A 229,707-nucleotide genomic window follows, 5' to 3' on the forward strand; every position below is an offset into this window, starting at 1 on the left:
TTGCAGTGCGAAGCGCGGACGCGGTCGAGCGCGTCGTAGCGGGCAAACCGCAGAGTGTCGGCAGTTTCCGCTTCTGGTTCGACGACCAGAGGTGGGAGTGGTCCGACGAAGTCGCCGCGATCTACGGCTACACCTCGGGCAGCATGCAGCCCAGTACGGAGCTGCTGTTGTCGCACAAGCACCCCGACGATCGCGAACGAGTGGCGCAGTCGATCGCCGTCGCCGTGCGGACCGGCGAGCCGTTCTGCGGCCGCCATCGAGTCATCGATACCACCGGGCAGATCCGCCATGTCATCGTCGTCGCCGACCGCATGCTCGATGATCGGAACGAGGTGGTCGGCACGACCGGCTATTTCGTCGACGTGTCCGACACCATCGAAGAGAATCGGCAGGAGATCCTCGACGACACCTTGCCCGAACTCGTCGAATCCCGAGCGGTGATCGAGCAGGCAAAAGGTGTGCTCATGTTCGTCTACGGCATCAACGCCGAGCAGGCGTTCGGCGTGTTGCAGTGGCGTTCCCAGGAAACCAACACCAAGTTGCGGACCCTGGCACTGCTCCTGGTCGACGAAATCCTGGCCATGGGTGGCGGCCCGGCAACCCTGCGGACCAGTTTCGACCATCTGTTACTGACCTTGCGGTCCGATCACTCTCCATCGAATTGAGTTCCGCCGGACCGCGGCGCTCAGCTCACCGATTCGGGGACCGATCCCGTTTCGATCAACTCTTCGAGTAACTCCGCTTGCCCGGCGACCACTCCGGTCAGGACGGCCCGGGTCACCATCAGCAGTTCCGCCACCCGTGGCGAGGTCAGCGCATAAGAAACCGACAGCCCGTCGCGGCGCGCCGTGACCAGTCCCGTGCGACGCAGGATCGCCAACTGTTGGGACAAGCTGGCCGGCTCGATTCCGACCTCCGGCAGCAGTTCCGACACGGCGTAGTCCCGCTCGCCGAGCAGTTCCAGGACTCGAATTCGCGCCGGATGGCCCAGCGTCTTGAAGAAATCGGCCTTCATCCGATAGAGCGGCTGGCGTGCATCGCCCATGCTGTCCTCCACTCCCGAATGCTCGCTGCCATTACTTTCTGACCTTAGCAACTTCGCAGCGACAGTCGGCCGAGATCGCGCACCGGAGGCATGCCGCGCCGCGGCCCCGCCGTCGTGCGGCCGGCCGCTGCACTCCAGGGGTATCCAGATCGCTGCGAGGCGGTGGGACGCGGCGCCATGCGGAGGTCCGACCGGCGAGTCGAGGCGCGGCGGCCGCTGGCGCTGGGTGTGGGCCTATGACATGGTGCTCGCGATCGGATGCTGCGGCTGTCGGCGTCACATGCCCTGTGCGCCAACGCAGATGAGCCGGATGTCCTGCGTCTTCGCGGATTGGCCTTCCGTGCCGGCCTTATGTGGATGACAATTCATGTGAAGTGTGAGCACTGTGGGAGGGATTTGCTGTGGTCAGTGAGTACACATCGGCGTTGGAGCGCGAAATCGTGAATATGCGTGCGCAGCACAAGAACTTGCTGCGTTCGGGGCGGCAGTGGTCGCTGCGCACACTGTTCGGTACGCCCGACTGGGACATCGTCGATTATTGCCTCGAATTCCGGCCCAACCGCTTCGGTGTGGAGGCCTGTGCCGAGATCGAGCGGTTCTGCCGCTCATACGGCATCTGGCTCGAGCCGGGCGGCGAGCATTACAACAGCATGACGCCCTACCTGCACCCCGGGGCGATCAGCGCCGAACGGATGACGATCATCGGGCTCTATAACGCAATCTTGTTCTGGCTCAACGACACTGTCGGCCGGGAGAAGTTCGCCCATCTGGACGGCGCCACGCAGGAGCAGGCGCGGGTGGCGATCGACCGGCTCTGCGAGCTTCTTCGAACTCGTTCGGCGCCGGTCGATCCGACCGAATTGGAGACGTCCACATCGGCCTTCCTGGCGATGCTGATCGGCCTTGCCGAGCCGGACTGGCTCGATCGGTTCGTCGCGGCCACCATCGAGCATCTGCGGCCCGCGATTCAAGATCAGAATGCCCGCACCCGTGGTGGACTACTCGGCATCGAGGAATATATCGACCTGCGTGCCCACGTCTCAGGCATGTACCCGGCGATCGCCCTGTGTGAGTTCGGTCGAGACGACTACCTGCCCTGGGATCGGATCCGGCGCGCCGGGCTCGATGGTGATCTGCGCCGGATGCGGGTGCTGACCGTCGAGATCGGCGCGTTGATGAACGACTTGTTCTCCTTCGAGAAGGAATGCATCGTCGATCTGGCGGACTTCAACCTGATTCCGGTGGTCATGCTGAACCATCCGGGTTGCACGCTCGCCGACGCCGTTCGCCATGCCGCCGAGATCGTGCGGTCGCGACTCACGGAATTCCGGCATGTCAGTGCCGCCACGGCGGAGCGATGCGCCCGGGCCGGGGAAGTCGGCGCCGATCTGGCGGCGACCGTCTCGACCCATCTCGCGGACCTGGTCGGCTGTGTGCAGGCGACGTGGACGTGGCAGATCATGACGCTGCGATACAAGGGCGAATCGATCTTCGCGGAGAACAGCCTGGCGTAATACCGCTATTGCCGAAGATGGGAATGCTTCCGTGCGGCAGATTCTCGACGCTGTTACGTAAAGGTGGTTACCATGCGTCGGGGGGCTGTCGGCGGCCTGACCTGTGAGGGGGTTGCGGTGAACCGGATCGACCTCGACGTTTTGGCGGACTCGTGGCGGCGTGAGCTGCTGGCCGTCACCAGCGAACCCGTGCCCAGATCCGACCTGCAGGTCTTATTCTCGCGCTTGGTCGAGGAGCTGGTCGCCGCACTGGAATCCGAACAATTCGACGCGAGCGTCGGCGTTCGGGTCGGCGTGGCGCTGGTTGCCGCGGGGCTAACAGGTCCGGAAGTGCCGAGTACCTCCGCGCAGGTGCTCTACCAGCTGGCCGAGCGAAGCGCGGATGCGCGGACCGGTCCTCGGCTCGCGGCGCTGCTCGCCGCGGTCGGTCAAGGCTACGCGGCGCAATCGCGTCGGCCTCGGCCGGAGCAACGTCCCGCCGAGGACACGGCAAGCGGGCTGACCACCGACCAGCGGTTCCGCGTGGTCTTCGACAACGCGGGAATCGCGATCGCGATCGGGGACACCGACGGCACCCTACTGGACGTCAACCGGGGCCTGGCCGAGATGATCGGTGTGCCGATCGAAACGCTCCGTGGCGTGTCGGTCTACGACTTCGCCCACCCCAACGACCGAGAAGGGATTCGCACGCTCGTCTACGACAAGCTGGTCCCGGCCGGGGAAGGCACGGTCAAGTTGGAGCAGCGCATGCGCCGCTCGGACGGCAGCTACGGGTGGGCCTCGTTCGCGATCACCTTCGTCAAAGGAGTCGACGGGCAGGGCAACTATCTGCTCGCGGTCGGCGAAGACGTCACCGAACAGCATCGCATGCGCGAAGAACTGCATCGGCAGGCGCGACATGATCCGCTCACCGGTCTGCCGAACCGTAGGCATCTCATCGAGCGGATCGACACGATGATCGCCGACGCCCGCGCGGGGGACCGCGCGGGGCTGTGCTTCGTCGACATCGACCGTTTCAAGAACGTCAATGACCGCTACGGCCATGGCACAGGAGACCAGATCCTGACCGCGGTGGCCGCTCGCTTGCAGGAGAGCGTGCGCGGCACCGGGTGCCTGATCGCCCGAATCGGGGGTGACGAGTTCGTCGGGCTGGTTCCGCCGCCGGCCAGCGACCACCGGGTGGCGACGGTGGCGAACAGTCTGTTGGAAGCACTGATCGATCCGATCACCGTCGGCGATCGACGACTCCAGATGTCGATCAGCATCGGGGCAGTGGTGACGACGGTTGCGGGCGCGGATGCCGAATCGTTGCTCGACGCCGCCGACACCGGACTCTATCGAGCCAAGGCCGATGGCAAAGGCCGATGGGTGCTGCACATTCTCGACACGGACTCGACACGCGGACCGCAACCTGTTCCCTGAGTCGCGCATGTTGGACCCGACTTCCGAGGCCGTGGAATGTGCCCCCGGTTCGCGGCGTCGAGTTCCTTCAGCGGTTCAGCAACCTCCGCAAATATCCCTCCGGGACGCTTGGCCACTCGTCTTTCCAACGGTGCTCCTGCAGGTCGCGGTGCAGGGCGATGATGAGCGAGAGGATCCACGGGCTCTCATCGCGTACCGGCCGGGTCAGGCCGACGCCGGCGTACTGGGCCAGCACCGGCACCAGTGCGTCCTTCGCCGCATCGATGTTTCGCGCCGCCGCGAGACAGCATGCGAGCAGTAGTTGCGCCTGCGCCGCCGCTCGTGGGCGTCGAGCGGCGGCGATCGAATCGCGCAACTGCGTCGCACGGGTGCAGGCGGCGGTGACCCGCCGCGGATTTCCGGATCGCAGCAGCATCCGGATCGCGGAATCCTCCCGCAGTTCGGCAGCCATCGTCGCGATGCCGTTCTCTCCAGCGGGTGGTTCGGTGACATAGGTGGCGGTCAGTCCGAGTCGGACTTGTTCATTGGCGATGCGGGTGGCCAGACGCGGCAGTTTCAAGGCACGTGCGGCCTCGGCGCCTTCCTCCAGGTGTCGCGCGGCGGCGGCGAGGTCGCCACGCAGGGCTTTGGTCCGGGCGCCGATGGCGTAGGTCGCCATCATGAAGTCGACCGGTCCGCCCTCGGTGCCGAGCTGACCGGCCGCGTCGAGCAGGCGTTCGGCCTCGGTGAGTTGGTCGCGTTCATAGAGCAGCTCACCGAGCAAGGCGCCGGCCAGCCGCGCGGAGTAGGACTGCGGGCCGGACGAGGTGGTAGCGACCTGCAACGCGGCACGGAAACTGTCTTCGGCCTCGGCGATATCGAGTTGTTCGCGCGCCGCGATGCCGACCAGGCTGTGGCTGTACATCAGGCTGAACGTGCCGCGAATCTGTTGGTGATACGGGGCAGCCCAATCGTGCCATTCGCTTGCTCGGGCATAGTCGAACCGTGCGGTCGCGCAGAACGCGGCGAGATTCGCGGCCGCGCACAGCGCCCACGGGCCCAGCGTGTCGGTTCGGGCCAGGCACTCGGTGACCACGGCGTCCACGCCCACCACGCGGTCGGCGAAGGCGTGCTCCACGCTTTCGATGAGATCGGCCTCTACGGCGAGATCGGGTTCGGCCGCCGGGGACTTCTCCAGCGCGGTCCGCACGAGTCGCAATGCCGCATGCAGTTGGGTGGGTTGGCGAAGCAGTACATGTACCCAAGCGACTCCGATCTGCAGAACGGGACGTGCGTTGGCGACCGTCGGTGGAAGTTTGGTGACCAGACCGAGAAATGTCGCAAACTGGGCATGTTGCACCAGCTCGCGGCCCCTCGCTTCGACGATGTCGGCAGCCTGTTCGACATCACCGCGAGCCAGCGCATGATCGATGGCCTCACTGAGCATCCTGTGCTCGCCGAACCAGGTGGCGGCCGCGCGGTGGAGTTCGGCGACCTGCTCGGGATGGTCGCGTTCGAGTCGTAATCGGAGGAACTCCGCGAACAAACGGTGGTAGCGGAACCACGCACCGCTGTCGTCGGTTCGGCGCAGGAACAGATTGCGGCGTTCGAGGTTCTCCAGCACGGACTGCCCGTCCGGCAGCCTGGTCAGCGCGGTCGCCAGGCTTCCGGAGATCCGGTCGGGAAGTGCGGTTTTGAGCAGAATGTCGAGGAGATCGGGCTCTACGGTGTCGAGGACGTTCGCCGCGAGATACTCGGCGATGGTGTCACTACGCCCGGTCAGGTGGGTGATCAGGCTCGCGGCGTCGGGATGTTCACGCGTAGACAGCGCGGCGAGTTGCAGTGCGGCGGCCCACCCTTCGGTGCAGTCGCGTAGCTCGGCACTCTGCTTGTCGTCCAGCTCGAGACCGCCCAGACCGGACAGGAACGCTTTCACTTCGTCGGCATCGAAACGTAAAGCAGTCGTGTCTATCTCGACGAGCTCATGGCGAAGGCGCACGGTATCCAGGGCCGGCAATCCTTCGCGCGACCGGCTGGTGAGGATGATCTGCAGGTGATGGCAGCCCTGCTCGACCAGGAAACGTAATGCGTCGATGGTGGCCACGTCGGTGACCCGATCCCAGTCGTCGATGACGATGGCGAATCGCTCGTCGCGATCGTGAATGGTGTTGATCAGGGTGGTAAGCACATAGCGAGTCGCGCTGTTGTCCCCCTCTTCGACTATTCGTGGCAAGTCTGGCGCCAGCGCGGGGCGGGCGTGGTTGAACGCCTCGATCAAGTGCGTGAGAAACCATGCGACATTGTTGTCGTCGCGGTCGGCGTTGAGCCACGCCACCGCGACCCCTTCCTTCTCGGCGAGGCGCTGTGCCCACTGTGCCGCCAGCGTGCTCTTCCCGAATCCTGCCGGTGCGTGCAGGACGGCGAGCCGTGGTCGCGGGTCGGTCTGCAAGACGTCGATCAGTCTGTCCCGTTGAACCAGTGCTCCAGCAGGTATCGCCGGACGGAATTTCGTATCGGGTGCCGGCGGTGTCCTGGGTCGAGCGGACGGGGATCGGCTAGGGGACGGCACTGGACGTGGGCTGAGAACTCCGGTCGGATGCGCGTCGTGGTCGTCGGCGGGGGAGGGCAAGGTCATATCCTCGATCGGCAGGCCGTTGGCGCGCTGGATATCGCGAAGCAGTTCGCCGAAATCGGCGGCTGAACGGGGACGATCCGCCGGATTCTGCGACATGCTCGCCTCGATGGCGGTGCAGACATCACCGGGGATCCCGTCGAGCCGCAGATCGGGAAGCGGCTCGGCGGCGATCCGTAGGAACTGTGCGACGATCTGTTCGCCGGAACGGCGTTCATACGCCGCGTGACCGGTGATCATGGCGAACAGTGTCGCGCCGAGCCCGTAGACATCGGAGACCGCCGACGGGCCGCCGGAACGCAGCACCTCCGGCGCGGTGAACGCGGGAGATCCGGTCACCACGCCGATAGCGGTCTCGAAACCGCCTTCGATGCGGGCGATTCCGAAATCGGTCAGCTGTGGCACACCGTAGTCGGTGAGCAGGACGTTGCCCGGCGTGATGTCCCGATGCAGGATCCCGGCTCGATGCGCGGTCTCGAGCGCACCGGACAATTTGATCGTGATCCGGATCGCCTCGGCCCACGGGAGATGACCCTCCTTGCGGATACGCGTCTCCAGTGAGCCATGCGAGTAGTACGGCATCACCAGATACGATCGTCCGCCACCGGTGGTCCCCACCTGGAGGACCGGCACGATGTTCGGATGTCCGGACAGTGCGCCCATGGCCTGCTGCTCGCGCAGAAACCGCTCGACATGCTCCGGTTCGAGATCCGGCCTCGCCGTGAGAACTTTGACCGCGACGTTGCGATTCAGCGCCTGCTGCCGACACCGATAGACCACGCCGAAACCACCCTCGCCTACCACTCGGGGTTCGCCGAAACCTGCGTCCTCCAGCTCCTGCTCGATCTCTGGAGGTCGGCCGTTCTGTGTCGCGAAGGGGTCTGAACCGGCCATGGCCCTGCTCTGTGTCGGGTATCTGTGGTCCCTGCGGTCGGTAACCAGTTTATGCCTGGCGAACCGTCAGATCGGTCCGATCAACTCGGGATCGCGCTGGCCGCGCCGTATCCTCTGCGGTGATCCCGTTCATATACCGGTGTTCAAGCAACGCGGTGGACAATGCTGTTCCACGTGGCCTCCGCCGGCAGCCCGGTCGCCCGCGGGTCGAAGTTCTTCGAGGCGCGGCGGTGGCTGGGATTCGATCGTGCGATCAACGCGGCCTCCGCCTACGCCGTCCAGGGGACGAGATTGTGGTCCGGGCTGCGACCGGCGCCACGGGCTACCGGCAGGTCCGGGCAAGCTCCGGTGATCCGAACGTGGCGAGCGGTCCGGGCGGTTCCGATCCCCATCGGGTGCCGGCGGAGGCGCGCGGCAATTGCCCTGTGTCGGCGAGCGCTCGGGCATCGAGCAGCCCGCGTGGCCCGCCAGAAGTGCGGGCAGCCGGGGGGCTCCGAAGTCATTGCCCCCGAGGGACTATGGGTGTCATCGCGCCGTCAGGAGACCTTGACCGCAGCAATGCGGACGCAATCGTGCGTTCTTGCACCTGTACGTGCAAAATCCGGTTAGCCTAGTGGTGACAACGATCCGATGACCGGTATAGCCGAATCGAGAGCCAATTATGTTGGTACAAAGAGCGTTGGTGTCGGGTGAACTCGGGGTGTGGCGGTGAGCGCGCCGACGGTCGGATTATTGCCGACCGCGCCGCAACTGTTGTGCGCATTCCAGGGGCGGCGTTTCGAAGATCGGGAGTTGCTGCGTTCCGCGCACGCACTCGCCGAGCTACACGAGCGCCGCGCCCAAGTGCGGGATGCGGCGTTGATCGCCGAAATCGACTGTCGGCGTGGCGAACTCGTCGACGACATCAACGAATGGATCACCCAGGAGATTCCGCAGCACCGCAACGGCGCCTCATTGCACACCGAGAGTCTCGGCGCGGTGGTGGACCGGATGGCGCGTAGCTGGGTGGACGCGAATCAGATCATCGACGCCGAGGGGGCGCGCAGTGGCAATACGCATAGGCATTGGTACCAGCTGGCTGAACTCGTCGACGGGTATACTGATCTGGTAGCAGACGTGGCCGGTGGCCGCCGTCGTTTGCCCGAGCAATGATCAGGTTTGCCCGAGCAATGAATTCGTCACGACGGGAGTCTCGTCCACAACAGCGATAATGCCCGTCAGCGTCACTTGTCCGAATGGCGACGTCACCAGGGTTGGAGTTGTCAGCAGCGACTCCACCTGGGTGTTTATGTCGCCGACACAGTGACGGCGGGCGCAATGGGGCGCCCCGCCCGGCGTGCCGCGTGGTCGATCAGCGCGGCACGCCCCGTCGTTTTCACCGGTTCCAGTACTTACTTCGCAGCCACGACGTGGCGCGCGGTACGTCGCGCCCTTCGGCGGCGTAGTGCGCGGCGGATCCGGCTGGCGAACAAGGACACCAGCACCAGCCCGATGACGAGTAGGACGGTTGCGACCACCGCCGCGGCCACCGGGTTGAAGACGGCGAGCGTGATGATGCCCGCGACACCGATGTCCTCGGCGGTGCTGACGACGATATTGCTGGCAGGTTCGGGGGAAGTGTTGACCGCGATCCGGGTCCCCGCCTTCACCAGGTGGCTGACCAGCGCCGCGGTGCCGCCCACCGCGGCCGCGGCGAGTTCGGGCAGCGAGTCGTCCTGCCCGGCCAACAGGGCGGCGACCACGCCCCCCGCGATCGGCCGTATCACGGTGTGCACCGCATCCCAGAACGAGTCGAGGTAGGGCACCTTGTCCGCCACCACCTCGATCAGGAACAGTGCTGTCGCCGCGATCAGGACATCGCTGCGCTGCAATGCTTCCGGTACCGCCTCGGCGAGCCCGAACCGACCGAGCAGCCCGAGCAGCAGGACGACCAGGTAGGCGTTCACGCCGCTGGCCCAACCGGCGGTGAAGAGGAGAGGTAGCGCGGACACGTACCCATCGTATGGTGGCCCGGCCTCGACCTGCCCAGGGCGAGGTCCGGTTCGAGCCCGATGGCACCCGTCACCGCGCAGGTCCCGTGACCGGTGCTGAACGCGCTGTCCGAAGCCGAGCCGGGACACTCCGACCGGACCGGTCTGGCGTACGCGGCGCCGAGCGCCTCCGGTGCCGGACGCCGGCGACCAGCGGAGTGTCCGGTCAGCGTCCGTCGGCATCCGCGCTGCGTCGGCGACAATTCTGGAGATGGGGCGGCCATCCCCCGAACGGCACCGCGCCCGGGTCGCGTATCGGTGTGATTTGTTTTCGGTGTGTCGAAATCCTCTGTGTCGCATGATATTCGGTCGTGGTCGACGAATTTTCCAAGCGGCTGATGCCGGACGAGTTGTGGCAGTTGGCCGAGCCGTTACTACCGAAATTCGCCGCGCGGGCGCAGGGTGGCGGTACCGCGCCGGTCGACCAGCGGGCGGTATTCACCGCGGTGGTCTACGTGCTGACCAGCGGATGTGCGTGGCGGACGCTCCCTGCCTTGTTCGGGGTCACTGTTCCGACTGCGCATCGGCGTTTCACGGCGTGGACGAAGACGGGTGTATGGCGAGATTTACACCGAGCGGTCCGCGATGAGCTCGGCAGCGAGGACCTGATCGACTGGTCGCGGGTGGTGATGGAGGCGGCGAGTACGCGGGCGAAGAACGGGGGAGCTGCCGGATAACCGGTCGATCGCGCCAAGTCCGGTTCACGGCCGCGCAGGCGCTCGCGGTGTGCGGGAAATAATCTGACTGTGGGTGTTCGGCGTACGCGCACCAATGACCCCGCGATATTCGAGCAGTCGATATCCGCGATATTTCGCCGCGCCACGACCTGGACGCACGCGACGAACACCTCACCACAAGTATTCCCACCTCGCGGGCGAGCGGACCGCTGCTGTGCCCCCGGGCGACTGTTGAGACGTGGTGCTGATGCCGCCTAGCCGAGTTCGGCGAGCTGCGGGACGGCCGGAGCGATGCGGTCGATCCAGGCGGCCGGCGAGCCGGTCGTGGGGGTGACGATGACGGCGTGCACGCCGAGTTCGGCGTAGGCGGCCATCTGCCGGACGAAGGCATCGCGGTTGTCTGGGTCGGGTCGTGGGTTGTTGGCCAGGATCGTCTTGCGGATCCGGTCGTAGTCCCGTCCGACATCGTCGCAGTGCCGTCGCAGGACGTCGAGCTTGTGCGCGACGTCCTGCGGTGCGGAACCGAAGAGGTTGCAGGCGTCGCCGTACTGCGCGACCAGCCGCAGCGTCTTGCGCTCCCCGCTGCCGCCGATGAGTACCTTGGGTCGGTTGATCGGTTGCGGTGAGCACAGCGTCTCGGCGAGTTGAAAGTACTTGCCCTCGAACGGTCCGTTGTTCCGCGGGTCCCACATCTGCTGGCAGATGCGCAGCGTCTCCTCCAGTCGGTCGAATCGTTCGGCGATCGGTGGGAACGGCACGCCGAGCCCGCGGTGCTCGCGCTCGAACCACGCGGCGCCGATGCCCAGCACGGCGCGGCCGCCGGAAAGCACATCGAGCGTGGTGACGATCTTGGCGAGCAGGCCGGGGTGCCGGTACGTCACGCCGGTGACGAGCAGGCCGAGGTCGATGCTGGAGGTGTGCGCGGCAAGGTAGCCCAGCGTGGTGTAGCCCTCGAGCATGTTCGACTCCGCGGGAAGGCCCGTCGGCTCGATCTGGAAGTAATGGTCCATGAACGACAACCAGGTCGCTCCGGATTCCTCCGCCGCGGCACCCACCCTGGCCAATTCGCCTGCGATGGCGGTGGCCCCGCCGTCGACGTCGAATATCGGTATGTGAAATCCCAGCTCCATGAAGCAATCCTTTGTGCTCAGACGACCTTCGAGCGACCACGCTAAGTGCTGGAGCGCACTCCAGGTCAAATCGAGCAGACTGTGTGCTGATGCTTGCGCGCGGGCAATATCAGAACCAGTCGAGGGGGCGGGTGCTCACACCAAGGCGGCTCTGGCTTGCGCGTATTCGATGACATCTGCTGCGTACGCTGCCGCGTTCTGCTCCGCGCAGCGCACTCGCAGGTGGTCTATCGCGCTGTCGAGTTGTGGTCCGGGCCCTTGTTCTGCGAGCAGGACCACCGTCGCCTCCCAGCCGCCGATCTGCGGGGTGGGACGCGCCAGCAGTTCGTCCAGGTAACGGCCAGGTTCTATCAGCCGGATCGCTCGTCGCGCGTGCGCGTGCACCCGCCGCGGCAGCTCCGCGCGGATGGCGTCGACATCCGTCTGCAACACGTGCTGCCCACCTGGTTGCGCCGGGTCGAGCCGCAGCGACCACAAGTCGGTCAGCTCCGCTGGTATGCCGTGATCGTTGATCAGGTCGGGGCCGGTGGCCTTCTCCAGCGGCGTGGGTGGGCGACCCAGCTGCGCATTACGCCAGTTGCAGTACTCCCACCAGCCGATCGGCGTCGCATTCAGAACCAGGCCGAATCTGAGTAGCTGCTGCCCATCCGTCCACGTGCGGAAGGTCCTGGTGCGACCGACGGATGCCACACCGCTCGGTTCGACCCGTACCCAGGTGGGTTCGGGGCCGTGAAACCCATACGGCTGCAACAGCTTCCCGGTATCGCGCATCAGGCGGCGCAACGCCGACTCCGGTTTCACCATGTCGGCAGATTAGCGGTGTCCGCCGACAGAGCATCGAAACGGCTTCGGCCGCATGCCTACCGAAGCCCGCCGGCCCGGCACAATCCCGCGCGACCTGATCGCCAGGAAAGGCCGGAGCCGGCGCGCCGCCGCCGCGATATCAGCGCGGCCGCGACGTCGACGCTCGAGCGAGTGCTGGAGCGCCTAGGCATCGTGTGCCGGAAGGTCGGACGAACCGGGGCCCTCAGCGCGAGCCTTTATCCCGCCCGGGGATATGGCCCGACGCCGAGGGTGCCCGGTGTCACAGCTCACTGGCCGAGCGAGACCACCTTCGATTGCCCGGAAACGACAGTGTCATTGCTGTCGACCAGCGCGACCCGCACCTGGACCGACTGCCCCGCCGACATCGGCGCCTCCTCGCCCTCGGCTCCGACCAGGGTGACCACGGCGGTGTGTGGGGCTCCGTCGCAAGTGACGGCGCTCTGCGTGCCGGTGGCGGACGGATTGTCCGCGTTGGGTTCGCCCACCATGGCCCGAATCGCGGTCACTCCGGCCGCGGCCTCGCAGGTGTAGTCGACCCCCACAGTGGTCGGCTCGACACCGCTGACATCGATGGTGTTGGCGGCGAGAGCGGTAGTAGCGGCCGCCACAACGGCCACCCCGATCGCTCCGAATGTGGTCATGATGGCGGCAGAACGTCGGTAGTTCCGGATAGTCATCGTAGATCTTCCTCCTCCTGCGTAGCCGAATTGGATTGCGGAGCACGATCAGAAGACACTGCGGCGCGCACCGCGCCGCACGTCCACACCCCCGCTATCTCACAGCAAATAACCTGTCGATCGTAACGCGATCCGCGGGACTGTCGTCATGTATTTCGTCATTGCTGGACCTCGGATGCGCGTCCGCCGCCGTAAGCGCGGATTATGCGTCGAACTCGACGGGATATGACGGCCGCGGCTCGACTGCCCGCGAAGTTGCCCGCCGCGCGTCGAGGCGAACGCGGAAACGTCGGTACGGGTGTGGTGCTGATGGCCCGCTTTACCGTGCCGCGTGCCGAACCGGGTCGCCGGTCTGGATCGCCGACCGGAACTCCTTGCTGCGGAACACTGTTCGGTGCGGCGCATCCGCGCGCTGCCCGGTCTCTGGTCATACTGGCGTAATGGAGCCGTCCGTCGCGGAGATTGTCGACATCATCGGTCACGTGTTGGCGATTGTGCGACGTGTGCCACAGGATCTGACCTGGCAAGCTCGGTACTCGGATGAGCGTGAGCTCGTGGACGATCTGACCGATCACGCGGGGCGGATCCAACGGGGTGATGTGAGCAGGATGTCCGATCTCAGATTTCTGTTCGTGCCGACCGGGCCGCTGTGTGAGATCGCGGTCAGTAGTGGATGGCTCCATGTCTACGCAATGCTGGGGAACCGGTTCGACGAGTGTTGCGCACGCCTGTGACGGCTGTGCGTCGGCCATCACGTGGTCGGACGGCCGCGACCGCGCGTCGCCGTCATGCGGTGGGTCGGTGGCGTCGCGCCGGATGAGTCGGACCGTGGTCCGGATCTAATCCCGCCCGGCTCGCGGCAGGGGCTCGGTCGCCCGATTACGCTGTTCGTTATGTCTGTCCGCACCCGCAAACCGCTCATCCCCGGCACGCAGTCGCCCACCCGCGAGGTTCCGCGCACCGTCGAACGCCCGGAGTATGCGTGGAAGAAAACCGTGAATGAGGGACATGAGCCCTGGGTGCAGACCGCGGAGACGATCGAGAAGATGCGGATCGCGAGCAAGATCGCCGCCCAGGCGCTGGTCGAGGCAGGTAAGGCGGTCGCGCCCGGCGTCACCACCGACGAGCTGGACCGGATCGCACACGAATACCTGTGCGACCACGGCGCGTATCCGTCGACATTGGGCTACAAGGGATTTCCGAAATCCTGCTGCACTTCGCTGAACGAGGTGATCTGCCACGGCATCCCCGATTCGACGGTGATCGAGGACGGTGACATCGTCAATATCGATGTCACCGCCTACATCCACGGTGTGCACGGCGACACGAACAGGACCTATCTCGCGGGCGATGTCGATGCGGAGGTGCGCTTGCTGGTCGAGCGGACCGAGGAGGCCACACTGCGGGCGATCAAGGCGGTTCGGCCGGGACGAGCGCTCAATGTGATCGGCCGGGTGATCGAGTCCTACGCCAATCGCTTCGGCTACGGCGTGGTTCGCGATTTCACCGGCCACGGTGTCGGCCCGACCTTCCACAGCGGCCTGGTCATCCTGCACTACGACCAGCCGGCGGTGGAGTCGATCATCCAACCCGGCATGACGTTCACCATCGAGCCGATGATCAACCTCGGCGGCATCGACTATGAGATCTGGGATGACGGCTGGACCGTGGTCACCAAGGATCGCAAGTGGACCGCGCAGTTCGAGCACACCCTGGTCGTCACCGAGACGGGGGCCGAGATTCTGACCCTGCCGTGAATCCGACTCGAGCGGTGGGTATTCGGCGCGTTTCGGACGAAGGGCGGATCACTCCGCCGCCCGTGCCGACCGGGCGCGCGAGTTGCGCTGTCCCGCTGCGCGGCCTGGGCGGCGCCGTGCCGCGCCGTGCGGCGCCGACTCGCGGTTCCGTCGAGACCGGCACGGCGCGATGAAGGGTGCACTACTGGTCGCGGGGACGACCTCGGACGCGGGCAAGAGTGTCGTGGTGGCCGGGATCTGCCGAATGCTGGCACGCCGCGGTGTGCGGGTGGCCCCCTTCAAGGCGCAGAACATGTCCAATAATTCTGTAGTCACACTCGACGGCGGGGAAATCGGGCGCGCGCAGGCGTTGCAGGCGCGGGCGTGCGGGCTGGAGCCGAGCGTGCGGTTCAACCCGGTCTTACTCAAGCCGGGTAGCGACCGGCGCGCACAGCTGATCGTGCGAGGAGCCGCGGTCGGCACGGTCGGCGCCGAGGACTACTTCCTGCGCCGGCAGGAGCTGCGTGCTGTCGTCGCCACCGAACTCGCCACGCTGCGCGCCGAATTCGACGTGGTGATCTGTGAAGGCGCCGGCTCGCCGGCCGAGATCAACCTGCGGGCTACCGATCTGGCGAACATGGGGCTGGCGCGGGCCATGCAACTGCCGGTACTGCTGGTCGGCGACATCGACCGGGGCGGTCTGCTGGCCCATCTGTTCGGCACGGTCGCGATCCTCGAACCCGAAGACCAGCGCCTGATCTCGGGGTTCATCGTCAACAAATTCCGTGGCGACGTCGAGTTGCTGCGCCCCGGGCTGGATCGCCTCGTCGAGCTCACCGGCCGACCGACCCTGGGCGTGCTCCCCTACACCGACGACCTCTGGATCGACGCGGAGGACTCGCTCGGCACCGTTGCCGATGCACCGGTCGGCCGCCCCGGCCCGCCGGTGGGCACGGAGTGGCTGACCGTCGCCGCGGTCCGGCTGCCGCGGATTTCCAATTCCACCGATATCGAGGCGCTGGCTTGTGAGCCGGGAGTCGCGGTGCGCTGGGTGAGTGAGCCGTCCCGGTTGGCCGGCGTGGATCTGGTGGTCGTGCCAGGGAGCAAGGCGACGGTGTCGGACCTGGAGTGGTTGCGCCGCACCGGTATCGCCGACGTGCTGCGAGCACGCGCGGCCGCGGGCGCACCGATACTCGGTATCTGTGGTGGGTATCAGATGCTCGGCACCCACATCCTCGACCGGGTCGAGTCGAATGCGGGCGCGGTCGACGGGCTCGGGTTGCTCGACCTGTCCGTCGAGTTCGCCGCGGCCAAAGTACTTCGTACCAGCTCTGGCGACAGCGCGGGAATTCCAGTGCGGGGCTACGAGATTCATCACGGTCGGGTGGTCCGCCGCGGCGACCCGGCCTGGTTCACCCTCGACGGGCAGCCGGAAGGCAGTGTCCGTGGCGCGGTGTGGGGCACCCATCTGCACGGCCTGCTGGAATCGGACCGATTCCGGCGGAGTTGGTTGCGCGCGGTCGCGTCGGCCGCCGGGCGCGCGGGTTTCGTTGCCGCCGAGGATGTCTCGGTCGCCGCAGTCCGGGACGGGCAGCTCGATCTGCTGGCCGACCTGGTCGAAGACCACCTGGACATCGGGCAGTTGGAACGTCTGCTCGCCGACGGGGCACCCGCCGATCTGCCGATTCTCGCCACCGACGTCGTCCACCGCAGTGTGTCGTCGCGCGACTGAGCGGTTGACGCGGCGACCCCCGAGCCTTACCTTGCAGTAAGGAATTCGATTCCGAGTAAGGCGACGGGTAATCCGACGCGAAACGATCACGGTCGGGTGAGGGTGATGGTGACGGACAAAAGGTCGACCAGCAGAGGGGGAAACGTGGTCTCGGCGGCCGTCACGAGCAAAGGTCAGATCACCATCCCGATCGATGTGCGCGTGGCGATGGGGCTGCGCGCGGGCGTGCGCGTCGCCTTCGTGCCAACACCCAACGGCACCTACGAACTGGTCCCCGAGACGCGCACGATCAAATCATTGAAGGGCATCGTCGGCTGGTCCGGTTCGCCGCTGGGGCTCGCCGAGATGAACGAGGCGATCACAGGCAACGTGGTGGAAGGCAAGCAGCGATGATCGGTCTGGACGCGAACGTGCTCATTCGCTACCTCACCCAGGACGACCCGGAGCAGTCCGCCCGGGCCAACCAGGTGATCGACGGGCTCAGCGAGACCAAGCCCGGCTACGTCACGATGATCGTGCTCGCCGAGATCCACTGGGTGTTGCGTCGCGGCTACCAGCAGGACCCCGACGCGGTCACCGATGTGCTGCTCGGGCTGCTCGATTCCAGCGAGATCGTGGTCGAGCGCGCCGACACAGTGCGCCAGGCGCTGCGCAGGGCCGCCGACGGCGCGGATTTCGCTGACGCGCTGATTCAGCAGCTCGGTCAGGAGGCGGGCTGTGACCTGACCGTCACGTTCGATCACTTCGCAGGTGAGCAGGCCGGAATGCGACTGCTCGCCTGAATCGAGCGCTCGCGACACGACGCCTCGAGCCGGTGACCCGTGTAGCGTGATTCGGCATGAAATCTCGGCAGATCGCGGTGGGTGACCGGGCATGGACCGTTCGGATCGACGGGCCGGAATCCCGGCACAGCGTGCTGCTGCTGCCTGATTCCGGTGATCCGGCGGACGTCTTCGACCAGGTATGCGCCCGACTGCACACCTCGGATCTGCGCACGTTCGCGGTGGAATCGATCGAGGGACTCGACCCGGGCGGAGTGACCGCGATCTTGGACGAACTCGGGCTGCCCTGGGTGAACGTCGCCGGGCGTGGCGCGGGAGCCGCGCTGGCCTGGCAGGTATGCGCGAGTGGATTCGGTCGGTATCAGAGCCTGGTCGTCGCAGACCGGGGTCACCCTGCAGTTCCGGGCGCCGACGGGACGGTGCTCGACGCGAACACTCGTCCAGTGGAGGTGCCCACCACCGTGCTGGTCACCAAGAATCTGCCCCGATCGGTGGCCGATACCTCCGGGCGGTTCGTCCACGGCGAGTTCCGAGTGGTCGAGGTCGACGTGACCGATGTGGCGACCGAAGCAGACCACGAACTGGCCACCGAGATCGTGTTACGCACCAGCCTCTGGTGATCTGTCGCCGGACGTGGTCCGGTATACGTGCAGCCAGTCCAGCCAACGGTCGAGTTCGGCGAACGCGCGAGCCAGCGGCTCCGGGGCGGAGAGGAACACGTCGTGCTTGGCGCCGTCGATCGGCACCATGTTGGTCCGATCGCCCAAGCAGCCCGACCAGCGCTGGATCTGTTTCACGTCCAGCACCGCGTCGGCCACGTCCACGGCGGGACCGTACGTCCTGGCGAACTTGGTGATCCTGGAGCGCAGGATCAGCGATGGCACCCCGATATCGAGTCCTTCGTGCAGACGCGCGTGGCCCTGGCGGATCGCGCGCAGCCAGCCGAGCCGAACCGGGAAGCCGTGCAGTGGTTTCCAGTCCAGGTTGTAGTCCCACTCGCCGGACACCGTGTGATGCAGGCTGTCGCCGTAGGTGCTGACCTTCCCGCCGGGTACTTCGACCATCCTCCGGAAACGCCCGAGCGTTTTGATGATCGGCGTGCCGACGGTCCGGTAGTAAGACGGGCCTTGCAGGTCGAACCACGGGCTGTTGAGCACGAGACCGGTGATCCCCGCGGCGGCCGTGCCGTGCGTCCGATTCAGTCGATCCAGCCACAGCGGCACGATCAGACCGCCGGTGGAGTGTGCGTTGAGCACCACCGGCGCACCGGTCTCCGCCCGGACGATCCGCAGCGATTCGGTCAGTTCCCGGTCATAGAAAGCGAGATCCGTCACATAGTGCGGCGTGTGCCCATCCCGCAGCGAGCGACCACACTTGCGCAGATCGAGCGCGTAGAACTGGAACCCGCACTCGGCGAAATGCTCAGCGAGATGCTCCTGGAAGAAGTAATCGGTGAATCCGTGCACGTAGAGCACCGCGCCAGCGGTCTGCTCGACGGTGCCGTTCGGGACGTAGCGCACCAGTGTGGCGACCACCTCGCCCTCCCCGTCGGGATCGGCGCCCAGCAGCAGCGTGCGCTGTTGGAAACGTGTGCCGAGGACATCGGGACGCCAACTGTCGTCCTCCGCGGCGGTGCCGACCGACTCGGCAAGCGACTGTTCGTTCGTCACCCGACCAATGTATTTGACGGTGCCGCGACCCGACAGCGTGTGGCGCCTCGCGGGCCCTGGTGGTGACGATGATCTCTGTCGCATTCGGCACATTCCGCAGGCTGGTTGCGGACGATGCGCGTGGTGAGGTGCAGAATTGGGATAGGTGAACGGTGGGTAACCTACCTCTAGCCATGCTGTTCGGGAACAGCGATTGCCGGACCCGAGCCACAACTGAACACCGCGCCCAGGCAGGTCCACCCGCTCGGTGGGCCCGCGCAGAAGGACAAGGAAGTCGATCTACCCGTGCCGAACGCTGCCGTGACTGAAAAGACCGATGTAGTACTCATCGGTGCCGGGATCATGAGTGCCACCCTCGGCGCGCTGCTGCGGCAGTTGCAGCCGGACTGGTCGATCGCCCTGTTCGAGCGGCTGGACGCGGCCGCGGCGGAGAGCAGTGACCCGTGGAACAACGCAGGCACCGGGCACTCCGCGCTGTGTGAACTCAACTACAGTCCGCAGAACGCCGACGGCTCGGTCGATATCAGTAAAGCCGTCGACATCAGCGAGCGGTTTCAGGTCTCGCGCCAGTTCTGGTCCTACGGCGTGGAGAACGGCATCCTGGGCGACCCGTCCACCTTCATCAACCCGATCCCGCACGTCAGTTTCGTGCACGGCGCCGACAATGCGCAGTACCTGCGCAAACGGTACGAGGCGCTGGCGCCGCACCCGCTGTTCGAGGGCATGCAATACATCGACAGCCCCGAGGAGTTCACCAGGCGGCTGCCGCTGATGGCGCGCGGTCGCGACTTCTCCGACCCGATCGCACTGAACTGGTCCGACAGCGGCACCGACATCGACTTCGGCGCGCTCACCCAGGAACTGCTCGCCTACCTCGGCGCCAGCGGGGCGGACCTGGCCTTCGGTCACGAGGTGCGCAACCTGTCCAAGCAGTCCGATGGGTCCTGGCTGGTCACGGTGCGTAACCTGCGTACCCGGGAAACCCGCACACTGATCAGCAAATTCGTGTTCGTCGGCGCGGGCGGCGGCGCGCTCCCGCTGCTACAGAAGGCGGGCATCAAAGAGGCGAAGGGATACGGCGGTTTCCCGGTCAGCGGCCAGTTCTTCCGCTGTACCAACCCGTCGCTGATTCAACAGCACGAGGCCAAGGTGTATGGCAAGGCCGCGGTCGGGGCGCCGCCGATGTCGGTGCCGCACTTGGACACTCGCGTGATCAAGGGCAAGCCCGGCCTGCTGTTCGGTCCGTACGCGGGCTGGACGCCGAAGTTCCTCAAGGACGGCAAGAACACCGACCTGTTCAAGTCGGTGAAGCCGAACAACCTGTTCTCGCTACTCGGCGTCGGTGTCACCGAGCTGGGCCTGACCAAGTACCTGGTCAGTGAACTGCTGAAGTCCGAAGCAGGCAAGGTGTTCACGCTGTCGGAGTTCATTCCGCGCGCCGAGGCACGAGACTGGGAGTTGATCACCGCGGGCCAGCGCGTTCAGGTGATCCGTCGCAAAGGTGTGGGTGGCGTGCTCGAATTCGGCACCGCCGTGATCGCGGCACAGGACGGCACGGTCGCTGGGCTGCTCGGCGCGTCGCCCGGCGCCTCGACCTGCGTCACCGCCATGCTCGACGTCCTACGACGTTGCTTCCCACGGGAATACACCGATTGGACGCCGAAGCTGAAGGAAATGGTTCCGTCGCTGGGTGCGTCGCTGTCGGAGAACCCGGATCTGTTCCACGAAATATGGGATTGGACCACCAAGACACTGAACCTCGCGAACACGCCGAACCACGTTGGGGTCGCGGCAGACGCCTAGGTGTGATAGCAAGGCGCGATGATGTCAACGGTTGCTCTCAAACGGTCATGGGCACAGGATCTCGACACTGCCACGCTCTACCAGTTGTTGAAACTCCGCGTCGAAGTCTTTGTCGTCGAGCAGAAGTGCGCGTACCCAGAACTGGACGGGAACGATCTGCTTCCCGAAACCCGACACTTCTGGCTCGATGACGAGGGTGAAGTCATCGCGACCCTGCGCCTGTGGGAGGAGCACCACGACGGAGTGAAGAGCTTCCGCATCGGCAGGCTCTGCACCGCCCTACCCGCACGCGGACATGGGTACACCACACGACTCCTGCAGGCGGCGCTGGCCGAAGTCGGGTCCGCGACGGTACGGCTGAACGCGCAGAGCTATCTGGTCGACCTCTACCGCAAGCACGGCTTCACAGTCGACGGCGAGGAGTTCGACGAAGACGGCATCCCGCACTTGCCGATGCGCAAGGGTGCTGTGTAATCGCCTGCGCCGCTGTGTCTGATTTGCAGCGCCTGCGCGGTGTCTGATTTGCAGCGCCTGCGGCGCTGCGTGTTCGCGGCCCCATGGTGGCTCGCGTCCGAGCGGCCGACGCTGGCGACTTCGTCGCGGGCGCGTCGGCCGCTCGGATGCGAGCCGGGCCGCGAGCGTCGCTCGTAAGACTCGCTCCCTGGTGGTTGCGTGTGGCGTGTGAGCGATCGAGCTGTTTTTTGGGCGGTTATTGTCCTGTGTCTGATTGATTAGCTGGGAATTCGCCGACGAGCGTCAGGGTTGGGTGGAAATATTTCGGCGGTTCGGGCAGATGTTCGTCTGTATTTCTGTCATTTGAGATTTCGGCTCGGGCCGGTCTCTTAGGGGGAGCCGTCATCGTGTGGGGGTGGGCGCTTCGGGTGGGATGGGTCGGACGGCCGTGGGTTGGGTCGGAGGGTGCTGCTCGGTAGTTGTCGGGGCGCGCTTAGAGTTGGGGCGTGTCTTTGTCCCATGCCGAAAGCGCCGTGACGTCTGAGCAGCTGCACAGAGTTCGACCTGCGTCGGAGAGTGACGTCGGGTTTCCGTTCTCGGCTGTCGTTGGGCAGGAGCGGCTGCAGTTGGCGTTGGTGCTGTGCGCGGTGCACCCCGGCATCGGCGGCGTGCTGGTACGCGGCGAGAAGGGCACTGCCAAGTCGACCGTGGTGCGCGCGCTGGCTCAGTTGCTGCCGCCCGTTGTGGACGAGACCGGGGCACGGCCCGCGCGGCTGGTCGAACTGCCGGTCGGGGCGACCGAGGATCGCGTGATCGGCTCACTGGACTTGGAGCGGGTGCTGCGGCACGGGGAGCAGGCGTTTCGTCCCGGCCTACTGGCCGCCGCGCACCACGGTGTGCTCTACGTGGACGAGGTCAACCTGCTGCACGACCACCTGGTCGACGTTTTGTTGGACGCGGCCGCGATGGGCCGGGTGCACATCGAACGCGACGGTGTCTCGCACTCACATCCCGCGCGGTTCGTCCTGGTCGGCACCATGAACCCGGAAGAGGGCGAACTGCGTCCCCAGCTGCTGGATCGGTTCGGGCTGACCGTGGATGTGGCCGCGTCGCGGGAGGTCGACGTGCGGATGGCGGTGGTGCGCCGCCGGCTGGACTACGAGGCGGATCCGGCGGGGTTCGCGGCACGGTACGCCGCCGCCGACCGCGCGGTGGCCGAACAAATTCTCGCCGCCCGTGATCGGGTCGGGCAGGTGCTACTCGACGATGTGGAGTTGCGCAGGATCGCCGCGCTGTGTGCGACATTCGACGTCGACGGGATGCGCGCGGACCTGGTCGTCGCGCGGACCGCGACCGCGCACGCCGCCTGGCGTGGCGGCGAGTCGGTGACCGAGGCCGATGTGCGCGTCGCTGCCGAGTTGGCGCTACCGCACCGGCGACGGCGCGATCCGTTCGACGAGCCCGGCATCAGCGACGAGCAACTCGACGACGCCATGCGCGACGCGGCGGCCGAGGCGCAGCCGCCCGCCGCCACCGGCGACTCGGAGACCGTGCCGCCGGTGAGCGGGGAACCCGGAGACGACGGTCCCTCCGACGACCCCGACGGCGGCCCCGAGAATCCGCCGGATGGCCCTGAGGGTGGTGGCAAGGCGCGCGAAGGACACAGTGGTGCACCGCTTTCCGCTGCGACGACCCCACCCCGGTGGGAGGTGCCCGGCGTCGGCGAAGGTGCGCCCGGCCGCCGCTCGCGTGCCGAATCGCGGCACGGGCGGGTCGTCCGTCCCAGCACCGATACCACCTCGGGTCTCTACCTGCTCGGCACCGTATTCGCCGCGGCGCCGCACCAGCGCGCCCGTGGACGCGTCGCCGGGCCACTCCAGCTTGCCGCCGACGACCTGCGCGGCGCACGCCGCGAAGGTCGGGAGGGCAATCTGATCGTGTTCGTGGTCGACGCGTCCGGCTCGATGGCGGCCAGGGACCGGTTGTCCGCAGTGACCGGCGCGGTGGTCGCGTTACTGCGGGACGCCTACCGACGTCGCGACAAGGTTGCCGTCGTCACCCTGCGCGGCGCCGATGCCGAACTCGTGCTGCCGCCGACGTCGTCGGTCGACATCGCCGTGCGCCGACTGTCCGGACTGCGTACCGGCGGGAAAACGCCGCTCGCGGCGGGTCTGCTGCGGGCGCGTGACGTCGTTCGGCGCGAACGCGTCCGTGACCCGCGCCGCAGGCCGATGCTGGTGCTGCTGACCGACGGCCGTGCGACCGGCGGCGTCGATCCCGTCGGGCGTGCGCGCGTCGCCGCGGGACTGCTTGCCAACGACGCGGTGACCTCGATCGTGGTCGACTGCGAACGCGGCATGGTTCGCCTCGACATGGCAATCGACCTCGCCCGCGACTTGCGCGGCGGATACCTGAGACTGGCGGAACTGACCGGAGACTCGGTCGCGGATATCATCCGCGCGCGCTCTGGTCATGGGGGCGGTGGGTCGCTGCGTGCCGCGTGAACAGCGGGGCGTCCATCGCCGCGCAACGACTTCGGTGCGCGCAGGTCGCGTGCGCGCACCTGCGACCTGATGACCGGACGCCGTCCGGGATCGGCCTTGCCGGGGCCGGTGCTTTCGCTGCGGTTGGTGGTGGTGTCGAACCGCTCGGTCGTCCACGCGGCCTACGTGTTCGGGAGCCACCCGGGATGTCGCTGCGGATCGGTCGGCACCGGCCTGTGTCCTGGCGTGGTGGATCTGCCGGAACGGATGGCTACCCCCTGTCGCGGCGTAGCAGCCGTTCGCGGCCCGGTTTCGCGTCGCACCGCGCGGCGGCGCGGCGAGTCGACCGGGCGTGAGCGCTGGTATGGCGCGTCGGTGCCGAGTACAGGTCGAAGTTCGGCCGAGGAGTAGCGAGGAGATTCGATGCCCAAGGGTGTTCCGGAGACTGTGCCCGACGACGGGCTGACCACGCGGCAGCGGCGCAATCAGCCGGTACTGGCGGTGCACACCGGGCCCGGCAAGGGTAAGTCGACTGCCGCGTTCGGTATGGCACTGCGGGCCTGGAACCAGGGCTTCGATGTTGCGGTGTTCCAGTTCGTCAAGAGCGCCAAATGGAAGGTGGGGGAGGAGGCAGCGTTTCGCGCCCTCGGCAAGCTGCATGAGGAAACCGGGGCGGGCGGACCGGTCGAGTGGCACAAGATGGGCGAGGGCTGGTCCTGGACCCGCAAACAGGGCAGCGAGGAAGACCACGCCGCGGCCGCGCTCGTCGGGTGGCAGGAGATCGCCCGCCGCCTCCGGTCCGAACAGCACCGCTTCTACGTCCTCGACGAATTCACCTACCCGCTGAAGTGGGGCTGGGTAGACCTCGGTGAAGTCGTCGATACCCTCCTTGCCCGCCCCGGCAACCAACATGTTGTCATCACCGGCCGCGACGCCCCCCAACGCCTTGTCGACGCCGCTGACCTCGTGACGGAAATGACCAAGATAAAACACCCCATGGACGCCGGCCGCAAAGGTCAAAGAGGCATCGAATGGTGATCAGCCTCTTACTCTCCCGGTTGCGTGGCCGAGTGCCGCGGAACTCCGCGCGGCGACCGAGTCCGCGTGCGGCGACCGGGTGGCTCGGGTGACGGCTGTGGTGGTCGCGGCTCCTGCTTCCGGGAGTGGCAAGACGACGGTCGCGACCGGGTTGGTAGGGGCGCTACGGCGGGTGGGGCATCGGGTGGCCCCGTTCAAGGTCGGGCCGGACTATATCGATCCCGGGTATCACGGGCTGGCTGCCGGACGGCCGGGGCGGAATCTGGATCCGGTCCTGGTAGGGACCGAACGTGTGGTGCCGCTGTATCGACATGGTGCGCGGGGATGCGATCTCGCCGTGGTCGAGGGCGTGATGGGGTTGTTCGATGGGCGGATCGATCCGGATCACGCCGGGCCGGTGGCAGAGGGGTCCACAGCGCAGGTCGCGAGCCTGCTCGGTGCGCCGGTGCTGCTGGTAGTGGACGCTCGCGGGCATAGTCAGAGCCTGGCGGCGCTGCTGCACGGGTTCGCCACATTCGACAGTGCGGTCCGGCTCGGCGGGGTGATTCTGAACCGGGTCGGCAGCGTGCGGCACGACCAAGTGCTGCGCGCGGCGTGCGAGCGGGTCGGTCTGGCGGTGCTCGGTTCGCTGCCGCGGATGGCCGAGTTGGAGGTTCCCTCCCGGCATCTCGGGTTGATTCCGGCCGTGGAACACGGCGCCGCCGCGACGGCCGCCGTCGCCGCGATGACCGATCTCGTCGCCGCGCATGTGGATCTGCACGCTGTCGCGGCACTGGCCAGTTCGACGGTGAGCGGCCCGGCGTGGGATCCGTTCGAGGCTGTCCGCGGTCCGGACATCGCCGGTGGCTCGCAGGCATTCGCCGAGTCCGCCGTCGACCCTGCCCTCGATACCGTGGACGGTGGCCCGCTGATCGCCATCGCGGGTGGGTCGGCGTTCACCTTCGGGTACGCGGAGCATCGGGAGTTGCTGCTGGCGGCGGGAGCGCGGGTGGTCGTGTTCGATCCGCTGCGTGACGAATTGCCCACCGGTACGGCGGGGCTGGTGCTGCCGGGTGGGTTTCCGGAGGAGCATGCCGCGGAGCTGGCGGCCAATACCGGTCTGTTACGGGCGGTGGCCGAGGCCGCCCGACGCGGGATGCCGGTGCACGCCGAATGCGCCGGGCTGCTGTATCTGACCAGGTCGCTGGACGGGCACCCGATGGCGGGTGTGGTGAGTGCCGACGCCGCCTTCGGATCGCGGCTGACCCTCGGCTACCGAGATGCTGTGGTACTGGCCGACTCCCCGCTGTGGCGGGCCGGAGAACGTGTGCGTGGGCACGAGTTCCATCGAACCCGCCTGATTACGGCGACGTCCGACGTTTCGGCATGGGGTTGGCGCGACAATGCCGACGAGCGCGTCCGCGAGGGCGCGCTGATACGCAATGTGCACGCCTCGTATCTGCACACCCACCCGGCCGGAAACCCTGAAGCGATCACCCGTTTCGTCCGTGTCGCGACGGACTACGCGAGCTCCCGTGTCGTCGGCTGAGCTCGTGGTCGGCATCGGACTCCGGCCGGGCACCTCGGCGGACCGGATCTCTGCCGCGCTGCGAGAAATCCTGTACGACAGCACTATAAGGTGCCTCGCCACACTCGACCGACGCGCGGGGGAGCCTGGACTTCGTGCGGTGGCCGCCGAACTGGGCGTGCCGATCAAGTCCTACTCTGCCGCCGTTCTTGCCGCGGTCGACGTCCCCAACCCGGGTAGCCGGACGTTCGCGGCAGTCGCGACGTCGAGTGTCGCCGAGGCAGCGGCGGTCCTGGCCGCCGACGGCGCCGCGTTGGTGGTACCCAAGCGGATCGTGCGCGGAGTGGTGATCGCGGCGACGCGCCTCGGCGACCAAAGGTAGGACGGGAGAAGACGTATCTCGCGCCGCGCGAGGCACAACGCGGGTGCCGCGGCGGCGCCCTGACTACGGTGCGACCGAACCCCAGTCGGCGAAGCCGGTGGGAGCGTGGCGGCCGATGCTGGCGTGTTCGAACAGGCCCCAGCCCTCGGCGTCACCGCAGCGAGCGTGGGCGACGTGGTCGATAACGCCGTAGGGCGTCCGGGCGACAACCGCGGGGTCGGTGAGGTCGTAGCGGCTGGTATCGGACCAGTCGCGGCCCTTCCATTGGCCGTGCTTCCAGTCGGGGTCGCCGCCGTAGCCGCAGCCGACGTGCAAGGGGACTCTGGTGCCTGGCGTGATCTCGATGTCGATCGGCTTGCCGTCCTGCGTGGTCAGCGCCAGCTGTGCCGCAACGGGAAGTCTTGTGCCGGAACGGTACTCGATCGAGATCCGCGGCCAGCCGAGTTGCTCGGTGCGTCCGTCCGGCCAGATCCGCGTCGCGTCGTTGAGTGTGCGCCTACCGTCCGGCTCCTCCTGCACGATCACGACCACTGCGAAGTCCTCGAACCGCAGCGGCGCGTACAGCCACCAGAAACCGCCGGTCGGCTCGGCGGCGGCACGACCGGACGGCTCGGTCTCGCCGACCGGGCGGATGCCCCACGAGCGATCCCGCGTGCCGGTCCACACCGCCGGATCGACCGCGATGTCGTCGCCGTCCACGTGCAGTGTTCCCGTCCACGAACCGACCTGCGCGAACCGGGACGCGTCGATGATCGGCCGGTTGCCGGCGAGGATGAGATGCGGCTGCTCCTGCACGGCGGGAAAGGCGCCGGTCCAGGTGAGATCAAAGCCGAGATCGTCATGCTCGCAGACCACCCGGATACGGTGCAGCGGTTCCTGCACCTCGATGCGGTATCCGCCGACCCGCTGTTCCAATCCGCGGGGGCCGAGCGCGTCGGAGAACCGCACCGACCGCAGGATGTCGCCGCGCCGGACCGCGGCGTAGGCGTCGGTCACTCCGAGGTTGGGGTACACCCCGAAACCGGTGATCAGCAGCGTGCCGCCATCGCGGTCGTGAGCGTTGAAGTAGCTGCGGTCGTAGAAGTTCCGGTCGCTGCTGGCCACCCTTGCCATTGACAGCGCGGTCTGGTGAATCGGGTATTCGTCCAAGGGTGCCGGCATGGTCAGTCCCATTCGTAGGTTCCGTCGAGTAAAGCTTCCAGGAACGCGCGGTGCATGACGTAATCGTCGCGGTCGGTGGTATCGGCGCCCTCACCGAAATGAATCATCCTGCGTTTCACTCGGGCCATCACGATCGCGAAGCGTAGCGCGGCGTAGACGAGGTAGAAGTCGAGGTCGCGCGCGGAATAGCCGGAGAACTCACGATATTTCGCGACCACATCGTCGCGGCGCAGGAAGTCCGGGAGTCCGGGTCGGTCGACTCGCGTCGCGATATCTTGGAAGAACCGGTGGGTGAAGATCATCCAGCCCAGGTCGAGTTCTCGTGGCCCGAGCGCGGCCATCTCCCAATCCAGCACCGCCACCGGATCGAATCCCCGGTAGATGATGTTTCCCGGACGGGCGTCGCCCCAACTGAGCACATCCGGGCCGGGATCGGTCGGCCAGTGCTCGTCGATCCACCGAAATGCCCGTTCGATGAGCGGGATTCGGAACCCGTCGTCCGCCAGCGCCCACCGATAGGAGGCCCGCTGTGCTTCGATGTGTCTGCGTAGCGATTGCCCCGGTCCGCACAGCATCGGGAAGCGTGCTGCGGGATCGGGGATGTCATGGATTTCGGCGATAACCTGGACGGTCCTGTCGGCAAGTCGGAGGCGTTCGGCGGGGCTGGCATCGAACAGCCACCCGGCGAACACGTACGGCGGATTGTCCGACGGCACCCGTCCTTCGACCCGCCGCATCACCAGGAATGGTGCACCGAGAGCCTTGTCGTCGGTTTCCAGCCAGCACAGCTCGGGTACCGGCGCGCCGGTGGCCGCCGCGACGCCTGCCATCACCTGGTATTGGGTGGCCAGGTCGTAGGTCTCGAACACCGGGAACGATCCGGCTTCGGGCGCAATCCGCGCGACGAACGATCCGCTCTCACGACGGTCGTTCACGGTCCATTCGGCGTCGAACAGGATTGTCGTGCAGGACATGCCGCCGGACTCCGGGCGTGCCACCGCGGACATCCGCGGCAGCTGGTCGGCCGCGACCCGCGCGGCAAGCCAGCGTGCCAGATCCGCGGCGAGCGTGTCGAGGTCGCGAGCGCTGACAGTCAGCTGATGGCGCTGGGCCGGGTATGGATCGTCGGCCATGGTTGTCCTTCTGAGGTGCGCTACCACTGGCGCGCACTGGGTTGAGCGGATACGCGACTGTAAAGCGTTTCAGCCGTGTGTCGGGTCGAAACGGACATGAAATCCAACCGGTCCGCTGGACGGGGCACACCGCTCGCGGCGCCACCGGACGCGCGCGGGCGTGGTGTCATCCGGGGCAGGGGATATCCGCTGATCCGGTCGCCCGGTCAGCCGACGGTGATGGCGTCCAGACGGGTGCGCAGGAACTCCGCGGAGACCACCGGGGGAAGGTCGCGCCTACGGCCGATCGGTGGTTCCAGCGGCCGTACCACCGCGTCGTGGTTCAACTCGTAGAAGTAGACCAGCGACACCAGGTCGTCATCGGGAGCTTGCGGCTGTGGTGGCTGCACCCGATGCCGTCCGGGCGACCAGCGTGCACCGCTCCAGTAAGCCAGCAGGTCGCCGATGTTCACTGTGAGCGCGGTCGGGTCGTACGGCGCGTCCGCCCAACCCTCCGGCTCGGTGTACACCTGTAGACCGCCCGCACCCGGCTCGCGGTCCAGCACGGTCACAGTCCCGAAATCGGTGTGCGGTCCGATACGGAACTGTCCGGGCTGCGGACGGCCGAGCACCGACATGGCCGGGTAGTGATTGATGTTGCAGGTCCAGGTGGGCCGTCCGGCCCAGCGCACGAACGGGTTGGCGGGCAGTCGCAGCGCGGCCGCGCACAGGGCGAGCAACTCGTCGGAGAGCACCCGCATGGCGTCGGTATAGCAGCTGATCAGCGCACGCAGTTGCGGCACCTCGTCCGGCCATACGTTCGGCCGGAACCAGACGTCGTCGACCTTCGGATCGCCGGTACGGGTGTCGGCGCCGACGGCGAAGGTCTCCTTCAGATCCGGTGGCGTGGCTGTTGCCTCGGCATAGCCGTTCGCCTCCTTGCCCGGCCCGATCCAGCCGCGCCCACCGACGGTCACCGCGTAGCGCTGCTTGACCGTGTCCGGCAGCGCGAAGAAGCCCCGGATCGCGGAACGCACCGCATCGGACAGCCCCTCGGGCACACCATGGCCGCGTACCAGCAGGAAGCCAGCCCGGCACAGACCCTCGTCGACCGTGCGTTCGACCTCGGACGCCACGACGCCGCCCGCCCGCCACTCGGCGAGATCGATGGTGGCGATGGCCTTCACGGCGCCTCGATTCCGTCGGCGACGCCGATGTCCTCGTGCCACAGCGTGGGATGTTCCGCGATGAACTCGGTCATCAGTTCGATGCAGCGTTGGTCCTGGAGCACGGTGACCGACACGCCGTACTCGGCAAGCCACTCGTGCCCGCCCGAGAAGGTCCGCGATTCTCCGATGATCACCGAGCCGATCCCGAACTGGCGAACCAGACCGCTGCAATACCAGCAGGGCGACAGCGTGGTCACCATGATCGTGCGGCCGTAGTCGCGCCGCCGTCCGGCCGCGCGGAAGGCATCGGTTTCGGCGTGGATGCTCGGGTCATCGGACTGCACCCGGCGGTTGTGGCCGCGCCCGAGCAGCGTGCCGTCGGCGTCGAACAGGGCGGCGCCGATCGGGATGCCGCCCTCGGCGAGCCCACACAATGCCTCGTCGTAGGCCACTGCGAGCAGTTGCTGTGCCGATCTCACCTGCGTCATGCGTCCACTGTCCAGGCAAGTCGCCCTCGCCCGCAACGTACAGTTCCTCCGCGGGACCGGGTGTCGAATGACCACGCTGAACGCCGCCCTCTTGCCTCAGCCCTCCGGCCGGTGGAGCGGGCCGGGCCTCGCCGACGCGTGGAATCGCGATGGCGATCCCGGACGAGGTCTACCGCCGGGGGCGGCCTCTGGTCACGGGCTCGGCGCACCGGAGACGGTGTGGTCGCTGTGCGACTCGATCGATTGCCGGACGCGCGAGGACAACACGTAGGCTCGAGACTTGTGCCGAACCCGTCAGACGCAACCCGAGACCAGCCCGCGGGCGATCCGAACTACCTGGTCGGGCTCGATCTCCACGGGCGCCGCGTCGTGGTGGTCGGCGGTGGCAGTGTCGCGCAGCGCAGGCTCGGACTGCTGATCGCCGCCGGGGCCGACGTGCATGTGGTGAGCCGTGCGGTCACGCCCGCGGTCGAGGCGATGGCGACTTCGGGTCGGATCGCCATGACGCTGCGCGAGTACGTCGCCGGCGATCTCGACGGTGCCTGGTACGTGCTCGCGTGCACCGACGACCCAGAGACGAACGCGGCGGTGGTCGCGGAGGCGACCCGGCGGCGGATTTTCTGCGTGCGCGCCGATATCGCCCGGCTCGGCACCGCGGTCACCCCCGCCACCGCGCGCTACGACGGACTGACGGTCGGTGTGCTGGCGAGCGGACAACACCGGCGCTCCGCCGCGGTGCGCAACGCGCTGCTGGAGGCACTGCAATCCGGTGTGGTGACCGATGATTCGACGCCGATCGCTCCCGGCGTCGCGCTGGTCGGCGGCGGCCCAGGCGACCCCGACCTGATCACCGTGCGTGGTCGGCGGTTGCTGGCCCGGGCCGATCTCGTGGTCGCCGACCGGCTCGCCCCGCCGGAGCTGCTGGCCGAGCTCGGGCCCGAGGTCGAGGTGATCGATGCGGCGAAGATTCCGTACGGGCGGGCGATGGCGCAGGACGCGATCAATACCGCGCTCATCGAAGGCGCGAAAGCGGGCAAGTTCGTGGTGCGGCTCAAGGGCGGCGACCCGTACGTGTTCGGTCGCGGCTACGAGGAGCTGGAGGCCTGCGTCGCGGCCGGTGTTCCGGTCACCGTGGTGCCCGGGGTCACAAGTCCTATCTCGGTACCCGCCGCCGCGGGAATTCCGGTGACGCATCGCGGCGTCACCCACGAGTTCGTGGTGGTGAGTGGCCACGTGGCGCCGGATCACCCGGACTCGTTGGTCGACTGGCCCGCACTGGCGCGGCTGCGCGGCACGCTCGTGCTGATGATGGCGGTGGAGCGAATCGAGCAGTTCGCCACGGCGCTGCTGGACGGCGGGCGTCCGTCCGAGACACCCGCGACAGTCATCCAGGAGGGCACACTGCGCACCCAGCGGGTACTGCGCGCCGACCTCGCCACCGTCGCCGCGCGGGTCCGCCAGGAAGGCATCCGCCCGCCGGCGATCGTGGTGATCGGCCCAACTGCCGGATTCTCTGCCGACTCCGTCGAACCGCCCACCGCGTAGCGCTGCGGCGCCCGCCCGGCGCTGGCCGGTCGCGGTGATCAGACCGCATTGTCGGCCTTCGGCGCCCCGTCATGCTGATGCATCGGTGGTGTCTCAGACGCCCGAATTCGTCCGGTTCGCCGGTGTCTGATCACGGTCGTCCGGGGGTGTTCGATCGTGCCGAATCCACGACACGCGGCCGTTCGTCTCGGATCCGGCCGGATCGCCGTGGCGCGGGCGACGGTGGTGCCATCAATTACAGTGGCTCACTGTGCTCCCGAATCCCGCTGCGATAATGCAGTACCCGATGACGCAGCGGGCCTTCGGGCTCGCGATCCTTGTACTGAGCGGGTTGCAGCTCATGGTCGTGCTCGATGGCACGGTGGTGATCTTCGCGCTGCCTCGGTTGCAGGAGGAGATGGGGCTGTCCAGTGCGGGCAGTGCGTGGACGGTGACGTCCTACGGTCTCACCTTCGCGGGCCTCATGCTGCTCGGTGGCAGGCTCGGTGACGCCTTCGGGCGCAAACGCATGCTGGTCCTGGGTGTCGGCCTGTTCACCGTCGCCTCCCTGGCGTGTGGGCTCGCGCAGAACCAGACGATGCTGATCGGGGCGCGCGCGTTCCAGGGCGCGGGCGCGGCGGTCGCAGCGCCGACGGCATTCGCTCTTGTGGCAACAACTTTCGCGCCCGGCAAGGCGCGCAACCAGGCGATCGCGATCGTCGGTTCGATGGTCGGCATCGGGTCGGTCGGCGGTCTAGTGGTCGGTGGCGCACTGACCCAGCTGTCGTGGCGGTGGATCTTTCTGATCAACGTTCCGATCGGGGCGCTGATCATCCTTGGCGCGGTCTACAAGCTCGCCGACACCGCCCACCACCGATCCGCGTTGGATATTCCCGGTGCGGTACTGGGCACCATCGCGTGCGCCGCCATTGTGTTCGGCGCCACCGAAGGGCCGGAACTCGGGTGGGGGCATCCGGCCATCGTCGGTTCGTTGATCGCGGGCGTCGTGCTGCTCATCGTCTTCGTGGTGATGGAGCGGCGCGTGGCGGACCCGCTCCTGCCGTGGTCGCTGTTCGACAGCCGTGACCGGGTCGCCACCTTCCTGCTGATCTTCCTGGCCGGTGGCGTGCTCGGGGCGATGACCTTCTTCGTCGCCCAGTTCATGCAGAACGTGATCGGCTACGGCCCGCTGAAGGCGGGTGTCGCGGCGATTCCGTTCACCGTCGGCATCGGCATCGGCGGCGCGCTGGCCTCCAAGGCCGCGTTGTTCATCGCGCCGCGCTGGCTGCTCGCCTGCTCGGCGGTGGTGCTCGGCGCCGGGCTGCTGTTCGGTTCCACCCTCGATGGAGATGTGCGGTATTGGACGACGCTGCTGCCTCTACTCGTCGTGATGGGCTTGGGCGTCGGGATGGCGATGGTGCTGGCGCCGCTGTGTGTGCTGGTCGGTGTGCCGCCGGCGAACATCGGTCCGCTGGCCGCGGTCGGCCAGATGTTCATGAACCTGGCGACACCGGTGGCCATCGGCCTGCTCACGCCGATCGCCGCGTCGCGCACGCTCTCGCTGGGCGGACACACCGGCAAGGTCGCGGAGATGACACCCGCCCAGATCGCCGCGCTGGGTAGTGGGTACACCCTGGTGCTGTTCGTGTGTGCCCTTATCGCCGTCGCCGCCGTGCTGGTCGCGTTGACGCTGCGGTTCACGCCACAGCAACTGGCGAAGGCCCAGCACGCGCAGGAAGAGGCCCAGCAGTCCTGAGCCCGCCTCGCCCGCCGATCACATCCGGCCCGCGACCCTGCGCGGTGTCACCCGCACGATCACGCGCGGACCGTCGTGCACCGAGGCCGGGTTGAAGTCCAGGTACTTCTTGCCGGTGTACTTCAACGACAGCTCGTCGGGCAGCGTCTTGTCCGGGTCCGGAGTGAGCGTCGCGTCGCCGCGGATCTCCGCGTACACGTACGGGTTGTCCGGTGGGTTGATCAGTACCGTGATCCGCGGGTCGCGAGTGAGATTCTTTCCCTGCTGACGATCGGTCGTGGTGGAGAACAGCAGATCGTCGCCGTCGCGTTTGATCCAGACCACGGTCAGATGTGGCTGTCCGGTCGGTCCGATCGTGGCCGCGGTGGCGAACACCCGCTCCCGATCCAGGTGCTTCTTCAGGTCATCGGACAGCGTGGCGGTCTCGGTCACATGATGAACGAACAAGCTGACGCGCCAGGGCATTCCCGCCGCCAGCCGACTCGGATCCGGGGGCTCTCGCCGATGTAGGGCCGGTGCGTCGGGTGGACGCCGCACCGGGTGCTGGAGCCTGCCTCGTCGCGGCGTCGGCGATCACACGCGGCCGGCGCCGATGCCGTCGTTCGCCAGGTGCGGCAGCCGAAGTCCTTCGCCGTCCCGCGCGTCGCCGTGCGTGCCTACTTGTTCTGCGGGAACCCGAGGTTCAGCCCGCCGTGGCTCGGGTCGAGCCAGCGGGTGGTGACTGCTTTGCCGCGGGTGAAGAACTGCACGCCGTCGGTGCCGTGCGCGTGCGCGTCACCGAACAGCGAGTTCTTCCAGCCGCCAAAGCTGTAATAGGGCATGGGAACCGGGATCGGCACATTGATCCCGACCATGCCGACCTCCACCTCGTGGTGGAAGCGCCTCGCTGCGCCGCCATCGTTGGTGAAGATGGCCGTGCCGTTGCCGTAGGGGTTGGCATTGACCAGGGCGAGTGCGTCGTCGTAACGGTCGACCCGCACTATCGACAGGACGGGACCGAAGATCTCGTCGGTGTAGACGCTCATGTCCGTGCTGACGTGGTCGAGAATCGTTGGTCCCAGCCAGAAACCGTCGGCTGCGCCGTCGGCCTCGACGTCACGGCCATCGAGAATCACAGTGGCGCCGGCGGATTCGCCCGCCGCGATATAGTCCACGACTCGGTCGCGGTGCGCGCGCGTGACAAGCGGCCCCATGTCGGCCGCGCCGGTGCCGTCGCCGGTCCTGATGGTCCTGGCACGCTCGGCGATCTTGCCGACCAGCTTGTCGGCCGCACCGCCGACCGCGACCACTACGCTGATCGCCATGCATCGCTCGCCGGCGGAGCCGAACCCGGCGTTGACCGCGGCGTCGGCGGCCAGGTCCAGATCGGCGTCCGGCAGCACCACCATGTGGTTCTTCGCGCCGCCGAGCGCCTGCACCCGCTTGCCCGCCGCGGTGCCACGCTGGTAGACGTACCGCGCGATCGGCGTCGAGCCCACGAACGAGACGGCCTTGATGCCCGGGTTGTCCAGCAGCTCATCCACCGCGACCTTGTCGCCTTGCAGCACGGTGAAGACGCCCGCGGGCAGGTCGGCTTCGGCGAACAGCTGGGCCAGCCACAGTGCGGCCGACGGATCTTTCTCGCTCGGTTTGAGCACCACGGTGTTGCCCGCGGCGATGGCGAGGGGGAAGAACCACATCGGCACCATCGCGGGAAAGTTGAACGGGGAGATCACCGCGACCGGCCCGAGCGGTTGGCGGAGCGAGAAGATATCGACCTTGGTCGAAGCGTTCTCGGTGTAGCCGCCCTTGAGCAGATGCGGTACGCCACACGCGAACTCGACGACTTCCAGGCCGCGCATCACCTCACCCATGGCATCGGCCAGGACCTTGCCGTGCTCGGCAGTGATCAGCCGAGCGAGTTCTTCCTTGCGTTCGTCGAGTAGTTCGCGGAAGCGGAACAGAATCTGGGTGCGGCGTGTCAGCGAGGTGTCCCGCCAGGCGGGGAAGGCCGCGGCCGCCGAGTCGATCGCCGCGTGGGCGTCCGCGACGTTCGCCAGCGCGACCTGTCCGGTCACCATGCCAGTGGCCGGATTGGTCACCGGCGCCGTCGCCGCACTGGTGCCCGCGAAAGCTTTGCCGTCGAGCCAGTGCGCGATCGTCTGCATATCTCCTCGATTCGATCGGTGTGCGTCAGCGCCGCGGCCTCGATGTCGTGTGCCCGGTCTGGTTCAACTGTCGGGGTCAAGCCTGTCCGATAGACCGACGGTCCGTACCTGATTTCCGATTCGTCGGTGCTTCCCGCCGTTGCCGGTGGTGCGGGTCGACTCGACGTCGTGGCAGGTCGACGGCCGGACCTCGAACCTCCGGGCTGACCTGCCGTCGACGTGGCCGGCAAACCCTGATCGGCGCTGGGCCGGTTTCAGGTGAGGATCAGAAGCTCGGTCGGCGAGGCGATTTCCGTGCGCAACCCGGCCTTGGTCGCCACCCGCGCCACGCCCTGGACGTCGGTCGGTTCAGCTCTGGTGAGCACGAGGGCGCGGGCCAGCAGGCCCTTGTGGTGCTTGTTGAAATGACTCACCACCGTGCGTGATCCGTCCGCGTGCTCGGTGAGTACGTTCGCGGTGACCGCGCCCGGCACACGGCCCAGCTGCTGGTAGGTGCCGGAGCGCAGATCGATGACGAGTTCGCCCGCGGCCTCCGCGTGCAGCGCCGCGGCCAGCGCATCGCGCCAGATGGTCGTGAGGGTCGGCAGTCCGGGCAGTCTGGTGCCGCCGGAGAGTCGGTAGGCGGGAATCGGGTCGCCAGCGCGGATGGCGCCGAACAATGCGGAGCCGATGCCGAGCCGGGCGCGCGCCTTGGCCTGCTGAATTTTCGTGAACGAGCGCGCGTCGAGCGCGTCGTAGAGCACGCCGGTGTAGCGCTCGAGCGCAGGGCGGGTCGGCGACGTGCGCAGCGCGGCGTTGCGGGCGATCTCGATATCCGCCCCCTTGCCCAGTCCCAGCGCCGCGCGGGAACTCCCCGGGTCGGCCGCCAGTCGAACCACCTCGTCTATCAGTCGCGAGCGCACCGTCGTGAGCTGAGGCATCGCCAGTGAGTCCAGCGTGAGGGGCGCACCGGCGCCGCCATCGGACTTCGTTTCGGAGGGAGGCAGCAGCACCAGCACGAACGAATACCATAATGGGTTGTGGATGACGTCCGAGCGACGACTATCCTGTGCTTCCGTGATCACCCGCCTCTCCCGCCTCTTTCTGCGTACCCTGCGCGACGATCCCGCCGACGCCGAGGTGCCCAGCCACAAACTGTTGGTTCGTGCCGGCTATGTGCGCCGTATCGCTCCGGGTGTCTACTCCTGGCTGCCGTTGGGCCTTCGTGTGCTGCGCAAGGTCGAGAACGTGGTGCGCGAGGAGATGGACGCGATCGGCGCCCAGGAGATCTCGTTGCCCGCGCTGCTGCCGCGCGACCCGTATGAGACCACCAATCGGTGGACCGAGTACGGCGACGGCCTGTTCCGGCTGCAAGACCGCAAGGGCGCGGACTACCTGCTCGGACCGACCCATGAGGAGCTGTTCGCACTCACCGTGAAGGGCGAGTACAGCTCCTACAAGGACCTTCCGGTCACGCTGTATCAGATCCAGACCAAGTACCGCGACGAGGAGCGTCCCCGCGCCGGCATCCTGCGCGGTCGCGAATTCGTCATGAAGGATTCCTACTCCTTCGATCTGGACGAGCACGGCCTGGCGGCGAGCTACCAGGCGCACCGCACGGCATATCAGCGCATTTTCGATCGGTTGAGGGTCGAGTACGTCATCGTCGCGGCCACGTCCGGTGCGATGGGCGGCAGCGCGTCGGAGGAGTTTCTCGCCGACAGCCCGGTCGGCGAGGACACCTATGTGCGTTGCCTGGAATCCGGCTACGCGGCCAATGTGGAGGCGGTGGTCACCCCCGCTCCCGAGCCGGTGTCGATCGAGGGGCAGCCGGAGGCTGTCGTGCACGACACCCCGGACACGCCGACGATCGCGACCCTCGTCGACTGGGCCAATGGTGCCGGTGTCGCCGAACTTTACGGCCGCACTGTCACCGCGGCCGACACTCTGAAGAACGTCATGGTCAAGCTGCGCCACCCGGACGGCAAGACCGAGATCCTGGGCATCGGCATCCCCGGCGATCGCGAGGTGGACGAGAAGCGGCTGGGCGCCTCCGTCGAGCCGGCCGAGGTGCACTTGCTCACCGAAGCCGACTTCGCCGAGAATCCGTTCCTGGTGAAGGGGTACATTGGCCCGAAGGCGCTGCAAGCCAACGGTGTTCGCTATCTGGTCGACCCCCGGGTCGTCGCGGGCACCAGGTGGATCACCGGCGCCGACCAGTCGGGAAAGCACGTCGTCGGCCTGGTCGCCGGTCGTGACTTCATCCCCGACGGCACCATCGAAGCCGCCGCGGTCCGCGACGGCGATCCGTCACCCGACGGGCGTGGCGCGCTGGTGTCGGCGCGCGGTATCGAGATCGGCCACATCTTCCAACTCGGCAAAAAGTACACCGACGCCTTCGACGTGGACGTGCTCGGTGAGAACGGCAAGCCGGTGCGGTTGACCATGGGCTCCTACGGCGTCGGCGTGTCGCGGATGGTCGCCGTGATCGCCGAGCAGCAGCATGACGACAAGGGGCTGCGCTGGCCCGCCGAGGTCGCGCCGTACGACGTGCATGTCGTGATCGCGAACAAGGACGAGGCGGCGCGCGCGGGCGCCGAAGAAGTCGTGGAAGGACTGCATGCCCGGGGTCTGGATGTGCTCTTCGATGACCGGACGGCGTCGCCCGGCGTCAAGTTCAAGGACGCCGAACTGCTCGGCATGCCGCTGGTCCTCGTGATCGGCCGCGGCTGGGCCGAGGGCAAGGTCGAACTGCGCGATCGCTTCACCGGCGAGGTCGAAGCCCTCCCCGCCGCGTCCGCCGTGGATGCGGTGGTGGCCAGAGTTCCCCGCTGACCTATCGAACCACGGCCCCCGACTCGGTCGGGGGCCGTGCGGCACGGTCGAGTCGGGACGCCGCTGCGGTAACTATCGGGAACCGACCGACGCCCGCGCAACCTGCCGATCACGACCTCGGCATCCGTAGGCCGGATTTGCTGGACGAAGAACGGTGGACCCCGCCCAGGCTGCGGTTACCCGCTGGTAAGTTAACCGGCATGACGAGCATCGACGCGTTGTTGTTCAACCCGGCCGACTATGACCCGCAGCAGTTCGACGCGGAGACGCGGCGGGTGTTGCGCGCCACTATCGACTGGTTCGAGAGGCGGGGCAAGCAGCAACTGCTCGCTGATGATGCCAACGCGGTCTGGACGGCGGAGTTCCTCGACTTCGTCAAGAAGGAGAAGCTGTTCGCCACCTTCCTCACTCCGGCGGCCTACGCCGACGGCGACCCGAACCGGCGCTGGGATACGGCGCGAAATGCCGCGTTGTCGGAAATCTTGGGTTTCTATGGCCTCGCCTACTGGTATGCCGAGCAGGTGACCATCCTCGGCCTCGGCCCGATCTGGCAGAGCGACAACGAGGACGCCAAGAAGCGTGCGGCCGCCGATCTGGCCGACGGACAGGTGATGGCGTTCGGCCTGTCCGAGCAGACGCACGGCGCCGACATCTACAACACAGATCTGGTTCTCACGCCGACGACGCCCGGTAGCGCGGACGCCGAGTCCGGAATCCTGTTCCGCGCCAACGGCGCCAAGTACTACATTGGCAACGGCAATGTGGCCAGCATGGTGTCGGTGTTCTCTCGCCGCGCCGACCTCGAGGGCGCCGACGGCTACATCTGGTTCGCCGCCGACTCCCGGCACGAGAACTATCACCTGTTGGGCAACGTCGTGCACCAGCAGATGTACGTGAGCACGTTCCGCCTGGAGGACTACCCGGTGCGTGCCGAGGACATCCTGCACACCGGCCCCGAGGCGTTCTCCGCCGCGCTGAATACCGTCAACGTGGGTAAGTTCAATCTCTGCCACGGCGGCATCGGCATGGTCGAGCACTCGTTCTACGAGGCGATCACGCACGCGGGAAACCGCATCCTCTATGGCAATCCGGTCACCGATTTCCCGCATGTGCGCACCAACTTCGTCGACGCCTATGCGCGCATCATCGCGATGAAGCTGTTCAGCGACCGGGCCGTCGACTACTTCCGCAGCGCGAGCCTGGAGGATCGCCGCTACCTGCTGTTCAACCCGATGACGAAGTCCAAGGTCACCTCCGAGGGTGAGACCGTCATGACGCTGCTGCTGGATGTGCTGGCGGCCAAGGGTTTCGAGAAGAACACCTACTTCGCCGAGGCGCAGCGGCTGATCAGCACGCTGCCACGGTTGGAGGGCACGGTTCACGTCAATGTCGGGCAGATCCTGAAGTTCATGCCGAACTACCTGTTCGATCCGAAGGATTACCCCGAGGTCGGGACTCGCCGAGATGCCGCCGACGACGCGTTCTTCTGGCGGCAGGGGCCCGCCCGGGGCGCGAGTCAGGTGCAATTCGCGGACTGGACGCCGGTATACGAGAAGCACGCCGACATCCCCAACGTCGGTCGCTTCTACGAGCAGGCGCAGGCGCTGCGCACGCTGCTGAGCAGCGCGGCGCCCGATGCCGGGCAGCGCAAGGATTTGGACTTCATGCTGACCGTCGGGCACCTGTTCGCTCTGGTGGTCTACGGCCAGCTGATCCTGGAGCAGGCCGCGATGACCGGCCTGGACCGCGACCTGATCGACCAGATCTTCGACTTCCAAATTCGAGATTTCAACGCCCACGCCACGACGCTGTATGGCAAGCCCTCTGCCACTCCTGGCCAGCAGGGCTGGGCCGCGTCCACGCTGCGTCCCCCGGTCGCAGATCGCCCGCGTTTCGACCGCGTGTGGGCCGAGGTCGCGTCCTACAACGGTGCTTACGAGATGCGTCCGTAGCACGGGCTCAGCGTCGAATCGGGCGGTCCGCGCAGATCGGCCGATCACCGCGTGGCGTGGGCTAGTTTCCGCCGACGCCGAGCGCGGTCAGCAGCACCAGCACGACGGTGACCACGGCGAACACACCGTGCCCGGCGACGACTCCGACGGGGAAGTGCCGTTCGGCCGGAGCGGTCTGTGTCGTGGTGGTGCGGTCGCGGTAGACCGGCAGCCAGCGCGCCAGCATCGTGAACCCGAGCACAGCGACTGGCACCAACAGCGCGAACGCGATCCACGCCAACGACTCGGAATCGACGACCAGATACACGATCCAGACGACGAGTCCAACTACGGCGAGTACGAAATGGCCGAACACCACCGGTGGAGGCAAATGGGTCGTCGTCGGTTGCCGAGCACCGCCTTTGGCGATCCATGTGCCGAGCAGGACGAACCCGCCGACGGCGGTCAACAACCAGGTGATCAGTGCCGCGATGCCCATCACGCGCTCCTTACAGATCGAGGGATGTTCAGTGCCGGAATCCGGCGGCCTGGGTGGCTTCGTCAGCCACCCGGACGCCGTAGTGGTACGCCAGTTTTCCGCCGAGATAGCCGGAGACGCCCAGCGCGGCCACACTCGCCACCGACAGCGCCAGTGGACCTGCCGGTACCGGACGGGTCAGGTCGTCGATGGATCTCCGCCACAGGAAATCGACGGCGAAGGCAATGGTCACGGTCACATTCAGGCTCATGTGGATCAGACCGGTGCGGAAAGCAGGGGTGCCGGTCGCAATCCCCAGCAGATCCAGGAACCCGACGGTCGCGGCCACCAACGCGCCCAGCACACCGATCGCGAGCAGCCACTGCGCTCCCTCGGCCAGAAACGCTGGGTCCTCGACCACGTGGGAGGCGAGGTCGAACACCAGGCTCGCGAACCATGCACCGATCGGGACCGTCACCAGGATCGGGTGGAAGGGGTGCCCGTACGGCCCGGCCAGCAGTGCGCTCACCGGCTGCTTGGCCTGCTGTCGATCACTGCTCATCACAAACCTCCGTACGGGTTCCGATAAAGCGAAATATCGTGGCGCGGAACTCCTCAGTGGGGAAGCGTCAGCTCTCCAATATGTCAGTAATCACTCTTCTCTGGGTGTCGCCGTCGAACCTAGGTCTCGGGGCGGAGTTCGCGAACGTCGCCTACCGTGTTCCGGCTCTCCTTGAACCGCACGTCGCCGAGTTTCATGGCATACGCGGTGTGGTTATGCTGCGCGATTCTGCCTGCCCCTGCCTACTCCACCGCGACGGCACGCCGAGATATCGACGTCGCGTCCGATCAGGCATCCGGTTCGTCCTTCGGCGCAGCAGTCGATAGATTCTTCGGCCAAGTCGGGGTCCGCGTGCAAAAAGTGATCTCATTGATTCGAGCCCGCCGACTGCGTAGGCGGAACGAATGGCGAAGTGGCGCACGATGCTTGGATTCATCTCGACAGTTCACAGGTAATTGAGTCGGTTGGGCACTCGGCGCCACTTTCCGCGCCTGAGAAACGGTTTACCGGGCGCGCTGGCGACAACGCCGCACCGCTACGCGTAGGGCTCAACTTTTAGGACGTCATCGAGGTCCCTGATTTGTTCGGCTACTTCTGACCGAGAAGAGATGACAAGCCGGTTGGCGCCGCCGTCCTCGACGACTTCGCCATCGGTAACTTTCAGCCAGTCGAAGAAGCCCGCCCGAATCGCCGACAAAGCGGTGGGGTCGCCGAACCGTCCTGGATCCAGGAGTATCAGGTGTCTACGGTGCGGCGTCGACATAGTGCCCCTTTCGCTTGGTGCTCTCGCCCTGGACTTGGCGGTCCATATTTGGGAGCACTCCCACCACACGCCACAATCGCCTAGTGCCACCGAGGGGCTGTCGAGGCGAGTTTCGTCGCGTATCCAGGGGCACCGGGGTCGTTGTTCGATTCGGCGGGTTGCCGTCCGACGGTTATGCCAACGCCACCACGGCGTGGGTCGTCATCGCGGTGAAGCTTCGGAACCGGGTTCAGTCGCGCCCGAGGTCCTAATCGGGCAATAGCCAGCCCTGTTCGACACAAACAGGGGCAGCCGGGCGCGCGATCTTGTCGAGGTGTGCCCAGGCGGAGGGGCAGGCTGCGAAGGTGGTGTGTCAGAGAGGGGCAGGCTGGGGATTGAGGATGATCTTCACCGCACCATCGGATTTGGTTTGAAACATGCGGTATGCGTCGGGCGCCGCCGAGAGCGGAAGTCGATGGGTAGCGAAGGTTTCCACACCCAGCGGGTCGCCATCCACCAGCAATGGCAGGATGTGGGGTGCCCAGCGAGTGACATTCGCCTGCCCCATCCGCAGCTGGATCTGTTTGTCGAACAGCGTTCGCATCGGCAACGGGTCCACCATGCCGCCATACACCCCGGCAAGTGAGATGGTTCCGCCCCTGCGCACGATGTCGATCGCGCTGCGCAACGCCGCAAGCCGATCGACGCCGACCGTGTCGATAACCTTCTGCGCCACGGTATCCGGTAACAGTGCCGCCGAGCGCTGCGCGAATGACGTAATCGGCGAACCGTGCGCTTCCATGCCGACGGCGTCGATCACCGCATCGGTGCCGCGTCCCGCGGTCCGATCACGGATCCGATCGCCGATCGAATCGCTCGTCTCGTCCAGGTCGACCACTTCGACGCCGCGGCCGGCAACTCGCACCAACCGTTCGGGGACCCGGTCGACTCCGATCACCCGCACGCCGTTATACGCGGCGATCCGGCACGCCATATCACCGATGGGCCCCAGGCCCAGCACTGTCAGCGAATCCCCTGCCGAGACGTCGGCGTATTCGACTGCTTGCCATGCGGTGGGCAATACATCCGACAAGTACAGAAAGCGCGTGTCATCGGGGCCGGGTGGCACCGTGATATGCGTTGCGTCGGCATGGGGTACCCGGAGGTACTGGGCTTGGCCGCCCGGTATCCGTCCGTACAGTTTCGCCACGCGGAGCGAATACCCGCGAGCCACATGCCCGTTCGGCCCCGACCGATCGCCAATGCGTACACTTGCGCAGCGATCGAAACAGGTCGACGAAGCGCTTGGTGTTCAATCCGTCGACTTTTTTCCGAGGCTTCGCCTCGGGGCCTGAGACATTCCGGGTGACGTGCCGACTTTGGCAAAATGACGCTGATTTTTCGGGGCTCTGGGAATAATCGATCATGCGGTCTCGCATCAGCGGTGTCGCGGGTATCCCCGCTATGTCATCGCCCGTTCGGGCAGAGATGAACAGGTCACTGTAGGAGGATCGCGGACAGTCCGAATCATCCGCTGTCACTCCGGTCCGAAGCAGATCGCACAGAACATCCTGACGTCCGCTGTATTTTCATACATCCTGCCAGCAGGTAGTGCATGTCGAACAGTCTCGATGTCCCGGTGAGGAGAGCAATGTTCACACACAACAAGGATCTCCAGTTCGAGGTTCGCGTCGACCGTCCCGACCCCCGCTTCGCCACGCTTTTGCAAGAACAGTTCGGTGGCGCGAACGGTGAGCTGAAAGCCGCGATGCAATACTTCAGTCAGGCATTTCTCATGCGCCGTAAGCACCCCAAGACATACGACTTGTTCATGGACATCGCGACCGAGGAGTTCAGCCACCTCGAGATTGTCGGTTCGATGATAACGATGCTGCTCGACGGCCTCAACGACGACTTGAAGCAGGCGAACGACCGATGTGACTGGATGCCGGTTGTCGCGAGTTCGAACGGCCGCGATCAGGCGATCCATCAGGTATCGGTGAACCCGCTGTATTTCGCCCTCACCGGCGGCGGGCCCGATGTAAGTAATTCGGCTGGCGTGCCGTGGTCAGGCGCATACGTCAATGCCAACGGCGAACCCTCGGTAGATTTGCGCAGCAACCTCGCGGCCGAGTCCCGCGCCAAGATTGTCTACGAATACCTCAAACAATTCACCGACGACCCCGGCGTGCAGGACACGCTCTCGTTCCTGATGACCCGCGAAATCGCACATTTCCAGCAGTTCACCGCTGCCCTCAACGACCTTCCGGTCAACTTTCCGCCAGGGGCGCTGCCAGGAGACGACCGATTCCAAAACGTCGCCTTCAACATGTCCAACGGCGCGGCCAGCGTCCGTGGCCCGTGGAACGAAGGGCAAGGCCCCTGGCCCGCGGGCACGGAGTGGCGCTACATCGACGATCCGATCACCGAATGGCTCACCTCGGACGAGCACGCCAACCACGGCGCCGACACCAACCCGCACGGAGAGCCGGCCGTGCACGGCAGTAAACCTTTCACCCACGAATCCCACCTACCCGACTGACCGCAAACGTGTACGGAATGACGGCCACGGCCCGATCCCGGTGGTGTATCAGCGGGATCGGGCGATAGCTGGTTGGTTTCTATACCCTGCCGGGAAAAGCGACCGTCGGTGGATTCGTGCCCAGGATGGACTGCCAAGTGGCCAGGCGCACCGCGCATTCGGTCAGCGCGTCGACGCCGATGCGACGAATCGGTTCGGACTCACCGCGTTCCACCACCGCCCGCCAGGCGACGGCGGTGTCGGTCTCGACGGTCGCGGCCAGCCGGGCGGCCGAGACCGGATCGGTCACCGGGAAGGGCGCCGCGTACGCGGCGGCCGGTGGGGGCACGATGGCACCGCCCTTGGCGAGCTCGTCGAGGGTGGCGTCTCGGCGGGCGCGATGAGCCGCGGCGTTCTCCGCGACTACGCCCGCGTGCTCAGGGGCGCTGTAAGCGGCGATCACGCCGTAGGTATACACCGCGCCGTATTCGGCGCTCAGCGCGTCCAGCAGGGCGCGGCGTTCGGCATCGGTCATCCGAGCAGAACCACCGCTTGGGCGGCACAGGCCGCGCTGATCGAGGCGAGCAGGCCCGCCCGGTATCCGGATTGGCTCCGGGCCAGGTCGGCGGCGGACTGTTGGGACCCGGCGAGCTGGGTGCGCAAGGTATCGATACTCGACGGTGGCTTCGGCGGCACGGCGGCGCCGGAGGCGCCAGCGGACTGCGCTCGGGCGATCTCGCGGGTTTTGTGGCTGGGTTTGGTGCCGTCGCCATAGACGCCGATCACCCGATCGATCTCGGCCCGTAGCGCGTCGGCGTGCGCGGCGCGTTCGGTGGCGATCGCGGTCAGCGCGGCATGCCGCTGTGGTGCGAGAGTGATCGCCGCCGACGCGGCCGTCGCATCGGCGCGCGCCAGGACCTCCTGCGCGGCGAGCGGATCCGGGTCGTACACCGCGTCGTCGGTGTCGCAGCCGACGACGGCGCCCAGCAGCAGGGCCCCGACCGTGCCGCCGCTTGCCAGTCGCAACGCAGTGCGGCGATTCGGGGCGGACGGGTGGGGCTCGCGCCGGTCGGAGGGGATGCCGGAACTGCACCCGGCACGCGGCGGGGCGGGAAGGCGGATGGGCACGGCATCATCGTGCCAGATTCGCGGCACGCCTACGGACGAGGCGTCGGCCGTGGCGCGCACACTCCGCGCCCGCCGGTCCTTTACACTCCCGTGGCGCGTTACGCTAGACCTTCGGTAGAGAAATTTCCCTCCGCGTCACAACTGAACCAGGAGCCGCCGCACATGCCCATGCCGACCCAGGAAAGGGTGAGCCAGCTCGTGGCTGGACTCGTCGAACGCCGAGGATTCGACCTCGAGGGTGTCGAGATCTCGACGGCGGGCAAGCACGTGGACGCCCAGGCGCGGGTGCAGGTGACCGTGGACAGCGACGAGGCCTCCGACCTGGATTCGATCGCCACGCTGAGTTCGGAACTGTCCGTCCTGCTCGATGACGCCGGGGAGTTCGGCGAGACGCCCTACCTGTTGGAAGTCACGACCCCGGGCATCGATCGGCCGTTGACCGCTCACCGACATTGGCGCCGAGCGCGAGGCAGGAAGGTGCGTATCTCGTTGGCCGAGAGCGCGCCGTCGCCGGCGGGAACGGCGACGTTCGAGGCCAGGGTCGGCGCGCTCGGCGGCGACGCGGTGGCACTGGTGGTCGGTGGCAAACGCAATCCGCACCGCGTCACGGTCCCGCTCGCTGACATTGCCACAGCCGTCGTTCAGGTCGAGTTCTCCCCGCCCGGCGCGCGGGAGTTGGAACTCGCGGGTGGAGTCGTTCCGGGGCGTCCGATCCCGGGTCAGGAAGACGCGGTGGCGATCGACGACGCCGCTGATGTCCGAGGAATACCGCATGCGCAATCCGAATCAGTGACAGCGTCCGATTCGCCGACCGAAGGGATCGTGGAATGAACATCGAAATCGAAGCCCTGCGCGCGATAGTCGCCGACAAGGGAATCTCGATCGAGACCGTGATCTCCGCGATCGAGTCGGCGTTGCTTACCGCGTACCGCCATACCGAGGGGCACGAGCCCAACGCCCGCATCGACATCAACCAGAAGACCGGCGTGGTCCGGGTGATGGCGCGTGAGCTGGATATCGACGGCAACGTGATCTCCGAATGGGACGACACCCCCGAGGGGTTCGGCCGGATCGCGGCGACCACCGCCCGTCAGGTGGTGCTGCAGCGGCTGCGGGACGCGGAGAACGAGAAGTCCTTCGGCGAGTTCTCCACGCACGAGGGCGACATCGTCGGCGGCGTGGTGCAGCGCGACGCACGGGCCAACGCCCGCGGCACGGTGGTGGTGCACATCGGCAGCGAACTGCACGGCGCCGAGGGACTGATCCCGGCCGCCGAGCAGGTGCCGGGGGAGACCTATGAGCACGGCGATCGGATCAAGTGCTACGTCGTCGGTGTCTCTCGCGGTACACGCGGACCGCAGATCACGTTGTCGCGTACCCACCCGAACCTGGTGCGGCGGCTGTTCGCGCTGGAGGTGCCGGAGATCGCCGACGGCTCGGTGGAGATCGTCGCGGTCGCGCGCGAAGCGGGACACCGCTCCAAGATCGCCGTGCGCACCACCGTGCCGGGCGTCAACGCCAAGGGCGCGTGCATCGGACCGATGGGGCAGCGCGTGCGCAACGTGATGAGCGAACTGGCCGGCGAGAAGATCGACATCATCGATTACGCCGACGATCCGGCGACGTTCGTCGGCAACGCGCTCTCACCGTCGAAAGTGGTTTCTGTCACGATCGTCGACGCGGAGGCTCGCGCGGCCCGCGTTGTAGTCCCGGATTTCCAACTCTCGCTGGCCATCGGTAAGGAGGGGCAGAATGCCCGCCTCGCCGCAAGGCTGACCGGCTGGCGTATCGATATCCGCAGTGACGCCGCGCCCGACCTGGGCGGATCGGTTCGAACGGAGGCGCACCGGAGTTGACGGAAACCCGCCAGCGGGGTCCTCGGGACGACCTGTCGGCAGCTTCTGTGGGGGACGGGTTCGGCGTTCGGGACCGGGCAGCGGTAGAGTGGTCGCAGGTTCAGTCCGAGCCTTCGGTTCCTTTGCCCGACCACACCATCGAGCAGCACGTGACGCCCCAGCGTCCGGCCGCTCCGGTGCGGACCTGTATAGGGTGCCGAAAGCGCGAGCTGGCCGTCGATCTGTTGCGGATCGTGGCTCGACAGCGTGCGGTCGGAGACGGCTCCCACACCGTTGAGGTCGTTCCCGATCCGCAGCGCAGACTTCCCGGACGGGGTGCCTGGCTGCACCCCTTTTCGGTCTGTTTGAGCACAGCAGAGCGACGCCGAGCTATCGGCAGAGCACTACGAGTGTCCGGACATCTGGATATCTCAGCCCTGGAGCGTTACCTCGAGAACAGGCACGAGCACTCATGAGCACACCGTGATGAAGTACCAACGATGAACGTCCATCGGAGATAACCCGAGGTCGTGCGGGCCCCGTCCCCAGAACGGTGGCGCTGCTCGACCTCTCAGTGAGGAGAGCAGTGGCAGGCAAGGCCCGCGTGCACGAGTTGGCAAAAGAACTCGGTGTCACGAGTAAGGAACTACTCGCAACGCTCAAGGAGCAAGGCGAGTTCGTGAAGTCGGCGTCGTCGACGGTGGAGGCACCGGTCGCGCGGCGGCTGCGTGAGTCGTTCGCAGCGAAATCCGCCCCGTCGAACGGCGCCAAATCCGGCGCACGCCCCGGTCCGTCGGTTCGTCCGTCCGCGAAGCCCGCGGGCAGTGGCCCCCGTCCCGGCCCGCGCCCGACTGCGGCGCCCGCTCCGGCGGCTCCCGCCGCTCAGGAGACCGTCCGTCCGGCCGCGCAGACCAGCGAGTCTCCGGCTGTACGGCCAGGTCCCGCCGTACGTCCGGGACCGCCCCCCAAGCCCGCCGCACGGGAATCCGTCGCTCCGCCGGCTGCGTCCGGTGCGACCAACTCGACGCCGGCGCCGGCACCGACCGGTCCGCGTCCGGTGCCAGGTGGGGGTCCGCGACCTGGTCAGCAGCAGCAGCGTCCCGGTACCCCGGCTCCGGGCAGCCAGCGTCCCGGCGGTGCGGCACATGGACCTCGTCCGGGGCCCAAACCCCCGCGGGTCGGTAACAACCCCTATTCTTCGGCTCCCGAGCGTCCTGCGCCTCGTCCGGCTCCCGGTCCGGGTGGTCCGCGTCCAGGCCCAGCCCAGGGTGGTCCGCGTCCCGGTCCGGCTCAGGGTGGTCCGCGTCCCGGCCCCGCGCAGGGCTCGCGCCCGGCGCCCGGTCAAGGTGGCCCCCGTCCCGGCGGTCCGCGTCCGAGCCCCGGTTCGATGCCGCCGCGTCCGAACCCCGGCGCGATGCCCTCGCGCACTGCGCGTCCGGGTGGCGCCGGTGGTCCCGGTGCCGGTCGACCAGGTCGTCCCGGTGGCGCCGGAGCCGGTCGGCCCGGTGGTGGCGGTGGCGGCGCCGGCGGCGGTGGTTACCGCGGTGGTGGCGGCGGTGCGCCCGGTGCGGGTGCGGGTGCGCCCGGTGCCGGTGGCGGCGGCGCGGCGGGCGGTTTCCGCGGTCGTCCCGGTGGCGGTGGCGGTGGCGGTCGTCCTGGTGGCCCCGGCGGTCGCGGTGGTGCGGCCGGCGCGTTCGGCCGGCCCGGTGGTGCGCCTCGTCGTGGCCGTAAGTCGAAGCGGCAGAAGCGGCAGGAATACGACTCGATGCAGGCGCCCGCCGTCGGCGGCGTGCGGCTGCCGCGCGGCAACGGCGAGATCATCCGGCTCGCTCGCGGCGCGTCGTTGTCGGACTTCGCGGAGAAGATCGACGCGAATCCGGCCGCGCTGGTCCAGGCCCTGTTCAATCTGGGCGAGATGGTCACAGCGACCCAGTCGGTGAACGACGAGACGCTCGAGTTGCTCGGCGGCGAGATGAACTACGTCGTGCACGTGGTCAGCCCGGAAGACGAGGACCGCGAGCTGTTGGAGTCGTTCGACCTCACCTACGGCGAGGACGAGGGCGGCGAGGAAGACCTCGAACAGCGTCCGCCGGTGGTGACCGTCATGGGTCACGTCGACCACGGTAAGACGCGACTGTTGGACACCATCCGTAAGGCCAACGTCCGCGAGGGCGAGGCCGGTGGTATCACCCAGCACATCGGCGCCTACCAGGTGCTCACGCACCTCGGCGAGGAAGACCGACTGATCACCTTCATCGACACCCCGGGCCACGAGGCGTTCACCGCCATGCGTGCCCGCGGCGCGAAGGCCACCGACATCGCGATCCTGGTGGTCGCGGCGGACGACGGCGTCATGCCGCAGACGGTGGAGGCGATCAACCACGCGCAAGCGGCCGACGTGCCGATCGTGGTGGCGGTCAACAAGATCGATAAGGAAGGCGCCAACCCGCAGAAGATCCGGCAGCAGCTCACCGAGTACGGCCTGGTCTCCGAGGAATACGGCGGCGAGACCATGTTCGTCGATATCTCGGCCAAGCAGGGCACCAACATCGAAGCACTGCTCGAGGCGGTCCTGCTCACCGCGGACGCCGCCCTCGACCTGCGGGCGAACCCGGACATGGACGCGCAGGGTGTGGCGATCGAGGCGCACCTCGACCGCGGCCGCGGCCCGGTTGCCACGGTGCTGGTGCAGCGCGGCACGTTGCGCGTCGGCGACTCGATCGTGGCGGGTGACGCCTATGGTCGTGTGCGCCGAATGGTCGACGAGCACGGCGAGGATGTCGACGCGGCGCTGCCGTCGCGGCCGGTCCAGGTCGTGGGCTTCACGTCGGTGCCGGGCGCTGGTGACAACCTCTTGGTGGTCGACGAGGACCGGATCGCACGGCAGATCGCCGACCGGCGCAATGCGCGCAAACGCAACGCGCTGGCCGCCCGCAGCCGTAAGCGGATCAGCCTGGAAGATCTGGATGCCGCGCTGAAGGAAACCAGCGAGCTGAACCTGATCCTCAAGGGTGACAACTCCGGTACCGTCGAGGCTCTCGAAGAGGCGCTGCTCGGTATCCAGGTGGACGAAGAGGTGCGGCTGCGGGTCATCGATCGCGGTGTCGGTGGCGTCACCGAGACCAACGTCAACCTGGCTTCGGCATCGAACGCGATCATCATCGGGTTCAACGTGCGTGCCGAAGGCAAGGCGACCGAGTTGGCCAACCGCGAGGGCGTCGACATCCGGTACTACTCGGTGATCTACCAGGCGATCGACGAGATCGAGAAGGCCCTCAAGGGCATGCTGAAGCCGATCTACGAAGAGGTCGAGCTGGGTCGTGCCGAGATCAGGGCCATCTTCCGCTCGTCGAAGGTCGGCAATATCGCCGGTTGCATGGTCACCTCGGGTTCGGTCAAGCGCAATGCCAAGGCGCGCCTGCTCCGCGACAACGTGGTGATTGCCGAGACGATGTCGATCTCTTCGCTGAAGCGGGAGAAGGACGATGCCGTCGAGGTCCGCGAGGGCTTCGAATGCGGTATGACGGTCACCTATTCCGATATCAAGGAAGGCGACATCATCGAGGCCTACGAACTGCGCGAGAAGCCGCGCGACTGACCGAACGAGACGAAGTCCGGACGCCACCCGCGTGGCGTCCGGACCGGTCTTTGAATCACTAAGAGGTAAGTGCGTGTACCTGGGTGCCCTGGAGTTCGATCTCCTGCTGGGCGACGTGCATTCGCTGAAACAGAAGCGCTCGGTGATTCGGCCGATCCTGGCCGAATTGCAGCGCTTCGGTGTCAGCGCCGCCGAAGGCGGAGACCACGATCTGCACCGTCGCTCGGTGCTGGGCGTGGCCATGGTCAGCGCGGGAATGAACCATCTGACCGAGGTGCTGGACAAATGTGAACGGCACGTCGCGGCCCGTCCGGAGTTACAGTTGCTGGCGGTGCGCCGCAGGATCTTCGGACCAGAAGACTGACCGCGGCAGGAGTGCCGGGCACGCAGGCGGCAGGTTGACCAGACCGTCGAGACCGCGCTCCCCGCCATCGAACAGAGCTAGTAAGGAGGAAACGGCCATGGTGGATCAAGCCAGGGCACGTCGACTCGCCAAGCGGATTTCCTCGATCGTGGCCACCGCGATCGAATACGAGGTGAAGGATCCGCGGCTGCGTTTCGTGACCGTCACCGACGCCAAAATCACCGGTGATCTCCGGGATGCGACGGTGTATTACACCGTGATGGGCGAAACCATCGACGACGAACCGGATTACGTCGGCGCGGCGGCCGGGCTGGAGAAGGCCAAGGGTGTGTTGCGCTCCAAGGTGGGCGCGGGAACCGGGGTGAAATTCACCCCGACGCTGGCGTTCGTACTGGATACCGTGCCCGATGCGGCACGACAGATGGAGGAACTGCTCGACAAGGCGCGCGCCGCGGACGACGCGGTCGCCAAAGTCGCGGCCAATGCCAGGCACGCGGGTGACGCCGACCCCTACAAGGTCGAACGCGACGCCGATGAGTGACATGCGGTAGTCGATGACGACGATACGAGAGACGGCCGGGCTGGACGCGGCCGTGGCAGCGCTGGACGCTGCGCGCTCGGTGAGCGTCATCTGCCATGTGCAGCCCGACGCGGACACTATCGGAAGTGGTCTGGCCTTGGCGCTGGTTCTGCACCGACGCGGGACTCCGGTATGGGTGTCGTTCGCCGAACCGGCGAACCTACCCATGTCGATGACCGCGCTGCCGGGTGTGCGCCATCTGGTGGCGCCTGCCGAGGTACCCGCGGAAGTCGACCTGCTCGTCACGGTGGATTGCGGCAGTGTGGGGCGCCTCGGTGCGCTTGCCGATCGATTGCCCGGGGCCGCAACCACACTGGTGATCGACCACCATCGGTCGAATACGCGCTTCGGGGCGATCAATCTGGTCGATCCCGGCGCCGAGTCCACCACGAGCGTGATCGCGCGGTTGCTCGACGCGTGGGGTATGCCGATCGATTCCGAGGTAGCGCAGTGCCTGTACGCGGGGCTGGTGACCGACACCGGGTCGTTCCGATGGGTCCGGCCGGGTACGCACGACTTGGCCGAACGGCTGCTGGCCACCGGTATCGATGGCGCCGAGATCGCCCGCACCCTGCTCGACACCCATCCGTTCGGTTGGCTGCCGATGCTGTCGCGGGTGCTCGGCACCGCGCAGCTGGCGCCGGACGTCCGTGGCGGCGTCGGGCTGGTCTATGCGTTCGTGCGCCGCGCCGATGTCGACGGGATGCGGTCGGAAGAAATCGAAAGCGTGATCGACATCGTGCGGACGACCGCCGAAGCGGGAGTCGCCGCGGTATTCAAAGAGTCCCGCACCGTGCCCAACCGGTGGACGGTGTCACTGCGCTCACGTGACAGCGGGCCGAATACCGGCGACGGTATCGATGTCGCCGAGGTGGCCACGGAGCTGGGTGGCGGCGGTCATCGCTTCGCAGCGGGCTACACGGCGTACGGCACGCCGGACGATCTGGTCGGCGCGCTGGTGGCCGTGCTGGGGTGATCGCCCGGGCAGGAGAGGTTCGATGAACGTGATGAGCTCCGGTGAGGTGGAGGACGCCGGGTCGATGCCGCCGCAGGTGCTCGGCCGTACCGAACCGGCCCCCGCGGTCGGGCCGGGCCGCATTCTCGGGCTCGCGTTGCCGACGCTCGGTGTACTGGTCGCCGAGCCGATCTACCTGTTGTTCGACCTCGCCGTCGTCGGCCGGCTCGGCGCGCTCGCGCTGGCCGGTCTCGCCGTCGGCGGGTTGATTCTCGCGCAGACGAGCACGCAGTTGACCTTCCTGTCCTACGGCACCACGGCGCGATCGGCCCGCCGCCACGGCGCCGGCGATGAGCGGGGCGCGGTTGCCGAAGGGGTGCAGGCCACCTGGATCGCGCTGGCGGTCGGCGCCACGATCTTGGTGCTGGTACAGGGCTTCGCCGTGCCGCTGACCACGGCGATAGCGGGCGGTGGCGACATCGCCGATGCCGCATTGGCCTGGATCCGGATCGCCCTGTTCGGCGTACCGCTGATCCTGATCTCCATGGCGGGCAACGGCTGGCTGCGTGGCGTCCAGCAGACCCGCAAACCGCTGGGCTACGTCGTTGCTGGACTCGTCGTCTCCGGCATCCTCTGCCCGGTGCTGGTACACGGGCTGCTCGGCGCGCCGCGCATGGAGTTGCCCGGCTCCGCCGTCGCGAACGTCGCCGGTCAGGGTGTCGCGGCGATGCTGTTTCTGAACGCGCTGATCCGCGAACGGGTTTCGCTCGTCCCGCACTGGTCGGTGATGCGCGCGCAGCTCGTCCTCGGCCGCGACCTCATCGTCCGCAGTTTCGCCTTCCAAGCCTGCTTCGTCTCCGCTGCCGCGGTCGCCGCCCGGTTCGGCGCGGCATCGGTGGCCGCCCACCAGTTGGTGTTGCAGCTCTGGAACTTCCTCGCGCTGACCCTGGATTCGCTGGCCATCGCGGCCCAGACGCTCACCGGTGCGGCCCTCGGCGCGGGCGACGCCGTCGGTGCCCGCCGCCTTGCCTGGCGGGTCACCCAGTGGTCGGAGGTGTTCAGCCTGGTCCTCGCCGTCTGCTTCGCGGCGGGGGCATCGGTCATCCCGACCCTGTTCACCGACGATCCGGAGGTCTTGGACCGGACCCACGTGGTGTGGTGGTTTTTCGTCGCCCTGATCCCGGTGGCAGGCATCGTCTTCGCGCTCGACGGCGTCCTGCTCGGTGCGGGCGACGCCGCTTACTTGCGGACCAGCACGCTGGCCGCGGCAATGCTCGGCTTCCTGCCCGCCATCTGGCTGTCGCTGGCTATCGGGTGGGGTGTCGCCGGAATCTGGTCCGGGCTCGTCGCGTTCATGCTGTTGCGGCTGGTCGCCGTCGCGGTGCGGGCGTCATCGGGTCGATGGGCCCGAGTCGGCCTCGAGGTGCCGCGGTAGCCGACACTCGGATCGGCCGGTGCGCGTGGACCGGAACGGATGTGCCAAGGTAGGTGTGGTGATACCCAAGTTGATGGCGGTGAGCGACGTGCACGTCGGGCACCAGGGGAATCGGCCGGTCGTCGAGCAGATCACGGCGGACTCGCCGGAGGACTGGCTCATCGTCGCCGGAGATGTGGGGGAGAAGACCGAGGATATCCGGTGGGCGCTGGAGCTGTTGCGCCGTCGGTTCGCCAAGGTGATCTGGGTGCCGGGCAATCACGAGCTGTGGACCACCGTGAAGGACGAGGTGCAGATTTCCGGCGTGGCGCGCTACGACTACCTCGTCTCGATGTGCCGCGACCTAGACGTGCTCACCCCGGAGGACCCGTTCCCGGTGTGGGAGGGCGCCGGCGCCGAGGAGTATGGCGGACCGGTGACGCTCGCGCCGATGTTCCTGCTCTACGACTACTCGTTCCTGCCGGAGGGCGCCGCCAACAAAGCCGAGGGGCTCGCTATCGCGCGCGAGCGCAACGTGGTGGCTACCGACGAGTTCCTGCTCTCGCCGGAGCCATATCTCACCAGGGACGCGTGGTGTCACGCCCGGGTGCAGGTGACCAAGCGCAGGCTCGACGCGCTGGCGCCCAATACCCCGGTTGTGCTGATCAACCATTTCCCGCTGGTTCGTCAGCCGACGGACGTGCTGTTCTACCCGGAGTTCGCGCTGTGGTGCGGCACCGAACTCACCGCCGACTGGCACACTCGGTACAACGTCGTCTGTTCGGTCTACGGCCATCTGCACATTCCGCGCACCTCGCACTACGACGGAGTGCGGTTCGAAGAGGTATCCCTCGGTTACCCGCGCGAATGGCAGCGCCGCGGTCTGCCCGAGCGGCTGCTGCGCCAGATTCTGCCGACCCCGCAGTACCCACCGGGCACGCTGAACACCTGGGGCGGCCACTTCCAGGTGACACCTGAAATGGAGGCCGCCGCCGCCGAAATGCGTAGCCGGGCGCAGCAGCGGCGCGGACTGAAGTAGGGTGCGGTCGCCTGCTCGGCTGGTCGCGCGTTGCCCAGTCCGGTAGTCGATGACGCGTGCTACGCCGCGAGCCCTGTGCGATGCGGAATGGTCGACGTGGTCACCGATTCGGCGTGGGTGATGGCGGCTCCGCAAACCGGTGCGTCGGCCCTCGACTACGCTCGACGGTGATGATCGAGAACATTCTGCCCGCGGGTGTCGCGTCTGCCGAATTGCTGACCTACCCGGAGGACCTGAAGCCGTTTCCGGCCGAGGAGCATCTCATCGCCAAGTCGGTAGAGAAGCGGCGACGCGATTTCATCGGTGCGCGCCACTGTGCTCGGCTGGCCCTCGCGCAGCTCGGTGAGCCACAGGTCGCGATCGGCAAGGGGGAGCGCGGGGCTCCGATATGGCCGCGCGGGATAGTAGGCAGCTTGACGCACTGCGACGGCTATCGCGCTGCCGCGCTCGGTCACAAGTTGCGGTTCCGTTCGATCGGCATCGATGCCGAGCCGCACGACACGCTGCCCGACGGTGTGCTCGATTCGGTCAGCCTGCCACCGGAGCGGGAGTGGTTGAAGACCACCGACTCCGCGCTGCACCTGGACCGGCTGCTGTTCTGCGCGAAGGAAGCCACCTACAAGGCGTGGTTCCCGCTGACGGGGCGCTGGCTCGGCTTCGAGGATGCGCACATCACCTTCGAGATCGAAGACAGCGCCGCCGATTCCGGTCACGGCAGCTTCCACACCGAGCTGCTGGTGCCCGGCCAGACCATCGACGGCGGGCCCGGGCTGCGTTCGTTCGACGGTCGCTGGCAGATCGTCGACGGCTACATCCTCACCGCGATCGTCGACGCCTGATGGAGGGTCTGGGCGGGCTGCTCATCGTCGACAAGGAAAGCGGCTGGACCAGTCACGACGTCGTCGCGAAATGTCGGAGGCTGCTGCGCACGAAGAAGGTCGGGCATGCGGGCACGCTGGACCCGATGGCCACCGGCGTCCTCGTCCTCGGTGTGGACCGCGCGACGAAGTTACTCGGCCTACTCACCTTGACGACCAAGGCGTACACGGCGACCATCCGGCTCGGCCAGTCGACCAGCACCGATGATGCCGAGGGCGAGGTACTCGCCACGACCCCGGCGGGACATCTGACCGACGACGACGTCGCCACCCGTACCGCTGCGCTGACCGGCGACATCGATCAGGTCCCCGCCACCGTGAGTGCCATCAAGGTGAACGGCGAACGCGCCTACGCCCGCCATCGGGCGGGGGAGGACGTGCAGTTGGCCGCCCGGCCGGTCACGGTGGCACGTTTCGATGTGCTCGCCCGCCGCGACGTCGGCGACTTCGTCGACTTGGACGTGGTGGTCGAATGCTCCTCGGGCACCTATGTGCGTGCGCTGGCTCGTGACCTGGGCGCCGCGCTCGGCGTCGGCGGCCACCTGACGGCGTTGCGCCGCACCGCGGTCGGCCCGTTCACTCTCGAGCACGCGCGTACCCTCGACGACTTGGCCGCCGTGGCGGATTCGGGCGCGCCACTGCTCGCTCTCGACATGGACCAGGCCGTACGGACCGCGTTCGCGCACCGCGAGATCGATTCCGCGCAGGCCGACGACCTGCGCAACGGCCGCTGGCTCGAACCTGTCGGCATTCCGGGCGTCTACGCCGCCCTCGACCAGGACGGTCGGGCTATCGCGCTCCTGCGGGAGAGCGGGAAGCGGGCGGCGTCGGTCATGGTCGTGCGTCCGGCGAATCTGTAGCCGGCCGCGGATGATTCGCGAACAGCGTTGTCATCGGCTCACGGCAGTACGTGCCGCGGAGCCCCTGATGTCGATGACCGGCTCTAGCGCGCCGAATAATGCCCCCAGCGATGTCTCACGTAGCTCGGTGCGCGTCAGCCCGCCGTTTTCCAGCCAGTCGACGGTGAGCACCCGGACGAAGGTGAGCCAACTCATCAAGATCGAGGAGACGGTCGACCGAATGCACCCCTCCAGCCCCATCGCATCGAGCACGCGGTTGCGTAGCTCGCCGAGCTCGCCGGTGATGATCGTCTGGATCGTGGGATCGGCGGCCAGGACACGGTTGGCGGCGAGCACGCTGTTGGCGTTGGCTTCGAAGTAGTCGAAATGCGTGTCCAGGCCGGCGGCGAGCTGGTCGGCCAGCGGGGCCGTGGCGTCGAAGGTCGTCGCGATCAGCAATCGGTCGGAGGCTAGCTCGTAGACGCCGACGAACAGGTCGCGCTTGCTCGGAAAATGCCGGTAGAGCAGAGCGCGGGACACCCCCGCCGCGGCGGCGACATCCGCCATGAGCACGTCGTCGTACGGGCGTTCGGCGAATAGCGTCGCTCCGGCGTCGAGCAGCGTACGGCGGCGTTCATCGGGCGACATACGGTGGCGGGAACTCACCTCGTGAGCTTAGTTGACGCGTGTCTACCAAGCGCCGTAGAGTCGCTTAGTAGACGCATGTCTACTAAGCCGTCGCGTGGTCGAATGCGAAATCTTCTGCGCGCCCGGCGGATATCCGACGGGTCTCCGAGGGGGATGTATGTCCGCGGCATTGAAGTGGCTTTCCCTGATCATGGGCGTCGCCTGCGTGTGGATCGGGTTCCTGCACATCGCACTCGGGATCGACGCGGTGCCCGACATGGGCTCAGCCGGTGTGACCGCCGACAGTCAAAGCAGGTTCTTCGGTGCGATCTTCGTCGGGTACGGCCTCGCCTGGATTCGGGTGGCGCGACAGTCGCCGATCCCGGCGATCACCGTGCGTTGGCTGGCCGGGATCTTCCTGCTCGGTGCGGTCGCCCGTTTCGTGTCGGCGGCCGTGTACGGCTGGCCGCATTGGTTCCAGCTTGTGCTGACCGCCCTCGAGATCTTGCTTCCGCCGATGTACTTCTGGCTCGCCGACGCCGACGAGGATCGCGTCGGCTCGAAGTCGGTCGCCGACCGGATGTCCGCGTCGGGGTGAGCCGCGCGGCCGGATGCGGCGTGGCCCGCGTTCATATCGCGCTGGGCATGTTGCCGATCTGGTGGCGAAGGCGTTGCACGGCGTCCTCCATGTGCTCGACCAGCAAGGTCCTTGCTCGGTCGGGTGCGGCGGTGGCGATCGCCTCGCGCAGATCGACGTGTTCGCGGGCCTGCTCGCGGAGGTCGGGGTAGGTGGTCTGCAAAGCACCCAGGCACATGCGGGTCTCGATGAGCAGGGTGCGGGCGGCGCGGACCAGCCGGGGGCAGGCGGCGCTTTCCACCAGGGCCTCGTGGAAAGCCTGATCGGCATCGGACACACCGACCACGTCACCGCATTCGGCTCGTGCGCACATCTTCTCGACGCTCGGACCGAGAGCTTCGTAGGCGAGGGGCCGGCGACCGTCCAGGATCAACTCGAGCGCGCCGCCCTCCAGCGCCGTCCTGGCTCGATAGATGTCGATGACGTCGTCGAGGGTCAACTCGATGACGAAGATGCCGCGATGACGGATGCTGTGCAACAGGCCCTCGGACACCAGGCGCTGCATCGCCTCCCGGACCGGACCGCGCGACACGCCGAACTGTGCCGCGAGATCGGCTTCGCCGAGTTGCGCACCGGGAGTGAGGCTGCCGTGCATGATCGCCGCACGAAGCCGGTCGGCGATCATCTCCGCGGTCGACTGCCGGTTCACCGGCTCGAAATCAAGGACGGACATCGTTCTGCCTTTCGAACAGGGCGCCGAGCCCGGTGACGAACGGTTCGGCGCCGGCCAGCCGCAGGCCCGCCCAGATGGTGACCTGATTGGCGGTCAGCACAGGTTTGCCGAGCGTCGCCTCCAGTTCCGGCAGCACGGCCAGGGTGTGCATGGCGGTATCCGGGATCAGTAGTGCCTGAGCTCGGGGGTGGTCGTTGTCGACGGCCAACCGTAGGACCTCGGCGGGGGTGAGGGTGCCGACCTCGGCGGCGGTGTCTATGCCCGCGCTGGACATGGACACGACCTCGATGCCGGCGTCGGCCAGAAACTCGACGAACAGTCGCGCGACCTCGTCGGGATAGCTCGCGGCGATGGCGACGGTGCGCAGCCCGAGCGCATGCACGGCATCGGCGAACGCCAGGCTGGTGCTGGTCGCCGGCACGCCCGCGGCCTCGGCCAGCGCGCGCACCTGGTCGCGAGCGCCCGTGGGCCCGTAGACGAAACTGCCGGATGTGCAGGCCCAGACGATCGCGTCGGGCTGATGCGGTGCGAGCAGCGCGGCGCCGCCACGCAACTTCTCCGGGCTGCCCAAGTCGAGCAGTTCGGGGATGGCGTGCAGATCGGTGCCGTAGATGTGCGCTACCGGAAGGTTGGCGCCGAGTGTCGCCGCGGCCAGCGGGTAGTCGTCCTCGGCCGCATGGTCGGGATAGATGAAGCCGATAGTGGGTGCCTGCATGTGGAGTTCTTCCTTCAGAAAACGTTGGCCAGCCACTTGCCCGGACCCATCATGGGTAGCTTCATCCGGCCGAGGCAGGCCCACATGGTGAGCTGGTTGGCGGTGATTACCGGTTTGCCGAGCGCCTGCTCCAACGGCTCGATGACGTCATAGGTCGGAAGATTGGTACAACTGACGAAGATGGCCTGGGCCGACGGATCGTCGGCGCCGACGATCCGCTCGGCGATGGTGCGGTAGCTGACCTTCCAGATACCGCCACCGAGCCCGAGGTGGTCGGAGCGGGCCACCTCGCACCCGGCCTCGGCGAGAAAGTCGTGCAGCCGGTGAGTGAGGATCTCGTCGTACGGGGTGAGCACCGAGATTCGGGTGAGATCGAGGTGGCGGATGGCCTCGAGCAGCGCGCCCGAGGTGGTCACCGCGTCCTGAGCGCCCGCCTGGCAGATGGTGTCGCACAACGACTTCTCGTAGTCGAGGCCCTTGATGAAGCTGCCCGATGTGCACAGGTAGGCGACCACCTCGGGCTCTACATGCAGCACGTTGCGAGTGGCCGCGGTCAAGTGGGCCGCGTCGGACACCAGCTCGGCCATCTCCAAGGACACCGGGACCGGTTCGTAGGGGGTGCGGGCCAGGTGCAGGCTCACTTCCAGTGGCGCCCAACGCCACAGCTCCCGTTCGAGGGCGAGGTCGAACGGTGCGATGATCCCGATGCCCCGTTGCGCAACGGGCCCGTCGAGGTCGGGAAAACTCAGATCCACTAGAGCCCCTCTCGCGCTCAGCTGGAACTACCTCCGAACACGATCGGATTGTTGACAATCATACGATGTGATCTTAGTGTGTCAATGTGGAAGAGGGCCCCATTGTCGCCGTCCTGCACAGTGACAGTGTGCCCGACGCCGAACTCATGGCCGCCGTCGCAGATCGCGCCACGGTTCGCTACACCGAGGCGGCTGGGCTCGCCAGCGCGCTACGCGGGGCGGAGGCATTGTTCGTCTACGACTTCGGCACCCGCGCGTTGCCCGGTGCTTGGCATGCGGCCGACCGGCTGCGTTGGCTGCACATGGGATCGACCGGTGTCGATCCGGCGATGTTTCCCGAGCTGCGGGCGAGTGATGTGGTGGTGACCAATACGCGAGGCGTCTTCGATTCCGCGATCGCCGAGTACGTGCTCGGACAGATTCTCGGATTCGCCAAAGATCTGTCCGGCTCGCTGTTGCTACAGCAGCGGCACGAGTGGCGCCATCGCGAATCGGAGCGAATCGAAGGGGCGACCGCCCTGGTCGTCGGCACCGGCTCGATCGGGCGGCGGATCGCCCGGCTGCTGCGCGCGGCCGGGATGACGATTCGCGCGGTGGGCCGGCGAGAGCGGGTGGCGGATCCGGATTTCGGCACTGTCGCCACCGATCTGCATGCCGAACTGCCCGAGGCGGACTACGTCATCGCGATCGCCCCGCTGACAGCTCAGACCAGAAATATGTTCGACGCCAGCGCTTTCGCGGCGATGAAGCCACATGCCAGGTTTGTCAACGTCGGTCGCGGGGAACTCGTTGTGACCGACGATCTCGTAGCCGCGCTGCGCACCGGATCGATCGCCGCAGCGGCGCTCGATGTGATGGATCCGGAACCTCTCCCGGCGCAGCATCCCTTGTGGGACCTGCCGAATGTGCGGATCACTCCGCACAACTCGGGTGATTTCCTCGGCTGGCGGACCGAGATCGTCAACGTGTTCACCAAGAACTTCGACAAATGGATCGCCGGACGTCCGCTGGACAACGTGGTCGACAAAAGGCTGGGGTACGTCCCCGGCTGAAGGAGCCCATTCATGAGCTACCCCGATAAGAACAACCCCACAGATCCGGCCGCGATGACAGCGGTCGAGTTGGTCTCGGCCTACGCGGCGGGGGCACTGTCACCCGTCGAGGCGACCGAGGTGATCCTGCGGGCCATCGCCGACCGGGACGGCGCGGTCAACGCCTTCTGTCTCGTCGACCCCGACCGCGCCATGGTGCAGGCGAAGGAATCCGAGGCGCGCTGGCAATCCGGCCATGCCCGCGGCCTCCTCGACGGCGTCCCGGTCTCGATCAAGGATGTGTTCCTGACCGAGGGGTGGCCCACCCGGCGCGGTTCCACGTCCATCGACCCGAGCGGCCCGTGGCCGGTCGACAGTCCGGTCGCGGCGCGGCTGCGCGAGGACGGGATGGTGTTTCTCGGCAAGACGACCACTCCGGAGATCGCCTGGAAGGCGGTGACCGACAGCCCGCTGACCGGCATCACCCGAAATCCGGTCGATCCGTCCACGACCGCGGGCGGTTCCTCCGGCGGAAGCGCCGCGGCGGTCGCGGCGGGCATGGGGCCGGTTTCGGTCGGTACCGATGGTGGCGGCAGTGTGCGCATTCCGGCCTCCTTCTGCGGCATCGTCGGCTTCAAGCCCACCTATGGCCGGATCCCGCTGTACCCGGCGAGTCCTTTCGGTCCGCTGGCACACGCGGGCCCGATGGCACGCACCGTCGAGGATGCGGCATTGCTGATGGATATCCTGTCGCTGCCCGACCCGCGCGACCCGACCACACTGGCCCCGCCGGTCACCGCGCTGCGCGCGGAGATGCACCGCGACGTGCGCGGGCTGCGTGTGGCGTACTCGGCAACGCTCGGCTACGCCGAGGTCGACGCCGAAGTCGCGACGATCGTGGCGGGGGCGGTAGCCCGCCTCGCCGAAGCCGAACTTCTGGTCAGCGCGGCCGACCCGGGCTTCACCGATCCGCGCGAGGCATTCGAACTGCTGTGGGCCGCCGGCGCGGCCACCATGTTGTCGGGCTTCCCGGATCGCACGCGCGAGCGGGTCGATCCCGAGTTGGGGCTGGTGTGGGACCGTGGCGAGACCGTCCGGGCCGTCGACTATCTTGCCGCGCGGAACGTGGCGGCCCAGATCGGCATCGCCATGGGTGCCTTTCACACCGACTACGACGTCCTGATCACCCCGACGGTGCCGATCCCGGCCTTCGAGGCGGGCCACGACGTGCCGCCGGGCAGCGGTTTGCATAGCTGGCCGCAGTGGACGCCGTTCACCTACCCGTTCAACCTCACGCAGCAGCCGGCGATCAGCATCCCCGCGGGCACTACCCGTGCGGGGCTTCCGGTCGGACTCCAGATTGTCGGGCCCCGTCACTCCGACGATCTGGTGTTGGCCGTGGCCCGCTTCGCCGAACACGTGCTGGCGTCCTGAACGCGAACCAGCGGCCCTGGAGGCTCCGGGGCCGCTGGTCGGTCAGTCGGACGAGGTCAGGCGCGGGCGAAGGCGAGCGTCTCGCCTTGTACTCCCTGTAGCCACAGTGCGTTGCACGCGGCGGCCATCTCAGCGAGCCCGTCCTCGATGGTGGCGAAGACATTGCCCGGTACCCAGCCCAGGTCACCGTTGATCAGTAGGTTGTTGCGGCCGTAGAACAGGGCCAGATCGGTGGCGCCGCGATCGTGCTCGGCCGCGGAGCCGGGTTCGTAGCCATACGCGGGATTGCCGATTTCCCACGCCTCGAAGTCGAAAAGGCACACGTCGCCGGGGATCGGTGTGATGGTCGGGTTCTCCCGATGCGGGGCCGCGCCGATCCGCGGGACGAGGGTGTAGACCTCGTTGCGCGCGTACTTGGCGTGAAACGCGTCGCCTTCCTGCGGCAACGCATCCCACACCGCGGCGCAGGTACGCGGTGCTTCCGCGTCGAGCAGTCGTGCGCGACAGGCCACTGCGGCTTTGGTCAGGGTGATGGTGATGTAGCGGGCCATGCGGTCCTGCTTCCTGGTCGGTGCTCATCGGAGTGAGCACGGCGGTCACGAGGGATCGGGCGACCTGCGGCGGTCGCTGCGGAAAGGCGCTACAGCTCGGCGAGGACTTCCGACCAGATCGCGAGTGCGTCCTCGATCTGCGTATCGGTCACGATCAGCGGCGGAATCATCCGTACCACGTTGCTGTACGCGCCGCAGGTGAGCAGGAGCAGTCCCTTGGCCACGGCGGCGCGCTGGGCCGCGGCGGCAGTGTCCGGATCGGGTTCGCCGGTGGGCGTCATGAATTCGGCCCCCGCGAGCAGGCCGAGGCCACGCACGTCACCGATTGCCTTGGTGGCGTTCTCGCGCAGGCCGCGCAGCAGTTGCGCGCCGCGGGCGGCGGCATTGTCCACCAGCCCTTCGGATTCGATGACCTCGAGCGTGGCGATGGCCGCCGCACAGGCCACCGCGTTGCCACCGTAGGTGCCGCCCTGCGAGCCCGGCCACGCCCGAGCCATGAGTTCGCGCGAGGCCGCGATGCCCGAGAGCGGGAACCCGCTGGCGAGTCCCTTGGCGATGGTGATCACGTCGGGGCGCACGCCGAAGTGCTGATGTCCGAAGAATTTTCCGGTGCGCCCGAATCCAGTCTGGATCTCATCGAAGACCAGCAGGATGCCGTGCCGGTCCGCGCGTTCGCGCAGCCCCTGGAAGAACGCCGTATTGCCCGGGATGTAACCGCCCTCGCCGAGCATCGGCTCGACGACGAACGCCGCGGTCTCCGCGGGAGAGGTGAGCGTGGCGAACAGGTAGTCGAGTTCGCGCAGCGCGAACGCGGTGGCTTCCTCTTCACTCCAGCCGTACCGGAACGCGGTGGGGAAGGGCGCGACATGCACACCCGACATGAGCGGGCTGAAGCCCGCCGAGAATCGGGTGCCGGAGGTGGTCATGGTCGCGGCCGCGACGGTGCGGCCGTGAAATCCGCCGTGGAAGACGACGACGTTCGGCCGCCCGGTGGCCTGTCGCGCCAGCCGCAGCGCCGCCTCGACCGCCTCGCTGCCGGAGTTGGCGAAGAACAGCGCGTCCAGCCCCTCGGGAAGCACCGCGCCGAGCCGCTCGGTCAATTCCAGTAGCGGCTTGTGCATCACTGTTGTGTACTGGCCGTGGATCAGTGACGCGACCTGGGCCTGCGCCGCCGCGACGACATGTGGGTGACAATGGCCGGTGCTGGTCACCCCGATTCCGGCGGTGAAGTCCAGATACCGGCGTCCGTCGGTGCCGTAGAGATAGCACCCGGCGCCGTGGTCGACAATCACCGGGGTGGCTTGTTTCAGGACGGGCGATAGCTCGGTCATGGTGATCCGCCTTCGTGTGCGAGGGGCATGCGTCTGAAGATTGTCTATTGTCGGATTGTCGACAATATGCATAACATGGCCGCACGGGTCGCAGCAATGGCCGAGCGCTGCGCGGGGATGAAAGGAGCCATCAACGATGCTCACCGAGACCGCGCTGAGCGCAGCGGAGCGGGTCGCGATCGATACGGTGCCGACAGGCCTGTATATCGACGGCTGCTGGCGGGAGACCGAGAGGTCCCTGCCGGTCGTCGATCCGGCGACCGGTCACCTGCTCTGCGAGGTGGCCGATGCCGGCCCGGAAGACGGCCTGGCGGCGCTCGATGCGGCGGACGCGGCGCAGGCGCAGTGGGCCCGCACACCGCCGCGGGAGCGCAGCGACCTACTGATGCGCGTGCACCGCGCGCTGTTGGACGACGTCGACCGGCTCGGACTGATCGCGACATTGGAGATGGGCAAACCGCTGGCCGAGGCCCGCGGCGAGATCGCGTATGCGGCGGAGTTCTTTCGCTGGTTCGCCGAAGAGGCCGTGCGGTTGGATGGCGGGTACATGCCAGCACCGACGGGTGGCGGACGTTTTCTGGTGACCAGGCAGCCGGTCGGTCCGAGCCTGCTCATCACGCCGTGGAACTTCCCGATGGCCATGGGTGCGCGCAAGATCGCGCCCGCGCTTGCCGCCGGCTGCACCTGTGTGGTCAAACCCGCTGAGCAGACGCCGCTCTCGATGCTCGCCCTCGCCGAGGTGATGGCCGAGGCCGGGCTGCCCGCCGGTGTGGTCAACGTCGTCACGACCGCCGACCCCGCGGCTGTGATGGCGCCGCTCATCCTGGACGCCCGTTCGCGCAAGCTGTCGTTCACCGGCTCGACTGCGGTCGGCAAACAGTTGCTCGCACAGTGCGCGCAGACGGTCATGCGCACCTCGATGGAGTTGGGCGGGAACGCCCCGCTGCTGGTGTTCGAGGACGCCGACCTCGACGAGGCGGTCGAGGGAGCGCTCGCGGCGAAGATGCGCAATATCGGACAGGCGTGCACGGCCGCCAACCGCATCCTGGTCCAGCGCTCCGTCGCTGGTGATTTCTCCCGTCGCCTGGCCAATCGGATGGCGGCGCTTCCGGTAGGTCGCGGCACCGAACCCAATGTGGTCGTCGGCCCGCTCATCGACGCCGATGCCGTGACGAAGGTGCGGGGCCTGGTCGACGATGCCCGCGCCCGCGGAGCCGAGGTGCTGACCGGTGGAACCCCGCTGGACGGACCGGGAAACTTCTACCCCGCGACCGTGCTGGTCGACGTGCCCGACGAGGCCGAAATGTGCCACACCGAGATCTTCGGTCCGGTCGCGGCGATCGGTGTTTTCGACACCGAGGAGGAAGCGGTCACGCGCGCCAACGACACCCCGTATGGATTGGTGAGTTACGTGTTCACCGACAATCTTCGGCGTGGCTTGCGGGTGTGCGAAGCGTTGGAGACCGGCATGGTGGGACTCAACCAGGGTGTGGTGTCGAATCCGGCCGCGCCGTTCGGTGGCGTCAAGGAATCCGGGCTCGGCCGTGAAGGCGGCCTGACTGGAATCGACGAGTTCTTGGAGACCAAGTACATCGGAGTCCGACTGTGAAGGAGCGCCAGTTCGTGAATCGAGCAGACAGCACGACCGCGCCGCGCGTCAGCGAGGCGTCGTCATGAGCGGATACCGCATCGCCACCATCCCGGGCGACGGCATCGGCGTCGATGTGACCGCGGAGGCGGTGGCTGTGCTCGACGCCGCGCTGCCCGGGCTGGAATGGACCGAATTCGATTGGTCCTGTGAGAACTACCTGCGTACGGGCGCGATGATGCCGCTGGACGGTGCGGAGCGGCTCGCGAGATTCGATGCGATCTTGCTCGGTGCGGTCGGCTTTCCCGGTGTGGCCGACCATGTTTCGCTGTGGGGCCTGCTGATCCCGCTGCGGCGCGCCTTCGGTCAGTACGTCAACCTGCGTCCGGTGCGTCTGCTGCCCGGCACCCAGTCGGCGCTGCGCGACCGGACTGCCGCCGATCTGGATATTCTCATCGTGCGGGAGAATTCCGAGGGCGAGTACTCCCGGATCGGCGGCATCCACAACGAGGGCCGTCCCGACGAGTTCGTGCTCCAGGAGTCGGTGTTCACCCGGACCGGGTGCGAACGGATCATTCGCTACGCGTTCGAGCGTGCTGCCGAACGGTCCGGGCAGTTGTGTTCGGCGACGAAGTCGAACGGGATCATCCACTCGATGCCCTACTGGGACAGCGTCTTCGAGCGGATCGCGGCTGAATATCCCCAGGTGGCCACTCGCCAGATGCATGTCGACGCGCTGGCCGCCGAACTGGTGTTGCACCCGGACCGGCTCGACGTGATCGTCGGTTCGAACCTGTTCGGCGACATACTCTCCGACCTCGCCGCCGCCGTCACCGGGGGGCTCGGGCTGGCACCCTCGGGCAATATCAATCCCGATCGCATCGCACCGTCGATGTTCGAGGCTGTGCACGGTAGCGCGCCGGATATCGCCGGTCAGGGCATCGCCAACCCGGTCGCGCAGATCCTGGCCGGTGCCATGCTGCTCGATCATCTCGGCGAAGCCGCCGCGGCGGCCGCGGTCGACCGAGCGGTATGCGATGTTTTGGCCACCGGCGAGACGCTCACTCCTGACCTCGGTGGAACCGCCACCACCGCCGACCTCGGCGCGGCGATCGCCGCCCGCGCCGCTGAACTGGCACGGCAACCTGCCGGATCCGACCCGCGCTGACCGGTGTGCCGGAGTCGTTGCGGTACACGCGATCACCGGGCCCGACCAGCTTCGAGCCCCGGACCGTCGGTTCCCGGTGGATCGCGAGCACGCGGATGCTTCGTTCCGCGCTGAGGTGCGCTGATCCAGGAGTCGCAGGGGGAGGCAGGTCGTGACGGGCGCGGAATGCGGTTGTCACCCGCGCAAGAGTGGCAGTGCGGTGCCGTCGTGTTGCGGCACCTCCTGACCACCGCCGATCGCTTCGCGTGGTGCCTCGGCGACGGCAATTCTCGAGGGCTGTCCGCCTGCCGAGCCGACAGGCGTGGGCCAGGCCGGAGACGTCGCTCGTCATGGCGCGAAACCAGCCGAGGGGGTCTCGTCGCAGTTCGAGACGTCCTCGGCGGGAACCGCGACGCATTCCACGGCCGGCTCGCAAAAGATCCGTCCGGACGGTCAGGCGGTGAGCCAGATGGCGTCCGCGGCGGGACGGCCGAGGTCGGTCGGTGATTCGGTGGCGCCGATGCGAATGGCGATGGTGCCCGCGAAGTCGCGGCGTTCGACGACCGTAATGGTGGTGTCCAGGGCGATACCGACGGAGTCGAAGTAACGCAGCATGTCGGGATCGGCGTCCGATATGCGCGCCACACGGCCGGATTCGCCCGCGTCGAAGTCGCTGAGTTGGCGCGCGGGCGGAGTGGGTACCGCGCCGTCCACCGACGGAATCGGGTCGCCGTGTGGATCGCGGTCGGGATAACCGAGTTTGGCGTCGATGCGGGCCATCAGCAGTTCGGAGACCGCGTGCTCGAGTACCTCGGCCTCGTCGTGCACTTCGTCCCATCCGTAGCCGAGTTCGTTGACCAGGAACGTCTCGATCAGCCGATGCCTGCGCACCATGGCGACGGCGGCGCGACGACCCGCTGCGGTGAGGGTGATCGCGCCATAGCGCGCATGCTCCACCAAACCCTGGTCGGCGAGCTTGCGCACCGCCTCGGAGACGGTCGACGCGGACACACCGATCCGCTCGGCGAGTAACTTGGTCGACACCTTCTCCTGTGACCACTCCTGTGCGGTCCAGATGACCTTCAGATAGTCCTGGGCGACCGACGAGAGCACAGGCGCGATCGTCGCGGTAGCGCCGCGTGGTACGCCTGGCGCGGGGGCGTCGGACAACTCGCGTCGGGTCGCGATATCTCGTTTACCGGGCACATACCCGAGCTTAGGCACATGCGTCCCGATACACACATCCCCGACACGGCGGCACGCGTCCGCGACACCGTGTCGGCCGGTCGAACGCAGCCGAGCGTCGTCCGATCCGCCGCGTCGGCAGATCGACGACCGCTGCTTCGTGCACGGTCAGCGTCGGCCGGCCGTGGTCGAGCGGCCCGCACCCGAGGGGCCGCATCGCCGAGCGTGTGACCTTCGCTTACCCCGTGCGATTACTCAGCAAGCGCCGCGCCTCGGCAACGCCATCGAATCGACTGCCGGTCAACTGCGCGGTGGACGGGCTGTCCACCGGCTGACCGGTGAGGTCGTAGAACGTCGCGGTGGCCGATCCGGACAATCGGTCGCCGGTCACCTCGAGTTCGAAGGCGACGATCCCTTTCCGCACCACGGCGGGATCGGCTCGATCGACGACGAATTCCAGGAACGCGCCGACGACGAGCGGGCCGTCGGCGCACCACGTGCCCATGCCGTTGCTGTCGCTCGTGGCGGGATTACCGCCGTCCGGATTCGACTGCAGCACAGTGCCGCCGGGGTGGAACTGCATCACGTGGTAACCGAACGGAGCTCCGTGGGCGATGACCTCCCAGGTGCCGAGGACAGGATGTCGATCGGTCATGCAGCCTCCTCGCAGACGCCGGCCAACAGTTCTATGCCGCGGTCGATATCGTCGTGTGGAACGTTGGCGAAGCTCAGCCTCATAGTGTTGCGGTGGTCGGTCTCGGTGTCGGAGTAGAAGGCGCTGCCCGGCAGGAAAGCGACGCCGCGCCGCAGCGCTGTGTCCAGAAGTGCGTCGGCGTCGAATCCTGGTGGGCACTCGATCCACAGAAACATCCCCCCATCGGGCATGACCCAGCGGAAGCCGGGTGGGAGCCGCCGCCCGATGGCGTCGACCACGGTGTCCAATTTGGCCGAGTAGGTATCGATGACGTGGGCGAGGTGCGTCGCGCCCGCCGCGCTACCGAGAAACTCGGCGGCGATCGCCTGGCAGTACGTCGACGTCTGCATATCGATGCCCTGCTTCAGGGCGAGCACATTCTTCAGCAGATCGGGACGCATGGCGGTGATTCCGACGCGGATAGCCGGCGCAAGGGTTTTCGACAGCGACGTGATGTAGATCGAGTTCTCCGGCGCAAAGGAATAGAGCGCTGGCAACGATACGCCGCGATACCGTAGATCGGTATAAACGTCGTCCTCGACCAGCAGCGCGCCGCGGCGAACGACGATATCCGCTATCTGTGTTCGCCGGTCGATCGGCATCGTTCGTCCGGTCGGGTTCTGGAAGGTCGGGAGCAGATACACGAAGGCGACGTCATATCGGGCCAGGGCTTCGTCGAGTGCTTCCGGCACGATTCCGAAATCATCGGACGGTACTGCGATGACGGTCGCCCCGTGGCTACGGAAGACCTTCACGGCAGGGCCGTAGGTCGGGGTCTCCACCAGAACGACGTCCTGGGGGTCCACCAGTGCCGAACACACGTTGTGCAATGCTCCGGAACCGCCGGTCGAGATATGCAGCCTTTCGGGGGAGCATTGAATATGGCGGTTGCTCAAAAGAATTCGAGCCTGTTCGAGAAGAGGCGCGAATCCCTGTGTCATGCCGTACTGGAGCACGGCGCTTCCGTACTTGGCGAGGACATCGTGGGACAACGTTGAGACGAGGTCGCCGGGCAACAGCGTGGGGTCAGGCGCCCCGACCGCGAAGGAGACGACCTCTGGGCGTCGTGCGAGTGCCGCGAAGATGTCGTCGATCGGCCCGCTGGTCACCGCGGCCGCGCCGCGGCTGGTTTTGACGAGCGCCATCTCACGAACCGATCAGGTGCTGCCGCCGAAGCTCGGCCACGACATCGGGTACCCGGGCGTCATATTCCGGCGTGAGGACGACGTCGTCGTTGAACAAGGGATCGGTCCGCATCTCCACCGCCGCGAGATCCTCGGCCTCGTCGAGGTTCACCGCCACATGGATGACACCCTCCGGGATATAGATGAACTGGCCGGGGCCGTGAAAGTAGGGCGTCAATTCCGGCCCGATCAGCGTCACCGCCGTACCACGCAGGCAGATGACAACGATCTCGCTGTGTGCGTGGTAATGCGCCTTCGACATCGCGCCGGGAGCCATGTTGACCATGCCCGCCGAGATGCCGGAGGCGCCACAGGTTTCTTCTGTGATGCAGGGGATCAGGCGTTGTCGTTGGCGTCCTAGGGTTTCTGCCGAATCGGATGGTCCGATCACACGCACATGTTTGACTGCGCTTTTCATGGGGGTACTCCAAAGTACTTCGGTCACCAACAGGACTGGACGGTAGACCATCGCCGTCGCTGACGCGAGACGAACGGTCGGATCGCGAAAATCAGCGGCTGCGTAGGCGCTTTCGTGCATGGATCCGACTCATTTCCGTGCCTGCGCCGGGAAATCACGCGCGTCGGTGGGGCGAGGGAGTAGCCGCCGACAGACGATGTCGTGAACGGCGACGTTGTGCGGTAGTCGTGCCCACCTCTTCCGACGCGGGGCCGGTGTGCGGTGTGTCGTCGGCCTTCCCGGGACCGGAACTAGGTACCGACGACATGCTCCGGGGTGACCTCGGGTCGGCTCGGATCGAGCGCACAGCGTTATGCTGTGACATCGGCACGCCTGAATACTGTTCGTCACCTGCTTTGCGTAGGCTGCGGGCTGTGCAGAGATGGCGAAGCCTCGACGATGTGCCCGCGGACTGGGGGCGTTGTGTCCTCACGATCGGTGTGTTCGACGGTGTGCACCGCGGCCACGCGCAGCTGATCAGCCGTGCGGTGAAATCCGCTGCCGCGCGCGGCGTGCCCGCAGCGCTGATGACCTTCGACCCGCACCCGATGGAAGTGGTGCGCCCCGGCTCTCATCCTGCTCAGTTGACCACCCTCACCCGCCGGGCCGAACTGGCCGAGGAACTGGGTGTCGACGTGTTCTGTGTGATGCCCTTCACCCAGGAATTCATGAAGCTGACCCCTGCGCGCTACGTTCATGACCTGCTGGTCGAACGATTGCACGTGGTCGAAGTCGTCGTGGGCGACAACTTCACCTTCGGCAAGAAGGCCGCGGGCACTGTCGCGACCATGCGCGAACTCGGCCAGCGCTTCGGTTTCGAAGTCGACGGTGTGAAGCTGCTCGCCGAACACGCGGTGACGTTCTCCTCCACCTACATTCGCGCGTGTGTCGACGCCGGCGACATGGCGGCCGCGGCCGAGGCGCTCGGTCGCCCGCATCGCGTCGAGGGCGTTGTCGTGCGCGGTGACGGCCGCGGTCGTCAACTCGGCTTCCCGACCGCGAACGTCGCACCGCCGATGCATGCCGCGATCCCGGCTGACGGCGTGTATGCGGGCTGGTTCACCGTGCTCGGCCCCGGCCCGACCATCGGCACCGTCACCCCGGGCGAGCCGGCGATGGCCGCCATCTCGGTGGGCACCAACCCGACATTCTCCGGACGTGCCCGCACGGTCGAGGCGTACGTGCTCGACGGCGAGGCGGATCTCTACGGTCAGCATGTCGCGGTCGACTTCGTCGAACACCTTCGCGGCCAGCGCAAGTTCGACTCGGTCGACGAACTCGTCGAGACCATGGGGCGCGACGTGGAGACCGCGCGCAAGACCCTGACCGCTGTCGACGGTCGGTAAGCGTCCGGACGACACGACGTCGAATTTCGTGGTCGCGCTGCTCGGCGTGCGGGCGTGGTGGCGAGCAGGGGCCATGGCGGATGTGCCCATGAGGAGCCGCCGCGGCACCGCCGTCCTGGTCGCCGACCCGCGGTTCGGGCGGCCCGCCCCGCGATTCGGCGGGAACAGCCCGGTCGGGTAGGGTGGATCCTCGGGTTTGCTGCGGTCCGCGGCGGCGCCCACACCGGGTAACCGGATATTCGAGCGCGGAACTGAGATACAGGAGTGGATGCCACATGGCGTTGACCACCGAGCAGAAGTCGGCGATTCTCGCCGAGTACGGCCTGCACGAGAAGGACACCGGTTCGCCGGAGGCGCAGATCGCGCTGCTGTCCAAGCGGATCGCCGACATCACCGAGCACCTGAAGAAGCACAAGCACGACCACCACACCCGCCACGGTCTGATGGCGCTCATCGGTCGCCGTAAGCGGCTGTCGAAGTACCTGCAGGACAACGACATCAACCGCTACCGTTCGCTGATCGAGCGCCTCGGTCTGCGTCGGTGACGTCGGCCGCGCCTCGGCGCGGCGTGTTCGCGGCCTCCTGATGGCAATCCGGCGAGCGGCCATTGCTTGCGACCCCGTCGCGGGGCAAGGCCGCTCGCCTGCGCGGCGGCCGCGAACGACGCACGATGGCCTCGCATGAGGATGGTCGCGGGAGCAATGAGCGTGACGTGCTCGACCCGCGACTTCCGAGGGGTCGACAGCTCGGCCAACGGGGAGACGTACACTCTTCTCGTTGGCTCTTTGTGTATGAGGGGTGGATTCGCCCCGTCGCACGACAACAGTGGATAGCCGTATGCATCCGCCCGCGTGGCGTCGGTCTTCGGTAGTGGCCTTTCGGCAGCGAGTTCGCGCCGTCGGGCTTCGATCGATGACCGCCTCCGCGTCGCCGCATCCACGGGGATTCGGCCGGGTGCGCGCGTCGCAGCCAGATGGTTGCCGCGCGCCCGTACCTGGTATGGCTGACGACAGCCGGATCGCGCCCACAACGCGCTCGAGCCGGCGAAGACGAGAGGTTGAGAGAAGAGAATGACCGAAACAACTGAACGTAAGACCTCGGCCGTCGAGGTCGAGCCAGGAGTGTTCGAATCCGTCGCGCTGATCGATAACGGCAGCTTCGGCACCCGCACTGTTCGCTTCGAGACCGGACGGCTGGCCCGCCAGGCCGCCGGCTCGGTCGCCGCCTATCTGGACGACGAGACCATGCTGCTGTCGGCCACCACCGCGGGTAAGCACCCCAAGGACCAGTTCGACTTCTTCCCGCTGACGGTCGACGTCGAAGAGCGGATGTACGCCGCGGGCCGCATCCCCGGCTCGTTCTTCCGCCGGGAGGGTCGCCCCTCGACCGACGCGATCCTGACCTGCCGCCTGATCGATCGCCCCTTGCGCCCCTCGTTCGTCGACGGCCTGCGCAACGAGATCCAGGTCGTGGTCACCGTGCTGAGCCTCGACCCGAACGACCTGTACGACGTGGTCGCGATCAACGCCGCGTCCGCGTCCACCCAGATCGCCGGACTGCCGTTCTCCGGCCCGGTCGGCGGTGTGCGTGTCGCGCTGATCCAGCACGGGGCCGCGTCGCAGTGGGTCGCGTTCCCGACCGTGGAGCAGCTCGAGGGTGCCGTGTTCGACATGGTGGTCGCGGGCCGCGTGGTCGAGTCCGGTGACGTCGCCATCATGATGGTCGAGGCCGAGGCCACCGACAAGGTGCTCGAACTCATCGACGGCGGCGCGCAGGCGCCCACCGAAGCGGTCGTGGCCGAGGGGCTCGAGGCGGCCAAGCCGTTCATCGCCCGCCTGTGCAAGGCACAGCAGGATCTTGCCGAGCTGGCGGCCAAGCCGACCGGCGAGTTCCCGCTCTTCCCGCCGTATGAGGCCGACGTGTACGAGGCGGTCGAGGGCACCGCCAAGCGTGAACTGGGCGAGGCGCTGAGCATTGCCGACAAGCAGGAGCGCGAGGCGAAGATCGACGAGGTCAAGCTCGCCGTGCTCGACCGGCTGGGCGACGACTTCGCCGGCCGGGAGAAGGAACTGGGCGCGGCATTCCGCTCGGTCACCAAGAAGCTGGTGCGCCAGCGGATTCTGACCGACGGTTTCCGGATCGACGGTCGCGGCCTTGCCGACATCCGCGCGCTGTCCGCCGAGGTCGCCGTGGTGCCGAGGGCACACGGCTCCGCGTTGTTCGAGCGTGGTGAGACCCAGATCATGGGCGTCACCACCCTCGACATGGTGAAGATGGCCCAGCAGGTCGACTCGCTCGGCCCGGAGACCAGCAAGCGCTACATGCACCACTACAACTTCCCGCCGTTCTCCACCGGTGAGACCGGCCGCGTCGGCTCGCCCAAACGCCGCGAGATCGGCCACGGCGCGCTGGCCGAGCGGGCGCTGATCCCGGTGCTGCCGAGCCAGGAGGAGTTCCCGTACGCCATCCGCCAGGTCTCGGAGGCGCTGAGTTCCAACGGTTCCACCTCGATGGGTTCGGTGTGTGCCTCCACCTTGTCGCTGCTGAACGCCGGTGTGCCATTGAAGGCGCCGGTCGCCGGTATCGCCATGGGGCTGGTGTCGGACACGATCACCAACGACCAGGGTGAGGAGGAGGTCCGCTATGTCGCGCTGACCGACATCCTCGGTGCCGAGGACGCGTTCGGCGATATGGACTTCAAGGTCGCGGGCACCCCCGAGTTCGTGACCGCGCTCCAGTTGGACACGAAACTGGACGGCATCCCCTCACAGGTGCTGGCCGGGGCACTGAGCCAGGCGCGGGACGCGCGCACGACCATCCTGGACGTGATGGCCGAGGCCATCGCCACCCCGGACGAGATGAGCCCGTACGCGCCGCGCGTCACCGCGATCAAGATCCCGGTGGACAAGATCGGCGAGGTGATCGGCCCCAAGGGCAAGGTGATCAACCAGATCACCGAGGACACCGGTGCCAACATCTCCATCGAGGACGACGGGACCGTGTTCGTCGGCGCGACCGACGGCCCGTCGGCGCAGGCCGCGATCGACGCGATCAACGCCATCGCCAATCCGCAGCTGCCGAAGGTTGGCGAACGTTTCCTCGGCACGGTCGTCAAGACCACCGCCTTCGGTGCGTTCGTCTCGCTGCTGCCCGGTCGTGACGGCTTGGTGCACATCTCCAAGCTGGGTAACGGCAAGCGTGTCGCCAAGGTCGAGGACGTGGTGAACGTGGGCGACAAGCTGCGCGTCGAGATCGCCGATATCGACAACCGCGGCAAGATCTCGCTGGTGCCGGTCGACGAGAACGCCGAAGAGCCCGCCGATGACGCGGTCGATGCGGACGTGGCCGGGACCGAGTAGTACTTGCCTCTGTGACGAAAAAGACGACGACAACCCCTCTGCTCAGCAACGGGCGGGGGGGTTCGTCACTGGAGCTACGGACGGACGCCGACACCGGAGTGCGGCGCACCGTCCTTCCCGGCGGGTTGCGTGTGGTCACCGAGCACCTGCCCGGGGTGCGTTCGGCCTCGGTCGGCGTCTGGGTGGGTGTCGGGTCCCGTGACGAGGGGCCGACGGTCGCAGGTGCCGCGCATTTCCTGGAGCACCTGCTGTTCAAGGCGACACCGACCCGAACAGCACTGGACATCGCCGAGGCGATGGACGCGGTCGGCGGTGAGCTCAACGCGTTCACCGCCAAGGAGCAGACCTGCTACTACGCGCATGTGCTCGATGATGACCTGCCTCTGGCGGTCGACCTGGTCTCCGATGTGGTGCTCAACGGTCTGTGCCGGTCCGTGGACGTCGATGTCGAGCGTCAGGTGGTGCTCGAAGAGATCGCCATGCGCGACGACGATCCGGAAGACCTGGTCGGCGACGCGTTCTTGACCGCGCTGTTCGGCGACCACCCGATCGGCCGTCCGGTGATCGGCTCGATCGAATCCATCGAGGCCATGCAAGCGGCGCAGCTGCGATCGTTCCATCTGCGGCGCTACCAGCCGAACCGGATGGTGGTCGCGGTCGCCGGCAACGTCGAGCACGAGCACACGGTGGAGTTGGTGCACCGTGCTTTCGGGAACCGGCTCGACCTTGCGGCGACGCCCGCGCCGCGGCGGGAGGGTCGGTTCCGCCCGCATGGTACGCCACAGCTGAACCGGAGTTACCGCGACAGTGAACAGGCGCATTTGGCCTTCGGTGTGCGGGCTTTCGGGCGGCATGAGGGGCAGCGGCGCTGGCCGCTGTCGGTGCTCAACACGGCGGTGGGCGGTGGGCTGAGTTCCCGTCTGTTCCAACGAATTCGGGAAGAGCGCGGATTGGCGTACTCGGTGTATTCCAGCGTCGACACTTTCGCCGACACCGGCGCTTTCTCGGTCTACATCGGCTGCCAGCCGGAGAACCTCGGCGAGGTGGCGGCGCTGGCGCGCGGCGTGTTGGAGGAGGTGGCCGCCCACGGCATCACTGACGCCGAGTGTGCTCGGGCCAAGGGTTCGCTGCGCGGCGGCCTGGTGCTCGGTCTGGAGGATTCCGCCTCGCGGATGAACCGGATCGGACGCAGCGAACTCAGCTACGGAAACCACCGCAGCGTGTCCGAAACGCTCTCCCGCATCGATGCCGTCACCACCGACGAGGTGTCCGCGATCGCGCGCACGCTGCTGTCGAGGCCCGTCGCCGCTTCGGTGGCCGGGCCGTACAAGCGCACAAGGGATCTGCCTGCCGCGGTCCGTCGGCTGGTACCGAACTGAGCCAGGCTTCGGTGCGGCGAATCCGGTCGATTGACCCGTGATCGTCGGTGTCGTGCGACGCGGCGGCTTGGTGAAAGTCCGGCGCCGCGATACTGTTTCGGCCGACCCGCAGGTGGATTTCGCGTCGGGTAAGGCTGAACTCGATCGGCCGGATATCGAATCCGACGATCTATGGCAAGGAGTCGAGATGAACCGAACCCATCGTGCCCTTTGTGTGCTCGGCGCTGTCTCGATGCCGATTCTCGTGCTGTCCGCGTGCGGCGATGGAAACGTCGACAGCGCGGCCGGACCGACCTCCGCCGCGCTGCGCGGCGAAGCCTCGAAGCTGGTGGCCGCGTTGGCGAGTCACGATTACGCGGCCGCGTATCAGGTCCGCTCCGCGCGCTGCAAACTCACGCTGAACCAGGACGATTTCGTGGCGTCCATGGCGCAGCGTTATGACGGCAGAGACCTGACGACCAAGCCGTCAGAACTCACCGTCAGCACGTCCGGATCTACTGGGACGGTGACGATGACACACTTCGACGCCCGCGCGAGCGAGGACGATCCCAAGCCGACGACCTGGACGTTCATCGACGGGCAGTGGCGGTTCGACAGCTGCTGAGCGCAGCGGACGCACAGCAGCCGTGGTGGCGAATGCTGCCGAATCAGTTGAGCTTGGCCCGGTTGGCAGCTTCGACGATCGTGGGCACCAACCCGGGTAGGGCCGATTCGAGTTCCTGGGCCCGCAGGCGCTGGCAGGTCTGACCGTCGACGATCAGACGCTCGATGACGCCCGCATCGCGCAGGATCCTGAAGTGATGGGTAGCGGTCGATTTGTTGATCACATCGTAGAGCGCACTGCAGCGGACCGCCGTTTCCGCGTTACTGAGCCGGCGCACCATCTCCAGGCGCACCGGGTCCTGCAAGGCGCCGAGCACGGTGGACAGCGAGGCCACCGGAGGCGCTTCATCCGCTGCTCGTTCAGCGTTGGCCATGATAAAGTTCACTCCCAGGTTTGATGATCATCGTACTGGTTGTAGGGTCAGTCGCTGTTCGATCATCATCAAACTTACCGGATCGGAGTTCTGGTGCTAGCAACAGTCGCGGTGGCAGCGGACAAGCAGACCGCGCAGCGCTGGGCATACACCTTGGTGCTGGTGGCGTCTGGCGTGGCACTCGGGGTTTCGGGTGTGCCCGCACCGCTGTACGGCATTTACCAGCAGCAATGGAACATCTCAGCGCTCACGACGACGATCGTGTTCGCCGCGTACGCGTTCGCCGCGCTGGGCGCGGTGCTGGTAACCGGGCGCGTCTCCGACGTCGTCGGCCGCAAGCCGGTCCTGCTTGTCGCTGTCGCGACGATGGTCGCGGGGCTGATCGTGTTCGTGCTCGCCGATAGTGTGCCGATGCTGGTGCTGGCCCGTGCCCTGCACGGCGTCGCGGTCGGCTCGACCGTGGTCGCGGGTGCCGCCGCGCTGCTGGATTTGCGTCCGCACCGCGGCGCCCGATCCGGGCAACTCAGCGGCGTCGCATTCAATGTCGGCCTGGCGGTGGCGACTCTCGGCTCGGCGCTGCTGGCGCAGTATGCGCCGCATCCGCTGCGCACGCCCTACGTCGTGGTCACCGTCGTCTGTCTCGCGATCGGCGCCGGTGTGCTGGCGCTGCGTGAACCGCACGCGACGCGGGCGGCAGGCCGCATCCGAATCGCGAAACCGTCCGTTCCGCACGAGATCCGCGGCGACTTCTGGTTCTCGGCGATCGGCGTGATGGCGGCCTGGTCGGTCCTCGGCGTGCTGCTGTCGCTGTATCCCTCGCTGGCCGCGCAGCAGACCGGCATCCACAACCTGGTCTTCGGCGGCGCGGTCGTCGCCTCGACTGCGCTCTCCGGTGCCGTCGCACAGCTGTCCGCGACGGGGGTGCCCGCCCGCCGGGCCGCAATCATCGGCGATATCGGCATGGCGCTAGCGCTGCTGCTGACGGTACCCGCGCTGGCTACCCACAACTGGATCGCGGTACTCGTCGCCGGCGTCGCGCTCGGCGCGACGTTCGGACTCGGCTTCGGCGGTTCGCTGCGCCATCTGTCCGAGGTGGTGCCGCACCACAAGCGCGGCGAAACGATGTCGGCGTACTACCTGCTGGCGTACTCGGCGATGGCGCTGCCCGCCATTCTGGCCGGCTGGGCGGCGACCACGTGGGGCCTGAACACCGTCTTTCCCTGGTTCGTCGGGCTCGTCGCCCTGGCCTGCCTGTCTGCCGCCGGACTCGGGCTGGTGCGCAACCGAGAGGTGACCCGCCCGGCGGCATGAGCGGCGATTGGCTTTTCTTCCGCACCATCCGCTAATGTTTTGTGTCGCATCACGGCACCATCTCGATGCGAATGCGGATGTAGCGCAGCTGGTAGCGCATCACCTTGCCAAGGTGAGGGTCGCGGGTTCGAATCCCGTCATCCGCTCCACGAGAAGCTGATCCAGGCTGGTGATCGCCCCGGACCTGGTCTCGTTTCCTCCCAATGATCGAGCAGCGAAGGCGTCGCCGGTCCATGCCGCGGCTGTCAACCTTTCGTCTTCGTGCTCGGACCGCCACCGCCGCGCTGTCGCTCCGCCCTGCCGATCTCGCCTGGGATCGGCAGCCAGTAGAACGAAACGAACGCGGCGATCACGGCGAGTCCCAGCGCGGGAAGCAGGAGACCCAGCAAAATTCCGCCGGCTATCCAGACGAGGGCGAGCCGGAATCGCCAGCTGATGGCTCGCGCGCCGGCGGAATCGATCGTGGCGGCGAGCAGCCGGTGATTTCGACGCGCGTATTCCCAGATCGCGTTGAACAGGATGGCCGCCAGCTCGAAGGTGAGGCCGTGGAACACGACGGCAGTGCGCTGCCCGTGCCCATCGTGGAAGGCCTTGGCCAACACCGAGGCGGCGAACGGCAGGAACGCGATATCCATGAGGAGCACGGTGTTCAGGAACAGCACCACTCGATCGACCCGGCGGATGTGATCGAACATCACGTGGTGATTGACCCATATCTGCCCGATCAACAGGAACGTGACGACGTAAGCCAGGTAGGACGGCCAGAGCAGGGCCAGGCCGTGCAGCAGGTTCTGGGTGTCTTCCGGTACGCGGATCTCCAGGACCAGCAGAGTGACGGCGATGGCGGTGACCGCGTCGCTGAACGCGGTGACTCGCGCGGGATCGCGCCGCGTGCCGAACGGCGTCGACCTTCTCGACTCACCAACGGATTCGGTCATCCTCCCAGTGTGCGGTACCGAACGCCGCAGCTCGCGGAGCTGAAAGCAGGTCATCGACCGTGACAACACTCAGACCGTAGAACCCGAGCCTTGGCCGCGTCGCGTCAGAACTTGCCGGTCTGATGATCGATGCGGTGTCGCAGGTGCGCGCCGAACTCGATGCGGAAGCTGTCGGTGAGCGGTGGCCAGCCCCAGAAGTCGAAGGCGAGCGCGCCGAGCGCGAAACCGGACGGCCAGTGCCACTCGGTGACGGGAACGACATCCGCACAGGAGTGGCAGGCGACCGCCCCGACACCCGTCTGTTTCCACCCGTCGATGGCGTCCCGGAAGGGCTGCCAGGCCGCGGGATCGGCCTCCCACTGCCGCGGGTAGTCGATGATCACGGTCTTCGCGTGGCAGTGCGGACACACGGCGGAATCCGGTTCGATCGCGCCCTGCCCACCGAAATGGTCGGCGCGCCCGACGATTACGGCTACCGGTCCGGGAATCCACTCGCCCCAATCCTGGGTGATCTGCGGCCAGTCGGGGCCTGGCACATAACCTTTGTCCACACCGAGGCTGTACATCGCGTCGCCGGACATCTCCCGCGAGAGCAGCCGGCGGGAGAACATCCATTCCAACGCCCGAGTTGCCAGCGCGTCCGCCTCCGCGGCGGTCACCTCGATGTCGACGATTCGTTCGAAGAAATCACCCATGGTTGTTCTAATACCTCCTGCGTAGTGCTGCTCATACTGACAGCACCGACCGACAACCCTCAGCTCTTCGCGTTGCCGGCCCGACGCCGTCACCGAAGAGAGACCGGGGTACTCGGCCCTGCGCTCAGGATGCCCGTGCGGGCGTGGCCGGGCGCAGCCTGCTTCTGAGTATCGCCACGCCGGCCGCGGCCTGGACGGCGTACATCGCCAGCAGCAGCCACAGGACCGCACCCCAGTCGCCGGTATGCACCTGCAATGCGCTCAGCGCGGCGACACCGCCTCCGGCCAGGGCATAGCCCAGACCATGGGTTACCGCGGAGATCGTGGTAACCCATGCTGGTTCGGGCGCGCTCAGGGGCACCAGGGTGAGCACCAAAGACAGCGATCCGAGCCCGACGCCCACGGCGACTGCCCACAACCAAGAGAGTGTGGCCGGCATCCACCACAGACCGACCAACCCGGCGGCCGGTATCGCGGTAGCGAAAGCGATCGGCAGGCCGGGGCGTGAGCGACGCAGCATACCCGGTAACAGCATGGCGACCGGAATGCCCGCGGCGGCAGCGATTCCGAGTAGCATCCCGGCCTGTGCGCGGTCGACACCGGCGGCCTGATAGATCGAGGGCAACCAGCTCGTGACGCCGAACGCGGTGACGGCCCACGCGGCGAACAGAACTGCCAGCAACCACGACTGCCAACGGCGCAGCACCCAGCCCCATGGTACGGAAGTGCGCTGCACAGCAACGGTCTTCGTGAAGGGGATCGCGTCGATGGACTGTCGTCGCGCACGAAGCCAGGCAACGAGAGCCAGTGCGCACAGCGGCGCCCACACTCCGAGACCCCACCGCCACGAGGTGGCGGCGCTGACCGGCGCGGTCAGGAACGCCCCTGCGGCGCTGCCGATTCCGATGGCGGGGGCGTAGATCGCGGTCAACCGCGTGACCCCGGCGCCGGAGCGACCGGCGATGACCGGAAGCAGCGTCGCCACCACCGCGGTGGCCAAGGCCGTGACGGTGGTGCCTACCAGCAGCAGTCCCGCGCCGCCCGCTACTCGCACGACCTGGCCGATCGCCATGATCGCCAGCGCACCGGCGACGGTGCGGTCCAAGCCCCACCGTGCGGCGCACCGTGGCGTCAGGATCCCGCCCGCCGCGTAGCACCACAGCGGGACCGTCACGATCCATCCGATGACAGTCGGGTTGACGCCGGTCGCGTCCGGTACGAACCCGAGCACCGCTCCGATGCTGGTGATGGGCGGGCGCAGGCTGAATCCCGCGGCGGCGATCGCGATCGCGATCGGCGCCCAGGCCGCGTTGCGCGAATTCGCTGGTGCCGTACCAGGTGCCGCCGCTGATGTATCTGTCACCGTGCTGCCTCAGATCGTGGCTGGCTGCGGGCGATCCAGTGGCAGACCGAGTAGTCGGCTGACGTTGCGCCAGGCGACGTTCTCGATGAGTTCGTCGTCGGCGCCGACTCCCAGCGCATCGATCCGCCATCGGCCGCGCAGCGCGGCCAGTTGCGGACCCATGTCCTCCATCGGGTAGTCCAGGGCCACGCCCACTCTCGTCGCTCCGACCCCGCACACGGCAGCCCAGAACGCCATCGGGTCGGTGACTCCGGACGTAGTGACGAACAGGTTCGTGCGCAGGTAGTGCGAGGGCGGATGGTCGAGGCGATACCCGTGCCGATCGGCATTGGCGACCAGCCAGCGGGAATCCAACCGTGATGGTGCCGCCAGCAACCCTTCGCCCGCGTGGCCGAGTATCACGGTGAGCCCGTCGGTCGGGGTGCGATCGAAAACGCCGGAGAACAGCAACCGCAGGAAATGCGCCGCGGTTTCCACACCCCATCCGTACAGGGGCCCGCGCAGTTCCGGATGCCCCGCCGTCCACGCACAGGCATCAGGGGAGTTCGCGGGGTGCAGGTACAGCGGAACGCCCAGGTCCGCGACGGCGGCCAAGAAGTCCGCGTACTGCGGTTCGTCGAGGTAGGACCCGCAGGTGTGACCGTTGACCAGCACTCCAACCATCCCGAGTTCGAGTACCGCGCGACGCAGTTCCCGGATCGCGCCCGTCGGGTCCTGGAGCGCGACGGTGGCGAATCCCGCGAAACGATCGGGCGCCGAGGCCGCCACGGTCGCGATCAAGTCGTTTGTGCGGGCAGCCAATCCGGTGGCTTTCGCCGCATCGGGTTCGACCTGGATGCCGGGGGCGGTCGGCGACAGAACCTGCATCCGCACGCCATGGGCGTCCATGTCGGCTAGCCGCTCATCACCGAGGTCCCGGAGTTTGTGTTCGGCCTGCGTCCAGTAGGCGGCGTCGAGGTTCGCACGGGCTCCGGCCACGTACTCGAGGAGAAAGCCGGGGAGAACGTGCTCCTCGATGGTGACGATTCGGTCGAGGGGACCGGTGATCGGCGATGAGGTCATCGCAGTCCTTTCGGTGGTGTCGATCAGCGTGGGGGTCAGGTTGGTGCGGTCGATCCCGCGTCAGGTCAGGTGACGACCGCGTCACGCGGGTTGGCTGGACGCTGGGCGTGCAGGCTGTGCACGGGGTCGGGCAGCAGTGCGCGCCCGACGAAGGCGTCCATGCCGAATCCTGGACCGAATCCCGCGCCCAACACCGGCGCACCCCAGGCCGGACGCAGCTCGGGGCGGGTGGCGATCAGCGATAGCGCGTCCAATACCGCTGAAGACATGAAATTGCCGCGGGTCAGCGACAGCCAGGCGGGTGCGACCTGATGCGCGGTGAGACCGAGTGCCTGCGCGGCATCGCGAATGATGGTGTTTCCACCGGAGTGCAGCGCGCAGATCGCCAGATCGGCACCGGTCCAGCCATGCCTGCCGAGTAGCGCGCGCATGGTCGGCCCCAGCGCCGGAATGGACCGCACCGCATCAGTGGTCAGTCGGAATCGAAGCCCTTCGTCGGTAGCGACCCAAGCGATCGAATCCGGAGTGCCCGGCACCTCGTATCGCGTGACATCGAGCAGTTCGATGCCCTCGTCGAGCGAACAGGAGACGACGGCCGCCGCGGCAGCGTCCGAGAACAGCGTGCTGGACACGATGCTGCCTACCAGCGTGACGTCGTCCACGTCCCGCTCGACGTGGAAATGCGGCGAGGCGACATCGGCAGTGACGATCAGGACGGTGTCGCGCGGATATGCGCGCAACCACGTCTGAGCCATGGTGATCGCGTGCGCTCCGCCTCGGCAGCCCATTCCGAACACCGGCATAGCCGCGCAACTCGCGCGAAGTCCCAGCGCGCGCGCCAGTGCGGTGACTGGTGAGGGCATCGCGATCAGCGTAGAAGTCTCGAGGATGACCAGGTCCACGTCGAGGGCAGACAGACCGGCGGACCGCAGTGCCGCCCGTGCGGCTGGCACGGCATACGCGTGGAAGGCATCCCACGCGGCCGCGTTACGGGCGGCGAGGCCGTGCACGGCCACGATCTCATCGATAGTCAGATGCAGGGGGTGCACCTCGATGGCGAGCCGCCTCGCCATGCCGATCGCTCGCTCCGCCGCCAGCGCGAGCGGACTGCCCGCGGGGAAAACTCCCTCATACTGCTGCCGCACAGTCGTGACCAACATGTCGTGGGACACTTCGTGTGGCGGCACCGCTACGACCGGGACCGACAGTCTGGGATGTATCGCGGGCGTATTCACGGATCTGTTTCGTCCAATCTCTGTTCGACCGAGCGCCGGATGTCCCGAGGGATAAGTCGGCAACACGGCATCGCCAGAATCGGACTTTCAGCCCGCACGCCGTTAGTAGGGAGACCCCTACATCTAGTCCCACCGCTGCGAATATCGCGGTGCGAAACGACATTCGGCCTGACTAGGATCCAGCGGCAGAGCCCGTGAAGATCGGCGAAACGGGCTGTCGATCGGCCGGAGGTGACGTGTCGGTGGTATCACCGGGACGAGATGCAGGACCACTGGTGGGCCGCGCGGCGCAGCTGCGCGTCCTGCTCGAGGCACTCGGCGACGCGCGGGAGGGAGCGACCGCGGCGCTCTCGGTGGCGGGGGAACCTGGCATCGGTAAGACGCGGCTGCTGCGTGAGGTAACGGTGCAGGCCGAAGCTCTCGGTGTGCAGGTGCTCCAAGGGCGAGGTACCGAGTTGGAGCGGGATATTCCGTATGCGGTGCTGATCGACGCACTCGACCAGCCGCTCGGTGCGCTGCGCCGATCGGAGATGAAGGCTATCGGCGCGGACGGGCTCGCGGAATTGGGGCGGCTGCTCCCTTCACTGAGCGCGTTGGCGTCTCCGCTGGCCACATCACTGCAGATCGAACGGTATCGCTGCCACCGTGCCATTCGGATGGCCCTGCACCAGCTGGCGGCGCGGCGGCCGGTGCTGCTGGTGTTCGACGATGTCCACTGGGTCGACCACGCCTCCGTGGAGGTGATCGCGCATCTGTTGCGCCACCGCGTGCCGGGGCTGGCGTTGGTTCTGGCCCACCGCTCCACCCAGTTGCCGGAGACGCATGCCTCGGTGCTGGCCGACGCCGCTTACGACGGAAGTCTGACCACGCTGGAAGTGGGCCCGTTGTCGCTGGAGGAGGCCGCCGAACTACTGCCTGCGGACCATCTCGACCGCGCCGAGTTGACCTACTTGCATCGCGAGTGCGGCGGCAATCCGTTCTACCTCCAAGAGCTCGCCCGTGCCCGGCTTCGGCCGGGTGGAATCCTGCTCGGCGGCGCTTACACTCCCGACGATCTCTCCGAAGCGCCGCCCGTTATTCAGGCCGCGCTGGAGCAGGAGGTCCACGCATTGTCACCGAATTCACGGCTGCTGCTGGAGTCCGCGGCGGTGTCCGGCGGATTGTTCGATCTCGACCTGGCCGTCGAGGTCGCCGAACTGACCGAGGCCCAGTCCCATGACGGCACCGATGAATTGGTGCGCGCCGGACTGGTGAACGAGACCGGAGTGCCTGGGCGGCTGGCGTTCCGGCATCCCATCGTGCGCCGAGCCATCTACCAGCGCACCGGATACGGCTGGCGGCGACGCGCGCATCGCCGGGCCGCCGCGGCGTTGGCCCGGCGCGGCGCCGCGCTGTCCGTACGCGCGCACCATATCGAACACTGTGGCGAGGTCGGAGACGAGCAGACCATCGCGTTGTTGAACGAGGCGGGGGTGGCCGCCGCGCCGCGCGCGCCGGTCGCTGCCGCGCGGTGGTTCCGTGCGGCGTTGCGACTGCTGCCCGACGACGCACCGACGCAGCAGCGGCTGGCGTTGTCCATGGCGCTGGTCGACGTGTTGAGCGTGACCGGCCACCTGGGTGAATGCAGCCAAGTGCTGCGCCGGGCGTTGGAACTCATCCCGCCGGACGAGGCAGACGACCGGGTGCGGGTCATGGCGAGGATCGCCCTGACCGAACAAGGGATCGGTAATGCCAAGGAGGGGCGCCGGCTGCTGACCGCGGCGTTGGCGTTGACCGCGCCGGGCAGTCTCGAGGCCGCCGGTCTTCGGCTGGAATTAGCCAAGAATCACCTGATGATGCGCAATTGGCAGGAGGCAACCCTGGTCACCAGGGAGGTACAGCAGTCGGCGAGTGTGCGTGACGACCCGCGGCTGTATCTCGTAGCGACAGCGGCGAGCGCATACATGGGTACCCTGCATGGCGGACAATCGTTGGTCGACGGGCTCGCGTACCTGGACGAGGCGGCCTCGGCGCTGGACACCCTCAATGACACCGAGGTCGCCCCCGCTTTGCTGGACGGGCTCACCAACGTCGTGTACGCCGAGGTGTCCTTCGAGCGGTGGCGGAACGCGGTGGCACATGCGGAGCGCGGCATCCGATTGTGCCGCGATACCGGACACGGCCGGTACCTGGTCGAGCTTCAGCACCTGCGCGCATTGGCCTTCATGATGCAGGGCCGCCTCGACACCAGTTTGTCCGCTGCGGCGGCCGCCGCGGAAACCGCACTGCTGTTGGACAATTCGCCAATCGTCGCGTTGACCGAGGCGACGCGCTGTTGGGTGCTCTCGCAACTGGGCCGCACCACGGATTCTCTGGCGTCCGGCGCGCTCAGCATGCGTGTCAACGCCCAGATGCCGAATGCCCTGTTCGCCTGGCACGCCCCACTGGTCTACGGTTGCGCGCTGATCGATGCGGGCCGCTACCGCCGTGGGCGTCAGGAGATCATCAAGGTCGCCGCCGGTGATGCTCTCACCACGATCTACCCGACTCTCATGCCCTATTTTTACCGGTTTCTGGTCGATGCCGAACTTGCTCTCGGACGGGTCGACGCCGCGGAGCAGGTAACGCGACAGGTCGAGTCGATCGTCGACGGCATGCCCTCGATGCACATGCGAATCGGTGACGCGCGCTACTGCCGCGCGAACGTGCAACTGGCTCGCGAGGAAGTACGGGCGGCCGTTGACACTGCGGCGCAGGCCGTCGCGGAGTACGAGGTCAGCGGTACTGCGGTGGAAAGCGCTCGGGCGCGGCTGCTGTTCGGGCACGCTCTCGCCGATTTGCAGGACGTGGCCGCGGCGAAGACCGAATTCGACACGGCGCTGGCGGCATTCGAACTGTACGGCGCCGAACGTCTCGCCGAACGCGCGCGTATGGCGCTGCGCAGGGTCGGCGAGCGACAGACGGCCGGACGACGCAGCCGGTCCGCCGCGACGACGGTTCGGCTCGGCGATCTGACCGAGCGGCAATTCGAGATTGTCAACCGGGTCGTCCTCGGCCGCACCAACCGGCAGATCTCCCAAGAGCTCTTCCTGAGCGAGAAGACCGTCGAGGCCCATCTCACGCGCCTGTACACCAAACTCGGCGTCTCCTCGCGGGCCGAACTCGCCGCCCTCGCGGCAAGTGACCGGATCCGGCGTCGCACGTGACGTGTGGTGCACCCGGATTCGAGCCCCCGTGGCCGCACCATCAGGACGTACCGCGGTTCCGGTGATCCGCCGCTCATCGGTCGCGTACTTCCCGCTGCGCGACCGGAGCGGTTAGCCGGCCTCGCGTCTCGAAGGATGTCGCCTGATCGCCCCGGCAGAGCAGTGCCCGGAAATTCTGTTGTCCGGTCCGACGGCAGCGCCGTAACGTCGTTGCCCGTTTCGGATACCGAACAACCGAAGGAGATTTAGTCATGAAACCCGTTACCGAAGGCGACATCAGGTCGTCGTTCGTCAACTGTTCGAAAGGTGACGCCAAGCGGCTACCCGTGCCGCGAGATCTGGACGATCGACCCTGGGACGACCTCGACTTCCTCGGCTGGGGCGAGCCGTCGTTGCCCGGGCGAGGCTATCTCGTCGTCCCGCGCGACGGTGGTCTCGTCGGGGTAGCGCTGCGCTTCCCGACCGGCGGTTCCGGCCGGCCGCAGATGTGCACGATCTGCCTGACCACGCACTCTGGCGGCGACGTCGCGTTGATGACCGCGCACAAGGCCGGCGAATCCGGACGGAGGGGAAACTCGGTCGGCACCTACATGTGCACCGATCTCGCCTGCTCGCTCTATGCGCGCAGTAAGAAGAAGCCCGCACTCGGCAGCCGATACCGCGAAGATCTCACACCCGAGGAGAAAATCGAGCGCGTGCGCGGCAACATGAACGCGTTCCTCGCCACGCTCTACGCCTGATCCATCCGGACACCAACCCGCTACGCAGCCGACCCGCTACGCACCGGAACGGAGGTAGATGCCGTGCGCCGACACTCGAGGACCAGGCTGTCGAGGCACCCCGAGTTCACCAGTGCCGCATGTGACTCGGGGTCGTCGGGATTGCTCGCCGGTCGAGACTGCCCGGGCGCTCGGGGGCGATCCCGTCCGGCGTGGACTCCGCTCCGCCGGCGCGCGCGACCGACCCGGGCGAGAATCCGAGATCGGCTCTCCCCTTCGGTCCAGTGACCGAACGGGGTACGGCCCGTAGTCGTTACGTCGGCCAACCGCCGTACGGAACGGTGATCAACTCCAGGAAATGGCCACTCGGGTCCAGGAAGTAGACGCCACGACCGCCGTCATTGTGATTGATCCGGCCGACACCTTGCTGGCGCGGGTCGGCCCAATGCTCCAGCCCGTAGCGCTGGATCTTGGTGTAGGCCTCGTCGAACTCTGCCTCGGAGACGAGGAAGGCGTAATGCTGCGGCGGGATCTCGGTGCTGTTGGCCGGCACGGTCGCGAAGTCGAAGGTGACGCCGTTATCCGCGGCTACCGGAATGAACGGCCCCCACGGTGGTCCGATTGTCACTCCCAGGATGTCCGCCCAGAATTCGGCGGACTCCCGGTTGTCGCGGCAACCGACAATGGTGTGATTGAACTGTATAGACAGTGCAATTTCTCCTCTGGTCGTGCCGACCCTGTCCCGGGCTCGGTACGAGGCGGCCAACGGGAGCCCCGTCACGGTCGAAGAAGTTAGCATTCGGCTGCGGAGTCCGCGAGCGTTTGTGACACGCGTCCCGATACGCGCCCGATTCGGGGCAGTCCGCTAATTGCCGCGCCGGCTCCGCGTGATCGATGCGGCGTGTCTTCCGGACGTTTCCGCCGAGCGGCCGTCCGCCGGGCCTGTGCCTGGGACAGTGCGAACGGTAGCGTCGGCGGAATGAAGATCCGTGGGGCGGTCCTGGAGCAGATCGCGGCGCCGATACCGTACGCGGAGTCGGCGCCGATCAAGGTGTCCGAGTTGGAACTGGGTGACCCGGGACCGGGGGAGTTGCTGGTTCGGATCGAAGCGGCGGGGTTGTGCCACTCGGATCTGTCCGTGGTGGACGGCAACCGGGTGCGACCGGTGCCGATGCTGCTCGGGCACGAGGCCGCCGGACGGATCGAGGCGATCGGACCCGGCCAGAGCGATCTCGCGATCGGGCAGCGCGTCGTGATGACCTTCCTGCCGCGCTGTGGGGAATGCGCGGGATGTGCGACCGACGGACGCACGCCCTGCGTCCCTGGCAGCGTCGCCAACAACGCGGGCGAACTGCTCGGGGGCGGGCGGCGGCTGGTCCGCGACGGCACCGAGGTGCACCACCACCTGGGCGTCTCCGCATTCGCGACGCACGCCGTCGTCGATCGCAGATCGGTGGTTCCGGTCGATGACGACGTGCCGCCGGAGGTCGCGGCCGTGCTCGGCTGTGCCGTCCTGACCGGTGGTGGCGCCCTGCTGAATTCGGCGAAGCCGAGGCGGGGGGATCGGATCATGGTCGTGGGCCTGGGTGGCGTCGGCATGGCGGCCGTTCTGGTCGCGGTGTCGTTCGCGGCCGAAGGTCACGAGGTCATCGCGGTCGACACAGTGCCCGAAAAGCTAAGTATCGCAACAGATCTGGGCGCACATGCGGCATACACGCCGGCTGAGGTCGCCGAGCTCGGTGTCCAGGCGGACGTGGTGGTGGAGGCGGCGGGAAACATCCGCGCCTTCGACACCGCGGTGGCGGCGACCGCGCCCGGCGGCATCACGGTCACTGTGGGCCTCCCGGCGCCGGACGCCCGCGCGAGCATTTCTCCGCTGGCCTTGGTCGCCCAGGGGCGGTCGATCGTCGGCAGCTACCTCGGCTCCGCCGTCCCCGCCCGCGACATCCCCGAATACGTCCGAATGTGGCGCGCGGGCCGCCTTCCGGTCGAGCGGCTCGTTTCGGCCCACATCGGCCTCGACGAGGTCAACCGCGCCATGGACGAACTCGCCGCGGGCCACGCCCTGCGACAGGTGATCGTCTTCGAGTGAACGCCGCGCGCCACGTCGTGTCGAATTGGGGCGTCGAACTGACCAGATGGTTGCATCGCGGATTGGTGGCCGATCACGCGGGCATGCTGTTGCTGCCCGCGCCAGGACATGGCACACGACCCGGCTTCGTCCGGATCGAGCGGCGGCGGCAACGGATGGTCGAGTGGATTACCGCCGAGCAGTGCGCCGACGCCACGCGTGTGCTGCGGTGGATGGCGGCGAACATGGCAGGCCCGCCGAGCAGTTGGCATCGCTCGTCGAGTTGAGGGCACGGGACACGAATTGTCGGGGATACGTCCCACTGCGCAGGTCAGCCGACCGCCGACGCGGCGCGCTCGATAGGCTGACACCGGTCGAAGTGGAACGAGGAGGTGCGGTGGCCATTCAGGTCGGAGTGCTCGGAGCACGTGGCAAAGTCGGACAGGCGATCTGCGCGGCGGTGGACGCCGCTGCCGATCTGGCGCTGGTTGCCGCCGTCGACAAGGATGATCCACTCACCCTGTTCACCGAGGCGAACGCCCAGGTGGTCGTCGACTTCACTCACCCCGATGTGGTGATGGGAAATCTGAAGTTTTTGGTGGACAACGGTATTCACGCGGTGGTCGGCACCACCGGGTTCGACGCGGCCCGGCTGGCGCAGGTGCGCGGCTGGCTGGCCGGCCACCCGGAGACCGGCGTGCTGATCGCACCGAACTTCGCCATCGGCGCCGTGCTGTCCATGCGATTCGCGGAGCAGGCCGCTCGGTTCTTCGACTCCGTCGAGGTCATCGAGTTGCACCACCCGAACAAGGCGGATGCGCCGTCCGGCACCGCCTACCGCACTGCGGGCCTGATCGCCGCCGCCCGCGCCGAGGCGGGTGTTGGCCGCAGCCCGGACGCGACGACGACCGAACTGGACGGTGCCCGCGGCGCCGACGTGGACGGGGTCCGGGTGCATTCGGTGCGCCTGGCCGGTCTGGTCGCGCACCAAGAGGTGCTGTTCGGCACGCAGGGGGAAACTCTCACCATCCGGCACGACTCGATCGACCGTTCGTCGTTCGCTCCCGGTGTGTTGCTCGGCGTGCGCGAGATCGCGAACCGTCCGGGACTCACCGTCGGACTCGACCCGTTTCTCGATCTGTGAACAGTCCGGAATCGGTCCCGAGCGGACAGAGCAAGGACATCGTCAAAGTCGTCGCGCTCATCGCGGCCCTGGTGCTGGTGCTCGGTTTCTATTTCCTGCTGCTCGGCCGCATCGCGTTCAGTCTGATCGGTTCCGGTGGCGTGGCGGCGATCATCATCGGCGTCGGTGTGCTGATCCTGCCGCTGCTCGGTGTCTGGATCGTCGCGGCGACCGTGCGCGCGGCCCTCGCGCATCAGCATCTGGCCCGGCGCATCCACGAGGAGGGCCTCGAGCTGGACACCTCGGAGCTGCCCCGCAAGCCATCCGGCCGAATCGAACGCGAGGCCGCCGACACGCTGTTCGCGACGATCAAGGCCGAGTGGGAAGCCGACCCGGACAACTGGCGGGTTTCCTACCGGCTCGCGCGCGCCTACGACTACGCGGGCGACCGCACCAGGGCCCGCGAGACCATGCGCCGCGCGGTCGCGTTGGAACGGAACGAGCGCGACGTCACCTGACCGCTGAACGGTCGGTCCGCCGATACCATCGCACGGTGGCCCGGCTGCTGATTGTTCATCACACACCGTTCTCGTACACGCACGCGATGTTCGAAACCGTCGTTTCGACTGGGAGGTCTGCCGCGTGCCACGCCTGCTGATCATCCATCACACGCCGTCGCCGTTCCTGCAGGCGATGTTCGAGGCCGTGGTGTCTGGGGCGACCGACCCCGAAATCGAGGGCGTGGAGGTCGTGCGCCGGGCTGCGCTGGCTGTGTCGCCGACGGACGTGCTGGAGGCCGACGGGTACCTCCTCGGCACCCCGGCCAACCTCGGGTACATGAGTGGTGGCCTCAAGCATGCATTCGATGTCATTTACTACCCCTGCCTCGATTCGACGCGCGGGCGGCCGTTCGGTCTCTACGTCCATGGCAACGAAGGCACCGAAGGCGCGGAGAAGGGCGTCAGTTCCATCACGACCGGGCTGGGGTGGGTGAAGGCCGCTGAGTACGTGGTGGTGTCGGCCAAGCCGACCAAGGGCGACCTGGAGGCGTGCTGGGAACTGGGCGCGACAGTCGCCGCGCAGTTGATGGCGGGGTGAGCCGAGAGGTAGCAGGGCGAAGTCGACTCCTGCGGGAGACCACCGCGGAGGGAGTCACGGAACCCGCCCGCACCCCGGCTGGGCGGGACCCGGCTGCGGGAACATTTTGGCCGACGCGGTGCTGGACTCGGGCCGCGGCGTGGAGGAAGTCGCGGCCGGCTACAGGTGGTGTGGTGGACCGTGCAGGACACGCATCGCGGGTGGTAGCGAGACGATCCTGGAGTACCTCAACGCCGGCCTGGTGGACGAGTTCTCGATCGCGCTCTCACCCCGTGCTGTTCGGCGCCGGCACCCGCCTGTTCGACGGCGTGGACGCGTCCAGGGTCGCGCTGGAGCCGGTCCGTTCGGAGCCGTCGCCGCGGGTGACGCACCTGACCTACGCCGTGCATCCACGCTAGCCGCGGTCGGCGCGGGCCCGGCGGTCACGGTGCGCTGTCACTGTGACCGGGTCGTGGAGGTGACCGACGTGGACATGGTTCTACCCCGGTTGTCCTTCGCCCGGTGGCGCATTGTCGGGGCACGACGGTGACCGTGGCCGGGTGGGTCGTGGTGATCGGGGCGGCCATTGTCCGGGACTTTTCAGCCGGTCACAGCGTTGGCCGTGACCGGAAGGCGACGGCCGACCCCAGATTTTCCAGGCTCCGATAAATGAGCGATTCAGGCACCCCCGATTTCTGGTGTCTGACTATTCCGAGTGGTGGCCCGGCATACTGGCATGGCCGTCGTTCCGGTCGGGATGAGGACGAGATGCTCGGGATTGGAGACTCAGGTGACGTGGGCCGAAGGAGGCCAGACCGCACCGCGCCGGGTCGGATTGGTCGAAGACCACGAATCCGTCGCGATCGGTCTGGCCGCGATGCTAGCGCCGGAAGCAGATCTCGATCTGGTGCTGGCCGCGGGCACCGTTGCGGAATTGCTGGCCGCCGTCGATGGTGCGACGAAGCTGGATCTGGTCGTGCTCGATCTACGGTTGGCCGACGGGTCGACCCCCGAGGACAACGTGCGCGCCCTCCGCGACCGCGGTATCGAGGTGCTGGTCTTCACCGGGGCGGACAACGCGTTTCTGGTGCGTTCCGCGGCGCGAGCCGGTGTGCTCGGCGTGGTGCGCAAGTCCGAGGATGTGCCTACCGTGGTCGGCGCGGTACGCCGCGCGGCCTCTGGTGAACAAGTGGTCACCACCGACTGGGCCGCCGCCATCGACGGCGACCCGCAGTTGCGTGACGTGGGACTGAGCCCACGCCAGGAAGAGGTGCTCACGCTGTACGCGTCTGGTGAGAAGGCCTCCAGGGTCGCACGGTTGACGGGTCTGTCCGAGCAGACGGTCAACGATTATCTCGGCCGGATCCGGCAGAAGTACGCCGACGCCGGACGTCCGGCGCCGACCAAGACCGACTTGTACAAGCGGGCTGTGGAAGACGGATGGCTTCCGGTTCCCGAGCGGCATCGACCCGGATGATCGTGTCCAGCATGCTGGACTCCGCGCCGCCCGCCCGCTTTCTTTCACTCGACCGATCCCGGTTACGACGGTGGCGCCGGCGGGTTGTCGCGCTGTCCGCCGAAAAGGCGTCCGAGGGAGCCGCCGACCGTATTCTGCGCAGGCTCGGCTTGGCCATCGGGATCGCGGGGGTGATCGCTGCCATCGTCGAACTGCCCGAGATCGCTGCCCAGAGCCGCTTCGTGCCGCTGGGATGGACGGTGCTCGAGGTCGTGCTGGCCTTCGGGTTGTTCCCGGTGCTCGCGGTCGTTTCGGTGGTGACGAGCCGCCGCGCGATCCAGTCCGTCGCTGGCGCGGCCGCCGTGAGTTTCGTTGCGGCGATGGCGGTGGTCCCATTCGTGTATCCGGATCCGGACGCCGAGGGGGCCTCGGTGTGGCTGTACCGAGTGCTGGCGCTGGGTGTTCTCGCGGCCGTTCTCGCCTGGCGCCCGCCGGTGGCGGTTACCTACCTGGTGGTCGGCGCCGCGCTCGGTGCGTTCGCGAACCTGGTCGTAGTGCGGGAGACCACCGTGCTGTCGCTGCTCGGCGACTTCGCCAGGGCGGCGGGCCTTTGCGCGCTGTTCCTGTGGTGCGTCGTCTATGCCAGGGCGGCGGCCGACCGAGTCGACCGGGAGTCGGCGATCGAGAGCAGCAGGGCCGCGGCGGTCGCCGGTGCGGCGGCCAGGGATCGGGAACGCGCGCGCTTCGCGGCGCTGATTCACGACGCGGTGCTGTCGACCCTGCTGGACGCCTCGCGCGCCGGGACCGCATCGCCGGTACTGCGCAGACAGGCCGAGCGGACGGTGGAACAACTCGACGAATGCCGGGGCGGGGAGGTCGAGCCCGATTGGTTGGACGCGCAGTCCGCGATCGGGTTCCTGCGCTCGGCCGTGCACGAGGTGAATATCGGCATCCGATTCACCGCGCGCCGTTGGGCCGGATTCGATGATCTGCACTTGCCGGTGGACGCGGCGAGCACCATCGCTGCGGCCCTGGCCGAAGCCGCGCGCAACAGCCTGCGTCACGCTACGGTCGCGGATAGGGAGGTGCGGCGTACCGTCACCGTGACGATAAGCGCGGGTGGCATTCGCATCGTGTTCCGTGATGATGGTGCGGGTTTCGACCTGAGCGAAGTACCCGCCGATCGGCTCGGCATCTCGGTGAGCATTCTCGGACGGATGCGCCGGCTCGCGGGCGGCGCCGGGTTCGTCGAATCAGAGCCGGACGAGGGCACGATCGTGACGCTGGTGTGGGGCGGCAATGGCTGACCAGGCCGGCGAATTCGGACTGCGCGATCTACTCGGTCTGCGAAACCGGGCGGCGTGGCTTTTCCTCGTCATCCTCGAGGTGACCATCGTGTTGTACATGGTCCGGAACTTCCCGGAGTCGCCGCTGGTCGCGGCCATCGCCGCGCTGGCGCTGGTCGCGGTGGCCGGGGTCGTCGTGCTGGTGGCGCCGGGGGATCCGCTGCCGGGGACCGCGACCCTATTCGTGGCCGCCGCCGGACCGCTGGCGACGATCTTGACCTCCTTCGACGTGGAACATGGCTGGTCGAAGCAGGTGTGGACGGCGTTTGCCTCGTCGTATGTGCTCGCCGTGCTCGTACTGCGCGGACGGTTGGGTGCGGCTTGGCTTGGCGTCGCCGGCATCGGGGTGGTCATCGCGGTAGTCGAAGCGGTGGCGGGGTTGCGGTTCGGTGTGGTGGTCGGCTCGATCGTTCCGGTCGCGACGGTCGCGGGGGTGTCGCTGTTCGCGGCGGTCATGCGCCCGACGCAACGCTCGCTGCGCCTGCTGCGCGAGGAGGCGTCGATGCGCGCTGCCGCGGAGGCCGGTATCGCGGCGGAGAACGCGGAGCGCAACCGGCAACTGGGCCGGCTGGACGCGGTGGCACGTCCGATCCTCGAGCGTATCGCCGACGGCGACGAGCTCACTGCTGCCGATCGCGAGCAGTGCAGACTGCTGGAAGCCGAGTTGCGCGACGGACTCCGGGCGCCGCAGCTGGTCACCGATCAGCTCAACAGCGCGGCCCGCGGGGCACGGGCCCGCGGCGTGGAGGTGGTCCTGCTCGACGACGGTGGATTCGCGGGTGTCCCGGACGGGGTGCGTCAGCAGGTGATCGAAGCGGCCACCCGCGAATTGGACGCCGCGAACGAGGGATCGGTCACGGTCCGCGTCCTTCCGGCCGGGCGGCGCATTCTTGCCACGGTGTTGGCGACGGGATCGGATCAGGACCGCCGCACCGAGATCGACGTGACGGGCGCGGTGACCGTCTCCGACTAGTTACTCGCTACCCGGGTATGCCGACCGGCCTCGGCGAGCGTGCGCGAGACGCATCGCGGCGAGCCGGGTACGCGGTCCGGCAGACAGTGCGCGATGCGCTCGCCATCGGGGGAAACCTGTCGGCCCCGCATGGCAGTGTTCCTGCCATGCGGAAGATGAGTGCGGCGGTGGCGCGACGAACGGCGTTGGCGGCACAGGGTTTCGGCGCACCCAAACCTACGCGGATTACGCGTCGATCGGTGCTCGGCGTGCTGAACAGAACCCAACTGCTGCAACTGGATTCGGTGTCGGCGGTGGTGCGTGCACATTACGCGCCGGTGTTCAGCCGGATCGGGGCCTACGACCGAGCCATGCTCGACCAGGCCGCGTGGAGCAACGGCGTGCGGCGACCGCGCGCGCTTGTCGAGTACTGGGCGCATGAGGCCGCGCTCATCCCGGTCGAGGACTGGCCGCTGATGCGCTGGCGGATGGCGCGGTACGAGCACGGGCGCTGGTCCGGGATGCGGACAGTGGTGGAGCGCAATCCCACGCTGGGAAAGGACATTCTCGAGGTGATCACCGAGGTCGGGGCAGCCACCGCCGGTGAGGTCGAGCGGCACCTCGAACTGGACAAGCCGCGCCCCAAGGGGTCCTGGTGGAATCTCAGCGACACCAAGATGATCTGCGAGCAGCTGTTCGCCGCCGGCGCGCTGTCGGTGGCCACCCGCGTCGGGTTCACCAGGCACTACGATCTCGCGGAGCGGGTGATCCCGCCCGATGTGCTGGCGCGCACGGTGTCCGAGCAGGACGCGGTCCGCGAGTTGGTACGCCGCGCGGCCGCCGCACACGGTATCGGCACCGAGGCCGACCTGCGCGATTATTACCGCCTGCACCGGAGCCAGACCGAGCCGGCCATCGCCGACTTGGTGGACGCGGGCGAACTGATCCCAGTGGCGGTCGAAGGCTGGGACAGACCCGCCTATCTGCGGGCGGGCGCGCCCGCACCGCGTCGCGTCGAGGGCGCCACTCTGCTGTGCCCGTTCGACCCGCTGATCTTCTTCCGTGCCCGCACCGAACGGATCTTCGACTTCCATTACCGCCTCGAGATCTATACCCCGCAGCACAAACGAGTGCACGGTTACTACGTCTTTGCGTTCCTGCTCGACGGCGAACTCGTCGGCCGCGTCGACCTGCGCGCGGACCGCGCGACCGGTCGGCTCTCGGTGCCCGCCGCCTTTGCCGAGCCCGGATACGACACGGCGGCCACGGCGGACGCGCTCGCACGTGCACTGCGCGAGATGGCCGACTGGCTCGCGCTCGACGACGTGGTGATCGGTGCGCGGGGCAACCTCGCGCCGCTGCTGTAGTGTCGTGCTCTTCTCGGACTCTCGGATATCGGATCGAGTCCGAGCGCGGGTAGCCGGTCTCAGGCGTCGCGCTTCGGCCCGTACCCGCGCATCTGGTCGCGCAGTGCGCCGTGCACGGCGCTCGACAGCCACGAGTTCAGCGACTGGCCGCTTTGGGCGGCGGCCTCTTCCGCGCGCGCCTTCATCTGCTCGACCAGTCGCAGTGTCACTCGGCTGATGTCGCCGGTCATCTCCTCGAATGTCGGCGGCTCGTCAGTGGCCGTGCTTTTGCGCACATCGACCGAAGCGTCGGTGCTATCGACCGATACGTGCACGGTGCGGTCGCCGAGGGCGGTGCTGACCTCGGCGGCTAGGTCGGACAGTGCTGCGAGCAGCACCAGTCGGGCCGAGGCTTCGGTCGCCGCGGCCAGCGCTGCCGCCGTGGCCTGGGTCTTTTCATCCCCGAGGGTCGCGGCCGCGATCAGGTTCTCGCGCAGTTGAGCGGTGTATTTGTTCAAATCCATGACATCAGTTTGACGTCATATTAAATGTCATGCAAGGAATCGACTGACATCATGGTGCGTCAGGTGGTGTCGGATCACTCGATCGGGCAGCCCGATTGCCGACGAGGGTGTCGAAGGCGTGTACCAGACCGGGTAGCCTTTCTGACCATGAACAACGGTGAATCGACGCCAACGGAGCTGCGTGCGTCCGGCACAGTAGGTGTCGCGATGGTGACTCCCTTCAGTGCCGATGGCAAGCTCGACGTCGATGCCGGGGTGGCGCTCGCGGCCCGCCTGGTCGACCGTGGGGTAGATCTGCTCGCGATCTCCGGAACCACTGGCGAGTCACCGACCACCACCGAGTCCGAGAAGGCCGACCTGCTGCGCGCCGTCGTCGACGCGGTGGGTGACCGCGCCACCGTGATCGCGGGTGCGGGTACCTACGACACCGCGCACTCGATCGAACTCGCGCGCAGCGCGCAGCGGGCGGGCGCACACGGTTTGCTGGTGGTGACGCCGTACTACTCCCGGCCGACCCAGGAAGGCTTGATCGCGCACTTCACCGCCGTCGCCGACGCCACCGACCTGCCGGTGACGCTGTATGACATTCCGGGACGTTCGGTGGTCCCGATCGCCAGTGACACCATCCGTACCCTCGCCGAGCACCCCCGCATCGTCGCGGTGAAGGACGCCAAGGGCGATCTGAACATGGGCGCCGAACTCATCGCGAGCACCGGCCTGTCCTTCTATTCCGGTGACGACCCCCTCAACTTGCCCTGGCTGTCGGTGGGCGCCGTCGGGTTCATCAGCGTGATCGGTCATCTCGTGCCCGAGCGACTGCGTGCGCTGCTGAAGGCATACACCGCCGGTGAGGTGGTGCGCGCCCGGGAGATCAACACCTCGCTGCTGCCGTTGCACGCCGCGATGGCTCGGCTGGGCGGTGTCGCGCTGAGCAAGGGAGGACTGCGGCTGCTCGGCGTCGAAGTCGGGGAACCGCGACTGCCGCAACTGATGCCCAACGGCGAGCAATTGGCAGTACTGGGTACCGAGCTGCGCGCCATCGGGGTGCTCTCGTGAGTGATCCAGTAGTCCGCCGTCCCCGCCGTAGCGCTACCCGAGCAGCGGGGGCGCCCGCACCGACCGCTCCAGCCGGCTCGCCGCAGCGCGCCGAGCCGTCCCAGGCCCTCGAGCAAGCCGAACTCGAGGTACCCACCGAAGCCTCCGTCCCATCCCCGGAGAAGCGAACTTCGGAGAAGAAGTCGAAGAAAGCCACGCAGTCGAAGCGGTCGGCATCGCAGGAGTCCGCGCCGCAGAGCGGTCAGTCTCGGCGACCGGCCCGTGGGCGTCCGCAATCCGGGCGGGGCCGGGCCGAAGCGCTTGCGCCGCCGTCGCTCCCCGCACACGACCGCCTGGGCGCGCCGCCCGCGTTGGCCAGGAACGGACTGCGCGTGTTCGCGCTCGGCGGCATCGGTGAAATCGGCCGCAACATGACCGTTTTCGAGTACGGCGGCAAGCTGCTCATCGTCGACTGTGGTGTGCTGTTCCCGGAAGACCAACAGCCTGGCGTCGACCTTATCCTGCCCGACTTCCGGCCGATCGAGGACCGGATGGACGACGTGGTCGCCGTCGTGCTCACCCATGGCCACGAGGACCACATCGGCGCGGTGCCGTTCCTGCTGCGGCTGCGCCCCGACATCCCGGTGATCGGTTCGAAGTTCACCCTGGCGCTGGTCGCCGCGAAATGCCGGGAGCACCGCCTGCAGCCGAAGCTGGTCGAGGTGACGGAGGGGCAGCACACGACGAACGGCCCGTTCGGCTGCGAGTACTTCGCGGTCAACCACTCGATTCCCGATGCGCTCGCCGTCGCCATCCGGACACCCGCCGGTGTCGTCCTGCATACCGGCGACATCAAGCTGGATCAGCTTCCGCTGGACGGACGTCTCACCGACCTGGCTGGATTCTCCCGAATCGGCGACGAGGGCGTCGACCTGTTCCTGGTGGACTCCACCAATGCGGAGGTGCCCGGCTTCGTCACGCCGGAACGTGAGATCGGCGGTGTGCTCGATACGGTCATCGGCAAGGCGCCGCACCGGGTGATCGTCGCATCGTTCGCCAGCCATGTGCACCGCATTCAGCAGGTGGTCGACGTGGCCCAGAAACACGGGCGGCGGGTGTGTTTCGTCGGCCGTTCGATGGTCCGCAACATGCTGATCGCGCAGGAGCTGGGGTATCTGACCGTGCCGGACGGCGTAGTGGTCGATCTCGATGTCGCCGCGACCCTCCCCGGCGACCGGCTGGTGCTGATCTCGACCGGCTCGCAGGGTGAGCCGCTGTCGGCGCTGTCGCGGATGGCGCGCGGTGACCATCGCCAGATCAACATCCGCGCCGACGATCTGGTGGTGCTGGCCTCCTCGCTCATCCCCGGTAACGAGAATTCGGTCTTCGCGGTGGTCAACGGCCTGGCCAGGTTGGGAGCCACGGTGGTCACCCAGCAGAACGCCAAGGTGCATGTCTCCGGGCACGCGTCTGCGGGCGAATTGCTGTACCTGTACAACGCGGTTCGACCGACCAATGCGATGCCGGTGCACGGTGAATGGCGGCATCTGCGCGCGAACGCGGCGCTGGCGGTGGCCACGGGCGTCCCCGAGGATCGGGTGATGTTGGCCGAGGACGGGGTGGTGGTCGACCTGGTCGACGGCATCGCCTCGATCGTCGGCCGGGTGCCGGTCGGGCACGTTTACGTCGATGGGCTGTCCGTGGGCGACGTCGGCGAATCGACGCTGTCGGACCGGCTCGTGCTCGGCGAGGGCGGTTTCATCGCGATCACCGTCGCGATCGACGAGACCACGGGTAAAGCGGTCAGTACCCCGGAGATCAGCGGGCGCGGCTTCTCCGACGATCCCACCGCGCTCACCGAGGTCGCCGAGATCGTGGAACTCGAACTGTTGCGGCTGGCGGGTGAGGGCATCACCGACACTCATCGGATCGCGCAGGGTGTGCGCCGGGTGGTCGGTCGTTGGGTGGCCGAGACCTATCGCCGCCGCCCGATGATCGTGCCGACCGTGATCGGCGTCTGAGTCCTGAACCGGCGAAAGCGCCGGACGGCATGGCCGTCCGGCGCTTGTCGGTCCGGTGCGGTCACTCCTGGCAGGCGGCGGACTCGATGTTCGCGCTCTTGACGATGTTGCAGGCGAAGGTGTGGTCGACCTTCCATTCGCCGCCCTCGGAGACGAATTGGATGAACGCGCTGTCGACCGGGGTGCCGTCGATGGTGACCTTGGCGTCGGCCTTCAACCTGCCTTCCTTCGGGTCACCCACACTGATGACCTCGACCTTGACGTTCTGCTTCTTCGCCGCTTCGACCAGGTTGGCGACCAGGTAGGGATCCTGCTCGGCGGCCTGGATCCAGCTGATCTTCTCCTTGTTCGGGACGTTTGGATCGAATGCCTTCTGCAACCGCTCGTTCAGCTGCTGTACCGAGGGTTTCGCCAATGCGGGCGAGGACGGGGTGGTCGGCGCGGAGCCGGCCTCCTTGTCGCCGTTGTCCGAGCCGCCCTGTAGCTCGCCTGGTGCGTTGCTCGCGTTCGCGCCCGTGCTCGGTCGCGACGTCTCCTCGTCGGCGGCGCAGGCCGTCAGCGAGCAGGCCGCAGCGGTGAGAACGACGGCCACGGCGGTCCGGAAAGTATGGTGTTTCACGATGTTTCCTCTGACTCGAATCCCGGACATCAGCCGTGGTTGGATGTGCAATTCCAGTGCACGATGTAGGCATCGGAATCGTTGTGGGACAGGGCGCGGCTCTGCGCCGCGCGACGCGACGCGGCGTACCCCCAGCTCCACGTGCCGGTGTCGGCGGAGTACGCCACGGCGCCGCAGCCATTGGCGAACCAGACCACCGAACTGCAGTCGCTCGCGCCACAGGAACTGACGGCGCGTCGCTGGGCGGCGGCGGAGTCCGGGTAGTCGTAGGAATAGCCGATCGACCCGGTGGAGGTGGACAGCGCGATAGCGCCATAGTTGCTGGTACGGGCGTATGCCGCAGGTGAGTGGACGCTCGAGACGATGCCTGCCGCTGCCAGCACGGCCAGACAGGTAGCAAATTTCTGCACGGAGGATGTGCCCTTCTGTCATGTGGTCCACGACCCGATGGACCGACTGACAAAGGTACCTAGCCGACACTCATTGCGCTAGCAGGAGATTCTGGGTCTGGACAGCCGATATGCAACCGCCAGAAGGCATGTCGCGCACCACTGCTTGCATCCCGCGGGCTGGTCGACCCGTCTCGCGCACTTCGGATTCCTGACGTTCACCGTGCCCGCCTGTCCTGAATCTTCGTGCAGGTCAACGCACTACCCGCCGGATCGTCGTCCGGACCGACCACAGACCGACGCCGCTGCTCCTCCGCGACGGCCTGCGCCGCGGAAGACCCACTCGCGTTGTGGGTCTCGTGGTAGCTGGGCTGATGTGGTGACGGCGCGTCGTCGATGTGTCACTCGACAAGATGCTGCACTCGACAGAAGGCTCGCGGTGGGTATGTTCAGGGTATGAGCATGGCGCAGCGGGAACGGCGAGAACTCGTCGAAGCGATGCGTGCCGCAGGGCCGGAAGCGCCGACCCTCTGCGACACGTGGACCGTGCGGGATCTCGCCGCACACTTGGTGGTTCGCGAACGGCGGCCGGATGCTGCGCCGGGAATCATGCTCGAGCCGTTCGCGGGCTACCTCGACCGGGTGCAGAAGAAGGCGGCGACCAAGCCGTTTCCTGTGCTGCTGGAGCAGGTGCGTACCGGTCCGCCGTGGTGGTCGCCGCTGCGTCCGGTGGATGCGCTGGCCAATCTGGCGGAGATGTTCGTCCATCACGAGGATGTGCGCCGCGCCGCGCCGGGCTGGCAGCCGCGCGAGTTGACCGCCGCGGACCAGGACAAGCTGTGGTCGTTGGTGCGCAGGATGGCCTCGATGTCCTATCGCAAGGCGCCGGTGGCGGTGGCCCTGGCGACACCGGACGGCAGGCAGGTGATGGCGCGATCCGCTTCTGGTGCGGCGGTGACGCTCACCGGTGCGCCGTCGGAACTGCTGCTCCATGCGTTCGGCCGGGACGAGGTCCGGCTGGCGACCAACGGCGATTCCGAGGCGGTACGCCAGGTGCTCGGCCTGGACCGCTCGGTCTGATCGCTGGCTCCGATGCCTGGTCGACCCCCTCTAGTACATCGCTGAACCGGCGGTACCAGTGTTGCGGATGGTCCGGATGAGGCGTTTGCGGCTAGCCTGGGTCCATGGCAGGTAAGTCCCGCAGCACCACGACGACTCGGGCGCGGGCGGGATCGGCGCGGGGGCGGACAACCACGACACGATCTCGCGCGGCCACTCCCAGGGCGGCTGCTACGCCGCGTGCGCGCGCCAGGCCGGCGCGGCGCCCGGTGCGTCGGACATCGAACACCGCGCCGCTGGCGGTGCTCGGGCGCGGCATCGGCAGCGGCTGGACGATGCTGGCCCGGGGCGTCGGCGCCACCACTCGGACGTTGAGCCGGGCCGGAGAGATCGAACACGGACATCGCCGCGACGGCATCGCGCTCGCCCTGATCGCGCTCAGCAGCGTGATCGCGGCGTCGGTGTGGTTGTCGGCGGGCGGCCCGATCGGGCACTGGGTCGAAGACGTCATCCGGGCTGTTTCCGGGTCTGCCTCGGCGGTGTTGCCGTTCGTGGCGTCCGGGATCGCGGTCGTGTTGATGCGCACCGAGGCCCGCCCGGAGATCCGGCCGCGGCTGGTCCTCGGCGGGCTGCTGCTCGGCCTGCCGATGCTCGGCCTGTGGCACATCGTGGCCGGTGCGCCCGCCGATGCGCGGGGGCGTTCCCACGCGGCCGGTTTCGTCGGCCTGGTCATGGGCGGGCCGCTCACCAACGGTCTCACCGCCTGGTTGTCGATCCCGATTCTGTTGCTGGCCATCGCCTTCGGTGTGCTGTTGGTGACCGGAACGACGGTGCGTGAGGTCCCAGACAAACTGCGTCGGTATTTCGGCACCATGAGCGGTGGTGGCGAATATGGCGAGTACGACGGTGACTACGGGGAATACGATTCGGCCAATTACGACGCCGACGGCTTCCCTTTGCACCCCGCGGCCGCGCAGCGCCGTGGCCGCACGCCTGCCGAGAACTATCCTGCCGACGAGTTCGGCGATCCGGACGCGGTGACCGAGGCGCTCGGCGAACCGCCGCTACGGGATGCGAAGCCCATGGCGGTCGAGGAGCCGGCGGACAAGCCCAAGAAGCAACGTCCGGCCAAGGCGGTGCAGGATCAGACCCCGCCGCCGCCGAAGCAGCTCGAGTTCATCACCGACCGCGTGGTGGAGGGCGATTACACGTTGCCGCCACTGTCGCTGCTGACCGACGGCGACCCGCCCAAGAAGCGCAGCGCGGCCAATGAATCGATGATCGAGGCGATCACCGAGGTATTGGTGCAGTTCAAGATCGACGCCGCGGTGACCGGCTTCGTTCGAGGCCCGACCGTCACGCGCTACGAGGTGGAACTCGGGCCGGGCGTGAAGGTCGAGAAGATCACCGCACTGGCCCGCAATATCGCCTATGCGGTAGCGACGGAGAATGTCCGGCTGCTCGCGCCGATCCCGGGTAAATCCGCGGTCGGCATCGAGGTGCCCAACGCCGACCGTGAACTGGTCCGCCTCGCCGACGTGCTGAAGGCGCCGTCCACCCGCAACGACCACCATCCGCTGGTGATCGGTCTCGGTAAGAACATCGAGGGCGAGTTCGTCGCGGCGAACCTGGCCAAGATGCCGCACCTGCTGGTTGCCGGCTCCACCGGGTCGGGTAAGTCGAGTTTCGTGAACTCGATGCTGGTCTCGCTGCTCGGCCGCGCGACGCCGGACGAGGTCAGGATGATCCTGATCGACCCGAAGATGGTGGAACTCACCCCGTACGAGGGCATCCCGCACCTGATCACGCCCATCATCACCCAGCCGAAGAAGGCCGCGGCCGCGTTGGCCTGGCTGGTGGAAGAGATGGAGCAGCGCTATCAGGACATGCAGGCGAACAAGGTGCGCCATATCGACGACTTCAACAAGAAGGTGAAGTCGGGTGCGATCACCGCGCCGCTGGGCAGCGAGCGGGTGTATCGGCCTTACCCGTACATCCTGGCCATAGTCGACGAGCTGGCCGACCTGATGATGACCGCTCCGCGCGATGTGGAAGACGCCATCGTTCGGATCACCCAGAAGGCCCGTGCCGCAGGCATTCACCTCGTGCTGGCCACCCAGCGTCCGTCGGTGGACGTGGTCACCGGTTTGATCAAGACCAACGTGCCGTCCCGATTGGCCTTCGCCACCTCGTCGCTGACCGATTCGCGGGTCATCCTCGACCAGCCCGGCGCCGAGAAACTGATCGGCATGGGGGACGGGTTGTTCCTGCCGATGGGCGCGGGCAAGCCGACCCGTCTGCAGGGTGCGTTCATCAGCGACGAGGAAATCCACGGCGTCGTCGACTTCGCCAAGAACCAAGCCGAACCCGACTATCAAGATGGCGTGACGGCCGCCAAGGCGGGCGAGAAGAAGGACGTCGACCCCGATATCGGCGACGACCTCGACGTTTTCGTTCAAGCGGTGGAACTGGTCGTCACCTCGCAGTTCGGCTCGACGTCGATGCTGCAGCGCAAGCTGCGCGTCGGCTTCGCCAAGGCCGGGCGGTTGATGGACCTGATGGAGACCCGCGGCGTCGTGGGTCCGAGCGAAGGGTCCAAGGCGCGGGACGTGCTGGTGAAACCTGATGAGCTGGAAGGGCTGCTGTGGTCGATCCGCGGTGGCGGCGGGGACGAGGACGGAGCCGAGCGGTAGGACTGATCCGCTGCGGCTGGTCGGAACCGAAGCAGGAAGTATCAGTTGTCGTGCAGGCCGGAGTTCTTGCGGCCGACGCCACCATAGATCACCATCCGGGTGGTCGGCAGGTTGTCACCGAGCCATTGCTGCACTGGTACCACGCCGGGGTCGAGTATTTCGAAGCCGTCCAAGAACGACGTCATCTGCGCCGGTGATCGATAGACGACCTGAGCCGAACTGCTGGCGGTGTCCGCCGACGACCGCTCGATGAGCTGCGGATCGCTGGTGTCGGAGCCGTGCGTAAGAGCGAGGTAACTGTCCGGCGCCATCACGTCGCGGAATCGGGCGACCAACTCGGCCGGGTTTTCGTCGTCCATCACGAAGTGCAGCACGCCGACGAGCATCACCGCGATCGGTTCGTCGAAGTCGATCAGTGCCTCGGTCCGGAGTCGGTCGAGCACGTCATCCGGACGGCGAACGTCGGCCGACATGGCGGTCACGCCCTGCCAACGGGCCAGCAGCGCGTCGCAGTGCGCGTACACGACCGGGTCGTAGTCGACGTACACCACGCGCGCCGAAGGATCGAACTCGCGGGCCACCTCGTGCACGTTGGGTGAGGTCGGGATTCCGGCACCGAGATCGACGAACTGCCGGACGCCTGCTTTCGCGGCCAACCGAACCGCGTTCACCAGGAACCGGCGACTGAACCAAGCCAAGGTCCTGGTGTCCGGCGCGATGGAAAGCATCCGTTGGGCTACTGCACGGTCCACTTCGTAGTTGTCTTTGCCGCCCAGAAGATAGTCGTACACACGAGCGGAATTCGGCCGGCCCGGGTCGACGCCTACTGGTGCTCGCTCCATACGCGACACGGTACTCCCTGATCCATCCCGATCAGGATCGGAATGATCGCTGCTCCCGGCTGATCGGAGACGTCGTGGTGTAACGGACATCAGCATCGGCTCCACCCGGTGTGGTCCAACGTCATGGCATTGGCGTAGTGAATCGAAAGATGCTGGCCCGCAACGGAAGCACGAGATCACTCGTCCGAAGCCGCTGCCACAGCGAGCGTATCGGCTCGCGCCATGAGCGCTTCGGCCACCGCACGGGGACGGCGGCCGAGGCCGCATGCGCTGGCGACCCCATCGACCGACCGGCCGAGCGCCCTCTCGAGCAAATGCAGCGTCCGCAATTGCTGTGCCTCGGTCGGGCTGTCGTGCACCAACCCCGCGTAGAAATCGGTGCCCTCGCCCAACGCCAGTCTTTCGAGGGGCGCATAGAATTCCGCCTTTGTCGACGGCGGTATATCTCCCGCCGCGAACGGGCCGTGCAGGTATTCCAGGGTGCGGCCCGGCGGCCACTGTCGGACGATGGAATTGGCCAGATCCACTAGTGGCCGAGCATCGCGCAATGTTGCCCGGGCTTTGTTGTGTAGGCTGCCGAGGCAAAGGTGCACGCCGACACGAGTTCCCGCGGGGGCTGACGCAGCCAACGTGGCGATCCCCTTGCCCAATCCGAACGCGGCATCCGCGAGTCGATGAAACGGCTGGGTCTTGGCCATGAGTATCAGTTCCGCGGTAGCTTCGAGTTGCAGCACGACATCGTCTCCGACCGCTTCGCGGATGGTCGTCATCTCCCGCACAGTGGCGTCGGTGAACGCTTTGCGGTAGGTCCGTGCACCGGAAACCCCCATGGCGATGAACGCGAGTGTGAAATCGGTCGGCATGCCGATCTGGAGTGCGAGATCAGGCAACTCATGTTCGTGGCGAAGGCGTTCGAATATCGGCAGCGCCTCCTCGGTCTCGCGCAGGTACCCGAGATCCATCATGGCGCCGGTCAACTCGGCGCCCCGGGGGACGCGATGGATGGTCCGGTCCCGACTCGATCGCCAGCCACCGGGTTTCTTCACTTCCAAGACGCCCTGCGACACCAGGTCCGCGAGGATGGGCTGGATATAGAACTCGTATCGACGAGTTTCGCCGGTGGGCAACGTACGCAGGCGCGGCCCCGCGCGATCCAGCATCGCCCGCATGGCGACGCCCGTGCCGTCGGCCGGAAAACTTCCCACGAAGTGCACGGCTCGCGCGCCCACGCCATGGCTGGAACCCATGTCCCCACGCTCCTCATCTCACCGACTTCGGTCGGGCGTGCGCCGTCCCGATGCGACATCGGTGTCAGCAGCCGGTGCGCTCCCGACAGCTCTACTATGCGACAGCCGCTGATCGCTGTGTGAGGTATCGGAGATCGGCGGGCGAGGTTCACGGCTGCGCCACACTCCGCGTGCGGCTCGAGACATACTGGGCAGATGAATTCCGCGGCCGACGGCGGCGCATCGAAGGAAATGGGCACGCGACATCCGAACGGACCGCGCTGACCGGAATTCCGAATCCCACTGTCCGAGAACGTTCCAGCGCTCGGGCCGCCCGGACGGATCAGACGAGTTTCATGCGCGGACGAACCGAAAAACACTGACGTGAAAGACTTTACGGGAATCGATGCGCAGACGGCGGTTACGGCGGTAGGCATTGCACGTCGAGCGGCGCGCGCTATAGCCTACATGACTGATGGCTGAACAAGAGCGGGCTCGTCACCCATGGACGTCGGTGCGGGCAATTGTCGCGTGTGTCACCGCAACGCTGATGTGCCTCATACCTGGCGGGGCACACGCCGACGACGCGTCACCGCCGGATCACTGTGCGGCGGTTCCCTTTCCGGTGCCCAACGGGGTGATGGGCGCGACTTTGTGCCTTCCCGCCGCCGGTCCGACCGACCGGGTCATGGTGCTGCTTCCTGGCTCCAATTACAATCACACGTACTGGGATTTTCCCTACGTGCCGCAGACATACAACTTTCGCCGCGCCATGAACGCCGCCGGCTACGCGACACTGGTGGTCGATCGACTCGGCATCGGCGCCAGTAGCCGCCCACCGAGCATGCTGGTGACGGCGACCGGTTCCGCTCAGGCTTTGCACGAGATCGTCCAGGCACTACGTCGCGGATTGGCAGGCGCCCAGCCATTCGCGAAGGTCATCATCGGTGGCCATTCGCTCAGTTCTGGTATCGACGTGTTGGAGGCGAGCACCTACCACGATGTCGATGGCGTTGTGCTGACCGGGTTTTCCCACGCCCTGAACGTTCCCGAGGTCCTCGGCGTGATGGCCACCTACCAGCAAGCCGTTCAGGACCCCCGATTCGCCGGGAGTGGATACGATCCGGGCTATCTCGTGACGCAACCGGGAACTCGCGCCCGTGATTTCCATGCGCCCGATGACGCCGACCCCGACGTCATCGCGGTCGACGAGTCGACCAAGGACGTCTTCGCTCCGACGGAATATCCCGATGGTCTGACCTCTACCATCCCGCCCATGACCAACCTCGTCACCGCCCCGGTTCTCGTGGTCAACGGCAGTCTGGACCGTTTGTCCTGCGGCCCCGGCTACGCGGTATGCGCGAACGCTGAGACCCTGTATGCCACGGAGGCGCCGTTTTTCGGTCCGACCGCGCGGTTGCGCACATTCGTGTTGGCCGGCAGTGGACATTCGGTCAATCTCGCGCGAAATACCGCCGAGTACCAGGCGGCCGTCGTGGAGTGGGCCGACTCGATCCTCGAGTGACCTGTGCCTCAGCCGGCGCGATCGACCGATTGTCCTCCGACATGGCGGGGTTCGGCTTCGGTCACGGTACCGGCAAGCTGACGCCGCGCGTCGAGGGTTATCTTGTCGGCCTTTGCGGCTGACCGCTGCTACCGGGTGAGTGGGAATCAGGGTGAATCGTGTCGGTATCGACGCACCGATCGTCGGGCGACTGCACGCGGAATTATGATGGCTATCATTTCGCTATCGATTCAACGGACAAATCGGGCATTATGGACGCCATGGGATTCGCTGCCGATCGGCGCACAGCATGCAGGTAACCGCACTCGAATGGGGGATCACCATCGCGGTGATCCTCGGCCTGTTCGTCTTCGACTTCTTCGCCCACGTGCGTACGCCGCATGAGCCGACGTTCCGCGAATCCGGATTCTGGTCCGCGGTCTACATCGGGTTGGCGCTGGCCTTCGGTGGTGTCGTGGCCTGGCGGTGGGGATCGACGTTCGCGGGGGAGTACTACGCGGGTTTCGTCACCGAGAAGGCGCTGTCGGTGGACAACCTGTTCGTTTTCCTGATCATCATGTCCACCTTCGCGGTGCCACGGATCTATCAGCAGAAGGCATTGTTGATCGGGATCGTGATCGCCCTGCTGATGCGCGGCGCGTTCATCGCCGTCGGAGCGGCGGCTATCAGTGCGTTCAGCTGGGTGTTCTACCTGTTCGGGCTCTTTCTCGTCTATACCGCCATCAAACTGATCCGGGAGAGCGGCCACGAGGTCGAGCAGGAGCAGAAACGTGACAGCCGCGTCGTCGCGCTGACCAAGCGAATGCTGCCGACCACCGACGAGTACGACGGCGACAAACTGGTCACCCGGATCGACGGACGCCGCGCGGTGACGCCGCTATTGCTCGCCTTGCTGGCCATCGGATTCGCCGACCTGCTCTTCGCCCTGGACTCTATCCCGGCCATCTACGGGCTCACCGAGCAGCCGTATCTCGTCTTCACCGCGAACGCCTTCGCGCTGATGGGCTTGCGACAGCTGTACTTCCTGATCGGCGGGTTGCTCGATCGGCTGGTCTACCTGTCCTACGGGTTGGCGGCCATTCTCGCGTTCATCGGCGTGAAGCTGGTGCTACACGCGCTGCACGAGAACACACTGTCGTTCGTCAACGGCGGGGAGCACGTGACAGTCCCGGAGATCTCTACGCCGATGTCGCTGGGCGTCATCCTCGCTGTCTTGGTCGTCGCGACGGTCGCGAGCCTGATCCGAACCGCCGCAACGGCGGGCAGCAGGGTCGACGACTAGCAGCACGGCGAGCATCGGGCGGGTACCCGCCCGATGCTCGCCGCAGTAGATCACCCGTGGTCGGACAGCCGCCTTGGCGCGCTCGTTTCCGCGCTGCCCGGACCTCGGTGCCATCCGAGGGTTCGCGGACGGGCGGGGTGTGTCACGCCACCACCCCGGAGTGGACGCCCACGTCAGGAAGCGAAGGCGCCCACCGCGGGACGCCATTCGATCGCGCGAACATCGTCGACCAAGTTCTCTCGCACGAACGGATCCTGCGCGAGCAGGTCTCGCAGCGTCGCAGCGTCGTCGGACTGGAAGATCAGCAGCGCACCGGAACCATCCGGGTACGGCCCGCTGCTCAGTACGGCACCGGACTCGACCAGGCTGGATAGCCAGGCGCGATGCGCGGGGCGATGGGTGTCGCGCTGTGCGACGAAGCGCTCGGAATAGTCGTAGTGGACGGCGAAGATCGGCACGGGTGGATCGCTTTCTGTGGGCGGGGCTCAGAGCGTGAGCAGCATTCGCGTATTACCAAGGGTGTTGGGTTTCACAAAACTCAGATCGAGGAATTCGGCGACACCGGTGTCATAGGACCGGCACATTTCCGCGTAGACCTCGGCGGTGACGGGGGTGCCGTCGATCTCGACGAACCCGTGCCTGCCGAAGAACTCCACTTCGAAGGTCAGCACGAACAGCCGCTGCAGCGCCAGGTCACGCGCGACCGTGACCAGCTGCCGCACGATGAGGTTGCCCACACCGGTGCCCTTCACATCGGGGTGGACCGCGACCGTGCGTACCTCGCCGAGGTCGGCCCACAGCACATGCAGCGCGCCGCAGCCGACGACCCGGCCGTCCAGTTCGGCCACCCAGAACTCCTGCACCGCCTCATAGAGCGTGACCAGGTTCTTCTCCAGCAGGATTCGTCCCGCGTACACGTCGATCAGGATCTTGATCTCGGGCACGTCGGAGGTGCGCGCGCGTCGGACAACCGGGACCGAGGTCTGCGCGGCAGGGGCCGCGACCGGGTGCGCTTCGCTGGTCGAACCACCTAGTGGTCCCCGAGAGGTCATGGGGTGCACAGTAGTCGGCCCGGCTACCGATAGTCTGAACGTGTGCCGCACATCCACTCGTTCCGCTCACCGCATCGCGCCGGGCAGCGCTACGGGATGACGGGGCGGCCATGAACCCGCTGATCGTGGGCGAGGCGGGAGTATGAGCGCGCAACCAGACGAAATGGACCGTCCGTGGGGCGTGCCTAGTCCGATACGACCCGGGTTCGCCCAGGCCGAGACCGCGGTGCCGTTGATGAACATCGCGAATATCCTCACCATGCTGCGGATCGCGCTCGTGCCGCTGTTCGTCGTCGCGCTGTTCGTCGGCGACGGCCATGAGACCGGCTGGCGGATCTGCGCCGCCGCACTGTTCGGTCTCGCGGCGATCACCGATCGGTTCGACGGGCAACTGGCGCGCAAATACGGTTTGGTCACCGATTTCGGCAAGCTCGCCGACCCTATCGCGGACAAGGCGCTGATCGGTTCGGCGGTGATCGGGCTGTCTGTGCTCGGTGATCTGGCCTGGTGGATCACGCTCGTCATCTGTGGCCGAGAAATTGGCGTGACTCTGCTGCGGCTCGCGGTGGTGCGCCGCGGCGTGATTCCCGCTGGACGCGGCGGCAAGCTCAAAACACTCGTGCAGTCGCTGGCCATCGCGGTGCTGCTGCTGCCGTTGTCGGGCGGGTTCGCCGCTGCCGGCATGGTGTCGATGTACGTCGCGGTCGCGTTGACCGTGCTGACCGGGTTGGATTACGTCGGCCAGGCCGCCAGGGTCTGGTTCGCCGGCGGGCCCGGCCGGGCACGCGGCGCATGACCGATCCGCTCACCGCGGGCGTGCCTGTCGCCGACCTGGTGCGGGCGCTGGTGGCCGCGCGGCAGACCGTGGCCACCGCGGAATCGCTCACCGCCGGCCTGCTCGCGGCGACGATCGCGGGAGTGCCCGGCGCCAGCGCCGTGCTGCGGGGCGGGTTGGTGGTGTACGCCACCGACCTCAAACACAGCCTCGCGGGTGTCGGTGCCGAGGTGCTGGCGGCGGAAGGACCGGTCGCGGCCAGTACCGCGGAGCAGTTGGCGGTGGGCGCGCGCATGCGGTGTCTCGCGGACTGGGGTGTGTCGCTGACCGGCGTCGCCGGACCCGATTCGCAGAACGGGTACGCGGTGGGCACCGTCTTTCTGGGCATCGCGGGTCCAGGTCATACCGAAGTGATGCGGTTGAAACTCTTCGGCGACCGGTGGACGATCAGAGTGGGCGCGACACACAACGCCGTGTGCGAATTGCTGCGATGTGTGCGAGTCCCGGAGGAAGGTGTGCGGAGGAGCGACTGATTTGCCCTGGTGGGAACCAATCGCCCCTTATCCGACGTTGTGCGAGAAAGAACGGCATGCGTGGGGACACGGCGTACTGCGTCGGCCCGGCGACCGGGAGCGAAGGAGAACGAGATGACGCTGCTGCGAGAGGCAATCGGGGACAGTCTGCGGCGTGCGCGTCTCGCCCAGAGCCGCACCCTGCGCGAGGTGTCCACCTCGGCGCGCGTGAGCCTGGGGTACCTGTCCGAAGTCGAGCGCGGTCGCAAGGAGGCCTCGAGTGAGTTGCTCGCCGCCATCTGCGCGGCGCTGGAGGTGCCGCTGTCGCGGGTGTTGTCGGATGTGAGCACTGTCATGGCGGACGTCGACGGTCTGCCCGCCCGCCCGTCGACCACTGCGGCGGCCGGATCCGCTGCCACCGAGCGGGAGCAGGCCGCCCAAACAGTCACGCCCGCCGAACCCGCACTCGCTCCCGCGAGCGCCACAATGTCGGTGGCCGGAGTCGCCCGACCGCTGCCGCTCGCCCACGACACCAGGATCGTTATTCCCGCTCCGAAATCGGACATCCTGGTACTGGTGAAGGGCGTGTGACGCAGAACCAAGCGTGGCCACCGCGGCAACGCTGCGGATCGACGTCGAATGCGGATAGATTCTCCCTAGGCGTCGGTTGGGCCGGGTTTTCCCGGCCCTGGTGCCAGATGGTGGAGGATAGGCAGATATCGAGTGCGTGACGGTCGCGCACTGGAGTCGCGCTGGAGCGCGGCATGTCAGATGGAGGCGGGATCAATCGATGGCTAATCCGTTCGTCAAGGCCTGGAAGTACATGATGGCCCTCTTCGACGCCAAGATCGAAGAGCATGCGGATCCGAAGGTGCAGATTCAGCAGGCTATCGAGGAAGCCCAGCGTCAGCATCAGGCCCTTTCACAGCAGGCCGCGTCGGTGATCGGCAACCAACGCCAGCTCGAGATGAAGCTGAACCGGCAGCTCGACGAGGTCGAAAAGCTCAACGCCAACGCACGCCAGGCTGTGCTGTTGGCCGATCAGGCCGCGGCGGCGGCCGACACCGAAAAGGCGATCCAGTACACGAACGCCGCTGAGGCATTCGCCGCGCAGTTGGTCACCGCCGAGCAGTCGGTCGAAGACCTCAAGGTCCTGCATGACCAGTCGCTGCAGGCGGCCGCCCAGGCTAAGAAAGCCGTGGAGCAGAACGCGATGCTGCTGCAGCAGAAGGTCGCTGAACGCACCAAACTGCTCAGCCAGCTGGAACAAGCCAAGATGCAGGAGCAGGTCTCCGCGTCACTGCAGCAGATGGATTCGACGCTGTCCGCGCCGGGCAGCACGCCCAGCCTGGACGCGGTGCGCGAGAAGATCGAGCGCCGCTACGCCACCGCACTCGGCGCCGCCGAACTCGCGCAGAACACGGTGCAGGGCCGGATGCTCGAGGTCCAGCAAGCCAGCATCCAGATGGCCGGACACAGCAAGTTGGAGCAGATCCGCGCATCGATGCGTGGTGAGCAATTGCCCTCCGGTGGCGCTGCCCAACCCGCGATCAAGCCGGCACAGAACCAGGCCGATCCGGCGCAGCCGCAGATGAACAAGGGCCAAGCCGCGCAGCAGTAGGCGGCGGTCGAACATTCGGCGAGGATCTGTCGGTGGCGGTTGGTTCACTGAACGGCAATGCGCGGGTACCTGATCGGCCGGCCGTCGGCCGATCGGGCCCTCGCCGGTCCGGTCCCGCGCTACCGGTGGGAGAATAAGGTATGAGCGGCAGTGTATTTCGCGACCAGCAGCCCGAAGCGCGCCGCCTTCGGCGGTCGGCGATCGTCCGGGCACAGGCGGTTCTTGCACCGCAGCCGGGCAGCCTGCCGGACAACATTCGCGAGGTCGGCGAGAGCGCGTTGGTCGCGGTCCGTCGGTGGGCCGATCCGCGGGAGCGGGAGCTGCGTCGTCGTCGCCGGGCCCGCCGCCGTAGTTTTCAACTCGGCACCGTGTCCGGTCTCACGACCGCGGGAACCGTTGGGCTCGTAGTCCTCTCGGCACCCGTGTGGGCGGTCGCCATGGTCGGCGGTGGAGCGGTCGCTTTGGTCACCGGCGCGGCGTTGAGTACCCGTCGCTATTTGCGTCTGCGTGGCACCCCGCTGCCGCAGCAGGCATTCATCCCGCGTAAACAGCCACCACTGTGGTCGAATGCCCGACCGGCGATCGGGCGGTTGGTGCGCGCGGAGAAGGCGTTGCACGGGCTCGGCGCGCAGATCGGCCGCTCGAACCGATTGCCTGCGGAGGAGCTGGCCGACCTGCTCGACACCGCGGCTTCGGGATCGGTTGCCCTGCACGCTCTGGCGGCCGACATCAGCGCGATGGAACAGGCGCTCGACGCGATGGGGCCGTCGAACTCGCCGGCGGCGGTGGCGCTTACGGAGAATCTGCGATCCATCCTCAACAGACTCGATGGCGGGGTCGCCGAGTACGAACAGGTGGTCGCCGCGGCTGGTCGGATCCTCGCGGTCCCCGAAAACACCCTGTTGCGACATAATTTCGACACCATCGTCGCGGATCTCCGGAATGCGTCCGATCGGCTGGATGGGTGGGCGCAGGCGCTCATCGAGGTCGCGGATCGATCGGTGCCCGCGGCGCGGAGGCCGCCGATCTGATAGGTCCGGCTCAGTGCGACCGGTCGCGGTGGCGCAGTTCCTCGGCCCTGGCGCGCAATGCCGCGCCTACCAGTTCGCGTCCCTCGGCCATCAGGTCGAGCATCTCCCAGGATGTCTTGCGTGCGGCTGAACCGACGATTCCCGCGATCGCGGAGCCGTGCCGCCGTGCCGCCGACGCGAGTTCGTGTGCCAGTTCGTTCGTATGTTCCATCAGGTTCCAACCGTAGGGGGATTCAGTGCATGGCTGTGTGCTGAATGGGGTCCCGCCTCGATCGACCATCTCTTCCTGGTTGCCGCTCACCGTTGCTCTACGCTCGAGATCAGCGTACAGCCGTGCACTGAATGATGTGCAGTGCGCCGGCTCTGATGCCGGACCTTCATCGGCGCGAGCGATCGCGCACCGGATGGAGGCGCTGTCAGTCTCACTGACACGGCGTCCGGTCGGTCGGTAGGCTGCGGCCATGCGTCGTCTCCTGATTCGCGGATCGGAGCGCGGCCGACTCTCTGGTGTCGCCGGCGGTGTCGATCGCTGGCTGGTCGGCCGAAGCGCGCGCGTCCGCCCCACTCGGGCCGACCGGCTGCTCAAGGGGCTGAGTACGGCGGCGGATAAGAACCGCCTGTGGCTCGCGCTCGGCGCGGTCTTGTTCGCCGCGGGAGATCGCTCGACCAGGCGGGGCGCGGTCCGTGGCCTGCTCGCGCTGGGTGTCGCCAGCGGCGTGGCGAACGGAATCGCCAAGCCGCTGTTTCCGCGCCGCCGTCCACCTGACGAATCCGTGCCGTTTGTTCGCAGGCTGGTCGCGCCGCCGGTATCGTCGTCGTTCCCGTCGGGGCATTCGGCTTCGGCCGCCGCATTCGCCGTAGGGCTGGCGCTGGAGTCCCCTGCGGCGGGAGCGTTGGTAGCACCGCTCGCCGTCGCGGTCGGCTACTCGCGGGTGCACATCGGCGTGCACTGGCCCTCCGACGTGATCGCGGGGGCAGTTCTCGGTGGCGCGGTCGCGCTCGTCACACGCCGGTGGTGGGCGGTACGATCCGACCGTCCTGCCGCGCTCGGACCGACCGAATGGATCGACCCGATTCCTGGCGGTGTCGGAGTGCTGTTGATCGGTAACCCGCAGTCGGGAGCGGGCGAGGGCGCCGACACGCTCACCCCGCTGCGAAGTCGGCTTCCCGCGGCGGAGGTGCTCGATATCGATGGTGCCGATGATGTCGAGGCGCAGGTCGACCAAAGACTGCGTCACGGAGACACTGTCGCGCTCGCCGTGGTCGGTGGCGACGGAACGGTATCCACCGTCGCGGAGTACGCGGTGCGCCATCGGTTGCCGCTCGCGGTATTCGCGGGTGGCACGTTGAATCATTTCGCCAGGGACGCCGGGGTGGACGAGGTCGATCGGACCCTCGCCGCGCTGGCGGCAGGCGAAGCGGCTCGCGTCGATGTGGCCGAGGTGAGTATCGACGACGCCGACCGGCGTGTCTTCGTCAACACCGCCAGCCTCGGTGGTTATCCCGATTTCGTGCGGATCCGGGAACGATGGGAGCGGCGGATCGGCAAATGGCCCGCGGCAGGGATGGCGATGGTGCGCGTGTTGGTCCGTGCCCAGCCGATGCGGGTCACCATCGATGACACCCGCACCGCACTCTGGATGCTGTTCATCGGGAACGGTACCTACCACCCCGCCGACCAGATCCCGATGTCACGCACGGAACTGCACGGCGGCACCCTCGACGTCCGGTATCTGCGCGCCGATGTCCCGTTGTCACGGCTGCGACTGGTCTGCGCGACCTTCGCCGGCACGCTGGGGCACTCACCCACCTACGTGCATCGCCGTGTCGTCCGACTCGACGTGCGGATAGCCGACGCGCCGGTCTCGCTGGCGACCGACGGCGAAGTCGACCATCGTGGCGCGGATTTCCGTTTCAGCAGCCGACCCGCGGGGCTGATTCTGATCAAGGGCTCGGACAGCGAGCGGGCCTCGGCGCATCGCGTGACATCCCGGAATCGCGGAGCAGGGGCGCTGGGCGGATAGCTCGCCCGCGGCGGTGTTGCGGGTGTGCTGGTCGCGGCGTTCGAAATTCCGTCAGCTTCGCCTCTGCTGCGTGAAGTACGGCCTCGTCCCTGTTCAACCTCTCGAGGTGTCGGCAATTCGTGTTTGAGTACCCCATCGCCGGGTAGTTGCCACGGTGTAGCTGATCGGCCTGGCCTGCTCGGCCGGGGATATTCACTACTGGGCAGGAGCACCTTATGTTCGATGTTTCCTACCGAAAATGTCAGCTCGACCAGGACACGCAGTGGCTGGATATCAGCCGATACCTGACGTGTGACCTCGCCGAGGACCCGGTGCGGCAGGCCCGAAAGGCACGACGCCTCGCCGCCGGGCTCGACGTGACCGATCAATCGACAAGCGACTGAAGCACTCTCGGCGCACGCGGTGAGTGCCGCGTGCTGTCGGCCTGCGCACCGCATCGAACGAACCGCGGAGGAACCATGACTGAAATGCTGGATACGCTCATCGGTAGCGCCGTCTACGATCCCGGCGGCGACAAGATCGGCAAGGTCAAGCGGGTCTACATCGACAATGATTCCGGATCACCCACCTGGGTCGCGGTATCCACCGGCCTGTTCAGCGAGGATTCGCTGGTCCCGTTGGCCGGCGCCCGGCACCGCCGGGACGTGGGGGCGCTCCAGGTGCAGGTGGCGAAGGAGGCGGTGAAATCCGCGCCGCACCTCGAGCGCGACGGGCTGATCAGTCCGGAGGCCGAGCAGCAGCTGTTCGACCACTACAAGATCGACCCGGATCAGCCCGGGTGGTATGCCGACGAGCAGCAACCGCACCAGGCCGCCGAACAGCACCAGGATGCCGAGATGATACGCGCGCAGGCGCGTCTCGAGTTCGGCGCCGAACAGGAGACCATCGGCTCCGCGCGGATGCGCGACCGCATGGTGGCCGAGGACGAGACAGTCCCGGTACCTATCGCGCCCGAGCAGGTGCGCAATGAGCGCGCGCCTATCTCCGACCGGGCCGGTATCGCACCGTCCGGGGAGCACGAGGCCGAACGCGCGCCGCATGGGGACCGGATGACGATCAACAGGGAATCGGTGCCGGTCGAGCGGGTCCGTTTCGCCGTCGACGAGGTAGCGGACAACCGCACCCTTCCCGACACGGTGCGCACCGAGCACATCGGTATCGACGGAGTCGAGGATCCCGACCGCCCAACGCGCTGATCGGGCACCGGATGGCGGACTCGGTGCCGATGGGGTGCGCGTCGCCGACGCACACCCCATCGGTGTCCGCGACTCGGATCCCGCTCACATGAGGGGCCGATTCGGCGATCCGCTCGGCGAATTCGACCGGATCGCGGTCGGGCAGCAGGCCGAGTTCGGTGATGCCGAGGACACGGCACTGTTCGGCACTCGCCAGGAATGCGTCGAAACCATCAAGGACCGAGTCGGTGTAGAGGGCCACCTTCTGGATCGAATCATAGTCGCGGCCTGCGGAATCGCGGTGTGCGCAGGACGTCGAGCGTGTGGGTGACCTCCCGTGGGCTCGATGCGAATAGGTTGCGGGCGTCGGGCTAGCCTGCCACCAGGTGCAGGGCCGTGCGCTCTCCGCCGCCTCCGGTCAGGATCCGTGCCCGCGAACGCGTCGACGGGGCTGGGACACGGAGCGTTTCGGCGAGCTGAAAATGCTTGCCTCGGACGGGGTCCGCTGCCGTGGGTCCACATCTGCAAGCAGATCCGCAGGGTCTCCTCCAGGCGCTCGAATCGCTCCGCGATCGGCGCCGGTCGATCCTGTGCCGACCCGATTCAGGTGGCGTACAGGCCGATCACCGGCTTCTTCGAGGGGTGGAGCGCCGCGAGCAGAGTGCGCATTACATCTTCGGTGACTGCGACGCACCCTGCGGTTGCTCGACCGACTGCGACGTGGACGAAGAAGGCCGAGCCTCGCTTCGGCACGACAGGGAAGCGGTTGTAGTCGATCACCAGGGCGTAGTTGTATTGCGGATCGGTTCTTCCGAGGTTTTCGGCGCGACCGGTGTCGAACGGGCAGTCGGGCTCGGCGCACCGGAATTTCTGGTTGTACAGCGGACTTTCCGGATCCGACACCCACCACCAAGTGTTCGACGGGTCGACCGACAGGTAGGGAAGCGTCGCACCCACGTCGGGCAACCGGCCGAAACCTTCGGTCACCGTGAAGGTGCCCTCCGGTGTGAAGGCGGCGCCTTCCTCGGCTCGGGTCGAAATCCCTTCCGCGCCGACCCATGCCGGCGCCGTGAACATGCGTACCCAGTGCCGAACCCGGTTTCGTCGCCATAGCTCCAGCGTTCCGTGGTCGGCGCCGGTAGGCGCGGTCACCCAGATGACCTGCGTGCCCGGGATGGTGTCCGGATCGAACGGCGGTGGGTCGCCGGCGATCTCGGGCAGCAGCGCGAAACCGAGTAGGGTGCCGACCGCCGCGACGGTCGCCAGGACCATGGTGATGGTCCGCGGCCGGTGCCGTTGCCACGCGTGGCAGCTATCGACGGTGGCCACGCAGGACTTTCAGGCGGTGGCGTGGTGCGGATTTGTAGCCGAGACCGCCGAGCATGAGCCGCTCCTCGGTGAGCCTGGGCCGGAGTCGGGGGCCGGTCGGCCACCAGTCATCCAGTTCGACCAGGCCGGGTTCGACCAGGTCCAGGTCGCCGAAGGCCGCGGCGATCTGTTCGCGGGTGCGATACCAGCCGGAGCCGAGACCCATGTCGAGGAAGCGGCGCTGCAACTCGATGGCCATGTCGTGGGCGTCGGAGTCATCGGCGGGGTCCCAGAAGTGGGTTATCGCGACATAGGAGCCGGGCGGCAGCGCATCGATGTAGTGGCGCATGATGCCGACCGGGTCGAGGGCGTCATCGACGTGGTGCAGGATTCCGCACAGAATCAGCGCGAGTGGGCGGGTGAGGTCGAGGTTCCGGGTGACCTCCAAGTGGTTCAGCAACGTGTTCGGCTCGGTCAGGTCGGCCATCACGAACCGGGTGTACTCGTTGCGTTCGAGCAGTGCTCGGCCGTGGATGTCGCAGACCGGATCGTTGTCGACGTACGTCACCCGCGCTTCAGGATTCTGCTGTTGTGCGATCTCGTGGGTATTGGTGGTGGTCGGCAGCCCGGCGCCGATATCGAGGAACTGGTCGATTCCGACCGTGCCTGCCAGATACCGGACGACGCGATGCAGCCACTCGCGGTTCATCCGGGACACCGCGCCCTGTCCTGGAGCGACCTCGAGGAGCTTCGTGAGGACGCAACGGTCGATCTCGAAATTGTCTTTGCCGCCGAGGCTGGCGTCGTATACGCGCGCGATGCTCGCCCGCGTAGTGTCCACGCCGACCGGAACGCGGACACCGGTGCGGGGAGGGAAAGCGGGATCCGGCATGGCATGACCTCTCTGTGGGATGATTTGACGCGGTCTTCGTGGCGAGGGCTACGCGAATTCGCTGCTGTAGGTGCGCAGTTCGGCCGGGGCGTCGAGATCGGTGGTCGTCGAGCGGCAGGAGTCGCGCGGCGCGGTATTTGCGCTGAATCCAGAGCTTCGAATTTCGGGGGCGTGGAGGTCGCCGCTGTTGTCCGTAGCGCCCTTGTCGGCGTAGCGCCCTCTGACAGTATTGTGTTCCACGGTGGCCTTTCTCGCTGTCGAAGGTGTGCGGCCGAGCGGTGGGCGGGAAAGGGATTCGGAGCCGTCCGGGGTAGGGCTGTCTTCCACTGGCCGGATCTGTCGCCGTGGGTGAACTCGCGTGCTGCGAATGCCGTCCGCCGCGAGCGGAACGGCACGCGCCATGCTCGACGGCGTCGACCGGTTCGGCTCGGTCCTCGCGGATGTCGTCGATCGGGTGGCGCCGTGCGGCATGTCGGTGTTCCGTTGTGTCGAGTGCACCGAAACACCGTCGCGGACATGCTGCAATCCTTCAGTGGGACAATCGATGCGAGGGCGAATTCCTATCACTTCACAATGACTGGCCCATCGGCGTGGTGCAACAGCGGTGCAGCCCTCGGTCGCTGATTCCTCGTGGCAGCGTCGCAGTCGCACCCGCTCTTCGGTGATTCGCCGATCGCCTGAGCGCGCCCGAATATCTGATCGTAGAAGCGACGAGTGCACGCTCGGTGGCGGGCGAGTGCCCCTGCGGGTAAACCCTGATTTTCACCCGGACATCCCGTCTTACCTGGTGATTTGGACAGGATCAGCTGTCATGATCGAGGAGGAACGCAGACGCCTGGGAGGCACGAAATGGTGTGGAAGATTATCGGTATCGTCGCGGTCGTCTGGGTCGCGCTCGCCATCATCGGCGCCCTGATCAAGGGGCTGTTCCCGATCCTGGTGATCAGCGCGATCGTGGTCGGGTTGTACCTGCTGTACAAGGCGGTGTCGGGCTCGGACAAGTCCACGGTGAACAAGCTCTAGTGCGGCGTCGTGCGCGGGTCGGGCGGCGTCCTGTCGCGCGGCGCGGAGCGAGTTCGCCGACCAGAAGCCGTGGTCGGCCCGGTGGGCTGCCGTAATCGGGCCGACTGCCACGCATGCCGAACTTCCACGCGCAGGCCATTGCCTCGCGCGCCGAGCATCGCCGGTACCTCTAGGCGCTGAGCTCTGAGCCGGTCGCCGACCACGTTCGCGTGGTGGTCGACATGGCTATCGGCGCCAAGGAAGGCTTCCTCGCGGATCACGCGCTCGGCTTCGAACTTTTCCGGTCCGGCGGCTGATCCGACGGTAGCGCGACGGTCGGGTCGACCGATGCGCACGCCCCAATTCACTGCGAGTCGATCGCACGGTCGATGACCGGAGGACACGAGGCGCGGTCGTGGCAACGCGGCCAGCGCCGCGCCTGCGTTGTCGGAGTTGGGCGATCGCAGCGTCGAAGTCCGGGCCAGCGCCCACGGTGGCGAGATCTCGGCAGGGGCGCTCCCGACGAGGCCCCGCATGCGCTCGGTGGACATCCGCACATGATCGCTCGGGCGGTCGGTTGCCGGTGTGGCACGCGTCGTCACGACGCATGACCGGAGCGTGGGCGCCGGTGTGGCAGGCTAGGCGGATGCGAGTAGCCGTCGTCGCGGGGCCCGATCCTGGGCATGCGTTTCCCGCTATCGCGTTGTGCTTGCGGTTCCTGGCGGCCGGTGACGAGCCGGTCCTGTTCACCGGTCCGCGCTGGTTCGATGCGGCGCTCGGCGCTGGGATCGGCGTGCGCAGGCTCAAGGGTCTGGCGCCGCGACCCACCGATGACGACACCGACGCGGGACAGCGCATCCACGAGCGCGCCGCGCATATCTCCACCGAGATCCTGCCCGACCTGAGCGCCATGCTGCCGGAGTTGGTGGTTTCCGATGTCCTGACCGCGGGCGGCGGCATGGCCGCCGAACGGCTCGGCGTGCCGTGGGTGGAACTGTCGCCGCATCCGCTGTATCTGCCGTCGAAGGCGTTGCCGCCCATCGGCAGCGGACTGGCTCCTGGCGCAGGCCTGCGCGGCCGAGCGCGGGACGGCGTGCTGCGCACTATGACCGCGCGCGCGCTCCGCCACGGTCGGCGCCAGCGGGGAGTGGCGCGCGAGAGCGTCGGTCTCCCCGCCGTCGACCCGGGTCCCGCGGCTCGCTTGATCGCCACGCTGCCCGCCCTCGAAGTGCCGCGTCCCGACTGGCCGGAGTCCGCGTACGTCGTCGGTCCGCTGCTGTGGGAACCGACGGAGGCGATCCTCGACCTTCCGCCCGGCGACGGGCCGCTGGTGATGGTCGCTCCCTCGACTGCCCATACCGGCGTCGCGGGCATGGTCGACGATGTCCTGGCCGCCCTGGACGGGACCGGTGTCCGGGTGGCGATCTCGATGCTGGACACCCCGCCTGCCGACCTTCCTCGGTGGGCAACGGCCGGTCTGGGCCGCCAAGACGTCTTGCTCACCCACGCATCCGCGGTTATCGGCGGTGGCGGCCACGGCCTGCTCGCGAAATCCCTCTCCGCGGGTGTTCCGATCGTCACCGTCCCCGGCGGTGGGGATCAGTGGGAACTCGCCAACCGCGCTGCCCGCCAAGGAAGTTCGATCATCGTGCGCCCACCGTCCACCCATGCGCTCCGCGCCGCGGTGCACGAGATCCTCACCGACCCCCGTTACGCCACCGCCGCCGCCGATGCGGCAGCCCCGACCTCCCTGCGCGACCCGGTCGCCGTCTGCCGCCACACTCTGCGCACCGTGCACCCCTGAGGACGAGTGGCGCTCCATGGTGCGGCACTCGCCGGGAGTATCTTGTGGATGGTGCGGTTGACTGAGTTTCAGGAACTGTTGCATACCGAGTTCGGTGTGGCGCGGGGAGATGCTTTGCTGTCCGATCATGTGATCCCCTCTTTGGGCGGTCGGACCGGGGCCGATGCCATCGAGGGCGGCGTCGATCCGCGGGATGTGTGGCGCGCGCTGTGCGCGGATTTCGACGTCCCGCGGGTGCGCTGGTGAGCGCCCCCGAGCAGGTCGATCAGGGTGGGCCGCCGCATCGGTTCGATGAGCGCCGGCGGATGATTCCGCTCGATCCGCGACGCCTTGCCGCTCGGGTGGCGGACGCGCACCCCGTCGATTTCACCGGTTTCCGGCAGACCGGCATCGAGCTGATGCTCCTCGGCCGCTACGACTTGGCGCTGGACCACCTCGATCGTGCGCTGGAACTGGCGGACACCGAGCAGCGCAGGATCACCGTGTGGATCAACCTGGGCGATGTCTACCGGTACCGAGGCGCCGCCCGCACGGCCGAGCTGCTCTACCGTCGCGCGGTCGAGCATGCGCGGACGGTCGCGCCGGAGGTGCTCTCCTTCGCCGTCCAGCACCTGGGCAAGGCGCTCGCAGAAAGCAACCAGGTGCGAGAAGCGCATGCGTTGCTGGTTCAGGCGATGGAACTGCGCACCGCCGAAGGCGACCCCGACGAGATCGAATCCACCCGCGCGGCCTTGGACACGCTGGCCGAGCTGCCAATTCCGCTGCCGCCCACGGTTGTCGCACTGCTCGGCGACACACCAACCTGGTCGGACGAGCAGGAAAGTAGGAGTGGCGGTGTCGTATCCGCCCTCGGCTCCTACCGGATCGTGCGCGGCCCGCGGGCGATCGCCGAGTGCGAGCGCCTGAATTGGTTGCGAGGTCGTGGGATTCGCCTGCTGGATGTGGCGGCGTTCGAAGGCGACGTGTTGCTACTCGCCGACACGCGCGTGTCGAGCCAGGCCACGCGGGGGGTCGACATCGGGCCGACCTCGATCGGCGCCGTCATGGGCTCGACCCTGCGGCGGCTGCACAGCATTCCGATCGCAGAGTGCCCGTTCGACGGCCGCCTCGACACCGTCTTGGCCCAGGCGCGCCGCCAGGTGGTCGAGGGCCTGGTCGACGCCGAAGGTTTCGACGACGACCACCGGGGCTGGGCGCCGACGGACATGTTGGCACGGCTGCTGGCCGAACGTCCGGTTCACGAGGATCTGGTGGTGGCGCATGGTGACTTCACCCCGGCCACCGTGGTGGCGGGCGAGATCTTGCTCGATGTCGCAGCGCTCGGCGTCGCCGATCGGTACCGGGATCTCGCGCCGGCTGTGCGTGATTTGCGGGCCGAGTTCGGCGAGTCGGCGGTGACGGACTTCTGCGGCGCCTATGGCGTGCCGGAGCTGGATCATCACCGACTCTCGTACTATCGGCTGCTCGACGAATTGCTCTGAGTCTCACTCCTTCTTCGCGTAGTGCCGCGCCGCCTTGGTGCGATTGCCGCAGGTCGCCATCGAATGCCAACGCCGCGTGCCGTTCTTCGAGGTGTCGTAGAAGAACAGCACACACTGCGGATGCGCGCACTGGCGGATCCGATCGGGCGCCGCGCGCAGCAAGTCCAGCAGATTGTCCGCGGCCAGCCAACCGGGTAGCCAGATCCGCTCGGGCACATCGGCCACATCTGCGGGTCCGGACTCGGTGAGTGTGCGTCGGATCCGACCGTGTGCGAGCACGTCGTTGAGCCCATCGTGGGAGGCACGCGTGACCACGTCGGCGATAGCCGCGCGTGCGGTCCGCACGGCTGCCAATGTCGCCGCGTCGGCCTGCGCGCGAGTGGCGAGACCGACCGAGTCCAACCAGATGCGCAGCCCGGCCACATCGGTGAGCAGATCCTGCGGTCCGTGCTCGATCCATCGCGTGTTCAGCAGATCGAGTGCCAACGGTTCACCGAGATGAGGGCGTGGATCGGGCATGTCTGAGGGTACCGAGTCCGCGCTGATGCTCAGGGCGACGACCTCCTGTCTAACTGCTTATATGGATATCAACGGTTGACTCGACTCGGGATCTATGACTACATTCTAACTAGTCATATGAATCTAGACAGTTGAATAATTCCGAGGAGGAGCATTATGACCGCGGTCGTCACACCCCGGCTCGCGACCGGGCATATCGGCCTGAACGTCTCCGACCTGGACCGTTCGGTGGATTTCTATCGCAGGGCACTCGGTTTCGAGCAGCTGGCCGGGAGCGCTGACGGCGACCAGCGCTGGGCCTTCCTTGGCGTAGACGGCACGCTCGTCGTCACGCTGTGGGAGCAGAGCAACGGCGCATTTTCCACCGAAACGCCAGGACTGCACCACCTTTCGTTTCAGGTCGACAGCATCGATCAGGTGCGTGCGCTCGAGCGCGCGCTGCGCGAGCTGTCGGTCACCTTTGTCCACGATGGCGTGGTGGCGCATCGCGAGGGCGTGGCCTCCGGGGGCATCTTCTTCACCGACCCGGACGGCATTCGGCTCGAGATCTATGCGCCCAGTGGCGCCGAAACCGCGCCTTCCCCCAGTGGCGCTGCGCCGACCTGCGGGTTCTTCTGATCTCGTCAGCGCCCGCGCAGCGAAGGGAAATCGTGATGGATCCGTTTCATCCCGGTGAGGTCGCCGTCCAGCGCAGAATGGGCCAGTCACACATCGCCGACCGGGTCGGTCGCACGATCCGTTCCGATATCCCGGCGGTCGCCGCCGACTTCCTGTCCGAACAGCCGATGGTAGTGATCGCCGCCGCCGACTCGGCGGGCAGGCTGTGGGCGAGCGAACTGGTCGGGCCGCCGGGATTCGTGCACGCGCTCGACGGTGCGACCATTGCCGTCGGCGCACGGCCTGCCCTGGGGGATCCACTTTCGGATGCCCTTGCTCTCCCCGCGCACATCGGGATGATCGCGCTGCAACCGCAACAGCGCAGGCGGATGCGGGTCAACGGCAGATCGACACCAGCGGGCGACGGTTTGCGCATCGTCGCCGAGCAGGTGTATTCGAACTGTCCCAAGTACATCACGCGTAGGCGGCTCGAGAGTTATGCGCCGGACGCCGTATCGCCGGTGCAGCGCCATCGCGCCGAGTTGGACGCGCGTCTACAATCCACGGTCGCGGCGGCTGACACGTTCTTCGTTGCGTCCGCCGATGTGAACGGGAATGCCGACGCCTCGCATCGCGGCGGAAATCCCGGGTTTCTGCAGGTGCTTTCGTCCACCCGGTTACGTTGGCCCGACTATCGGGGCAATTCGATGTTCATGACTCTGGGCAACATCGAGGTGAACCCCCGCTGCGGAATCCTGGTCCCGGACTGGACCACCGGCGCCACCCTCCAGCTCACCGGCACCGCCGAACTGGTCTGGACGCCCGGAGCCTTCGGCGCCGGCGCGCAGTGCTCCGTCGACTTCACCGTCGACGAGGTGGTCGAGCGCCGTGGGGGAGCGTTGCGCTGGGGACCGGCCGAACTCTCGCCCGCCAATCCCTGAACCACCGGAGTAGGGAATCGCGCGATCCGACCGCAGGCGTCGCCCGGGGGGTAGGAAGAGTCACCGTTGCCTTTGGGGGGCCGGTGCGTGCGGGGCTCGACGAGCCGGGGTGGAGAAGGCGCAGATGCTGCTGAATTCCGCTCAGATCGCGCTGGTGTGCTGATCGCGCGGTGTTTGCCGAAGAACTGTGAAGTCCGCTCGCGCGGCGCCGGGCGCGTCGCTTGACTCGAACATGTGTTCGGCTACCCTTGACGCCAGAACTTGTCGGTGCCGCCCTCTACTGTAGGCGCCAACCACAGAACGAGACCTACCTGTCGAAAAGGGGATCAGGACCATGGCACCACAGGCGTACGACCGCGACAAGGCGCTCGAACTCGCGCTGGCCCAGGTGGAGAAGAGCTTCGGCAAGGGCGCGGTCATGCGCCTCGGCGAGGAAGCCCGCCAGCCCATCTCGGTGATCCCCACCGGCTCCATCGCGCTGGATGTGGCGCTGGGCATCGGTGGTTTGCCCCGCGGTCGCGTCGTCGAGATCTACGGTCCGGAATCCTCGGGTAAGACCACTGTCGCGCTGCATGCGGTAGCCAACGCGCAGGCCGCGGGTGGCGTGGCGGCGTTCATCGACGCCGAGCACGCGCTCGACCCGGATTATGCCCGCAAGCTGGGTGTCGATACCGACGCGCTGCTCGTCTCCCAGCCCGACACCGGTGAGCAGGCACTGGAGATCGCCGACATGCTGGTGCGCTCCGGTGCCATCGACATCATCGTCATCGACTCGGTGGCCGCGCTGGTGCCGCGCGCTGAGATCGAGGGCGAAATGGGCGACAGCCACGTCGGCCTGCAGGCTCGTCTGATGAGCCAGGCGCTGCGCAAGATGACCGGTGCGCTGAACAGCTCCGGCACCACCGCGATCTTCATCAACCAGCTGCGCGAGAAGATCGGCGTGATGTTCGGTTCGCCGGAAACCACCACGGGTGGTAAGGCTTTGAAGTTCTACGCGTCGGTGCGCCTCGACGTGCGCCGCATCGAAACGCTCAAGGACGGCAGCGACGCGGTCGGTAACCGTACCCGGGTGAAGGTTGTGAAGAACAAGGTCTCCCCGCCGTTCAAGCAGGCCGAGTTCGACATCCTCTATGGGCAGGGCATCTCCAAGGAAGGCTCGCTCATCGACATGGGCGTCGAGCACGGCTTCATCCGCAAGTCCGGCTCCTGGTACACCTACGAGGGTGACCAGCTCGGCCAGGGCAAGGAGAACGCCCGCAAGTTCCTGCTGGAGAACATCGACGTGCGCGACGAGATCGAGAAGAAGATCAAGGAGAAACTCGGCATCGGCGCCGACGTGACCGCGGACCAAGCCGCCACCGAGGCACCCGCCGATTTCTGAGCCGATGACCGGTCGGCGCACGCCCGGGCCTCGCCGGAACGGGCCCGAGGAGTCACGGCCCGACCCGGTCAACGAGATGCGGCGCCGATTGGAAGATCTCCTGTCCGCCTCCGGTCGGTCGGTCGCCGCCCCGCCCGGCGAACAGGAGCATGAACGAGTTCGGAGGGCCGAAGATAGTTCGGCCGGGCCGGACACCATGGGAACCCGGTCGAACGCGCTCGATCCGCAGCGGGCGCGTTCGACCGGATCCCGATATGGCCGTCGAAACGTGACGCGGCGTACGGAATCTCCGTTCGCTGCCTCTGAACAGTCGGACGAACGACGGGCCGATCGAGTGGCGGCCGGATCTGACGGCGGGACAGTCGAGCAGGCGAAGGAGGCGTGTCTTCGACTGCTGGCCGTCCGTGCGCGCAGCCGCGCCGAGCTTGCTCAGCGCCTGGCGGCGAAAGGGTACTCGTCCGAGGTGTGCGATCAAGCGCTGGATCGCCTCGCTGAAGTACGCCTCATCGACGACGCTGCGTTCGCCGAACAATGGGTGCATTCCCGCCACACCGGCTCCGGCAGAGGAAAACAGGCACTCGCGCAGGAACTTCGCCGCAAGGGCGTTGCGGAGTCCGATGCTGTGCCCGCTCTGGCCGCCATCACCGACGATGACGAGGAATTCCGCGCCGCCGAGCTGGTCCGCCGAAAGCTGCGTTCTGGGACCCGAGACCTGGACCGCGACAAGACCATCCGCCGACTTGTCGGCATGCTCGCCCGGCGCGGCTTCACGCAGTCCACGGCTTATCGGGTCGTCCGGGCCGAACTGGCGGATAACGATGCCGTCGAAGAAGGCTTCGGGGAGTCACTCGATTAGCGAATCACCAGCAGCCCAGACGTCGTCGATGTTCGTGCGTGCGGCAGACGCGGTGGCCGGCCGGTCGTCGGATTTCCTTCCTGCGCCTGGAATGGAAAGGCATTGTCCCGTTCTCGAACGGGCGCACCCGTGTCCCCGGTGGACACTGGTGCGAAAGTCGGTGCGCTGGAGCGAATAATCGCGTCCAGCGCACGCGACCCGCTGGCCCGTCCCGGTCGATACCCTTAGCGCACTTGTTCGTCGACGCTCACGGCGCCTTACCGATATCGACGCCGGGCGCGGCGTCGGTGATGATGGAGTCCGCGGCCACCACGGCTGTGCCGCCCTTGCCGCGCTTGCGTGCCCGCAGCCGACGTTCCAGCTTGGTCGCCACCAACGTCAGCGCGCTGTTGAGAGCGATCATGACGAGGGCGATGACCATCAACGCTGGTACGGTGTTCTGTTCGGCCGCGCCGAGTTGCTGGCCGGAGCGCACGATTTCGACATAGGTGATCTGGTAGCCCAGCGCCGAGTCCTTGAGCGCGACCACCATCTGCGAAATCAGCGCGGGCAGCATCGCCGTGATCGCCTGCGGCAGCAGGATCAGCCGCATCAATTGACTCTTGCGCATGCCGAGCGCGACCGCCGCCTCGGTTTGTCCTTTCGGCAGCGACCGAATGCCCGCTCGCACGATCTCCGCGATGACCGAACCGTTGTAGATGGTCAGGGCGGTGACCACCGCGGCAAGTGCCAGAGAATCGGATTTGAAGACCTGGTAGTCGGAGAACACCGCGAACAGGAAGATCATCAAGATCAGCACCGGAATCGCGCGGGCCACCTCGACGATCGTGCCGGCCACCCAGCGCACGATTCGATGGTCCGACTGCCGCAGGATGCCGAAGATCATGCCGACGACCAGGGCGAACACGATCGACAGCAGCGCGGCCACCACGGTGCCCCGTAAGCCCGGCAGCAGATAGGTGGACCAGACTTCGAGGTCGAGGAACGGCTTCCACTTCGCTGCGGTGAACTGCCCCTTGTCGGCGAAGCCGCGGTAGAACATCCAGACCGCTGCGAGCACCGCGATCAAGACGACGGCCGAATAGATGGTGTTGCGCAACCGAGCTTTCGGGCCCGGCGCGTCGAACAGAACCGAAGCGCCTGCGCTCATGCCCGCGCCTCGCTGACGTTCGGCTTCCGCGGCACCGTACCGGCGGTTGCGTTGATGGCTGGCTCGCCGCGCCCACTCATCGGGCCACCTCGTATCGCTTGGCCAGCCAGCCGAAGAACAGGCCGGTCGGTAGGGTCAGGATGACGAAGCCGAGCGCGAAGATCGCGCCGATGGCCAGCACCGCGGCCTCGGTCTCGTTCATCTCCGCCATCAGGGTCGCAGCTTCGGCGACGCCGATGGCCGAGGCGATGGTGGAGTTCTTGGTCAGTGCGATCAGCACACTGCCCAGCGGTGCGATGACCGAGCGAAAGGCCTGTGGCAGCACGATGAGCCGCAGATTCTGCACGAAGCCGAAGCCGAGCGAGCGGCCCGCCTCCGACTGGCCCATCGGCACCGTGTTGATACCCGAGCGCAGCGACTCGCAGACGAAGGCGGCCGTGTAGATACTCAGGCCGATGACGGCGAAGCGAAAGTTGTTCCGCTCCAACGAATCTGGGCCTTCACCGGCAAGCCGCCAGCCCATGGTGGTGTAGAGGCCCAGCGACATGAATACGATGATCAAGGTGAGCGGGGTATTGCGGAAGATGGTGACGTAGACGGTACCGACCCACCGTGCGACCGGTACGGGGGATACCCGCAGTCCGGCGACGATCGTGCCGAGGATCAGCGCGCCGATCGCCGACAGCACGGTGAGTTCGATAGTCACCCAGAAGGCTTCGAGGATATTGGTGTCATACCTCGAGATCAGGTCGAACACGGCGGACGCGTCCCTCCGATCAGTTCTCGATGGTCAGGGGATGTGCGGCGGGTGGCCCGGCCGGATGCGGCCCGGGCCACCCGAGCTCGGGTGGAAGAGGCAGGGACCTCAGTACCGGTTCAGGGCCGGCGGCTGCGGCGCCTGGTAACCGGAGGCGCCGACGGTCGCGTCGAATGCCTTCTTCCAGGATCCGTCGGCGAACATCGCCTCGATCGCGTTATTGACCTGATCGCGGAGTTGCTTGTCGCCCTTCTTCAGGCCGATGCCGTAGTTCTCCGTGGTGAACGGCTTGCCGACCACCTTGAACGCTCCGCTGCTCTGCGCGGCGTAACCGGCCAGGATGATGTCATCGGTGGTTACCGCGTCCCATGACCCGGCGCGCAGACCTTCCAGGCACAGCGAGTAGGTGTCGTTGGCCTGCAGCTGGGTGTCGGGGAAGTTCTTCTCGATGTTCTGGGCCGGGGTGGACCCCTTCACCGAGCAGACCTTCTTACCTTTCAAGGTCTCCGGGCCATCGATGTCGGTGTTGTCGGCACGTACCAGGAATGACTGGCCCGCGACGTAGTACGGACCGGCGAAGTCGACCTTCTCCTTGCGCTTGTCGGTGATCGAGTAGGTCGCGACGACATAGTCGACCTGGCCGTTCTCGATCAGCGTTTCACGCTGGGCGGAAGGGGCTTCTTTGAAGGTGATGGCGTCGGGCTTGACGCCGAGTTTGCCCGCCACGTACTTCGCCACTTCGACGTCGAAGCCACTGTAGGAGCCGTCTTTGTTGCGCAGGCCCAGGCCCGGCTGGTCGAATTTGATGCCGACGGTGAGTTTGCCGTCCTTGGCGTGGTCCAGTGCGGTTTTGTCGCCGCCGCCGCCACCACAGGCGCTCGCGGTCGCGGCGGCGAGTGTCAGGGCGATCACCCCGACGCCGACGCGCAGGGCATGGTTGATCCTCATCTGGTTTCTTCTCCCTCTCATGGGTGGTGCTAGCCGCTCTGTCCGGCAGGTCAGTGGCTTCGTGTCAGGTCAGTGACACTATTCAGTGGCTCAATATCTTGCCGAGGAAGTCCTTGGCGCGGTCGGACTTCGGCGCGGTGAAGAAGGCGTCCGGCGTCGCGTCCTCCACCACTTGGCCGTCGGCCATGAACAGCACCCGGTTTCCGGCGCGCCGGGCGAAGCCCATCTCATGGGTGACGACCAGCATGGTCATCCCGTCCTTGGCCAGCGACACCATCACCTCGAGCACTTCGTTGACCATCTCGGGGTCCAGCGCGGAGGTCGGCTCGTCGAACAGCATCACCTTGGGGCTCATCGCCAGCGCGCGGGCGATGGCGACGCGCTGCTGTTGCCCACCCGACAATTGGGCGGGGTACTTGTCGGCCTGATTGGCGATGCCGACCCGGTCGAGCAGTTCCATGGCGCGCGTGTGCGCGTCGTCCTTCTTGAACTTGCGGACCTTGGTCGGCGCGAGCATGACGTTCTGCACGATGGTTTTGTGCGCGAACAGATTGAACGACTGGAACACCATGCCGACGTCGGCGCGCAGCGCGGCCAGCGCGCGGCCCTCGGCGGGCAACGGGACACCGTCGATGGCGATGTCGCCGGAGTCGATCGGTTCCAATCGGTTGATGGTGCGGCACAGCGTCGACTTCCCAGACCCCGAGGGGCCCAGAACGATGACGACCTGTCCTCGGGGAACATCGAGGTTGATGTCTTTGAGCACATGCAAGTCGCCGAAATACTTGTCCACATTGCGTATCGAGATCATCGGCGGCGCGCTGGTTGCGGCGCTGACGTCCCCGGTTGAAGCGTTCCCGGTGGTATCGGGCGCGGCGGCGTCGTCGGTCATGGTCAAGACCTTAAGCCGATTTTGGGAATTTGCCCGAGTTTATTCGACACGCCGGGGCAACACGCCGATGCGATACATGGCCGTAACGTCGATTTCCGCACCGGGACCACCCCCTGGGCCTGCGCCGATGCCCGCGAAGCCGGCCGGTGGCCGACCCGTACCCTGGACGGGTGGATTCGATCGGACAGGCAGTGTTACCTCCGGCGGAGGGGTTGTCTCCAGCAGAGGAGTTGTCCTCGGCACCCCTCGACGGCACAGCGCGCAGCTATGAGGTCCGCACCTTCGGTTGCCAGATGAACGTGCACGACTCCGAACGCTTGTCGGGTTTGCTAGAGGATGCGGGATATGTGAAGGCCGCGCCCGGCGCGACGGCCGACCTCGTCGTCTTCAATACCTGCGCGGTGCGCGAGAACGCCGATAACAAGTTGTACGGAACCCTCGGTCATCTGGCTCCGATCAAGGCGGGGCGTCCCGGCATGCAGATCGCCGTCGGCGGCTGTCTGGCGCAGAAGGACCGCGACGTCGTGGTGCGCAAGGCGCCCTGGGTAGATGTGGTGTTCGGCACACACAACATCGGCTCGCTGCCGGTACTGCTGGAGCGGGCGCGGCACAACCAGGAGGCCCAGGTGGAGATCCTGGAGTCGCTGGAGGCGTTCCCGTCCACCTTGCCCGCCAAGCGCGAATCAGCCTATGCGGGCTGGGTTTCCATTTCGGTCGGCTGCAACAACACCTGCACCTTCTGCATCGTGCCGTCGTTGCGCGGCAAAGAGGTCGACCGCCGCCCCGGCGACGTGCTCGCCGAGGTGCAGGCGCTGGTCGACCAGGGCGTGCTCGAGGTGACGCTCCTGGGACAGAACGTCAACTCCTACGGCGCGTCCTTCGCCGACCCGAGTGAGCCCCGCGACCGCGGCGCGTTCGCCAAGTTGCTCCGCGCGTGTGGGACGATCGACGGCCTCGAGCGGGTCCGCTTCACCTCGCCGCACCCGGCCGAGTTCACCGACGACGTGATCGAGGCGATGGCCGAGACCCCGAACATCTGTCCGCAGTTGCACATGCCGCTGCAGTCCGGCTCGGATCGGGTGCTCAAGTCCATGCGTCGCTCCTACCGCAAGGCCCGTTACCTCGGGATCATCGCCAAGGTGCGGGCCGCGATGCCGCACGCGGCGATCACCACCGACATCATCGTCGGCTTCCCCGGCGAAACCGAGGAGGACTTCCAGGAGACCCTGGATGTGGTCCGCCGGGCGCGTTTCACCAGCGCGTACACCTTCCAGTACTCCAAGCGGCCCGGAACTCCCGCCGCAGACATGCCCGACCAGCTGCCCAAGGCCATCGTGCAGGAACGTTACGACCGGCTGATCGCGCTGCAGGAAGAGATCTCGTTGACGGCGAACCAGGCGCTGGTGGGTACCGAGGTCGAGTTGCTCATCGCGGAGGGAGCGGGCAAGAAGAACGCCGCGACCGCCAGGATGAGCGGACGCGCTCGCGACGGCAGACTGGTGCACTTCCGTCCCGGCGGCACCGACGAACCGCTGCGTCCCGGCGACCTCGTCACCGTCGATATCACCAGTGCGGCGCCGCACCACCTGATCGCCGACGCCGCGATCAAGACCCACCGCCGCACCCGTGCCGGCGACGCGCATGAGCGCGGCAGCACTCCGAAGACCGAGCCGATCGGAGTTGGTCTCGGCTTGCCCCGGATCGGCCTACCCGCCCCGGCCCCGGCGGCTGAGGGCTGCTCGACCGGCTGCGACGTATGAGCACCCAGCCGGACGATGGTGACGATGTCACCCGCGGTGACGCGAACTCGCGTCCCACGTCCGGCGACGAGCATCGCGGGTCAGCGGGCAGCGCGGCGCGAGGTGCTCCCAACTCCGGGACGGGCAAAGCCGACGACCAACGAAACGAGGACTCAGTGAGCTCGGTCGAGGGCACCAGCGACTTCGAACAGTTCCGCGACGATCTGAACGCCGTCGAGCGTCGGATCGCGGGCGAGATCGACCCCGGCGTGCGCGCCATGGTGGTGGCGGGCGCGGTGTTCCTGCTGCTGCTGTCGCTGGTGCTACCGCACGCGGGCGCGGCCCGCGGATTCGACGTGTTGCTGGGTACCGATGCCGCGCGAATCGAGCACATCGGACTGCCGTCCCGTGTTTTCGTGTGGTTCCTCGTCGTCTTCGGCATCGGATTCTCGACGCTCGCGCTGATGACCCGCCGCTGGGTGTTGGCTTGGATCGCGGTCGCGGGTAGTGCGATCGCCAGCGTGTTCGGCGTGTTGTCGATCTGGCATCGCCAAACCCCCGGACTTGGCAACTATCACGGAGCGGGTCCCGGCTTCGGACTGGTCATCGGGACCGTCGTCGCGATCGTGCTCACGTTCCACTGGATCCGGGTGGTGTGGACCCGTACCACCCTGCACTTGGAGGCAGAACAGCAGCGCCGCGCCGCGGCCGCTGCCGCGGAGGAGCGTGCGCGCCGACGCCGCACCGGCGAATCCTGACTCGACGCGAGCAGCCAATGACGAATGACGGTGGCCCCTCTCGGACCTGAGTCCGGGAGGGGCCACACGTGTATCCGGAGGATCAGCGTTTGCTGACGGCGCCTTCGGCGGCCTCGGCCCACTCGCGCCACTGCTGGGCCTGCTCCAGCGCTTTCTCCGCGTCTCGGGAGTTGCCCGCGGCCTGAGCTTTGGCGGCCTGCTCTTCGAACTGCGCTACTCGCTCACGGAATTGGGCCGCGCGCGCCATCGCCTCCGGGTCGGTGCGCCGCCACTGCGCGTCGACAGCGTCACGGACGCGTTTCTCGATGGCGCGCAGCTTACTTTCCAGTTCCTGCATGCGCTCGCGTGGCACCTTGCCGATCGCGTCCCACTTGTCTTGCAGCTCGCGCAGCCCGCCGCGCGCGGCGTCCAGGTCGGTGGACGGGTCGATGTGGCCGTAGTTGCGCAGCAGTTCCTCTTTGGCCACCGCATTGTGCTCGAACTCGGCGTCGCGCTCGGAGACCGCCGCGTTGCGTGCGGCGAAGAACACGTCCTGCGCGCTCTTGAACCGCCGCCACAGCGCCTCATCGGCCTCACGCGGGGCGCGACCAGCGGCTTTCCAATCGGCGAGCAGGTCACGGAAGATGCTCGCGGTGCCCACCCAATCGGTCGACCCGGACAGTTCTTCGGCCTGCACGCACAGTTCCTCCTTGCGCGACTTCGCGGCGGCGCGTTCTCGGTCCAGCTCGGCGAAGTGCGCGCCGCGGCGCCGGTTGAATGCCTCCCGCGCCTTGGAGTAGCGCTTCCACAGCGCGTCGTCGACTTTGCGGTCCACCCCGCGGATGGACTTCCATTCGTCGAGGATCTCGCGGAGCCGGTCGCCCGCGGCCTTCCACTGGGTGGCCTCGGCGGCGATCTTCTCCGCCTCGGCCGCGAGTACCTCCTTACGCTCGGTGTGTTCGTGGCGGGCGCGTTCCTTCTCCTCCTTGGCGTGCGCGGCCGCTTCCTCGGAGTGTTCGGCGATGGCCTGCAAACGCTTGGCGAGTCCGTCGATATCGCCGATAACGGAGGCGGTCGGGAGCGATTCGGCCAGCGCGACGGCGGCGGCTTTGGTCTTGCGCGCATCCGCGCCCGCGGCCAAGCGGGCTTCGAGCAGGGCGACCTCGGTGGCGAGATCATCGAAGCGGCGGCCGAAGTGGGCCAGGCCCTCCGCGGCGTCGCCCGCCTGCCAGGACCCGACCTGGTGTTCACCGTCGGCAGTCTTCACCCAGGCGGTGCCGTCCTCGTCGACTCGGCCCCACACGCCGGGATCGGAGACTGTGGGTACCACGACAGGATGTGGATGTTGCTGGGCCGGGCCCGGGGCTGGTTTGACCGCGTGCGGCTTGGGGGGTTGAATCGAGCCGCCGGGTTTCGGGGCACCGGAAGAGCGCGGCATCTTGCCCGGGCTGGCTTTCGCGGTTCCGTTGCTGTCGGTCATTTTTTCCTCGTCCCTGCCGCGCGTCACGGCTGCCTGGTTACGCCCTAGCTCATCCCATTCAACCCGGTCCGAGCTCCTGTGACCATCGATCCACGCTTTCCCCCGGCGGAATCCCGGGGATGGCAACCCCTGATGACCTGGGTTGTAGCTCCTCGAACACTATCAATCTCGGCGGTGTTTGCGGCAGAGACACTCGAAGCCGGAAAGTACCGGTGGTCTGCGCAACGACTACGGTTACGCTGTGTTCTCCCTCGCCGCCCTGGTTCCGTCGCCGCCGATCCTGGTACCCGAATTATGCGGCGGGACCGACTCGGCGGGAATCGACCACCCCGACCACCCCGACCAGCGCGCCGTACTGCGTGCCGCAGTACTGGATGTGGTGTGTACGTTCGCGGACGTGTCGGACCGGTGGATGGTACTGGGCGTGGGTGTTGCCGACGACGTGCTCGGGCCGGAAACTGTCGGCACCTTTCGCGGGTTCGGCGCGGACCTGCGGGTAGGACTGTCCTCGGCTGCGGTCGCAGGCCCGGACGAGGCCGATCCCGGGCTTGCGTTGCCCGCGTTGATCGCGGGGTGGCTGCGGGGAAGAACCGCACCGGCGGCCGTCGCCCAGGCCCGCATCGTGGCTAGGGACGCATCGCCGGATCACTGCGCCGAACTCGGTGCGCAGCTGCGCGCCGAGTTGGACGTCACCGACGCGTCGGTGGGTGTGCTCGTCGTCGCCGACGGTGCGGCGACGTTGTCCACCAAGGCGCCCGGCTACCTCGATGAACGGGCCGATGCCGTGCAAGACGCGCTCGATCGCGCTCTGACCGCGGGCGACCGCGCCTCGATCCACGCACTCGAACCGGCACTGTGCGCCGAACTCGCCCTCTCCGGGCGGTCCGCGTACCAGGTGCTTGCCGGGCTGTTCCGCGCCGATCCGGTGGTCGAGACGCGGTACCGCGACGCGCCCTTCGGGGTCGGCTACCACGTGAGCCTCTGGCGTCCCGCGCGAGACGAGGTCCTGTGACCGGCGCGGGCATCACGCCGATCGCAGTGGTCGGGCCCACCGCCACCGGTAAGTCCGATCTCGCTCTCGACATGGCCGAACGGCTCGGTGGCGAAATCGTGAACATCGACGCGATGCAGCTCTACCGTGGCATGGACGTCGGCACCGCGAAACTGCCCGTCGCCCGGCGCCGCGGCATCCCGCACCATCAACTCGACGTGCTGGAGGTGACCGCGACCGCGACCGTTGCCGCTTACCAGGCCGCGGCGAGTACGGACGTGGCCGCGATCATGGCCCGAGGGCGCGTGCCGGTCATCGTCGGCGGCTCGATGATGTACGTCCAGGCGTTGCTGGACCAGTGGGATTTCCCAGCCACCGATCCCGCCGTGCGGGCCCGCTGGGAGGCGGTGCTCGCGGAGGGCGGCGTCGCGGCGGTGCATGCCGCGTTGCGCGAGGCCGATCCGGCGGCGGCGGCCACGATCCTGCCGACCGACGGCCGCCGCATGGTCCGCGCGCTCGAGGTCGTCGAACTCACCGGCCGGCCATTCGCCGCGTCGGCTCCGCGGATCGGGCAGCCGCGGTGGGGCACCATCATTATCGGCGTCGACCGTGCGACCGCGGCTCTGGACGCGCGCATCGAGCAGCGCACCGCCTCGATGTTCGCGCACGGGCTCGTCGAGGAGGTCCGCGGTCTGATCGGGCGCGGCCTGCGGGAGGGCGTCACCGCCAAGCGCGCAATCGGCTATGCACAAGTCCTGTCCTACTTGGATAACGAATACGACCTGGACGACGCGCGGGAGCGCACCCTGATCGGCACGCGCCGCTACGTCCGCAGACAGCGTTCGTGGTTTCGGCGCGATCCCCGGGTGCGTTGGGTGGACGGCGCCGACCCCGACCTGGTGGCGACGACGCTCGCCTTGCTCGACGAGAAAGAACGGACTCAGTGAACAGACGTGTGAGCACCCGCAACGCCTCTGTCCAGGTGTGGCAGGCATACCTGAACAACCGGACCAAACGTCATCGGGACGGCCGGTTCCTGGTGCAGGGGGTCCGCCCGATCACCCAGGCCGTCGCCAACGATTGGCCACTGGAGACGCTGCTGTACCGCCTCGGTGTGCCCGACCTGTCCAGTTGGGCGCGCGAGGTCTTGGATACCAGCGGCGCGCCACAGGTCGGCCTCGTCCCCGAGTTGATGGCCGAACTCGGGGAAAAATCCAGCGGCATACCGGAACTCGTGGCCGTCGCGGTGTCCCGACAGCCGGAACTCGACGCGTTCGAGCCCGGCGAGCCGGGCGAGGACGCGCCGGTGGTCGTGGTGTTCGATCGCCCCAACTCGCCAGGCAATCTGGGCACGCTGATCCGATCGGCGGACGCGTTCGGCGCCAGCGGTGTCATCGTGACCGGGCACGGCGCCGACCAGTACGACCCGCAGGCGGTGCGCGCGTCGACGGGTTCGCTGTTCAGCGTGCCGGTCATTCGCGCTGCCGGACCCGCGCAGGTGCTTGAGTTCCGCGAGCGCCAGGTGCGTCGCGGCATCCCGACCCGCATCATCGGCACCGACGAGGACGGCCCCCGCGCGGCCTACGACCACGACTTCACCGAGGCGACGATCCTCGTCGTCGGCAATGAGACCAGCGGTCTGAGTTCGGCCTGGCGGCAGGTCTGCGACGACATGGTGTACATACCCATGGGTGGCACGGCCAGTTCGCTGGGCGCGCCGTCGGCGGCGGCGGTGGCGCTCTACGAAATTTCCCGGCAGCGCCGGACGTTTGCACAATGACGACGAGATCAGGGAGACATCGCGCGTGCCGGACATCGAGTTCACCAAGGGGCATGGCACCGAGAACGACTTCGTGGTGCTGCCCGACCCGCAGGCACGGCTGGCGCTGACCCCGGAGCGGGTCGGCGCGCTGTGCGATCGTCGCCGTGGGGTCGGTGCGGACGGCGTGCTGCGGGTTGCGCGGGCCGGTGCGTTTCTGGCCGCGGGTGTGCTCGATGCGATCCCGGTGGGCGTCGGCGCAGACGACTGGTTCATGGACTATCGCAATGCCGACGGCTCGATCGCCGAGATGTGCGGCAACGGCGTGCGCGTATTCGCCCACTACCTGGCGTCGTCGGGACTCGAGACCCGGGACGGCTACGTCGTCGGCAGCCGTGCCGGAGCGCGCCCGGTCACCGTGCACGCCGCGGACGCGGTCGTCGGTGATGTCACCGTCGGCATGGGCCGGGTGCGTGAACTCGGCGAGTCGACCGCGACGATCGCGGGCTGGGCGCTGTCGGGTATCGGCATCGATGTCGGCAACCCGCACCTCGCGTGCGTCGACCCCGGGCTGTCGTCGGACGCTCTCGGCAAACTCGACCTGACCGTCCCGCCCGGTTTCGACCCCGATCTGTTCCCGCACGGCGTGAACGTCGAGATCGTCACAGCACTCGATGCCGATCGCTCGGTGGACATGCGGGTGTACGAGCGCGGTGTTGGCGAAACACGGTCGTGTGGAACGGGAACCGTGGCAGCGGCCGCCGCGGCGCTGGCCGCGGACGGCTTCCGGATTGCGGAGGACACCGGATGGGTGACCGTCCGGGTGCCGGGCGGTGCGGTGGTCGTCGGAATGGAGAACGGCTCGGCGTGGCTGCGTGGACCGTCGGTTCTGGTAGCCACGGGCCGCCTTGCCGAATCCTGGTGGGACGGCCTGTGAGCTGCGCGCGCCGCGGATAACCGAGTGCCACGGCCACCGTTTCGTGGCAGCATAGACGGTGTATGAGCAAATCAGAGACGTATGAATTCACCCCGGCGGACGGGAGTGACCGCGATATCGACGACCTCGATGCCGATGTGACCGGTGACATCGTCGCCGAGCACAGCGCCAGAATGGCGCGCTCCGGGTGGTCGGGTGAGCCCACGGTCGGCGAGTTGCAGTGGCAGGACCGCAGCGCGCTTCGACGTGTGGCGGGTCTGTCCACCGAACTCACCGACATCACCGAGGTCGAGTACCGCCAGTTGCGCCTGGAGCGCGTCGTGCTGGTCGGTGTCTGGACCTCCGGGTCCGCCACACAGGCGGAGGCGAGCATGGCCGAGCTGGCCGCGCTGGCCGAGACCGCGGGCTCCGAGGTACTCGAGGCGTTGATCCAGCGTCGTGACCGGCCTGATCCGGCCACCTACATCGGCTCCGGCAAGGCCGACGAACTGCGCACCGTGGTGCTGGAGACCGGCGCCGACACCGTGATCTGCGACGGCGAACTGACTCCCGCGCAGCTGACCGCGCTGGAGAAGGTCGCCAAGGTGAAGGTGATCGACCGGACCGCGTTGATCCTGGACATCTTCGCCCAGCATGCCACCTCCCGCGAGGGCAAGGCGCAGGTCTCGCTGGCCCAGATGGAGTACATGCTTCCGCGACTGCGCGGCTGGGGTGAGTCGATGTCTCGGCAGGCCGGTGGTCGCGCGGGCAGTAATGGCGGTGTCGGTCTGCGTGGTCCCGGTGAGACCAAGATCGAAACCGACCGTCGCCGCATCCGTGAGCGAATGGCCAAACTTCGCCGTGAGATTCGCGAGATGAAGACCGCGCGCGACACCATGCGGGCACGCCGCAATTCCAGCGGCATGCCGTCGGTGGCGATCGTCGGTTACACCAACGCGGGCAAGTCGAGCCTGATGAACGCCCTCACCGGTTCCGGTGTACTGGTGCAAAACGCACTGTTCGCCACACTCGACCCGACCACCCGGCGGGCGGACTTGGAGGACGGCCGTGAGGTGGTGTTCACCGACACCGTCGGTTTCGTCCGCCACCTGCCTACCCAGTTGATCGAGGCGTTCCGCTCCACCCTGGAGGAAGTCACCGGCGCCGACCTGCTGCTGCATGTGGTCGACGGTTCCGACGCGCTTCCTGCCGAACAGATCAAGGCGGTCCGCGAGGTGATCACGGATGTGATCAAGGATTCCGGCACGCCCGCACCGCCGGAACTGCTGGTGGTCAACAAGGTCGATGTGGTGGATCCGATGGGACTCACCCACCTGCGCGCACTGCTGCCGGACGCGTCGTTCGTCTCGGTCCACTCCGGTCTCGGCATCGACGCGCTACGCGCGCGCCTGGCCGAGATGCTCGGCGGCCTGGATGTGGAGGTCGGTGTGTTGCTGCCGTACACGCGCGGCGATCTGCTCGCGCGGATCCACGCTGACGGTCGCATCGTGAGTTCTAGTCACGAGGTAGGCGGCACCCGCGTCCGTGCCCGGGTCCCGCATGCCCTCGCCGCTGCCCTGTCGCAGTACGCGCACGCGGGCGCAGGTTCGCCAGAGGCCGACGGGCACGCGGCAACCGAGTAGAGGTCCTGCGCAAAACGGTCATCCACGCGGGACTCCGTCTAGATCAGGCCGATCGGCTCCGCCCGGTGTTGGCTCGAACGAGATGGGTTGGTGCACGTCACGCTCTGGCGTGCGTGTCGTGCGGTCTTCCCGGTCCGCCGCCGACAGCCAACCGCAGGTCGGCGTCCGGGTGACGTGTCGCTGATTCGCACATCCGCGGCGACACAGTCGATTTCGCTACGCTATCGTCGGCGAATCGACATCAGGAGGGTACATGTCGGACGACCGCCCGGGCTTCGCCGGTTCCGCTGATCGGCATTCCGGCCCTGGCGCAGCACATCCACGGCTCAGTGACGGTGCGCCACTGATGGTTTCGCTGACCGAGACCGATGTGCGGGTGATCGAGACCTTGCTCGCACCGCTGCGCGCGTGGACGAGCCCCCGTTTCTACGGTCTGGAGAACATTCCCGCCGACGGTCCGGTTTTGTTGGTCGGCAACCACACTCTGATGGGCGGGATCGATGCCCCGCTGCTGTTACCGGAGGTCCTGCGTCGGCGCGGTCGCCTGATCCGCGGCCTGGCTGAGAATGTCCTGATCAACGTTCCCGGCCTGCGTCATGTCCTGCACTACTGCGGTGCGGTGCGGGGGACCCGGGGGAACTGTCTGGCTTTGCTCCGCCGCGGCGAGGCTGTCCTGGTCTTTCCCGGCGGTGCGCGCGAGGCAGTGCGCCGAAAGAATGAGAAGTACCTGCTGAAATGGGAGGGTCGCAGCGGCTTCGCGCGGATGGCCATCGAGGCGAACGCCCCGATCGTCCCGGTCGCCATGATCGGCGTCGACGATGCCTACGACATCGTGTTCGACGGCGACCATCCGATCCTGTACCCGCTGCGCTGGTCCGTCGAAGCTCTCGGCCTCCGTCGCGATCTCACCCCTCCGCTCCTCCGCGGCGTCGGCCCCACGATCATTCCGCGCCCGGAGCGCTTCTACTTCGCGGCGGGCGCGCCGATCGACCCGGCGCCGTGGCGTGATGCCGAGGATATGCACGCGGCCGCCACGGAATTGCGCGATGTGGTGCACAAAGCGCTGCGGGAGGAGATGAACTTCCTGTTCGCCACACGCGAGCGCGATCAAGGGCGCACCTTGGTAGGTCGGATACGTGGCAAGCTGAACATCTGACTGCTCCGGACAGTGCGTCCGCTCCGGCGGGGGCGCGTTCGATAGCCGGCCCGATGTCTGTACGGCTATGGGTAGCCCAGTCAGATTTCCGTGTGCGTTTGCCGAGAATCTCGACTGGCGATCTGAAATTGCGCTGTCGGTCCAGTTGAGAGGCAGTTTGCGGCCTGAAAGTAAACCTAGATTCTCGTTCCGGGTACCGTGTATGGCAACGACGGTCGGTGTGGACCGGCTGGTGTGGTCACTAGGAGGTTTGGTGTGGAGCGCACACTGTTCGAACCGGAACACGCGCTGTTTCGAGAGTCGTTCCGCAAGTTTCTCGCTCAGCACGTTGCGCCGAACCACGCCACCTGGGAGGAGCAGGGCATCGTCGACCGTGCGGTCTGGCTCGAGGCGGGTAAGCAGGGCTTTCTCGGCATGGCCATGCCGGAGGAGTACGGCGGCGGCGGGGTCGAGGACTTTCGCTACAACGCCATCGTCGTCGAGGAGTCGGTGCGCGGGCAGTACTCCGGTCTGGGCTTCGCGCTGCACAACGATGTGATCGCCCCCTACCTGATGGAGCTGGCCAACGAGGAGCAGAAGCAGCGCTGGCTGCCCGGCTTCTGCCGCGGTGAGCTCATCACCGCGATCGCGATGACCGAACCGGGCACCGGTTCGGACCTACAGGGCATCAAGACCCGTGCGGTGCGCGACGGCGACGATTGGATTCTCAACGGCGCCAAGACCTTCATCACCAACGGCATCAATTCCGACCTCGTCATTGTGGTCGCGCAGACCGACCCGGACAAAGGCGCGATGGGCTTCAGTCTGCTCGTGGTCGAGCGCGGCATGCCCGGCTTCGAACGTGGCCGCAACCTGGACAAACTCGGCCTGAAGGCGCAGGACACCGCCGAGTTGAGCTTCACCGACGTCCGCGTGCCCGGCAGGAACCTGCTCGGCACCGAGGGCATGGGGTTCGTTCACCTCATGCACAACCTGCCACAGGAGCGCCTGTCCATCGCCGTCATGGCGGCCGCGGCGATGGAATCGTGTCTGGACATGACCATCCGATACGTTCGCGACCGCAAGGCATTCGGCAAACCGATCGGCGGCCTGCAGAACACCCGCTTCGTGCTCGCCGAATTGGCCACCAAGACCACCGCGGTGCGCCTCATGGTCGACAAGTTCATCGAACTGCTCAACGAGGACAAGCTCACCGCGGAGGACGCCGCCATGGCCAAGTGGTGGAGCACCGAGGAGCAACTCGAGCTGATCAACCGTTGTCTGCAATTGCACGGCGGCTATGGGTACATGAAGGAATACCCCATCGCCAAGGCCTACCTGGACGCCCGCGTCCAGACCATCTACGGCGGCACCACCGAGATCATGAAGGAGATCATCGGGCGCAGCCTGAAACTGTCCTGATAGCAGGCCGCCCTGCGACGAATGGTCGGATATTGCCCGTTAGGCGCAATATTCCGCGTGTGCTCAGTCGGGGTTGATGGCCCCGCCGTGATATTTCACCGTGGGGCTCCATAGGAAGAAGCTATCGAGCCCGGCCGCATGGGTGGCGTCGACCTGTGCCCTGACTTCGGCGTCGTCATAGGACACGCCGAGGCTGAAGTCCTGCAGCCAGGGCATGACCTGACTGCCGGTGCCCTCGGTGCGGGCGCGGAAGTCCTGCAAGGAACGGATGATGATGTCGTAGGGCTGGGCATTCGGGTTCGGCACGCCGTATTCACCGGAATGCCAATGCGAGGGATAGAGCATCGGCGCCACGACATCGACATTGCGCGCTATCGCCGGGATGTCTTGGGCGATCTGGTCGGGTCGGGTGGCGGCGATGCCGAAGACGGCGGCGCCGAGGTGGGCGCCGGCATCGTGCACGGGATCGCGACTCTGCCGGAGGAACTCGACGATCGACGCACTGGGAGTGTCGGTCAGGCCGGGGAAACGCATGCCCGAGAGGTCGCCGTCGGGGCGGCGGACGTAGTCGTACATGATTCCGTCGAAACCGAGCCGGGCGGCCTCGACCGCGAGGGCAATGTTGTACTCGCGGACTTCTGGGTGGGCGAAATTGGTGAACGCGATCGGCCCGTATCCGCTGGAGTAGGGCTGTCCGGACGGATTCTGGGTAACCCAATCCTGGCGGCCGGTACGCCAGGCCCACGCGCCCATCGTCGGATCGCGGAACGCCACGATCCGACCCACGACCTTCAGGCCGTGGTCGTGCAACTGTCGGATGGCCTCGCCGGCGTCGTAGATGGCGCCGACCGCACCGGACTCCCGGGCCAACAAGACTTGCGAGTCGTAGCCGACGATGCCGTCCTCATCTTTGATATCGAGCTCGACGGTATTGATGCGCCCTTGGCGGGCCAACTCCAGCACGGCTTCCCGCATCGGGTCGTACGCCCATGCGTACGCGGTCACATGGACCGCCTTGATTCGGGGCAGATCGACGCCGGCGGACACGACCTGCGTCGTCACGTTGCCTGCCGCATCCACCGCGACCACATCGGCGCCCACCGGGGCACGCGGCACCGTGATCTCGAACCTGCCGCTCGGGTCCGGGAGTACCGACCGGCCGCCGAGCGATACCCGTTCGGCGCCGATTGTGCTGCCACGCACCGTTACCGCCTCCTGGTAGGAGGTCACGGGTTTCGGTTGCTCCAGGGCCAAGTTCGGCGGCTCGGTGTCCACGGTGAACGTCGCTGACGCCCCCACCGCCTTCCGGAATAATCCGAGCGGGCCTCCGGGCTGGATGACCGCAAGGAAGGTGTGCGTGCCGTCGCACAGGCCGCGCGGCCGATACACGACAGTATCGCCATCGACCTGGCCATCGACCGGCGTGCCGTCCAGTGTCAGTCGCACGGTGTGCGGATCGTGGCCGCGGGCGTCCACGCGCAGTTCCAGGGTCGCGAGTGCGGTCGTGCCGAGCAGGTGTCCTGGAAGTCCGTGCAGCGGCAAGCCCGACGGTTGGGAGCGTCCGGCATTGATGATCGTCGAAGCGAGCAGGAGGGCCAGGACCGCCCCGACTGCCATGATCGCCAACCGTCGTCGACCGACTGACCGAAACCGTATGAACAACGCGCACACCAACCTTCATCGTTGCCTTCATGATCACTATCCGCGACGGGTGCGGTAGCTCAGCGGCGTTTTCGAAGATCGGCCGTGAACCGTTGTCGCCGCGTAACATTCGCGCCATGATTCGGTACCCGGCTCTCGCGCTGCGGGCAGTCTGGGCGATTCTTCTCACGGTGCTAACCGCGTGCGGTGGTACGAATGCTGGTGTGCCCTCATCGATTACGGAGAGTTCACAGTCGTCCTCGACGTCGAGTCTGCCGAGTCCGGCCGAGGTAGCCGCCAATGAACTGGGGCTTGTTCCGGTTCTGATGTACCACCAGCTGTCCTCGGATCCGGCCGGCGAATACGACCAGACTCCGGAGGAGTTCCGTTCTGAACTGGAAAGGCTGTACCGGGAGGGTTACCGCCCAGTGACGGTGACGCAGTACCTCTCGGGTGATCTCGACCTTCTCGCCGGCACACACCCGGTGCTGCTCACCTTCGACGACTCCACGACAAGTCAGCTGCGATTCACCGATAACGGTGCGGTGGCGCCTGACTGCGCGGTCGGAATCTTGCAGGAATTCGCCACGGGCCATCCGGGTTTCGCTCCCGTCGCAACTTTCTATGTCAACAATCAGCCGTTCGCCGGTGATGCTCGCGCCTTGCCGTGGCTGGTCGCACATGGGAGCGAAATAGGCGCTCACACCGCCGATCACAGCAATCTCGCGCGCCTGGGCGCGGAGGCGGTGCAGCGCGAGATGGTGCAGAACCTGCGCGCGATCACCACAGCCGTTTCCGGGATGACCGTGCGCACAATGGCACTGCCACTGGGTGTCTTTCCAACCGACCGCGCCCTGGCCGCCAGGGGAACCTGGGATGGCACCTCCTACGTGTTCGATGCCGTGCTGCTGGTCGGGGCGAACCCGGCGCCGGCACCATACGGTCCGATCGATTCCGGCGCGGTGCCGCGCATCCGCTCCGGCCGTGCGGAGGTGCCCTTCGACTCGGCCTATTGGCTCGACCGGCTCGCCGCGGATCCCGATCAGCGCTACACCTCCGACGGTGACCCGCAGCGAATCTCGTTTCCCCGGCACCTCGCGGGTGATCTGAATCCGCGCTGGGCCGGACGGGCCAACCCCTACTGACAACCCTGGTCATCCGACCCGCTGTCTTCCGTCGAGCAACCACTCGGCGCCGGATCAGATGTTATGGCGCGATGTCGGCGACCGATTGTGGGGACGCTGTGTCTACTGTTGTCGGCGGGGTTGTTGCTGATTGCGTCGGCTCGGTCGGCGTGTGGCTTCTTTTCGGACCTGGTCCAGGCGGTCCTCCGGCACGAATCTGATGATGTCTTCGCGTGAGGTGATCATCAGCTTCTGCATGATCGAGGCCATGTGCGCGTCGACGGTCCGGACGGAGTTGTCCCGGCGCGTGGCGATCGCGCTGTTGGTCCACCTGGCCGCGGCCAAGGTGGCGACTTCCTGCTCGGCGCCGGTCAACTGACGCCAGACCGACCGGGCGTCCGCACCGACGATGCGATCCCCCGAGCGGTTGTCGATCACCAGCGTCCCCATCGCGAACCGTTGCACTTCGTCCAGTTCGGGACGAAGCAGCGTCCCTTGGGTTTCCGCCGCCGTGAATGCTTCGGGTCCGATAATCCCGCGGGCGACGGCGAGGGCCTCGGCGCTTTTCCTCGCAAAAGGCCCACTGTGGATGTCGACGCCGACCCTGGCTCGTAACGTCGAGGCTCCGCCGGCCAGTTGAGCGGCTTCGGTAGCGAGGACGACCAGTTCATCGCGGTCGGCATGTCCCGTCTCGAGCGAGTCGGTGATGATTCGCGCCAGGGACCATATCCGAAACTGGAGCGTCCACAGCGCACTCCACTGATCCCGGGTGCGGAGTTGGTATGCCAGTGCGGTGCGTCCGACTTCCATCGCTTCGCCGGGGTTGCCGTGATTGGTCAAGGTGATCGCCAACGCCAATTGCGCCCAAGACTTCGCCAGCGACGGGCCGCAAGCGCCGGCGTTGTTCAGACAGCGCGCGGCAAGCTCATGAGCTTCCTGCGACGTTCCGAGCATTCCCGCAGCCATCGCCGCGAATGTCTCGGTGGTGACCGCGGCACCTGAATCGCCGGCCCGAAGGAACTTGTCGCGCGCCCGAGTCAGGACGGTGATTGCCCCGGCGTCGCCCTGCTCAACCAGGAGTATCAGGCCCACAGCCAGTTCGACATAGGCGGGCAGGCCGATATCGATGTCGGCGGTGTGTCGCCAGTTCGGTCTATCGTCCGGGTCCGGCCGGTAGGCGCGGAGGCACTCTTCGAGCAACTGCTCGGCATCATCGGGCAAACCCTGACTCAGCGCGATGAATACCGTCCAGGCCATGGCCTGGACTTGGAGTTCGGTGGGTTGTGGGTCCAGCGAGCGGGTCGCCGCCAGGGCGCGTTCTGTCCATCGTCTGGTCTCTCGGAACGATCCTCGGAAGAACGGCAGGCGCAGCGCCATCAGCCCGACACAGATCTCCAACCCGAGGGTTGCCTTACCCGGAGTGGTGATGCTTCCCTCGATGGCGGTCAGCGTGTTGTCCCATGCCGCGCGAGCCCAGTCCAGAAAGTCCTGCTCTGCGGGGCCGACCCAGTTCGCCGCCGCGTGCACGACTTTGTCACGGTAATACCGGCGGTGCCGCTCGGCCAGCCGCTCCGGTTCATCGACCTCAGCGGTCGAACGTTCCCGAAGTCGTTGCGCGGCGAACAGCCGAAGGCTCTCCAACAGGAAATAGCGCGTAGTGGTCGAGGTGATGCGCACCGACACCAACGACTGATCGACCAGTCGCTCGAGCAGATTCTCGATCTCCGCTCGAGCCAGCACGATACCTACGTCGGCGTCGTCCGCGGGATTCGTCTCGTGTTCATTCTTCGCGTCGTCGCAGCAGACGACCTCGATCGCTTCCAAATCGGCGCCCACATCGACAGCGGAATCGCCCTCGTCGTCTTCGGGGTTCGCATCGTATCCGGCGGCGAACACCGACATGCGGTCCAAAAGCAGACGCTCTTTGTCCCGACACAAGTCATAGGACCACGCGATGACATCAACCACCCCCCGGTGACGCGGATCGGCTCCCGCCCGTGGTCCGTGCGACCACCGCATCCGCCGGTCATCGTCTTCGGCGCCACTCAACTCGTGAAGGAGCACCGCCAACGGTTGGCGAACCAACCGTGCGGCAGCCAATCGGACATACAACGGGTGATGGTGGATATGCCGACATATTCTCCCGGCCATGGCAATCTGATCAGGATCGACGACGGGATGTCCGGTGAGTTCCGATCGCTCCCGAAACAAATTCAAGGCCTGTTGCCGTGACAACGGGGGAACCTCGATCAGTTGCTCGTCAACCCACTTGAGCGCCTCGCGGCTGGTCGCCAAAACGCTCAATCGTGGCACCGCCTCGAGTAACCGGGCGATCACGTCACCGGCACTGTCGAGCACATGCTCGCAGTTGTCCACGACCAACACGCTCTGCACCGTCCGTCCCACCGCGTCCGTCTCGGTCAGCGTGTCGACCAGTGCCGCCCACGCCGATCTCCCGGAATAGTCCTTGTCGACCACCGACTGGGCCATCTCCTCCTCGACCGCCACGACGTCGGAATCTTTCGCCAGCCGTGCCAGCCGCACCCAATGCACCGACACATGCCTGGTCTTGTGATAGCGACGAACCGCCTCGGCGGCGAGTCGGGTCTTGCCGATCCCGCCCGGACCGATCAACGTGACCAACGGTACAGAACCCAGCAATAGGGTGACGATTTTGTCCAGCTCCGGCTTGCGGCCGACGAAATTGCCGACCGCCGCCGCACCGGCAGTTCGCTCTCGCTGTGTTACGGACATGATGCTTTACCTTATTACCCTTGCTGCCGGACCAATAGCCTGACTCCGTGCATCAACGACCAGACGCCCGAACGCATGTTCCTGCGCTGTGGCGTGATTTCGCAGGACCTGAAGAGAGCGGGAACCTGATGGCGATAATTCGGCTGTTCATGTGCCATCATCTCCATATCGTCGCGGTAAAACAATGTCAGGTAGCCGATGACGTCGAACTCTCCGGCGGGCGGGTCGACCCTTGGGTGGTTATGGCGGCCGAGATGTGCTTGGCATCGATCGCCATCTTCAGCCGCGTCATGCTCTCGCGGAGAGGCTTTCGGGTGGCGGGACTCCTTGATGATGATTTCAGTTCGGCGACAGGCAATCCGATCGCGCTGCGAGACCTTTCCGGAAGGTGGCCGCCGCTCGTCTCCGGCAGCCGCTCTGGGCGGTCGATGCGGTTCGCCGGTCCGCTGTGCCCGGGTGTACTCGCAACCGCCGCGTCCGAGAATTCTGTTGTCGCAACAGCACACGGCGGAATCTGCCACATGACGGTGCGCGGCGGCAGGGGCCGCGTCCGGCCGCCGTTGTCTCCGGCGGCGTTGTTGTTCCGAGTGCGACGGTCCGCCGCCACAGCGGGCGATGGCGAACGGAAGGTGAACACCAGTGGTCGCACCCGGGACGGGCTGTGAAAATATTTCAGCTACATCGCACCGCGTTGTTCACTGCGCGGTCGGTAGTCGTTAACGAGATCAGGTTAGTGTGTAAAAGCGTTTCCGGGGACTGTTGATCAGCCCTGAGTGTTGCCTATCCGATGCTCATCCCGTTCCGCTGTGCCTCAGCGTGCGCCGGGAGGAAAACGAATCAGGACGTGGCTGTGAAAAACTGGAAACCTGAACGTTGGGATCCGGTCCGATGGCAAGCGCGCATTGTTGCGCGATGGTGGCACCAGTGGATCGCAGCGTCGCGTCTGCGGCGCTGGACTGGATACATTATTCTGATTTCTTTCGTGCTGTTTGTCTTCCCGGGTGTACTGGGCGCAGTGGCGGTCGCCGAGACCGGCACCAGGACGGCCGGATCGTCGAGTAGTAGTGCGCTCGGCTGGATGCGCATCGCGGATTCGTCAGGGGTGCAACTCTCAAGCTATCTTTTCGCGACCGACCGTGGCGGTGTGTTGAATCCGGGAAACACTGTCATTTCGTCCATCTTGGGTTTGGAGTTCGCGGGCTGGAAAATCATTGTGACCACCGCGATCTGGTTGATCGGTTACGCGTTGAGCTTTCGGTGGCTGGATATGTTCTCCAGCGCGTTGACCGGTTTGGCACACAGTCTGACCGGGCAGATCGCGACGCCGATCATGTTGGTGACCGCGGCGGCGATCGGCTCGTTCTTCGTCGCGTGGTTCGTCGCTCGCGGTTTCTACGCCAAGGCGACCACCCAAGTGGTGACCATGGTGGCGGTCGCGGTGCTAGGGCCGCTGTTCCTCGCCGAACCGTTGGCGGATGTGTTGTCGTCGCACGGATTGCTGATACAGGGACGTGATCTCGGTATCTCGGTGGCGGCGGGGTTGGACGGAAACGATAGTGCGGATCCCTCCGGCATGGTGGCAACCATGCAGAATACGCTGGCCGACAATCTCGCGAGGCGCCCGCTTCAGGTGTGGAACTTCGGGCATGTCATCGACGACAAGCCGGCCTGCCGGGCGGCCTGGTCGGCGGGTATCAGCGCCGGCAGCGAGGGGCGCGTCACAAGCGGTCTGCGTACTTGCGGGGACAGCCTCGCCGGCGAAGCAATCGCTAATCCGAGCTACGAGCAGGTCGGCACCGGACTGCTGCTGCTGATATTGGGAACGGTGTTACTAGCCTTCGCGGCGATACTGGCCATCAAGGTCATCAAGGCGGCCTTGGACACGATCTATCACGGACTGATGTCGATCTTCGGGTTCGCGGCGGGGGGATTCATTTACGGGCCGACACAGACCTTTCTGGTGCGAAACATGGTGGACTCGGTCATCGCGGCCGCGCGGATGACGGCATTCACCGTCTTTCTCGGCGTCTATGTGCTGCTCCTGGGAGATCTGTTCCGTCTGGCCGGCGACCAGGTGATGGCGGTGTTCGTCGTCGGCGGGATCGTGGAAATCATAGCGATTTTCCAGCTCAAGCGACTCAGCCGCAGCCTGGACCGCGGCAACGAATGGCTCGCCAATCGGTTCGCCTTGACCATCCAGGGCAACACAGGTGCGCGGGGTTCGAGTGGCGGGTCCGCATTGGGTATGGGCGCGGTCGGGGCGAAACAGTCGCTCCCCGGCGCATCTGTGCTGGCTGGGCTCGCCGCGGTCAGCACAGTCAACAGTTCGCCGGCGACCGAATGGCTCTTGGGCGGTACGCGTTCCCCGCTGCGGCCTTTCGCCAGAGCCGAGCGGACATCCCAAATGGCTCAGTGGGCACTGTGGTCCCGGCCGGGTTTCGGTGGGTCCGACGGCCATTACGCGCAGTCGTACATGAATCGGATGATGTTCGGAAACGCCGCGCGTCGGGCAGCCCGGGCGGCCGGTGGCGTCGACACCGTGCGAGGCGCGGCCGCGGCGCTGCAGGGCATGGAGGATGTCGGTGGGAAAGTGTCCGATGCATGGGGTGCGCTCACCGCTGCGGGGTTCACCGATGAGACGGTCATGTTCAACGGCATTCGCTCCTGGGCGATCGTCGATGCGAACTCCGATGACTGGACGCTCGCCGACAAGCACCTCGGCCATGTGGTCGCCGCGGTGCAACGTGCTCAGCACTCGTCACTTCGCCTCGTCCAAGGAGAGGGCGCCTCTGAGGAAGCCGCCGCGGATTTGGCGACATTGCAGGCGGCGGCGTTCCGATATCGACGCGCCAACCCTGGTGGCGTCACCCTGGATGGCGGGGCCGCCACAGGGCCGCAACGGAGGTTCGTCGACGACTACATGGACACTCCCACGCAGGCGAAGATCAAGCAGCTCCAGAAATTGTCGAACGGTGATCTCACGGTGGCCACCGGCATGCTGGCAAACATCGATCAGGCCGACGCGGGGCGCATGATGCAGTGGATCGGAAACGAGCACGCGAAGCGTGTTCTGGAGCACGTCGACACCGTTCTGACCGACCCGGCCGATGGCGAACTACTCCGCAACGCCCGGCGTGTGATCGTGGCCGCGACCGACACCGACCAATGGGCGGCCGGCGCTTCCAGAACGCCGTGGAACTCGCTGGCGCCGCCGGGAATCAACAATTCGGCGCTGCCCGGGTGGAATTCGGCGCTGCGCGAAGTCGCTATCCTGTTGAGCTGAGGTCGGTCGGCGTAAAGGTGGGTCTGGAACCTTCGGTCATGCTCGGGTGCGTCGGCGTGACATGGTGGCGGTGCAGGCCCCTACGGCATGCGCGCCGGCTCCGACGACTCGGCTGGTATCGCCGGGGCGCTCGCGGACCCGCGTTTCATCCTCGGCCACCCGCGCTGATCGGACGAGCGGTCAGTATTCCCACCAGGCAGGCACCCAACGAAACACGTCGCCGACGACCGCCACTCGGCCGACGGACGGGAACGGTAGGTGAGTGGCCACCAGCGGCTCGCCGGTCGCCGCTAGCTCTCGCAAAAGACCGACCCGAACGCGAGCCGCCGCCTCGGGGTCGTGTTCGAATCCGTTGTGCCAGTCGGGGTGGTCGAACCCGACCGGGAACACGGCGTCCCCGGCGAACGTCAGCCGGTCGCCGCCGGACGCCAGGCGGACCACGCTGTGCCCGGGAGTGTGCCCGCCGGTGCGAGCGACGACCACTCCCGGCGCCACCTCGTATTCCGCTTCGAAGGGCCGTAGCTGGCTGCGGTACTCGTCCAAGAACCGCACGGCGACCGACCGAAGCACGTCCGGCACCTGCGGCGGCATGGACGTGCGGGAGAAATCCGGTGACGTCCAGAAATCGGCCTCGGCGGCCGCCAGATGGACCCGCAGGTCCGGACGCAGCCGGCCCCTCAGTCCGTCGGCGAGCAGCCCGCCGACGTGGTCCATATGGATGTGGGTAAGCACCACGTCGGTCACGGATGCGGGGTCGATGCCAGCGGCTTCCAGTCGCAGGGCCAGCCGTCCGGCCCGCGGAAAGTCCGGGTACTCCACCCCTAACCCAGCATCGATGAGTACCGTCCGGCCGCCGCTCCGCACGACGACTACATTCAGCGGCCACTCGAGCATGTCCCGCGGCAGAAACATGTCGTCCAGCCAGGCCACCCGGACGGCCGGGTCGGCATTGGTGGCCAACGTCGCGGCTGGCAGCGATAGCACCCCATCGCTGATCACCAGCACGTCGATCTCGCCGACCCGCAGCGCGTAGCGCGACGGAACCAACTCGTCGGGTCCCGGTTCACCGGGGTGTGAGGTGTTGTCCGAACTCACGTTTGTCGCTCCTGATCAGGTGGTGGGGATCGAGGTCGGCGGCCCGATGCGGCCGCCGATCGGGTTACTGGTACGGACACCGTCAGGCGAAGCATGATTCCACTGGCATTGGATATCTCGAGACAGAGCGGCGGCTGAAGTGAATCCCTATGGAAATGATGTGATTCTGATGCCCGAGTCCACCGCGCGATCGACCTCATGACAGGTTTCCCGAGCGTCGAGTGCTTCGACTGAACAAGATCTTGCAGATCAGCGGTTGTCGAGACCATGTTCTGCCAGGAGTTCGTGTGCCAGTATTGCCGAACTGTCCGTGTTGGTCAGGCCAGGCCTACGGCGAGTCACCGATGTCGTATTCGGCGTATCCGTTTCCGTGCGGCGACGAGCGGTGGGCGCTGATCGAACGGCTGCCCCGCTGCGAGCAACACAGCGGGGCAAGGGTGGGCGTGGTGTGAAACATCCCCGCCACCCAGATCCTGGACGCGCGCTGGCCGCAGCCCACTACGAGTGGACGGTGGGCAGGGTGACGACGAAGCAGGCGCCGCCGTTGATGCCGTCGGTCGCGCGGATGTCGCCCGCGTGCCGTTGCACGACGTCTCGGACGATGGCGAGGCCGAGGCCCGCACCGCCGTCGTCGCGGCTGCGGGCATCGTCGAGCCGGACGAACCGCTGGAAGATCCGATCCCGGTCGCCGTCGGGCACCCCCGGCCCGTCGTCGGCGACGGTCAGCACCGCCTTGCCGCCGATGGTGTGTTCCAGGCCGACTCGAATGGTGGTGGCGGCGTGCCGTTGGGCGTTGTCGATGAGGTTGCCCAGTACCCGGGCCAGCTGGGTCCGGCTGCCGGTGACGACGACCGCGTCATCGGGCAGTGCGGCGTCGACCGCGATCCGGTCGCCGGCCCGGTGCGACAGCTCGTCGCGGACCAGGGTGCCCAGGTCGACGCGATCCGAGCGCGGTTGTTCGCCCGCATCGAGCCGAGCCAGCAGCAGCAGGTCGGCCGCGAGGTGTTCCAGTCGTACGGTGTCCCCGATCAACCCGTCCAGTTCGAGCAGTTGCGGATGGGCTTGGGCGACCTCGAGTTGGGTGCGCAGGCTGGCGATGGGGCTGCGCAGTTCGTGTGCCGCGTCGGCGATGAAGCGGCGCTGGCGTTCCGCGGACGCCTCCAATGCGGCGAGCGTGGCGTTGGTGGTGGTCGCCAGCCTGGCGATTTCGTCGCGAGCGGCGGGTTCCGGGACGCGCCGGGACAGATCGCCGTCCATGATTTCGGCGAGTTCGGCCCGGATCGCCTCCACCGGACGCAAAGCACGGCGGGTGACCAGCCAGGTCACCGCGGCGACCACGACGAGCAGTGGCGGCAGGCCGATCAGCATGGCGTGTCGCGCGTCTGCCACTGCGCTGTCGGCGGTCTCCAGGGACGCGCCGGCGTAGACCGTGGCCGGCTGCCCGTTCGGCGTGATCGCCGCGAGTGCGGCGACCCGGAACGGATGGGGTCCGTCGCCGTCCACCGTCAGCCGCACGTCGCCGAAGGTGGCCTCGTCAGTGGCCGCCGACGCGGCGGCGGGACCAGAGGGCGTCTGGGCGTCCTGCTCGTCCTTGTCGTCCTCTTCTTCGTCCTTGTCGTCTTCTTCCTCGTCGTCGTCGCTGGTCTCGTCTTCGTCGTCTTCGTCGTCCTCCGAAGACTTCGAATGCGGGCCGTAGTCCGCCATGGGGGGTTGGCCGCGGACGCCTTCACCGGCCGCGAGAACTCGCCGGTCGACCGAAACGACCTGCACGGGCTGGCTGTCGTCGTCGGGAAGCGTCAATCGGGCGGGGTCGGTGCCGGCCGCGAGCTTGCTTACCACCTCGCGCGCCGTCGTCTCCGCTTGCAGGTTCGCACTGTCGACCAGGTTGTGCCGCAACACCGCCAGCACCGCCAGCCCGGCGGCGGTCAGCGCCACCGCGACCACTGCCGTCGCCGCCAAGGTGGTGCGCGCCCGCACCGACCGCCACCAGAAGAAGCGCCCACGGCGCGGTCGGTCAGCCACGGTCGGCCGCCAGTCGGTAGCCCGCGCCGCGAACGGTGGTGATCGATCGGCGCCCGAACGGAGCGTCGATCTTGCGCCGCAGCGTGCTGATATACACCTCGACGATGTTCGGATCCCCGTCGTAGGCGAAGTCCCAGACATGATGCAGAATATCGGCTTTCGACACCACCTCCCCGGCGCGCACGGCAAGATGTTCGAGGACGGCGAATTCCTTCGCGGTCAGTGTCACTTCCTGCGTGCCGCGCCGACAGGTGTGCGTGTTCGGATCCACGATGAGGTCGCCGATCCGCAAAACCGATGCGCCGCCGCGGGTTCGGCGGCGAAGCAGAGCACGGATGCGGGCGAGCAGCACCACGTAGGAGAACGGTTTGCTCAGGTAGTCATCGGCCCCGGTGTCCAAGCCTTCGGCCTCGTCGTATTCGCCGTCCTTGGCGGTCAGCATCAGTACCGGTGTCTCGTGACCTTCCTCGCGCAGCGTGGCACACACGCGGTAGCCGTTCATCCCGGGCAGCATGATGTCGAGAATGATCAGGTCGTAGTCGGTGGTAGTGGCAAGGTGTAGCCCCTCGGCGCCGTCGTGGACGACGTCCACGGCAAAACCCTCGGCGGACAACCCCTTTGCGAGGGCGAGAGCAAGACGCTTCTCGTCCTCCACGATCAGCAAACGCATTCACCTAGCGTGGCAGACAGTTCCTGAAACGGCCTTCAGCCGGGTTCAGCTCTGCTTCAGCTTGGCTTTGCCACAGTGGTGGCCGATTCCAGAGCAGAACTCCCGCAGGAGGTTTCACCATGACTACCGTTCTCCGCCGCGCATCCGCCGGTCTTCGTTGGGTGCTTGTCGGCGCTACCGCCGCTGTTGTCATCGTCGGCGGAAGCCTCGCCCTCGCCGCCTTCGCGACCGGCGGCAACTACTGGACCACGGTCTCTTTCGAGCCGCCCGAATCGGACTGGTCGCTCGTCGCGAACTCGACCGTCACCCGGCAGCAGGCCATCGACACGGCGGTCGGCGCTGTGCCGGGCGGCCGGGTGACGTCCGCCGAGATCGACAAGGAAGCCGGCGCCGCGGTGTGGGAGGTGGAGCTCACCAGCCCCGATGGTGTGGAGCACGAGGTGACCATCGACGCGAACAGTGGCAAGGTGCTCTCCACTGTCAACCACGACTGATGCCCCGCGTGGGTCGGTAGGTCGCCAACCGACCCGACAGCATTGTCGAGCCACCGTGCGGCCGAGACCATCAGGGGAGGTCATCGGCTACTCGAGACCCTTGACTCCGGTCGGCGACGGGCCCGTCGCCGACCGGAGTCTCCTGTTTGCCGTGTCGTAGCTGATTTCGCACTCAGGTGCTCGGCGCGGGGGTAGCCTCAAAGAGTCCGCTCGAGGAATCGGGGCTGCGATGCACGAAATGGCTATCACCCAGAGCGTCGTCGACGCAGTTTGCGAGCACGCTGCGGGACGACAGGTGCGTTCGGTCACCGTGGAGGTCGGCGCGCTGTGCGCGGTGGTGCCCGAGGCGATGCGCTTCTGCTTCGATCTGGTCGCCGAGACGACGGTGGCCGCGGGGGCGGAACTGATCCTGGTGGAGATTCCGGGCGTCGCGGCGTGCCGGACCTGTGGCGCCGAATTCCGTCTTGCCGATCCGATCCTGCTCTGTCCCTGCGGTAGCGCCGACGTGGAGATCCAGTCCGGGCGCGAGCTTCGTATCCGATCGATGGAGGTGAGCGAGACATGTGCGCAACCTGCGGATGTGGCGACAACGCCGCAGCGGTGATTCGGGTCCCGCACGACCGGCATCAGGACCATGCGGATGGCCACGACCACGCGTCCGAGCACGACCATGGTCAGCACGACCACGCGCACGGCCCCGGCGCCGACCATGTCCACCTGCCCGCCACCGAGACGGTCAGCTTGGAACTGAAGGTCCTGGCCAAAAACGACGAACTGGCGCAACGCAACCGTGCTTGGCTGGCCGATCGCGACATTCTTGCGTTCAACATGACCAGTTCGCCGGGCGCGGGCAAGACGACGCTGTTGGAGCGGACCATCCGTGAACTAGGCGAGAACCCGATCGCGGTGATCGAGGGCGACCAAGCGACGCAGCTGGATGCCGAGCGGATCCAGGCGACCGGCTGCCGCGTCGTCCAGGTCAATACCGGCGCGGGGTGCCACCTCGATGCCGAGATGATGTCGCACGCGCTGGAGACCCTCGATCCGGCGCCGGGCACGCTGTTGTTCGTCGAGAACGTCGGCAATCTGGTCTGCCCGGCGTTGTTCGATCTCGGCGAGCAGGACAAGGTCGTGGTCATCTCGGTGACCGAGGGGACCGACAAGCCACTGAAATACCCTCACATGTTCCAGGCGGCCGGCCTGGTGCTCGTGAACAAGATTGATCTGCTGCCCTACGTCGATTTCGACCTGGACAGATGTCGTGCCTACGCCGCCTCGGTACACCCCGGTATCGAGGTCATCCCGCTCTCGGTGACTACCGGAGAAGGGCTGTCGCGCTGGTACGACTGGCTCGCGGCGAAGCGCCGCGCAGCCAGATCGGCGGCCCTTGAGGAAGCCGCCGGGCGGGCCTAATATGACGTGACCAGGATCACAATCTTGGGCGGCCGTCTTCGAGAAAGGGGAGATCGGCTCCCGGTGGTCCACTGCGGAAGGTGGCAGTCAGATGCCCACTCAGGAAGCAGTACAAGCCGAAGACACACTGATCCACGTGCTCTGGATCAATGCGGGACTCAGCTGTGACGGTGACTCGGTCGCCTTGACCGCAGCCACCCAGCCGAGCATCGAAGAAATCGCTCTCGGTGCTCTCCCCGGTCTACCGAAAATCGCGGTGCACTGGCCGCTCATCGATTTCGAGTGCGGCCCGAACGGTGGCGCCGACGACTTTCTGGAATGGTTCTTCAAAGCCGACCGTGGCGAGATCGATCCTTTCGTCCTGGTGGTGGAGGGTTCGATCCCGAACGAGCAACTGCACGAGGACGGCTACTGGTGCGGGTTCGGCAATAATCCCGCGACCGGCCAGCCCATGACGACCAGTCAGTGGCTGGACCGTCTCGCGCCGAAGGCGACCGCCATCGTGGCGGCTGGTACCTGCGCGACCTACGGCGGCATCCACGCGATGGCGGGTAACCCGACCGGAGCGATGGGCGTGCCCGACTATCTCGGCTGGGAGTGGAAGAGCAAGGCGGGAATTCCGATCGTCTGTGTTCCCGGCTGCCCGATCCAGCCGGACAATCTGTCGGAGACGCTCACCTACCTGCTCTACATGGCGACCGGACAGGCGCCGATGATCCCGCTCGACGAAGCGCTCCGGCCCAAGTGGCTCTTCGGCGCGACCGTGCATGAGGGTTGCGACCGCGCGGGGTACTACGAGCAAGGGGAATTCGCCACCGAGTACGGCTCGCCGACTTGCATTGTGAAGCTGGGGTGTTGGGGCCCGGTGGTCAAGTGCAACGTGCCCAAGCGTGGGTGGATCAACGGCGTGGGCGGCTGCCCTAACGTAGGCGGCATCTGCATCGGATGCACCATGCCGGGATTCCCGGACAAGTTCATGCCGTTCATGGACGAACCGCCCGGCGGCAAGCTCTCGTCCTCCGCGTCGGGACTCTACGGATCGGTGATCCGCAGCCTCCGGCACATCACCGGCCGCACGGTCGACAAGGAGCCGCACTGGCGGCACAAAGGTCAGAAGCTGGACACCGGCGCGACTCGAACCTGGTAGGAGGATCTCCGATGGCACAGATCATCCCCGAGCCGTCGCAGCGAACGATCGATCCGGACCGTCTTGTCGAGATGGCCTGGGACCCGATCACCCGCATCGTCGGCAGCCTCGGCATCTACACAAAGATCGACTTCGAGAACCGGGAAGTGGTCGAATGCCACAGCACGTCGTCCATCTTCCGTGGCTACTCGATCTTCATGCGTGGCAAGGATCCGCGGGACGCGCACTTCATCACCAGCCGCATCTGCGGCATCTGCGGTGACAACCACGCGACCTGTTCGTGTTACTGCCAGAACATGGCCTATGGGGTGAAGCCGCCGCATCTCGGCGAGTGGATCGTCAATCTGGGCGAGGCCGCCGAGTACATGTTCGACCACAACATCTTCCAGGAGAACCTGGTCGGCGTGGACTTCTGCGAGAAGATGGTCGCCGAGACCAACCCCGGTGTGCTGGCCAAAGCGGAGAACACCGACGCGCCGCACGCTGGCGACCACGGCTACCGCAAGATCGCCGACATCATGCGGGCGCTCAACCCGTTCACCGGCGAGTTCTACCGGGAGGCGCTGCAGGTCAGCCGGTATACCCGGGAGATGTTCTGCCTGATGGAAGGCAGGCACGTGCACCCGTCGACGCTGTACCCGGGTGGCCCCGGCACAGTCGCGACGGTGCAGCTGATGACCGATTACATGACCCGGCTGATGCGCTACGTCGAGTTCATGAAGAAGGTCGTGCCGATGCACGACGACCTGTTCGACTTCTTCTACGAGGCGTTGCCCGGGTACGACCAGGTCGGCCTGCGGCGCACGCTGCTGGGTTGCTGGGGCTCGTTCCAAGATCCCGAGTTCTGCAACTTCTCCTACAAGGATATGGAGGACTGGGGCCGCAAAATGTTCGTCACCCCGGGTGTCGTGGTGGACGGCAAACTGCTCACCACGTCCCTGGTCGACATCAACCTCGGTATCCGAATCCATTTGGGCAGTTCATATTACGAGGACTGGACTGACCAGGAGATGTTCGTCTCGACCGATCCGCTCGGCAATCCGGTGGACCGGCGACACCCGTGGAACCAGCACACCAACCCCCGTCCGCAGAAACGCGATCTCGAGGACAAGTACAGCTGGGTGATGTCGCCGCGCTGGTTCGACGGCACGAACCACCTCGCCCTGGACACCGGCGGCGGCCCGCTGGCGCGGCTGTGGTCGACGGCGTTGGCCAACTTGGTCGACATCGGCTATGTGAAGTCGACCGGGAACAGCGTGCAGATCAACCTCCCCAAGACCGCGTTGAAGGGTCCGGTCACCTTGGAATGGAAGATCCCCGCGTACGGCAGCAACACCCTCGAACGCAACCGGGCCCGCACCTACTTCCAGGCGTATGCGGCGGCGTGCGCGCTGCACTTCGCGGAGAAGGCGCTCGCGGAGATCCGGGCCGGTCACACCAAGACCTGGGAGAAGTTCGAGGTGCCCGACGAAGGCATCGGCTGCGGGTTCACCGAGGCGGTGCGTGGCGTGCTCTCCCACCACATGGTGATCCGGGACGGGAAGATCGCGAATTACCACCCGTACCCGCCGACGCCGTGGAACGCCAGCCCGCGCGACAGTTACGGCACACCGGGCCCGTACGAGGACGCGGTGCAGGGTCAGCCGATCTTCGAGGAGAACAACCGCGACAACTTCAAAGGCATCGACATCATGCGCACCGTGCGCAGCTTCGATCCCTGCCTGCCCTGCGGCGTGCACATGTATCTCGGCAACGGGCAGACGCTGGAGAAGTTGCACTCCCCGACACAGACACTGACCGGGGAGTGAGTCCATCGGACGAAGCGACGGGAGGTGACGGTGGACGATCCACGCAACGATCACGATGACGCGACGACCGACAACCGCTGGCGCGAGGCAGGCGATCGAATCGAGACCCTGCTGGAGGCGAGTGCGGCCAGCGGGGCCTCGGCCCGCGAACGTGCCGAACAGTTGGTGCGCGAGGTCGCCGACCTCTACGGAGCGGGCTTGACTCGGATGGTCCGGCTGCTGGACGCAGCGGCGATGGAGCGGCTGACCCGTGACGATCTGATCGCGAGTCTGCTGCTGGTGCACGGACTGCATCCACACGACGTGCACACCAGGGTGCGCACGGCGTTGGACAGTGTGCGCCCCTACCTCGGCTCGCACGGTGGCGATGTCAGCCTGGTCGACATCGTCGACGGCGTGGTGCGTTTGGAGTTGGCGGGCAGCTGCCGCAGTTGCCCGTCGTCGTCGGTGACGCTGGAGCTGGCGGTCGAGGACGCAGTACGGGCGGCGGCGCCGGAAATCGAGTCCATCGAAGTCGTTGCCGCGCAGGTGGAGCCGACGGGATTGATCGCCGCCGACTCGCTGTTCTCCCACGTGCACGCGGACCACCAACGATCCGGCAGCTGGATCGCGGTCCCAGAACTGGGCGATCTGAGCGCCGGCGAGGTGGGCGGGTACGCGATCGGCGGGCTTACGGTGCTGGCCTGCCGGGTGGGTGACACCGTGTTCGCCTACCGGGACCACTGCCCGGCGTGCGACAACTCCCTCGCCGGCGCCGTGCTGCATCGACGCCTCGGCTTCGCGGTCGGCGACGCGGTGCTGCGCTGTCCGACCTGCGGCGCGCATTTCGACGTCGTGCACGCCGGTGCGCGGGTGGATGGCGATGGACACCTCGAGCCGCTTCCGGTGCTCGTGCGCTCTGGCGAACTGTCGGTGGCGGTGCCGGTGGGGGTGCATGGGTGAACACACCGTTTCAGGTCCTGCAACGCATCACCGCGGACCGTCCACCCGCGCCGCGGGTGGGCGAGCGGTGCGAGATGTGCGCCGAGCCGATCGCCGACGAGCATCAGCATGTCGTGAACGTCGAAGGCAGACAGCTGATGTGTGTCTGCCGCAGCTGTTATCTGCTGTTCGTCGACCAGCACGCCGCCCTGCGTTATCGTGCGGTGCCGGATCGGTATCTCGCGTTTCCCGGCTTCACGATCAGCAAGGGAGAGTGGGACGCGTTGGAGATCCCGGTGGGTCTCGCGTTCTTCTTCCGCAACTCCATGCTGGACCGGACCGTCGCGTTCTATCCGGGGCCGGCTGGTGCGACCGAATCGGAGCTTCCCCTGGCGGAGTGGAATTCGATTCTGGCTCGACATCCCGAACTGGACGTGCTTGCCGCCGACGTCGAGGCGCTGCTGATCCGGGTGCCCGAACGCGGGACCGAGGCGGCCAGCTGTCTACTGCTGCCGATCGACGCGTGCTATGAGTTCGTCGGCCGGATGCGGATGCTGTGGCGCGGTTTCGACGGTGGCCAGGACGTGCGGCAATACCTGGACGAGTTCTTCGATACCGTGTCGGCGCGTGCTCGACCAGGCGGTGCGGCATGAGCCCGGTCTACTCGACGACATTCGCCGTGCTGGGTATGAAGCCGGAGCCGTACGCCGTCGCACCGATCTTGTCCGCGCGAGTCGGTATCGCCGCACTCGCGGAGGAACCCGTGCACGCGATCGCGCTCCGCGCGCAGGTGCGCATCGAGCCGTTCCGGCGCGGCTACTCGGACGAGGAGAGTGCGGGATTGGTCGACCTGTTCGGTCCGCGTGAGCGTTGGCGCGACACACAGCGATCATTTCTCTGGATGCACTGCGCCACCATGGTTCCCGGCTTCACCGGCGGTGCCGAAGTCGATCTGCCGATGCCGTGTACTTACGACTTCGAGGTGACTGGGTCGAAGTATCTGCACGCGCTGCGCGAGGGCACGGTGCCGCTGCTGTTCCTGTTCAGCGGCACGGTCTTCATCAAAGGCAGCAGCGGATTCGCCATCCAGCAGATCCCGTGGGACCGCGACGACCGGTTCGACATGCCGGTCTCGGTCTGGCACGACTTGGTCGCGGCCCACTTTCCGAATACGGGCTGGCTACGCCTGCACCGCGATACCCTCGACGCGCTTGCCACCTACAAGGCCGGCCACGGCCTGCTCGGTTTCGACGAGACGGTGAACAAGTTGCTGGCCGGTACGGCGGAGCTGCCATGACCACCCCCGATCCCCGATTCAGAGCTCGCGCGGTGGCCGACGCGGTGCTCTACGAGGGCTATCTGCTCTATCCCTATCGGGCGAACTCGCGCAAGAACCAGTCGCGCTGGCAGTTCGGAGTGCTGGGACCAGATGGCGCCGCGGCGGCCGGGCTCGGTGAGGAGTCCTCGTTATCGGCGCAGTGCCTGATCGATCCCGGCGCGGACCCCATGGTCACCGTGACGATTCGATTTCTCCAACTCCAACGGCGACAGGTGATGGACGACGCGGGCGCGCCGGTAGCGGAACTGAGCGTCGGCACGCAGTCGTGGTTGTCCTGGGACGAGGCGGTCACGCAAGAACTCCTCGTCGGTCCGCTGACGCCGGCGCCCCTCGTCCGGGCATTGCGGGTCCCTGGCGGAGCCGATACCGACGAGATCGCCGACTCGTCGGGACAGGCGGTGGGGGCATTCGTGCGAAGCAGGCTGCCGCTCGCCTGCGAACTCGCGCTGGCGATCGACCACGACGGCCGATATATCCGGCTCACTGTCACGGTCCGCAACGTGGGCCCGCCCCCGACCGATAAACAGGACGCCATCGCCCGCTCACTGATCGGCGCGCACGTCATCGCGGACATCACCGACGGACAGTTCGTCTCGCTGCTCGAACCACCGCCCGACGCAACGGCCGCGGCGCAACGCTGTACTCGGCACCGTTGCTTTCCCGTGCTTGCCGGACCGCCCGGCGATGACAGCGTGTTGTTGATCTCGCCGATCATCCTCTATGACCACCCGGAAATCGCCGAGCAGAGCGAGGGACCGTTGTTCGACTCCACCGAGATCGACGAGATCCTCACCTTGCGCGTGATGACGATGACCGACGAGGAGAAAGCGCAGGCGCGCGCGACCGATGCGCGCGCCGCCGAGATCATCGACCGCTGCGACAGCATGACGCCCGAGGCGATGCGGCAATTGCACGGTGTGTTGCGTGACCCGCATCTCGATCGCCCACAACTGATTCCCCAGATACCGGACGGCATCGAGTGGTGGGACCCGTTGGCCGACAACGCCGTTCGTCCCGACTCCGATGCGGTCGTAGTCGGAGGCATGTTGGTGCGCAAGGGCAGCCGGGTTCGGTTGCGTCCGTCCCGGCGAGCCGATGCCCAGGATCTGTTCTTCGACGGCAAGCCCGCCCGGGTCACCTCGGTGCACGAAGACGTGGACGGGCAGGCGCACGTGGGGGTCGTGCTGGATGACGATCCCGCGGCCGATCTGCACGAGTGGTACGGCCGCTACTTGTATTTCGCACCTGACGAACTGGAACCACTCGACAGCCCCGAGAAGTGAAAGGAAGTCCGCTATGGAAACGGTGGGAGTGATCTCGACGGCCATTGTGGCCGTGCTGGCGGTGTCCGGTGTGTACCTGGGTCTGCGGTCGATACCGGATCTGCGGCGTTATCTGAGGATTCGGCACATGTAGCGGTCGACCGGAAGGGAGTCATCATGGGTAACCAACGAGACGAGCCCCAAGCCGCACGTGGCGAGCCGGGCTCGCGCGACACCGGCGCCGACACCGTGTCCGGCGGCCCGAGCGGTCGCGAACCGGGCGACCTCGAACACGAGGAGACGACGTCAGCACACGGCACCGATTCTGAACGCCGGACGGAGTCCACCACGACGCCTCCCTCTGGCGCCGAATCGCCGACCCCGCCTTACGAGGGGCGCAAACAGACCGCGAACGATCCGAACGAGACGGCGACCGGCACGGTCGACGAGGCAGATGTCGGCGGTGCGACGGCGCCGACCGACGGGGAGGGGTGAGCCGACGGCCAGGGTGCTGATCGCCGGGATCGGCAACATCTTCCTCGGCGACGACGGATTCGGACCCGAGGTGGTGCGGCGGCTGCCGCACCACCTGGAGTTGGATGTGCGCGTAGTGGACTACGGCATTCGCGGTATGCACCTCGCCTATGACCTGCTCGATACCTGGGACGCGCTGGTGCTGATCGACGCGCTGCCCGATCGTGGCGCACCGGGCACCGTCGAGGTATTTCGCGCCATCCCCGAGGATGCCGACACCGCGCAACTCGACGCGCACGCGATGACTCCGGCCGCCGTGTTCGCGGGGGTGCGGGCACTGGGCGGCGCGCTGCCGACGACCGTCGTCGTCGGCTGCCAGGTCGCCTCGGTGGCGGAGGGGATCGGCCTGTCCGCGCCCGTCACCGCCGCGGTGGATGCCGCGGTGGACGCTGTCGGCCGGGTGCTCGCCGACCTGGTGTCGGCCGATGTTCGGCCCGGCGGGGTTACGCAGGTCGGTGTGGTGGATCGCGGAGTCGACATCCTGCGACAGGAGGAATGACCGATGTGTCTTGGTATCCCGGGACGAGTGGTGGACATTCCAGACGGCTACCACGGCCAGATCGCGCTCGTCGATGTGTCCGGCGAGCAGCGAAAGGTGAACATCGGCCTGCTCGACGACGACCCAGCGCAGCCGGGGGACTGGGTGATCATCCACATGGGCTTCGTCGTGGAGAAGACCGATGCGGCGGGCGCCGCGGCGGCACTGGATGGCCTACGTTTGCTGCAGCGCGGAGACCAGCCATGACCGTCGAGCGGTTGCGTCGCCGCCTGCTCGTGCGTGGCGTGGTGCAAGGAGTCGGATTCCGGCCCTTCGTCTACACCACCGCCGCCGAACTGGCGCTGTCCGGAAGCGTGGGCAATGACAGCAGCGGCGTGATCATCGAAATCGAAGGCGCGCGATCGGCTCTGGACGCCTTCGCGGAGCGGCTACGCCTGCGGCCACCACCACTGGCGGTAGTCGAATCGGTGGACCAGGCAGAGATTCCGGTGCGCGGCGGTACCGGATTCCACATCGCTGACACCACCCACGACGGCGGTGGACGCACGCTGGCCTCGCCCGATGTCGCACTCTGCGCAGATTGCGAGCGTGAGCTGCGCGATCCGGCCGATCGCCGCTACCGCCACCCGTTCGTCAACTGCACCAATTGCGGGCCGCGGTTCACCATCATCGCGAGCTTGCCCTACGACCGTGAACGGACGTCGATGGCGGACTTCGCGATGTGCGACCGATGCGCTCGCGAATACGCGGATCCGGCCGACCGCCGCTTCCACGCCCAGCCGATCGCCTGCCCCGATTGTGGCCCGACGCTGTCGTACTCGGGGCCGGGCGCGGGCGATCCACTGGCCGCCGCGCGAGAGTTGCTGCGCGCGGGCGGAATTCTCGCGGTCAAAGGTATTGGTGGTTTTCACCTCGCGTGCGACGCCGGCAACGAGGCGGCGGTGACCGAACTACGCAGGCGTAAACGCCGCGGCGACAAGCCCTTCGCGGTCATGGTGTCCGATCTGGCGACGGCTCGAACCATCGTCGCGGTGGACGACGCGGCCGCCGCGCTGTTGACCGGCCCGGCGCGGCCGATCGTGCTGCTTCCTCGCCGGTCGGCGCTCGCGGGAGTCCGTCGGGCCGACAACGATCCGGCGGCCTCCGGGCACGCTGCCGAATCCGTGGCGCCCGGCAATCCGGACCTGGGCGTGCTGCTCGCCTACACCCCGCTACACCTGTTGCTGTTCGGCCTACCCGGTGATCCGCCTGGTCCGCGGGTATTGGTGATGACATCGGGCAATCTCGGCGGCGAGCCGATTTGTTATGCGGACGGCGATGCCCGCACTCGACTCGCCGGGTTGGCCGACGGGTGGCTGTCGCACAACCGGCGGATCCTGGTGCCCTGTGATGACTCGGTGGTGCGGGTACTCGACGGCCACGAGCTACCCGTCCGTCGTTCGCGCGGTTACGCGCCGCTGCCGCTCGCGCTACCGGTCGCGCTACCGCCGACCCTGGCCGTCGGCGCCGATCTGAAGAACACCTGCGCCGTGGCCGACGGCCGCTACGCCTGGTTGAGCCAGCACATCGGGGACATGGACGACCTGGCCACGCTGCGGTCCTTCGATGCCGCGCAGCGGCATCTGGAAGAGCTCACCGGGGTGCGCCCGGTGCAGTTGGTCGCCGACGCGCATCCGGGATACCGCTCCGCCGCGTGGGCGCGCAGGCACGCGGGCGATCGCGCTGTGTACACCGTGCAGCACCACCACGCGCATATCGCCGCCGTGATGGGCGAACACGGACTAGCCGCCACCGAGCAGGTGGTCGGCATCGCCTTCGACGGCACCGGATACGGTCCGGACGGCGCGGTGTGGGGCGGCGAGGTCCTGCTGGCCGGCTACAAGGGGTACCGGAGGCTCGCCCACCTGAAATACGTGCCGCTCGCCGGAGGAGATCTCGCGGTCCGCAGGCCCTACCGCATGGCGTTGGCGCATCTGTGGGCTGCCGGCATCGACTGGACCGAAGAGATCCCCGCGGTCGCGGCGTGCCCGGCCGAGGAGAGACGGGTGCTGGCTCATCAATTCGAGACCGGGCTGGGCTGCGCACCCACCTCCAGCATGGGGAGGTTGTTCGACGCCGTCTCCTCGGTGATCGGGGTGCGGCACGTGGTGGACTACGAAGCCCAGGCGGCGATCGAGTTGGAAGGGCTGTCTCGCGACGGAATCGCGGGCGCGACCGAGTACCGGTTTTCCTGCGGCGTGGGCGAACCCGCCGTGATCGATGCCGGGCCCGTGATCGCGGCCGTATCGACCGATGTCCGCGGCGGCGTGCCCGCCGCCGCGATCGGCGCGCGGTTCCACGCGGCAGTCGCCCGGCTGGTGCTCGACTTGGCGCTGCGCTACGCCGCGCCTGCGACCGTCGTCGCGCTGTCCGGCGGCGTCTTCCAGAACGCCCTGCTGCTCACGCGGTCGGGTGCGCTGCTGCGCGACAACGGATTCACCGTGATCAGCCATCGCCGACTGCCGCCCAACGACGGTGGACTCGCGTTCGGCCAACTCCTCGCGTGCGGCGCGGGATGAGGGAAGGAGAGCAACGATGTGTCTAGCGGTACCAGGGAAAGTGCTCAGCCTGCACGAACGTGACGGCACGTTGATGTCGGTCGTCGACTTCGGCGGTGTGCACAAGGACGTGTGCTTGCAATACATCCCGGACGCGGCCGTCGGCGATTATGTCGTGGTCCATGTCGGCTTCGCGATCCAGCGGCTGGACGAGGAGTCCGCACTGAAGACACTGGCCGAGTTCGAGCACCTCGGGGTACTGAATGAGGAATTCGGCGACGGCTTCGCCATCGCCGCCAAACAGGCGGGTCTCGACAATCCAGCGGCCGAGCCGCGAAGCGAGCAACCAGAGGTGACGCCATGAAGTATCTGGACGAATTCAGCAACCCCGAGCTGGCTCAGCGTCTGCTCGACCGGATCCGCGTCGCGACGAGCAGGCGCTGGGCCATCATGGAGGTCTGTGGCGGGCAGACGCATTCGATCATCCGGCACGGCATCGACCAGTTGCTGCCCGATCAGATCGAGATGATTCACGGCCCCGGCTGTCCCGTGTGCGTCACCCCGCTCGAGGTGATCGACAAGGCGCTGGAGATCGCCGCCCGACCCGGCGTGATCTTCTGCTCGTTCGGCGACATGCTGCGTGTGCCGGGCAGCAGCAAGGATCTGTTCCGGGTCAAGAGCGAAGGCGGTGACGTCCGGGTGGTCTACTCGCCGCTGGACGCGCTCAACCTGGCCAAGGAGAACCCCGATCGCGAGGTCGTGTTCTTCGGCATCGGTTTCGAGACCACCGCGCCCGCTAATGCCATGACGGTCTACCAGGCGAAACGTCTCGGCATTCGGAACTTCTCGCTGCTGGTGTCGCATGTGCTCGTGCCGCCGGCCATCGCCGCGATCATGGAGTCGCCCAGCTGCCGGGTGCAGGGATTCCTCGCGGCCGGGCACGTCTGCACCGTGATGGGCACCGAGGAATACCCACCGCTGGCCGAGAAATATCAGGTTCCAATGGTGGTCACCGGATTCGAGCCGCTGGACATCTTGGAGGGCATCCGCCGCACCGTGCTGCAACTGGAAGCGGGCCGGCACGAACTGGAAAACGCCTATCCGCGCGCGGTCGCCGCGGCGGGCAACCCGGCCGCGAAAGCGATGTTGCAAGATGTGTTCGAGGTGACCGACCGGGCTTGGCGCGGCATCGGAATGATTCCGCGCAGCGGCTGGCGGCTGTCGGAGCGATACCACGAGTTCGACGCCGAACACCGATTCGCGGTGGGCGATCTGCACACCGCCGAGTCCTCGATCTGTCGCTCGGGCGAGGTGCTGCAGGGTCTCATCAAACCGCACGAGTGCGCGGCCTTCGGTAAGCAGTGCACGCCGCGAAACCCGCTGGGCGCCACCATGGTGTCCTCGGAGGGCGCGTGCGCCGCCTATTACCTGTACCGCCGGCTCGATCTTCCGGCGGAGGTGGCGCATGCCTGAGCAGGGCACGGCTCCCGTCGCCATCGACATGGAGGGCTGGGTGTGTCCGATGCCGCTGCGGGATTCACCGAACATCGTGATGGGACACGGCGGTGGCGGTGCGATGTCCGGCGAGCTGATCGAGCATCTGTTCCTGCCCGCGTTCGGCTCGGCCGCGCATGCTGAGATGGGCGATTCCGCGGTGGTCACTCTCGGCGGTGCCCGGCTGGCGTTCTCCACGGACTCGTTCGTGGTCAAACCGCTCGTGTTCCCCGGCGGCACGATCGGCGAACTCGCGGTCAACGGCACGGTGAACGACCTGGCCATGGCCGGTGCGCGGCCTATGGTGCTGTCAACCGCGTTCATTCTGGAGGAGGGCACCGCCCTGGCCGACATCGCGCGAATCGCGCAGGCGGTGGGCACCGCGGCTTTGGCGGCGGGAGTCCAGTTGGTCACCGGGGACACCAAGGTGGTCGACGCGGGTCACGGTGACGGGATCTACCTCAACACCGCGGGCATCGGCCTGGTCGACCCCGGTGTCGACATTCGTCCGCAGCGCGCGGCACCGGGCGACGTCGTGCTGGTCAGCGGTGACATCGGAGTGCACGGTGTCGCGGTGCTGAGCTGCCGTGCCGGGTTGGAGTTCGGCACGACCGTGCTCAGCGACACCGCTGCGCTGCACGGATTGGTCGCGGCGATGCTGGCGACCGGCGCCGACGTGCACGTACTGCGCGATCCCACCCGTGGCGGCGTCGCCGCGTCGCTCAACGAGATCGCTCGCGCCGCGAAGGTCGGTGTGGCGCTGGATGAGCGGCAGCTTCCGGTTCCGGATGGGGTGCGCGACGCGTGCGGATTGCTCGGTCTGGACCCGATGTATGTGGCCAACGAGGGCAAGCTCCTCGCGTTCGTCGCTCCCGAGGACGCCGATCGCGTGCTCGCGGCGATGCGCGAACACCCGCTGGGTGCACAGGCCGCGGCAATCGGTCGTTGCGTCGACGAGCACCCCGGGATGGTGGTGGCTCGCACGGCACTCGGCGGCACCCGTGTGGTGGACCTGCCCGCGGGAGAGCAACTGCCGCGTATCTGTTGAGCCGGCGGGCGTCGCCGCCCGGGACGAGAAGGCGAGGTGGTGGTCATCGTCGAGGTCGCCGATAACCGTACGGTGCCGCGGGACGCGTGGGCGATCGTCGTCATGTGGCGAATCGGCGGGCCGGAACAGCGGCGGCACGTCGACCGCAACGGCGAAGGGCCGAGCTGATGGCAGGCGGCGGAGCGGAGATGTTCGCCCGGTATGCCTACGCCCCCAACCGGCTCGGCTACTGCGGGCCGCCCGATGCGGCGGCGCTGCGGGACGGATCGGACGATCAGGTGCGGGCGGTGGCGCGGCGTTTCACCGGTGCGTGGCCGTACCTGCGGGTAATGGCCACGATGACCGGGATCGCCGATCCACTCGATCGTCGCCTGGTGGAGTCCTACTGGCTGGGCGGCGGAATCGGGGCGGACCTGGACCCCGCCGAGTTCACCGCCGAGTTGCTGGCATTGCTCGGCCCGGCTGCGGGCGGGTACTGGACGCATCTGGGTCCGGAGTTGGCCGACGAGGCCGCGGCCAACCACTGCTTCCACGTCTTCGGCGTGTACCCGTGGTCGCGGCTGGTCAGGCAGGCCAATGGGCATCCGGTGCAGGTGCTCGACAATTGCCGGATCACCTGGGGGACGGTGCTGGGTCGCACCGACACCGAGATCGCGCTGCGCTGTCGCGTGCTGGGCTGGGACGGACAGCGGCTGGTGCTGTCGGCGGAAACGGTCCGGTCCGTGCCGGTCGGGATGGACGGTTACCCGACGGTGCCGGTATCGGTGGGCGAACAGGTCGCGGTGCATTGGGGGCGGCTGTGCGGACGGCTGGACGACGCCCAAGTGCGGGCCCTCGCGGCGAGCACGGAGCGTCAGTTGGAGGTCACCAATCAGCGGCTCGCCACACGACGGTGACACCGAGGCGCCGCAGCGTACCGGCCGTTGCCGATGTCGTCGACCGTGCTGTGCCACAGATATGCGGTGGCGGTGCCGACCAGGAGCGACGCCACGCCGAGGCGCTCGCATCGTCGAGTCGGGCGAAGATCGACGGAATCGGGACGTGCCGGAGTGCATCGGGCAGGGCGCGCCGGCGCTGATCGCTCTCACCGCGGCAGTCGCGCAGGCGTTCTAGTGGGTTCGCTGCGAGTCGGCTGGCAATCAGTTGTGCGGCGCCGAGTTCGACGGCGTAGTGGCGGTGGGAACGGATGTGGCACAGCGCAGACGGACGATGGCCGCGCGGATCACCGAGCGGCCATCGGTCTGCACACCGTGGATCGTCAGATCTTGCGGATAACCGTGACGACCTTGCCGAGGATCTGAGCGTCGTTGCCGGGGATCGGTTCGAACACCGGGTTGTGCGGCATCAGCCAAACGTCTTTGCCGGTGCGCTTGAACGTTTTCACCGTCGCTTCGCCGTCGATCATGGCGGCGACGATGTCGCCGTTGTCGGCCACGTTCTGCTGCCGGACGACCACCCAGTCACCGTCGCAGATTGCCGCATCGATCATGGACTGGCCGACGACCTTCAGCAGGAACAGCGAACCGTCACCGACCAGTTCGCGGGGGAGTGGGAAGACGTCTTCCACGGCCTGCTCGGCCAGGATCGGCCCACCGGCGGCGATGCGTCCGAGCACCGGAACGAAGGTGGGCACCGGGTGCGCGGCGTCAGCGGTGCCGTCGGAGTCTGCGTCGACGCCATCCACCACGGCACCCGGCAGACCGGTCACCGAACGCACCACCTCGTCCAGGCCGCGAACATCTACCGCGCGTGGACGATTCGGGTCGCGGCGCAGATAGCCCTTGCGCTCCAAGGCACGCAACTGATGGGCGACCGACGAGGTAGACGTCAGGCCGACGGCGTCGCCGATCTCGCGGATGCTCGGCGGGTAGCCGCGCTCGCTCACCGAGGTGCGGATCACCTCCAGCACATTGCGCTGACGCACGGTGAGATCCGCCCCGGTACCCGCCGAGTCGGCGCCGCTTCCGGTCTCGTCACCCGTGTCGTCTGTGTGCCTCACCGCAACCGCCCTCCTGCTGCGCCGGGTCGATCTCTACCCAGCCTGTGTTGTCATCGCCTGTCGTGCCTTCGGTAGTTCGAATCTAGTCGGGTTGCGCCGAGGGATCAAACATCTGTTCGACGCATGTCGGGCGTTTCTGCTGACTTTGTCGGTGGGGCGTGGTAGAAATCGTACGCAAATCCTTCGAACACTTGATCGAATGTGTTGGGACTTTGTGTTCGAACAGGAACCCGGCTCGAACGGCTCGAACGGCTCGAACGGCTCGAACGATGACGGAGCACCCACCCTGGAGGTTTGTCCGATGAGCACTGCGATCAGCGACACCATTACATCGATCGGCGCGGCAGAAGCGGAGTTCGATCACCGCGCTGCCGCGGCGGGAGTCGATCCCGGCTACGACTCGATCCCGCGTCGGCGGCGCGGCGGCACGCACTCGCCGGCGCTGGGGTCCGCGCGTCGTTCCGCCGTCGATCGGCGCCCGGGCCGGGCTCGTCCCGGGGGCGCCGCGATCGGATACGACCACGGCGCACGACCTTCCGCGGTCCGGAGGGCATCGGGTGCGCATCCGATGGCGCGGGTCGAGCAGGCACAGGTCGGTTTCGCCGTCCTTGCCGTGACGGCGCTGCTGACCGCCGTAGTGGTGTCGGGGCTGATCGTGATGGCGCACGTGCGGGCCGGCGACTGGGGCAGCCAACCGGAGGGTTCGCTGCCCGCCGTGGTCGACGGCCGGGGTGAGCCGGGCGGCGCGGCCACGCAACCACCACGCTGAGGGGTGGAAGGCGTGGTCGGAAGTGCTGATCCGCAGCTGGAAAGGCTCTCGGCCTGCGCCGAATCGACGAACTGTACGCAGCGGGTGTGCTCGACGACGACATGCGCACCGCTGGCAGTCCCACGCCACGGATACCCGTGACGGCTCTCTCGACGCGCTGATCCGAAGGACCGCCCGGGAGCAGAATCAGGTCATCGCCGACCAATGGGACGCGGCATCGGCTGGGCGTGCGCGCCTACCGTTCGCGTACTCACCTACCTCAGCACTCTCCCCGGAAAGCTCGTCGTCCCCCAGGGGGCCCGCGCTCCTGGCGTCTTCGCCACAACCGTCGTCCGCGCCGACGTCGCGGGTCACAGCGTTGCGCTGCGCACTCCGCTGCCCGACTTCAACTGGGCCGACCGCGATAGCGGGTGGACCTACATCATGGGTGACCTGGTGCCTGCGGCGGCCGACTCGGCGAGTCCTTCGGGGCCGTACTCGCCCGCGGCCGCGTTGTGGCGTGACTGCCGGACCTTCTCGTGGACCTGCTGCCCATGGGGAGATCATCGAATGATCTAGGTGATTCGGCGGTAGCGCGGGGTGAGTGCGACAACTCGAGTACTCGGACGGGTATCCTCGAACTGTTATGCGGGTATTTCTCGTTTCGTGTGGGGAATACCTGGTGCCGGGGTGCGGACCTCGGTACAGATGCTCGCCGGATCGGAGGCGGTCCGGACGCGAGCACTCGCATCGACGAAGGATTTCTCGGATGCATTGCCCGTACTGCCGACACCCCGACTCCCGGGTGGTGGACTCGCGCGAGGCCGACGAAGGCGCGGCCATCCGGCGCCGTCGCGCCTGCCCGCAGTGTGGGCGGCGGTTCACCACGGTCGAGACCGCCATCCTGTCGGTGGTCAAGCGCAGCGGAGTCACCGAGCCGTTCAGTCGCGAGAAGGTTATCCGCGGTGTACGCCGTGCCTGTCAGGGCCGTGAAGTCGACGACGACGCGCTGAACCTGCTCGCGCAGCAGGTGGAAGACGCGGTGCGGGCCAAAGGCTCTCCAGAAGTACCCAGCCACGAAGTCGGCCTGGCTATTCTTGGCCCGCTGCGCGACCTCGACGAGGTCGCCTATCTCCGGTTCGCCTCGGTCTACCGGTCGTTCACCTCTGCCGAGGATTTCGAACGTGAGATCGAGGAGATGCGCCAGGCGCGCGCCGCGGCACTGACCACCGCCGACTGACTAGCGCCGAATGGCGGCGATCGCTTTCTCGATCCGCTTGGCGGACACCGGGAACGGGGTGCCGAGTTGCTGGGCGAACAGACTGACCCGGAATTCCTCGATCATCCACCAGATTTCGGTGACCGCCTGCGCATTCCTGCGCTGCTCCGGCAGTGCCCCGATCAGGCGGTCGTAGCCGGCCAGCGCTCGATCGAGTTCGGCCATACCGTGGCGATCGCGGACTGCTGAGCCCGGCAACGCCGCCAAACGCATCATCGCCGCCCGCAGATAGCGGGGGAGTTCGCGTAACCGGGTGCCGCCCCACTCGGAAACGAAGCCGCGAAATACCAAGTTGTCGAGCTGGTCGCGGACATCGTCGGCGATGTCGCGCTCGCTGGTCTCGGTGAGCGCGGCCGAAACTTGGTGGGCGCCGGCCAGGATCGGCACGACCAAGCGCACGAGGCGGGTGACGGCGGCGGTGAAATCGGGGCGGATCCGGGCGACGAGCGCGTCGAACTCCGCCGGGCCGCGCACCGGACCGCCCGCGGCCTCGATGAGTTCATCAGCGGCCGCCGCGCGACAATCCTCGACGAGCGCGTCCAGCGAACCGTACGGATTCTGGGTCAGCGAGAGACGATCCGTCGCCGAGAGCCCCCCGGTGACAGACCGGGCCGAGGTGGGCAGCGCGTGCAGCACCAGCGCCCGAGTACCCAACCGCATCGCCGCCGCCTGCTCGGCGGGGGAGCTGAGCACCCGGACCGCTACACCGTCGTCCTCGGCGACCAGCGCGGGATACCCGGTGACGGTCTGTCCGGCCACGTCGCGGCGCACCGTCGGCGCGACGTGGCCCAGAGATTCCGAGGTCCACACCGTGGCTGGCGGGCGTTCGGCGCCCGCGGTGGCGCGGGCGACCGAGGCGGAAACCTGGTCGGCCAGCTCGGTTTTCAAGGCGGCCAGGCTCTTACTGCGGGCGACGGTTGTTCCGTCTGCGTCGACGGCGGCGAAGGTCATGCGCAGGTGGTCGGGCAGCGCGGACGGATCGAGGTCGGTAGGTGCGATGGGGACCGAACCGAGCCGGGACAACTCGCGCGCCAGTCCGGTGCGCAGCGGTTCCGCGCGCGGGGTCAGCGCGGACAGCGCAGCCGCGGCGAAGTCGGGCGCCGGAACCACGCTGCGGCGCAGCGTCTTCGGCAGCGACTTGATCAACGCGGTGGCCAGTTCGTCGCGCATGCCGGGCACCAGCCAGTCGAAACCGACGGCACGGACGTGGGCGAGCTGTTCGACCGGGATGCGCACGGTGACGCCGTCGTCCTCGGTGCCCGGCTCGAACTGGTAGCCGAGGGGGAAGCTGAGTTCGCCTTGGCGCCAGGAGTCGGGGAAATCGGAGGGGTCGAGCGTAGCCGCTCCCTCGTTGACGACGGTGGCGGTCGCGAAGTCCAGTAGCGTGTGGTCGGTACGTCGCGTGGTGCGCCACCAGCTGTCGAAGTGGCGCACCGACACGATGTCCGCGGGTAGCCGTTGGTCATAGAACTCGAACAGCACCTCGTCGTCGACGAGGATGTCGCGGCGGCGGGCGCGGTGCTCGAGATCGGCGACATCGTCGAGTAACGCACGATTGCGGTGGAAGAACTCGTGCCGAGTCTGCCACTCGCCTTGCACGAGGGCGTGGCGGATGAACAGCTCCCGTGCCAACTCTGGATCGATCCGTCCGTAGTCGACGAGTCGTCCGGTGACCAGCGGGACCCCGTAGAGAGTGACCCTCTCGTACGCGCGCGCGGCGCCGCGCTTGGCCGACCAGTGCGGTTCGGAGTACATGCGTTTGACTAGGTCCCCGGCCAGCCGCTCGGCCCACTCGGGTTCGATCTTGGCGGCCATCCGGCCCCACAGTCGTGAGGTCTCGACCAACTCGGCGGCCATGACCCAGCGTGGCGACTTCTTTGCCAGCGACGAGCCGGGAAAAATCATGAACTTGGCGCCGCGCGCGCCGAGGAACTCGCGCGTTTCCGCTTCCCGGACCCCGATGTGCGACAGCATGCCGGCCAGCAACGCCTGGTGGATGGCGGTGGAATCCCAGTGGGCGCCATCCAGCTCGGCGGCGGGTGGGCTGCCGGTCTGTCCGGGCTGGGATGATGACCGCGGATCGGTGTCGGGTGCGCGCGAGTGTTCGGTGCGGCGTGCCCGCCGGTCGCCCTTGCGGCTCCGGTTGTCGGCGCCGCGGTCCGGCGCCGCGGCGGCCGGACCACGGGGTGCACCCTCGTTCGCCACCGCGGCGGACCAGCCGAGGCCCTTGGCGATCGTGCGCAGCTGTCCGTGCAGGTCCTGCCACTCCCTGATCCGCAGGTAATGCAGGAACTCCTCTCGGCACATGCGCCGGAACCGATTGGACGACAGGGATGTGCGCTGTCCGCCGAGGTACTCCCACAGTCTCAGGTAGCTCAGGAAGTCCGAGCCCTCGACGGTGAACCTCGCGTGGGCGGTATCGGCGGCCTGCTGATGCTCGGCAGGCCGTTCGCGGACATCCTGAATCGATAACGCCGCGACGATGACGAGCACGTCGGCCAGGCAGCCGGTGCGGTGGGCTTCCACCAGCATGCGCGCCATCCGAGGATCGACCGGAAGTTGGGCCATCTCGCGCCCCGTCGGGGTCAGTGTCAGGGCGGCATCGTTGTCGCGGGTGCTCGCCGTGGTGCGACTCGCCGCGCCGGAGGCGCCATCCGATCGCGTGACCTCCTGCGCCACCGTGATATCCGCCCGTAGCTCTCGGTTCCCGGTCCGTCGTAGCAGCGCGCCGAGTTCTTCGAGCAAGGCGATGCCGTCGCGAACGGCGCGGCGGTCCGGAGCCTCGACGAAGGGGAAGTTCTCGATATCACCGAGCCCGAGCGCGGTCATTTGGAGGATGACCGCCGCCAGATTGGTCCGCAGGATCTCGGGTTCGGTGAAAGCGGGCCTGGATTCGAAGTCGTCCTCGGAGTACAGCCGGATGCAGATGCCGTCGGCGACCCGACCGCAGCGTCCGGATCGTTGGCGCGCCGAGGCCTGCGATACCGATTCGATCGGCAGCCGTTGCACCTTCGTCCGCATCGAATAGCGCGATATCCGCGCTGTCCCTGGGTCGACGACATACCGGATGCCCGGCACCGTCAACGAGGTCTCCGCGACGTTGGTCGCCAGGACCACCCGACGACCGGTGTGCGGAGCGAACACCCGATGCTGCTCGGCGGTGGACAGTCGCGCGTACAGCGGCAGGATCTCGGTGCGTGGTAGCCGCAGATCGCGTAGTGCGTCAGCGGTGTCGCGGATCTCGCGTTCGCCGGACAGGAACACCAGCACATCGCCATCGCCCGAGGCGAACAGTTCGGTGACCGCCTCGCCGATCGCGTCTACCGGGTCGCGGTCGACGACTCGCGTGTCCTCCGCGCCGTCATCGTCGGCTATCGGGAGTTCTTGCGTGAGCGGCCGATACCGGATTTCCACCGGGTATGAGCGACCGGAGACTTCGACAATCGGTGCGGGAACGCCGTTGTCGTCCGCGAAGTGTCTGGCGAACAGCTCCGGATCGATGGTCGCCGAGGTGATGATCACCTTGAGGTCGGGTCGCCGTGGCAGCAACTGCCGGAGGTAGCCGAGCAGGAAGTCGATGTTGAGGCTGCGTTCGTGCGCCTCGTCGATGATGATCGTGTCGTAGCGACGCAGGAGCCGGTCGCGCTGGATCTCGGCGAGCAGAATGCCGTCGGTCATCAGTTTGACCAGCGTCTGCTCGGAGGCATGGTCGGTGAATCGCACGGTATAACCGACGACGTCGCCGAGCTCGGTGCCCAGTTCCTCCGCGATCCGCTCGGCGACGGTGCGCGCGGCCAGCCTGCGCGGCTGGGTGTGTCCGATGGTGCCGCGGATACCGCGGCCGAGTTCGAGGCAGATCTTCGGAATCTGGGTGGTCTTGCCCGAACCGGTTTCGCCCGCGACGATCACCACTTGGTGCTCGGCGATGGCTGCGGCGATGTCCTCTCGGCGGACGGTGACCGGCAGTTGCTGCGGATAGCCGATCTCCGGCACCGCCGCGCGGCGAGCGGCGACGCGCTGCTCGGCCGCCGCGATCTCCGCTTCGACCTCGCCGAGGTCGCCACCGCGTGCCCGGTCCAGTCTGCGCCGCAGCCGGTGTTCGTCGCGGAAGGAGAGATTCGCCAGGCGGGTGCGGAGCTCGCGGGAATCGGTAGCTGCTGTCCTGGTCATTGCATCGACAAGCCTAGCGAAGCCCGCCACCGAATATTTCGGCCAGGCGGTCGGTCAGTGTTTGCCAATCGGATGCTGCAGGCTCGCGCGTGTCCGATCGCTGCCCGTCGATATGCGAGGATCGTGGCATGAACGCGGATGCCGGCACGGCATGGGTGGCTCGTGGTCTGCGGATCGTTTTCGGGGTGCTCGGTGCGGTGGCGCTGGTCTGGATTCCGCTGCGTAGCGAAGGCATCGACAGCTTTCCGATCGTGAACTATCTCAGCTACTTCACTGTCGAGTCCGCCGCGTTCGGTGTGCTCGTCCTGCTCATCGGCGGTCTGCGCGACCCGCGGGGGCGACGGTGGCAGCTGATTCGGGGCGCGAGCACTCTTTACCTGCTCACCACCGGCATGGTGTACGTGATGCTGTTGGCCGACTCCGACGTGATGCTCGCCGATCGCTGGATCAACGACGTACTGCACGGAGTGTTGCCGCTTGTCCTGGTCGCCGACTGGATGCTGGGTTCGGGCCGCGAACGCATCGGCCCGGCCGCGGGCGTGATCGGTGCCTGGTTGGCCTATCCCACCGCCTATGGTGCCTACACCCTTATCCGCGGCCTCATCGTCGGTTGGTACCCGTACCCCTTTTTGGACCCCCGTCAACGAGGGTACGTGTCGCTGATCACCAGCTTGGTCGCCCTTATCTGCGTTTTCGTCTTCTCGGCTGTGGCTGTCGCAGCCGTCTGCGGGATGCTCCGACGCCGCGTGGGCAACACCCGAAGCGGACGGGGCAGTTTCGCTGCCGACGCGGCGCGCGAATTCCGGTAAAGGTGGAAGACATGAACTCGCTCTGGCATGGATTCGCCGACATGGGCGCCGTCGAACGAGACGGGGCGTTCGTGGTCGCCCGCGGCGAGGGCAGCTATATCTTCGATCAGGCGGGCAACCGCTATCTGGACGCGACCGCGGGCCTGTGGTTCACGAATATCGGACACGGCCGCGGCGAGATCGCCGACGCGGTCGCCGTTCAGTTGCGCACGATCGCGCACTACTCCAATTTCGGTGACATCACCGAACCCGCCACTCAGGAACTGGCCGGGCGGCTCGCGGCGATGGCTCCGGTGTCGGGCAGCAAGATCTTCTTCACCTCCGGCGGCTCCGACTCCGTCGAGACCGCGACCAAACTCGCCCGCCGGTACTGGCATGAACTCGGACGGCCCGACAAGACGATCGTCGTCGGCCGGCGGAAGGGCTACCACGGCATGCATGTCGCGGGCACGGCGCTGGCAGGTATCCCGGTGAACCGCGAAGGCTACGGCGAAATGATGCCGGACGCGCGCACGGTCGAGTGGAACGACGCCAAAGCGCTGCTGACCCTGATCGAGGAGGTCGGTGCCGAGCGCATCGCCGCCTTCTTCTGCGAACCCGTCATCGGTGCGGGCGGGGTCTACCTGCCGCCGGCCGGCTACCTCGCCGAGGTACGGCGCGTGTGTCGCGACAACGACATCCTCTTCGTCGCCGACGAGGTCGTCACCGGTTTCGGCCGTATCGGCGGAGCGTGGTTCGCCTCGAGCCGATTCGATCTCGCACCCGATCTCATGACCACCGCGAAGGGACTGACCTCGGGATATCTGCCGATGGGTGCGGTGTTCATCGCCCCCCACATCGCGGAGCCGTTCTTCGCAGGAGGTATCTGGTGGCGGCACGGCTACACCTATGGCGGCCACGCCGGTGCCGCCGCGGCCGCGCTGGCGAACCTGGACGTCATCGAGCGCGAAGGTCTGCTCGATGCCGCCCTACATCTGGAATCCAGCTTGCACGAACAGCTTTCGGTGTTGGCCGACCATCCTCAGGTCGCCGAGGTGCGCAGCGGACTCGGCGCGGTTGCGGCCATCCAGCTGGTCGATCCTGCCGAGGCCCCCGCTATGGTCAAAGCCGTACGCGCGCAGGGCATCTCCAGTCGAGCGGTCGGCCAGGGAGCCTTGCAAATCTCCCCACCGTTCATCATGACCGACGACCAGGTCGGCGAGCTCGTCGCCGGGTTCACCCGCGCGCTCGGCTGACACTTCGCGGCGCCATGGAAGAAGAGGGCACCCTTATCGACTTGGGATGCGAGCATGGAAGGGCGACGACCATGGTCGTCGTGTCGAGAGGCGGTGGGGTGTGGTGGAGTTCGTGCAGGAGTACGCCGCATTGCGTTGGACGGTCGCGGCCGCGTTCTTGATCGCCGCGGGGATCGTGTTGGCGCGGTTGCCGGCGTCTACGGTCTCGGTGCCTGGTCGGGATTTCGATCCCACTGACCCGGGAAGCGCCGAGGTGCCCGCGGAGCGACCAACTATCTCGACCACCACCGAACACCCCGAGTCCGATGCGGCGCACCTGGTGATGTGCTTGGTCATGCTCGGTATGCTGCTGTTCCCCTCGGGTGTGCGCCCGGACGCGCTGCGCGGTGTGCTGACGGCGACGATCGTGGTCTTCGCCGGGCTCTTGGTGACCCGGATCCTGGAGTCTTCCGCACATCCTCGTCCGCTCCCGATCGACCGGTTGGTCCCGCTCGGTTATCACATCGTGGCCGCCGCCGCCATGCTCTACGCGATGTCCGGCCATTCGGCCTCCGGTCACGTGGGCGGACCCGCAGTGGGTCCCGCGCTCGGTCTCGCGGTGCTGTTTCTGCTCGACGCACTCCTCGTCGCACTGGCGGTCCTCGCCGGATGGACGCACGCACGCCCACAAGGACCACTAGGGGTTCTGGTGCGCTCCGGCGGGTGCGTCGCCGCCCTTACCGGCCCTGCCGCACCGTGGGCGGCGGTGCCACACGTGGTGATGGCTACGGGCACTACGTACATGCTGGTGGCCGCAGTCTGGACTTGATCGGTCCGCAGACCCATCCGCCTCGCTGTGCATACCGAACCCCTGTCTATGCAGGCAGGGGATTCGGCCATGAGAAATGAGGACGGTTCTGCTTCAGCACATCGGTCCGGCGATCCGGTGCCGGATAGCGACGACGATGACAAGGCACTCTCGTGCCCGTTACCCACCGGATACGAGCGACGGCGGGCAACACTCGCCACCCGCAGGTTGGTCGCCCTGCTCGTGGCGACCGGCGCGGGTGACCGGGCTGCGTTCACGGAGTTCTACCAGCTCACCAGCCCCCGAGTGTTCGGGATCGCGGTGCGCATCCTGCGCAGCCACGCCGCCGCCGAAGAGGTCACCCAGGAGGTCTACCTCCAGGTGTGGTCGATGGCCGACCGCTACGACGCCACACTCGCCAGCCCACTCGGCTGGATCCTGATGCTCGCGCATCGTCGCGCGGTGGATCGGGTTCGCGCGGAGAGTTCGGCCACGTCCCGGGACCTGGTGTACGCGCATGCGCACCTAGGTCGCGACCACGACGTCGTCGCCGAGTCGGTGGCACAGCGCATCGAGGAGCAGCAGGTGGCAGGATGTCTGGACGCCCTGACGCCGACGCAGCGCGAGGCGATCGCCCTCGCGTATTACAGCGGGTATACCTACCGTGAAGTGGCCGATCGCCTCGCGGTTCCGCTGCCCACCGTCAAGACCCGCATCCGTGACGGATTGAAAAGATTGGAGAAGTGCTTGTCCGGGGAAGGCGCCGATGGTTGACACTCCTCCGCGATCGGATACCGATCTGCTGGACCTTGCCTATCCGTGCGCGCTGGACGCGGTCGCCGATATCGAACGTAGACACATCGATGCCCGCCTGGCATCCGCGGACCCCGCCGTGCGGCGGGAGTTCTCCGACACCGTGTGGCAGATGCGCGAGGTGATGGGACGGCTCGCGGTGCTCGACGAGCTGGCGCCGCCTCCGGGATTGGAGTCTCGGATCCTGGCGGCATTGCCCGACACCGGTACCGCTGCCGTCACGTGCATCCCGCACCCCTCGTCCTTGCGGCGGCTGCGGTGGGCGGTGCCGATGGCTGCGATCACCTGTCTGATTTTCGGCGGAAGCGTGGTCGCAGAGCGGATCGCCGACCATCCGCCGATTCCGTCTGTCGTCGAGCAGATCCACGGCCAGCGAGATGTGCGGACCGTACTGGAGCCGGTCAGCGGTGGTGGCTCGCTCGTGGTGGAGGCCTCGCTGCGGCTCGGCCGCGCGGTGGTCGCGTTCGACGGGGTCGCACCGCCGCCCACCGATCGGGTCTACCAAGTGTGGCTGGTGCCCGCTGCGGGGCAGCCCCGGTCGGCTGGAGTCCTGGCCGACTTGCCGTCGTCGGATCGCCCCTTCGTAACGCCGTACCGGTCGGGTGAGCTGCTGGCGGTGAGCGTCGAACCGCCTGGCGGTTCGGACACGCCGAGCACCGAGCCGATCGTCGGGGTGGCGCTGCCGTGAGTGCGCGGGGCTAGATCTCCAAGGATTGGTCGGCGACGACCCGCCCGCCCAGGCGTACCCAGCCGTCGGAGTCCCACTCGGTGAACAGCTGCGAGCCCTTGCCCTGGGTGATGACGAGACCTTGCCGCAGCAGCGCCGTCAACGCGACGGCCGCCGCCCCGGTCGCCTCGTCTTCGGGAACGCCCATGGTCGGCGCGAACATACGTGAGCGCAGTGCACCGCGATGCTCGTCGGTCCACGTCCACAGATAATGTGGTCCGCCGGGGAACTCGTCCGGCTGAACGGTCGCGAGTTCCTGCATGTCGGGCAGTTGGTGGAAAGTGAATGACGGCGCCCATTCGCCGCGGGCGGTGATCCAGGTCAGTCCGTCGATCAGCTGCACCGCTACGGGGCCCGCGGGGACGTCCAACGTCCGTACCGGGGTGCTCTTCGTCGCGAACCACCACGCGGTCCCCACCGACGGGTGCCCCGCGAAGGGGAGTTCCACCGCAGGGGTATAGATCCGCACCTTGGCGACCTCGTCCACCGGCTCCTCGACCACCACAGTCTCGCTGTAACCGACCTTCGCCGCCAGCGCCTGTGGGTCGGCTCGGGCCACGTCCGCGGCCCGTGCGATCCCCAGCTCGTTCCCGAATCGGCCGGCTGCATCGGTGAACACCCGCACCACATCGACCCGTGTCCCCATGGTTGCCGAGCCTACCCGGGCATACCACGCCGAGTTGTCGCTTGGACCAACACCGGGAATGCGACGAGGCCCCGTCCGGCGGACGAGGCCTCTGACGATCGGCGATCAGATCGTGGCAGCGCTCAGGGCCTCTGTCGACTGCATCGCCTGGCCGACGCCGGCCACGATGGCGGCGGCACGCAGCGACTCGAAGATCACTTCGCGGGACACGCCCGCCGCACGCAATGTGTGCTCGTGCGCTTCCAGGCAGTGCGCGCAGCCGTTGACCGAGGAGACCGCGAACGACCACAGTTCGAAATCGACCTTGTCGACGCCGGGTGTGCCGATGATCTGCATGCGCAGTCCGGCCCGCAGGTCGTCGTAGCGACCACCGAGGAACGACTTGCCTCGGTAGAACACGTTGTTCATACCCATGATCGAGGCGGCGCCGAGCGCGGCGTTGTACGCCTCCGTCGATAGCGCGCCGGCGGCTTCTTCGGCGATCTCGCGCAGCGTGGTCGTCGACCGGGTCGCGGCGGCCGCCGCCAGCAGGGTGCCCCACAGTTGCTGCTGGTTCAGCACCGTGGTGCGTGCGATCGATGACAGGTTGAGCTTGAGGTCCTTGGCGTACTCGGGAAGGGAGTTCTTCAGGTTCTCGAGGCTCATTCGGCGTTCCTCTGTTTGGATCGGTCCCGGATGTATGTATCCCGGGGCAGGTCGGTCGTGTTGTCGATGGTGACATCGCCGCGCCCGAATTCTCGGGCGCGGCATCGCTTGTCAGACGCTGGCAGCCAGCAACTCACCCGCGTTGATGGTCGGGTCGCCCTTCTTCCAGTTGCAGGCGCACAACTCATCGGACTGCAGCGCATCCAGCACACGCAGTACCTCGTCGACGTTGCGACCCACCGAACCTGCGGTGACCGAGACGAACTGGATCTCGTTGTTCGGATCGACGATGAAGGTTGCCCGGTCGGCAACCCCGTCGGCGTTGAGCACACCCGTGGCCGTGGCCAGTTCGCGCTTCAGATCCGAGAGCATCGGGAACGGAAGGGTCTTGAGGTCCTCGTGCTGGGCGCGCCACTGGAAGTGCACGAACTCGTTGTCGACCGACGCTCCGAGCACCTGCGCGTCACGGTCCTCGAACTCCTCGTTGAGTTTGCCGAATGCGGCGATCTCCGTCGGGCACACGAAGGTGAAGTCCTTCGGCCAGAAGAAGACGATCCGCCACTTGCCCGCGTGGTCGTCGCTGGTGATCGTGGTGAAGTAGTCGTCAGGCTGCTGAGCGTCGACCTTCGACAGGTCACCGCCGATCACAGCGGTGAGGTGGTATGCCGGGAATTGGTCGCCGATGGTCAGCAGGGCCATGCTCATCTCCTCGTCATGTTGGTTTGCTAGCGCGTGCGAAAAGCTCACAGGCGATCTTGCCGAAGGGTCGGTGAAAGGTAAAGGTGATCAGTCGCACTACACTGATAGGCGTGACTGATCAGACTTATCAGCCGACCCTGTCACAGCTGCGTGCGTTCGTGGCGATCGCGGAGTATCGCCATTTCGGCACCGCGGCCGCGCGGCTCGGTGTGAGCCAGCCCACGCTATCGCAGGCGCTGGCCGCGCTCGAAAACGGGCTCGGGCTACAGCTGATCGAACGGAGCACCCGGCGGGTGCTGGTGACGGCCGCCGGAATGCGCTTGCTGCCCAAGGCGATGGCGACGCTGGAGGCGGCCGACCGCTTCGTGGCTTCGGCGACCGGCGACGCGCTCGGCGGCACACTGCGGATGGGCATCATCCCGACGGTCGCCCCCTATGTGTTACCCGGCCTGTTGCCCGAGCTGCGAAAGAAGTTGCCCGCACTGCATCCGCACATCGTCGAGGATCAGACCATGCGACTGCTGGACGGGCTGCGCACCGGCGTGCTGGACGTCGCGCTCGTCGCGCTGCCCACCGAGGTGTCCGGCCTGGTCGAGATCCCGCTCTACCCAGAGGAATTCGTGCTGGTCACGCCGCGCGGCCACGAGCTCGCCGGGCGGACGGACCTCACGGCGTCGGCTTTGGACGCGCTGCCCTTGCTGCTGCTGGACGAGGGGCACTGTCTGCGTGATCAGACCCTGGAAGTGTGCCGCTCGGCCGACGCTCATCCTGCGGCGGTCGGTGACACCAGGGCCGCTTCCTTGGCGACCGTGGTGCAGTGCGTCGCGGGCGGGCTCGGCGTGACTCTCATCCCGGAGATGGCCGTCACCGCCGAAACCGCGCGTGGCACGCTGGATATCGCGCATTTCGCCGCGCCCGCTCCGGGGCGAACCATCGGTCTGGCCTTCCGCGCCTCCACCGCTCGAGCTGACGATTACGAGTATCTGGCCGCCATCATTCGCACCAAGCGCCCGATGTAGCCGCGTGTGTAGCAAAGTGGGCACAGTGGTGAACCGGGATGAGAGGAGAGGCGAGTGGAATCGTCGGAGGGTGGTTTGTCGCGGCTGACCGAACTCGTCGGTCCGGGGCATGCGCTGTTCGCCTACGGCACGCTGCAGTTTCCCGAAGTGCTCGAGGTGCTGCTCGGGCGGGTTCCGTTGCTCGAAGTGGCCGAGCTTCCTGGTTGGCGTGCGGCGATTCTGCCGCGGCGGGTCTATCCCGGTTTGGTCGTGGCTGACGGTGGGCTGGCACGCGGCTGCGTGCTGGGCGATCTCACCGCAGCGGAATGGGCGATCCTGGACGCGTTCGAGGATGACGAGTACGACTTACGTCAGGTGCGCGTCGCCGGCTGGAGTGAACCGGTGTGGACCTACGTCTGGACGGCCGGCACCGATCCTGGTGACTGGCACCGAGACCGGTTCGCCGCCGATCACCTCGTGCGTTTCGCCGCTCGGTCGGTGCGATGGCGTTGCGCGCCGGCAGAGGCTGTCGACCCGGGGGCGTCGGTGTGGTCCGAGTCGGTCGGGGGGTAGGCGGTAGCAGGGCGTGCCACACGGAGCCCGCTGCCTGTCTTGCATTCCAAGACGACCGGTCGTATATTCGGCGGTATGGCGCGAACTCGACGTAGTGCGGACACTCGGCAACTTCTGGTCGAAGCCGGTGCCGCCGGGTTTCTGACCAACGGGTATCACGGCACCGGAATCAAGCAGATCCTCGATGAGGTCGGCGTGCCGAAGGGTTCGTTCTACAACTACTTCGACAGTAAGGAAAGCTTCGGTCGCGCGATCATCGAGCATCATTCGCTCTGTGTGCAGCGGAACCTGACCGAGGCGTTCGGCGACGAAGCGGACCCGGTGCGTGGGCTGCGCGCGTTCTTCAGCCGCCTGATGGACGATTTTGTCGTTGCCGAATTCACCGGTGGCTGCCTGATCGCCAATTTGGGTGGCGAGCTGGAAGGTAGTGCGCTGCTGCGGGAATCGCTGTCCGGCGCATGGGGCGCGTGGCGCGACCGCATCGCGGAGCAGCTGGTGCTGGGGCAGCGACTCGGCATGATTCGCTCCGACATCGACGGCACCGAACTGGCCGATCTGCTGCTCGAATCGTGGGAGGGTGCGGTGATCCGGATGAAGATCGACCGCACCCTCGCTCCGTTGCGCAAGTGCCTGGATCGTCTGCTGGACGACTACTTCCGGCCCTGACGCGGGCCTTCGCCTCCGGCGTCCTCACATAACCATTCAAAGACGACCGGTCGTATCAAAGTTGAGGAGAGAAATGGTGAAGACAGTGATCGTGACGGGGTCCTCGAGCGGGATCGGGCGCGACGTCGCCCGGGCGTTCGTGGAACGCGGCGACAACGTTGTGCTCAACGGGCGCGACGAGGACAAACTCGCGGAGGTGGCCGCGGGACTGGGCGCACCGGATCAGGTGGCAGCGGTCGCGGGTGACATCGGTATTCCCGCCACGGGAGTCGCGCTGGTACGCGCCGCGGTCGAGCGGTTCGGCGGGGTGGATGTACTCGTCAACAATGCGGGCATCTTCGGCGCCAAGCCGTTCGTAGACGTCACCGAGCAAGATCTGGACAGTTACCTGAACGGGAACCTCAAAGGTACCTACTTCACCACGCAGGCTGTAGTTCGGCTGCTGCGCGAGCAGGCGAGGGGCGGCAGCATCGTGAATCTCGGCACGGTCCTGATCGACCATGCCATCGCCGGCGTACCCGCCTCGGCTGCGCTGGTCAGCAAAGGCGGCATCCACGCGCTGACCACCAGCCTCGCGGCAGAACTCGCCGCGGACGGCATCCGGGTCAACGCGGTGGCTCCCGGATTCATCCGCACACCCTTGTTCGGCGACGGTGACGAGGCAGCCACCGGCAGGTTTGCGCTGTTGAATCGGATCGGCGAAGTCGCCGAGACCACAGCCGCGGTCCTCTATCTCGTAGACGCCGCGTTCACCACCGGTCACATCTTCCCGGTCGATGGCGGGTACCTCTCGGGAAGGGCGGCCTGATGCCGTACGTGAACATCAAGGTCACTGACGAGGGCGTGACCCGGGAGCAGAAGGCACAGCTGATCAAAGGCGTCACCGATCTGCTGTCCACTGTGCTCGGGAAAGCCCCCGCGAGCACCTACGTCGTCATCGACGAGGTCGCGCTGACCGATTGGGGCGTCGGTGGAGTCGACGCCGGGGAATGGCGGCGGCAGCAGAACGGCCAGGTGTCCGACCCGAGCGGGGGAGCAGTACCGAGGTAGCCGAGCCCCGGCTGACCGCTCGGCTCCGAGCTGCCCTCTGCGGATACGCCGAATGGCACCGGTTCCACCGGAACCGGTGCCATTCGGCGGGGGTTCGACTACACCCGCAGCGCGTGCGGTTCGATCGTGCCGCGCGTCAGCGCCCGCGCGTCGATGGTCTTCGGCCGGTACGGCAACAGCGCAAGGCGATCGCTCATTCCCGTGCCAGGGTCGTCGATCTTGTCGACCAAGCCGAACAGAAACGACCACTCGTGTTCGTCGCTGCCGTAATGCACAACGGTGCCGAACTGTTCGTGAAAACGCTGCCAGGACCGCTTCAAGGTCTCGTTGCGCCACATGGTCGCGCACCCGGCTTGGGCGGTCAGCACACCACCCGGCGCGAGCACCGCACGACATCGGGACAGGAACTCCGCCTCGTAGAGGCGGTTGTGCTGGGCATCCTCCACGCGCTCGTCGGGCAGGTCGATCACGATGACGTCGTAGTGGGTGCCGGTCTCGGCGGCGCTGGCGAGGAAATCCCAACCGTCGGCGTAATGCACCGTGATCGGGCCCTCGCTCTGGACTGCGGCCGCCAGCTCCTGGGTGGTGTAACCGTAGGGCAGGTGCTCGGCACACAGCTCTACTTCGAGCCTGTCGATGTCGACGTGGTCGACGTGGCTGGCGCCTGCCGCGATCGACATCTGGCTGGCCACACCCTCACCCGAGCCGATAATCAGCACATTGTCCAGCTTCTCGGCCAGCACGAAGGCCGGGACCATCATTGCCTCGTGGTAGGTCAGCTGGGAGAACTCGGTGGACTGACGGTCGTCGTCGGAGAACAGGCTGATGCCTTGCTCGGTCCGCGCGATGACCATGTGCTGGAACGGCGTATTGGTATCGACGATCACCTCGTGCAGATCCCAGATCCGGGTCAGGCCCGCGCCCACCGGCTCTTCGATCCGTTGCCCGCCGTGGCCTCTACGGATGACCTGCATGCGAACGTCCTTGGGAGACAACGCATCCCGGAGAATTTCCACCGCCTTCGTAGCACCTGCGCCGATGCCGCCGCAGGTGAAGACGTCGACGAAGATGTCGCCGGACTCCGGATAGGTGTGAATCGAGGCGTGCGACTCCGACAACAGCGCGAGGACGGTCACCCCCTGCGGTTCGAACCTCTTGTGTACGACATCGCAGATGGTGACGCCCGCCGCAATCAGAGACTTGCGCAACGCCGATTCGAGTCGTTCGAGATCGTCGCAGAGATCCGCGTCGACACCACCGAACTCGGCCAGCACGTGCCAGCCGGTGAATTCCGCCGTCATGGGCAAACTCACTCTCGCTCATCGCCCGAGACATGAACGGTCAAGGGCGGAAAACCATTGAAGGACACCGACGAATAGCTCGCGGTATAGGCGCCGGTGTCGGGGATTCGAATGCGATCACCGGCTCGCAACGTGGTCGGTAGGAGGACTCGCGTGCGTTGATACAGTACATCGTCACCGTCACAGGTCGGACCAGCAACCACCGCCTCGTCAACAGGGTCGCCGTCGCGGTCCGTGACGAACCGGTAGGCGATGTATTCGTTCTCGGTCTCGGCCATTCCGTTGTAACGGCCGATGTCGAGATACACCCAGCGTCGTCCGTCCGGCGCAGTGCGGACCGACACGACCTCGGTGTGGATGGTGCCCGCCGACCCGACCAGTGCTCGACCGGGTTCGACGACCAATCCGGTATTTCCGGAAAGGAATTCGGCTGCGGTGCGGTTTACCACCGCAGCGATATCACCCAGGGTGGGTGCGGGATCGGCGTAGGAGATCGGCAGTCCGCCACCGATGTTCACCGATGTGACGAGAATTTCTTTGTCCGCGAGCGCTTCTGAGATCCGCGCCGCCTGCTCGATGCCGATCCGCCACGCGTCGGGATCCAGCTGCTGCGAGCCGACGTGGAAGTACGGCCCTGCGACAACGAGCCCGAGATCTCTGGCCCGCACCAGCAGCCGGAATGCCTCGCCAGGTGTGCAGCCGAACTTGACTCCGAACGGGGTGCGCGACTCCGGGGCGGAGGCGAGAAATCGGCACTCGACCTCCGATCCTGGGGCGTGTTCGACGATGCGCAGCAGGTCGTCCTCGGTATCGAAGGCGAAGCGGCGCACGCCCAGCGCGAAAGCGCGGGCGATATCGGCGGCCTTCTTGATCGGGTTGCCGTAACAGAGCTTGCCCGCCGCGACGCCGAGCCCGAGGCATAGATCGATCTCGCCGATGCTGGCGACGTCGAACTCCGCGCCCTCCTCATCGAGAAGTCGCACGATCTCCGGCACCGGGCCGGCCTTGACCGCGAAGCGAATTCTTGGCGCCACGCCGCTGCCCGCGGACATGGCGGCACTGAGCGCGCGGTAGTTCTCGCGCACTCGCTCGGGGTATATGACAAGAAATGGTGATTCGGGCATAGTAGATCTTTCGCTTCGCCAGCGGGGGAGAGAGTATCAGCGCCCCTTACCCGGAAACGAATCCGCCAAACCTTGAATTCTGATCCCGGCCGCCGGATCCCCGACCGCGGGCGGGACAGAGCCGTTGACCAGCGTGAATACGAGGCTGTGACCAGCGTGGATACGGGGCTGTCGAGCAGTGCGGGTTCAGCCGGCCGACACCGAGACATCGTCGAAGACGACCTCGCCCGCGGCGTCGGACTCTGCCAGGTCGACGGTCGCGTCGATCGACCAGCCGTGGTCGCCCGCTGGATCATCCAGCACCTGACGCACCTGCCAGAATCCCGGTCTTCGTTCCACCTGGAACAGCTGGGGCCCCCGGGCGTCGGGTCCGGTACCGATCCGCTCGTACTCCGCGAAGTAGTCCGCGAGCGTGGCTGCCCAGTCCGGGCCGGGGCTCAGCTCGGCCAGCGCGTCCCAGCGCCGCAGCGCGGCCAACTCGACGCGGCGGATCATGGCGTTGCGGACCATCACCCGGAAGGCGCGCTCGTTCGCGGAGATCGGGCGCACCGTCTCCGCGCCGAAGGCGATCTGGTCGACGTCGGTCTGCGCGCCCGGATCGGTCAGTTGCTCCCATTCGTCCAGCAGACTCGAATCGACCTGCCGGACGAGTTCGCCGAGCCACTCGGTGAGATCGTCGAGTTCCTCGGTGCGGGCGGACTCGGGCACCGTCCGTCGCAAAGCGCGGTAGGCGTCGGCGAGATAGCGCAGTACGACGCCCTCCGAACGCGCCAGGTCGTAGAAGGAGATCAGTTCGGCGAAGGTCATCGCGCGCTCGATCATGTCGCGCACCACCGATTTCGGCGCGGGCGCGAATTCCGAGACCCACGGGTGCCCGGCACGATAGGTCTCGAAGGCCGGTTCGATCAGCTCGACAAGGGGTTTGGGCCAGGTCACCTCTTCGAGCAGTTCCATCCGCTCGTCGTAATCGATGCCGTCGGCTTTCATTTCGGCGATCGCCTCGCCGCGCGCCTTGTGCTGCTGTGCCATGACCAGCTGACGGGGATCCTCCAGGGTGGATTCGATGAGCGACACCACATCGAGGGTATAGCTCGCGGATTCTTTGTCCAGTAGCTCGAGCGCGGCCAGTGCGAATGGCGACAGCGGCTGGTCGAGGGCGAAGTCTCGTTGGAGGTCGACGGTCAGCCGGGCGCGGCGGCCTTGGGGGTCGGGTTCCGGCAGCTGCTGAACTACCCCGGCATCGCGCAGTGCCCGGTACAGGCGGATGGCGCGCAGGATGTGTTTACGCTGGGCTGCGCGTGGCTCATGATTGTCTTCGAGCAGGTGGCGCATGGCGTCGAAACAGTTTCCGGGCCGGGCGATCACGTTCAGCAGCATGGCGTTGGTCACGGCGAAACGCGACACCATCGGTTCCGGCGCAGCCACGACAAGGCGGTCGAAGGTCTCCTCGCTCCAGGAGACGAAACCTTCCGGCGGTTTGCGCCGCTGCACCTTGCGCTGCTTCTTCGGGTCGTCGCCCGCCTTGGCCAGCAGACGGGTGTTCTCGACCTCGTGGTCGGGCGCCTGCACGACGACGGTGCCCATGGTGTCGTAGCCCGCGCGGCCCGCGCGGCCCGCGATCTGATGGAACTCACGGGCTTTCAGCCTGCGGGTGCGCACGCCGTCGAACTTCGTCAGTCCGGTGAGCAGCACGGTGCGGATGGGCACGTTGATGCCCACGCCGAGGGTGTCGGTGCCGCACACCACTTTCAACAGCCCTTCCTGAGCCAGTCGCTCCACGAGGCGGCGGTACTTCGGCAGCATTCCGGCATGATGCACGCCGATACCGTGCCGAATGAGCCGCGACAGCGTCTTGCCGAAACCCGCGGCGAACCGGAACTCGCCGAGTGCTTCGGCGATCGCGTCCTTCTCCGCACGGGTGGCGAAATTCACGCTGGTGAGAGCCTGGGCGCGTTCGAGGGCGGCAGCCTGGGTGAAATGGACGACGTAGACCGGGGCCTGGTGGGTGGTGACCAGTTCGTCCAGGGTCTCGGTGATGGGGGTGCGGGCATAGGAGAAATTCAGCGGCACTGGGCGTTCGGTACCCGCGACGACCACGGTGGGTCGGCCGGTGCGGCGCTCGAGATCGGTAGCGAAGAAGTCCACCTCCCCGAGCGTCGCCGACATGAGCAGGAACTGAGCATTGGGTAGTTCCAGCAGCGGGACCTGCCAGGCCCAGCCGCGGTCCGGGTCGGCGTAGAAGTGGAATTCGTCCATCACGACGTGGCCGACGTCGGCGTCCGCGCCCTCGCGCAGCGCCAGGTTCGCCAGGATTTCCGCAGTGGCGCAGATGATCGGTGCGTCCGGGTTCACCGCGGCGTCACCAGTGACCATTCCGACGCGCTCGGCGCCGAACACTTCGCACAGCGCGAAGAATTTCTCGCTGACCAGAGCCTTGATCGGGGCGGTGTAATAAGTGCGCTTGCCCTGTGCGAGGGCGAATAGATGGGCGCCGACCGCGACGAGTGACTTCCCCGAACCGGTGGGCGTGGCGAGGATGACGTGGGACCCGGACGCCAGTTCCAACAGCGCTTCGTCCTGCGCGGGGTACAGCGGGGTGCCGTGCTCGGCGGCCCACACCCCGAACGACTCGTAGAGGGCATCGGCGTCGGTACCCGGGATGTCGAGCAGTTCGGTCAGATCCACTCCGACCACCCTACGGCGTCCCTCCCGGCTGCTCGTGCAGGGGCGATCGGGCTACCGGTACCGCCGTGCGGTCAGTTCTGCTCGCCTTTGTCGTCGCCGTGGTAGCCGCCCTGCTCGGCGAGGAACCGCTCGAACTCGGCGCCGAGCTCATCGCCACTGGGCAGTTCGCCCTCACCGACCAGCAGGCTCGACTGCCGTTCCTGCGCGGTGACGAAGCTGTCGTACTGGCGCTCCAGGGCGTGCACGACGGTCTCCACCTCGGAGTTGCCCGCGATGTGCTCGTTGACCTGTTCGCGTACCCGGGCCGCTGCCTCACCCAGCGCGGCCAGTGGAATCTGCAGGCCCGCATTGTCGGCGACATTCTCCAGCAGTGTCTGAGCCGCCTCCGGATAGGCGGTCTGCGTCAGGTAATGCGGCACATGCACCGAGAAGCCGATGGACTGGTGACCGTGCTGGGCCATGCGGAATTCCAGCAGCGAGGACGCGCTGCCCGGCACCTGGAGTTCACCCGGCCAACGCTGGTTCTCGGCGATCAGGTCGCGGTCGGACGAATGTGCGGTGACCCCGAGCGGGCGGGTGTGCGGTATCGCCATCGGAATCGCGCTCAGGCCGATGGTGCGGCGCACGCCGAGCTGTTCGGCGAGCAAGCGAACCGCGGTGGTGAACTTCTCCCAGCGCAGATCCGGTTCCAGACCTGCGAGCAACAGGAACGGGGTGCCCGTGGTGTCACGCAGTGCCCACAGGCTCAACTCCGGCTCGGCGTAGTCGGAGAAGTGGTCGGTCTTGAACGTCATGAGTGGTCGACGTGATCGGTAGTCCAGCAGTTCGTCGACATCGAACGAGGCGACCAGTTCGCTTTCGAGGCTCTCGCGCAGGTGCGTCGTGGCCAGCCGCACCGCGTGCCCGGCATCGGTGAAGCCTTCCAGCCCGTGTACCAGGACCGGACCCGCGCCGTCTGCGGACGACAGCTGTGGAGCGGGGAACTCCAGTTCGTACATTCGCGACTCGTAGTCCATCGCGTACTCCTTCCTGCGCGGTGCCTCCGACCCGGGCGAGCGTTCTTGGCACACCTGGTGTGGTTGCGTGCTCGGTCTTTCACCATCGCGTGGCTACAGACAAGCAGTTGTTCGAGACGGGCACCATTGTCCATTGTCCCCCATGCCGGTGACAGCCATCGCGCACGGCCGGACATCGACCCATACGACGAGGCAACAGCGCCGGAGCCCCTGGCATTCCCGGTCCGGCGGCGTGGCGGCGCGGGCGGGCATGAGGAGTTTGGCACAGTGGGTACGTGACCGTGGCGGATTCGATGCGCACGCGGCTGAGCTGTGCCTCGCTCGGCTGCGCGGTGCTGCTCACCGGGTGCGGGTCGATGGTGTCCGGGCACCCGGTCTCGCCACCGCCGATCGCGGAGACCCGGCATGTGCGCGCCGAACTGTCGACGCTGCTGCCGGATCCGGCGCAGTTCCCTGGGCGATATCCGGCCGTGGTGCTGCCGCCCGAGGCCGTTGCCCAGGCCGCTGGTGACCTGGACGGGATGGGACGCGGAGCGAGTGTGCAGCCGAGTTCCTGCGTGCCGCCGACTCGGCAGTTCGGACCCGATCAGGCGGCGATGGCGGTCGGCACCGACAACAACACGCGCGCCACGATCACCGTCGAATTGACCCGCACCGCCGAGCCGATGGCGGCGCTGCACCTGAGGTTGGCGAAATGCGGGTCGGTGCGGGTGAGCCGCGCTGGCGCGACGAGCACCGTGACGACCGAGCTGGATCCGCCGCCGCAGATCGACGCCGGCGACACCCTGGCGCTGCGCAGGACCGTGGTTCCTGAGGTGGTCGGCACGGGCTTGACCCAGTCCATGCGGACGCTCGTGGGTCAGATCGGGGACGTTCGAATCTCTGTGACATACATGTCGTTTTCCGGTGCGGAACCGGACACGGCGGCCGTGCACGAGTCCTTCACCACCGCCGTGCGGAAGGTGCGCGCCGGGTAACGCGTCGGGTTCACGGCATGCCCTGAATCAGTTCGGGCCCAACACGGCACGGTAGCAGGCGGCTCCGACAGAGACGTCGCTCCGGACGGCTGTGAGCGCGATGCGTCCACAGCGCGACGCCAATTCCCCAGCCTCGCCGAATCGCCTGCTCGCGGTCGGCACTGCGATGGCGCGCAGCGCAGGCTCGATGCATGACCACTTCCGCGACTCCGTTTCACGCCTCCGAACCGCCCGATCGCGAACAGCACGCGGCCTCGAACAGCACCTTCTGCGCACGTCTGCGCAGGCAGTCAGCGCTGCCGTACGATTCTCCCGCCGGCGTCAGGGCGCGCGCGGCCGGTGGCCGCGCCGCTGCCGGCCACCCGGCGCCTTCGAGCGAAACGGCGCAGACCGCGGAAGATAGCGCGCGTGGTCGCGCCAACCGGGCTCGCTGTGCCGAGGATCCGCCGCCGTACATCCGAGATATGTCGGAACACAGTGTGCGCGTCAATGATCCGGGCGAACTGATCGCTGCCGTCCCCGCGATGGTGGGATTCACCCCGGAGCGGTCGGTGGTCGTGCTCGTCCTTCGGCGCGGGAATGCCCACGGTGCCCTGGTCGACGCGGTAGTGCGGTTCGATCTGGAAGGGCCGGATGGGCGCCGCGTGCGGGCCGGAACGCTGGCCGGATGTGTGGCGCGTATCTGCGCGCACGACGAGGCGGTGGAGGTGCTGGCCGTCATTGTCGACGATCGCGCCGAACATCCGAGATCCGAAGGGGACGTCGAGCACCCTCGCTGTGCGGCGGGACGGTTCGATGCGCTGGTCGGCGCGCTCGCCAGACGCCTGGCCGCGTGCGATATCTCGCTTGGCGGTGTGTGGGCCGCGGGTGCGATCGCGGCCGGGGAGCCCTGGTGGACACTGTCGGGTCCGGACCTCCGTGGGGTGCTGCGGGATCCGGCCACTTCGGTGGTTGCATTGACCCACGTGCTGGAGGGCAGGCCGATCCGCGGCTCCAGGTCCGAACTCACCGCTCTGGTCGCCGTGGATCCGCTCGCGCGTGCTCAGGTGGCAGCCCAACTGGAAGATGCTCTGGCGCTCGCACGGGAGCGCTACGCGCGTGCCGCCCGCCGTGGCGACCCGAACAGCTACAGCAGGCAAGCGCTCGACTACGTGCTGTGGCAGGTCGCCAACATGGCGTCGGGTGCTGCGCTGCTAGCGCCCGAACTCGCGAAATTAGCTGCTGCCCTGCGGGATCGCGCCGTCCGGGACACCATGTTCGCGGTGGCCGTCGGTGACCACGCAGCCGCGGCGGAGGCGCTGTGGGGCGCGCTGGCCCGCGCCCTATCCGGTGCGGATCGCGCCGAAGCCGCCGCCTTGCTCGGCTACAGCGCGTATGTCCACGGCGATGGCCCCCTCGCCGGCGTCGCCTTGGACGCCGCTCTGGACGCGGACCCGGACCATCCGATGGCGGTTCTGCTGGACACCGCGCTGCGGATGGGCATGCGTCCAGAACGCCTGCGCCGCCTCGCTCGCAGTGGCTACCACACTGCGGCCGGACTGGGTGTCGATCTCGGGACGCCGGCGCCATGAACAATCGTTTCCGCGTCAGTGTTTCGACTGAGGCCTCGGTGTCGCATGCCGACAGTGGCCGGTGCCGAGCCACTTCGGTCGCCGAACGTTTCGATTCGCTCCGAGAAGTGCTCGTGCCGTGGCAGTACTGATCGCCCCAGTCACGCTCGCGGAGTTGCGCACGTCCGAACTGGGCGACGATCGGCGCGGGCGTGACGGCGTACTCACCTCGCGGTGGTTACCTTGCGCTGTGTGCGCGAGATCCGAGCGACTGGAGGAAAGCCCAGGCGTCGGTGACGATCTCATCGAGGTCGTTGTGTTCGGGGCGCCAGCCGAGTTCCGCGATCGCGCGCTCGCTGGAAGCGATCAGCGTCGCGGGGTCACCAGGACGGCGCGGCGCGTCCACCGCGGCGATCGACAGGCCGGTGACACGTTCGCACGCCGAGATCACCTCGCGGACGGAGAATCCGGTACCGCTGCCGAGGTTGTAGATCCGGTGGGCGCCCGCCTCCGCGGTGGCCAGTGCCAGCAGATGGGCCTGGGCGAGATCGCGGATGTGGATGTAGTCGCGGACCGCAGTGCCGTCCGGAGTCGGCCAATCGGTGCCGAACACCGAGATCGCCTTGCGGTGCCCGGCGGCAACCTGCAGCACCAGTGGGATGAGATGGGTTTCCACGACACGGTTTTCGCCGAGACCGCCATAGGCGCCCGCGACGTTGAAATACCGCAGGCTGGTCGCTGCCAGTCCGTGCGCGATCGCATAGGAGGTGATGGCGTGGTCGATGGCCAGCTTCGACGCACCGTAGGGATTGGTCGGGCTGGCCGGCGCAGCCTCGGTGATCGGTACCTGCTCCGGCTCGCCGTAGACGGCCGCGGTGGAAGAGAACACCAGGCGCGGCGTCCCCGCGTGTCGCATCGCCTCCAGCAGTTCGAACGTCTTCACCACGTTGCCGTGCCAGTATTTCTCCGGTTGCTGCACCGACTCGCCGACCAGCGACTGCGCCGCGAAATGAAGGACACCGTCGAAAGGTTCGGTGGCGAGCAACGCAGGAGCGGCTACCGCCACATCACCCGCGACGAACCGGGCGCCGGACGGCACACCATCGGCGTTGCCGGTGGACAGGTCGTCGACCACGACGACCTCGTGTCCCGCTTCGAGCAGAACCTGTGCGCAGACGCCACCGACGTACCCCGCGCCACCTGTGACCAGAAGTTTCACGCGTCAGACCAGCTTCACCTGGACGGCGTGCGCCATCTCGTCCGACAACTCGAAGCCGCCGTGCCCCGGCACGGTGATGACCACCGAACCCGGTTTGGTCTCGACCGTCACCCGTGCGTCCGGCACCACGCCGGCCTCGCGCAGCTGGCCGATGACCTCGGGATCGGTTTGGATGTGCTCGGCGAGTCTGCGTACCACGACAGCGTGCACCTGGTCGTGCGGCAGATCCGACAATCGCACCAGTGTCTCGTGGGCGGCCGACGAGGGCACCACACCCAGCTCGTCGAGACCGGGAATGGGGTTGCCGTAGGGCGAGGTGGTCGGGTGGTTGAGCACCTCTACCAGACGCCGCTCGACATCCTCGCTCATCACATGCTCCCAGCGACACGCCTCGGCGTGCACATTTTGCCAGTCGAGCCCGATGATGTCGACGAGCAATCGCTCGGCCAGCCGGTGTTTGCGCATCACCGCGACGGCCATGCTGCGGCCCTTGTCGGTCAGCTGCAGGTGACGGTCTCCGGCGACCATCAGCAGGCCGTCGCGCTCCATCCGGGCTACCGTCTGGCTCACCGTCGGGCCACTCTGCTCGAGGCGCTCGGCGATCCGGGCACGCAGGGGCACCACGCCCTCCTCCTCGAGGTCGTAGATGGTACGGAGATACATCTCCGTGGTGTCGACCAGATCCTTCACCTGTTACCCCTTCGTCGGCACGAATTCTACCCACGCACCACGGCACCCCCGTGTGCCGGATCACGTCGCTTCATGACGTGCGACATCGCAGACGACATCGGGGAAAGCCGACCGGCGGACGGCGGGCAGCCGCGATCGCACTTGCTTGTATTTGTACTGCATGGGAACGTTCTACGGGGTCGCTTGCTTCCCGCTAGCGTTGCGAGCATGGCCACTGCACCGCGCAGCGAACCCCCGGCGCCGACCTCATTCGCCACGGGCCACGCGGGAACGGTCGTCTGGACCGACCGTTTCCTCGACTACACCTGGACTCCGGAGCATCCGATGAAACCGGCGCGCCTGAAGTTCACCATGGCGTTGGCGGAAAGTCTCGGATTGCTCGACGGTGTCGACCTGCTGGAGCCGGCGTCTGCCGATCTCCCGGACCTGTTGCGTATCCACACGGCCCCGTACATCGAGGCGGTCCAGCACGCCGTGCCCCCGGTCGATACGGCGACCGCGCCCCCCTACGGTCTGGGCTCGTCGGACAATCCGGTCTTCCCGCGTATGCATCAGGCGGCGTCCACGATCGTCGGCGGTACCTTGGCCGCTGCCCGCGAGATCGCGGAGGGCCGCGCGAAACGAGCAGTGAGCATCGGCGGCGGCATGCACCACGCGATGGCCGATTCGGCTGCCGGATTCTGCGTGTACAACGACCTTGCCATCGCCATCTCCTGGCTACTGGACCACGGTTTCGACCGCGTCGCCTACATCGATGTCGACGTGCACCACGGCGACGGTGTGCAACGGGCGTTCTACCGCGACCCCAGGGTGCTCACCATCTCGCTGCACCAGCATCCGGCGACGCTGTGGCCCAACACCGGATGGCCGGAGGAGATCGGCACCGGTGCGGCGGAGGGCACCTCGATCAACCTGGCACTGCTGCCGGGCACCCGGGATACGCAGTGGCTACGCGGTTTCCACGCGGTCGTGCCCAGTGTGGTCGAAGCGTTTCACCCGCAGATCGTGGTCAGTCAGTGTGGTGTGGACACCCACCGCGAGGATCCTCTCGCCGACCTGGACCTCACCGTAGACGGTCAGCGGGCCGCATTCCGTGCCATGCGCGACCTCGCCGACAAGCATGCCGAAGGGCGCTGGCTCGCCGTCGGCGGTGGCGGATACGGCCTGCTCCGCGTGGTGCCGCGGGCCTGGACTCACCTCCTCGCCACCGCGTTGGACCGCACGGTCGAGCCGGCGACTGTGATTCCGCAGAGCTGGATCGACCGGATCCGCGCCGAAGCACCGCAGGCGGACCCGCCGCGCACCATGGGGGACGGTGGTGACGTGAATTACCGTCCATGGGATGGACCCGGGGGTACCGGGGAGACCGGGGACGCGCGTTTCGACCACGCGCAACGCGCTGTCGATATGGCCGTGCTGGCCACCCGACGAGCGACTTTCGGGTTGCTGGGTCTCGATTCGGAGGACCCCCGTGACTGACGCGCCCGATACTCCCGACAACCCCGCTTTCCCCCCGCTGCCGCACCACTGGTTCGCCGACGTGCTGGCCGCCGACGGCGGAGTCGTGCGACTGCGCCCGATCACACCGGACGACGTGGACCGACTTCAAGAGTTCCACGCCGCGCTGTCGGACCGCACTCGGTATCTGCGGTATTTCGGCCCGTACCCGCGAATTTCGCCCAAGGACCTGCACCGGACCACCCATGTCGACTATCACGACCGGGTCGGGTTGGTGCTGGAGCTGGGTGCGGCGATCGTGGCGGTGGGCCGCTACGACCTGCTGGACCGGGCCGGGCCGCGGGCCGCGGAGGTCGCGTTCGTGGTGGCCGACGGACATCAAGGGCGTGGACTCGGCTCGGTGCTGCTGGAGCATTTGGCGGGCGCTGCCGCCGAGAACAAGATCGAAACTTTCGTCGCCGAGGTGCTCGCGGAGAACACCGTGATGGTGACCGTGTTTCGGGAGGCGGGCTATCAGATCGAACGCAGCAGAGACGGGTCGGTACTGCATCTGGAGTTCGCCATCGACCCCACCGAAGCGCTCCTTTCCGTGCGGGATTCGCGCGAGCGGGCCTCGGAGGCCCGCAGTGTGGGCAATCTGCTCGCGCCACGGTCGGTCGCCGTGATCGGCGCCACTCCGGGGGCGGGCAGGGTCGGCGGGGTGGTTTTGGCGAACCTCTTGTCCGGCGCGTTCCAGGGACCTGTGTTCCCGGTGAACCCGAACCGCGCATCGGTGCGGGGGGTGCGCGCCTATGCGACGGTCCGGGAGATCCCGGACGAGGTCGATCTCGCGGTAGTTGCGGTCCCGCCCGCCGCGATCGGTTCGGTGCTCGACGACTGTATGGCCAAAGGCGTCAAGGGACTCGTGGTGCTGACGGCAGGTTTCGTCGAGACCGGCCAGGGCGGTGTGGAAGCCGAACATGAGCTGGTCGCCGCCGCCCGTGGCCACGGCATGCGGCTGGTCGGACCAAGTGCGCTCGGTATCGCGAACACCGACCCGACGGTGGCCATGAACGCGACCCTGGCCTCGGTGCTACCTGGGCGCGGCCGGATCGGCTTCTTCTGCCAGTCCGGACCGTTGGGGGCCGCTATTCTGGGCGAGGCCGCCGCGCGCAATCTGGGGCTGTCGACCTTCGTGTCGGCGGGCAACCGCGCCGATGTCTCCGGCAACGACCTGCTGCAGTACTGGGACACCGATCCGGACACCGATGTCGTACTGCTGTATCTGGAGAGTTTCGGCAATCCGCGCAAATTCTCCCGGATCGCGCGTCGGGTGGCCCGAACCAAACCGATCGTGGCGGTGAGCAGCGGCCGCTCCGCGGCTCAGCCGGCCGGAGTCATGGACCGGTCGATCGTGCGGGACCTGTTCGCGCAGGCAGGCATCGTCCAGGTCGACTCGATCTCCGAACTCTTCGATTGCGCCGCCCTGCTCGGCTACCAGCCGCTGCCACGTGGTTCGCGACTCGCGGTGATCGGCAACAGCACCGCGTTGAATTGGCTGGCCGTCGATGCGGCCAGGGGCGAGGGGCTGACGGTCCGCGATTCGGTGAACCTCGGGCCGCAGGCAATGCCGGGCGCTTACCTGGACGCCATGGTCACGGCTCTGCGATCGGACGAGATCGACTCCGTGATCGTGGTGTTCGCGCCTCCGGTGCCGCAGCCGACCGGCGGGTTCGCCGATGCCATCCGCGCTGCGGCGGCCGCCGTGCCCGAGGCAGGGAAACCGATCCTCACCACATTCGTTGCCGAACAGGGAATTCCGAATCTGCTGGCGGTACGCGGCACCGGCGCCACGGCGGTTCGTGGGTCGATCCCGTCCTACCCCGACCCTGAGCGCGCCGCACGGGCACTGGCCAGGGTCCGCCGCTACGCTGAGTGGCGGACCAGACCCGTCTCGACGGTAGCGCGGCCTGGGGGCATCGACACCGACCGGGCCCGCGGGCTGGTGACCGAATGGTTGGCGGCGACGGGCGGCCGTCGGCTCACCGATCTGGAAGTCGTGGAACTGCTTGCTTGCTATGGCATTTCGGTCGTGGACTTTCGCGAGGTGCGCACCGCGAACGAAGCGATCGCGGCCGCAGCAGAACTCGGCTACCCGGTGGCGGTCAAGGCGACCGGTGAATTGTGGCGACGCAGGCCGGATCTCACCGGCGTCCGGCTCGACTTGTGGCGTCCGGAAGCGGTTGGGCAGGCGTATGTCGATCTAGCCGAGTTGTGCGGCGACCCGGTGCTCCATATCCAGAAGATGGCCACGAAGGGCGTCGGCTGCATCCTGCGCGTGCAGGACGATCCGTCCTTCGGGTCGGTGATCGAGTTCGGACTGTCCGGTCTGATCATCGAGCTTCTGGGCGATCGCGCCTATCGGGCGCTTCCGCTGACCGCTGAGGAGGCGGCAGCTCTGATCGACGCCCCGCGTGCCGCCCCGCTATTGTCCGGTACCTCGGTGAGCCCTCGGGTCGACAAGGCCGCGCTCGCCGAACTGGCCCAGCGCATCTCGGTCCTTGTCGACGACCTGCCGGAGATGCGCGAGCTGTCCTTCGACCCGGTGCTGGCGTCGCCGACCTCGGCCGCGATTCTCTATGCACGCGGCCGGATCGGACCGGAACCAAGTCGTTTCGACGTCGGTCCGCGCCGGCTGGGCTGAAGTTCGTGCAAACTGAAGACTCCGCCGTCCGGTCGCGCGAGATCCACAGGAGCGGAATCCACAATCACCGGCCGATGGCTGGATGGTGACCTCAGTCGAAGCCACCGAGCCGTCGCCGAGCTGGCTCGAAACGGCTCGGCGACAGCGATGATCAGCTGGCGTAGGCGCGGAGCCGATCGGCGCGCTCGCCCTTGCGCAGTTTCGACATGACTTCACGCTCGATCTGGCGCACCCGCTCGCGGGAAAGGCCGAAGAGCTTGCCGATCTGATCCAACGTGCGCGGCTGTCCGTCGTCGAGACCGAAGCGCAGCCGGATGACCTGCTGCTCCCGCTCGTCGAGCGTGGCGAGCACACTGCGTACGTCGTGATGCAGCAAACCGGCGATCACTGCGGATTCGGCCGAGGTCGCCTCGGAATCCTCGATGAAATCGCCCAGTGGAGCCTCTTCGTCGTTGCCGACCGGCATGTCCAGGCTCACCGGGTCACGGCTGTGGTCGAGCAGATCCGAGATCTTGTCCACGGGGATGCCGGACTCGTTGGCGAGTTCCTGGTCGGTGGCCTCGCGGCCCAGTTGCTGATGCAATTCACGCTTGATTCGTGCCAGCTTGTTCACCTGCTCGACCAGGTGGACCGGCAGCCGGATGGTGCGGCTCTGGTCGGCCATACCGCGGGTGATCGCCTGCCGGATCCACCAGGTGGCGTAGGTGGAGAACTTGAAGCCCTTGGCGTAGTCGAACTTCTCCATGGCGCGAATCAGGCCCAGATTGCCCTCTTGAATGAGGTCGAGCAGCGGCATGCCGCGACCGGTATAGCGCTTGGCGAGCGAGACAACGAGGCGCAGGTTGGCTTCGAGCAGATGCGAGCGGGCCGCCTGGCCCTCTCGCACGATAATGGCTAGATCGCGCTTGCGGGCTGCCGACAGTCGCTTGCCGGTTTCCAAGAGATGTTGCGCGTACAGGCCCGCCTCGATGCACTTGGCCAACTCGACCTCGTCGGCAGCCGTGAGCAGCGCGGTACGGCCGATCCCATTCAGGTACACACGTACCAGATCGGCGGCAGGGCTCTGGGCGTCGAGGTCCGAATCGCTGGCGCGCACTCGAGTGGTGGCGGGGCTTGTCATGACTTGCCTCCTGTCGGTGGTGTCTCATTCCGATCAACGGACCCGACACTGAGAAAGTTCCCCGCCATGCCTTTCATAAACCGCTCTGAACTGCGGTTTTTGTCACTCTCGTCTGAGAAGTTCCTGAGAAGCACCCGGCGAGGGAACGGCCCCTGGTGCAGGGTCCGCACCGCCGTTTCGCGCGGTCGTGGGGTTACACGGGCCGCACCAATCCGTGCCGCACCAATCCGGCAACCACGGACAACGCATCGGCGGCGAACTCGGCGGTCACCGCGTCGGATCCGTGGGCGAGCGCCAGCAGTTCGATCAGTTCGTACAACGGGAGGCCGTCCGCCCGCATTCCCGCCAGTAGCGAGACGGTGGTCTCGTTCACCTCGTGCTGCCAGCGGGGACCGTCGCCGCGGTGCACGCGCGCGACCGTGGGTGCCCAGCCTTCGGGCCCTGGCAGGGCGACACGCTCCAGCGCGGTCGCCGGGTCGACGACGAAACGGGACGACCAGGCGAGATTTTCGTCGGCGGCGACAGCGCGTAGCCAGGCCGAGCGCTCGAAGTAGCGGAGGGCCTCCCCGCCGAGCGGATCGTCGAAACCGTGAGTGAGATCCTCGGCGAGCAGTTCGGTCGGGCCGTCGATGGCGCGCAGGTAGACGAAGCCGAAGCCGATGCCTTCCACATCCGCCGTGGTGAAGGCGTCGAGCCACTCCTCGGCACGTGCCTGTGCGATCGGGTCGCGTGGATCGAGGCCTGCGTCGCGCAACCAGGTGCCGACATAGAGGGCGGGGTCCGCGACGTCGCGTTGCACCACCCAGGCGTCGACGCCTTGCGCGGGCAGCCAAGACGAGACCCGCCCGCGCCAGTCTTGCCCGTCGACGTGTACCCACGCCGCCAACATCGCGGCGGTGCCGCCCGGTGCGAGTAGGTCGGCTGCCTGCGAGATCACCAACTCGCTTGCGCCGTCCAGGCCGAGGCCGGAATCACGGTAGGTGTGTTCGACACGGGCCGGGCCGACCACGAACGGTGGATTGGCCACGATTTGGTCGAAGCGCCTGCCCTGGACCGGGTCGAACCAAGAGCCCTCGACCAGTTCGATGTCGAGTTCGTTGAGGGCGGCGGTCGCCTCGGCCAGCCACAGGGCGCGGGCGTTGACATCGGTGGCGGTGATGTGGTCGGCATAGGACGCGGCGTGCACTGCCTGCACTCCGCAGCCGGTGCCGAGGTCGAGTACCGTCCCGACCGGGCGGGTGGGCGTGGCGCGCAGTAGCGAGAGGGACGCGTGACCGACACCGAGCACGTGGTCCTCGGCCAGGGTGCGCCTCCGCATCGATTCGTCGAGGTCCGACAGGATCCATCGGGTGCCCGCGCCCGCGTCCAGTGGACGCAGGTCCAGCGCCGCGCGGAGCGCATCGCCGTCGCGGTCGAGCAGTCCCGCGGCGACCGCACGGTCGACCTCCACCGGTGCGAGCGCGGCGGCCACCTCCCGCACCGGCAGGGCATCTCCGAGCAGCAGCAGGCGGATGAGGGTGCCCAACTCGCCGGCATCGCGTGCGGCACGTCGCACCGGAACCGGCTCCGAGCGGCTCAGTGCCGCATGTGCGCCTGCGCCGAGCACGTCCAACAGGGTGTCGGCGTCGTATCCGACCCTGGTCAGCGCCGTCCGCAGGTCCGGGCAGAGCGCAGTGAGGAGCGAGCCGGTGATGGTCGATCGGTTCGTGGGCACATCGGTACTCTGCCATCGCACCATTCCCACGCAGACCAGGTGTCCACCGCGGCACGCCGCGGTCCGCGGCGACCGAGGGCCTCGGGTCGCCGCCCGCCGTGTCACCGGGGTGCGAGTAGAGCATGCTGCCGCTGGTCCGGGTGGGGCCTACCCGAATCAGATCCCGTTGGGTCGCGGGCGGTGACGCGGTACCGAACGTCACCCGGATCGCTCAGCACGATCGACTGTTCGCGGCGCCGCATCAGGAAGTCGCGCCGAGCGATGGGTGCCAGGCGGCGGTGGCGTCGATATCGCCCGCGGACACATCGACGTGCGCGCTGGTCGAGAGGCCATCGCCGACGCATCGCGGCAGCAGTTGGACGGTAACTGCTCCGCGGGACGCAGCCAGCCGAAGGCGATCTGCCGTGTCGGAACTCCCAGCCGGTCAACGACTTCCAACAGCTGGTCTCGGCGACGTAGTCGGTGAGGCCGATGGCGAGGCACACTCGGTCCACACGTGACATCGCGCCGTCAGGAGTTCGCGCGGCGGGGGCGGGCATGCTTTTGGCGCGGCCGCTCGGGGTCAAACCGAACATTTGGCCGACGGGGGAGTGCGGGACGGCGTAGTCCGGGTGGTTCGCGACCAGTTCGGCGTCCAGATCGAGCGCGGCGCGCACGGCGCTGGGATGTCGTCGACGTCCACCGTCGAGGTGCACACCGCCGAGTCCGGTCACCGCCTGCGTCTTGACGCCCGCCTCGGCGAACAGTGCCGGGTGGGGCATGACGGTAACGAATTCATCGTGCGCGCCTCGCCGAGCGGAGGGCTGGGTGGCGGTGACCGTGGACCAGAACGCGCAGTCGTCGAAGCGCTGGGCCGGGCGAGCCAGGAAGGCCCAGATCCACCGAATCATGTTCATCCCTGTCGCGTTCCCCCGCCACACCGGAGGGACGCTTTCCCGCGTTGTCGAGGAGATCGGCGGTGCGCCGCGATTGGCATGAATTTGATGCGATATGGCATTTCGGCCACTCGCTGCGTCGGCGATGTTCCGGCAGGCTCAGCGGGTGACCGAACTGAAGACACTGTCTACCTCCGCGTCCGTCGATTCCGCGCCTCGGGCGCGCATCCACCCGGCATGGCTGGTCGCGGGCGTCGGCTTCATCACGCTCCTGGGCGCCGCGGGATTCCGATCGGTGCCGAGTGTGCTGATGGACCCGCTGCACGAGGAGTTCGGCTGGTCGCACGGCACCATCGGCGCGGCCGTCTCCCTGAATCTTCTGCTGTACGGACTGATCTCGCCATTCGCGGCGGCGTTGATGGACCGGTTCGGTATCCGCAGGGTCGTGGCCTGTGCGCTGATCGCGGTCGCCGCGGGCAGCGGATTGACGGTGTACATGTCTCAGCCTTGGCATCTGATCATGACGTGGGGTCTGTTGGTCGGCGTTGGGGTCGGGTCGATGTCGATGCCGTTCGTCGCGACCATCACCGGCCGCTGGTTCGTGCGGCAGCGGGGTCTGGTGACCGGCATCCTCACCGCGGCCGGCGCGACCGGACAGCTGATCTTCCTTCCGCTGGTGTCGGCGGTGGCGCACGCGCACGGCTGGCGCCTGCCGTCGTTGATCGTGGCCGGTGCGGCGCTGGCCGTCGTGCCACTGGTGCTGTTGTTCATCCGGGACTACCCGAGCGATGTCGCAGCGACCGCCTACGGCGCCGAGCCGGACAGCCTTGTCGGTGTGCGCGTGCAGGCGCCCTTCGGTGCATTGCGTGCGCTGACCGTGCTCGGCACAATCGCGCGCAGACCCGGATTCTGGCTGCTGGCCGGGGGGTTCGCGGTCTGTGGCGCGTCGACCAACGGCCTGGTCGGTACCCATTTCGTCAGCGCGGCCCACGATCACGGGATGCCGCCGACCGCCGCTGCGAGCCTGCTCGCGGTGATCGGGATCTTCGACGTCGCGGGAACCATCGCCTCGGGCTGGCTGACCGACCGAGTCGACCCGCGCTATCTGCTGATCGGCTACTACACCCTTCGCGGCCTGTCGCTGCTGATTCTGCCCGCGCTGCTCGGTCCGGACACGCGGCCGAGCCTGTGGATGTTCATCATCTTCTACGGCCTGGACTGGGTCGCTACGGTGCCGCCGACAGTCACGCTGTGTCGCGAACTGTTCGGCAGCGATGGCGCGGTCGCGTTCGGCTGGGTCTTCGCCTCACACCAGATCGGCTCGGCCGTCGCGGCCACCGGCGCGGGGGTCATCCGTGATCTGCGTGGCAACTATGACCTGGCCTGGTATATCGCGGGTGCGCTCTGCGCCACTGCCGCGGTGATGTCGGCCGTCATTCGCCGCGCCCCGCAGCCAGCGTGACGGCCTGTTCGGCCCGGCGGCCGTATCCGACTCAGCCGTCGATGGCCTTGTGCGGGCGGGACTCGAGGGCGGTCCGTGGCCGGTCCCAGCGGCTCGGCTCGTCCTTGCGGCGGGGCGGGCGGTCGTTGGCGATGAGGACCGCGATCCACGGCAGTGGAATGGAAGCGGCGATGATCAGGATGGACAGCAGCGGGTTGCCGAACGTGCTGTAAGCGACCGCCGCCAGGATCAGGCAGGGGATGCGGAACGCCATGATGATCGTGTAGCGGCGGACGCGGGCGCGGTGCTGGTCGTCCAGCGATGGCGCCGCCTCGGTGATCAGTACCGGGTGTTTGTTGTCGCTGCCCGGGAAATATCCGGGGGAACGGCGGGGCTGCGTGGGCATTGTCACGTCGGGTTGCTCTTCGCGGTCGCGGCCGTCGGCGGAGGGGGAGTCGCCGTTCTGCTGCATACTGCTGAGTCTTCCACTAGCGATGCCTGCGTGCACACACCGTGGTCAGTCACCGAATCGGTGGATGCGGCATCATGGATGCGTGAACACCGACACCATGGTTCGCCCGGATACGACGACCGACGAAACGACGGGCGACGACACCCCGAAGTTTTTTCATTACGTCAAGAAGAACAAAATCGCCGAAAGTGCCGTGATGGGTACCCACGTGGTCGCCCTGTGCGGGGAGGTCTTTCCGGTGACCCGATCGCCCAAGCCCGGCTCTCCGGTGTGCCCGGAGTGCAAGAAGGTCTATGACGGCCTGCGCAAGGGCGACTGAGCGCTTATTGCGCGCGCGGCATCGACGGACGAGGCGATGACGCGCCGGAAAGACACCGACGCGATCCGGCCGGATCACGGGCGGGATGACGGTGGTCCCGCCCGGCCGTTCGGCGGCAACTCGGTGTCCGGCGCGTCGGGCGTGGTTCTGGTACGGAACGACTCGTCCTCGGTCGATGTTTCGCCGGTCGGGCCGGTGTCGCCCCGCATCTGACTGGTGATCCACTCCTTCACCTGTTCCATGCGCGTCGCGCGGGCGGGCCAGAACTCTTGCACCGCGGCGTTGAATTCGGCGCCGAGGATCACCGCGAAACCGAGGAAGAACGTGAACAGCAGGAACGCGATCGGCGTCGCCAAAGCGCCATAAGTGACACCGGTCCGGGTGACCCATGCCAAGTAGCGGCGCAGCACCTCGCTGGCTGTCATGAAGAACACTCCGGCGACCAGTGCCCCGCCGAATAGCCGGTGCCAGGGCAGCGACGTATGCAGTGCCAGTTTGTACAACGTGGTGAGTCCGACGATCAGCAGTAGGCCGACGCCCGGGTAGTAGAAGAAGTCCAGCAGTTGTAGACCGGTCTCCCGCCACGTGGCGGGCAGCACCCGCCCGATCAGCGTCGGTCCCAGCGCCACCAGCGGCAGGATGAACACCGCCGCAACCAGGAACAGCACATAGAGCAGCAACGCGAAAATCCGCTGCCACACCGGGTGTCGCGCGTCCTGCTGGTCGTGGGCTTCGACGATCGCGTCGACGAACGTGGCCATCGCCGAGGACCCGGCCCAGAGCGACAGCACGAATCCCACCGACACCACCGCGCCGCGACCCCGGCCGAGTACGTCCTGCACCGTCGGCTCGATCAGATCCGACACCACGGTCGCACTGAACAGATCACGGCTGAAGGTGATGATCTTGGACTCGACGATCTGCACCGTGTCCGGGCCGAACCATCCGCCGACGTAACCGAGACTGCCGAGCACACCGAGCAAGAGCGGCGCGAGCGAGAGGGTCTGCCAGAACGCTGCCGCAGCCGACTTGGTAAAGATCGAATCGTCCCATGCCTTCTCCGCCACCCGCACGATCAGCGCGAGCGTCTGCATGCCCGCGTGCGCGGCCTTCGCGCCGGCTCGGTCGGCCCACGTCCGGGTGCTCATCGCGACCGAGCGGGCCGACGGGCCGTCGGTCCGTGGCGGATGGCCGCTGAAGGCGGTGTCGTCGCTCATCGTTCTTACAGCATCGCGCACTTCGGGTGTTCACATCGGTTTGTCGGCGCGACGCGTCGGTGGGCCTCGGCGGAACAATCAGAGGTCGCCCGGCGACGTGTGATGCCCATCGCGCACGCCGCGTCGGTTTGGCGACACGCCATGGTGGGCGGATAGGGTCGTGTGCGTGACTGGGTCGGGTGGCGCCGCTGTGGCGGGAGATGCGGAGACGCCGAGCGATTCGGGAGTGGTGCGGACCGCTGGTGGTGGCTCGTTGCGCGCCTGGCAGCGACGTGCGCTGACGAAGTATCTGGCCACCAGACCGCGCGACTTCCTCGCGGTGGCCACCCCGGGCGCGGGAAAGACCACGTTCGCGCTGCGAGTCGCCGCAGAGTTGCTGGCCGACCGCACCGTGGACCAGATCACGGTGGTCGCGCCGACCGAACACCTCAAGCACCAGTGGGCGCAGTCCGCGGCCCGAGCGGGAATCGCGCTGGACTCGCGGTTCTCCAACTCCACCGGCGGCACCTCGGGTGACTACCACGGCGTGGTGGTCACCTACGCGCAGGTCGCCGCGCATCCGTTCCGGCACCGGGTGCGCACCGAAAGCCGCAGGACCCTGGTCATTTTGGACGAGATTCACCACGCGGGCGATGCGAAGACCTGGGGTGACGCGACGGCAGAGGCCTTTGGCGACGCCACTCGCCGTCTCGCGCTCACCGGAACCCCGTTCCGCAGCGACGACAGCCAGATCCCGTTCGTCGTCTACGAGCCCGATGAGTCCGGCTTCCCGAAGTCGCGCGCCGACCACACCTACGGCTATGCCGAGGCCCTCGCTGACGGCGTCGTCCGTCCGGTGGTCTTCCTCGCCTACTCCGGCGAGGCGCACTGGCGTGACAGCGCGGGCGAAGAGTACTCCGCCCGTCTCGGCGAGCCGCTGAACGCCGAGCAGACCGCCCGCGCCTGGCGTACCGCACTGGATCCGGCCGGCGACTGGATCTCTGCCGTGCTGCGCGCCGCGGACATCCGGCTGCGCCAGAAACGCGCTTCCGGCATGCCCGATGCGGGTGGGCTGGTGATCGCCACTGATCAGGAACGTGCTCGCGACTACGCCGAACTGTTGGAACACATCTGCGGCGAGAAGCCTGCGCTGGTTTTGTCCGACGATCCGGCCTCCTCGAATCGGATCGCGGAGTTCGGCAGCAACACCCAATCCTGGATGGTCGCGGTGCGCATGGTGTCCGAAGGTGTCGACGTGCCGCGCCTGGCAGTCGGCGTGTACGCGACCAGCGCCGCCACACCGCTGTACTTCGCGCAGGCGATCGGCCGCTTCGTGCGTGCCCGCAAGGCGGGGGAGACCGCGAGTGTGTTCCTGCCCTCGGTGCCGGTGCTGCTGGATCTGGCCGCCCAGTTGGAGTTGCAGCGCGACCACGTGATCGGCAAGCCGCACCGTGAGAAGAACGGCCTCGACGACGAGTTGCTGATCGACGCCAATAGGCAGAAGGACGAGCCGGGCGAGGAGGAGAAGCCGTTCGTCGCGCTGGCCGCCGACGCCGAACTCGACCAGGTGATCTACGACGGATCCTCGTTCGGCACCGCGACTTTCGCCGGCAGTGACGAGGAGGCCGACTACCTCGGCATCCCAGGGCTGCTCGACGCCGAGCAGATGCGCGCTCTGCTGCGCGACCGGCAGGCACGTCAGGTCGCCGAACGCGGTGCTGTCGTCCCCGATCCGGGCCCGCAGGTGGTCGGCGCCGCCGAACGTGTCGCCACCGCCGATCGGCTCGCCGAACTCCGTCGCGAACTCAACAGCCTGGTGGCCATGCATAATCACCGTACGGGCAAGCCGCACGGCGTAATCCATGGTGAACTGCGCCGCGAATGCGGCGGCCCGCCCACCGCGCTGGCCAGCGCCGACCAACTTGGTGAGCGGATCGCCGCGTTGCGAAGGAAGTAGAGCGCCGCGGAGGAAGTGGTCGGACTCGTCCGGGTGATCGACCGCCCGCGGGTCAGGCGGCCGCACCCGGCCAGGCGGCCATGGCGCAGTCGATGGAAGCGGTGAGTTCGGCGAGCGAGGCTCCGTCTCGGGCCTGGATGGACAGGCCGTAGAGGACCGAAGTGAAGAAGCCGGCCAGGGCTGCGGTGTTCGTCCCCGCGGGCAGGTCCCGCTCGCGAACGCCGCGGTCCAGGCGTTCGCGGATGCCGTCGGTCGTCTCGCGACGCTTGTCGATCAGGAAGTCTCGGATGCTCGCGCTGCGGGTGGTGTATGTGGATCCCGCGAGCACCACCATGCAGCCGTGCGGTTTGTTCTCCTCGGTGTAGGCGATGGCATTGCCCCTCAGCATCGCCTCGATGCTGGCCCGTGCGGTCGGTTCGTCCCGCAGCGCGCGGTCGGTGCAGCCGCCGTCGGTGCGCCCGTACAGGTCGACGGCCTCCCGGAACAGCGCCTCCTTGCCGCCGAATGCGGCATACAGGCTGGGCGAGTTGATCCCCATCGCGACGGTCAGGTCACTCATCGCGGAGCCTTCGTACCCGTGTTCCCAGAACACCTCCATGGCACGGCGCAACGCCTCCGTGCGATCGAAGGCGCGCGGGCGTCCGCGTTCGGCCATGCCGGGGTCCTTTCTGTGTCGATCGTTAAATATACCCCTTGACAGTGCTGCGCCGAATGCGCTTTAGTATTTATGTATTGATCGGCACAAAAATGGAGGCGTCCGATGTCGGACCTCACGGGCAAAGTGGCACTGGTGACCGGCGGCAGCCGCGGGATCGGGGCGGCGATCGTCCGCAGTCTCGCTGCCGTAGGTGCCGATGTCGCGCTGACCTACCAGACCGCCGAGGCGAAGGCGAAATCCGTGGTCGAAACGGTCGAAGCGCTCGGGCGTCGTGCGATCGCGATCCAGGCCGACAGCGCCGACGCCGACGCGGTGCGCGCCGCGGTGCATCGGACCGCGTCCCTACTCGGCGGACTGGACATTCTGGTCAACAACGCGGGTATCTTCCCGGCGAAGCCGTTCGAGGAGTTCACCGTGGCCGAGATCGACAACGCGCTCAATGTGCACGCGCGCGCCGCGTTCGTCGGTGCGCAGGCGGCGGTCGCGCACATGTCCGCCGGCGGACGGATCATCAGCATCGGTAGCAACCTGTCCGAGCACGCGCCGTTCGGCGGTCTCGCGCTCTACAACCTGAGCAAGTCCGCGCTCAACGGTTTCACCAAGGCGCTGGCCCGTGAACTCGGCCCGCGGGCGATCACGGTGAACCTGGTGCAGCCCGGCTCCACCGACACCGACATGAACCCGCGGGACGGCGACCACGCGCTGGTGCAACGCGACCTGACCGCCCTCGGCCGATTCGGCGCCGCCGCCGACGTCGCGGCCGCGGTGGCCTTCTTGGCAGGCGAGTCCGGACGCAGCGTCACCGGCGCGATTCTCACTGTCGACAGCGGCACGAACGCTTGATCACCCGGCGAAGTACCGCCCCGGCGACCATTCTCCGAGGACCAGCGATCGGACGGGACGAGTAACTCAGTTCACCACCGTCCCGAAGTAGTCCGCGGGATCGAGCGCACTGATCGGGGTCCAGCGTGTCGGAAGTGCGGGGAGCGTCGAATCTCGGCGCACTGCACGAAAATAGCCCTGGATCTCCAGGGTGATCCGTGGGTTCTCGTCGACTCGGCGCGCCATCTCGTAGTACACCGCGAGCACATGCAGGCAGCGTGCGGACCGTGCCGAGCACGAGCAGTCGGTGCCCGCGAGAATCGGTGCGGGCGCGGTTCCTGCCGCCACAACCGCCCGGTGCAGGTCGTCGGTCAGCACACTCGCGTCCACAACGATCTCCGCGATGGCGTTGATCGCCGTCCTGGACAGTGGCGCCACTTCCAGATGGGTCAGCGAGGCTTGGCCGCCGCGGTGGATGGTCGCGCGCACGACCCCGTCCTCGATGGTGGCGTGCACGCCGTGGTTGCGTGTGATGCTGCGGGCGCGGGGGAGCAGCGGATCCGGCCTGGTCTGGCGCAGCGGCTCGGCGAGGCGCACCCAGTCCATGCCCCATGCGGTGTAGCCGAATTCGTTGTCCACCTCAGTTCTCCCGCTTGCGGCGCAGGATCTCGATCAACTGGTCGTCGGGGAGCGCGGCCAGCGTGGCGATACCCGAAGCGTCGCCGAGGTCGGTCAGCGCCGCCTTGCGGTCGTGCATGCCCGCGATGTGCTCCTCCACGGTGGTGGTCGAGGTGAATGTGGTGATGGTGACCGGACGGGTTTGGCCGATCCGGTGTGCCCGGTCGGAGGCCTGCGCCTCCACCGCGGGATTCCACCAGCGGTCGAAATGGATGACGTCGGCGGCGCGGGTGAGGGTGAGTCCGGTGCCCGCCGCGCGCAGGCTCAGCACCAGTACCGACGGCCCGTCCTCGGCCTGGAATCGGGACACGATCGCGGCGCGTTCGGCCTGGCTCAGTCCGCCGTGGAAAAACGGCGCCGCCACCCCGAATCGGTCGGCGAGGTGGCGCACGAGTACCTCGCCGGTCTGCCGGTACTGGGTGAAGAGCAAGGTGGGGCTGGCGGTCGCGAGATTGGTGGCCAGGATGTCGGTGCACAGGTCGAGTTTTCCGGACCGGCCCGTCAACTCGGCGAGATCGCCGGTCACCAGGCCCGGGTGGTTGCAGACCTGTTTGAGCGAGGTCAGCGCCGCGAGCACGCGGCCGTGACGCTCGATGCCGGAACCGAATCCATCCTCGACAGCCTGCGCCAACAGCCGGTCGTAGAGTTCTTCCTGCTCGACGGTGAGGTCGCAGAGCAGGTTGCTGTGGATCTTCGCGGGGAGCGCCGCGGCAACCTGGCTCTTCTTGCGCGCCAGCAGCACCGGTTCGATGGCGTCGCGTAGCCGCGCCGCTGCGGCTGCCGACCCTTCGTGGACTGGGCGCACGAACCGCCGCCGGAACTGCGTTCGGTGTCCGAACAGCCGGGGTGCGACCAGATGCAGTAGCGCCCATAGCTCGTCGAGATGGTTCTCGATCGGCGTCCCGGTCAGCGCGACCGTCGCCGTGGATTCGAGTGCTCGCGCGGCCTTGGCGACCTGGGTGCGCGGATTCTTCAGTGCCTGTGCCTCGTCGAAGACCGTTGTCGCCCAGCGTTGCCCGCCGAGTAGCGCCCCGTGGAGTCGAAGCGTCGGATATCCGGCTACGACAACTGTCCCCGCCTCGGCCGAGATCGTGCCACCGCGCCAAGCGGCCGCGCGCAACCCCGGCGCGAATCGCTCGATCTCATACATCCAGTTCCCGACCAGCGAGGTCGGGCACACTACGAGCTGTGGCCCCGTCGCAGCCCGGCCGAGCAGGAATCCGATGGTCTGCACGGTCTTACCGAGGCCCATCTCGTCGGCGAGCACCGCGCCGCCGTGCGCGTCGACGGTCTCGCGCAACCACCCGACCCCGCGTGCCTGATAGGGCCGAAGGTGCGCCGTCAGCGTCGAACGCAGTTCCGCCGCTACTGTTTCGGTGTCGCGCAATACCCGGAGTGCGCGCTCGGCCGACATGATCGCGGTCCGGGAGGCATCCGGCACCGCGTGCGCGGCCACGGGCATCGTGGGTACGCCGGTCGTCGCTGCGGGGTCCGCCGCTATCGGGTCAGCGATGGGGCCGCGCAGTATGTCCTGCCAGAACTGGACCGACCGACCGGCGTGTTCGATCGCCCGGCCGGCGAAGGTCTCGGGGTCCACCAGTGTGGTGTCGACGTCCACAACCTCGATCGCACCGACTGCTCCGACCGGAACGGCCAGTGCCAAGGTCTCCTGGTCGCCGTAGCCGCGCGGGGCTGGTCCGGTATCGCGTCCGGACCATGTCCACAATGCGAACATATGCCGATCCGGCAGGTAGGTGGCGTGTGTGCTGGGCAGAACTAACTCCTTGAATTAACGTATGGCGTACGGAGTATTGGAACATCGTACAGTGTACTGGATTAATTCCGAGGAGTCCCTTGACTGAGCAGATCGCCGTCCACCAGGCGAAACATCTGATGAACCTACTGTGGCGACACGAGCTTCCGCCGCGGCCTGCGGGCCGCGGACCGAAGCAAGCGGTCAGTCTCGATGCCGTGGTCGCCGCCGCTGTGGCACTCGCCGACCGGGACGGCTACGCGAAGGTTTCCATTCGTACGGTCGCCGCCGAGCTGGGGCTGCGGCCGATGAGTTTGTACACGTACGTGCCGAGCAAGGATGCTTTGACCGTCCTCATGGTCGACCAGGTCGCCGGTGAGGACGCCCCCATTCCGGCCGATCTCTCGCCCCGCACACGAATGGCCGCCATCGCCCATCAGGTCCGTGCCGAACTGGTCGCGCATCCGTGGCTCTTGGAGGTCTCACCCTGGCGACTCGTGCTCGGCCCGGGCCGGATGCGCCGCTACGAACGGCAGCTCGGCGCGATCGAGGGCATCGGTCTCTCGGACCTGTCGATGGACCGGGTGATCGCGGTGCTGTCGGAATTCGCCACCGGAAACGCTCGAATGGCAGCCGCCGCGGCCCGTGATACGCGGCGAATGAGCGACGCTCGGTGGTGGGAGGTGCACGGCCCGGTGCTGGCCGAGGTCATGCCGTCGACCATGTTCCCGCTGTCGTCGCGGGTCGGTGCGACAGTGGGCGAGCTCTACCAGGCACCGGCGGACCCGGACGGTGCGTTCGAGTACGGACTGGCCAGGCTGCTGGACGGCATCCTCCGCGAGGTGGCGGACCGACCGGTCCCGGACACACCAACAGCGGGCGACCTGTAGGTCGCCCGCTGCCGGTGGAAACAATTTTCTGTTGTTCGATGCTGTTGTGTCAGGACGCGAGAAGCAGGTCAGAGCGCGGGAGCGGACTCCGTGTCGATCACGGCTTCCAACTCACGCAGTCGATCCATGTGTTCGTTCGCGTGGTGCTGGCAGAAGAGCAACTCTCCACCGGCGGGCAGTACGGCACGCACTCGAGCAGCCGCCCCGCAACGGTCGCAACGATCGACCGCGGTCAGTGGGGTGCTTGTCAGGGTTCCTGGCATGACTCCTCCGTCCTGGCTCCCGGTCCCGACGACCGTTCACCTGGTGTGGGGCCCGTGGTCACTCACCACGAGCTCGCTACCGCTACTTCTCAGCAGGGGTATGACTACTCTGTCAGACGTTCGGGACGGGGGCTTTGTTCCCACGAGTGATTCTGTGTGTTTTCGATTACACGACCAGGGATTTTCGCTACGGGCGAACATCACAGGTCATGTCGTCGACCACCGCTCGATCACCACCTCGAATCGGCCGATTCAGTTGTCTACCGGGAGATTACCCGTGACCCACGACACTCACACGCTTGTTCACCTATGCACGTCGACCGAGTGGCTGTCCGCCCGGCAAACGGGCGAGTACCGCGCGGCGTCGCTCGACGAAGTGGGATTCATCCACCTCTCGGCGCCTCACCAGGTGCACCTGCCCGCCAACCGGCTCTATGCGGGACGGCGCGATCTGGTATTGCTGCGCATCGACTCGGCGCGGGTAGGGTCGCCGATCGCATGGGAACCGGGCGTGCCGACCGATCCTGAGTCGATGCTGTTTCCGCATCTGTATGGTCCGCTGCCGGTGGCGGCGGTCACGGCAGTCGAGGAGTACCGCCCCGACGCGAACGGTGTATTCGTGCCGCTCGGCAGGTGAGCTACCGGTCGCGAATCTCGCGGGCCGCGATCGCGGCCTGTACCCGCGACCCCACACCGAGTTTCGTCGGTAGTCGCGAGACGCGCGTCTTGACCGTCGTCTCGCCGATGAACAGTGTGCTGGCGATCTTGGCGTTGGACGGGCCGTCGCCGAGACAGTCGAGCACCTCCCGCTCGCGCTCGGTGAGATCCTGACCGCCGTGCGGATCTGGTTGTGGCGCAGCGTGATTCGACGACGCGAACGCCGAGATCGCCGCCCGGGGCACCGCCGCGGCCGGCGCCCCATCGCCTGCCGCGACCGCGCGTACCGCCTCGACCAGCGACGGGCCCGAAGCGGATTTCGACACGAAGCCCGCGGCGCCCGCACGCGATGTGCGAAAGACGTACTCGTCCAGGTCGAGCGTGGTCAGGAAGAGCGCCCTGGCCAGTCTGTCGGCGGTGATCAGCTCGGTCGCGGTGATCCGGCCATTCCGGGCACCCGCACATACATCAGCACCACCTGCGGTCGCAGTGCCTTGGTCTGTGCGACCGCGACCTCACCATCGGCCGCCGCGCCGACCCCTTCGGTATCGTCCTCGACTTCCAAGATCATCCGCAGGCCGGCCCGGATCGCCGCGTGGTCGTCGGCGATCGCCACCCGAATCGTCATGACTCGCCTCGGCACCGAGCGGAAGCTCGGCCGGCACGTGCCAGCAGCCGGAATCGGGTCCGGCACGGAAACTTCCGCCGAGCGCGGCGACGCGTTCGCGCATGTTCATCAGCCCGCGGCGCCCGCCGCGCGCACCGGTGCGGTCGGATTGTGGATCGCCAGGTTGAGCACCCGGCGACGGGACACGTCGATGAAGACCTTTTGTCCCGGTGCGAGTTTCATGGCGTTGGTCAAAGCCTCCGGGGCGATGCGGTATCCGGCCTGGTCGACCGCGCTCGGCAGGGCGGCGCCGTGCGCACCCGGACCATGATTTCGGCCGCCCGCGCGGCATCCACCAGGATCGACAACTGGGCGAGCCCTCTCGGCGCGGCCACCACGTCCTCGGCATCGCCGCGCAGCAGTAGGTGTCCACCCGCCAATGGGAGCAGACCTCCGAGCATTGCCGGCACCGGGTTTCGACGCCGGAGGTCGCCAGGCAGACCGCGAGCAGGACGCCGAAGCGCGGCCACATCGCCGAATCCACGCCGCGATCGGTCATCGCGGACAGACCGCTGACAGCGAGAGCCGCACCGCCCGCGAACACGGTGAGCACTCCGAGCAGATCCCGCGTTCGCTCCGGCAACCCCGACCACCGCGTCACAGCACAGCGCTGGTCGGATGCCATCCGTCGAAGTGATGACCGGGACGGTTTACGAACTCGGACATCGGGCTAATCTGGACAGCGTGAATGTCGACGTCACCGCGCTACCCGGGATCGGTGTCCGCAAGGACTTCGAGGTGCATTCCGGCCGCCGTATCGGCGTGGTCGCGCACCGCGACGGTGACATCGACCTGATCGTCTCCAAACTCGAGGATCCCGATGCCTGCGCCGCGCAGATCCCGCTGACCGCCGACGAGGCGGCGGTGCTCGCCAACCTACTCGGCGCACCGCAGTTGGTCGCCAGCCTGAACGACGACCATCGCGATCTTCCCGGAATCACCACCCGACAGCTACCGATCGGTGATGACTCCCCGTACGACGGCCGCACTCTCGGCGAGACCGCGATGCGGACCCGTACGAAGGTCTCCATTGTCGCGGTCATGCGGGCGGGGCACTTGCATCCCTCGCCCGGCCCTGACTTCACCTTCACCGCGGGCGACTTGCTCGTGGTGGTCGGGACCCCGGACGGCTTGGATGCCGCCGCGAGAATTTTGACGCACGGCTGACGCGTGAAGGACACCGCGCTCGCCCTGATCGAGCTCGGAGCGGTTCTTTTCGCCCTCGGCATGTTGGGGCGCGTCGCAGGGCGAGTGGGGATGTCGCCGATTCCGTTGTATCTGCTCGGTGGTCTCGCCTTCGGTCAAGGCGGCATCGCCGACCTCGGGGCGGCCGACGAATTCGGCGATATCGCAGGCGAGATCGGTGTCGTGTTGCTGCTGTTGCTACTGGGCCTGGAGTACACCGCGGCGGAGTTAGTGACTGGACTGCGCCGATCCTGGGCGGCCGGTGTGGTGGATATCGTCGCCAACGCGACTCCGGGCGCGGTGGTGGCGCTGTTCTTGGGCTGGGGTGCCAACGGTGCGATCGCGATGGCTGGCATCACCTATATCTCGTCTTCGGGCATTGTTGCGAAGGTCCTCGACGACCTGGGTCGGCTCGGTAACCGCGAGACGCCGGTAATTCTGTCCATCCTGGTGTTCGAAGATCTGGCGATGGCGGTGTACCTGCCGATCCTCACCACGGTGCTGGCCGGGCTGAGCTGGGTCAGCGGGTTGCGCGCGCTAGGGATCGCGCTGGTGACGATCGCGCTGGTGCTCGCTGTCGCGTTGCGCTACGGACGCTACGTCTCGGCGATCGTGGACAGCGCCGACCGCGAGGTGTTCCTGCTCGAGCTGCTCGGAGCCGCGCTGCTGGTGGCGGGTGTCGCCTCGGCGCTGAGCGTGTCGGCCGCGGTCGGGGCCTTCCTGCTCGGTATCGCGATTTCCGGCTCGACCGCGGCGGCGGCGGCGAAACTGCTCGAGCCGCTGCGCGACCTGTTCGCGGCCATCTTTTTCGTAGCCTTCGGCCTGAGCACCGATCCGCGGTCGATTCCGCCCGTGCTCGGTTGGGCTGCCGCGCTCGCGGTGCTCACCACACTGACAAAGATCGCGACCGGGTGGTGGGCCGCGAGCCGACAGGGCATGCGGCGGATGGGTCGGGCACGGACGGGTGCGGCGCTGGTCGCACACGGCGAGTTCTCCATCGTCATCGCGGGATTGGCGGTGAGCATCGGCGCAGTCGAGGGGCAACTGGCCGCCTTCGCCTCGGCCTATGTATTGCTGATGGCGGTGCTCGGGCCGATCACGGCGCGGGTTGCCGAACCCGCGGTCGAGTTCGTGCAGCGTCTGGTGCGTCCGGAGCCTGCCCTTTCTTGATCAGGGCCGCTGCGTTGTCTCGGCGGATGTGTTGCGCGCGGTTGTGCGCTCCAGCTTGCGCCAGAACGTGGTTGCGATCGTGCCGACCAGCAGCCCTATCGTGGCCGCACACAGATGGCCGTAGTCGGTAAAGGTCGGACCGACCCACAGCGCCACGACGAGCACCAGCAGAATCGTGCCCGCCCATGCCAGCCGGAGCACGCCACGGAACCGGAATGCCAGCGCCGCGAGCACCGCCGAAAAGCCGTAGCTGGTCCCGACATCGGCGGCGACGGCCACATGGAGGGGGATGAGGTTGCGATCGATGGCATGCGAGATACCGGTGACGGTCAGCAGTGTTGCCCCGATGTGGCCGATGGCGAACAGCAGTATCCAGCGGGTGGTGCCCAACCATCGCTCGGCGTAGGCCATCACGATCAGGAATCCCGCGATGGTCACCCAGGGAAAGCCGCCGTCGGTCCAGAAGGCCGAGGCCACCAGCACCTGTACCGGGCTGTGCCGCATGTTGTAGAGGTTGGTCGAAGCCGAGAAGATCAGTCTGCGTTCGACCGAATTACCGACCCCGCGCAGCGTCCACCAGGTGACGAACAGGGTGAAAGCGTATGCGGTGCTGGCGGGGGCGGCGCCCAGATACCCGCGGATCGCGGGCATGATTCGGCGGGGCAGTCCGGGACGGCGCAGCCACGCCCACGCGGTCGGCAGTTCGGCGCGGGGGTCGATTGTCCGTGTCCAGGGCGCCCGAAACGGGCTGGAGGTCGAGGCAACCACCCCGCCAGTGTGCCGCGTGCGGTCACGGCCGCGTCGCGTGCCCCGCTTCTGGCTGGTTCGCTCGCCGACCCCGCTCACCCCGACCGACGACGGCATGGCCGCCATCGACCCGGCCACCGGGCGAATATCGACGTGGTCCCAGCGAAGTCGGTCGTGTCACCTGACCTGATCGGTCGGACGCAAGAGGATTTCGTTCACCGCGACGTGTTCTGGCTGCGCGATCGCGAAATGCACGGCGGCGGCCACATCGTGCGGCTGTAGAACTCGCATCGACGAAGCCAGGTGCGCGGCCATCGCCCGCGTCTCGGGGTCGGCGATATGGCTCGTCAGTTCCGTCTCCACGAAGCCGGGCTCGATCAGGACAACCCGGACACCTTTTCCGGTTACCTCCTGGCGCAAGGATTCCGAGAACGCGTTGACGCCGTGCTTGGTGGCGGCGTACACACCGCCGCCTGCTGAAGCGACCCGACCCGAGGTCGACGAGGTCTGCACGATTGTCCCGTTGCTGTCGATGAGATAGGGCAGGGCAGCGTGGGTGGCAAGCATTGTTCCGAGCAGGTTGGTGCTGATCATGCGCGTCCACTCGGTGGTATCCGCCTCGAGGATCGGCCCACTGAGCATCACTCCGGCGTTGTTGATCAAGACATCGAGCCGACCGAATCGCTCGACTACCCAGCGGACGCCCGACCTGATGGACGCTTCGTCGGTGACATCCAGTTCGAGTGGCGCCACCTCACCGCTGAGACCGTTCGCCTGCTCCACGAGGGCGGAGAGTCGATCGCGGCGCCGTGCTCCAGCGGCTACTCGAGCTCCCGCGCCGGCGAGTTCCAGCGTGATGGCGGCGCCGATTCCGGACGAGGCGCCGATCACCAGGATGGATTTGTCTTCGACAGAACCGGTAGGACGTGTCATGGCGAGGGGACTCCTTTCGTGCAAGATGACCATGCGGTCACCTTGACGATAACGCAAGATGACCACCCGGTCATCTTGTGCTAATCTCTCCTCGGAGGTGTTCGATGCGGGCTGACGCGATTCGTACGCGCGAAACTCTGGTTCGTGCTGCGGCACAAGCGCTGGCTGAATCGGGAGTCGACGTCACCATCGCCGAAATAGCGGATCGCGCGGGGGTGGCAAAAGGGACGGTCTTCCGCCACTTCGCGTCGAAGGACGAGCTCGTCTCGGCGATCGTCGCCGACGTGATCGATGACCTCGCGGTATTCGCCGAAGGGCTGCTGGGCTCGGGCTCGCCGCGGCAAGCACTGCTCGACTTCATCGCGGCCGGCATCGCATTACAGGCGCGGGACCGAGCGTTCTGCCAGGTCGCTGCCAGCGCCGCGGGGAAGGACCCTACGCTTCGAGGCAAAACGGTGCGGCTGCGCGAGATTGCCGAGCTGCTGGCGCAGCGTGCACGGGCGAGTAGAGATGTGCGATCGGACATCACTGGCCTCGATGTCGTGTCTCTGATGACCGGCATCTACCAAGCTGCACTGGCAGCCGGCGATCCCGATGGTTGGCGGCGTTATCTCGTGTTGGTGTTCGAAGGTCTGAGCCCATCCGCATCAACTCTTGCCCGATCGCCTGGTGACACGGCTGCGTCGGCCCACTCGGGAGGGTAGTCGGCCTTGCTTCGAGTTAGGGGCGACCCATCGCGGGGTTGTGCGCGGTCGCCGGAAATCCGATGTGTCGAGTGGCGTGACGTGTGAGGTGCTCAGCGAGGCCCGAGGCGCGGTGCCTTACCGAGTCACACAGTTGAGGGCGCCGATGGCGAGAGCGGGCGGTCGAGGTGTCCGGTACGAGTCGAACCTTGTGGGAACGGCAATATTATGCCGATGCGAGTTGCGGCGTTTTCAGGTCTTTTTCGTTGCCCTCGCTGTCGCTCGGGGTCTAGCGTGGAACAAGGCACACCGGCGCCATTTGTCGCGAGGTCCACGCTGCCGAGGGAACCTTCCCGAGGCTCCGCGGCGATCGCTATGAGCTTCATCGCATCCACCGGGTGGTATGCGGGCGGATTTGGCGCACTTCTCGGCTCGAACCGGCACCTGGAGGTGGATGTGCTTCCCACACGACACAACACGGCAACCATCAATGGTCAAGAGGTCTTCTACCGCGAGGCCGGCCCCAACGACGCGCCAGTCGTGCTGCTGCTACATGGATTCCCGAGCAGTTCGCACATGTTCCGCCATCTCATCCCTGCGCTGGCCGACGACTATCACGTGATCGCGCCCGACCACATCGGCTACGGTCACTCCGCCATGCCGAAGGTCGACACTTTCGACTACACCTTCGACAACCTCGCCGCCCGCACCGCCGGACTGCTCGATCATCTAGGCATCGATCGCTTCGCCATCTACGTGCACGACTACGGGGCACCGATCGGCTGGCGCTTGGCCCTCGACCCTTCCTACGACATCAGCGCGATCATCTCGCAGAGCGGCAACGCCTACATGGAAGGGTTCGTCACGCCGTTCTGGGACGACTTGTTCGCGTACGCCAACAATCCCGGCCGCGGCACGGAACCTGGTGCGCGGGCCAAACTCAGCCCCAGTACGACGCGTTGGCAGTACGAGAACGGCGCCACCGATGCCCGCCTGGTCAGCCCCGACACCTGGACCCTCGATCAGCTCCTGCTGGAACGGCCCGGCAACGACGAGATCCAGCTGGCGCTGTTCCGCGACTACCCAACGAATATCGACGGGTACCCTCAACTGCAGGAGTACTTCCGCACCAGCCAAGTGCCCCTGCTCGCGGTCTGGGGTGAACGGGACGAGATCTTCGGACCAGACGGCGCACGGGCCTTCTCCCGCGACCTGAAGGAGGCGGAAGTCCACCTCCTACCTGCCGGGCACTTCGCCCTGGAGACGCACCTGGACGCCATCAGTGGGTACATCCACGGGTTCCTCGGACGGGTTCTCACATGACGCGCGCGATACTCGCGAATTTCCGCAGATTTGCCGCTGACTTGTGGCGCATAGCTGGATAGCCACGTCTGGGTCACGGCACGGTCCCCCAGGCCGCTGCCAGAGCAGTCGTCGCAGGTAAGGGACAGCAATTGGTTGTGTGCACAGACGAACTGACGCCGACAACGGTACGCAGCGCCCGACATGGCGGACAAGAGACCAGAAGCTGATGCAACGTGCTTCCCTGCGAAGCGTGCATGGGAGGCGCCGCAGGAGAGGTGGCGTGGTGGCGACGTTGACCACAGTGAATGTCGGGATGCCGAAAGACGTTCCCTGGCGCGGCAAGACCGTGCACACGGGCGTCTACAAGCAGAGCGTGACCGGGCCGCGGATGGTGCGGCGGCTGAACATCGACGGAGACGGCCAAGGGGACCTCGGTGGGCACGGCGGTGAGCAGCGGGCCGTACTGGTCTATCAGCTCGACTCGTACCGATACTGGGCGAAGGAGCTCAAACGCGACGACTTGGCCCCCGGCCAGTTCGGTGAGAATTTCACCGTCGACGGCCTACCCGACGACGAGGTCTGCATCGGGGACCGCTACCGCATCGGCGACGCCCTCTTCGAGGTCACGCAGCCGCGGGTGACGTGCTATCGGGTGGGCCTGCGAATGGGCGAGCCGCGGATGGCGGCACTGCTTGTGGCCCACCACCGCCCCGGCTTCTACCTCAGGGTGATCGAGGAGGGCGAGGTCGAGGCCGGGCAGGAGATCGTCAAGGTTTCCACCGGACCCGAGGCTATGACCGTCGAGGAAATCGATCGGGTCCTTTATTTGCCCGGCCACACTCGTGAGCAGGTCGAGCGGGCATTGCGGATTACTGCGCTCAGTCCCGGCTGGCAGCGCTCGATGCGGACGCTGCTGAAGCAGCCCGGCGGCGAGGGCGGTGATTCCTCGGGCAGCGCAGGGCTGAATACCGCCGCCACCGCTCCACCGCCCGCGTGGCCGGGCTTCCGGCCGCTCACCATCACGGACATCCAGTCCGAAAGCCGCAGCGTGTTCTCCCTGCACTTGGCGGCCGCGGGCGGCTCCGCGTTGCCGGCCGCGCTGCCGGGTCAGTTCCTCACGGTGAAGGTCCAGCCCGAGGGCGGGGTGCCGCCGCTGATCCGCAGCTACTCGCTGTCCGGTGAGCCGGGTCATGGCAGCTACCGGATCAGCGTGAAGGTCGAACCGCACGGTGCCGCCAGCAACGAGTTGCGCGCCCGCTCCCGAGTCGGCGACCAGCTGCAGACCGCCGCGCCCCGCGGTGCCTTCTGTCTGGCCGATGGCGACGATCCGGTGCTGCTGCTGTCGGCCGGAATCGGTGTCACTCCCGTGCTGGCCATGCTGCACACCCTCGCCATCGAGCATTCCAGCCGCGAGGTGTGGTGGCTGCACGGCGCGCGGGACGGCACCGAGCACCCCTTCGCCCAAGAGAGCCGCGAACTGATCGCCGCCCTCCCCAACGCCCGATCTATCATCTACTACAGCAGGCCGACCGCCAATGACCGCTTGCGCGTGGACTATTCGCAGGCCGGCCGTCTGTCGGCTGACCATATTCGCGGGCTCGGCTTGCCGAGCGACGCCGACGCGTACCTGTGCGGACCAGCGGCCTTCATGGTCAGCGTTACCGCTGCGCTCATCGATTCGGGACTGGATGCCTCCCGGGTCCATAGCGAGATCTTCGGTGCCGGTGGCTCGCTCACCCCCGGGATCAAGGGCTCGTCGGGCGCCGCACCCCACCAGCCCGCGGGCGCGCCCGGTACGGGACCGGAGGTCTCCTTCGCCCGCAGCGGCCTGAACGTTGCTTGGAACGACGTACACGAGTCCGTGCTCGAACTCGCCGAGGCCTGTGACGTCCCTGTCCAGTGGTCCTGCCGCACCGGCGTCTGCCACACCTGCGAACTCGCCCTCATCTCGGGTGCCATCGCCTACGCACCCGACCCCGTCGAACCTCCCGCTGACGGCAACATCCTCATCTGCTGCGCCAGACCGACCGAGGCAGTCGTCCTTGACCTGTAAACGCGACCGACATCCCTGCAACCCGCTCTCAGCGGATCTCGGCTCCGACCCGCCCCAAGATCCGCCCCGAGAGGCAGCGGATCGATGGAAGTGGCCGCATGCCTGCACGCCACCGTCTTCGGCGGCAGCGATCTTCCGCGCTGCGCTGCTATATCGACGGCACTTCCGTTCTCGCGAGCTGGCGATCGCAGTACAGCGGGTGCTGGCGCTCTAGCCACGGGCTGTGCGCGCGGTCGTCATGCGATCCAGCAGAAGCTGCCGCTCTTGCCTGGTGGGGGCAAGCTCAGCGGCTCGCGCCAACTCGGCGGCGGCTTCGTGGTGTCGGCCGAGTCGGGTGAGGAAGTCCCCGCGGACCGCCCCGAGGAGG

The 229,707-nt window shown here is 67.0% G+C and carries 217 protein-coding genes, 1 tRNA gene and 3 pseudogenes (2 of these 221 only partly in view); 137 read left to right on the plus strand and 84 right to left on the minus strand.

The features are described 5' to 3' along the window. A protein-coding gene (locus AB0C34_RS03705; RefSeq protein WP_357067098.1) for a PAS and ANTAR domain-containing protein crosses the window boundary here: on the plus strand, window positions 1–665 show its 3' portion. The gene continues 19 nt to the left of window position 1, outside the view; the window shows 665 of its 684 coding nt (coding positions 20–684); its start codon lies off the left edge, out of view; it ends in the stop codon at window positions 663–665. A 20-nt stretch (window positions 666–685) separates the two neighbouring features. On the opposite strand, the gene AB0C34_RS03710 is transcribed toward AB0C34_RS03705, so the two are convergent. Beyond that, window positions 686–1,045 carry a metalloregulator ArsR/SmtB family transcription factor gene (locus AB0C34_RS03710; RefSeq protein ID WP_357067100.1) on the minus strand — a complete coding sequence of 120 codons (360 nt, stop codon included), beginning with the start codon at window positions 1,043–1,045 and terminating at the stop codon, window positions 686–688. Between the two features lie 401 nt (window positions 1,046–1,446). Here AB0C34_RS03710 and AB0C34_RS03715 point away from each other — a divergent pair, with 401 nt between their 5' ends. Together AB0C34_RS03715 and AB0C34_RS03720 are read left to right on the plus strand one after the other, a co-directional pair. Next, window positions 1,447–2,559 (plus strand): terpene synthase family protein, encoded by a 1,113-nt coding sequence (locus AB0C34_RS03715; protein ID WP_357067102.1) that lies wholly within the window; start codon window positions 1,447–1,449, stop codon window positions 2,557–2,559. 72 nt (window positions 2,560–2,631) lie between these two features. Continuing rightward, complete coding sequence (locus AB0C34_RS03720) at window positions 2,632–3,981, plus strand: diguanylate cyclase (RefSeq protein ID WP_357067104.1); 1,350 nt, start codon at window positions 2,632–2,634, stop codon at window positions 3,979–3,981. Window positions 3,982–4,048: 67 nt separating this feature from the next. Here the strand turns inward: AB0C34_RS03720 and AB0C34_RS03725 are convergent, their stop codons facing one another. After that, entirely contained in the window at window positions 4,049–7,486 is a 3,438-nt protein-coding gene (locus AB0C34_RS03725; RefSeq protein WP_357067106.1) for a protein kinase, read from the minus strand. 792 nt (window positions 7,487–8,278) lie between these two features. Between AB0C34_RS03725 and AB0C34_RS03730 the strand changes: the two genes are divergently transcribed. Further along, window positions 8,279–8,638 (plus strand): DUF4254 domain-containing protein, encoded by a 360-nt coding sequence (locus AB0C34_RS03730; protein WP_357068452.1) that lies wholly within the window; start codon window positions 8,279–8,281, stop codon window positions 8,636–8,638. 239 nt (window positions 8,639–8,877) lie between these two features. On the opposite strand, the gene AB0C34_RS03735 is transcribed toward AB0C34_RS03730, so the two are convergent. After that, window positions 8,878–9,477, minus strand: a complete 600-nt coding sequence (locus tag AB0C34_RS03735) for a DUF4126 domain-containing protein (protein WP_357067108.1) — start codon at window positions 9,475–9,477, stop codon at window positions 8,878–8,880. Between the two features lie 377 nt (window positions 9,478–9,854). Between AB0C34_RS03735 and AB0C34_RS03740 the strand changes: the two are divergent. Beyond that, a pseudogene (locus AB0C34_RS03740) lies at window positions 9,855–10,190 on the plus strand (transposase); the annotation flags it as partial. 257 nt (window positions 10,191–10,447) lie between these two features. Here the strand turns inward: AB0C34_RS03740 and AB0C34_RS03745 are convergent. The 3 genes from AB0C34_RS03745 to AB0C34_RS03755 all read right to left on the minus strand — a co-directional run bounded on the left by AB0C34_RS03745 (window position 10,448) and on the right by AB0C34_RS03755 (window position 12,825). Continuing rightward, window positions 10,448–11,323 (minus strand): LLM class F420-dependent oxidoreductase, encoded by an 876-nt coding sequence (locus tag AB0C34_RS03745; protein WP_357067110.1) that lies wholly within the window; start codon window positions 11,321–11,323, stop codon window positions 10,448–10,450. Between the two features lie 135 nt (window positions 11,324–11,458). Next, a complete protein-coding gene (locus AB0C34_RS03750; RefSeq protein ID WP_357067112.1) occupies window positions 11,459–12,127 on the minus strand; it encodes a hypothetical protein in 669 nt (222 codons plus the stop codon). Between the two features lie 287 nt (window positions 12,128–12,414). Then, window positions 12,415–12,825 carry a hypothetical protein gene (locus tag AB0C34_RS03755; RefSeq protein WP_357067114.1) on the minus strand — a complete coding sequence of 137 codons (411 nt, stop codon included), beginning with the start codon at window positions 12,823–12,825 and terminating at the stop codon, window positions 12,415–12,417. 440 nt (window positions 12,826–13,265) lie between these two features. Between AB0C34_RS03755 and AB0C34_RS03760 the strand changes: the two genes are divergently transcribed. The 6 genes from AB0C34_RS03760 to AB0C34_RS03785 all read left to right on the plus strand — a co-directional run bounded on the left by AB0C34_RS03760 (window position 13,266) and on the right by AB0C34_RS03785 (window position 17,695). Next, window positions 13,266–13,559, plus strand: coding sequence for a hypothetical protein (locus AB0C34_RS03760; RefSeq protein WP_357067116.1), 294 nt, complete (start codon window positions 13,266–13,268; stop codon window positions 13,557–13,559). A 159-nt stretch (window positions 13,560–13,718) separates the two neighbouring features. Further along, the gene (gene map / locus AB0C34_RS03765; RefSeq protein WP_357067118.1) at window positions 13,719–14,582 is read left to right on the plus strand and encodes a type I methionyl aminopeptidase; all 864 of its coding nucleotides are present in this window, start codon (window positions 13,719–13,721) and stop codon (window positions 14,580–14,582) included. Window positions 14,583–14,751: 169 nt separating this feature from the next. Further along, window positions 14,752–16,293, plus strand: a complete 1,542-nt coding sequence (locus AB0C34_RS03770; protein WP_357067120.1) for a cobyric acid synthase — start codon at window positions 14,752–14,754, stop codon at window positions 16,291–16,293. 144 nt (window positions 16,294–16,437) lie between these two features. Next, window positions 16,438–16,686: an AbrB/MazE/SpoVT family DNA-binding domain-containing protein gene (locus AB0C34_RS03775; RefSeq protein WP_357067122.1), complete on the plus strand. Its 249-nt coding sequence runs from the start codon at window positions 16,438–16,440 to the stop codon at window positions 16,684–16,686. Continuing rightward, window positions 16,683–17,075, plus strand: a complete 393-nt coding sequence (locus AB0C34_RS03780; RefSeq protein WP_357067124.1) for a type II toxin-antitoxin system VapC family toxin — start codon at window positions 16,683–16,685, stop codon at window positions 17,073–17,075. The genes AB0C34_RS03775 and AB0C34_RS03780 overlap by 4 nt, the downstream gene beginning before the upstream one ends. Before the next feature lie 56 nt (window positions 17,076–17,131). Then, window positions 17,132–17,695 (plus strand): alpha/beta hydrolase, encoded by a 564-nt coding sequence (locus AB0C34_RS03785; protein ID WP_357067126.1) that lies wholly within the window; start codon window positions 17,132–17,134, stop codon window positions 17,693–17,695. Here AB0C34_RS03785 and AB0C34_RS03790 read toward each other — a convergent pair. Next, window positions 17,675–18,745 (minus strand): alpha/beta hydrolase, encoded by a 1,071-nt coding sequence (locus AB0C34_RS03790; RefSeq protein WP_357067128.1) that lies wholly within the window; start codon window positions 18,743–18,745, stop codon window positions 17,675–17,677. The two genes, AB0C34_RS03785 and AB0C34_RS03790, sit on opposite strands and share 21 nt — an antisense overlap. Window positions 18,746–19,030: 285 nt before the next feature. Here AB0C34_RS03790 and mqo point away from each other — a divergent pair, with 285 nt between their 5' ends. From mqo to AB0C34_RS03820, 6 genes are all read left to right on the plus strand, one after another. Next, on the plus strand, window positions 19,031–20,548 hold the full coding sequence (gene mqo, locus AB0C34_RS03795) for a malate dehydrogenase (quinone) (RefSeq protein WP_357067130.1): 1,518 nt from the start codon (window positions 19,031–19,033) through the stop codon (window positions 20,546–20,548). A gap of 18 nt (window positions 20,549–20,566) precedes the next feature. Further along, the gene (locus AB0C34_RS03800) at window positions 20,567–21,022 is read left to right on the plus strand and encodes a GNAT family N-acetyltransferase (protein WP_357067131.1); all 456 of its coding nucleotides are present in this window, start codon (window positions 20,567–20,569) and stop codon (window positions 21,020–21,022) included. Window positions 21,023–21,549: 527 nt separating this feature from the next. Next, window positions 21,550–23,505: a VWA domain-containing protein gene (locus AB0C34_RS03805; RefSeq protein ID WP_357068454.1), complete on the plus strand. Its 1,956-nt coding sequence runs from the start codon at window positions 21,550–21,552 to the stop codon at window positions 23,503–23,505. A 402-nt stretch (window positions 23,506–23,907) separates the two neighbouring features. Continuing rightward, window positions 23,908–24,522, plus strand: coding sequence for a cob(I)yrinic acid a,c-diamide adenosyltransferase (gene cobO, locus AB0C34_RS03810; protein ID WP_357067133.1), 615 nt, complete (start codon window positions 23,908–23,910; stop codon window positions 24,520–24,522). A gap of 97 nt (window positions 24,523–24,619) precedes the next feature. Next, on the plus strand, window positions 24,620–26,050 hold the full coding sequence (locus tag AB0C34_RS03815; protein WP_357068456.1) for a cobyrinate a,c-diamide synthase: 1,431 nt from the start codon (window positions 24,620–24,622) through the stop codon (window positions 26,048–26,050). Further along, a complete protein-coding gene (locus AB0C34_RS03820) occupies window positions 26,037–26,411 on the plus strand; it encodes a cobalamin biosynthesis protein (RefSeq protein WP_357067135.1) in 375 nt (124 codons plus the stop codon). The genes AB0C34_RS03815 and AB0C34_RS03820 overlap by 14 nt, the downstream gene beginning before the upstream one ends. Window positions 26,412–26,474: 63 nt before the next feature. Here the strand turns inward: AB0C34_RS03820 and AB0C34_RS03825 are convergent, their stop codons facing one another. The 4 genes from AB0C34_RS03825 to AB0C34_RS03840 all read right to left on the minus strand — a co-directional run bounded on the left by AB0C34_RS03825 (window position 26,475) and on the right by AB0C34_RS03840 (window position 30,341). Continuing rightward, window positions 26,475–27,572 (minus strand): hypothetical protein, encoded by a 1,098-nt coding sequence (locus tag AB0C34_RS03825; RefSeq protein WP_357068458.1) that lies wholly within the window; start codon window positions 27,570–27,572, stop codon window positions 26,475–26,477. Window positions 27,573–27,574: 2 nt separating this feature from the next. After that, on the minus strand, window positions 27,575–28,705 hold the full coding sequence (locus AB0C34_RS03830) for a phosphotransferase family protein (RefSeq protein ID WP_357067137.1): 1,131 nt from the start codon (window positions 28,703–28,705) through the stop codon (window positions 27,575–27,577). Window positions 28,706–28,911: 206 nt separating this feature from the next. Further along, window positions 28,912–29,871 (minus strand): 2-oxoglutarate and iron-dependent oxygenase domain-containing protein, encoded by a 960-nt coding sequence (locus tag AB0C34_RS03835; RefSeq protein ID WP_357067138.1) that lies wholly within the window; start codon window positions 29,869–29,871, stop codon window positions 28,912–28,914. Continuing rightward, on the minus strand, window positions 29,868–30,341 hold the full coding sequence (locus tag AB0C34_RS03840) for a nucleoside deaminase (RefSeq protein WP_357067140.1): 474 nt from the start codon (window positions 30,339–30,341) through the stop codon (window positions 29,868–29,870). The genes AB0C34_RS03835 and AB0C34_RS03840 overlap by 4 nt, the downstream gene beginning before the upstream one ends. 282 nt (window positions 30,342–30,623) lie before the next feature. On the opposite strand from AB0C34_RS03840, the gene cobA reads away from it, so the two are divergent. Beyond that, the gene (gene cobA / locus AB0C34_RS03845; protein WP_357067142.1) at window positions 30,624–31,886 is read left to right on the plus strand and encodes a uroporphyrinogen-III C-methyltransferase; all 1,263 of its coding nucleotides are present in this window, start codon (window positions 30,624–30,626) and stop codon (window positions 31,884–31,886) included. 286 nt (window positions 31,887–32,172) lie between these two features. After that, on the plus strand, window positions 32,173–33,621 hold the full coding sequence (locus AB0C34_RS03850; protein WP_357067145.1) for an MFS transporter: 1,449 nt from the start codon (window positions 32,173–32,175) through the stop codon (window positions 33,619–33,621). Window positions 33,622–33,639: 18 nt separating this feature from the next. On the opposite strand, the gene AB0C34_RS03855 is transcribed toward AB0C34_RS03850, so the two are convergent. From AB0C34_RS03855 to yaaA, 3 genes are all read right to left on the minus strand, one after another. Next, complete coding sequence (locus AB0C34_RS03855) at window positions 33,640–34,053, minus strand: PPOX class F420-dependent oxidoreductase (protein ID WP_357067146.1); 414 nt, start codon at window positions 34,051–34,053, stop codon at window positions 33,640–33,642. Between the two features lie 224 nt (window positions 34,054–34,277). Further along, window positions 34,278–35,768: a CoA-acylating methylmalonate-semialdehyde dehydrogenase gene (locus AB0C34_RS03860; RefSeq protein ID WP_357067148.1), complete on the minus strand. Its 1,491-nt coding sequence runs from the start codon at window positions 35,766–35,768 to the stop codon at window positions 34,278–34,280. Window positions 35,769–36,022: 254 nt separating this feature from the next. Then, entirely contained in the window at window positions 36,023–36,766 is a 744-nt protein-coding gene (yaaA, locus tag AB0C34_RS03865) for a peroxide stress protein YaaA (protein WP_357068460.1), read from the minus strand. A gap of 58 nt (window positions 36,767–36,824) precedes the next feature. Between yaaA and AB0C34_RS03870 the strand changes: the two genes are divergently transcribed. Next, complete coding sequence (locus AB0C34_RS03870) at window positions 36,825–38,582, plus strand: proline--tRNA ligase (RefSeq protein WP_357067150.1); 1,758 nt, start codon at window positions 36,825–36,827, stop codon at window positions 38,580–38,582. 200 nt (window positions 38,583–38,782) lie between these two features. Continuing rightward, a complete protein-coding gene (locus tag AB0C34_RS03875) occupies window positions 38,783–40,534 on the plus strand; it encodes an acyl-CoA dehydrogenase family protein (RefSeq protein WP_357067152.1) in 1,752 nt (583 codons plus the stop codon). Between the two features lie 61 nt (window positions 40,535–40,595). Here the strand turns inward: AB0C34_RS03875 and AB0C34_RS03880 are convergent, their stop codons facing one another. The 4 genes and pseudogenes from AB0C34_RS03880 to AB0C34_RS03895 all read right to left on the minus strand — a co-directional run. Continuing rightward, the gene (locus AB0C34_RS03880) at window positions 40,596–41,012 is read right to left on the minus strand and encodes a hypothetical protein (protein WP_357067154.1); all 417 of its coding nucleotides are present in this window, start codon (window positions 41,010–41,012) and stop codon (window positions 40,596–40,598) included. Between the two features lie 28 nt (window positions 41,013–41,040). Next, window positions 41,041–41,553, minus strand: coding sequence for a DUF2231 domain-containing protein (locus AB0C34_RS03885; RefSeq protein ID WP_357067156.1), 513 nt, complete (start codon window positions 41,551–41,553; stop codon window positions 41,041–41,043). Between the two features lie 535 nt (window positions 41,554–42,088). Next, on the minus strand, window positions 42,089–42,316 hold the full coding sequence (locus AB0C34_RS03890; RefSeq protein WP_357067158.1) for a hypothetical protein: 228 nt from the start codon (window positions 42,314–42,316) through the stop codon (window positions 42,089–42,091). 352 nt (window positions 42,317–42,668) lie between these two features. Next, window positions 42,669–43,499: pseudogene (locus AB0C34_RS03895) on the minus strand (zinc-binding dehydrogenase); the annotation flags it as partial. Window positions 43,500–43,946: 447 nt separating this feature from the next. Here AB0C34_RS03895 and AB0C34_RS03900 point away from each other — a divergent pair. Next, window positions 43,947–44,837, plus strand: coding sequence for a manganese catalase family protein (locus tag AB0C34_RS03900; protein WP_357067160.1), 891 nt, complete (start codon window positions 43,947–43,949; stop codon window positions 44,835–44,837). Window positions 44,838–44,916: 79 nt separating this feature from the next. Here the strand turns inward: AB0C34_RS03900 and AB0C34_RS03905 are convergent, their stop codons facing one another. Both AB0C34_RS03905 and AB0C34_RS03910 read right to left on the minus strand, forming a co-directional pair. After that, window positions 44,917–45,351, minus strand: a complete 435-nt coding sequence (locus AB0C34_RS03905) for a DUF4439 domain-containing protein (protein ID WP_357067162.1) — start codon at window positions 45,349–45,351, stop codon at window positions 44,917–44,919. Next, entirely contained in the window at window positions 45,348–45,944 is a 597-nt protein-coding gene (locus tag AB0C34_RS03910) for a hypothetical protein (RefSeq protein WP_357067164.1), read from the minus strand. Before AB0C34_RS03910 ends, AB0C34_RS03905 begins: the two co-directional genes overlap by 4 nt. Window positions 45,945–46,106: 162 nt before the next feature. Here AB0C34_RS03910 and rimP point away from each other — a divergent pair, with 162 nt between their 5' ends. The 11 genes from rimP (at window position 46,107) to truB (ending at window position 57,467) form a co-directional block, all read left to right on the plus strand. Beyond that, window positions 46,107–46,775, plus strand: a complete 669-nt coding sequence (rimP, locus tag AB0C34_RS03915; protein WP_357067166.1) for a ribosome maturation factor RimP — start codon at window positions 46,107–46,109, stop codon at window positions 46,773–46,775. Beyond that, on the plus strand, window positions 46,772–47,800 hold the full coding sequence (nusA, locus tag AB0C34_RS03920; protein ID WP_357067168.1) for a transcription termination factor NusA: 1,029 nt from the start codon (window positions 46,772–46,774) through the stop codon (window positions 47,798–47,800). Before rimP ends, nusA begins: the two co-directional genes overlap by 4 nt. Window positions 47,801–47,937: 137 nt before the next feature. Continuing rightward, the gene (locus AB0C34_RS03925; RefSeq protein WP_357068462.1) at window positions 47,938–48,255 is read left to right on the plus strand and encodes a YlxR family protein; all 318 of its coding nucleotides are present in this window, start codon (window positions 47,938–47,940) and stop codon (window positions 48,253–48,255) included. Window positions 48,256–48,365: 110 nt separating this feature from the next. After that, window positions 48,366–51,377 (plus strand): translation initiation factor IF-2, encoded by a 3,012-nt coding sequence (gene infB / locus AB0C34_RS03930; RefSeq protein WP_357067170.1) that lies wholly within the window; start codon window positions 48,366–48,368, stop codon window positions 51,375–51,377. Window positions 51,378–51,450: 73 nt separating this feature from the next. Beyond that, window positions 51,451–51,741, plus strand: a complete 291-nt coding sequence (locus AB0C34_RS03935) for a DUF503 domain-containing protein (protein WP_357067172.1) — start codon at window positions 51,451–51,453, stop codon at window positions 51,739–51,741. A gap of 97 nt (window positions 51,742–51,838) precedes the next feature. Further along, window positions 51,839–52,282 carry a 30S ribosome-binding factor RbfA gene (gene rbfA / locus AB0C34_RS03940; protein ID WP_357067174.1) on the plus strand — a complete coding sequence of 148 codons (444 nt, stop codon included), beginning with the start codon at window positions 51,839–51,841 and terminating at the stop codon, window positions 52,280–52,282. A gap of 13 nt (window positions 52,283–52,295) precedes the next feature. Beyond that, window positions 52,296–53,297 (plus strand): bifunctional oligoribonuclease/PAP phosphatase NrnA, encoded by a 1,002-nt coding sequence (locus AB0C34_RS03945; protein ID WP_357067176.1) that lies wholly within the window; start codon window positions 52,296–52,298, stop codon window positions 53,295–53,297. Window positions 53,298–53,361: 64 nt separating this feature from the next. Then, window positions 53,362–54,711 (plus strand): MATE family efflux transporter, encoded by a 1,350-nt coding sequence (locus tag AB0C34_RS03950; RefSeq protein ID WP_357068464.1) that lies wholly within the window; start codon window positions 53,362–53,364, stop codon window positions 54,709–54,711. A gap of 58 nt (window positions 54,712–54,769) precedes the next feature. After that, window positions 54,770–55,729 carry a metallophosphoesterase gene (locus AB0C34_RS03955; RefSeq protein ID WP_357068466.1) on the plus strand — a complete coding sequence of 320 codons (960 nt, stop codon included), beginning with the start codon at window positions 54,770–54,772 and terminating at the stop codon, window positions 55,727–55,729. 170 nt (window positions 55,730–55,899) lie between these two features. Further along, entirely contained in the window at window positions 55,900–56,568 is a 669-nt protein-coding gene (gene npt, locus AB0C34_RS03960) for a 4'-phosphopantetheinyl transferase Npt (protein WP_357067178.1), read from the plus strand. Continuing rightward, entirely contained in the window at window positions 56,568–57,467 is a 900-nt protein-coding gene (gene truB, locus AB0C34_RS03965; RefSeq protein WP_357067180.1) for a tRNA pseudouridine(55) synthase TruB, read from the plus strand. Before npt ends, truB begins: the two co-directional genes overlap by 1 nt. Window positions 57,468–57,497: 30 nt before the next feature. Here the strand turns inward: truB and AB0C34_RS03970 are convergent, their stop codons facing one another. After that, the gene (locus AB0C34_RS03970) at window positions 57,498–58,112 is read right to left on the minus strand and encodes a helix-turn-helix domain-containing protein (RefSeq protein ID WP_357067182.1); all 615 of its coding nucleotides are present in this window, start codon (window positions 58,110–58,112) and stop codon (window positions 57,498–57,500) included. Window positions 58,113–58,251: 139 nt separating this feature from the next. On the opposite strand from AB0C34_RS03970, the gene AB0C34_RS03975 reads away from it, so the two are divergent. Next, window positions 58,252–58,671 carry a DUF4345 domain-containing protein gene (locus AB0C34_RS03975; protein WP_357067184.1) on the plus strand — a complete coding sequence of 140 codons (420 nt, stop codon included), beginning with the start codon at window positions 58,252–58,254 and terminating at the stop codon, window positions 58,669–58,671. A 31-nt stretch (window positions 58,672–58,702) separates the two neighbouring features. Here the strand turns inward: AB0C34_RS03975 and AB0C34_RS03980 are convergent, their stop codons facing one another. The 3 genes from AB0C34_RS03980 to AB0C34_RS03990 are packed head-to-tail and all read right to left on the minus strand — an operon-like array spanning window position 58,703 to window position 60,853. Next, on the minus strand, window positions 58,703–59,383 hold the full coding sequence (locus AB0C34_RS03980; RefSeq protein ID WP_357067186.1) for a GntR family transcriptional regulator: 681 nt from the start codon (window positions 59,381–59,383) through the stop codon (window positions 58,703–58,705). Next, window positions 59,370–60,098, minus strand: coding sequence for a maleate cis-trans isomerase (locus AB0C34_RS03985; RefSeq protein ID WP_357067188.1), 729 nt, complete (start codon window positions 60,096–60,098; stop codon window positions 59,370–59,372). Before AB0C34_RS03985 ends, AB0C34_RS03980 begins: the two co-directional genes overlap by 14 nt. Window positions 60,099–60,112: 14 nt before the next feature. Further along, window positions 60,113–60,853 carry an Asp/Glu/hydantoin racemase gene (locus AB0C34_RS03990; RefSeq protein WP_357067190.1) on the minus strand — a complete coding sequence of 247 codons (741 nt, stop codon included), beginning with the start codon at window positions 60,851–60,853 and terminating at the stop codon, window positions 60,113–60,115. Between the two features lie 86 nt (window positions 60,854–60,939). Between AB0C34_RS03990 and AB0C34_RS03995 the strand changes: the two genes are divergently transcribed. Further along, window positions 60,940–61,905 (plus strand): D-2-hydroxyacid dehydrogenase, encoded by a 966-nt coding sequence (locus AB0C34_RS03995; RefSeq protein ID WP_357067192.1) that lies wholly within the window; start codon window positions 60,940–60,942, stop codon window positions 61,903–61,905. A 12-nt stretch (window positions 61,906–61,917) separates the two neighbouring features. Then, window positions 61,918–63,318, plus strand: coding sequence for an amidase (locus tag AB0C34_RS04000; RefSeq protein WP_357067194.1), 1,401 nt, complete (start codon window positions 61,918–61,920; stop codon window positions 63,316–63,318). Window positions 63,319–63,374: 56 nt separating this feature from the next. Here AB0C34_RS04000 and AB0C34_RS04005 read toward each other — a convergent pair whose 3' ends face one another. Both AB0C34_RS04005 and AB0C34_RS04010 read right to left on the minus strand, forming a co-directional pair. After that, window positions 63,375–63,869 (minus strand): DUF3830 family protein, encoded by a 495-nt coding sequence (locus tag AB0C34_RS04005; RefSeq protein WP_357067196.1) that lies wholly within the window; start codon window positions 63,867–63,869, stop codon window positions 63,375–63,377. Between the two features lie 89 nt (window positions 63,870–63,958). Beyond that, window positions 63,959–65,200 (minus strand): aminotransferase class III-fold pyridoxal phosphate-dependent enzyme, encoded by a 1,242-nt coding sequence (locus AB0C34_RS04010; protein ID WP_357067198.1) that lies wholly within the window; start codon window positions 65,198–65,200, stop codon window positions 63,959–63,961. Between the two features lie 136 nt (window positions 65,201–65,336). Between AB0C34_RS04010 and AB0C34_RS04015 the strand changes: the two genes are divergently transcribed. Together AB0C34_RS04015 and AB0C34_RS04020 are read left to right on the plus strand one after the other, a co-directional pair. After that, window positions 65,337–66,809, plus strand: a complete 1,473-nt coding sequence (locus AB0C34_RS04015; RefSeq protein WP_357067200.1) for an NAD-dependent succinate-semialdehyde dehydrogenase — start codon at window positions 65,337–65,339, stop codon at window positions 66,807–66,809. 64 nt (window positions 66,810–66,873) lie between these two features. After that, window positions 66,874–67,956: a tartrate dehydrogenase gene (locus AB0C34_RS04020; protein ID WP_357067202.1), complete on the plus strand. Its 1,083-nt coding sequence runs from the start codon at window positions 66,874–66,876 to the stop codon at window positions 67,954–67,956. Between the two features lie 432 nt (window positions 67,957–68,388). On the opposite strand, the gene AB0C34_RS04025 is transcribed toward AB0C34_RS04020, so the two are convergent. The 4 genes from AB0C34_RS04025 to AB0C34_RS04040 form a co-directional block, all read right to left on the minus strand. Beyond that, window positions 68,389–69,057, minus strand: coding sequence for a metal-dependent transcriptional regulator (locus AB0C34_RS04025; RefSeq protein ID WP_357068467.1), 669 nt, complete (start codon window positions 69,055–69,057; stop codon window positions 68,389–68,391). 301 nt (window positions 69,058–69,358) lie between these two features. Next, window positions 69,359–69,775, minus strand: coding sequence for a hypothetical protein (locus AB0C34_RS04030; RefSeq protein ID WP_357067204.1), 417 nt, complete (start codon window positions 69,773–69,775; stop codon window positions 69,359–69,361). Further along, the gene (locus tag AB0C34_RS04035; RefSeq protein WP_357067205.1) at window positions 69,772–70,959 is read right to left on the minus strand and encodes a PLP-dependent aminotransferase family protein; all 1,188 of its coding nucleotides are present in this window, start codon (window positions 70,957–70,959) and stop codon (window positions 69,772–69,774) included. Before AB0C34_RS04035 ends, AB0C34_RS04030 begins: the two co-directional genes overlap by 4 nt. A gap of 1 nt (window position 70,960) precedes the next feature. Next, window positions 70,961–71,536 (minus strand): cupin domain-containing protein, encoded by a 576-nt coding sequence (locus AB0C34_RS04040; RefSeq protein WP_357067207.1) that lies wholly within the window; start codon window positions 71,534–71,536, stop codon window positions 70,961–70,963. 293 nt (window positions 71,537–71,829) lie between these two features. On the opposite strand from AB0C34_RS04040, the gene AB0C34_RS04045 reads away from it, so the two are divergent. The 5 genes from AB0C34_RS04045 to AB0C34_RS04065 all read left to right on the plus strand — a co-directional run bounded on the left by AB0C34_RS04045 (window position 71,830) and on the right by AB0C34_RS04065 (window position 78,143). After that, a complete protein-coding gene (locus AB0C34_RS04045; RefSeq protein WP_357067209.1) occupies window positions 71,830–72,801 on the plus strand; it encodes a bifunctional riboflavin kinase/FAD synthetase in 972 nt (323 codons plus the stop codon). A 275-nt stretch (window positions 72,802–73,076) separates the two neighbouring features. Further along, window positions 73,077–73,346 carry a 30S ribosomal protein S15 gene (rpsO, locus tag AB0C34_RS04050; RefSeq protein ID WP_039799352.1) on the plus strand — a complete coding sequence of 90 codons (270 nt, stop codon included), beginning with the start codon at window positions 73,077–73,079 and terminating at the stop codon, window positions 73,344–73,346. Window positions 73,347–73,871: 525 nt separating this feature from the next. Next, on the plus strand, window positions 73,872–76,160 hold the full coding sequence (locus AB0C34_RS04055; protein ID WP_357067211.1) for a polyribonucleotide nucleotidyltransferase: 2,289 nt from the start codon (window positions 73,872–73,874) through the stop codon (window positions 76,158–76,160). A 68-nt stretch (window positions 76,161–76,228) separates the two neighbouring features. Continuing rightward, the gene (locus tag AB0C34_RS04060) at window positions 76,229–77,539 is read left to right on the plus strand and encodes a pitrilysin family protein (protein ID WP_357068469.1); all 1,311 of its coding nucleotides are present in this window, start codon (window positions 76,229–76,231) and stop codon (window positions 77,537–77,539) included. Between the two features lie 37 nt (window positions 77,540–77,576). Next, complete coding sequence (locus tag AB0C34_RS04065) at window positions 77,577–78,143, plus strand: hypothetical protein (RefSeq protein WP_357067213.1); 567 nt, start codon at window positions 77,577–77,579, stop codon at window positions 78,141–78,143. 43 nt (window positions 78,144–78,186) lie between these two features. Here the strand turns inward: AB0C34_RS04065 and AB0C34_RS04070 are convergent, their stop codons facing one another. Beyond that, window positions 78,187–78,516, minus strand: coding sequence for a helix-turn-helix domain-containing protein (locus tag AB0C34_RS04070; RefSeq protein WP_357067215.1), 330 nt, complete (start codon window positions 78,514–78,516; stop codon window positions 78,187–78,189). A gap of 93 nt (window positions 78,517–78,609) precedes the next feature. Between AB0C34_RS04070 and AB0C34_RS04075 the strand changes: the two genes are divergently transcribed. Further along, entirely contained in the window at window positions 78,610–79,827 is a 1,218-nt protein-coding gene (locus AB0C34_RS04075) for an MFS transporter (RefSeq protein ID WP_357067217.1), read from the plus strand. Between the two features lie 73 nt (window positions 79,828–79,900). Next, window positions 79,901–79,976 (plus strand) — tRNA-Gly (locus AB0C34_RS04080). A 96-nt stretch (window positions 79,977–80,072) separates the two neighbouring features. On the opposite strand, the gene AB0C34_RS04085 is transcribed toward AB0C34_RS04080, so the two are convergent. The 5 genes from AB0C34_RS04085 to AB0C34_RS04105 all read right to left on the minus strand — a co-directional run bounded on the left by AB0C34_RS04085 (window position 80,073) and on the right by AB0C34_RS04105 (window position 85,045). Continuing rightward, window positions 80,073–80,765, minus strand: coding sequence for a TMEM175 family protein (locus tag AB0C34_RS04085; protein WP_357067219.1), 693 nt, complete (start codon window positions 80,763–80,765; stop codon window positions 80,073–80,075). Between the two features lie 104 nt (window positions 80,766–80,869). Next, window positions 80,870–81,460: a hypothetical protein gene (locus AB0C34_RS04090; protein WP_357067221.1), complete on the minus strand. Its 591-nt coding sequence runs from the start codon at window positions 81,458–81,460 to the stop codon at window positions 80,870–80,872. Between the two features lie 124 nt (window positions 81,461–81,584). Continuing rightward, window positions 81,585–82,823: an MFS transporter gene (locus AB0C34_RS04095; protein ID WP_357067223.1), complete on the minus strand. Its 1,239-nt coding sequence runs from the start codon at window positions 82,821–82,823 to the stop codon at window positions 81,585–81,587. A gap of 9 nt (window positions 82,824–82,832) precedes the next feature. Further along, entirely contained in the window at window positions 82,833–83,885 is a 1,053-nt protein-coding gene (locus AB0C34_RS04100) for an amidohydrolase family protein (protein ID WP_357067225.1), read from the minus strand. 65 nt (window positions 83,886–83,950) lie between these two features. Further along, the gene (locus tag AB0C34_RS04105; protein WP_357067227.1) at window positions 83,951–85,045 is read right to left on the minus strand and encodes a hypothetical protein; all 1,095 of its coding nucleotides are present in this window, start codon (window positions 85,043–85,045) and stop codon (window positions 83,951–83,953) included. 350 nt (window positions 85,046–85,395) lie between these two features. Between AB0C34_RS04105 and AB0C34_RS04110 the strand changes: the two genes are divergently transcribed. Together AB0C34_RS04110 and AB0C34_RS04115 are read left to right on the plus strand one after the other, a co-directional pair. Next, entirely contained in the window at window positions 85,396–88,305 is a 2,910-nt protein-coding gene (locus AB0C34_RS04110; protein ID WP_357067229.1) for an AAA family ATPase, read from the plus strand. A 251-nt stretch (window positions 88,306–88,556) separates the two neighbouring features. Further along, window positions 88,557–89,045, plus strand: coding sequence for an FBP domain-containing protein (locus AB0C34_RS04115; protein ID WP_357067230.1), 489 nt, complete (start codon window positions 88,557–88,559; stop codon window positions 89,043–89,045). Window positions 89,046–89,337: 292 nt separating this feature from the next. On the opposite strand, the gene AB0C34_RS04120 is transcribed toward AB0C34_RS04115, so the two are convergent. Next, the gene (locus AB0C34_RS04120; protein WP_357068470.1) at window positions 89,338–89,733 is read right to left on the minus strand and encodes a VOC family protein; all 396 of its coding nucleotides are present in this window, start codon (window positions 89,731–89,733) and stop codon (window positions 89,338–89,340) included. A gap of 270 nt (window positions 89,734–90,003) precedes the next feature. On the opposite strand from AB0C34_RS04120, the gene AB0C34_RS04125 reads away from it, so the two are divergent. From AB0C34_RS04125 to AB0C34_RS04170, 10 genes are all read left to right on the plus strand, one after another. After that, entirely contained in the window at window positions 90,004–91,116 is a 1,113-nt protein-coding gene (locus AB0C34_RS04125; protein WP_357067232.1) for an alcohol dehydrogenase catalytic domain-containing protein, read from the plus strand. Next, window positions 91,113–91,382, plus strand: a complete 270-nt coding sequence (locus tag AB0C34_RS04130; protein ID WP_357067234.1) for a hypothetical protein — start codon at window positions 91,113–91,115, stop codon at window positions 91,380–91,382. The genes AB0C34_RS04125 and AB0C34_RS04130 overlap by 4 nt, the downstream gene beginning before the upstream one ends. A gap of 110 nt (window positions 91,383–91,492) precedes the next feature. Next, entirely contained in the window at window positions 91,493–92,239 is a 747-nt protein-coding gene (dapB, locus tag AB0C34_RS04135) for a 4-hydroxy-tetrahydrodipicolinate reductase (RefSeq protein ID WP_357067236.1), read from the plus strand. Next, complete coding sequence (locus AB0C34_RS04140; RefSeq protein WP_357067238.1) at window positions 92,236–92,736, plus strand: hypothetical protein; 501 nt, start codon at window positions 92,236–92,238, stop codon at window positions 92,734–92,736. Before dapB ends, AB0C34_RS04140 begins: the two co-directional genes overlap by 4 nt. Window positions 92,737–92,860: 124 nt before the next feature. Continuing rightward, window positions 92,861–93,316, plus strand: coding sequence for a flavodoxin family protein (locus tag AB0C34_RS04145; RefSeq protein WP_357067240.1), 456 nt, complete (start codon window positions 92,861–92,863; stop codon window positions 93,314–93,316). A gap of 272 nt (window positions 93,317–93,588) precedes the next feature. Further along, on the plus strand, window positions 93,589–93,714 hold the full coding sequence (locus AB0C34_RS04150) for a hypothetical protein (RefSeq protein WP_357067242.1): 126 nt from the start codon (window positions 93,589–93,591) through the stop codon (window positions 93,712–93,714). A 371-nt stretch (window positions 93,715–94,085) separates the two neighbouring features. Then, window positions 94,086–94,772 carry a response regulator transcription factor gene (locus AB0C34_RS04155; protein WP_357067243.1) on the plus strand — a complete coding sequence of 229 codons (687 nt, stop codon included), beginning with the start codon at window positions 94,086–94,088 and terminating at the stop codon, window positions 94,770–94,772. Continuing rightward, on the plus strand, window positions 94,736–96,058 hold the full coding sequence (locus tag AB0C34_RS04160; RefSeq protein WP_357067245.1) for an ATP-binding protein: 1,323 nt from the start codon (window positions 94,736–94,738) through the stop codon (window positions 96,056–96,058). The genes AB0C34_RS04155 and AB0C34_RS04160 overlap by 37 nt, the downstream gene beginning before the upstream one ends. Then, a complete protein-coding gene (locus AB0C34_RS04165; protein WP_357067246.1) occupies window positions 96,051–97,070 on the plus strand; it encodes a hypothetical protein in 1,020 nt (339 codons plus the stop codon). Before AB0C34_RS04160 ends, AB0C34_RS04165 begins: the two co-directional genes overlap by 8 nt. Window positions 97,071–97,216: 146 nt before the next feature. After that, window positions 97,217–98,416, plus strand: coding sequence for a crosslink repair DNA glycosylase YcaQ family protein (locus AB0C34_RS04170; RefSeq protein ID WP_357067247.1), 1,200 nt, complete (start codon window positions 97,217–97,219; stop codon window positions 98,414–98,416). Between the two features lie 59 nt (window positions 98,417–98,475). Here the strand turns inward: AB0C34_RS04170 and AB0C34_RS04175 are convergent, their stop codons facing one another. Further along, window positions 98,476–98,919, minus strand: coding sequence for a hypothetical protein (locus AB0C34_RS04175; RefSeq protein ID WP_357067248.1), 444 nt, complete (start codon window positions 98,917–98,919; stop codon window positions 98,476–98,478). 147 nt (window positions 98,920–99,066) lie between these two features. Here AB0C34_RS04175 and dapA point away from each other — a divergent pair, with 147 nt between their 5' ends. Both dapA and AB0C34_RS04185 read left to right on the plus strand, forming a co-directional pair. Then, the gene (gene dapA, locus AB0C34_RS04180) at window positions 99,067–99,975 is read left to right on the plus strand and encodes a 4-hydroxy-tetrahydrodipicolinate synthase (protein WP_357067250.1); all 909 of its coding nucleotides are present in this window, start codon (window positions 99,067–99,069) and stop codon (window positions 99,973–99,975) included. Continuing rightward, window positions 99,972–101,975, plus strand: a complete 2,004-nt coding sequence (locus tag AB0C34_RS04185; protein WP_357067252.1) for a ribonuclease J — start codon at window positions 99,972–99,974, stop codon at window positions 101,973–101,975. The genes dapA and AB0C34_RS04185 overlap by 4 nt, the downstream gene beginning before the upstream one ends. 61 nt (window positions 101,976–102,036) lie before the next feature. Here the strand turns inward: AB0C34_RS04185 and AB0C34_RS04190 are convergent, their stop codons facing one another. Beyond that, window positions 102,037–102,594: a hypothetical protein gene (locus AB0C34_RS04190; RefSeq protein ID WP_357067254.1), complete on the minus strand. Its 558-nt coding sequence runs from the start codon at window positions 102,592–102,594 to the stop codon at window positions 102,037–102,039. 29 nt (window positions 102,595–102,623) lie between these two features. Further along, a complete protein-coding gene (locus AB0C34_RS04195) occupies window positions 102,624–103,004 on the minus strand; it encodes a DUF4189 domain-containing protein (protein ID WP_357067256.1) in 381 nt (126 codons plus the stop codon). 435 nt (window positions 103,005–103,439) lie between these two features. Here AB0C34_RS04195 and AB0C34_RS04200 point away from each other — a divergent pair, with 435 nt between their 5' ends. Continuing rightward, complete coding sequence (locus AB0C34_RS04200) at window positions 103,440–104,063, plus strand: TIGR03085 family metal-binding protein (RefSeq protein ID WP_357067258.1); 624 nt, start codon at window positions 103,440–103,442, stop codon at window positions 104,061–104,063. Between the two features lie 104 nt (window positions 104,064–104,167). After that, the gene (locus tag AB0C34_RS04205; RefSeq protein WP_357067260.1) at window positions 104,168–106,735 is read left to right on the plus strand and encodes a DNA translocase FtsK; all 2,568 of its coding nucleotides are present in this window, start codon (window positions 104,168–104,170) and stop codon (window positions 106,733–106,735) included. A gap of 41 nt (window positions 106,736–106,776) precedes the next feature. On the opposite strand, the gene AB0C34_RS04210 is transcribed toward AB0C34_RS04205, so the two are convergent. Together AB0C34_RS04210 and AB0C34_RS04215 are read right to left on the minus strand one after the other, a co-directional pair. Continuing rightward, window positions 106,777–107,577: an SAM-dependent methyltransferase gene (locus AB0C34_RS04210; protein WP_357067262.1), complete on the minus strand. Its 801-nt coding sequence runs from the start codon at window positions 107,575–107,577 to the stop codon at window positions 106,777–106,779. A 176-nt stretch (window positions 107,578–107,753) separates the two neighbouring features. Then, on the minus strand, window positions 107,754–108,824 hold the full coding sequence (locus AB0C34_RS04215; protein ID WP_357067264.1) for a hypothetical protein: 1,071 nt from the start codon (window positions 108,822–108,824) through the stop codon (window positions 107,754–107,756). A 454-nt stretch (window positions 108,825–109,278) separates the two neighbouring features. Between AB0C34_RS04215 and AB0C34_RS04220 the strand changes: the two genes are divergently transcribed. Together AB0C34_RS04220 and AB0C34_RS04225 are read left to right on the plus strand one after the other, a co-directional pair. Then, complete coding sequence (locus tag AB0C34_RS04220) at window positions 109,279–110,328, plus strand: alpha/beta hydrolase (protein WP_357067266.1); 1,050 nt, start codon at window positions 109,279–109,281, stop codon at window positions 110,326–110,328. A 289-nt stretch (window positions 110,329–110,617) separates the two neighbouring features. Next, window positions 110,618–111,610, plus strand: coding sequence for a TerC family protein (locus tag AB0C34_RS04225; RefSeq protein ID WP_357067268.1), 993 nt, complete (start codon window positions 110,618–110,620; stop codon window positions 111,608–111,610). Between the two features lie 173 nt (window positions 111,611–111,783). Here the strand turns inward: AB0C34_RS04225 and AB0C34_RS04230 are convergent, their stop codons facing one another. Together AB0C34_RS04230 and AB0C34_RS04235 are read right to left on the minus strand one after the other, a co-directional pair. Continuing rightward, the gene (locus AB0C34_RS04230) at window positions 111,784–112,068 is read right to left on the minus strand and encodes a YciI family protein (protein ID WP_357067270.1); all 285 of its coding nucleotides are present in this window, start codon (window positions 112,066–112,068) and stop codon (window positions 111,784–111,786) included. Window positions 112,069–112,095: 27 nt separating this feature from the next. Then, complete coding sequence (locus AB0C34_RS04235) at window positions 112,096–112,662, minus strand: amino-acid N-acetyltransferase (RefSeq protein WP_357067272.1); 567 nt, start codon at window positions 112,660–112,662, stop codon at window positions 112,096–112,098. 163 nt (window positions 112,663–112,825) lie between these two features. Here AB0C34_RS04235 and pgsA point away from each other — a divergent pair, with 163 nt between their 5' ends. The 5 genes from pgsA to AB0C34_RS04260 all read left to right on the plus strand — a co-directional run bounded on the left by pgsA (window position 112,826) and on the right by AB0C34_RS04260 (window position 116,601). Then, window positions 112,826–113,458 carry a CDP-diacylglycerol--glycerol-3-phosphate 3-phosphatidyltransferase gene (pgsA, locus tag AB0C34_RS04240; protein WP_357068471.1) on the plus strand — a complete coding sequence of 211 codons (633 nt, stop codon included), beginning with the start codon at window positions 112,826–112,828 and terminating at the stop codon, window positions 113,456–113,458. Next, complete coding sequence (locus tag AB0C34_RS04245) at window positions 113,455–113,970, plus strand: CinA family protein (RefSeq protein WP_357067274.1); 516 nt, start codon at window positions 113,455–113,457, stop codon at window positions 113,968–113,970. The genes pgsA and AB0C34_RS04245 overlap by 4 nt, the downstream gene beginning before the upstream one ends. Before the next feature lie 114 nt (window positions 113,971–114,084). Beyond that, window positions 114,085–114,540 (plus strand): helix-turn-helix transcriptional regulator, encoded by a 456-nt coding sequence (locus AB0C34_RS04250; RefSeq protein WP_357067276.1) that lies wholly within the window; start codon window positions 114,085–114,087, stop codon window positions 114,538–114,540. 199 nt (window positions 114,541–114,739) lie between these two features. Continuing rightward, window positions 114,740–115,570, plus strand: coding sequence for a PspA/IM30 family protein (locus AB0C34_RS04255; RefSeq protein WP_357068473.1), 831 nt, complete (start codon window positions 114,740–114,742; stop codon window positions 115,568–115,570). 140 nt (window positions 115,571–115,710) lie between these two features. Beyond that, window positions 115,711–116,601 (plus strand): hypothetical protein, encoded by an 891-nt coding sequence (locus tag AB0C34_RS04260; protein ID WP_357067278.1) that lies wholly within the window; start codon window positions 115,711–115,713, stop codon window positions 116,599–116,601. Window positions 116,602–116,611: 10 nt separating this feature from the next. Here the strand turns inward: AB0C34_RS04260 and AB0C34_RS04265 are convergent, their stop codons facing one another. Beyond that, a complete protein-coding gene (locus AB0C34_RS04265; protein ID WP_357067280.1) occupies window positions 116,612–116,812 on the minus strand; it encodes a hypothetical protein in 201 nt (66 codons plus the stop codon). Window positions 116,813–117,062: 250 nt separating this feature from the next. Here AB0C34_RS04265 and AB0C34_RS04270 point away from each other — a divergent pair, with 250 nt between their 5' ends. The 4 genes from AB0C34_RS04270 (at window position 117,063) to AB0C34_RS04285 (ending at window position 120,131) form a co-directional block, all read left to right on the plus strand. Then, a complete protein-coding gene (locus AB0C34_RS04270) occupies window positions 117,063–118,625 on the plus strand; it encodes a phosphatase PAP2 family protein (protein WP_357067282.1) in 1,563 nt (520 codons plus the stop codon). A gap of 215 nt (window positions 118,626–118,840) precedes the next feature. Then, window positions 118,841–119,008 (plus strand): hypothetical protein, encoded by a 168-nt coding sequence (locus AB0C34_RS04275; protein ID WP_357067284.1) that lies wholly within the window; start codon window positions 118,841–118,843, stop codon window positions 119,006–119,008. Between the two features lie 75 nt (window positions 119,009–119,083). After that, window positions 119,084–119,821, plus strand: a complete 738-nt coding sequence (locus tag AB0C34_RS04280) for a DUF2382 domain-containing protein (protein ID WP_357067286.1) — start codon at window positions 119,084–119,086, stop codon at window positions 119,819–119,821. An 88-nt stretch (window positions 119,822–119,909) separates the two neighbouring features. Beyond that, window positions 119,910–120,131, plus strand: a complete 222-nt coding sequence (locus tag AB0C34_RS04285) for a hypothetical protein (protein ID WP_357067288.1) — start codon at window positions 119,910–119,912, stop codon at window positions 120,129–120,131. 272 nt (window positions 120,132–120,403) lie between these two features. Here AB0C34_RS04285 and AB0C34_RS04290 read toward each other — a convergent pair whose 3' ends face one another. Both AB0C34_RS04290 and AB0C34_RS04295 read right to left on the minus strand, forming a co-directional pair. Then, the gene (locus AB0C34_RS04290) at window positions 120,404–121,129 is read right to left on the minus strand and encodes a L,D-transpeptidase family protein (protein WP_357067290.1); all 726 of its coding nucleotides are present in this window, start codon (window positions 121,127–121,129) and stop codon (window positions 120,404–120,406) included. Then, a complete protein-coding gene (locus AB0C34_RS04295; RefSeq protein ID WP_357067292.1) occupies window positions 121,113–122,000 on the minus strand; it encodes an SAM-dependent methyltransferase in 888 nt (295 codons plus the stop codon). The genes AB0C34_RS04290 and AB0C34_RS04295 overlap by 17 nt, the downstream gene beginning before the upstream one ends. An 849-nt stretch (window positions 122,001–122,849) precedes the next feature. Here AB0C34_RS04295 and AB0C34_RS04300 point away from each other — a divergent pair. Then, window positions 122,850–123,023 carry a hypothetical protein gene (locus AB0C34_RS04300; RefSeq protein ID WP_357067294.1) on the plus strand — a complete coding sequence of 58 codons (174 nt, stop codon included), beginning with the start codon at window positions 122,850–122,852 and terminating at the stop codon, window positions 123,021–123,023. Here the strand turns inward: AB0C34_RS04300 and AB0C34_RS04305 are convergent. Then, window positions 123,020–123,553, minus strand: a complete 534-nt coding sequence (locus AB0C34_RS04305) for a hypothetical protein (RefSeq protein WP_357067296.1) — start codon at window positions 123,551–123,553, stop codon at window positions 123,020–123,022. The two genes, AB0C34_RS04300 and AB0C34_RS04305, sit on opposite strands and share 4 nt — an antisense overlap. A 95-nt stretch (window positions 123,554–123,648) precedes the next feature. Here AB0C34_RS04305 and AB0C34_RS04310 point away from each other — a divergent pair, with 95 nt between their 5' ends. The 3 genes from AB0C34_RS04310 to AB0C34_RS04320 are packed head-to-tail and all read left to right on the plus strand — an operon-like array spanning window position 123,649 to window position 126,287. After that, the gene (locus AB0C34_RS04310; RefSeq protein ID WP_357067298.1) at window positions 123,649–124,806 is read left to right on the plus strand and encodes a nucleotide disphospho-sugar-binding domain-containing protein; all 1,158 of its coding nucleotides are present in this window, start codon (window positions 123,649–123,651) and stop codon (window positions 124,804–124,806) included. A 51-nt stretch (window positions 124,807–124,857) separates the two neighbouring features. Further along, entirely contained in the window at window positions 124,858–125,052 is a 195-nt protein-coding gene (locus AB0C34_RS04315; protein WP_357068475.1) for a DUF3046 domain-containing protein, read from the plus strand. Then, the gene (locus AB0C34_RS04320) at window positions 125,049–126,287 is read left to right on the plus strand and encodes a phosphotransferase (RefSeq protein WP_357067300.1); all 1,239 of its coding nucleotides are present in this window, start codon (window positions 125,049–125,051) and stop codon (window positions 126,285–126,287) included. The genes AB0C34_RS04315 and AB0C34_RS04320 overlap by 4 nt, the downstream gene beginning before the upstream one ends. Window positions 126,288–126,290: 3 nt before the next feature. On the opposite strand, the gene AB0C34_RS04325 is transcribed toward AB0C34_RS04320, so the two are convergent. Continuing rightward, window positions 126,291–126,806: a CGNR zinc finger domain-containing protein gene (locus tag AB0C34_RS04325; protein ID WP_357067302.1), complete on the minus strand. Its 516-nt coding sequence runs from the start codon at window positions 126,804–126,806 to the stop codon at window positions 126,291–126,293. A 156-nt stretch (window positions 126,807–126,962) separates the two neighbouring features. On the opposite strand from AB0C34_RS04325, the gene AB0C34_RS04330 reads away from it, so the two are divergent. The 4 genes from AB0C34_RS04330 (at window position 126,963) to recX (ending at window position 130,581) form a co-directional block, all read left to right on the plus strand. Beyond that, a complete protein-coding gene (locus AB0C34_RS04330; RefSeq protein WP_357067304.1) occupies window positions 126,963–127,424 on the plus strand; it encodes a VOC family protein in 462 nt (153 codons plus the stop codon). Between the two features lie 35 nt (window positions 127,425–127,459). Next, a complete protein-coding gene (locus AB0C34_RS04335; RefSeq protein WP_357067306.1) occupies window positions 127,460–128,344 on the plus strand; it encodes a pyridoxamine 5'-phosphate oxidase family protein in 885 nt (294 codons plus the stop codon). Window positions 128,345–128,678: 334 nt separating this feature from the next. Next, window positions 128,679–129,725, plus strand: a complete 1,047-nt coding sequence (recA, locus tag AB0C34_RS04340) for a recombinase RecA (protein ID WP_357067308.1) — start codon at window positions 128,679–128,681, stop codon at window positions 129,723–129,725. 196 nt (window positions 129,726–129,921) lie between these two features. After that, on the plus strand, window positions 129,922–130,581 hold the full coding sequence (recX, locus tag AB0C34_RS04345; RefSeq protein ID WP_357068477.1) for a recombination regulator RecX: 660 nt from the start codon (window positions 129,922–129,924) through the stop codon (window positions 130,579–130,581). Between the two features lie 247 nt (window positions 130,582–130,828). Here the strand turns inward: recX and AB0C34_RS04350 are convergent, their stop codons facing one another. The 4 genes from AB0C34_RS04350 to AB0C34_RS04365 all read right to left on the minus strand — a co-directional run bounded on the left by AB0C34_RS04350 (window position 130,829) and on the right by AB0C34_RS04365 (window position 134,247). Further along, window positions 130,829–131,731: an amino acid ABC transporter permease gene (locus tag AB0C34_RS04350; protein ID WP_357067310.1), complete on the minus strand. Its 903-nt coding sequence runs from the start codon at window positions 131,729–131,731 to the stop codon at window positions 130,829–130,831. Window positions 131,732–131,807: 76 nt separating this feature from the next. Then, entirely contained in the window at window positions 131,808–132,488 is a 681-nt protein-coding gene (locus tag AB0C34_RS04355; RefSeq protein WP_357067312.1) for an amino acid ABC transporter permease, read from the minus strand. Window positions 132,489–132,596: 108 nt separating this feature from the next. Beyond that, window positions 132,597–133,436, minus strand: a complete 840-nt coding sequence (locus AB0C34_RS04360; protein ID WP_357067314.1) for a glutamate ABC transporter substrate-binding protein — start codon at window positions 133,434–133,436, stop codon at window positions 132,597–132,599. 82 nt (window positions 133,437–133,518) lie between these two features. After that, the gene (locus tag AB0C34_RS04365; protein ID WP_357068479.1) at window positions 133,519–134,247 is read right to left on the minus strand and encodes an amino acid ABC transporter ATP-binding protein; all 729 of its coding nucleotides are present in this window, start codon (window positions 134,245–134,247) and stop codon (window positions 133,519–133,521) included. Between the two features lie 311 nt (window positions 134,248–134,558). Between AB0C34_RS04365 and miaB the strand changes: the two genes are divergently transcribed. Both miaB and AB0C34_RS04375 read left to right on the plus strand, forming a co-directional pair. After that, entirely contained in the window at window positions 134,559–136,088 is a 1,530-nt protein-coding gene (miaB, locus tag AB0C34_RS04370; protein WP_357068481.1) for a tRNA (N6-isopentenyl adenosine(37)-C2)-methylthiotransferase MiaB, read from the plus strand. Then, a complete protein-coding gene (locus AB0C34_RS04375) occupies window positions 136,085–136,825 on the plus strand; it encodes a hypothetical protein (RefSeq protein WP_357067316.1) in 741 nt (246 codons plus the stop codon). The genes miaB and AB0C34_RS04375 overlap by 4 nt, the downstream gene beginning before the upstream one ends. 82 nt (window positions 136,826–136,907) lie before the next feature. Here the strand turns inward: AB0C34_RS04375 and AB0C34_RS04380 are convergent, their stop codons facing one another. Further along, window positions 136,908–138,284 carry a DUF349 domain-containing protein gene (locus tag AB0C34_RS04380; RefSeq protein ID WP_357067317.1) on the minus strand — a complete coding sequence of 459 codons (1,377 nt, stop codon included), beginning with the start codon at window positions 138,282–138,284 and terminating at the stop codon, window positions 136,908–136,910. A 241-nt stretch (window positions 138,285–138,525) separates the two neighbouring features. Between AB0C34_RS04380 and AB0C34_RS04385 the strand changes: the two genes are divergently transcribed. From AB0C34_RS04385 to AB0C34_RS04415, 7 genes are all read left to right on the plus strand, one after another. Beyond that, the gene (locus AB0C34_RS04385) at window positions 138,526–139,296 is read left to right on the plus strand and encodes a hypothetical protein (protein WP_357067319.1); all 771 of its coding nucleotides are present in this window, start codon (window positions 138,526–138,528) and stop codon (window positions 139,294–139,296) included. After that, window positions 139,293–140,222 carry a tRNA (adenosine(37)-N6)-dimethylallyltransferase MiaA gene (gene miaA, locus AB0C34_RS04390; RefSeq protein WP_357067321.1) on the plus strand — a complete coding sequence of 310 codons (930 nt, stop codon included), beginning with the start codon at window positions 139,293–139,295 and terminating at the stop codon, window positions 140,220–140,222. The genes AB0C34_RS04385 and miaA overlap by 4 nt, the downstream gene beginning before the upstream one ends. Beyond that, a complete protein-coding gene (locus tag AB0C34_RS04395; RefSeq protein WP_357067323.1) occupies window positions 140,219–141,055 on the plus strand; it encodes a TrmH family RNA methyltransferase in 837 nt (278 codons plus the stop codon). Before miaA ends, AB0C34_RS04395 begins: the two co-directional genes overlap by 4 nt. 34 nt (window positions 141,056–141,089) lie before the next feature. Beyond that, a complete protein-coding gene (gene dapF, locus AB0C34_RS04400; protein WP_357068483.1) occupies window positions 141,090–141,971 on the plus strand; it encodes a diaminopimelate epimerase in 882 nt (293 codons plus the stop codon). A gap of 173 nt (window positions 141,972–142,144) precedes the next feature. Beyond that, window positions 142,145–143,593, plus strand: a complete 1,449-nt coding sequence (gene hflX, locus AB0C34_RS04405) for a GTPase HflX (protein ID WP_357068485.1) — start codon at window positions 142,145–142,147, stop codon at window positions 143,591–143,593. Window positions 143,594–143,846: 253 nt separating this feature from the next. Continuing rightward, window positions 143,847–144,749 (plus strand): lysophospholipid acyltransferase family protein, encoded by a 903-nt coding sequence (locus AB0C34_RS04410; protein ID WP_357067325.1) that lies wholly within the window; start codon window positions 143,847–143,849, stop codon window positions 144,747–144,749. Window positions 144,750–145,004: 255 nt separating this feature from the next. Then, entirely contained in the window at window positions 145,005–146,150 is a 1,146-nt protein-coding gene (locus AB0C34_RS04415) for an acyl-CoA dehydrogenase family protein (RefSeq protein ID WP_357067327.1), read from the plus strand. Between the two features lie 63 nt (window positions 146,151–146,213). On the opposite strand, the gene AB0C34_RS04420 is transcribed toward AB0C34_RS04415, so the two are convergent. Beyond that, window positions 146,214–147,767, minus strand: coding sequence for a putative glycoside hydrolase (locus tag AB0C34_RS04420; protein ID WP_357067329.1), 1,554 nt, complete (start codon window positions 147,765–147,767; stop codon window positions 146,214–146,216). A gap of 248 nt (window positions 147,768–148,015) precedes the next feature. On the opposite strand from AB0C34_RS04420, the gene AB0C34_RS04425 reads away from it, so the two are divergent. Further along, a complete protein-coding gene (locus tag AB0C34_RS04425) occupies window positions 148,016–148,936 on the plus strand; it encodes a polysaccharide deacetylase family protein (protein ID WP_357067331.1) in 921 nt (306 codons plus the stop codon). Window positions 148,937–149,038: 102 nt separating this feature from the next. Here the strand turns inward: AB0C34_RS04425 and AB0C34_RS04430 are convergent, their stop codons facing one another. Beyond that, a complete protein-coding gene (locus AB0C34_RS04430; RefSeq protein ID WP_357067333.1) occupies window positions 149,039–151,669 on the minus strand; it encodes an AAA family ATPase in 2,631 nt (876 codons plus the stop codon). Window positions 151,670–152,651: 982 nt separating this feature from the next. On the opposite strand from AB0C34_RS04430, the gene AB0C34_RS04435 reads away from it, so the two are divergent. Then, a complete protein-coding gene (locus AB0C34_RS04435) occupies window positions 152,652–154,952 on the plus strand; it encodes a hypothetical protein (protein WP_357067335.1) in 2,301 nt (766 codons plus the stop codon). A 180-nt stretch (window positions 154,953–155,132) separates the two neighbouring features. Here AB0C34_RS04435 and AB0C34_RS04440 read toward each other — a convergent pair whose 3' ends face one another. From AB0C34_RS04440 to AB0C34_RS04450, 3 genes are all read right to left on the minus strand, one after another. Further along, window positions 155,133–156,047 carry an MBL fold metallo-hydrolase gene (locus AB0C34_RS04440; protein ID WP_357067336.1) on the minus strand — a complete coding sequence of 305 codons (915 nt, stop codon included), beginning with the start codon at window positions 156,045–156,047 and terminating at the stop codon, window positions 155,133–155,135. 498 nt (window positions 156,048–156,545) lie between these two features. Continuing rightward, window positions 156,546–158,069, minus strand: a complete 1,524-nt coding sequence (locus AB0C34_RS04445; protein WP_357067338.1) for a HAMP domain-containing sensor histidine kinase — start codon at window positions 158,067–158,069, stop codon at window positions 156,546–156,548. Then, window positions 158,062–158,739, minus strand: a complete 678-nt coding sequence (locus tag AB0C34_RS04450) for a response regulator transcription factor (RefSeq protein WP_357067340.1) — start codon at window positions 158,737–158,739, stop codon at window positions 158,062–158,064. The genes AB0C34_RS04445 and AB0C34_RS04450 overlap by 8 nt, the downstream gene beginning before the upstream one ends. Before the next feature lie 119 nt (window positions 158,740–158,858). Here AB0C34_RS04450 and AB0C34_RS04455 point away from each other — a divergent pair, with 119 nt between their 5' ends. The 18 genes from AB0C34_RS04455 (at window position 158,859) to AB0C34_RS04540 (ending at window position 174,131) form a co-directional block, all read left to right on the plus strand. Then, entirely contained in the window at window positions 158,859–159,233 is a 375-nt protein-coding gene (locus AB0C34_RS04455; protein ID WP_357067342.1) for a PepSY domain-containing protein, read from the plus strand. Between the two features lie 229 nt (window positions 159,234–159,462). Next, the gene (locus tag AB0C34_RS04460) at window positions 159,463–159,837 is read left to right on the plus strand and encodes a hydrogenase maturation nickel metallochaperone HypA (RefSeq protein ID WP_357067344.1); all 375 of its coding nucleotides are present in this window, start codon (window positions 159,463–159,465) and stop codon (window positions 159,835–159,837) included. Then, window positions 159,795–160,646, plus strand: coding sequence for a hydrogenase nickel incorporation protein HypB (gene hypB, locus AB0C34_RS04465; RefSeq protein ID WP_357067346.1), 852 nt, complete (start codon window positions 159,795–159,797; stop codon window positions 160,644–160,646). The genes AB0C34_RS04460 and hypB overlap by 43 nt, the downstream gene beginning before the upstream one ends. 91 nt (window positions 160,647–160,737) lie before the next feature. After that, window positions 160,738–161,793, plus strand: coding sequence for a hydrogenase expression protein HypE (locus AB0C34_RS04470; RefSeq protein WP_357067348.1), 1,056 nt, complete (start codon window positions 160,738–160,740; stop codon window positions 161,791–161,793). 11 nt (window positions 161,794–161,804) lie between these two features. Beyond that, window positions 161,805–163,601, plus strand: a complete 1,797-nt coding sequence (locus AB0C34_RS04475) for a nickel-dependent hydrogenase large subunit (protein ID WP_357067350.1) — start codon at window positions 161,805–161,807, stop codon at window positions 163,599–163,601. 30 nt (window positions 163,602–163,631) lie between these two features. Then, complete coding sequence (locus AB0C34_RS04480; protein WP_357067352.1) at window positions 163,632–164,543, plus strand: NifU family protein; 912 nt, start codon at window positions 163,632–163,634, stop codon at window positions 164,541–164,543. Next, window positions 164,540–165,175 (plus strand): DUF5947 family protein, encoded by a 636-nt coding sequence (locus AB0C34_RS04485; RefSeq protein ID WP_357067354.1) that lies wholly within the window; start codon window positions 164,540–164,542, stop codon window positions 165,173–165,175. The genes AB0C34_RS04480 and AB0C34_RS04485 overlap by 4 nt, the downstream gene beginning before the upstream one ends. Continuing rightward, window positions 165,172–165,819, plus strand: a complete 648-nt coding sequence (locus AB0C34_RS04490; protein ID WP_357067355.1) for a DUF6084 family protein — start codon at window positions 165,172–165,174, stop codon at window positions 165,817–165,819. The genes AB0C34_RS04485 and AB0C34_RS04490 overlap by 4 nt, the downstream gene beginning before the upstream one ends. Next, a complete protein-coding gene (locus AB0C34_RS04495) occupies window positions 165,816–167,144 on the plus strand; it encodes a hypothetical protein (protein WP_357067357.1) in 1,329 nt (442 codons plus the stop codon). Before AB0C34_RS04490 ends, AB0C34_RS04495 begins: the two co-directional genes overlap by 4 nt. Before the next feature lie 156 nt (window positions 167,145–167,300). After that, the gene (locus AB0C34_RS04500; protein WP_357067359.1) at window positions 167,301–167,618 is read left to right on the plus strand and encodes a hypothetical protein; all 318 of its coding nucleotides are present in this window, start codon (window positions 167,301–167,303) and stop codon (window positions 167,616–167,618) included. After that, a complete protein-coding gene (locus AB0C34_RS04505; protein ID WP_357067361.1) occupies window positions 167,578–168,156 on the plus strand; it encodes a hydrogenase maturation protease in 579 nt (192 codons plus the stop codon). The genes AB0C34_RS04500 and AB0C34_RS04505 overlap by 41 nt, the downstream gene beginning before the upstream one ends. A gap of 3 nt (window positions 168,157–168,159) precedes the next feature. Next, entirely contained in the window at window positions 168,160–168,402 is a 243-nt protein-coding gene (locus tag AB0C34_RS04510) for a HypC/HybG/HupF family hydrogenase formation chaperone (RefSeq protein ID WP_357067363.1), read from the plus strand. Further along, a complete protein-coding gene (hypF, locus tag AB0C34_RS04515) occupies window positions 168,399–170,714 on the plus strand; it encodes a carbamoyltransferase HypF (RefSeq protein WP_357067364.1) in 2,316 nt (771 codons plus the stop codon). The genes AB0C34_RS04510 and hypF overlap by 4 nt, the downstream gene beginning before the upstream one ends. Before the next feature lie 16 nt (window positions 170,715–170,730). Further along, on the plus strand, window positions 170,731–171,057 hold the full coding sequence (locus AB0C34_RS04520) for a HypC/HybG/HupF family hydrogenase formation chaperone (RefSeq protein ID WP_357067366.1): 327 nt from the start codon (window positions 170,731–170,733) through the stop codon (window positions 171,055–171,057). Next, a complete protein-coding gene (gene hypD, locus AB0C34_RS04525; protein ID WP_357067368.1) occupies window positions 171,054–172,166 on the plus strand; it encodes a hydrogenase formation protein HypD in 1,113 nt (370 codons plus the stop codon). The genes AB0C34_RS04520 and hypD overlap by 4 nt, the downstream gene beginning before the upstream one ends. After that, on the plus strand, window positions 172,159–173,235 hold the full coding sequence (gene hypE / locus AB0C34_RS04530; RefSeq protein ID WP_357067370.1) for a hydrogenase expression/formation protein HypE: 1,077 nt from the start codon (window positions 172,159–172,161) through the stop codon (window positions 173,233–173,235). The genes hypD and hypE overlap by 8 nt, the downstream gene beginning before the upstream one ends. Before the next feature lie 39 nt (window positions 173,236–173,274). Next, the gene (locus AB0C34_RS04535; protein WP_357067372.1) at window positions 173,275–173,403 is read left to right on the plus strand and encodes a hypothetical protein; all 129 of its coding nucleotides are present in this window, start codon (window positions 173,275–173,277) and stop codon (window positions 173,401–173,403) included. Further along, the gene (locus AB0C34_RS04540) at window positions 173,403–174,131 is read left to right on the plus strand and encodes a DUF6390 family protein (protein ID WP_357067374.1); all 729 of its coding nucleotides are present in this window, start codon (window positions 173,403–173,405) and stop codon (window positions 174,129–174,131) included. The genes AB0C34_RS04535 and AB0C34_RS04540 overlap by 1 nt, the downstream gene beginning before the upstream one ends. A 362-nt stretch (window positions 174,132–174,493) precedes the next feature. Here AB0C34_RS04540 and lexA read toward each other — a convergent pair whose 3' ends face one another. Beyond that, complete coding sequence (lexA, locus tag AB0C34_RS04545; RefSeq protein ID WP_357067376.1) at window positions 174,494–175,234, minus strand: transcriptional repressor LexA; 741 nt, start codon at window positions 175,232–175,234, stop codon at window positions 174,494–174,496. Between the two features lie 301 nt (window positions 175,235–175,535). Here lexA and AB0C34_RS04550 point away from each other — a divergent pair, with 301 nt between their 5' ends. From AB0C34_RS04550 to nrdR, 3 genes are all read left to right on the plus strand, one after another. After that, window positions 175,536–176,003 (plus strand): hypothetical protein, encoded by a 468-nt coding sequence (locus tag AB0C34_RS04550; RefSeq protein ID WP_357067378.1) that lies wholly within the window; start codon window positions 175,536–175,538, stop codon window positions 176,001–176,003. Between the two features lie 204 nt (window positions 176,004–176,207). Continuing rightward, window positions 176,208–176,561 carry a hypothetical protein gene (locus AB0C34_RS04555; RefSeq protein WP_357067380.1) on the plus strand — a complete coding sequence of 118 codons (354 nt, stop codon included), beginning with the start codon at window positions 176,208–176,210 and terminating at the stop codon, window positions 176,559–176,561. A gap of 190 nt (window positions 176,562–176,751) precedes the next feature. Beyond that, window positions 176,752–177,222: a transcriptional regulator NrdR gene (gene nrdR, locus AB0C34_RS04560; RefSeq protein ID WP_357067382.1), complete on the plus strand. Its 471-nt coding sequence runs from the start codon at window positions 176,752–176,754 to the stop codon at window positions 177,220–177,222. Here the strand turns inward: nrdR and hrpA are convergent, their stop codons facing one another. Then, a complete protein-coding gene (gene hrpA / locus AB0C34_RS04565) occupies window positions 177,223–181,431 on the minus strand; it encodes an ATP-dependent RNA helicase HrpA (RefSeq protein ID WP_357067384.1) in 4,209 nt (1,402 codons plus the stop codon). A gap of 128 nt (window positions 181,432–181,559) precedes the next feature. On the opposite strand from hrpA, the gene AB0C34_RS04570 reads away from it, so the two are divergent. From AB0C34_RS04570 to AB0C34_RS04590, 5 genes are all read left to right on the plus strand, one after another. Beyond that, window positions 181,560–182,240 carry a Pr6Pr family membrane protein gene (locus AB0C34_RS04570; protein WP_357067386.1) on the plus strand — a complete coding sequence of 227 codons (681 nt, stop codon included), beginning with the start codon at window positions 181,560–181,562 and terminating at the stop codon, window positions 182,238–182,240. A gap of 11 nt (window positions 182,241–182,251) precedes the next feature. Then, entirely contained in the window at window positions 182,252–183,475 is a 1,224-nt protein-coding gene (locus tag AB0C34_RS04575) for an aminotransferase class III-fold pyridoxal phosphate-dependent enzyme (protein ID WP_357067388.1), read from the plus strand. A 100-nt stretch (window positions 183,476–183,575) separates the two neighbouring features. Further along, on the plus strand, window positions 183,576–184,283 hold the full coding sequence (locus AB0C34_RS04580) for a DUF5134 domain-containing protein (RefSeq protein ID WP_357067390.1): 708 nt from the start codon (window positions 183,576–183,578) through the stop codon (window positions 184,281–184,283). A 69-nt stretch (window positions 184,284–184,352) separates the two neighbouring features. Continuing rightward, entirely contained in the window at window positions 184,353–185,036 is a 684-nt protein-coding gene (gene sigK / locus AB0C34_RS04585; RefSeq protein ID WP_357067392.1) for an ECF RNA polymerase sigma factor SigK, read from the plus strand. Next, on the plus strand, window positions 185,029–185,763 hold the full coding sequence (locus AB0C34_RS04590; protein ID WP_357067394.1) for an anti-sigma factor: 735 nt from the start codon (window positions 185,029–185,031) through the stop codon (window positions 185,761–185,763). Before sigK ends, AB0C34_RS04590 begins: the two co-directional genes overlap by 8 nt. 10 nt (window positions 185,764–185,773) lie before the next feature. On the opposite strand, the gene AB0C34_RS04595 is transcribed toward AB0C34_RS04590, so the two are convergent. From AB0C34_RS04595 to AB0C34_RS04605, 3 genes are all read right to left on the minus strand, one after another. After that, window positions 185,774–186,448: a PhzF family phenazine biosynthesis protein gene (locus tag AB0C34_RS04595; protein WP_357067396.1), complete on the minus strand. Its 675-nt coding sequence runs from the start codon at window positions 186,446–186,448 to the stop codon at window positions 185,774–185,776. 105 nt (window positions 186,449–186,553) lie between these two features. Further along, window positions 186,554–187,093 carry a carboxymuconolactone decarboxylase family protein gene (locus AB0C34_RS04600; protein ID WP_357067398.1) on the minus strand — a complete coding sequence of 180 codons (540 nt, stop codon included), beginning with the start codon at window positions 187,091–187,093 and terminating at the stop codon, window positions 186,554–186,556. 111 nt (window positions 187,094–187,204) lie between these two features. Continuing rightward, window positions 187,205–187,792, minus strand: coding sequence for a peroxiredoxin (locus tag AB0C34_RS04605; RefSeq protein ID WP_357067400.1), 588 nt, complete (start codon window positions 187,790–187,792; stop codon window positions 187,205–187,207). 110 nt (window positions 187,793–187,902) lie between these two features. On the opposite strand from AB0C34_RS04605, the gene AB0C34_RS04610 reads away from it, so the two are divergent. From AB0C34_RS04610 to AB0C34_RS04630, 5 genes are all read left to right on the plus strand, one after another. Next, complete coding sequence (locus AB0C34_RS04610) at window positions 187,903–188,811, plus strand: hydrogen peroxide-inducible genes activator (protein ID WP_357067402.1); 909 nt, start codon at window positions 187,903–187,905, stop codon at window positions 188,809–188,811. Window positions 188,812–188,865: 54 nt separating this feature from the next. After that, a complete protein-coding gene (locus AB0C34_RS04615; RefSeq protein ID WP_357067404.1) occupies window positions 188,866–189,363 on the plus strand; it encodes a gamma-glutamylcyclotransferase family protein in 498 nt (165 codons plus the stop codon). A gap of 75 nt (window positions 189,364–189,438) precedes the next feature. Then, window positions 189,439–190,029, plus strand: a complete 591-nt coding sequence (locus AB0C34_RS04620) for a TetR family transcriptional regulator C-terminal domain-containing protein (RefSeq protein WP_357067406.1) — start codon at window positions 189,439–189,441, stop codon at window positions 190,027–190,029. 73 nt (window positions 190,030–190,102) lie between these two features. Beyond that, window positions 190,103–190,837 carry an SDR family oxidoreductase gene (locus tag AB0C34_RS04625; protein WP_357067408.1) on the plus strand — a complete coding sequence of 245 codons (735 nt, stop codon included), beginning with the start codon at window positions 190,103–190,105 and terminating at the stop codon, window positions 190,835–190,837. After that, a complete protein-coding gene (locus AB0C34_RS04630; protein WP_357067410.1) occupies window positions 190,837–191,079 on the plus strand; it encodes a 4-oxalocrotonate tautomerase family protein in 243 nt (80 codons plus the stop codon). Before AB0C34_RS04625 ends, AB0C34_RS04630 begins: the two co-directional genes overlap by 1 nt. Before the next feature lie 98 nt (window positions 191,080–191,177). Here AB0C34_RS04630 and speD read toward each other — a convergent pair whose 3' ends face one another. The 4 genes from speD to AB0C34_RS04650 all read right to left on the minus strand — a co-directional run bounded on the left by speD (window position 191,178) and on the right by AB0C34_RS04650 (window position 197,205). Beyond that, the gene (gene speD, locus AB0C34_RS04635; RefSeq protein WP_357068487.1) at window positions 191,178–192,380 is read right to left on the minus strand and encodes an adenosylmethionine decarboxylase; all 1,203 of its coding nucleotides are present in this window, start codon (window positions 192,378–192,380) and stop codon (window positions 191,178–191,180) included. A gap of 8 nt (window positions 192,381–192,388) precedes the next feature. Next, window positions 192,389–193,504 carry a type III PLP-dependent enzyme gene (locus tag AB0C34_RS04640; protein ID WP_357067412.1) on the minus strand — a complete coding sequence of 372 codons (1,116 nt, stop codon included), beginning with the start codon at window positions 193,502–193,504 and terminating at the stop codon, window positions 192,389–192,391. Between the two features lie 186 nt (window positions 193,505–193,690). Beyond that, a complete protein-coding gene (locus tag AB0C34_RS04645) occupies window positions 193,691–196,189 on the minus strand; it encodes a DUF3516 domain-containing protein (protein ID WP_357067413.1) in 2,499 nt (832 codons plus the stop codon). 71 nt (window positions 196,190–196,260) lie between these two features. Then, window positions 196,261–197,205, minus strand: coding sequence for a PAC2 family protein (locus AB0C34_RS04650; protein ID WP_357067415.1), 945 nt, complete (start codon window positions 197,203–197,205; stop codon window positions 196,261–196,263). A 275-nt stretch (window positions 197,206–197,480) separates the two neighbouring features. On the opposite strand from AB0C34_RS04650, the gene AB0C34_RS04655 reads away from it, so the two are divergent. Together AB0C34_RS04655 and AB0C34_RS04660 are read left to right on the plus strand one after the other, a co-directional pair. Next, window positions 197,481–198,182 carry a DUF5642 family protein gene (locus AB0C34_RS04655; RefSeq protein ID WP_357067417.1) on the plus strand — a complete coding sequence of 234 codons (702 nt, stop codon included), beginning with the start codon at window positions 197,481–197,483 and terminating at the stop codon, window positions 198,180–198,182. Between the two features lie 191 nt (window positions 198,183–198,373). Continuing rightward, window positions 198,374–199,753, plus strand: a complete 1,380-nt coding sequence (locus tag AB0C34_RS04660; protein ID WP_357067419.1) for a DUF4192 domain-containing protein — start codon at window positions 198,374–198,376, stop codon at window positions 199,751–199,753. A 217-nt stretch (window positions 199,754–199,970) separates the two neighbouring features. Here the strand turns inward: AB0C34_RS04660 and galE are convergent, their stop codons facing one another. Beyond that, complete coding sequence (gene galE / locus AB0C34_RS04665) at window positions 199,971–200,951, minus strand: UDP-glucose 4-epimerase GalE (protein WP_357067421.1); 981 nt, start codon at window positions 200,949–200,951, stop codon at window positions 199,971–199,973. Between the two features lie 3 nt (window positions 200,952–200,954). Beyond that, window positions 200,955–201,641 (minus strand): iron dependent repressor, metal binding and dimerization domain protein, encoded by a 687-nt coding sequence (locus AB0C34_RS04670; protein ID WP_357067423.1) that lies wholly within the window; start codon window positions 201,639–201,641, stop codon window positions 200,955–200,957. A 207-nt stretch (window positions 201,642–201,848) separates the two neighbouring features. On the opposite strand from AB0C34_RS04670, the gene AB0C34_RS04675 reads away from it, so the two are divergent. Next, window positions 201,849–203,120 carry an acetoin utilization protein AcuC gene (locus AB0C34_RS04675; RefSeq protein ID WP_357067425.1) on the plus strand — a complete coding sequence of 424 codons (1,272 nt, stop codon included), beginning with the start codon at window positions 201,849–201,851 and terminating at the stop codon, window positions 203,118–203,120. Continuing rightward, the gene (locus tag AB0C34_RS04680; protein WP_357067427.1) at window positions 203,113–205,782 is read left to right on the plus strand and encodes a GNAT family N-acetyltransferase; all 2,670 of its coding nucleotides are present in this window, start codon (window positions 203,113–203,115) and stop codon (window positions 205,780–205,782) included. The genes AB0C34_RS04675 and AB0C34_RS04680 overlap by 8 nt, the downstream gene beginning before the upstream one ends. Before the next feature lie 151 nt (window positions 205,783–205,933). Here AB0C34_RS04680 and AB0C34_RS04685 read toward each other — a convergent pair whose 3' ends face one another. From AB0C34_RS04685 to AB0C34_RS04695, 3 genes are all read right to left on the minus strand, one after another. Further along, window positions 205,934–206,902, minus strand: coding sequence for a sigma-70 family RNA polymerase sigma factor (locus AB0C34_RS04685; RefSeq protein ID WP_357067429.1), 969 nt, complete (start codon window positions 206,900–206,902; stop codon window positions 205,934–205,936). A gap of 193 nt (window positions 206,903–207,095) precedes the next feature. Further along, the gene (locus tag AB0C34_RS04690) at window positions 207,096–208,640 is read right to left on the minus strand and encodes a methyltransferase (RefSeq protein ID WP_357068489.1); all 1,545 of its coding nucleotides are present in this window, start codon (window positions 208,638–208,640) and stop codon (window positions 207,096–207,098) included. A gap of 77 nt (window positions 208,641–208,717) precedes the next feature. Further along, a complete protein-coding gene (locus AB0C34_RS04695) occupies window positions 208,718–209,506 on the minus strand; it encodes a VOC family protein (RefSeq protein WP_357067431.1) in 789 nt (262 codons plus the stop codon). A gap of 151 nt (window positions 209,507–209,657) precedes the next feature. Between AB0C34_RS04695 and AB0C34_RS04700 the strand changes: the two genes are divergently transcribed. After that, window positions 209,658–210,953, plus strand: coding sequence for an MFS transporter (locus tag AB0C34_RS04700; protein WP_357067433.1), 1,296 nt, complete (start codon window positions 209,658–209,660; stop codon window positions 210,951–210,953). A gap of 31 nt (window positions 210,954–210,984) precedes the next feature. On the opposite strand, the gene AB0C34_RS04705 is transcribed toward AB0C34_RS04700, so the two are convergent. Next, window positions 210,985–211,338 (minus strand): DUF3099 domain-containing protein, encoded by a 354-nt coding sequence (locus tag AB0C34_RS04705; protein WP_357068491.1) that lies wholly within the window; start codon window positions 211,336–211,338, stop codon window positions 210,985–210,987. 148 nt (window positions 211,339–211,486) lie between these two features. Here AB0C34_RS04705 and AB0C34_RS04710 point away from each other — a divergent pair, with 148 nt between their 5' ends. Continuing rightward, window positions 211,487–211,723 carry a DUF3039 domain-containing protein gene (locus tag AB0C34_RS04710; RefSeq protein ID WP_357067435.1) on the plus strand — a complete coding sequence of 79 codons (237 nt, stop codon included), beginning with the start codon at window positions 211,487–211,489 and terminating at the stop codon, window positions 211,721–211,723. A 74-nt stretch (window positions 211,724–211,797) separates the two neighbouring features. On the opposite strand, the gene AB0C34_RS04715 is transcribed toward AB0C34_RS04710, so the two are convergent. Next, window positions 211,798–212,817: a YihY/virulence factor BrkB family protein gene (locus AB0C34_RS04715; protein ID WP_357068493.1), complete on the minus strand. Its 1,020-nt coding sequence runs from the start codon at window positions 212,815–212,817 to the stop codon at window positions 211,798–211,800. Window positions 212,818–213,166: 349 nt separating this feature from the next. On the opposite strand from AB0C34_RS04715, the gene AB0C34_RS04720 reads away from it, so the two are divergent. Next, window positions 213,167–214,876 carry a DEAD/DEAH box helicase gene (locus AB0C34_RS04720; protein ID WP_357068495.1) on the plus strand — a complete coding sequence of 570 codons (1,710 nt, stop codon included), beginning with the start codon at window positions 213,167–213,169 and terminating at the stop codon, window positions 214,874–214,876. A gap of 52 nt (window positions 214,877–214,928) precedes the next feature. Here the strand turns inward: AB0C34_RS04720 and AB0C34_RS04725 are convergent, their stop codons facing one another. Next, window positions 214,929–215,531: a TetR/AcrR family transcriptional regulator gene (locus tag AB0C34_RS04725; RefSeq protein WP_357067437.1), complete on the minus strand. Its 603-nt coding sequence runs from the start codon at window positions 215,529–215,531 to the stop codon at window positions 214,929–214,931. A 105-nt stretch (window positions 215,532–215,636) separates the two neighbouring features. On the opposite strand from AB0C34_RS04725, the gene AB0C34_RS04730 reads away from it, so the two are divergent. Next, window positions 215,637–216,377 (plus strand): SDR family oxidoreductase, encoded by a 741-nt coding sequence (locus tag AB0C34_RS04730; protein ID WP_357067439.1) that lies wholly within the window; start codon window positions 215,637–215,639, stop codon window positions 216,375–216,377. A gap of 66 nt (window positions 216,378–216,443) precedes the next feature. Here the strand turns inward: AB0C34_RS04730 and AB0C34_RS04735 are convergent, their stop codons facing one another. Beyond that, the gene (locus AB0C34_RS04735) at window positions 216,444–216,995 is read right to left on the minus strand and encodes a hypothetical protein (RefSeq protein ID WP_357067441.1); all 552 of its coding nucleotides are present in this window, start codon (window positions 216,993–216,995) and stop codon (window positions 216,444–216,446) included. A gap of 1 nt (window position 216,996) precedes the next feature. Continuing rightward, entirely contained in the window at window positions 216,997–218,769 is a 1,773-nt protein-coding gene (locus tag AB0C34_RS04740; protein WP_357067442.1) for a DEAD/DEAH box helicase, read from the minus strand. Window positions 218,770–218,927: 158 nt separating this feature from the next. Here AB0C34_RS04740 and AB0C34_RS04745 point away from each other — a divergent pair, with 158 nt between their 5' ends. Then, window positions 218,928–219,677: a TetR/AcrR family transcriptional regulator gene (locus AB0C34_RS04745; protein ID WP_357068497.1), complete on the plus strand. Its 750-nt coding sequence runs from the start codon at window positions 218,928–218,930 to the stop codon at window positions 219,675–219,677. A gap of 68 nt (window positions 219,678–219,745) precedes the next feature. Here AB0C34_RS04745 and AB0C34_RS04750 read toward each other — a convergent pair whose 3' ends face one another. Then, a complete protein-coding gene (locus tag AB0C34_RS04750; protein ID WP_029903635.1) occupies window positions 219,746–219,940 on the minus strand; it encodes a hypothetical protein in 195 nt (64 codons plus the stop codon). A gap of 277 nt (window positions 219,941–220,217) precedes the next feature. On the opposite strand from AB0C34_RS04750, the gene AB0C34_RS04755 reads away from it, so the two are divergent. Further along, a complete protein-coding gene (locus AB0C34_RS04755) occupies window positions 220,218–220,577 on the plus strand; it encodes a DUF952 domain-containing protein (protein ID WP_357067444.1) in 360 nt (119 codons plus the stop codon). Between the two features lies 1 nt (window position 220,578). Here AB0C34_RS04755 and AB0C34_RS04760 read toward each other — a convergent pair. Both AB0C34_RS04760 and AB0C34_RS04765 read right to left on the minus strand, forming a co-directional pair. Continuing rightward, window positions 220,579–221,225 (minus strand): annotated as a pseudogene (locus tag AB0C34_RS04760) (response regulator transcription factor). Between the two features lie 230 nt (window positions 221,226–221,455). Continuing rightward, window positions 221,456–221,665: a hypothetical protein gene (locus AB0C34_RS04765; RefSeq protein WP_357067446.1), complete on the minus strand. Its 210-nt coding sequence runs from the start codon at window positions 221,663–221,665 to the stop codon at window positions 221,456–221,458. Window positions 221,666–221,948: 283 nt separating this feature from the next. Here AB0C34_RS04765 and AB0C34_RS04770 point away from each other — a divergent pair, with 283 nt between their 5' ends. Both AB0C34_RS04770 and AB0C34_RS04775 read left to right on the plus strand, forming a co-directional pair. Beyond that, window positions 221,949–222,431: a cation:proton antiporter regulatory subunit gene (locus AB0C34_RS04770; protein WP_357068499.1), complete on the plus strand. Its 483-nt coding sequence runs from the start codon at window positions 221,949–221,951 to the stop codon at window positions 222,429–222,431. Between the two features lie 3 nt (window positions 222,432–222,434). After that, window positions 222,435–223,619, plus strand: coding sequence for a cation:proton antiporter (locus AB0C34_RS04775; RefSeq protein ID WP_357067448.1), 1,185 nt, complete (start codon window positions 222,435–222,437; stop codon window positions 223,617–223,619). Here the strand turns inward: AB0C34_RS04775 and AB0C34_RS04780 are convergent, their stop codons facing one another. Together AB0C34_RS04780 and AB0C34_RS04785 are read right to left on the minus strand one after the other, a co-directional pair. Then, a complete protein-coding gene (locus tag AB0C34_RS04780; RefSeq protein WP_357067450.1) occupies window positions 223,620–224,387 on the minus strand; it encodes a rhomboid-like protein in 768 nt (255 codons plus the stop codon). Between the two features lie 156 nt (window positions 224,388–224,543). Then, complete coding sequence (locus AB0C34_RS04785) at window positions 224,544–225,299, minus strand: SDR family NAD(P)-dependent oxidoreductase (protein WP_357067452.1); 756 nt, start codon at window positions 225,297–225,299, stop codon at window positions 224,544–224,546. A 104-nt stretch (window positions 225,300–225,403) separates the two neighbouring features. Here AB0C34_RS04785 and AB0C34_RS04790 point away from each other — a divergent pair, with 104 nt between their 5' ends. From AB0C34_RS04790 to AB0C34_RS04800, 3 genes are all read left to right on the plus strand, one after another. Next, entirely contained in the window at window positions 225,404–226,003 is a 600-nt protein-coding gene (locus AB0C34_RS04790; protein ID WP_357067454.1) for a TetR family transcriptional regulator, read from the plus strand. A gap of 354 nt (window positions 226,004–226,357) precedes the next feature. Next, window positions 226,358–227,305, plus strand: coding sequence for an alpha/beta fold hydrolase (locus AB0C34_RS04795; RefSeq protein WP_357067456.1), 948 nt, complete (start codon window positions 226,358–226,360; stop codon window positions 227,303–227,305). 265 nt (window positions 227,306–227,570) lie between these two features. Next, on the plus strand, window positions 227,571–229,340 hold the full coding sequence (locus tag AB0C34_RS04800) for an MOSC and FAD-binding oxidoreductase domain-containing protein (protein WP_357068501.1): 1,770 nt from the start codon (window positions 227,571–227,573) through the stop codon (window positions 229,338–229,340). A gap of 210 nt (window positions 229,341–229,550) precedes the next feature. On the opposite strand, the gene AB0C34_RS04805 is transcribed toward AB0C34_RS04800, so the two are convergent. Then, a protein-coding gene (locus AB0C34_RS04805; protein ID WP_357067458.1) for an RNA polymerase sigma factor crosses the window boundary here: on the minus strand, window positions 229,551–229,707 show its 3' portion. 1,094 nt of this gene lie beyond the right edge of the window; the window shows 157 of its 1,251 coding nt (coding positions 1,095–1,251); the start codon falls outside the window, past its right edge; the stop codon is at window positions 229,551–229,553.

The sequence above is a fragment of the Nocardia sp. NPDC049220 genome, from assembly GCF_040647855.1.
Lineage (GTDB): Bacteria > Actinomycetota > Actinomycetes > Mycobacteriales > Mycobacteriaceae > Nocardia.

Coding starts and splice junctions, on each gene's coding strand:
- AB0C34_RS03710 (WP_357067100.1), bottom strand. CDS start 1,045: ATGGGCGATGCACGCCAGCCGCTCTATCGGATGAAGGCCGATTTCTTC.
- AB0C34_RS03720 (WP_357067104.1), top strand. CDS start 2,632: ATGCGTCGGGGGGCTGTCGGCGGCCTGACCTGTGAGGGGGTTGCGGTG.
- AB0C34_RS03725 (WP_357067106.1), bottom strand. CDS start 7,486: ATGGCCGGTTCAGACCCCTTCGCGACACAGAACGGCCGACCTCCAGAG.
- AB0C34_RS03745 (WP_357067110.1), bottom strand. CDS start 11,323: ATGGAGCTGGGATTTCACATACCGATATTCGACGTCGACGGCGGGGCC.
- AB0C34_RS03750 (WP_357067112.1), bottom strand. CDS start 12,127: ATGGTGAAACCGGAGTCGGCGTTGCGCCGCCTGATGCGCGATACCGGG.
- AB0C34_RS03755 (WP_357067114.1), bottom strand. CDS start 12,825: ATGACTATCCGGAACTACCGACGTTCTGCCGCCATCATGACCACATTC.
- AB0C34_RS03760 (WP_357067116.1), top strand. CDS start 13,266: ATGGAGCCGTCCGTCGCGGAGATTGTCGACATCATCGGTCACGTGTTG.
- map (WP_357067118.1), top strand. CDS start 13,719: ATGTCTGTCCGCACCCGCAAACCGCTCATCCCCGGCACGCAGTCGCCC.
- AB0C34_RS03770 (WP_357067120.1), top strand. CDS start 14,752: ATGAAGGGTGCACTACTGGTCGCGGGGACGACCTCGGACGCGGGCAAG.
- AB0C34_RS03780 (WP_357067124.1), top strand. CDS start 16,683: ATGATCGGTCTGGACGCGAACGTGCTCATTCGCTACCTCACCCAGGAC.
- AB0C34_RS03785 (WP_357067126.1), top strand. CDS start 17,132: ATGAAATCTCGGCAGATCGCGGTGGGTGACCGGGCATGGACCGTTCGG.
- AB0C34_RS03800 (WP_357067131.1), top strand. CDS start 20,567: ATGATGTCAACGGTTGCTCTCAAACGGTCATGGGCACAGGATCTCGAC.
- cobO (WP_357067133.1), top strand. CDS start 23,908: ATGCCCAAGGGTGTTCCGGAGACTGTGCCCGACGACGGGCTGACCACG.
- AB0C34_RS03825 (WP_357068458.1), bottom strand. CDS start 27,572: ATGCCGGCACCCTTGGACGAATACCCGATTCACCAGACCGCGCTGTCA.
- AB0C34_RS03830 (WP_357067137.1), bottom strand. CDS start 28,705: ATGGCCGACGATCCATACCCGGCCCAGCGCCATCAGCTGACTGTCAGC.
- AB0C34_RS03840 (WP_357067140.1), bottom strand. CDS start 30,341: ATGACGCAGGTGAGATCGGCACAGCAACTGCTCGCAGTGGCCTACGAC.
- AB0C34_RS03850 (WP_357067145.1), top strand. CDS start 32,173: ATGACGCAGCGGGCCTTCGGGCTCGCGATCCTTGTACTGAGCGGGTTG.
- AB0C34_RS03860 (WP_357067148.1), bottom strand. CDS start 35,768: ATGCAGACGATCGCGCACTGGCTCGACGGCAAAGCTTTCGCGGGCACC.
- AB0C34_RS03875 (WP_357067152.1), top strand. CDS start 38,783: ATGACGAGCATCGACGCGTTGTTGTTCAACCCGGCCGACTATGACCCG.
- AB0C34_RS03880 (WP_357067154.1), bottom strand. CDS start 41,012: ATGGGCATCGCGGCACTGATCACCTGGTTGTTGACCGCCGTCGGCGGG.
- AB0C34_RS03885 (WP_357067156.1), bottom strand. CDS start 41,553: ATGAGCAGTGATCGACAGCAGGCCAAGCAGCCGGTGAGCGCACTGCTG.
- AB0C34_RS03890 (WP_357067158.1), bottom strand. CDS start 42,316: ATGTCGACGCCGCACCGTAGACACCTGATACTCCTGGATCCAGGACGG.
- AB0C34_RS03900 (WP_357067160.1), top strand. CDS start 43,947: ATGTTCACACACAACAAGGATCTCCAGTTCGAGGTTCGCGTCGACCGT.
- AB0C34_RS03905 (WP_357067162.1), bottom strand. CDS start 45,351: ATGACCGATGCCGAACGCCGCGCCCTGCTGGACGCGCTGAGCGCCGAA.
- rimP (WP_357067166.1), top strand. CDS start 46,107: ATGCCCATGCCGACCCAGGAAAGGGTGAGCCAGCTCGTGGCTGGACTC.
- nusA (WP_357067168.1), top strand. CDS start 46,772: ATGAACATCGAAATCGAAGCCCTGCGCGCGATAGTCGCCGACAAGGGA.
- rbfA (WP_357067174.1), top strand. CDS start 51,839: ATGGTGGATCAAGCCAGGGCACGTCGACTCGCCAAGCGGATTTCCTCG.
- AB0C34_RS03945 (WP_357067176.1), top strand. CDS start 52,296: ATGACGACGATACGAGAGACGGCCGGGCTGGACGCGGCCGTGGCAGCG.
- AB0C34_RS03950 (WP_357068464.1), top strand. CDS start 53,362: ATGCCGCCGCAGGTGCTCGGCCGTACCGAACCGGCCCCCGCGGTCGGG.
- npt (WP_357067178.1), top strand. CDS start 55,900: ATGATCGAGAACATTCTGCCCGCGGGTGTCGCGTCTGCCGAATTGCTG.
- truB (WP_357067180.1), top strand. CDS start 56,568: ATGGAGGGTCTGGGCGGGCTGCTCATCGTCGACAAGGAAAGCGGCTGG.
- AB0C34_RS03975 (WP_357067184.1), top strand. CDS start 58,252: ATGTCCGCGGCATTGAAGTGGCTTTCCCTGATCATGGGCGTCGCCTGC.
- AB0C34_RS03980 (WP_357067186.1), bottom strand. CDS start 59,383: ATGTCCGTCCTTGATTTCGAGCCGGTGAACCGGCAGTCGACCGCGGAG.
- AB0C34_RS03985 (WP_357067188.1), bottom strand. CDS start 60,098: ATGCAGGCACCCACTATCGGCTTCATCTATCCCGACCATGCGGCCGAG.
- AB0C34_RS04000 (WP_357067194.1), top strand. CDS start 61,918: ATGAGCTACCCCGATAAGAACAACCCCACAGATCCGGCCGCGATGACA.
- AB0C34_RS04005 (WP_357067196.1), bottom strand. CDS start 63,869: ATGGCCCGCTACATCACCATCACCCTGACCAAAGCCGCAGTGGCCTGT.
- AB0C34_RS04010 (WP_357067198.1), bottom strand. CDS start 65,200: ATGACCGAGCTATCGCCCGTCCTGAAACAAGCCACCCCGGTGATTGTC.
- AB0C34_RS04015 (WP_357067200.1), top strand. CDS start 65,337: ATGCTCACCGAGACCGCGCTGAGCGCAGCGGAGCGGGTCGCGATCGAT.
- AB0C34_RS04020 (WP_357067202.1), top strand. CDS start 66,874: ATGAGCGGATACCGCATCGCCACCATCCCGGGCGACGGCATCGGCGTC.
- AB0C34_RS04030 (WP_357067204.1), bottom strand. CDS start 69,775: ATGACCGATCGACATCCTGTCCTCGGCACCTGGGAGGTCATCGCCCAC.
- AB0C34_RS04035 (WP_357067205.1), bottom strand. CDS start 70,959: ATGGCGCTCGTCAAAACCAGCCGCGGCGCGGCCGCGGTGACCAGCGGG.
- AB0C34_RS04040 (WP_357067207.1), bottom strand. CDS start 71,536: ATGCACGAAAGCGCCTACGCAGCCGCTGATTTTCGCGATCCGACCGTT.
- rpsO (WP_039799352.1), top strand. CDS start 73,077: ATGGCGTTGACCACCGAGCAGAAGTCGGCGATTCTCGCCGAGTACGGC.
- AB0C34_RS04055 (WP_357067211.1), top strand. CDS start 73,872: ATGACCGAAACAACTGAACGTAAGACCTCGGCCGTCGAGGTCGAGCCA.
- AB0C34_RS04070 (WP_357067215.1), bottom strand. CDS start 78,516: ATGGCCAACGCTGAACGAGCAGCGGATGAAGCGCCTCCGGTGGCCTCG.
- AB0C34_RS04085 (WP_357067219.1), bottom strand. CDS start 80,765: ATGACCGAATCCGTTGGTGAGTCGAGAAGGTCGACGCCGTTCGGCACG.
- AB0C34_RS04090 (WP_357067221.1), bottom strand. CDS start 81,460: ATGGGTGATTTCTTCGAACGAATCGTCGACATCGAGGTGACCGCCGCG.
- AB0C34_RS04100 (WP_357067225.1), bottom strand. CDS start 83,885: ATGACCTCATCGCCGATCACCGGTCCCCTCGACCGAATCGTCACCATC.
- AB0C34_RS04105 (WP_357067227.1), bottom strand. CDS start 85,045: ATGTTGGTCACGACTGTGCGGCAGCAGTATGAGGGAGTTTTCCCCGCG.
- AB0C34_RS04115 (WP_357067230.1), top strand. CDS start 88,557: ATGAAACCCGTTACCGAAGGCGACATCAGGTCGTCGTTCGTCAACTGT.
- AB0C34_RS04125 (WP_357067232.1), top strand. CDS start 90,004: ATGAAGATCCGTGGGGCGGTCCTGGAGCAGATCGCGGCGCCGATACCG.
- AB0C34_RS04160 (WP_357067245.1), top strand. CDS start 94,736: ATGGCTTCCGGTTCCCGAGCGGCATCGACCCGGATGATCGTGTCCAGC.
- AB0C34_RS04165 (WP_357067246.1), top strand. CDS start 96,051: ATGGCTGACCAGGCCGGCGAATTCGGACTGCGCGATCTACTCGGTCTG.
- AB0C34_RS04170 (WP_357067247.1), top strand. CDS start 97,217: ATGCGGAAGATGAGTGCGGCGGTGGCGCGACGAACGGCGTTGGCGGCA.
- AB0C34_RS04175 (WP_357067248.1), bottom strand. CDS start 98,919: ATGGATTTGAACAAATACACCGCTCAACTGCGCGAGAACCTGATCGCG.
- dapA (WP_357067250.1), top strand. CDS start 99,067: ATGAACAACGGTGAATCGACGCCAACGGAGCTGCGTGCGTCCGGCACA.
- AB0C34_RS04200 (WP_357067258.1), top strand. CDS start 103,440: ATGAGCATGGCGCAGCGGGAACGGCGAGAACTCGTCGAAGCGATGCGT.
- AB0C34_RS04205 (WP_357067260.1), top strand. CDS start 104,168: ATGGCAGGTAAGTCCCGCAGCACCACGACGACTCGGGCGCGGGCGGGA.
- AB0C34_RS04210 (WP_357067262.1), bottom strand. CDS start 107,577: ATGGAGCGAGCACCAGTAGGCGTCGACCCGGGCCGGCCGAATTCCGCT.
- AB0C34_RS04215 (WP_357067264.1), bottom strand. CDS start 108,824: ATGGGTTCCAGCCATGGCGTGGGCGCGCGAGCCGTGCACTTCGTGGGA.
- AB0C34_RS04220 (WP_357067266.1), top strand. CDS start 109,279: ATGGCTGAACAAGAGCGGGCTCGTCACCCATGGACGTCGGTGCGGGCA.
- AB0C34_RS04225 (WP_357067268.1), top strand. CDS start 110,618: ATGCAGGTAACCGCACTCGAATGGGGGATCACCATCGCGGTGATCCTC.
- AB0C34_RS04235 (WP_357067272.1), bottom strand. CDS start 112,662: ATGACCTCTCGGGGACCACTAGGTGGTTCGACCAGCGAAGCGCACCCG.
- pgsA (WP_357068471.1), top strand. CDS start 112,826: ATGGACCGTCCGTGGGGCGTGCCTAGTCCGATACGACCCGGGTTCGCC.
- AB0C34_RS04245 (WP_357067274.1), top strand. CDS start 113,455: ATGACCGATCCGCTCACCGCGGGCGTGCCTGTCGCCGACCTGGTGCGG.
- AB0C34_RS04250 (WP_357067276.1), top strand. CDS start 114,085: ATGACGCTGCTGCGAGAGGCAATCGGGGACAGTCTGCGGCGTGCGCGT.
- AB0C34_RS04255 (WP_357068473.1), top strand. CDS start 114,740: ATGGCTAATCCGTTCGTCAAGGCCTGGAAGTACATGATGGCCCTCTTC.
- AB0C34_RS04260 (WP_357067278.1), top strand. CDS start 115,711: ATGAGCGGCAGTGTATTTCGCGACCAGCAGCCCGAAGCGCGCCGCCTT.
- AB0C34_RS04265 (WP_357067280.1), bottom strand. CDS start 116,812: ATGGAACATACGAACGAACTGGCACACGAACTCGCGTCGGCGGCACGG.
- AB0C34_RS04270 (WP_357067282.1), top strand. CDS start 117,063: ATGCGTCGTCTCCTGATTCGCGGATCGGAGCGCGGCCGACTCTCTGGT.
- AB0C34_RS04275 (WP_357067284.1), top strand. CDS start 118,841: ATGTTCGATGTTTCCTACCGAAAATGTCAGCTCGACCAGGACACGCAG.
- AB0C34_RS04280 (WP_357067286.1), top strand. CDS start 119,084: ATGACTGAAATGCTGGATACGCTCATCGGTAGCGCCGTCTACGATCCC.
- AB0C34_RS04285 (WP_357067288.1), top strand. CDS start 119,910: ATGAGGGGCCGATTCGGCGATCCGCTCGGCGAATTCGACCGGATCGCG.
- AB0C34_RS04295 (WP_357067292.1), bottom strand. CDS start 122,000: ATGCCGGATCCCGCTTTCCCTCCCCGCACCGGTGTCCGCGTTCCGGTC.
- AB0C34_RS04300 (WP_357067294.1), top strand. CDS start 122,850: ATGGTGTGGAAGATTATCGGTATCGTCGCGGTCGTCTGGGTCGCGCTC.
- AB0C34_RS04305 (WP_357067296.1), bottom strand. CDS start 123,553: ATGTCCACCGAGCGCATGCGGGGCCTCGTCGGGAGCGCCCCTGCCGAG.
- AB0C34_RS04310 (WP_357067298.1), top strand. CDS start 123,649: ATGCGAGTAGCCGTCGTCGCGGGGCCCGATCCTGGGCATGCGTTTCCC.
- AB0C34_RS04325 (WP_357067302.1), bottom strand. CDS start 126,806: ATGCCCGATCCACGCCCTCATCTCGGTGAACCGTTGGCACTCGATCTG.
- AB0C34_RS04330 (WP_357067304.1), top strand. CDS start 126,963: ATGACCGCGGTCGTCACACCCCGGCTCGCGACCGGGCATATCGGCCTG.
- AB0C34_RS04335 (WP_357067306.1), top strand. CDS start 127,460: ATGGATCCGTTTCATCCCGGTGAGGTCGCCGTCCAGCGCAGAATGGGC.
- recA (WP_357067308.1), top strand. CDS start 128,679: ATGGCACCACAGGCGTACGACCGCGACAAGGCGCTCGAACTCGCGCTG.
- recX (WP_357068477.1), top strand. CDS start 129,922: ATGGGAACCCGGTCGAACGCGCTCGATCCGCAGCGGGCGCGTTCGACC.
- AB0C34_RS04350 (WP_357067310.1), bottom strand. CDS start 131,731: ATGAGCGCAGGCGCTTCGGTTCTGTTCGACGCGCCGGGCCCGAAAGCT.
- AB0C34_RS04360 (WP_357067314.1), bottom strand. CDS start 133,436: ATGAGGATCAACCATGCCCTGCGCGTCGGCGTCGGGGTGATCGCCCTG.
- AB0C34_RS04365 (WP_357068479.1), bottom strand. CDS start 134,247: ATGATCTCGATACGCAATGTGGACAAGTATTTCGGCGACTTGCATGTG.
- AB0C34_RS04375 (WP_357067316.1), top strand. CDS start 136,085: ATGAGCACCCAGCCGGACGATGGTGACGATGTCACCCGCGGTGACGCG.
- AB0C34_RS04380 (WP_357067317.1), bottom strand. CDS start 138,284: ATGACCGACAGCAACGGAACCGCGAAAGCCAGCCCGGGCAAGATGCCG.
- hflX (WP_357068485.1), top strand. CDS start 142,145: ATGGCGCGCTCCGGGTGGTCGGGTGAGCCCACGGTCGGCGAGTTGCAG.
- AB0C34_RS04410 (WP_357067325.1), top strand. CDS start 143,847: ATGTCGGACGACCGCCCGGGCTTCGCCGGTTCCGCTGATCGGCATTCC.
- AB0C34_RS04420 (WP_357067329.1), bottom strand. CDS start 147,767: ATGGCAGTCGGGGCGGTCCTGGCCCTCCTGCTCGCTTCGACGATCATC.
- AB0C34_RS04430 (WP_357067333.1), bottom strand. CDS start 151,669: ATGTCCGTAACACAGCGAGAGCGAACTGCCGGTGCGGCGGCGGTCGGC.
- AB0C34_RS04450 (WP_357067340.1), bottom strand. CDS start 158,739: ATGCGTTTGCTGATCGTGGAGGACGAGAAGCGTCTTGCTCTCGCCCTC.
- AB0C34_RS04455 (WP_357067342.1), top strand. CDS start 158,859: ATGACTACCGTTCTCCGCCGCGCATCCGCCGGTCTTCGTTGGGTGCTT.
- AB0C34_RS04460 (WP_357067344.1), top strand. CDS start 159,463: ATGCACGAAATGGCTATCACCCAGAGCGTCGTCGACGCAGTTTGCGAG.
- hypB (WP_357067346.1), top strand. CDS start 159,795: ATGTGCGCAACCTGCGGATGTGGCGACAACGCCGCAGCGGTGATTCGG.
- AB0C34_RS04470 (WP_357067348.1), top strand. CDS start 160,738: ATGCCCACTCAGGAAGCAGTACAAGCCGAAGACACACTGATCCACGTG.
- AB0C34_RS04475 (WP_357067350.1), top strand. CDS start 161,805: ATGGCACAGATCATCCCCGAGCCGTCGCAGCGAACGATCGATCCGGAC.
- AB0C34_RS04490 (WP_357067355.1), top strand. CDS start 165,172: ATGAGCCCGGTCTACTCGACGACATTCGCCGTGCTGGGTATGAAGCCG.
- AB0C34_RS04495 (WP_357067357.1), top strand. CDS start 165,816: ATGACCACCCCCGATCCCCGATTCAGAGCTCGCGCGGTGGCCGACGCG.
- AB0C34_RS04500 (WP_357067359.1), top strand. CDS start 167,301: ATGGGTAACCAACGAGACGAGCCCCAAGCCGCACGTGGCGAGCCGGGC.
- AB0C34_RS04505 (WP_357067361.1), top strand. CDS start 167,578: ATGTCGGCGGTGCGACGGCGCCGACCGACGGGGAGGGGTGAGCCGACG.
- AB0C34_RS04510 (WP_357067363.1), top strand. CDS start 168,160: ATGTGTCTTGGTATCCCGGGACGAGTGGTGGACATTCCAGACGGCTAC.
- hypF (WP_357067364.1), top strand. CDS start 168,399: ATGACCGTCGAGCGGTTGCGTCGCCGCCTGCTCGTGCGTGGCGTGGTG.
- AB0C34_RS04520 (WP_357067366.1), top strand. CDS start 170,731: ATGTGTCTAGCGGTACCAGGGAAAGTGCTCAGCCTGCACGAACGTGAC.
- hypD (WP_357067368.1), top strand. CDS start 171,054: ATGAAGTATCTGGACGAATTCAGCAACCCCGAGCTGGCTCAGCGTCTG.
- hypE (WP_357067370.1), top strand. CDS start 172,159: ATGCCTGAGCAGGGCACGGCTCCCGTCGCCATCGACATGGAGGGCTGG.
- AB0C34_RS04540 (WP_357067374.1), top strand. CDS start 173,403: ATGGCAGGCGGCGGAGCGGAGATGTTCGCCCGGTATGCCTACGCCCCC.
- AB0C34_RS04550 (WP_357067378.1), top strand. CDS start 175,536: ATGAGCACTGCGATCAGCGACACCATTACATCGATCGGCGCGGCAGAA.
- AB0C34_RS04555 (WP_357067380.1), top strand. CDS start 176,208: ATGGGACGCGGCATCGGCTGGGCGTGCGCGCCTACCGTTCGCGTACTC.
- nrdR (WP_357067382.1), top strand. CDS start 176,752: ATGCATTGCCCGTACTGCCGACACCCCGACTCCCGGGTGGTGGACTCG.
- hrpA (WP_357067384.1), bottom strand. CDS start 181,431: ATGACCAGGACAGCAGCTACCGATTCCCGCGAGCTCCGCACCCGCCTG.
- AB0C34_RS04570 (WP_357067386.1), top strand. CDS start 181,560: ATGAACGCGGATGCCGGCACGGCATGGGTGGCTCGTGGTCTGCGGATC.
- AB0C34_RS04575 (WP_357067388.1), top strand. CDS start 182,252: ATGAACTCGCTCTGGCATGGATTCGCCGACATGGGCGCCGTCGAACGA.
- sigK (WP_357067392.1), top strand. CDS start 184,353: ATGAGAAATGAGGACGGTTCTGCTTCAGCACATCGGTCCGGCGATCCG.
- AB0C34_RS04590 (WP_357067394.1), top strand. CDS start 185,029: ATGGTTGACACTCCTCCGCGATCGGATACCGATCTGCTGGACCTTGCC.
- AB0C34_RS04595 (WP_357067396.1), bottom strand. CDS start 186,448: ATGGGGACACGGGTCGATGTGGTGCGGGTGTTCACCGATGCAGCCGGC.
- AB0C34_RS04600 (WP_357067398.1), bottom strand. CDS start 187,093: ATGAGCCTCGAGAACCTGAAGAACTCCCTTCCCGAGTACGCCAAGGAC.
- AB0C34_RS04605 (WP_357067400.1), bottom strand. CDS start 187,792: ATGGCCCTGCTGACCATCGGCGACCAATTCCCGGCATACCACCTCACC.
- AB0C34_RS04620 (WP_357067406.1), top strand. CDS start 189,439: ATGGCGCGAACTCGACGTAGTGCGGACACTCGGCAACTTCTGGTCGAA.
- AB0C34_RS04625 (WP_357067408.1), top strand. CDS start 190,103: ATGGTGAAGACAGTGATCGTGACGGGGTCCTCGAGCGGGATCGGGCGC.
- AB0C34_RS04630 (WP_357067410.1), top strand. CDS start 190,837: ATGCCGTACGTGAACATCAAGGTCACTGACGAGGGCGTGACCCGGGAG.
- speD (WP_357068487.1), bottom strand. CDS start 192,380: ATGACGGCGGAATTCACCGGCTGGCACGTGCTGGCCGAGTTCGGTGGT.
- AB0C34_RS04640 (WP_357067412.1), bottom strand. CDS start 193,504: ATGCCCGAATCACCATTTCTTGTCATATACCCCGAGCGAGTGCGCGAG.
- AB0C34_RS04650 (WP_357067415.1), bottom strand. CDS start 197,205: ATGGACTACGAGTCGCGAATGTACGAACTGGAGTTCCCCGCTCCACAG.
- AB0C34_RS04660 (WP_357067419.1), top strand. CDS start 198,374: ATGACCACTTCCGCGACTCCGTTTCACGCCTCCGAACCGCCCGATCGC.
- AB0C34_RS04675 (WP_357067425.1), top strand. CDS start 201,849: ATGGCCACTGCACCGCGCAGCGAACCCCCGGCGCCGACCTCATTCGCC.
- AB0C34_RS04685 (WP_357067429.1), bottom strand. CDS start 206,902: ATGACAAGCCCCGCCACCACTCGAGTGCGCGCCAGCGATTCGGACCTC.
- AB0C34_RS04690 (WP_357068489.1), bottom strand. CDS start 208,640: ATGGTGCGATGGCAGAGTACCGATGTGCCCACGAACCGATCGACCATC.
- AB0C34_RS04695 (WP_357067431.1), bottom strand. CDS start 209,506: ATGATTCGGTGGATCTGGGCCTTCCTGGCTCGCCCGGCCCAGCGCTTC.
- AB0C34_RS04705 (WP_357068491.1), bottom strand. CDS start 211,338: ATGCCCACGCAGCCCCGCCGTTCCCCCGGATATTTCCCGGGCAGCGAC.
- AB0C34_RS04715 (WP_357068493.1), bottom strand. CDS start 212,817: ATGCAGACGCTCGCGCTGATCGTGCGGGTGGCGGAGAAGGCATGGGAC.
- AB0C34_RS04725 (WP_357067437.1), bottom strand. CDS start 215,531: ATGGCCGAACGCGGACGCCCGCGCGCCTTCGATCGCACGGAGGCGTTG.
- AB0C34_RS04730 (WP_357067439.1), top strand. CDS start 215,637: ATGTCGGACCTCACGGGCAAAGTGGCACTGGTGACCGGCGGCAGCCGC.
- AB0C34_RS04740 (WP_357067442.1), bottom strand. CDS start 218,769: ATGTTCGCATTGTGGACATGGTCCGGACGCGATACCGGACCAGCCCCG.
- AB0C34_RS04745 (WP_357068497.1), top strand. CDS start 218,928: ATGAACCTACTGTGGCGACACGAGCTTCCGCCGCGGCCTGCGGGCCGC.
- AB0C34_RS04750 (WP_029903635.1), bottom strand. CDS start 219,940: ATGCCAGGAACCCTGACAAGCACCCCACTGACCGCGGTCGATCGTTGC.
- AB0C34_RS04765 (WP_357067446.1), bottom strand. CDS start 221,665: ATGCTCGGAGGTCTGCTCCCATTGGCGGGTGGACACCTACTGCTGCGC.
- AB0C34_RS04785 (WP_357067452.1), bottom strand. CDS start 225,299: ATGACACGTCCTACCGGTTCTGTCGAAGACAAATCCATCCTGGTGATC.
- AB0C34_RS04790 (WP_357067454.1), top strand. CDS start 225,404: ATGCGGGCTGACGCGATTCGTACGCGCGAAACTCTGGTTCGTGCTGCG.
- AB0C34_RS04795 (WP_357067456.1), top strand. CDS start 226,358: ATGAGCTTCATCGCATCCACCGGGTGGTATGCGGGCGGATTTGGCGCA.